General features: G+C 73.5%; 201 protein-coding genes (1 of these 201 cut by a window edge). 111 read left to right on the forward strand and 90 right to left on the reverse strand.

The genetic code is table 11. From position 1 onward, the window contains the following. Window positions 1-243 precede the first annotated feature (243 nt). The 5 genes from fahA to ACFVVA_RS02090 all read right to left on the reverse strand — a co-directional run bounded on the left by fahA (window position 244) and on the right by ACFVVA_RS02090 (window position 6,570). Window positions 244-1,476 carry a fumarylacetoacetase gene (gene fahA, locus ACFVVA_RS02070; protein ID WP_387684804.1) on the reverse strand — a complete coding sequence of 411 codons (1,233 nt, stop codon included), beginning with the start codon at window positions 1,474-1,476 and terminating at the stop codon, window positions 244-246. After that, window positions 1,473-2,399, reverse strand: coding sequence for a hypothetical protein (locus ACFVVA_RS02075; RefSeq protein WP_387684806.1), 927 nt, complete (start codon window positions 2,397-2,399; stop codon window positions 1,473-1,475). The genes fahA and ACFVVA_RS02075 overlap by 4 nt, the downstream gene beginning before the upstream one ends. Then, on the reverse strand, window positions 2,396-3,598 hold the full coding sequence (locus tag ACFVVA_RS02080; protein ID WP_387684808.1) for a homogentisate 1,2-dioxygenase: 1,203 nt from the start codon (window positions 3,596-3,598) through the stop codon (window positions 2,396-2,398). The genes ACFVVA_RS02075 and ACFVVA_RS02080 overlap by 4 nt, the downstream gene beginning before the upstream one ends. Window positions 3,599-3,762: 164 nt before the next feature. Beyond that, window positions 3,763-4,977 (reverse strand): 4-hydroxyphenylpyruvate dioxygenase, encoded by a 1,215-nt coding sequence (gene hppD / locus ACFVVA_RS02085; RefSeq protein WP_359900421.1) that lies wholly within the window; start codon window positions 4,975-4,977, stop codon window positions 3,763-3,765. A 231-nt stretch (window positions 4,978-5,208) separates the two neighbouring features. Further along, the gene (locus ACFVVA_RS02090) at window positions 5,209-6,570 is read right to left on the reverse strand and encodes a phosphoribosyltransferase family protein (RefSeq protein WP_387684810.1); all 1,362 of its coding nucleotides are present in this window, start codon (window positions 6,568-6,570) and stop codon (window positions 5,209-5,211) included. Window positions 6,571-6,966: 396 nt separating this feature from the next. Between ACFVVA_RS02090 and ACFVVA_RS02095 the strand changes: the two genes are divergently transcribed. The 4 genes from ACFVVA_RS02095 to ACFVVA_RS02110 all read left to right on the forward strand — a co-directional run bounded on the left by ACFVVA_RS02095 (window position 6,967) and on the right by ACFVVA_RS02110 (window position 9,554). Further along, the gene (locus ACFVVA_RS02095) at window positions 6,967-7,359 is read left to right on the forward strand and encodes a hypothetical protein (RefSeq protein WP_387684812.1); all 393 of its coding nucleotides are present in this window, start codon (window positions 6,967-6,969) and stop codon (window positions 7,357-7,359) included. Continuing rightward, entirely contained in the window at window positions 7,356-7,766 is a 411-nt protein-coding gene (locus tag ACFVVA_RS02100) for a hypothetical protein (RefSeq protein ID WP_359900427.1), read from the forward strand. Before ACFVVA_RS02095 ends, ACFVVA_RS02100 begins: the two co-directional genes overlap by 4 nt. A gap of 112 nt (window positions 7,767-7,878) precedes the next feature. After that, window positions 7,879-8,550: a hypothetical protein gene (locus ACFVVA_RS02105; RefSeq protein WP_387684814.1), complete on the forward strand. Its 672-nt coding sequence runs from the start codon at window positions 7,879-7,881 to the stop codon at window positions 8,548-8,550. A 350-nt stretch (window positions 8,551-8,900) separates the two neighbouring features. After that, a complete protein-coding gene (locus tag ACFVVA_RS02110) occupies window positions 8,901-9,554 on the forward strand; it encodes a response regulator (RefSeq protein WP_387684816.1) in 654 nt (217 codons plus the stop codon). 98 nt (window positions 9,555-9,652) lie between these two features. On the opposite strand, the gene ACFVVA_RS02115 is transcribed toward ACFVVA_RS02110, so the two are convergent. Both ACFVVA_RS02115 and ACFVVA_RS02120 read right to left on the reverse strand, forming a co-directional pair. After that, a complete protein-coding gene (locus ACFVVA_RS02115; RefSeq protein ID WP_387684818.1) occupies window positions 9,653-11,368 on the reverse strand; it encodes an acyl-CoA dehydrogenase family protein in 1,716 nt (571 codons plus the stop codon). A gap of 114 nt (window positions 11,369-11,482) precedes the next feature. After that, window positions 11,483-12,055 (reverse strand): PadR family transcriptional regulator, encoded by a 573-nt coding sequence (locus tag ACFVVA_RS02120; protein WP_380537905.1) that lies wholly within the window; start codon window positions 12,053-12,055, stop codon window positions 11,483-11,485. A 185-nt stretch (window positions 12,056-12,240) separates the two neighbouring features. Here ACFVVA_RS02120 and ACFVVA_RS02125 point away from each other — a divergent pair, with 185 nt between their 5' ends. Next, complete coding sequence (locus ACFVVA_RS02125) at window positions 12,241-12,714, forward strand: SPW repeat protein (protein ID WP_387684821.1); 474 nt, start codon at window positions 12,241-12,243, stop codon at window positions 12,712-12,714. A gap of 153 nt (window positions 12,715-12,867) precedes the next feature. Here the strand turns inward: ACFVVA_RS02125 and ACFVVA_RS02130 are convergent, their stop codons facing one another. Beyond that, window positions 12,868-14,274, reverse strand: a complete 1,407-nt coding sequence (locus ACFVVA_RS02130) for a class II fumarate hydratase (protein ID WP_387684823.1) — start codon at window positions 14,272-14,274, stop codon at window positions 12,868-12,870. Window positions 14,275-14,467: 193 nt separating this feature from the next. Next, a complete protein-coding gene (locus ACFVVA_RS02135; RefSeq protein ID WP_387684825.1) occupies window positions 14,468-15,313 on the reverse strand; it encodes a carbon-nitrogen hydrolase family protein in 846 nt (281 codons plus the stop codon). A 363-nt stretch (window positions 15,314-15,676) separates the two neighbouring features. Here ACFVVA_RS02135 and ACFVVA_RS02140 point away from each other — a divergent pair, with 363 nt between their 5' ends. Beyond that, window positions 15,677-17,680, forward strand: coding sequence for a cholesterol oxidase substrate-binding domain-containing protein (locus tag ACFVVA_RS02140; protein WP_387684827.1), 2,004 nt, complete (start codon window positions 15,677-15,679; stop codon window positions 17,678-17,680). A gap of 30 nt (window positions 17,681-17,710) precedes the next feature. Here the strand turns inward: ACFVVA_RS02140 and ACFVVA_RS02145 are convergent, their stop codons facing one another. Then, a complete protein-coding gene (locus ACFVVA_RS02145) occupies window positions 17,711-18,373 on the reverse strand; it encodes a helix-turn-helix domain-containing protein (RefSeq protein WP_387684829.1) in 663 nt (220 codons plus the stop codon). A gap of 161 nt (window positions 18,374-18,534) precedes the next feature. Between ACFVVA_RS02145 and ACFVVA_RS02150 the strand changes: the two genes are divergently transcribed. Together ACFVVA_RS02150 and ACFVVA_RS02155 are read left to right on the forward strand one after the other, a co-directional pair. Continuing rightward, window positions 18,535-19,272 (forward strand): AzlC family ABC transporter permease, encoded by a 738-nt coding sequence (locus tag ACFVVA_RS02150; protein ID WP_387684831.1) that lies wholly within the window; start codon window positions 18,535-18,537, stop codon window positions 19,270-19,272. Further along, the gene (locus ACFVVA_RS02155) at window positions 19,272-19,580 is read left to right on the forward strand and encodes an AzlD domain-containing protein (protein ID WP_387685327.1); all 309 of its coding nucleotides are present in this window, start codon (window positions 19,272-19,274) and stop codon (window positions 19,578-19,580) included. Before ACFVVA_RS02150 ends, ACFVVA_RS02155 begins: the two co-directional genes overlap by 1 nt. A gap of 121 nt (window positions 19,581-19,701) precedes the next feature. Here ACFVVA_RS02155 and ACFVVA_RS02160 read toward each other — a convergent pair whose 3' ends face one another. Further along, window positions 19,702-20,028, reverse strand: coding sequence for a hypothetical protein (locus ACFVVA_RS02160; protein WP_387684833.1), 327 nt, complete (start codon window positions 20,026-20,028; stop codon window positions 19,702-19,704). Between the two features lie 173 nt (window positions 20,029-20,201). Here ACFVVA_RS02160 and ACFVVA_RS02165 point away from each other — a divergent pair, with 173 nt between their 5' ends. The 5 genes from ACFVVA_RS02165 to ACFVVA_RS02185 all read left to right on the forward strand — a co-directional run bounded on the left by ACFVVA_RS02165 (window position 20,202) and on the right by ACFVVA_RS02185 (window position 25,627). Beyond that, window positions 20,202-21,389 carry an acyl-CoA dehydrogenase family protein gene (locus tag ACFVVA_RS02165; RefSeq protein WP_387684835.1) on the forward strand — a complete coding sequence of 396 codons (1,188 nt, stop codon included), beginning with the start codon at window positions 20,202-20,204 and terminating at the stop codon, window positions 21,387-21,389. Window positions 21,390-21,475: 86 nt separating this feature from the next. Then, entirely contained in the window at window positions 21,476-21,853 is a 378-nt protein-coding gene (locus ACFVVA_RS02170) for an ADP-ribosylation/crystallin J1 (protein ID WP_359900454.1), read from the forward strand. Between the two features lie 292 nt (window positions 21,854-22,145). Continuing rightward, window positions 22,146-23,024 carry an alkaline phosphatase family protein gene (locus ACFVVA_RS02175; RefSeq protein WP_387684837.1) on the forward strand — a complete coding sequence of 293 codons (879 nt, stop codon included), beginning with the start codon at window positions 22,146-22,148 and terminating at the stop codon, window positions 23,022-23,024. A gap of 501 nt (window positions 23,025-23,525) precedes the next feature. Continuing rightward, window positions 23,526-24,008, forward strand: coding sequence for a hypothetical protein (locus ACFVVA_RS02180; protein WP_387684839.1), 483 nt, complete (start codon window positions 23,526-23,528; stop codon window positions 24,006-24,008). A gap of 290 nt (window positions 24,009-24,298) precedes the next feature. Beyond that, a complete protein-coding gene (locus ACFVVA_RS02185; protein WP_387684841.1) occupies window positions 24,299-25,627 on the forward strand; it encodes a multidrug effflux MFS transporter in 1,329 nt (442 codons plus the stop codon). Window positions 25,628-25,788: 161 nt separating this feature from the next. Here the strand turns inward: ACFVVA_RS02185 and ACFVVA_RS02190 are convergent, their stop codons facing one another. The 10 genes from ACFVVA_RS02190 to ACFVVA_RS02235 all read right to left on the reverse strand — a co-directional run bounded on the left by ACFVVA_RS02190 (window position 25,789) and on the right by ACFVVA_RS02235 (window position 37,604). Then, entirely contained in the window at window positions 25,789-27,846 is a 2,058-nt protein-coding gene (locus ACFVVA_RS02190) for a glycosyl hydrolase family 18 protein (protein ID WP_387684843.1), read from the reverse strand. 547 nt (window positions 27,847-28,393) lie between these two features. Beyond that, window positions 28,394-28,969: a hypothetical protein gene (locus ACFVVA_RS02195; RefSeq protein ID WP_387684845.1), complete on the reverse strand. Its 576-nt coding sequence runs from the start codon at window positions 28,967-28,969 to the stop codon at window positions 28,394-28,396. A 204-nt stretch (window positions 28,970-29,173) separates the two neighbouring features. Beyond that, complete coding sequence (locus ACFVVA_RS02200) at window positions 29,174-30,121, reverse strand: ABC transporter substrate-binding protein (protein ID WP_387684847.1); 948 nt, start codon at window positions 30,119-30,121, stop codon at window positions 29,174-29,176. A gap of 45 nt (window positions 30,122-30,166) precedes the next feature. Then, a complete protein-coding gene (locus ACFVVA_RS02205) occupies window positions 30,167-30,844 on the reverse strand; it encodes an ABC transporter permease (RefSeq protein ID WP_359900468.1) in 678 nt (225 codons plus the stop codon). Beyond that, entirely contained in the window at window positions 30,841-31,512 is a 672-nt protein-coding gene (locus ACFVVA_RS02210; RefSeq protein WP_359900470.1) for an ABC transporter permease, read from the reverse strand. Before ACFVVA_RS02210 ends, ACFVVA_RS02205 begins: the two co-directional genes overlap by 4 nt. Beyond that, a complete protein-coding gene (locus ACFVVA_RS02215) occupies window positions 31,499-32,704 on the reverse strand; it encodes an ABC transporter ATP-binding protein (protein ID WP_387684850.1) in 1,206 nt (401 codons plus the stop codon). The genes ACFVVA_RS02210 and ACFVVA_RS02215 overlap by 14 nt, the downstream gene beginning before the upstream one ends. A gap of 214 nt (window positions 32,705-32,918) precedes the next feature. Continuing rightward, entirely contained in the window at window positions 32,919-33,305 is a 387-nt protein-coding gene (locus tag ACFVVA_RS02220; protein ID WP_359900474.1) for a rhodanese-like domain-containing protein, read from the reverse strand. Next, complete coding sequence (locus ACFVVA_RS02225) at window positions 33,299-33,955, reverse strand: cysteine dioxygenase (protein ID WP_387684852.1); 657 nt, start codon at window positions 33,953-33,955, stop codon at window positions 33,299-33,301. The genes ACFVVA_RS02220 and ACFVVA_RS02225 overlap by 7 nt, the downstream gene beginning before the upstream one ends. Before the next feature lie 196 nt (window positions 33,956-34,151). Next, window positions 34,152-34,229: a putative leader peptide gene (locus tag ACFVVA_RS02230; RefSeq protein WP_107086570.1), complete on the reverse strand. Its 78-nt coding sequence runs from the start codon at window positions 34,227-34,229 to the stop codon at window positions 34,152-34,154. 162 nt (window positions 34,230-34,391) lie between these two features. Beyond that, on the reverse strand, window positions 34,392-37,604 hold the full coding sequence (locus tag ACFVVA_RS02235; RefSeq protein WP_387684854.1) for a hypothetical protein: 3,213 nt from the start codon (window positions 37,602-37,604) through the stop codon (window positions 34,392-34,394). 433 nt (window positions 37,605-38,037) lie between these two features. On the opposite strand from ACFVVA_RS02235, the gene ACFVVA_RS02240 reads away from it, so the two are divergent. The 4 genes from ACFVVA_RS02240 (at window position 38,038) to ACFVVA_RS02255 (ending at window position 43,279) form a co-directional block, all read left to right on the forward strand. Beyond that, entirely contained in the window at window positions 38,038-38,880 is an 843-nt protein-coding gene (locus ACFVVA_RS02240) for a nitrilase-related carbon-nitrogen hydrolase (RefSeq protein WP_387684856.1), read from the forward strand. Between the two features lie 11 nt (window positions 38,881-38,891). Continuing rightward, window positions 38,892-40,340 carry a dihydropyrimidinase gene (gene hydA / locus ACFVVA_RS02245; RefSeq protein WP_387684858.1) on the forward strand — a complete coding sequence of 483 codons (1,449 nt, stop codon included), beginning with the start codon at window positions 38,892-38,894 and terminating at the stop codon, window positions 40,338-40,340. Window positions 40,341-40,510: 170 nt separating this feature from the next. After that, window positions 40,511-41,524 carry a TIGR03842 family LLM class F420-dependent oxidoreductase gene (locus ACFVVA_RS02250; protein WP_387684860.1) on the forward strand — a complete coding sequence of 338 codons (1,014 nt, stop codon included), beginning with the start codon at window positions 40,511-40,513 and terminating at the stop codon, window positions 41,522-41,524. Between the two features lie 198 nt (window positions 41,525-41,722). Next, the gene (locus ACFVVA_RS02255; RefSeq protein WP_387684862.1) at window positions 41,723-43,279 is read left to right on the forward strand and encodes an NCS1 family nucleobase:cation symporter-1; all 1,557 of its coding nucleotides are present in this window, start codon (window positions 41,723-41,725) and stop codon (window positions 43,277-43,279) included. A gap of 131 nt (window positions 43,280-43,410) precedes the next feature. Here ACFVVA_RS02255 and ACFVVA_RS02260 read toward each other — a convergent pair whose 3' ends face one another. After that, window positions 43,411-44,658 carry a glycosyltransferase gene (locus tag ACFVVA_RS02260; RefSeq protein WP_387684864.1) on the reverse strand — a complete coding sequence of 416 codons (1,248 nt, stop codon included), beginning with the start codon at window positions 44,656-44,658 and terminating at the stop codon, window positions 43,411-43,413. Window positions 44,659-44,902: 244 nt separating this feature from the next. Between ACFVVA_RS02260 and ACFVVA_RS02265 the strand changes: the two genes are divergently transcribed. Together ACFVVA_RS02265 and ACFVVA_RS02270 are read left to right on the forward strand one after the other, a co-directional pair. Then, window positions 44,903-45,169, forward strand: a complete 267-nt coding sequence (locus tag ACFVVA_RS02265) for a GlsB/YeaQ/YmgE family stress response membrane protein (RefSeq protein ID WP_355254305.1) — start codon at window positions 44,903-44,905, stop codon at window positions 45,167-45,169. Between the two features lie 206 nt (window positions 45,170-45,375). Beyond that, the gene (locus ACFVVA_RS02270; RefSeq protein ID WP_359900491.1) at window positions 45,376-45,639 is read left to right on the forward strand and encodes a GlsB/YeaQ/YmgE family stress response membrane protein; all 264 of its coding nucleotides are present in this window, start codon (window positions 45,376-45,378) and stop codon (window positions 45,637-45,639) included. Here the strand turns inward: ACFVVA_RS02270 and ACFVVA_RS02275 are convergent. The 5 genes from ACFVVA_RS02275 to ACFVVA_RS02295 form a co-directional block, all read right to left on the reverse strand. After that, complete coding sequence (locus ACFVVA_RS02275) at window positions 45,626-46,606, reverse strand: ADP-ribosylglycohydrolase family protein (protein ID WP_387684866.1); 981 nt, start codon at window positions 46,604-46,606, stop codon at window positions 45,626-45,628. The genes ACFVVA_RS02270 and ACFVVA_RS02275 overlap by 14 nt on opposite strands. A 107-nt stretch (window positions 46,607-46,713) precedes the next feature. Then, window positions 46,714-47,301 carry a TetR family transcriptional regulator gene (locus ACFVVA_RS02280; protein WP_387684868.1) on the reverse strand — a complete coding sequence of 196 codons (588 nt, stop codon included), beginning with the start codon at window positions 47,299-47,301 and terminating at the stop codon, window positions 46,714-46,716. Between the two features lie 74 nt (window positions 47,302-47,375). Beyond that, complete coding sequence (locus ACFVVA_RS02285) at window positions 47,376-48,311, reverse strand: aldo/keto reductase (RefSeq protein WP_387685329.1); 936 nt, start codon at window positions 48,309-48,311, stop codon at window positions 47,376-47,378. A gap of 297 nt (window positions 48,312-48,608) precedes the next feature. Continuing rightward, window positions 48,609-48,911: a GNAT family N-acetyltransferase gene (locus tag ACFVVA_RS02290; RefSeq protein ID WP_387684870.1), complete on the reverse strand. Its 303-nt coding sequence runs from the start codon at window positions 48,909-48,911 to the stop codon at window positions 48,609-48,611. Between the two features lie 9 nt (window positions 48,912-48,920). Further along, window positions 48,921-49,859 (reverse strand): class I SAM-dependent methyltransferase, encoded by a 939-nt coding sequence (locus ACFVVA_RS02295; protein ID WP_387684872.1) that lies wholly within the window; start codon window positions 49,857-49,859, stop codon window positions 48,921-48,923. Window positions 49,860-50,055: 196 nt separating this feature from the next. Between ACFVVA_RS02295 and ACFVVA_RS02300 the strand changes: the two genes are divergently transcribed. The 8 genes from ACFVVA_RS02300 to paaE all read left to right on the forward strand — a co-directional run bounded on the left by ACFVVA_RS02300 (window position 50,056) and on the right by paaE (window position 59,136). Then, the gene (locus tag ACFVVA_RS02300; RefSeq protein WP_387684874.1) at window positions 50,056-51,423 is read left to right on the forward strand and encodes a sensor histidine kinase; all 1,368 of its coding nucleotides are present in this window, start codon (window positions 50,056-50,058) and stop codon (window positions 51,421-51,423) included. After that, window positions 51,420-52,079 carry a response regulator transcription factor gene (locus tag ACFVVA_RS02305; RefSeq protein ID WP_359900504.1) on the forward strand — a complete coding sequence of 220 codons (660 nt, stop codon included), beginning with the start codon at window positions 51,420-51,422 and terminating at the stop codon, window positions 52,077-52,079. Before ACFVVA_RS02300 ends, ACFVVA_RS02305 begins: the two co-directional genes overlap by 4 nt. An 817-nt stretch (window positions 52,080-52,896) precedes the next feature. Beyond that, window positions 52,897-54,588, forward strand: coding sequence for a M20 family metallopeptidase (locus ACFVVA_RS02310; protein WP_387684876.1), 1,692 nt, complete (start codon window positions 52,897-52,899; stop codon window positions 54,586-54,588). Window positions 54,589-54,853: 265 nt separating this feature from the next. Then, window positions 54,854-56,020, forward strand: a complete 1,167-nt coding sequence (paaA, locus tag ACFVVA_RS02315) for a 1,2-phenylacetyl-CoA epoxidase subunit PaaA (protein WP_387684878.1) — start codon at window positions 54,854-54,856, stop codon at window positions 56,018-56,020. Then, window positions 56,017-56,334, forward strand: a complete 318-nt coding sequence (paaB, locus tag ACFVVA_RS02320; RefSeq protein ID WP_359900510.1) for a 1,2-phenylacetyl-CoA epoxidase subunit PaaB — start codon at window positions 56,017-56,019, stop codon at window positions 56,332-56,334. The genes paaA and paaB overlap by 4 nt, the downstream gene beginning before the upstream one ends. A gap of 13 nt (window positions 56,335-56,347) precedes the next feature. Next, the gene (paaC, locus tag ACFVVA_RS02325) at window positions 56,348-57,286 is read left to right on the forward strand and encodes a 1,2-phenylacetyl-CoA epoxidase subunit PaaC (protein WP_387684881.1); all 939 of its coding nucleotides are present in this window, start codon (window positions 56,348-56,350) and stop codon (window positions 57,284-57,286) included. A gap of 59 nt (window positions 57,287-57,345) precedes the next feature. Further along, window positions 57,346-57,912 (forward strand): 1,2-phenylacetyl-CoA epoxidase subunit PaaD, encoded by a 567-nt coding sequence (gene paaD, locus ACFVVA_RS02330; protein WP_387685331.1) that lies wholly within the window; start codon window positions 57,346-57,348, stop codon window positions 57,910-57,912. Then, complete coding sequence (gene paaE, locus ACFVVA_RS02335; RefSeq protein ID WP_387684883.1) at window positions 57,913-59,136, forward strand: 1,2-phenylacetyl-CoA epoxidase subunit PaaE; 1,224 nt, start codon at window positions 57,913-57,915, stop codon at window positions 59,134-59,136. 6 nt (window positions 59,137-59,142) lie between these two features. Here the strand turns inward: paaE and ACFVVA_RS02340 are convergent, their stop codons facing one another. Both ACFVVA_RS02340 and ACFVVA_RS02345 read right to left on the reverse strand, forming a co-directional pair. Next, window positions 59,143-60,306: an NAD(P)-binding domain-containing protein gene (locus ACFVVA_RS02340; protein ID WP_387684885.1), complete on the reverse strand. Its 1,164-nt coding sequence runs from the start codon at window positions 60,304-60,306 to the stop codon at window positions 59,143-59,145. A 180-nt stretch (window positions 60,307-60,486) separates the two neighbouring features. After that, on the reverse strand, window positions 60,487-60,858 hold the full coding sequence (locus ACFVVA_RS02345; protein WP_387684887.1) for a YbjQ family protein: 372 nt from the start codon (window positions 60,856-60,858) through the stop codon (window positions 60,487-60,489). A 124-nt stretch (window positions 60,859-60,982) separates the two neighbouring features. Between ACFVVA_RS02345 and ACFVVA_RS02350 the strand changes: the two genes are divergently transcribed. From ACFVVA_RS02350 to ACFVVA_RS02360, 3 genes are all read left to right on the forward strand, one after another. Then, a complete protein-coding gene (locus ACFVVA_RS02350; protein ID WP_387684889.1) occupies window positions 60,983-61,912 on the forward strand; it encodes a hypothetical protein in 930 nt (309 codons plus the stop codon). A 145-nt stretch (window positions 61,913-62,057) separates the two neighbouring features. Next, complete coding sequence (locus ACFVVA_RS02355) at window positions 62,058-62,627, forward strand: hypothetical protein (RefSeq protein WP_387684891.1); 570 nt, start codon at window positions 62,058-62,060, stop codon at window positions 62,625-62,627. Between the two features lie 143 nt (window positions 62,628-62,770). Beyond that, a complete protein-coding gene (locus ACFVVA_RS02360; protein WP_387684893.1) occupies window positions 62,771-63,547 on the forward strand; it encodes a peptidyl-tRNA hydrolase in 777 nt (258 codons plus the stop codon). Between the two features lie 272 nt (window positions 63,548-63,819). Here the strand turns inward: ACFVVA_RS02360 and ACFVVA_RS02365 are convergent, their stop codons facing one another. From ACFVVA_RS02365 to ACFVVA_RS02385, 5 genes are all read right to left on the reverse strand, one after another. Then, window positions 63,820-64,470: a response regulator gene (locus ACFVVA_RS02365; RefSeq protein ID WP_387684895.1), complete on the reverse strand. Its 651-nt coding sequence runs from the start codon at window positions 64,468-64,470 to the stop codon at window positions 63,820-63,822. Window positions 64,471-64,474: 4 nt separating this feature from the next. Further along, complete coding sequence (locus ACFVVA_RS02370) at window positions 64,475-65,521, reverse strand: sensor histidine kinase (RefSeq protein WP_387684897.1); 1,047 nt, start codon at window positions 65,519-65,521, stop codon at window positions 64,475-64,477. Between the two features lie 146 nt (window positions 65,522-65,667). Further along, complete coding sequence (locus ACFVVA_RS02375; RefSeq protein ID WP_387684899.1) at window positions 65,668-67,878, reverse strand: MMPL family transporter; 2,211 nt, start codon at window positions 67,876-67,878, stop codon at window positions 65,668-65,670. A 293-nt stretch (window positions 67,879-68,171) separates the two neighbouring features. Then, window positions 68,172-69,290, reverse strand: coding sequence for a fatty acid desaturase family protein (locus ACFVVA_RS02380; protein ID WP_387684900.1), 1,119 nt, complete (start codon window positions 69,288-69,290; stop codon window positions 68,172-68,174). 7 nt (window positions 69,291-69,297) lie between these two features. Continuing rightward, window positions 69,298-70,368 (reverse strand): ferredoxin reductase, encoded by a 1,071-nt coding sequence (locus ACFVVA_RS02385; protein WP_387684902.1) that lies wholly within the window; start codon window positions 70,366-70,368, stop codon window positions 69,298-69,300. Window positions 70,369-70,455: 87 nt separating this feature from the next. On the opposite strand from ACFVVA_RS02385, the gene ACFVVA_RS02390 reads away from it, so the two are divergent. Then, the gene (locus tag ACFVVA_RS02390; RefSeq protein ID WP_387684904.1) at window positions 70,456-71,595 is read left to right on the forward strand and encodes a PucR family transcriptional regulator; all 1,140 of its coding nucleotides are present in this window, start codon (window positions 70,456-70,458) and stop codon (window positions 71,593-71,595) included. 206 nt (window positions 71,596-71,801) lie between these two features. Here the strand turns inward: ACFVVA_RS02390 and ACFVVA_RS02395 are convergent, their stop codons facing one another. The 3 genes from ACFVVA_RS02395 to ACFVVA_RS02405 are packed head-to-tail and all read right to left on the reverse strand — an operon-like array spanning window position 71,802 to window position 74,249. Then, window positions 71,802-72,557, reverse strand: a complete 756-nt coding sequence (locus ACFVVA_RS02395) for a hypothetical protein (protein WP_387684905.1) — start codon at window positions 72,555-72,557, stop codon at window positions 71,802-71,804. A 31-nt stretch (window positions 72,558-72,588) separates the two neighbouring features. Continuing rightward, window positions 72,589-73,335: an ABC transporter permease gene (locus ACFVVA_RS02400; protein WP_387684907.1), complete on the reverse strand. Its 747-nt coding sequence runs from the start codon at window positions 73,333-73,335 to the stop codon at window positions 72,589-72,591. Next, window positions 73,332-74,249, reverse strand: a complete 918-nt coding sequence (locus ACFVVA_RS02405; protein ID WP_387684909.1) for an ABC transporter ATP-binding protein — start codon at window positions 74,247-74,249, stop codon at window positions 73,332-73,334. Before ACFVVA_RS02405 ends, ACFVVA_RS02400 begins: the two co-directional genes overlap by 4 nt. Before the next feature lie 201 nt (window positions 74,250-74,450). On the opposite strand from ACFVVA_RS02405, the gene ACFVVA_RS02410 reads away from it, so the two are divergent. After that, window positions 74,451-75,794 carry a sensor histidine kinase gene (locus ACFVVA_RS02410; protein WP_387684911.1) on the forward strand — a complete coding sequence of 448 codons (1,344 nt, stop codon included), beginning with the start codon at window positions 74,451-74,453 and terminating at the stop codon, window positions 75,792-75,794. A 44-nt stretch (window positions 75,795-75,838) separates the two neighbouring features. After that, a complete protein-coding gene (locus tag ACFVVA_RS02415; protein ID WP_387685333.1) occupies window positions 75,839-76,498 on the forward strand; it encodes a response regulator in 660 nt (219 codons plus the stop codon). Between the two features lie 100 nt (window positions 76,499-76,598). Here ACFVVA_RS02415 and ACFVVA_RS02420 read toward each other — a convergent pair whose 3' ends face one another. From ACFVVA_RS02420 to modA, 3 genes are all read right to left on the reverse strand, one after another. Further along, on the reverse strand, window positions 76,599-77,675 hold the full coding sequence (locus ACFVVA_RS02420; RefSeq protein ID WP_387684913.1) for an ABC transporter ATP-binding protein: 1,077 nt from the start codon (window positions 77,673-77,675) through the stop codon (window positions 76,599-76,601). A gap of 172 nt (window positions 77,676-77,847) precedes the next feature. Next, entirely contained in the window at window positions 77,848-78,663 is an 816-nt protein-coding gene (locus ACFVVA_RS02425) for an ABC transporter permease (RefSeq protein ID WP_387685335.1), read from the reverse strand. 137 nt (window positions 78,664-78,800) lie between these two features. Continuing rightward, window positions 78,801-79,649: a molybdate ABC transporter substrate-binding protein gene (gene modA, locus ACFVVA_RS02430; protein ID WP_387684914.1), complete on the reverse strand. Its 849-nt coding sequence runs from the start codon at window positions 79,647-79,649 to the stop codon at window positions 78,801-78,803. 402 nt (window positions 79,650-80,051) lie between these two features. On the opposite strand from modA, the gene ACFVVA_RS02435 reads away from it, so the two are divergent. The 7 genes from ACFVVA_RS02435 to ACFVVA_RS02465 all read left to right on the forward strand — a co-directional run bounded on the left by ACFVVA_RS02435 (window position 80,052) and on the right by ACFVVA_RS02465 (window position 88,729). Next, window positions 80,052-81,119, forward strand: coding sequence for an RNA ligase (ATP) (locus ACFVVA_RS02435; RefSeq protein WP_387684916.1), 1,068 nt, complete (start codon window positions 80,052-80,054; stop codon window positions 81,117-81,119). A 119-nt stretch (window positions 81,120-81,238) separates the two neighbouring features. Then, entirely contained in the window at window positions 81,239-82,645 is a 1,407-nt protein-coding gene (locus ACFVVA_RS02440; RefSeq protein WP_387684918.1) for a cytochrome P450, read from the forward strand. Window positions 82,646-83,022: 377 nt separating this feature from the next. Beyond that, window positions 83,023-83,886 carry an MHYT domain-containing protein gene (locus ACFVVA_RS02445; protein ID WP_387684920.1) on the forward strand — a complete coding sequence of 288 codons (864 nt, stop codon included), beginning with the start codon at window positions 83,023-83,025 and terminating at the stop codon, window positions 83,884-83,886. Window positions 83,887-84,113: 227 nt separating this feature from the next. Beyond that, window positions 84,114-87,137 (forward strand): nitrate- and nitrite sensing domain-containing protein, encoded by a 3,024-nt coding sequence (locus ACFVVA_RS02450; RefSeq protein WP_387684922.1) that lies wholly within the window; start codon window positions 84,114-84,116, stop codon window positions 87,135-87,137. Next, window positions 87,134-87,544, forward strand: a complete 411-nt coding sequence (locus ACFVVA_RS02455; protein ID WP_387684924.1) for a roadblock/LC7 domain-containing protein — start codon at window positions 87,134-87,136, stop codon at window positions 87,542-87,544. Before ACFVVA_RS02450 ends, ACFVVA_RS02455 begins: the two co-directional genes overlap by 4 nt. 122 nt (window positions 87,545-87,666) lie before the next feature. Next, complete coding sequence (locus tag ACFVVA_RS02460) at window positions 87,667-88,014, forward strand: DUF742 domain-containing protein (RefSeq protein ID WP_387685337.1); 348 nt, start codon at window positions 87,667-87,669, stop codon at window positions 88,012-88,014. 85 nt (window positions 88,015-88,099) lie between these two features. After that, window positions 88,100-88,729, forward strand: coding sequence for an ATP/GTP-binding protein (locus tag ACFVVA_RS02465; protein ID WP_380538090.1), 630 nt, complete (start codon window positions 88,100-88,102; stop codon window positions 88,727-88,729). Between the two features lie 137 nt (window positions 88,730-88,866). Here the strand turns inward: ACFVVA_RS02465 and ACFVVA_RS02470 are convergent, their stop codons facing one another. Further along, window positions 88,867-89,238 (reverse strand): hypothetical protein, encoded by a 372-nt coding sequence (locus ACFVVA_RS02470; protein WP_359898613.1) that lies wholly within the window; start codon window positions 89,236-89,238, stop codon window positions 88,867-88,869. A 361-nt stretch (window positions 89,239-89,599) separates the two neighbouring features. Between ACFVVA_RS02470 and ACFVVA_RS02475 the strand changes: the two genes are divergently transcribed. After that, the gene (locus tag ACFVVA_RS02475; protein ID WP_387684926.1) at window positions 89,600-90,154 is read left to right on the forward strand and encodes an RNA polymerase sigma factor; all 555 of its coding nucleotides are present in this window, start codon (window positions 89,600-89,602) and stop codon (window positions 90,152-90,154) included. A 97-nt stretch (window positions 90,155-90,251) separates the two neighbouring features. Further along, window positions 90,252-91,298, forward strand: a complete 1,047-nt coding sequence (locus ACFVVA_RS02480) for a hypothetical protein (RefSeq protein ID WP_387684927.1) — start codon at window positions 90,252-90,254, stop codon at window positions 91,296-91,298. Between the two features lie 200 nt (window positions 91,299-91,498). Here the strand turns inward: ACFVVA_RS02480 and ACFVVA_RS02485 are convergent, their stop codons facing one another. Continuing rightward, window positions 91,499-92,980: a cation:dicarboxylate symporter family transporter gene (locus ACFVVA_RS02485; RefSeq protein WP_387684929.1), complete on the reverse strand. Its 1,482-nt coding sequence runs from the start codon at window positions 92,978-92,980 to the stop codon at window positions 91,499-91,501. A 196-nt stretch (window positions 92,981-93,176) separates the two neighbouring features. Here ACFVVA_RS02485 and ACFVVA_RS02490 point away from each other — a divergent pair, with 196 nt between their 5' ends. From ACFVVA_RS02490 to ACFVVA_RS02505, 4 genes are all read left to right on the forward strand, one after another. Continuing rightward, window positions 93,177-95,123, forward strand: a complete 1,947-nt coding sequence (locus ACFVVA_RS02490) for an ATP-binding protein (protein ID WP_387684931.1) — start codon at window positions 93,177-93,179, stop codon at window positions 95,121-95,123. After that, window positions 95,120-95,848 carry a response regulator gene (locus ACFVVA_RS02495; protein ID WP_387684933.1) on the forward strand — a complete coding sequence of 243 codons (729 nt, stop codon included), beginning with the start codon at window positions 95,120-95,122 and terminating at the stop codon, window positions 95,846-95,848. Before ACFVVA_RS02490 ends, ACFVVA_RS02495 begins: the two co-directional genes overlap by 4 nt. A gap of 219 nt (window positions 95,849-96,067) precedes the next feature. Next, entirely contained in the window at window positions 96,068-97,561 is a 1,494-nt protein-coding gene (locus ACFVVA_RS02500; protein WP_387684935.1) for a diaminobutyrate--2-oxoglutarate transaminase, read from the forward strand. A gap of 92 nt (window positions 97,562-97,653) precedes the next feature. After that, the gene (locus tag ACFVVA_RS02505; RefSeq protein ID WP_387685339.1) at window positions 97,654-99,108 is read left to right on the forward strand and encodes a pyridoxal phosphate-dependent decarboxylase family protein; all 1,455 of its coding nucleotides are present in this window, start codon (window positions 97,654-97,656) and stop codon (window positions 99,106-99,108) included. A 125-nt stretch (window positions 99,109-99,233) separates the two neighbouring features. On the opposite strand, the gene ACFVVA_RS02510 is transcribed toward ACFVVA_RS02505, so the two are convergent. The 10 genes from ACFVVA_RS02510 to ACFVVA_RS02555 all read right to left on the reverse strand — a co-directional run bounded on the left by ACFVVA_RS02510 (window position 99,234) and on the right by ACFVVA_RS02555 (window position 112,076). Then, window positions 99,234-100,031 carry an inositol monophosphatase family protein gene (locus ACFVVA_RS02510; protein ID WP_387685341.1) on the reverse strand — a complete coding sequence of 266 codons (798 nt, stop codon included), beginning with the start codon at window positions 100,029-100,031 and terminating at the stop codon, window positions 99,234-99,236. A 213-nt stretch (window positions 100,032-100,244) separates the two neighbouring features. Beyond that, window positions 100,245-101,549 carry a type III PLP-dependent enzyme gene (locus ACFVVA_RS02515; RefSeq protein WP_387684937.1) on the reverse strand — a complete coding sequence of 435 codons (1,305 nt, stop codon included), beginning with the start codon at window positions 101,547-101,549 and terminating at the stop codon, window positions 100,245-100,247. Next, window positions 101,546-103,426 carry an IucA/IucC family protein gene (locus tag ACFVVA_RS02520; RefSeq protein ID WP_387684939.1) on the reverse strand — a complete coding sequence of 627 codons (1,881 nt, stop codon included), beginning with the start codon at window positions 103,424-103,426 and terminating at the stop codon, window positions 101,546-101,548. The genes ACFVVA_RS02515 and ACFVVA_RS02520 overlap by 4 nt, the downstream gene beginning before the upstream one ends. After that, a complete protein-coding gene (locus tag ACFVVA_RS02525; protein ID WP_387685343.1) occupies window positions 103,423-104,640 on the reverse strand; it encodes an MFS transporter in 1,218 nt (405 codons plus the stop codon). Before ACFVVA_RS02525 ends, ACFVVA_RS02520 begins: the two co-directional genes overlap by 4 nt. 2 nt (window positions 104,641-104,642) lie before the next feature. Further along, entirely contained in the window at window positions 104,643-106,580 is a 1,938-nt protein-coding gene (locus ACFVVA_RS02530) for an IucA/IucC family protein (RefSeq protein WP_387684941.1), read from the reverse strand. Continuing rightward, window positions 106,577-107,803, reverse strand: a complete 1,227-nt coding sequence (locus ACFVVA_RS02535) for an acetyl-CoA carboxylase biotin carboxylase subunit family protein (protein ID WP_387684943.1) — start codon at window positions 107,801-107,803, stop codon at window positions 106,577-106,579. Before ACFVVA_RS02535 ends, ACFVVA_RS02530 begins: the two co-directional genes overlap by 4 nt. 200 nt (window positions 107,804-108,003) lie before the next feature. Beyond that, entirely contained in the window at window positions 108,004-109,008 is a 1,005-nt protein-coding gene (locus tag ACFVVA_RS02540) for an ABC transporter substrate-binding protein (RefSeq protein ID WP_387684944.1), read from the reverse strand. 73 nt (window positions 109,009-109,081) lie between these two features. Beyond that, window positions 109,082-109,909, reverse strand: coding sequence for an ABC transporter ATP-binding protein (locus ACFVVA_RS02545; protein ID WP_387684946.1), 828 nt, complete (start codon window positions 109,907-109,909; stop codon window positions 109,082-109,084). A gap of 158 nt (window positions 109,910-110,067) precedes the next feature. After that, entirely contained in the window at window positions 110,068-111,102 is a 1,035-nt protein-coding gene (locus tag ACFVVA_RS02550) for a FecCD family ABC transporter permease (protein ID WP_387684948.1), read from the reverse strand. Further along, a complete protein-coding gene (locus ACFVVA_RS02555) occupies window positions 111,099-112,076 on the reverse strand; it encodes a FecCD family ABC transporter permease (protein WP_387685345.1) in 978 nt (325 codons plus the stop codon). The genes ACFVVA_RS02550 and ACFVVA_RS02555 overlap by 4 nt, the downstream gene beginning before the upstream one ends. Window positions 112,077-112,321: 245 nt before the next feature. On the opposite strand from ACFVVA_RS02555, the gene ACFVVA_RS02560 reads away from it, so the two are divergent. Further along, window positions 112,322-113,173 (forward strand): (2Fe-2S)-binding protein, encoded by an 852-nt coding sequence (locus ACFVVA_RS02560; protein ID WP_387684950.1) that lies wholly within the window; start codon window positions 112,322-112,324, stop codon window positions 113,171-113,173. Window positions 113,174-113,239: 66 nt separating this feature from the next. Continuing rightward, window positions 113,240-113,641: a VOC family protein gene (locus tag ACFVVA_RS02565; protein ID WP_359898598.1), complete on the forward strand. Its 402-nt coding sequence runs from the start codon at window positions 113,240-113,242 to the stop codon at window positions 113,639-113,641. On the opposite strand, the gene ACFVVA_RS02570 is transcribed toward ACFVVA_RS02565, so the two are convergent. Beyond that, window positions 113,602-114,015 carry a DUF6191 domain-containing protein gene (locus ACFVVA_RS02570; RefSeq protein ID WP_387684952.1) on the reverse strand — a complete coding sequence of 138 codons (414 nt, stop codon included), beginning with the start codon at window positions 114,013-114,015 and terminating at the stop codon, window positions 113,602-113,604. The two genes, ACFVVA_RS02565 and ACFVVA_RS02570, sit on opposite strands and share 40 nt — an antisense overlap. A gap of 206 nt (window positions 114,016-114,221) precedes the next feature. Between ACFVVA_RS02570 and ACFVVA_RS02575 the strand changes: the two genes are divergently transcribed. The 5 genes from ACFVVA_RS02575 (at window position 114,222) to ACFVVA_RS02595 (ending at window position 121,861) form a co-directional block, all read left to right on the forward strand. Then, window positions 114,222-114,980 (forward strand): dienelactone hydrolase family protein, encoded by a 759-nt coding sequence (locus ACFVVA_RS02575; protein ID WP_387684954.1) that lies wholly within the window; start codon window positions 114,222-114,224, stop codon window positions 114,978-114,980. Window positions 114,981-115,147: 167 nt separating this feature from the next. After that, complete coding sequence (locus tag ACFVVA_RS02580; protein ID WP_387684956.1) at window positions 115,148-116,125, forward strand: alpha/beta fold hydrolase; 978 nt, start codon at window positions 115,148-115,150, stop codon at window positions 116,123-116,125. Between the two features lie 115 nt (window positions 116,126-116,240). Next, a complete protein-coding gene (locus tag ACFVVA_RS02585) occupies window positions 116,241-118,328 on the forward strand; it encodes a serine/threonine-protein kinase (protein WP_387684958.1) in 2,088 nt (695 codons plus the stop codon). 502 nt (window positions 118,329-118,830) lie between these two features. Further along, on the forward strand, window positions 118,831-120,468 hold the full coding sequence (locus ACFVVA_RS02590) for a M4 family metallopeptidase (RefSeq protein ID WP_387684960.1): 1,638 nt from the start codon (window positions 118,831-118,833) through the stop codon (window positions 120,466-120,468). 418 nt (window positions 120,469-120,886) lie between these two features. Continuing rightward, on the forward strand, window positions 120,887-121,861 hold the full coding sequence (locus ACFVVA_RS02595) for a CPBP family intramembrane glutamic endopeptidase (protein WP_387684962.1): 975 nt from the start codon (window positions 120,887-120,889) through the stop codon (window positions 121,859-121,861). 95 nt (window positions 121,862-121,956) lie between these two features. Here the strand turns inward: ACFVVA_RS02595 and ACFVVA_RS02600 are convergent, their stop codons facing one another. Next, window positions 121,957-122,952 carry an ABC transporter substrate-binding protein gene (locus ACFVVA_RS02600; protein ID WP_387684964.1) on the reverse strand — a complete coding sequence of 332 codons (996 nt, stop codon included), beginning with the start codon at window positions 122,950-122,952 and terminating at the stop codon, window positions 121,957-121,959. Window positions 122,953-123,012: 60 nt separating this feature from the next. After that, window positions 123,013-123,789, reverse strand: a complete 777-nt coding sequence (locus ACFVVA_RS02605; RefSeq protein WP_387684966.1) for a MerR family transcriptional regulator — start codon at window positions 123,787-123,789, stop codon at window positions 123,013-123,015. Window positions 123,790-124,002: 213 nt separating this feature from the next. Between ACFVVA_RS02605 and ACFVVA_RS02610 the strand changes: the two genes are divergently transcribed. From ACFVVA_RS02610 to ACFVVA_RS02620, 3 genes are read left to right on the forward strand one after another with little or no spacing between them, the layout of a single operon-like run. Next, window positions 124,003-125,577, forward strand: a complete 1,575-nt coding sequence (locus tag ACFVVA_RS02610) for a flavin-containing monooxygenase (protein ID WP_387684968.1) — start codon at window positions 124,003-124,005, stop codon at window positions 125,575-125,577. Continuing rightward, the gene (locus ACFVVA_RS02615) at window positions 125,574-126,581 is read left to right on the forward strand and encodes an alpha/beta fold hydrolase (protein WP_387684970.1); all 1,008 of its coding nucleotides are present in this window, start codon (window positions 125,574-125,576) and stop codon (window positions 126,579-126,581) included. The genes ACFVVA_RS02610 and ACFVVA_RS02615 overlap by 4 nt, the downstream gene beginning before the upstream one ends. Next, window positions 126,578-127,483, forward strand: a complete 906-nt coding sequence (locus ACFVVA_RS02620) for an SDR family oxidoreductase (protein ID WP_387684972.1) — start codon at window positions 126,578-126,580, stop codon at window positions 127,481-127,483. Before ACFVVA_RS02615 ends, ACFVVA_RS02620 begins: the two co-directional genes overlap by 4 nt. Window positions 127,484-127,590: 107 nt before the next feature. Here ACFVVA_RS02620 and ACFVVA_RS02625 read toward each other — a convergent pair whose 3' ends face one another. Further along, window positions 127,591-128,937, reverse strand: a complete 1,347-nt coding sequence (locus ACFVVA_RS02625; protein ID WP_387684974.1) for a PLP-dependent aminotransferase family protein — start codon at window positions 128,935-128,937, stop codon at window positions 127,591-127,593. Window positions 128,938-129,062: 125 nt separating this feature from the next. On the opposite strand from ACFVVA_RS02625, the gene ACFVVA_RS02630 reads away from it, so the two are divergent. Continuing rightward, complete coding sequence (locus ACFVVA_RS02630) at window positions 129,063-129,725, forward strand: LysE family translocator (protein ID WP_387684976.1); 663 nt, start codon at window positions 129,063-129,065, stop codon at window positions 129,723-129,725. Between the two features lie 70 nt (window positions 129,726-129,795). Here the strand turns inward: ACFVVA_RS02630 and ACFVVA_RS02635 are convergent, their stop codons facing one another. From ACFVVA_RS02635 to ACFVVA_RS02650, 4 genes are all read right to left on the reverse strand, one after another. Next, window positions 129,796-130,851 (reverse strand): serine hydrolase domain-containing protein, encoded by a 1,056-nt coding sequence (locus tag ACFVVA_RS02635; protein ID WP_387684978.1) that lies wholly within the window; start codon window positions 130,849-130,851, stop codon window positions 129,796-129,798. Beyond that, a complete protein-coding gene (locus ACFVVA_RS02640; protein WP_387684979.1) occupies window positions 130,848-131,801 on the reverse strand; it encodes a DUF6895 family protein in 954 nt (317 codons plus the stop codon). The genes ACFVVA_RS02635 and ACFVVA_RS02640 overlap by 4 nt, the downstream gene beginning before the upstream one ends. Further along, entirely contained in the window at window positions 131,798-132,511 is a 714-nt protein-coding gene (locus tag ACFVVA_RS02645; RefSeq protein WP_387684981.1) for a hypothetical protein, read from the reverse strand. Before ACFVVA_RS02645 ends, ACFVVA_RS02640 begins: the two co-directional genes overlap by 4 nt. A gap of 82 nt (window positions 132,512-132,593) precedes the next feature. Further along, window positions 132,594-132,719 (reverse strand): hypothetical protein, encoded by a 126-nt coding sequence (locus tag ACFVVA_RS02650; RefSeq protein WP_380349161.1) that lies wholly within the window; start codon window positions 132,717-132,719, stop codon window positions 132,594-132,596. A gap of 232 nt (window positions 132,720-132,951) precedes the next feature. Between ACFVVA_RS02650 and ACFVVA_RS02655 the strand changes: the two genes are divergently transcribed. Beyond that, complete coding sequence (locus tag ACFVVA_RS02655) at window positions 132,952-133,725, forward strand: SDR family NAD(P)-dependent oxidoreductase (protein WP_387684983.1); 774 nt, start codon at window positions 132,952-132,954, stop codon at window positions 133,723-133,725. 197 nt (window positions 133,726-133,922) lie between these two features. Further along, complete coding sequence (locus ACFVVA_RS02660) at window positions 133,923-135,761, forward strand: ABC transporter ATP-binding protein (RefSeq protein WP_387684985.1); 1,839 nt, start codon at window positions 133,923-133,925, stop codon at window positions 135,759-135,761. Window positions 135,762-135,846: 85 nt separating this feature from the next. On the opposite strand, the gene ACFVVA_RS02665 is transcribed toward ACFVVA_RS02660, so the two are convergent. Then, a complete protein-coding gene (locus ACFVVA_RS02665) occupies window positions 135,847-136,515 on the reverse strand; it encodes a lysophospholipid acyltransferase family protein (RefSeq protein WP_359898578.1) in 669 nt (222 codons plus the stop codon). Between the two features lie 176 nt (window positions 136,516-136,691). Here ACFVVA_RS02665 and ACFVVA_RS02670 point away from each other — a divergent pair, with 176 nt between their 5' ends. Beyond that, window positions 136,692-136,904, forward strand: a complete 213-nt coding sequence (locus ACFVVA_RS02670; protein ID WP_359898577.1) for an EF-hand domain-containing protein — start codon at window positions 136,692-136,694, stop codon at window positions 136,902-136,904. A gap of 91 nt (window positions 136,905-136,995) precedes the next feature. Here ACFVVA_RS02670 and ACFVVA_RS02675 read toward each other — a convergent pair whose 3' ends face one another. Then, a complete protein-coding gene (locus tag ACFVVA_RS02675; protein ID WP_387684988.1) occupies window positions 136,996-139,197 on the reverse strand; it encodes a CDP-glycerol glycerophosphotransferase family protein in 2,202 nt (733 codons plus the stop codon). An 878-nt stretch (window positions 139,198-140,075) separates the two neighbouring features. Between ACFVVA_RS02675 and ACFVVA_RS02680 the strand changes: the two genes are divergently transcribed. Both ACFVVA_RS02680 and ACFVVA_RS02685 read left to right on the forward strand, forming a co-directional pair. Further along, window positions 140,076-140,342, forward strand: coding sequence for a hypothetical protein (locus tag ACFVVA_RS02680; protein ID WP_049650625.1), 267 nt, complete (start codon window positions 140,076-140,078; stop codon window positions 140,340-140,342). Window positions 140,343-140,626: 284 nt separating this feature from the next. Beyond that, window positions 140,627-141,088, forward strand: a complete 462-nt coding sequence (locus ACFVVA_RS02685) for a YjbQ family protein (protein WP_380538050.1) — start codon at window positions 140,627-140,629, stop codon at window positions 141,086-141,088. Between the two features lie 77 nt (window positions 141,089-141,165). On the opposite strand, the gene ACFVVA_RS02690 is transcribed toward ACFVVA_RS02685, so the two are convergent. Continuing rightward, on the reverse strand, window positions 141,166-141,720 hold the full coding sequence (locus ACFVVA_RS02690) for a DUF1990 family protein (RefSeq protein ID WP_387684990.1): 555 nt from the start codon (window positions 141,718-141,720) through the stop codon (window positions 141,166-141,168). A 226-nt stretch (window positions 141,721-141,946) separates the two neighbouring features. Between ACFVVA_RS02690 and ACFVVA_RS02695 the strand changes: the two genes are divergently transcribed. Next, window positions 141,947-142,165 carry a hypothetical protein gene (locus tag ACFVVA_RS02695; protein ID WP_387684992.1) on the forward strand — a complete coding sequence of 73 codons (219 nt, stop codon included), beginning with the start codon at window positions 141,947-141,949 and terminating at the stop codon, window positions 142,163-142,165. A 33-nt stretch (window positions 142,166-142,198) separates the two neighbouring features. On the opposite strand, the gene ACFVVA_RS02700 is transcribed toward ACFVVA_RS02695, so the two are convergent. Together ACFVVA_RS02700 and ACFVVA_RS02705 are read right to left on the reverse strand one after the other, a co-directional pair. Then, window positions 142,199-145,234 carry an AAA family ATPase gene (locus ACFVVA_RS02700; RefSeq protein WP_387684994.1) on the reverse strand — a complete coding sequence of 1,012 codons (3,036 nt, stop codon included), beginning with the start codon at window positions 145,232-145,234 and terminating at the stop codon, window positions 142,199-142,201. Next, window positions 145,231-146,400, reverse strand: coding sequence for an exonuclease SbcCD subunit D (locus ACFVVA_RS02705; RefSeq protein WP_387684996.1), 1,170 nt, complete (start codon window positions 146,398-146,400; stop codon window positions 145,231-145,233). Before ACFVVA_RS02705 ends, ACFVVA_RS02700 begins: the two co-directional genes overlap by 4 nt. 264 nt (window positions 146,401-146,664) lie before the next feature. Between ACFVVA_RS02705 and ACFVVA_RS02710 the strand changes: the two genes are divergently transcribed. The 3 genes from ACFVVA_RS02710 to ACFVVA_RS02720 all read left to right on the forward strand — a co-directional run bounded on the left by ACFVVA_RS02710 (window position 146,665) and on the right by ACFVVA_RS02720 (window position 150,171). Then, window positions 146,665-147,849 (forward strand): hypothetical protein, encoded by a 1,185-nt coding sequence (locus tag ACFVVA_RS02710; protein ID WP_387684998.1) that lies wholly within the window; start codon window positions 146,665-146,667, stop codon window positions 147,847-147,849. A gap of 307 nt (window positions 147,850-148,156) precedes the next feature. Continuing rightward, a complete protein-coding gene (locus ACFVVA_RS02715; RefSeq protein ID WP_387685000.1) occupies window positions 148,157-148,828 on the forward strand; it encodes an NUDIX domain-containing protein in 672 nt (223 codons plus the stop codon). Between the two features lie 545 nt (window positions 148,829-149,373). Next, complete coding sequence (locus ACFVVA_RS02720; protein ID WP_387685002.1) at window positions 149,374-150,171, forward strand: SGNH/GDSL hydrolase family protein; 798 nt, start codon at window positions 149,374-149,376, stop codon at window positions 150,169-150,171. Between the two features lie 90 nt (window positions 150,172-150,261). On the opposite strand, the gene ACFVVA_RS02725 is transcribed toward ACFVVA_RS02720, so the two are convergent. The 3 genes from ACFVVA_RS02725 to ACFVVA_RS02735 form a co-directional block, all read right to left on the reverse strand. Then, entirely contained in the window at window positions 150,262-151,245 is a 984-nt protein-coding gene (locus ACFVVA_RS02725) for a nitroreductase/quinone reductase family protein (RefSeq protein WP_387685004.1), read from the reverse strand. Between the two features lie 643 nt (window positions 151,246-151,888). Continuing rightward, a complete protein-coding gene (locus ACFVVA_RS02730) occupies window positions 151,889-153,064 on the reverse strand; it encodes a polysaccharide deacetylase family protein (protein WP_387685347.1) in 1,176 nt (391 codons plus the stop codon). Between the two features lie 278 nt (window positions 153,065-153,342). Continuing rightward, the gene (locus ACFVVA_RS02735; RefSeq protein ID WP_387685006.1) at window positions 153,343-155,169 is read right to left on the reverse strand and encodes an AMP-dependent synthetase/ligase; all 1,827 of its coding nucleotides are present in this window, start codon (window positions 155,167-155,169) and stop codon (window positions 153,343-153,345) included. 454 nt (window positions 155,170-155,623) lie between these two features. Between ACFVVA_RS02735 and ACFVVA_RS02740 the strand changes: the two genes are divergently transcribed. From ACFVVA_RS02740 to ACFVVA_RS02765, 6 genes are all read left to right on the forward strand, one after another. Beyond that, window positions 155,624-158,662, forward strand: coding sequence for a nitrate- and nitrite sensing domain-containing protein (locus ACFVVA_RS02740; protein ID WP_387685008.1), 3,039 nt, complete (start codon window positions 155,624-155,626; stop codon window positions 158,660-158,662). Next, window positions 158,659-159,078 (forward strand): roadblock/LC7 domain-containing protein, encoded by a 420-nt coding sequence (locus ACFVVA_RS02745; protein ID WP_049652175.1) that lies wholly within the window; start codon window positions 158,659-158,661, stop codon window positions 159,076-159,078. The genes ACFVVA_RS02740 and ACFVVA_RS02745 overlap by 4 nt, the downstream gene beginning before the upstream one ends. 8 nt (window positions 159,079-159,086) lie before the next feature. Continuing rightward, window positions 159,087-159,722, forward strand: coding sequence for a DUF742 domain-containing protein (locus ACFVVA_RS02750; RefSeq protein ID WP_387685011.1), 636 nt, complete (start codon window positions 159,087-159,089; stop codon window positions 159,720-159,722). Between the two features lie 103 nt (window positions 159,723-159,825). After that, window positions 159,826-160,377: an ATP/GTP-binding protein gene (locus ACFVVA_RS02755; protein ID WP_387685349.1), complete on the forward strand. Its 552-nt coding sequence runs from the start codon at window positions 159,826-159,828 to the stop codon at window positions 160,375-160,377. A 401-nt stretch (window positions 160,378-160,778) separates the two neighbouring features. After that, entirely contained in the window at window positions 160,779-160,937 is a 159-nt protein-coding gene (locus ACFVVA_RS02760; RefSeq protein WP_387685013.1) for a hypothetical protein, read from the forward strand. A gap of 784 nt (window positions 160,938-161,721) precedes the next feature. Continuing rightward, window positions 161,722-162,357: a winged helix-turn-helix domain-containing protein gene (locus ACFVVA_RS02765; RefSeq protein ID WP_387685351.1), complete on the forward strand. Its 636-nt coding sequence runs from the start codon at window positions 161,722-161,724 to the stop codon at window positions 162,355-162,357. A 135-nt stretch (window positions 162,358-162,492) separates the two neighbouring features. On the opposite strand, the gene ACFVVA_RS02770 is transcribed toward ACFVVA_RS02765, so the two are convergent. Next, a complete protein-coding gene (locus tag ACFVVA_RS02770; RefSeq protein WP_387685015.1) occupies window positions 162,493-163,275 on the reverse strand; it encodes an IclR family transcriptional regulator in 783 nt (260 codons plus the stop codon). Between the two features lie 445 nt (window positions 163,276-163,720). On the opposite strand from ACFVVA_RS02770, the gene ACFVVA_RS02775 reads away from it, so the two are divergent. From ACFVVA_RS02775 to ACFVVA_RS02800, 6 genes are all read left to right on the forward strand, one after another. After that, window positions 163,721-164,794 carry an ABC transporter substrate-binding protein gene (locus tag ACFVVA_RS02775; protein ID WP_387685017.1) on the forward strand — a complete coding sequence of 358 codons (1,074 nt, stop codon included), beginning with the start codon at window positions 163,721-163,723 and terminating at the stop codon, window positions 164,792-164,794. Window positions 164,795-164,865: 71 nt separating this feature from the next. Next, window positions 164,866-165,894, forward strand: a complete 1,029-nt coding sequence (locus ACFVVA_RS02780; protein ID WP_387685019.1) for an NrtA/SsuA/CpmA family ABC transporter substrate-binding protein — start codon at window positions 164,866-164,868, stop codon at window positions 165,892-165,894. After that, window positions 165,891-166,757 carry an ABC transporter permease gene (locus ACFVVA_RS02785; RefSeq protein WP_387685021.1) on the forward strand — a complete coding sequence of 289 codons (867 nt, stop codon included), beginning with the start codon at window positions 165,891-165,893 and terminating at the stop codon, window positions 166,755-166,757. Before ACFVVA_RS02780 ends, ACFVVA_RS02785 begins: the two co-directional genes overlap by 4 nt. Further along, window positions 166,754-167,557 carry an ABC transporter ATP-binding protein gene (locus ACFVVA_RS02790; RefSeq protein ID WP_387685023.1) on the forward strand — a complete coding sequence of 268 codons (804 nt, stop codon included), beginning with the start codon at window positions 166,754-166,756 and terminating at the stop codon, window positions 167,555-167,557. Before ACFVVA_RS02785 ends, ACFVVA_RS02790 begins: the two co-directional genes overlap by 4 nt. Before the next feature lie 145 nt (window positions 167,558-167,702). Further along, window positions 167,703-168,608: an ABC transporter substrate-binding protein gene (locus ACFVVA_RS02795; RefSeq protein ID WP_387685025.1), complete on the forward strand. Its 906-nt coding sequence runs from the start codon at window positions 167,703-167,705 to the stop codon at window positions 168,606-168,608. 3 nt (window positions 168,609-168,611) lie between these two features. Next, window positions 168,612-169,700, forward strand: coding sequence for an LLM class flavin-dependent oxidoreductase (locus ACFVVA_RS02800; protein ID WP_387685027.1), 1,089 nt, complete (start codon window positions 168,612-168,614; stop codon window positions 169,698-169,700). A 153-nt stretch (window positions 169,701-169,853) separates the two neighbouring features. On the opposite strand, the gene ACFVVA_RS02805 is transcribed toward ACFVVA_RS02800, so the two are convergent. Next, on the reverse strand, window positions 169,854-170,846 hold the full coding sequence (locus ACFVVA_RS02805; protein ID WP_387685029.1) for an aldo/keto reductase: 993 nt from the start codon (window positions 170,844-170,846) through the stop codon (window positions 169,854-169,856). Between the two features lie 479 nt (window positions 170,847-171,325). Here ACFVVA_RS02805 and ACFVVA_RS02810 point away from each other — a divergent pair, with 479 nt between their 5' ends. The 6 genes from ACFVVA_RS02810 to ACFVVA_RS02835 all read left to right on the forward strand — a co-directional run bounded on the left by ACFVVA_RS02810 (window position 171,326) and on the right by ACFVVA_RS02835 (window position 176,107). Further along, a complete protein-coding gene (locus ACFVVA_RS02810) occupies window positions 171,326-172,345 on the forward strand; it encodes an LLM class flavin-dependent oxidoreductase (RefSeq protein WP_359898555.1) in 1,020 nt (339 codons plus the stop codon). 388 nt (window positions 172,346-172,733) lie between these two features. Further along, complete coding sequence (locus ACFVVA_RS02815) at window positions 172,734-173,300, forward strand: TetR/AcrR family transcriptional regulator (RefSeq protein WP_387685031.1); 567 nt, start codon at window positions 172,734-172,736, stop codon at window positions 173,298-173,300. A gap of 67 nt (window positions 173,301-173,367) precedes the next feature. Continuing rightward, window positions 173,368-174,030, forward strand: coding sequence for a DUF4865 family protein (locus ACFVVA_RS02820; protein ID WP_387685033.1), 663 nt, complete (start codon window positions 173,368-173,370; stop codon window positions 174,028-174,030). Between the two features lie 16 nt (window positions 174,031-174,046). Beyond that, window positions 174,047-174,568 (forward strand): carboxymuconolactone decarboxylase family protein, encoded by a 522-nt coding sequence (locus ACFVVA_RS02825; protein ID WP_387685035.1) that lies wholly within the window; start codon window positions 174,047-174,049, stop codon window positions 174,566-174,568. Continuing rightward, entirely contained in the window at window positions 174,565-175,509 is a 945-nt protein-coding gene (locus ACFVVA_RS02830; protein WP_387685037.1) for a phosphotriesterase, read from the forward strand. Before ACFVVA_RS02825 ends, ACFVVA_RS02830 begins: the two co-directional genes overlap by 4 nt. Window positions 175,510-175,615: 106 nt before the next feature. Beyond that, entirely contained in the window at window positions 175,616-176,107 is a 492-nt protein-coding gene (locus tag ACFVVA_RS02835) for a GNAT family N-acetyltransferase (protein ID WP_387685039.1), read from the forward strand. Window positions 176,108-176,319: 212 nt separating this feature from the next. On the opposite strand, the gene ACFVVA_RS02840 is transcribed toward ACFVVA_RS02835, so the two are convergent. Further along, window positions 176,320-177,084, reverse strand: a complete 765-nt coding sequence (locus tag ACFVVA_RS02840; protein WP_387685041.1) for an SDR family NAD(P)-dependent oxidoreductase — start codon at window positions 177,082-177,084, stop codon at window positions 176,320-176,322. Between the two features lie 137 nt (window positions 177,085-177,221). Here ACFVVA_RS02840 and ACFVVA_RS02845 point away from each other — a divergent pair, with 137 nt between their 5' ends. Beyond that, on the forward strand, window positions 177,222-177,842 hold the full coding sequence (locus ACFVVA_RS02845) for a TetR family transcriptional regulator (protein WP_387685043.1): 621 nt from the start codon (window positions 177,222-177,224) through the stop codon (window positions 177,840-177,842). A 265-nt stretch (window positions 177,843-178,107) separates the two neighbouring features. Then, complete coding sequence (locus tag ACFVVA_RS02850; RefSeq protein WP_380551004.1) at window positions 178,108-179,250, forward strand: alpha/beta hydrolase; 1,143 nt, start codon at window positions 178,108-178,110, stop codon at window positions 179,248-179,250. Window positions 179,251-179,413: 163 nt separating this feature from the next. Here the strand turns inward: ACFVVA_RS02850 and ACFVVA_RS02855 are convergent, their stop codons facing one another. From ACFVVA_RS02855 to ACFVVA_RS02865, 3 genes are all read right to left on the reverse strand, one after another. Next, window positions 179,414-179,743 carry a MoaF N-terminal domain-containing protein gene (locus tag ACFVVA_RS02855; protein WP_359898547.1) on the reverse strand — a complete coding sequence of 110 codons (330 nt, stop codon included), beginning with the start codon at window positions 179,741-179,743 and terminating at the stop codon, window positions 179,414-179,416. Between the two features lie 379 nt (window positions 179,744-180,122). Continuing rightward, a complete protein-coding gene (locus ACFVVA_RS02860; protein WP_387685046.1) occupies window positions 180,123-180,770 on the reverse strand; it encodes a hypothetical protein in 648 nt (215 codons plus the stop codon). A 447-nt stretch (window positions 180,771-181,217) separates the two neighbouring features. Continuing rightward, entirely contained in the window at window positions 181,218-182,015 is a 798-nt protein-coding gene (locus ACFVVA_RS02865) for an IclR family transcriptional regulator (RefSeq protein ID WP_387685048.1), read from the reverse strand. Between the two features lie 202 nt (window positions 182,016-182,217). Here ACFVVA_RS02865 and aceB point away from each other — a divergent pair, with 202 nt between their 5' ends. Together aceB and ACFVVA_RS02875 are read left to right on the forward strand one after the other, a co-directional pair. Beyond that, window positions 182,218-183,870 carry a malate synthase A gene (gene aceB / locus ACFVVA_RS02870; protein WP_387685050.1) on the forward strand — a complete coding sequence of 551 codons (1,653 nt, stop codon included), beginning with the start codon at window positions 182,218-182,220 and terminating at the stop codon, window positions 183,868-183,870. 144 nt (window positions 183,871-184,014) lie between these two features. Next, window positions 184,015-184,416 (forward strand): gamma-glutamylcyclotransferase, encoded by a 402-nt coding sequence (locus tag ACFVVA_RS02875; RefSeq protein WP_387685052.1) that lies wholly within the window; start codon window positions 184,015-184,017, stop codon window positions 184,414-184,416. Window positions 184,417-184,536: 120 nt separating this feature from the next. Here the strand turns inward: ACFVVA_RS02875 and ACFVVA_RS02880 are convergent, their stop codons facing one another. Further along, complete coding sequence (locus tag ACFVVA_RS02880; protein WP_387685054.1) at window positions 184,537-185,577, reverse strand: helix-turn-helix domain-containing protein; 1,041 nt, start codon at window positions 185,575-185,577, stop codon at window positions 184,537-184,539. Between the two features lie 55 nt (window positions 185,578-185,632). On the opposite strand from ACFVVA_RS02880, the gene ACFVVA_RS02885 reads away from it, so the two are divergent. Further along, window positions 185,633-186,880: an MFS transporter gene (locus ACFVVA_RS02885; RefSeq protein ID WP_387685056.1), complete on the forward strand. Its 1,248-nt coding sequence runs from the start codon at window positions 185,633-185,635 to the stop codon at window positions 186,878-186,880. A 228-nt stretch (window positions 186,881-187,108) separates the two neighbouring features. Here ACFVVA_RS02885 and ACFVVA_RS02890 read toward each other — a convergent pair whose 3' ends face one another. From ACFVVA_RS02890 to ACFVVA_RS02920, 7 genes are all read right to left on the reverse strand, one after another. Next, window positions 187,109-188,494 carry an 8-oxoguanine deaminase gene (locus tag ACFVVA_RS02890; protein ID WP_387685058.1) on the reverse strand — a complete coding sequence of 462 codons (1,386 nt, stop codon included), beginning with the start codon at window positions 188,492-188,494 and terminating at the stop codon, window positions 187,109-187,111. Between the two features lie 78 nt (window positions 188,495-188,572). Next, the gene (locus tag ACFVVA_RS02895; RefSeq protein ID WP_387685059.1) at window positions 188,573-190,060 is read right to left on the reverse strand and encodes a nucleobase:cation symporter-2 family protein; all 1,488 of its coding nucleotides are present in this window, start codon (window positions 190,058-190,060) and stop codon (window positions 188,573-188,575) included. Between the two features lie 377 nt (window positions 190,061-190,437). Continuing rightward, a complete protein-coding gene (gene pucL, locus ACFVVA_RS02900; RefSeq protein WP_387685061.1) occupies window positions 190,438-191,358 on the reverse strand; it encodes a factor-independent urate hydroxylase in 921 nt (306 codons plus the stop codon). Window positions 191,359-191,391: 33 nt separating this feature from the next. After that, a complete protein-coding gene (uraH, locus tag ACFVVA_RS02905) occupies window positions 191,392-191,727 on the reverse strand; it encodes a hydroxyisourate hydrolase (protein WP_359911797.1) in 336 nt (111 codons plus the stop codon). 95 nt (window positions 191,728-191,822) lie between these two features. Next, window positions 191,823-192,326, reverse strand: a complete 504-nt coding sequence (gene uraD, locus ACFVVA_RS02910; protein ID WP_387685064.1) for a 2-oxo-4-hydroxy-4-carboxy-5-ureidoimidazoline decarboxylase — start codon at window positions 192,324-192,326, stop codon at window positions 191,823-191,825. Window positions 192,327-192,639: 313 nt separating this feature from the next. Beyond that, window positions 192,640-193,020, reverse strand: coding sequence for a helix-turn-helix domain-containing protein (locus ACFVVA_RS02915; RefSeq protein ID WP_359911791.1), 381 nt, complete (start codon window positions 193,018-193,020; stop codon window positions 192,640-192,642). Further along, the gene (locus ACFVVA_RS02920) at window positions 193,017-193,271 is read right to left on the reverse strand and encodes a thiamine-binding protein (protein WP_359911788.1); all 255 of its coding nucleotides are present in this window, start codon (window positions 193,269-193,271) and stop codon (window positions 193,017-193,019) included. The genes ACFVVA_RS02915 and ACFVVA_RS02920 overlap by 4 nt, the downstream gene beginning before the upstream one ends. A gap of 184 nt (window positions 193,272-193,455) precedes the next feature. Between ACFVVA_RS02920 and ACFVVA_RS02925 the strand changes: the two genes are divergently transcribed. The 14 genes from ACFVVA_RS02925 (at window position 193,456) to ACFVVA_RS02990 (ending at window position 208,783) form a co-directional block, all read left to right on the forward strand. After that, on the forward strand, window positions 193,456-194,322 hold the full coding sequence (locus tag ACFVVA_RS02925) for a TIM barrel protein (RefSeq protein ID WP_387685066.1): 867 nt from the start codon (window positions 193,456-193,458) through the stop codon (window positions 194,320-194,322). A gap of 164 nt (window positions 194,323-194,486) precedes the next feature. Beyond that, window positions 194,487-195,395, forward strand: coding sequence for a 2-hydroxy-3-oxopropionate reductase (locus ACFVVA_RS02930; protein ID WP_387685068.1), 909 nt, complete (start codon window positions 194,487-194,489; stop codon window positions 195,393-195,395). Between the two features lie 517 nt (window positions 195,396-195,912). Next, window positions 195,913-197,055, forward strand: a complete 1,143-nt coding sequence (locus tag ACFVVA_RS02935; RefSeq protein ID WP_387685070.1) for a glycerate kinase — start codon at window positions 195,913-195,915, stop codon at window positions 197,053-197,055. A gap of 146 nt (window positions 197,056-197,201) precedes the next feature. Further along, window positions 197,202-198,590 carry an allantoinase AllB gene (gene allB, locus ACFVVA_RS02940; protein ID WP_387685072.1) on the forward strand — a complete coding sequence of 463 codons (1,389 nt, stop codon included), beginning with the start codon at window positions 197,202-197,204 and terminating at the stop codon, window positions 198,588-198,590. A 10-nt stretch (window positions 198,591-198,600) separates the two neighbouring features. Further along, on the forward strand, window positions 198,601-199,797 hold the full coding sequence (alc, locus tag ACFVVA_RS02945; protein WP_387685074.1) for an allantoicase: 1,197 nt from the start codon (window positions 198,601-198,603) through the stop codon (window positions 199,795-199,797). A gap of 113 nt (window positions 199,798-199,910) precedes the next feature. Continuing rightward, window positions 199,911-201,371, forward strand: coding sequence for a catalase (locus tag ACFVVA_RS02950; protein WP_387685075.1), 1,461 nt, complete (start codon window positions 199,911-199,913; stop codon window positions 201,369-201,371). Window positions 201,372-201,624: 253 nt separating this feature from the next. Next, window positions 201,625-202,404 carry an IclR family transcriptional regulator gene (locus ACFVVA_RS02955; protein ID WP_387685077.1) on the forward strand — a complete coding sequence of 260 codons (780 nt, stop codon included), beginning with the start codon at window positions 201,625-201,627 and terminating at the stop codon, window positions 202,402-202,404. 207 nt (window positions 202,405-202,611) lie between these two features. Further along, the gene (locus ACFVVA_RS02960; protein ID WP_387685079.1) at window positions 202,612-203,526 is read left to right on the forward strand and encodes a metal-dependent hydrolase; all 915 of its coding nucleotides are present in this window, start codon (window positions 202,612-202,614) and stop codon (window positions 203,524-203,526) included. 39 nt (window positions 203,527-203,565) lie between these two features. Beyond that, window positions 203,566-204,654 (forward strand): PDR/VanB family oxidoreductase, encoded by a 1,089-nt coding sequence (locus ACFVVA_RS02965; RefSeq protein WP_387685081.1) that lies wholly within the window; start codon window positions 203,566-203,568, stop codon window positions 204,652-204,654. A gap of 25 nt (window positions 204,655-204,679) precedes the next feature. Continuing rightward, entirely contained in the window at window positions 204,680-205,630 is a 951-nt protein-coding gene (locus ACFVVA_RS02970) for a M24 family metallopeptidase (protein ID WP_387685083.1), read from the forward strand. Then, the gene (locus tag ACFVVA_RS02975; RefSeq protein ID WP_387685085.1) at window positions 205,627-207,387 is read left to right on the forward strand and encodes an SDR family oxidoreductase; all 1,761 of its coding nucleotides are present in this window, start codon (window positions 205,627-205,629) and stop codon (window positions 207,385-207,387) included. The genes ACFVVA_RS02970 and ACFVVA_RS02975 overlap by 4 nt, the downstream gene beginning before the upstream one ends. A 95-nt stretch (window positions 207,388-207,482) precedes the next feature. After that, complete coding sequence (locus ACFVVA_RS02980; protein ID WP_387685087.1) at window positions 207,483-207,677, forward strand: type II toxin-antitoxin system VapB family antitoxin; 195 nt, start codon at window positions 207,483-207,485, stop codon at window positions 207,675-207,677. After that, window positions 207,674-208,090, forward strand: coding sequence for a PIN domain nuclease (locus ACFVVA_RS02985; RefSeq protein WP_359911749.1), 417 nt, complete (start codon window positions 207,674-207,676; stop codon window positions 208,088-208,090). The genes ACFVVA_RS02980 and ACFVVA_RS02985 overlap by 4 nt, the downstream gene beginning before the upstream one ends. A gap of 72 nt (window positions 208,091-208,162) precedes the next feature. Continuing rightward, entirely contained in the window at window positions 208,163-208,783 is a 621-nt protein-coding gene (locus tag ACFVVA_RS02990) for a LysE family translocator (protein WP_359911746.1), read from the forward strand. Window positions 208,784-208,804: 21 nt separating this feature from the next. On the opposite strand, the gene ACFVVA_RS02995 is transcribed toward ACFVVA_RS02990, so the two are convergent. The 6 genes from ACFVVA_RS02995 to ACFVVA_RS03020 all read right to left on the reverse strand — a co-directional run bounded on the left by ACFVVA_RS02995 (window position 208,805) and on the right by ACFVVA_RS03020 (window position 216,121). Beyond that, window positions 208,805-209,098, reverse strand: coding sequence for a hypothetical protein (locus ACFVVA_RS02995; protein ID WP_380547134.1), 294 nt, complete (start codon window positions 209,096-209,098; stop codon window positions 208,805-208,807). A 100-nt stretch (window positions 209,099-209,198) separates the two neighbouring features. Next, window positions 209,199-210,404: an XdhC family protein gene (locus tag ACFVVA_RS03000; protein WP_387685090.1), complete on the reverse strand. Its 1,206-nt coding sequence runs from the start codon at window positions 210,402-210,404 to the stop codon at window positions 209,199-209,201. 135 nt (window positions 210,405-210,539) lie between these two features. Continuing rightward, complete coding sequence (locus ACFVVA_RS03005) at window positions 210,540-212,051, reverse strand: NCS2 family permease (protein WP_387685092.1); 1,512 nt, start codon at window positions 212,049-212,051, stop codon at window positions 210,540-210,542. A 322-nt stretch (window positions 212,052-212,373) separates the two neighbouring features. Continuing rightward, window positions 212,374-214,752: a xanthine dehydrogenase subunit D gene (gene pucD / locus ACFVVA_RS03010; protein ID WP_387685094.1), complete on the reverse strand. Its 2,379-nt coding sequence runs from the start codon at window positions 214,750-214,752 to the stop codon at window positions 212,374-212,376. Next, window positions 214,749-215,237 (reverse strand): (2Fe-2S)-binding protein, encoded by a 489-nt coding sequence (locus tag ACFVVA_RS03015; protein WP_387685096.1) that lies wholly within the window; start codon window positions 215,235-215,237, stop codon window positions 214,749-214,751. The genes pucD and ACFVVA_RS03015 overlap by 4 nt, the downstream gene beginning before the upstream one ends. Beyond that, a complete protein-coding gene (locus tag ACFVVA_RS03020; protein ID WP_387685098.1) occupies window positions 215,234-216,121 on the reverse strand; it encodes an FAD binding domain-containing protein in 888 nt (295 codons plus the stop codon). Before ACFVVA_RS03020 ends, ACFVVA_RS03015 begins: the two co-directional genes overlap by 4 nt. Window positions 216,122-216,420: 299 nt before the next feature. On the opposite strand from ACFVVA_RS03020, the gene ACFVVA_RS03025 reads away from it, so the two are divergent. Continuing rightward, the gene (locus tag ACFVVA_RS03025; protein ID WP_387685100.1) at window positions 216,421-218,013 is read left to right on the forward strand and encodes a PucR family transcriptional regulator; all 1,593 of its coding nucleotides are present in this window, start codon (window positions 216,421-216,423) and stop codon (window positions 218,011-218,013) included. Between the two features lie 84 nt (window positions 218,014-218,097). Here the strand turns inward: ACFVVA_RS03025 and ACFVVA_RS03030 are convergent, their stop codons facing one another. Then, window positions 218,098-219,225, reverse strand: coding sequence for an alpha/beta hydrolase (locus ACFVVA_RS03030; protein ID WP_387685102.1), 1,128 nt, complete (start codon window positions 219,223-219,225; stop codon window positions 218,098-218,100). A gap of 316 nt (window positions 219,226-219,541) precedes the next feature. Here ACFVVA_RS03030 and ACFVVA_RS03035 point away from each other — a divergent pair, with 316 nt between their 5' ends. The 7 genes from ACFVVA_RS03035 to ACFVVA_RS03065 all read left to right on the forward strand — a co-directional run bounded on the left by ACFVVA_RS03035 (window position 219,542) and on the right by ACFVVA_RS03065 (window position 227,157). Next, entirely contained in the window at window positions 219,542-220,555 is a 1,014-nt protein-coding gene (locus ACFVVA_RS03035; protein WP_387685353.1) for a substrate-binding domain-containing protein, read from the forward strand. Continuing rightward, the gene (locus ACFVVA_RS03040; RefSeq protein ID WP_387685104.1) at window positions 220,552-221,598 is read left to right on the forward strand and encodes an ABC transporter permease; all 1,047 of its coding nucleotides are present in this window, start codon (window positions 220,552-220,554) and stop codon (window positions 221,596-221,598) included. Before ACFVVA_RS03035 ends, ACFVVA_RS03040 begins: the two co-directional genes overlap by 4 nt. An 8-nt stretch (window positions 221,599-221,606) precedes the next feature. Next, the gene (locus tag ACFVVA_RS03045) at window positions 221,607-222,467 is read left to right on the forward strand and encodes an ATP-binding cassette domain-containing protein (RefSeq protein ID WP_387685106.1); all 861 of its coding nucleotides are present in this window, start codon (window positions 221,607-221,609) and stop codon (window positions 222,465-222,467) included. Then, entirely contained in the window at window positions 222,464-223,570 is a 1,107-nt protein-coding gene (locus ACFVVA_RS03050) for an ROK family glucokinase (RefSeq protein WP_380547113.1), read from the forward strand. The genes ACFVVA_RS03045 and ACFVVA_RS03050 overlap by 4 nt, the downstream gene beginning before the upstream one ends. Before the next feature lie 81 nt (window positions 223,571-223,651). Next, window positions 223,652-225,442 carry a gamma-glutamyltransferase gene (gene ggt / locus ACFVVA_RS03055; protein ID WP_387685108.1) on the forward strand — a complete coding sequence of 597 codons (1,791 nt, stop codon included), beginning with the start codon at window positions 223,652-223,654 and terminating at the stop codon, window positions 225,440-225,442. Between the two features lie 75 nt (window positions 225,443-225,517). Beyond that, entirely contained in the window at window positions 225,518-226,366 is an 849-nt protein-coding gene (locus tag ACFVVA_RS03060; RefSeq protein ID WP_359913305.1) for an exodeoxyribonuclease III, read from the forward strand. A 167-nt stretch (window positions 226,367-226,533) separates the two neighbouring features. Continuing rightward, complete coding sequence (locus ACFVVA_RS03065) at window positions 226,534-227,157, forward strand: hypothetical protein (RefSeq protein ID WP_387685110.1); 624 nt, start codon at window positions 226,534-226,536, stop codon at window positions 227,155-227,157. Window positions 227,158-227,241: 84 nt separating this feature from the next. Here ACFVVA_RS03065 and ACFVVA_RS03070 read toward each other — a convergent pair whose 3' ends face one another. Next, a protein-coding gene (locus ACFVVA_RS03070) for a lysoplasmalogenase (RefSeq protein ID WP_387685112.1) crosses the window boundary here: on the reverse strand, window positions 227,242-227,866 show its 3' portion. The gene runs 131 nt beyond the window's last position; 625 of the gene's 756 nt are visible here — the last part of the coding sequence; its start codon lies beyond the right edge, outside the window — the gene reads right to left on this strand; the stop codon is at window positions 227,242-227,244.

Raw genomic sequence — 227,866 nt, forward strand, 5'->3', positions numbered from 1 at the left:
CCGAGGAGTCCAAGCACACCTGCTCGAACTCCTCGACATCGACGAAACCCGACCCCGCTGGCTGGAAACCTAAAACCCCATGTGCGAAGTCTGGGTCTAGACGGAGGCGGGCGAACGGGAAACGGATAACAGCTGACAGATGATGAAATCTGTCAGCTGTTATCCGTCATCCGTGATCCGTCATCGGTGATCTGTTGTCCGTGGTCGGGTGCGCCGTGGCTCCCCGGCCTCCGGTCCGGGCCCTCAGCCCCGAACCCGCCCGGTGACCTCGCCGAACCCGACCACGGTGCCGTCCGGCCCGGGCGCGGTGGCGGTGATGGTCACCTCGTCGCCGTCCTCCAGGAACGTCCGGGTCGTCCCGTCCGGGAGCTTCAGCGGCTCCTCGCCGTTCCAGGTCAGCTCGATCAGCGCGCCCCGGGTGTCCCGCTCCGGCCCGCTGACCGTGCCGGAGGCGAACAGGTCGCCGGTGCGCAGCGAAGCACCGTTGACGGTCATGTGGGTCAGCTGCTGCTGCGCCGTCCAGTACATGGTGGCGAACGGCGGCCGGGAGACCGGGTGCCCGTTCAGCCGGACCTCCATCGCCAGGTCCAGGCCCCACGGCTCGCTGCCCCGGTCGTCCAGGTACGCCAGCGGCTCGACGTCGCGCTCCGGCGGCGTGACCCGGGCGTGCTCCAGGGCCTCCAGCGGGACGATCCACGGCGAGATCGAGGTCGCGAAGGACTTGCCGAGGAACGGGCCGAGCGGCACGTACTCCCAGGCCTGGATGTCGCGCGCCGACCAGTCGTTGAGCAGGCAGACGCCGAACACGTGCTCGCGGAAGTCGTCCAGCACGACCGGGCGGCCCAGCTCCGACGGCGCGCCGACGACGAAGCCGACCTCGGCCTCGATGTCGAGCCGGCGCGACGGCCCGAAGGTCGGCGCGGCGTCGGCGGGCGCCTTGCGCTGCCCGGACGGCCGCACCACGGGCGTGCCGGAGACCACGACCGTGCCCGCCCGCCCGTGGTAGCCGATCGGCAGGTGCTTCCAGTTGGGGGTGAGCGGCTCCGAGCCCGGGCGGAAGATCCGGCCCAGGTTGGTGGCGTGGTGCTCCGAGGCGTAGAAGTCGACGTAGTCGGCGACCTCGAACGGCAGGTGCAGCTCCACCTCGCCGGCCGGCAGCAGGGACGGCGACAGCGCCTCGCGGAAGGACTCGTCGGTGAGCCAGGTGGTGAGGTCCGCCCGAACCCGGGTCCAGACCGGCCGTCCCGCCGCCATCAGCGGGTTGAGCGAGTCCGCGTCCAGCAGCGCCGACGGCGCGCCGGCCGCGCGGGCGGCCGCCCCGGCGTCCAGCACGAAGTCCCCGACGCGCACGCCGATCCGGCGCCGCCCGGGCCGGTCGGCGGCGGTGAAGACGCCGTACGGCAGGTTGTGCACGCCGAACGGCGAGTCCTGGGCGCTGGCGAGCCAGCTGCTGGGGCTGCTGGGGGTGGTGCTCAACGGTCCTCCTGGTGCAGTGGACTGGGCGACGACAGCAGGCCGAGCGCGGCCAGGTCACCCAGGGGCTCGGCGATGCTACAGGTGCCGAACGCGGTGAACGAGTTGCGGATCACCGTAACCTGACGGTCCGTCAGTGAACGCACCGCCTTGGCCAGCACCTCGCCGTCGCGCTCCGCCAGCACCGCCGCGGCCGCCGTCCGGTCGGTCTCCTGCGCGGCCAGCAGCACGTTCAGGAAGCCGTGGTGCTCGAACCCGGTCTCCGGGTCGGTGTGCCGGACGGCGTTGTGCAGCCCGGCCGTGCACTTGTACGGCAGCCCGCGCCGCGCGCAGCCGGTGAGGAAGGCGGCCAGCTCGTCCTCGTCCGGGAACGCCTCGGCCACCAGCCCGCCGGTGCGGAACTTCGCCCGGTACGGGCTGTCCACCAACACGTCCAGGACGGCGTCCAGCCCGTCCCCGCGCAGGAGTTCGCGCGGCAGCTCGACGGCGGCCGGGACGTCCGGTGGAAGCAGCCGGTCCAGCGCGGCCACCGCCTCGGTGGCGTCCCGGGTGGCCAGCTCGACGCCGGCCAGCTCGAACGGCGCGGCGGCGGCGAGCGCCGGGGCGAGTTCGGTGCTGCCCCCCGGCAGCACCAGCCCGACCTTGAGCGGCCGGCCGCCCGCCGCCACCGAGCCGTCCGCCCCCGCTGCGCGCCCCTGAATTGCGGCGGTCTCCGGGGAGTTCGCGACCGCCGCGGCCAACTCGCCCAGCCGGCCCGCCCCGCAGAGGAGCGGGCCGACCGCCTCGGTGTACCAGGCCGTGCGGTGCAGCCGGTGCGCGGGCACCGCGTCGACGACCGGCAGGTTCCCCGGCGGGAACACCGCCGCGTCGTCGAACAGCCCGTGGAAGAGCTCGGGGATCACGCCCCCCGGCGGCAGCGTGTTCATCGCCCGGGCCCCCGACCGGCCCAGGTCCAGGCGTAGTTCGCGTCCTCACTGGCCCGGCCGCCCTCGCCCAGCTCCAGGGGGCGGAAGGTGTCCACCATGACGGCCAGCTCGTCGAAGAACTCCGCGCCGATGCTGCGCTCGTACGCCCCGGGCTGCGGACCGTGGGTGTGCCCGCCCGGGTGCAGCGAGATCGAGCCCTGGCCGATGCCGGAGCCCTTGCGGGCCGCGTAGTCGCCGCCGCAGTAGAACATGACCTCGTCGCTGTCCACGTTGGCGTGGTAGTACGGCACCGGGATCGCCAGCGGGTGGTAGTCCACCTTGCGCGGAACGAAGTTGCAGATGACGAAGCCGTTGCCCTCGAAGACCTGGTGGGCCGGCGGTGGCTGGTGGATCCGGCCGGTGATCGGCTCGAAGTCCTTGATGTTGAAGGCGAACGGGTACAGGCAGCCGTCCCAGCCGACCACGTCGAAGGGGTGGTGCGGCACGGTGTAGCGGGTGCCCGCGACCCCGTTCGGGCCACGGTGCTTGACCAGCACGTCGACGTCCCCGGGGGCGTCGACGACCAGCGGGCCGACCGGTCCGCGGAAGTCCCGCTCGCAGTACGGCGCGTGCTCCAGCAGCTGCCCGTACTTCGACAGGTAGCGCTTGACCGGGGTGATGTGGCTGTTCGCCTCGATGCAGTACGCGCGCAGCGGCTCGTCCCCGGCCGGCACCCAGCGGTGGGTGGTGGCGCGCGGGATGATCACGTAGTCGCCCTGGCCGACCTCGATCGAGCCGAACACCGTCTCGACCGTGCCGGAGCCGGACTCCACGTAGACGCACTCGTCGCCGAGCCCGTTGCGGTAGAGCTCGCTCGGGGCCCCGGCGGCGACGTACGAGATCCGCACGTCGCCGTTGCCGAGGACCAGCCTGCGGCTGCCGACGACGTCCGCGGACTTCCAGTCCTGGTCCGCGAACAGCTCGTGCAGCTTGAGGTGCCGGGGGAGGAGCGGGTGGTTGGGCACCGTGGACTGGTCCGGCAGCTCCCAGGGCACCGCGTTGACCACCGCCGAGGGGATGCCCCGGTGGTAGAGCAGCGAGGAATCCGAGGAGAACCCCTCCTCGCCCATCAACTCCTCGTAGTACAGCCCGCCTTCGGGAGTGCGGTGCTGGGTGTGCCGCTTGGGCGGGATGCTGCCCAGCTGCCGGTAGTACGCCATCTCCGTGGTCCTCCTCGACCGTCTGGCAGAGATCCGTGTTCGTCAGAGCTCGTCGGAGCCCGCCGAAGGCCCGCTCGTCGGAGCCGGGCGGAAGCCGGTCCGTCGGAGGCCGGTCCGTCGGGAACCGGCCCGTCGGGAACCGGCTCGCCGGAGCCGTCGGACGCTCACAGGTTGCCGCGTCGGTCCTGCTCGCGCTCGATGGACTCGAAGAGCGCCTTGAAGTTGCCCTTGCCGAAGCCGAGCGAACCGTGCCGCTCGATGAACTCGTAGAAGACGGTGGGGCGGTCGCCGACCGGCTTGGTGAAGATCTGCAGCAGGTAGCCGTCCTCGTCGCGGTCGACCAGGATGCCGCGCTTCTTCAGCTCCTCGATCGGCACGCGCACCTTGCCGATCCGCTCGCGCAGCTCCGGGTCGTCGTAGTACGCGTCGGGGGTGTTGAGGAACTCCACGCCGCGCGAGCGCAGCACGTCGACGGTGGTGAGGATGTCGTTGGTGGCGAGCGCCATGTGCTGGCAGCCGGGGCCGGTGTAGAACTCCAGGTACTCGTCGATCTGGGACTTCTTCTTGGCGACGGCCGGCTCGTTGAGCGGGAACTTCACCCGGTGGTTGCCGCTGGCGACGACCTTGGACATCAGCGCGGAGTACTCGGTGGCGATGTCGTCGCCGACGAACTCGGCCATGTTCACGAAGCCCATGACGCGGTTGTAGAACGACACCCACTCGTCCATCCGGCCGAGCTCGACGTTGCCGACGGCGTGGTCGAGGGCCTGGAAGAGGCGCTTGGGCGAGCCCTCGGGGTGGGTCACCCTGCTCGCCGCGACGACGTAGCCCGGCAGGTACGGGCCGTGGTAGCGGGAGCGGTCTATCAGGGTGTGGCGGGTCTCGCCGTAGGTGGCGATGGCCGCGCGGCGCACGGTGCCGTTCTCGTCCGAGACGTCGTTCGGCTCCTCCAGCACGGTGGCGCCGGACGCGCGGGCGTGCTCGATGCACTTGTCCACGTCCGGGACCTCCAGGGCGAGGTCGACGACGCCGTCGCCGTGGCGGCGGTGGTGGTCCAGCAGCGGGCTGCCCGGCTGGACACCGCCCTTGATCACGAAGCGGCAGGAACCGGAGCGGAGCACGTACGCCTTGCGGTCCCGACGGCCGGTCTCCGGGCCGGAGTAGGCGACCAGCTCCATGCCGAAGACGACCTGGTAGAAATGGGCCGTCTGGGTGGCGTTGCCGACCACGAAGACGACCGCGTCCTGGGCCGTCACGGGGAACGGGTCGGCGGCGGCGTCGTGCTCGACGAGGCCGACGAGGCGGCGCAGCTGGTCGGCGTCAAGACCGGCCTCGCGCTCCTCGGGGGTCAGCTCAAGGGCGTGGGTCTGCGGGGTCATCGCTCGTTCCTCCACTTCGGGCCTCGCCGTCGAGGCTTCCGCTGGATCGCGACCGCACCGCGTACGGGTGGGCGGTGTGGTTGCGGAGAGCTTGCTCCTGTCGGGGTGGTTGGGCAACAGGTCGGATTTTGACTGCTCAATGTGTACAAGCTGATCAGAAAATCCCGCTGTCGGCTGCGCAAAATGTGCTGCTGACCGGGGACGATGCCCGAAGTCTGCGCAATGGGACGGTCACGTACTTCCGGGGCCGACGGGACGGGGGAGGTGGCGGAGGAACCAGTCCGAGGCCAGCTCGGCGACCCGGTCCAGCGTCCCCGGTTCCTCGAACAGGTGGCTCGCGTGCGGCACCACCGCGAGCCCGGTCTCGCAGCGCAGCCGGCTCCGGGCCCGCCGGTTGAGGTCGAGCACGGTGGGGTCCAGGGAGCCGACGACGAGCAGCGTCGGAGCGCGGACCCGGGCCAGCGTGTCGGGCGCGGCGAGGTCCGGGCGACCGCCCCGGGAGACCACGGCGCGCACCGCCGGGCCCAGCTCGGCGGCGGTGTGCAGCGCGGCCGCGGCGCCGGTGCTCGCGCCGAACAGCCCGAGCGGCAGGCCCAGGGTCTCGGGCACGGCGGCGTCCGGGCCGTCCTGTGCCGCGCCCAGCCGCCGGGCGACGGCGGTCAGCCGGCCGCCCAGCAGCGTCACGTCGAACACGTTCCGCCGGTCGGGCTCCTCGGCCTCGGTGAGCAGGTCGAACAGCAGCGTGGCCAGCCCGGTGCGGTTCAGGTACTCGGCGACGTGCCGGTTGCGCGGGCTGTGCCGGCCGCTGCCGCTGCCGTGCGCGAAGACGACGACCCCGTGCGCGCCGGCCGGGACGGTCAGCCGGCCCGCGAGGCGGACCCCGGCGACGGGCAGCAGCAGCTCGCGGTCGACCCCGGCGGAGGCCGAGGACGGGTCGCCGCCGGCCTCGGTCAGCAGCCGCAGCACCTCCTCGTCCCCGGTCTGCGTGAAGTCGGCGTAGAACTCGCCGATCGCGTAGAACGGGGACGGCGTGCCGACGCAGACCAGCTCGTCGGCGACCTCGTCGAGCCGCTCGGCCCAGTCCGCGGGCGCGACCGGCACCGCCAGCACCACCCGGGCCGCGCCCCGCTCCCGGACGATCCGGCAGGCCGCCCGGGCGGTGGACCCGGTGGCGATGCCGTCGTCCACCACGACCACCGTGCGCCCGCGCAGATCGGCGGGCGGCCGGTCGCCCCGGTAGCGGCGGGCCCGGCGCGCCAGCTCGGCGCGCTCGCGCCGCTCCACCTCGGCCAGTTGCTCGTCGGTGACCGCGGAGAACCGGATGACCTGGTCGTTCAGCACCCGGACGCCGCCCTCGCCGATCGCCCCCATGCCGAGCTCCGGCTGGTGGGGCACGCCGAGCTTGCGGATCACGCAGATGTCCAGCGGCGCGCCGAGCACCGCGGCGACCTCGGCGGCCACCGGCACGCCGCCCCTCGGCAGCGCCACGATCACGGTGTCGGGGCCGGCCAGGTGGCCCAGGCGGGCGGCCAGCCGACGGCCCGCCTCGGTGCGGTCGGCGAAGTGGGTGAAGTGGGTTCCGGTGACGTGCATGACACGGCCTCCGGTTCCACCGTACGTCGTTCCGGTCGGCGCGGGGCGTTCGCGGGCGGGGGCTCCGGGTGCGTGCGCAGGTCACCGCGCGGGGCGGCGCGCGGGGGCGGGAACCGGCCCGGACCAGGACGGGAGCAGGACAGGAGCAGGACGGAATCGCGGGTCCGGACGGTGGGCGGGGACCGCAGGTGGGGCGGGCCGGGACGGTGTCGGGATCGGACCGGGATCCAGGTCGGGATCGGGCCGGGAACCGGGGCGGGATCAGGCCGGGATCAGGCCGGGATCGGATCGGGAGCCGGACGGGACGACACCCCCGTGTGGCCGGGACAGCGGGCGGCGCACCGTGGATCGCAGAGGCGGACCGCAGAGCCCGCCCGCGACCGGAAGGAGCCCGTCATGTCGGGCACCGTCATCACCGACCTGCGCCGCCGAGGCGCCGTCGACCCCGGCCGCCTGCTCGCCGGACCGCTGCGCGGTGTCGGCCTGCAACGACTCGACCCGGGCCACCGCACCGAACTGGCCGCCGACGGCATCGAGCACGCGCTCTACGTCACCGCCGGCTCCGGGCTCGCCGAACTGCCCGAGGGCGCCGTGCACCCGGACCACCCGGAGCGCGCGGACGCCGGCCTGCCGCTGGTCGAGGGCACCGCGGTCGTGCTGCCGCTCGGTTCGCGGACCGTCCTGACCGCCGGGACGGCCGGGCTGGAGTACTTCCACGCCCTGCTCACCGTCCCCGCCCCCTCCGCCCACCGCACCGAAGCCTCTCCCGAAGAAGGTGACCCCAGGTGATCGTCACCACCGACACCGGCGCGGCCATGGTCGTCATCGGCCCGAACGGCGAGCGCGTACGGATCCGCTCCCTCGCCCGGAGCCCGATGCTCGCCAGCGCCTGCGAGGCCTTCGACCACCTGCGGCTGAGCCCGGGCGCCCACCACGTCCTCCCGGGCCGGCCCGACACCGAGACCGTCCTGCACGTGCTGCGCGGCGCCGCCGTCGTCGGCCGACTGTCCGACGAGCCGGATCACTTGGCCTCCGAGGGAGACCTGCTGCTGGCCCGCCGCGGCCGCGCCCTGCACCTGGAAGCCGGGCCGCTCGGCGCGGAACTGCTCTGCCTGACGCTCGCCGTTCCCCGCCACACCGCCGGCACCCGGGCAGCCCTGGCCCGGCGCCGTGCCGCCCGCCGCGACCGGCCCTGACCCGGGCCGGCCGGCGCCGACAGTCCCTGACCGGCGCTGACCGGCCTTGACCCGGGCCGACCGGCGCTGCCAATCCTGCCTGTCCTCCAGTTCCCCTCGGAGGTGACCACTCGTGATCCTCGTCCCCGCTGCCGTCCCCCGCACCGCGCCCGCGTTCCAGCGGCTGATCGACCCGGAGCAGCGGCCGGCCGTCCGCGCCGGACTCACCGTCGAGGCGCTGCCGCCGGGCGTCCGGATCGAGCAACTCCCGTACGAATCGGTCGAGTCGGTGACCGTGGTGCTCTCCGGGCGGCTGTTCGCGGCCGGCCGGATCCTCTCCCCGGGCGAGGCGCTGCACCACCGTCCCGGAACCTCCTGCCGGATCGCCGCCGTCCGCGGCACGCCGACCACCGTGCTCACTGTCAGGCCCGTTCCGCCCCGGGCCGCCATCCCGGCCCAGCGGTCGGACTCCGCGCCCGCCGCGAGCCGGCGGCAGGTGGAGGTGGAGGTGGGCACCGCACGGCTCGACCCGTGCGGAACCTGCGGACCGTACACGGACCGTGCCGCCGACGCCTTCCTGGTGGTCCTCACCGGGGCCGCGGCGTTCCTCGGAGAGCTGGGTGAAGTCCTCTTGCTCTCGGGCGACTTGGTCTACGTCCGGGCGGGGGAGCGGTACGGCCTGCGGGCCGGCCGGCGCGGACCGGTCACCGCCGTGCTGGGCCGCGTCGGCGCACCCGGCGCCGCTCTGGGGCCGGAATGGGAGGGCCGGCCCGTGCGCTCGGGGCGGACCGGTCCGCAGGGTTGAGACCGGATCGATCGACCGTGATCGGTCACTCGAAAGGAATGCCGACGGGCCGGCGTCCGCGAGTGCGGACGCCGGCCCGCAGCGTGTACCGGGTGAGATCCGGTTTCGACGGCCCGGTGTCCCGGGTGGCCGGGGTGGCCGGGGTCCGGTCTCGAATCCCGTCCCGACGTGAGCCGGAGCGGTCGGGCCCGGCTCCTCCGGGCTCCTCCCGGCCCGTCCCGGCCCCGACACGCTGAGGACTTCACGAGCACGTCACGGAAAGTCACGCGATCGCCGCTGATAGTGTCGGCCGGGTGGATGAAGAACAGCCGTTGGCACCTGTGGGTCCGGGGGGCACTCCGGCCGTCCGTGTGCTGATCGTCGACGACCACCCCCTCTTCCGGGAGGGGCTCAAGGCGGCACTGGAGAGCGCCGAGGGTGTCCTCGTGGTAGCCGAGGCCGAGCGGGTCGCCGATGTCCCGGAGGCGGTCGCCCGGTACCGCCCGACCGTGGTGATCATGGACCTCTCGCTGCCCGACGGCTCCGGGCTGGAGGCCGTCCGGCAGCTCGCCGGCCAGGAGGCGCCGCCGCCGGTGCTGATGCTCACCATGTCGGACGACGACGGAAACCTGCTCGCGGCCCTCCAGGCGGGCGCGCGCGGCTACCTGGTCAAGGGAGCGGGGCGGGAGGAGGTGCTGCACGCGGTGCGGACGGTCGCGGCGGGCGGCGCGGTGTTCGGCGGCGAGGTGGCGGGACGGATCACCGCCCTGCTCGCCGGGGCGAAGATGCGCGAGGCGGGACAGCTCTTCCCCGAACTCACCGCCCGCGAGGCCGAGGTGCTGGACCTGGTCGCGCGCGGGCTGGACAACCGGCGAATCGCCCGGGAGCTGGTGGTCGCGGAGAAGACCGTCCGCAACCACATCACCCACATCTTCGAGAAGCTGCACGTCGCGACGCGCGCCGAGGCGGTCGCCCGGGCCCGCGACATGGGCCTCGGCGACGACCGGACCACCCCGGAGAGGTGAACCGGGTGTCGTGAGCGGGGAGCTGTGAACCGGGGGTGCCGGTCCGCCGACCGGCACCCCCGGAGTCCTGCCGTCCCCGCCCTACGGCTGCGTCCCGCTCACGGCCGCATCTCGTACGCGCCGGAGAGCGACTCGACCTGCGTCCACACCCGCGCGTCCCGCGCCGGGTCGGCGACCGGGCGACGCACGTTCGCGAGTGCCCAGGCCGCCTGCTGCTCGGTGGCCGAGGCCTTGCCGTGCAGCTCGGTGGCGTGCGCGGAGAAGTCGCGGACCAGCGCGTCGAAGACCCGGTCCAGCACGTCGCCGCCGTGCTCGGAGGCGGCCAGGCCGGTCAGCTCGGCCTGCTCCAGCACCAGCTGGCCGTAGACGATCAGCGCGAACAGCTGGCCGATCTCCAGCAGGAAGTCCAGGTCGGCCTGCTGCTCCTTGCTCGGCGCGTTCTGGAGCAGCAACTCGCAGAAGCCGTCGGCCTGTTCGCGGAAGCGGGCGACATTGGGCAGCTCGGCGTGGCGGTCGTAGGCGGTGCGCCAGTCGTGGAACCGGATCGCGCCGAGACCGCGGGCCGGGCCCTGCCGGAAGAGGAAGGCGTCGTCGGCGGCGTCCACCCGGCTCGGCACCGGGGCGTAGTCGGCCGGGGCGAACAGGTAGTTGCCCATGAACTTGAGGATCAGCGCCAGGTTGACGTGGACGGTGCCCTCCAGCTTCGGCAGGCCGCGGATGTCCTTCGCGGCCTTGTCGAAGTAGGTGTCCGCCTCGAAGCCCTTGGCGGCGATGACGTCCCACATCAGGTCGATGACCTTCTCGCCCTCGGTGGTGACCTTCATCTTGGTCATCGGGTTGAACAGCAGGTAGCGGCGGTCCTCGGGGGAGGCGCTGCGGAAGTAGTCCACCGCCCGGGCGCTGAACAGCTTCATCGCCACCAGGCGGACGTAGGCGTCGGTCAACTCCCGCTTGACGTGCGGGAAGTCGGTGACCCGCTTGCCGTACAGCACCCGGTTGTGGGCGTGCGTGACGGCCTCGTACATCGCGTGCTCGCAGATGCCGATCGAGGCGGTGCAGAGGTTGAACTTGCCGACGTTCACGGTGTTGAGCGCGGCGTCGAAGGCGGCCTGGCCGGTGTGCAGCACGTCCTCGGCGCGCACCGGGTAGTCCTCCAGGCGGAACTCGCTGACGTACATCTGCGCGTTCACCACGTTCTTGACCAGGTGGTACGCGTCGTGGCGGCTGTCGGCGGCGAAGAAGACGTAGCCCTCCGGGCCCTCGACGTCCGAGCGGCGGCCGAACACCGAGACCAGGCCGGCCACGTTGCCGTTGCCGATGTAGTACTTCGAGCCGGTAGCGGTGAAGCCGCCCTCGCCGTCCGGGGTGAGGATCATGTCGGTGGAGTAGATGTCGGCGCCGTGGGTGCGCTCGGAGAGGCCGAAGGCCATCACGTGACCGTCCGCGAGGAGCTGGGCGGCGCGGGCGCGGACGGCCTCGTTCTCGCTCTGCCAGACCGGGCCGAGGCCCAGGATGGTGACCTGCCAGGTGTACCAGTAGCCGAGGCCGTAGAAGCCGAGGATCTCGTTCAGCTCGGCGATCCGCGCGGTGTCCCAGCGCTTGTCGGGGTCGGCCGCGGCGGGGGTCAGGAACTCCGCGAAGAGGCCCTCCTTCGCGGCGAAGTCCAGGAAGTCGGCGTACCAGCTGCGGTCATTGTAGGTGTCGATCAGCGCCTTCTTGCCGCGGGACTCGAACCAGTCCACCGTCGCGCGCAGCAGTCGGCGGGTCGGCTCGTCGAACTGTGCGGGGTCGTAGCTGCGCGGGTTGAAGAGCATCGAGGGGCTCCCGGGGGTCGAGGGTGTGAAGAGGGCGGGTGACAGGGGTCGGGTGACAGATTTCAAACTCTGTTAGTTGTCATCCGTCGGCCGTCATCTGTCAGTCGTCAGTCGTCAGTCGTCATCCGTCGGCCGCCGTCCGCCGTCGGCGGAGAGGCGGCGCAGGGTGGCGAGCACGTCGTCGAGCCAGGCGAGGGTCATCCGCTCGTACTCGATGCCGCCGCGCAGCACCACGTGCTGCAGTTGCTCGTGCGCATCGAGCGCGGTGGTGTCGAGGAAGTCGCGCTGCTCGCCGTGCAGGTAGCGGGCGAGCAGGGCGGCATGGCTCTCGCGGTGTCGTTCCACCTCGGAGACCAGCGCGGCCGGGTCGTCGAAGGCGGCGGCCCGGATCTTGACCGCGAGTTCGTGCCGAACAGTCTCCGGCTCGACCGGTTCGCGCAGCCAGCCGGCCAGTGCGGCCCGTCCGGCCCCGGCTGCCGAGTAGACCTTCTTGTCCGGGCGCCCGTCCTGGGGGACCTCCTGCGCGGCCACCCAGCCGTCCGCCTCCATCCGCCGCAGCACCCGGTAGATCTGCTGATGGGTGGCGGTCCAGAAGCGTCCGATCGAGCGGTCGAAGCGTCGGGCCAGCTCGTAGCCGGAGCCGGGCTGCTCCAGCAGCGAGACGAGGATCGCGTGCTCCAGTGCCATGGCCCGCATCCTGCTATGCAACGAGTTGCATAGGCAATGGCGGCCCGGACGGTTGAGACGCAGGTCACCGGCGTGACCGGATGGTTATCGGTCATTCCGGACTATCGGGTGCAAAACGTTGGATAAGCGCCAGAATGGGTACGGGGCAAGCGCCTTACCGGTTCCGACCACAGGAGGTGGTATCGGTGGCAACCCATATCCCGACGACGGGCATGGAGCACCATCCGGACATCGTCGAACTCCGCGAACGCTACGAGCGGGTCACCTCGACCCCCCGTGCCCAGGGCATCGAAGCCCTGGCCGTCCTGGCCGGTCTCTTCCTGGCGGCATCGCCATGGATCGTCGGCTTCACCGCGTACAACACCCTGACCGTGACCTGCCTGATCGTCGGGCTGGCCTACACGGCTCTGATGGCCGGCTACGGGTCGGCCTACGAACGCACCCACGCGCGGGCCTGGGCGGCCGCTGCGCTCGGTGTCTGGACGATCATCTCCCCGTGGGTCGTCTCCGGGTCCGTCGCGCACGGCAAGAACATCGTGACCTGCATCATCGTGGGCGCCGTGATGTTCCTGCTCGGCCTCGCGGCGATCTCGATGGCGACCATGACGTCGAACGGGGCGTCGATGCGGCGCGGCCGGGCCGGCCGCGCGAAGGGCTGATCTTCCCCGCAGCCCGTGACCGGGGCGCGGAGGGCGCGAGTGCCCCCGCGCCCCGGCGCGAGCCCGAGGCGTGAACCCAAGGCGCGCGCCCGAGGCGTGACCCGGGCGCGGGCGCGGCACGTTCCGACCCGACTCCGGCCCGACTCCGACCCGCTAGGGGTGGGTCATCCGCAGCACGTCCAGAGCCTCGTCCAGCTGCTCCTCGGTGAGCCTGCCCTGCTCGACGTAGCCGCGCTCCAGAACCACCTGACGGATCGTCTTGCGCTCGGCCAGCGACTGCTTGGCGACCTTCGCGGCCTCCTCGTATCCGATGTAGCGGTTCAGCGGGGTCACCACCGAGGGCGAGGACTCCGCGTACTCCCGGGCCCGGTCCACGTTGGCGGTGATGCCGTCCACCGTCCGGTCGGCCAGCAGCCGGGCGCTGTTGGCGAGCAGCCGCACCGACTCCAGGACGTTGCGGGCGATCACCGGGAGCATCACGTTCAGCTCGAAGTTGCCGCTCGCGCCCGCCAGCGTGACCGTCGCGTCGTTGCCCACCACCTGGGCGGCGACCATCAGCACCACCTCGGGCAGCACCGGGTTCACCTTGCCCGGCATGATCGACGAACCGGGCTGGAGGTCCGGCAGGTTGATCTCGCCGAGCCCGGTGCGCGGACCGGAGCCCATCCACCGCAGGTCGTTCGCGATCTTCGTGAAGCCCACCGCCACCGTGCGCAGCTGACCGCTCAACTCGACCAGGGCGTCCCGTGCCCCCTGCGCCTCGAAGTGGTTCCTGGCCTCGGTCAACGGCAGGTCGGTGGCGCGGGCGACCTCCGCGATGACGGCCGCCGGGAAACCGGGCGGGGTGTTGATGCCGGTGCCCACCGCCGTCCCGCCGAGCGGGAGTTCGGCCACCCGGGGCAGGGTGGCCAGCAGCCGCTCCCGCCCGTGCCGCACCTGGGCCGCGTAGCCTCCGAACTCCTGGCCGAGCGTGACGGGCGTGGCGTCCATCAGGTGGGTGCGGCCCGACTTGACCACCCGGGCGAACTCGGCGGCCTTGCGCTCCAGCGACTCCGCGAGGTGCTCCAGCGCCGGGACCAGGTCATGGGTGACGGCGGCGGTCGCGGCGATGTGGATCGAGGACGGGAAGACGTCGTTGGACGACTGGCTGGCGTTGACGTGGTCGTTCGGATGGACCGGTCGGCCCAACCGCTCCCCGGCCAGGGTGGCGATCACCTCGTTGGTGTTCATGTTGGACGAGGTGCCCGAGCCGGTCTGGAACACGTCCACCGGGAACTGGTCGTCCCAGCGCCCCTCCGCGACCTCCTCGGCGGCGGCCGCGATGGCCTCCGCCGTCTCCTCGTCCAGCACTCCGAGCCGGGCGTTCACCCGGGCCGCGGCGGCCTTGATCCGGGCCAGTGCGGCGATGTGCGCCCGCTCCAGCCGCTGGCCGGACACCGGGAAGTTCTCCACCGCCCGCTGCGTCTGCGCCTGCCACTTCGCGTCAACCGGCACCCGGACCTCGCCCATCGAGTCGTGCTCGATCCGGTACTCCTCTGCCTTCTCCTGCTCGCCACCCATCGCGCGCTGCACCTCCTGTACGGGCCCGACCGGCCCGGAACGGATCTTCGGTCAGCACAGCCGCGAACGAGGCCCGGGTATTTCCGGTCGGGGTGATCCGGTTCCGTTCCCTTCCGTTTCGTTCCGTTCCGTCTGGGTGCGGGGCCGGGTGCCCGCGGTCGGTGCGGCCCGGTTTCCGGCCCCGGCTCGGCTCCTACCGGCGGGGCAGCTCGGCGCGGACCAGCTCGCCCGGGTCGGTACCGGCCTGGACGACGAGCTCGCCGCCCGGGGCCCAGACGCCGGAGCCGCCCGAGCTCTCCGGGTACTCGCCGGTCGCCCCGGCACAGGTCGCGAGCACGCACCACACCCCGTGGGCGGCGGCCCGGTCGCGGACGTGGCCGTCCCGGCGCTCCGCCTGGGCGGCGCCGGGCCCGTAGAGGGTGGAGGCGACGTAGGCGTCGATGCCGAGCGCGGCGGTCTCCTCGGCGTGCGCCGGGTCGGCGGCGTCCGCGCAGACGGCGAGGCCGAGCCGCAGGCCGTCCAGCTCCAGGACGACGGGCTTCCCGCCGGGGGCGAAGCGCTCGACCTCGGCGCCGTGCAGGCGCATCTTCCGGTAGGCGACCTCGGCGCCCTGCCCGGTGACCACCAGCGTGGCGATGGACTCGCGCCCGTCGGTCTCGGTGACGGGTGCCCCGACCAGGGCGACGGCGCCGGTCGCGGCGCAGGCGGCCACCAGCGGCGCGAGCCGGGCGTCCGCCGGGTCGACGGCCGGTGCGGTCAGGTCGTAGCCGGTCAGCGACAGCTCGGGGAACACCACCAGCCGGGTGCCCGCCTTCCGCACCGCCTCGGCGTGCAGGGCGACGTTCTCGGACACGGTGTCCGCACGGCCGGCGGCGGCGCAGACGGGCTGGGCGACGGCGACGGTCAGGGCTCCGCGGGCGGGCGGGTTCGCGGACGGGGCGGAGGCCGAGTCCGCAGCCGAGTCCGGCCGCGAGTCCGCGGGCGAGTCGGCGCGCGAGTTGGCGCGCGAGGACTCGGGTGAGGGCGTGGACGAGGGCATGGCGAAGCCTCCGGCTGGCGGGGTGGAGTGGGGTGAGGTGGGGTGATCGTGATCAACCGTGACCGTGATCAACCTATGCGCCGGTCGAGGACGTGGGCAACGGCGCCGGGACGAGGAGCGGTGCAGGTGGACGGGGCGCCCGGGGCCGATCGGGCCGATCTCACTCGAAGGAGTGAGATCCCCGGCGGGCGCTTCAAACTGCCGTGCGCCCCTTCATACGCTCCAGACCGGGCCGGGCGGACTCCGGCCGGACCCGGATCGGCGCAGCTCGGCCCGGGGGACCAGGACGAGGGGGCGGACGGACGGATGACCACAGGACACGGCCCGATGGGCGGAACAGGTGACGCAGCGGCACGGGAGGGGATGACCCCACTGAATACCCAGGTGGACGCCCCGACCGATGCCCCGACCGACGCTCCGGCGAAGACCTCGGCGAGGACCGCCCCCGGTGGCCTCACCCGGCGGCAGTTGCTGGGTGCGTCGGCGGCGCTCGGCGGCGCGGCCTGGCTGCTGCGCGGCACCGTCGGCCCGGACAGCGCCGAGGCCGCCGCGCCGGTACCGCCCGCGCTGCCCCCCGGCACCGAGCTCTACCAGCGGGTCTTCCAGAACTGGTCCGGCGAGATCCGCACCGACCAGCTGTGGACCTGCGCGCCCCGCACCGCCGAGGAGGTCCCGGCCCTCGCCGACTGGGCGCACGCCAACGGCTGGCGGCTGCGCGCCTCCGGGTACCGGCACACCTGGGCACCGCTCACCGTCGCCGCCGGGACCCCGGAGAGCGCCAGGGTGCTGCTGGTGGACACCACCCGGCACCTCACCGCGATCGGCGCCGACTCGCCCGACACCGTCCGGGTGCAGACCGGCGCCACCATGGAGGCCCTGCTCGCCCACCTCGCGGACCGCGGCCTCGGCCTGACCGCCTGCCCGGCCCCCGGCGAGATCACCGTGGGCGGTGTACTCGCCATCGGCGGCCACGGCACCGCCGTCCCGGCCGCAGGGGAGGTGCGACCGGAGGGGCACGGCTACGGATCGGTCAGCAACCAGGTCGTCCGGCTCACCGCCGTCGTCCTCGACCCGGCCACCGGCCGCTACACGCTGCGGACCTTCGACCGCTCCGAGGCCGACAGCGCCGCCTTCCTGGTCCACCTCGGCCGAGCCTTCCTGACCGAGGTGGTGTTGCGGGCCGGTGCCGACCGGCCGCTGCGCTGCGTCAGCCGACTCGACATCCCGGCGAGCGAGCTCTTCGCCCGCCCCGGGGCCGGGACGGGAACCGGAACAGGCGCCGGCGCCGACACCGGGGCCGGTGCGGGTACCGGCGGGGGCGGGGGTCTCGGCGGAGTGCTCGGGGGAGTGCTGGGCGGTGTCCTCGGCGGTGTCCTCGGGAGCGGGGGAGGCCCGCGCACCCTCGCCGACTTCGTGGAACGCGACGGTCGGGTCGAAGCGATCTGGTTCGCCTACACCGAGTACCCCTGGCTCAAAACCTGGAGCGTCACCCCGAGCAAGCCGCTCGCCTCCCTGTCCGTCGACCACCCGTACAACTACCCGTTCTCGGACAGCGTTCCGGAACCGGTCGCCCGGCTCGCCGGCGAGATCGTCACCGGCGCCTGGGCCTCGGCCCCGCTGTTCGGTCAACTCCAGTACCTGGTCACGAAGGTGGGACTCACCGGTGACATCACCGAAGTCCTGCTCTCCGGCGCCCTGCTGCGCCGACTGCTCAGCGGCGAGGTGCTCACCCACCTGCTCGCGGGCGGACTGCGGTCCGACCTCTGGGGACCCTCGCGCACCCTGCTCCAGTACGTCCGCCCGACCACCCTGCGGGTCACCGCCAACGGCTACGCGATCCTCCTCAAGCGCGCCGACCTCCAGTGGGCGGTGAGTGAATTCGCCGCCTACTACCGGGAGTTGCTCGCCTCCTGCCAGGCCCGGGGCGAGTTCCCGGTGAATGGCGCGGTGGAGATCCGGGTCACCGGCCTGGACGACCCGTCCTCCTCCGGCGTCCCCGGCGCCCGGCCCCCGCTGCTGTCCGCGCTGCGACCGCGCGCCGACCGACCGGAATGGGACACGGCCGTCTGGCTGGACGTCCTCGCCTTCCCCGGCACCCCCGGACTGGAGCGCTTCGCACGGGAGTTGGAGCAGTGGCTGCTGCGCACCTTCGACGGCTCCCGGGCGGGCCTGCGGGTCGAGTGGTCCAAGGGCTGGGCGTACACCGACGCCGCCGCCTGGTCCGATCCGGACCTGCTCGGCCGGGTCGTTCCGGACAGTCTGCGGGCGGGCGGCGGGCCCGGCTGGGACGAGGCGGTCGCTGTCCTGGACCGCCACGACCCGCACCGGGTCTTCGGAAATCCCTTCCTGGACGGACTGTTGAAGTAGCAGGCACCCCCTGTCAGAGCCGGCGAGGTGTCAGATGTGCTCCATGACGATCACCGCGAGGGTGTCCGGAGCCAGGGCGCGGAACACGTGCGGAGTGTCGCCCGGGTAGCTCACGTAGTCGCCCGGGCCCAGCTCCACCGGCGCCTCCGTCGGCCCGACCAGCGCCCGCCCGGCACCGATCAGCACGTGCTCGACGGTGCCGGGCATGTGTGGATCGGAGGCCCGGGCCTCACCCGGCTGGGCCTCGATCCGATAGATGTCGCGCCGGGCGTTGGGCGGGCAGGAGGAGAGCGCGGTGGCGGCGTAGTCGGCGCGCTCGGAGTGGGTCACCGGGCCCTCGCCGGCCCGGATCACCTTGACCACCGGGCGCGGCGGGTCGACGAGCCGGCTGAACGGCACGTTCAGTGCGACGCCGAGCGCCCAGAGCGTCTCCACGCTGGGGTTGCCCGCGCCGGACTCCAGCTGGGACAGCGTGGACTTGGCGATGCCCGCGCGCCGGGCCAGCTCGGCCATCGACAGCCCGCTGCGCTCGCGCTCGCGCCTGATCGAGACGGCGATCTGGCCGATCAGCTCGCCGCCGCCGTTGGCACCGCTGCCGGCGCTGCCGCTGCTATCGCTGCTGCTGGAGCGGCCGAAGCCGTCGGAGCCGCCGGAGTCCGTGGCCGGGGTGCTCTGGTCACTCATGCTCGCCACTCACGCTTCCTCACGCTTCCTCCTGGCCCCTTCCACGGCTCGCCGGTGCGGCCGATGTCGCCGTTCATGCTGCCACGGCCGATCGCATCGGCCGCAGTTCGCCCGATCGGTCCGAGTGTTCGCCTTGACGAACGACGCCGAGTCGGTTCACTCTAATGAACATGCGTTCGCTACTTCGAACACTGGAGCGTTCCACCCTCCGGGACGTCGCCCTGGTCTGCCTGGCCGATGCCCTGGTCGGCGTGTCCTTCGGCGCGATCAGCGTCTCCGGGGGCCTGCCCCTCTGGGTGCCGATCACGCTCTCCGTCCTGGTCTTCGCCGGCGGCTCCCAGTTCGCGGCGGTCGGCGTGGTGCTCTCCGGCGGCGGCGCCCTCGCCGCGGTCGCCACCGGACTGGTGCTCAACGCCCGGCTGCTGCCCTTCGGCTTCACCGTGGCCGACGTGCCCGACGGCCCGTGGTGGCGGCGGCTGGTGGGAGCGCAACTGCTCACCGATGAGACCGCCGCCTTCGCCCTGCAGCAGAGCGATCCCCGTCGGCGCCGGGCCGTGTACTGGCTCTGCGGGGTCGCCCTGTTCGTGGTCTGGAACGTCTCGGTGCTGCTCGGCGCCCTCGCGGGCGGGCTGATCGGTGACACGGACGCGTTCGGACTGGACGCGGCCTTCCCCGGGGTGCTGCTCGCGCTCGTCCTGCCCTCGCTCGCGGACCGCCGCACCCGTACGGCGGCGGTGGCGGGTGCGGTGGTCGCGGTCGCGGCGACCCCGTTCGTCCCCGCCGGGCTGCCGGTGCTGCTCGCCCTGGTCGGGCTGGTGTTCGCCGGTCGGTCGGCGGCCGGGGAATCGGGTCGGAAGGCGGCGGACGGACCGAACGCCGCGGACGCGGAGAAGGAGGAGGTCCGATGATGCCGCTGTATGCCGTTCTGCTGCTCGCGGCCGGAACGTACGCCTACCGACTGGCCGGGCCGTTGCTCGCCGGTCGGCTCGCCCTCTCGGAGCGGCTGCGGCACCTGCTGGCCGTCGCGGCGGCGGTGCTGCTGGTGGCCCTGGTCGCGACCGGCGCGCTGACCCAGGGGCACGGCTTCGCGGGGTGGGCCCGTCCGGCGGGCGTACTGGTCGCGGGAGTGCTCGTGCTGCGCCGGGCACCGTTCCCGCTGGTGGTCGTCGCGGGTGCGGCGACCACGGCGCTGCTGCGGCTCTGCGGGGTGGGGTGACAGCTGACAGAGTTTGAAATCTGTCAGCTGTTATCCGTTATCTGTTATTCGTCGGCTGTCGGCTGTGATCCGTCGGCTGTGATCCGCGATCCGGTGCTCGTCGGCCGCCGCCCGTTCGCCGTCAGCGGCCTTCCCCGCGCCCCTCGGCCAGTCGCTCCGCCTGTACCTCCGGCCGCTTGCTGTCCCACAGCAGCTCCCACACCTTGAACACGCAGTGGTAGTCGCGCATGCTCCCCTGGGCGATCAGCAGGTAGGTGTCCCCGTCGCGGAGCAGCGTCCGCCGTCGGCTGTTGAAGGGGTGCTCCGGGGTGTAGGAGGGGACGAGCCGCCTCAGCTCCTCGACGGCCTCCTCGCGGGTCCCCTCGACCTCGGCGAGCACCTTGCTCCCCCAGATCCGATCCTGGCCCATGCCCACCGTCTCCTCGACGACCAGCGCCCAACGTGCCATGTCCTGCCCCGCCCCTTTCCCTCCGGTTCGCCTCCGCTCGGCCGTACGCGCCCCCGGGTGCGCCGTCGAACGTGTCGCCATCCTCACTCGTTCAGGCCCGCTCACCACCCGGCCGGGTGCGGAATACTCGCCGGTGTTCCGCCGGTGCCCCGCCGAGAGTACAAGGAGCTTCAGTGACGAAGCCGACCCGGATCGACCCGTCCGACCTGCTCGCCGTCGGCGATCTGCTCTCCGACGAGGAGCGGCTGATCCGCGACACCGTCCGCCGGTTCACCGAGGAGCGCATCCGCCCGCACATCGGCGAGTGGTTCGAACGCGGGGTCTTCCCGGTCCGCGAACTCGCCCCCGAGCTCGGCGCCCTGGGCGTGCTCGGCATGCACCTCGACGGCTACGGCTGCGCCGGCGCCGACGCGGTGGCGTACGGGGTGGCCTGCATGGAGCTGGAGGCGGCCGACTCCGGGCTGCGCAGCTTCGTCTCCGTCCAGGGCTCACTCGCCATGCGCTCGATCCACGCCTTCGGTTCCGAGGAGCAGAAGCAGCGCTGGCTGCCCGGCATGGCCGCCGGTGAGCTGATCGGCTGCTTCGGCCTGACCGAGCCGGACTTCGGCTCGGACCCGGCCAACATGCGCACCCGGGCGGTGCGCAAGGGCGGTGAGGGCGGCGACTGGGTGCTGTCCGGCAGCAAGATGTGGATCACCAACGGCAGCATCGCCGACGTCGCCGTGGTCTGGGCGCAGACCGAGGAGGGCGTGCGCGGCTTCCTGGTCGAGCGCGGCGCCCGCGGCCTGACCGCCACCGATGTGCACGGCAAGCTCTCGCTGCGCGCCTCCGTCACCAGCGAGCTGGCCTTCGACGACGTGGTGCTGCCCGCCGACGCCGTGCTGCCCGGGGTGGTCGGCCTGCGCGGACCGCTCTCCTCCCTCAACGAGGCCCGCTACGGGATCCTCTGGGGCACCGTCGGCGCCGCTCGCGACTGCTACACCTCCGCCCTGGACTACGCCAAGAGCCGGGTCCAGTTCGACCGTCCGATCGCGGGCTTCCAGCTGACCCAGCAGAAGCTGGTCGAGATGATGCTGGAGGTCGAGAAGGCGTACCTGGTCGCCCTGCGGATCGGGCGGCTCAAGGAGCAGGGCGCCGCCCGCCCGCCGCACATCAGCTTCGGCAAGCTCAACAACGTCCGCACCGCTCTGGAGATCGCCCGCAGTGCCCGGACCGTCCTCGGGGCCAACGGCATCACCACCGAGTACCCGGTGCTGCGGCACGCCAACAACCTGGAATCGGTGCTCACCTACGAGGGCACCAGCGAGATCCACACCCTGGTGCTCGGCGAGGCCATCACCGGCGAGTCCGCCTACCGCTGACGGCCGCCCTCGCCGCATCTCGTCGTCCCTCACGGCCCGGGAAAACCGGTGGCCGGGCCCGTCGTGGCCCGGCTACCGTCCCTGCCATGACCAGCCGGTTCGTCCCGACACAGCCCCCGACCACCACCCTCTGGCGCCCCACCGGCCCCGAGGAGCTCGCCCTGGTCGAGGCCGCGGACCGGCGCGCCTGGCCGCCCCGCCTCCCCGAGCAGCCGATCTTCTACCCCGTCCTCAACGAGGACTACGCGATCCGGATCGCCCGGGACTGGAACGTGCCCGCCTCGGGCGTCGGCTACGTCACCCGCTTCGAGGTCGACACCGCCTTCCTCGCGCGCTACCCCGTTCAGCGGGCGGGCGGCCGGACGATCCTCGAACTCTGGGTGCCAGCCGAGGAGTTGGACGAGTTCAACCGGCACATCGTCGGCCGCATCGAGGTCGTCCACGAGTTCCGCCCGCAGCCGTGAGACGGCCGCCCGCCGACAAGTCGCTGCCGCCCGCGGTCTGCCCGGACGGCTCCAGGCTGCCGCGCACCGGACCCTCCTGACCCGCTCCCGGACGGCAGTCCTGGACCCCGTGCCCGCCCCGGACGGCAGCGGTGGAGCTCCGCCCGGGGCGCGGGAACGCCTGTCCGACACTTCGTGGACACCTGACGTTCGGCGGTGGGACGCCGACCGGTACGGCGGTCGGTGAACCATGGCGCGGTCGGCGGCGCCCTCGGCGGGCGCGGCCGGGTGCGCACGACCGAAAGGAACCCCCATGTCCGCTGCCCAGTGGCCCCGCCCCCGCGTGCTCGTCGTCGGGATCGACGGCGTCCGCCACGATTTCCTGGCGCAGGTGCCGATGCCCCGCCTGCAGGAGGTCGCCGAGGCCGGGTTCCTGGTGCCGGTCACCGTCGCGGACGGCACGCCCACCATGTCCGGGCCGTGCTGGGCCACCATCGTGACCGGCGTCGAGCCCACCAAGCACGGGGTGTGGGGCAACCACCTGGGCGGCAACCGGCTCGACGTGTTCCCCGACTTCGCCACCCGCCTCGCCCGGGGCGACCGCCGCCGCACCTTTGTCGCGGCCGGCTGGGACCCGCTGATGATCAACGAGTCCGGCGGCCCGCTGTTCCGCGCCCCCGGCCGGCTCTCCTACGTGGCCCCCGCCGAGGACACCCCCGAGGCCTGGGAGGCGGTGGACGAGGAGGTCACCCGGGAGGCCGTCCACGTCCTCGGCACCGCAGACCCCGAGGCGTCCTTCGTGTACCTCGGCGCTGTCGACGAGACCGCCCACTTCCTGGGCTGCGGCGACGAGTACCGCGCGTCCATGCGCACCGCCGACGGGCGCCTCGGCCGCCTCCTCGACGCCGTCCGGGGCCGGGCGACCCACGCCGAGGAGCAGTGGACGGTCATCGTCGTCACCGACCACGGGCACGTGGACGCCGGCGGCCACGGTGGCCGTACGGCCGAGGAGCGGACGGCCTGGGTGGCCTGCGCCGGGCACGGCATCCCGGCCGGCCCGCCCACCGGCGAGATCCGTCATTCGGACGTCGCCGCGCAGGTGTACGCCTCGCTGCTGCGTCCGATCGACCCGCACTGGACCCTCGACGGCCGCCCGTTCCCGGTCGCCCGTCCGGTACCGGCGGCGGTCTGACACCGCGGCGGCCCGAAGCGGTGGTGGTCCGAGGCAGTGATGGTCCGAGGCGGCGGCGGCCGGTGACCCGGCTGCAGCAGGCCGGGCTGCGGCGGCTCCGGGCTTGAGCAAGGCTCGATCGGGGCTCGGGCCGTTCTCGACCCGGGCGTGCCAACCTGAGCGCCGGAGCGGCACGGACCCGGCGACCGGCGGTGCCGGGGCCTGCGGCTCAGGGATCCGCGGGGCCGGAATCCGCAGGTCCGGAATCCGCGGGCCTCAGGGTCCCTGTCGGAGGACATACGCCTGAAGGTGGAGAAGCTACCCCGTGGGTCGGAGACAAGTTCGCGACCTGGTGGTGACGATCCGACGGGTCCGGACGGGCCACGATGGTTGCACCGGACGGCGGAGCACGCCGACCGGGTCGGTGACGCGAACCTGAGCGGCCGCCGACAGCGAGGACGAGCAGCAGCGGCACGAGCGGCAACGGCCGCATCGGTCACGACACGGAGAGGGCAGTCGGGCATGAAGGGCATCGTGAGCAAGGTCGCGCTGGGAGTCGCGGGTACCGGCATGGCCGTCGCCGTGGCGGCTGTGGCAATCGGCCCGCGGGTGTCCGACTGGTACGACGAGCACCACCAGCAGCAGGGCTCGTACGAGAGCGGCACCCAGGCCAAGGCCGACCGCCGGTCGATGCCGACCTGGCTGCCCGACGACGCCTCCGGGGTGAAGTACCTGATGTCCACCACGGGCGACGACCGCCTGCTGCGCGCCACCCTCCCGGAGGGCCGGCTGCCCGCCGGCTGCACCGCCGGGCTGCCGGGCAAGAGCGCGCACCCGGTGCCGCAGGCGCTCAAGGCCGGCTGGTTCCCCGAGAGCGTCGCGACCAAGGCCACCGGCACCTGCGGGCACTACAACGTGGCCCTGACCGGCAACCAGCTCTACGCCTGGCAGGACGGCGCCGCGGTGCAGGCGGCGCTGCGCGCCGAGCACGTCGCCAAGCGCTGAGTCCGGCGACCGGCCCCGGGGGCGCCCGCCGACCGGGCGACGGCCCTCCCGACCACTGCTGAGGACTCTCCTCCCGGCCACTCCGGCCCGGGGAGCGGAACGGAACGGCCCGCCGGGCACCGGAAGGTGCGGGCGGGCCGTCGTCGTGTGCGGGCCGGGCCGGGCCGCGGGGCGACCGCCGGAGGCACCCCCTCGGCCGAACAGCGTGCACCCCCGCTGTCGGAACCGGCCCGGGCTGCGATAGGACGGAGCGCGAACGAACCCCGCGTCACCCGTCCGTAAGGAGAACCATGCCCGGCCCGACCGTCGGCCCCACCGACGACACGTCGACCGCTGCCGCTCCCGCTCCCGCACCCGCCACCACACCCGGCCCCGCGTCCCTTGCCGCCCCGGCCCCGGCCCCCGCCACCGGCCAGGCCCGGCCCGGCTGGGCCGTGATCGCCGCCCTCGGCGGGATTGCCGGGCTCGGCCCGCTCACCACCGACCTCTACCTCCCGGGCCTGCCCGCGATCGCCGACGACCTGGTCGCCCAGCCGGCCGCCGTCCAGCTCACCCTGACCTTCTCGATGCTCGGGGTCGCGGCCGGTCAGCTGCTCTTCGGGCCGCTCAGCGACCGCTACGGGCGCCGTCGGCCGCTGCTCGCGGGGCTCGTGCTCTACACCCTGGCCAGCGTGGCGTGCGTGTTCGCGCCGAACCTGACGGTGCTGATCGTCGGCCGCTTCGTCCAGGGCGCGGCCGGCTCCGCCGGGCTGGTGATCGGGCGCGCCGTCTCCCGGGACCGCTTCCAGGGCGTCGCGCTGCTGCGCTTCCTCGCCTCGATCGCCCTGATATCCGGGCTGGCCCCGATCCTCGCCCCGATCATCGGTGCGCAGCTGATGCGGTTCACCTCGTGGCGCGGCACCTTCGGCGTGCTCACGGCCCTCGGGTTGCTGCTCACCCTGGTCTCGTTCGGTGTGCTGCGCGAGACGCTGCCGCCGGAGACCCGGGACCGCGGCGGGGTCGGTGCGGCCCTGCGGACGATGGGGAGGCTGCTGCGCAACCTGCCGTTCCTCGGACTGGCGCTGACCAGCTCCCTCGCCTTCGGGGCGCTCTTCGGCTACATCAGCGGGTCGTCGACGGTCCTCCAGGACGTGTACCAGGTCTCGCCGCAGACCTACAGCCTGCTGTTCGGGCTGAACTCGTTCTCGATCGTGGTGATGACCCAGGTGAACGGACGGGTGCTGGCGCCGCGCTTCACCCAGCGGGCGCTGATGCTGGGCAGCCTCGCGGCGGCGGTCGCCGCCGGGGCGGCGCTGGTGCTGCTGACGACGGTGTGGGACTTCGGGCTGGCCGGGTTCTGCCCGCCGCTGTTCGTGATGATGGGCAGCCTCGGGGTACTGCTGCCGAACACCGCCGCCCAGGCGCTCGGCCTGGTCGAGCCGCAGGTGGCGGGCACGGCGTCGGCGCTGCTGGGGACGGGCAACTTCCTGTGCGGTGCGGTGGTCGCACCGCTGAGCAGCCTCGGCGGTCGGCCGTCCGCCGTGCTGCTGGCGCTGGTGGTCCTGGTCTGCGGGGTGCTGGCGACGGTGGCGTACCTGGCGCTGTGCCGGCCGGAGCGGATGCGGGCGGCGGGCGGCTGACGAGCGAACAGCGGCGAACGGACGCCGGCGAACGGACGACAGGGAACAGATAGCAGCGAACAGGTAACAGGGATCAGCGAACAGATATCGGATGACAGCTGACAGAAAATGAAATCTGTCAGCTGTCATCCGTCATTCGTCATTCGTTACTCGAAGCGGACTCAGGCGATGGAGAAGTCGTCCCCGTACACGTTGCCCTGGCCGTACCAGCCGTGCAGGTACACAGTGACGGTGCCGTTGGCGCCGGTGGTGAAGGGGACGGACAGCTTGGTCCAGCCGGAGGAGCTGGTCCAGGCGCTGGCGGTGGCGCCGCCGCTGACGCCGACGTAGGCGTAGTTGCCCTGCACCCAGCCGCTCAGGGTGTAGCTGGTGTTGGGCTTCAGGGTGACGGTCTGCGAGCACTCGCCGGTCTGGCCGGCGGTGGCCGCCGCCTGGAGCGCCTTGGTGCCGGAGTGGACCGGGGTGGAGACCACGGCGCCGCCGCTCTGGCAGGTCCACGGGGTCAGGCTGCCGCTCTCCAGGTCACCGTTGACCAGGCCGGTCGTCGGGCCGGTTCCGGTGATGGTCAGGGCGTAGGCCGCGGTGTGGCTGCCGGAGGGGCCTGTGGCGGTGACGCCGAGCTGGTAGGTGCCCGGAGTCGCGGCCGAGGTGGTGCTGATGTTGAGCGTGGCGCTGTTGCCGGTGGTGACGCTGCCGGGGGTGACGGTGGTGTTGATGCCGATGGTCGGGACGCTGATGACCGAGAAGTTGACGTTCTGCGCCGAGCCCGCGATGGTCGCCGTCGTGATGGTGGCGGAGGTGGACGAACCGATCGCGACCGTACCGGAGTTCGGGTTCACGGCGACCGAGAAGTCGTTGCCGGGCTGGGTGCCGGTGACGTTCAGGGTGAAGGTGCCGGTGTGGCTTCCGGAGGCCGCCGAGCCGGTCACAGTGATCGGGTAACTCCCGGGCGTCACACCGGAGATGGTGCTGATGTTGAGCGTGGCGCTGTTGCCGGCGGTGACGCTGCCGGGGGTGACGGTGGCGGTGACGCCGGCCGGGGCTCCGCTGACCGTCAGGTTGACGCTCTGCGCCGAGCCCGCCGTCACGGCCGTCGCGATGGTCGCCGAGGTGGACGAACCGGCGGCGACGGTGGCGGAGTTCGGGCTGACCGACACCGAGAAGTCGTTGTTCACCGTCGAGCCGCTGGTGAACGGCGCGAAGATGTGGCTGAAGTCCCAGGTGTTCTGGGTGATCCCGGAGCAGTTGTCGTTCCCGGCCGTGCCCGGGCAGCCGCCGTTGTCGCGCTGGAGCGCCCAGAAGGACAGCGTGTTGATGCCCTTGGAGACCGCCCAGTTGTACACGGTGTTGGCGTTGGCCAGGGTGAACGTCTCGGCCGGGCCGAAGTCGTCGACACCGATCATCTCGATGATCCCGATCGAACCCCACAGCTGGGCGGGGGTCTTGGACGGGTAGAGCTTGGCGAGCTGGTTGTAGAGGCCCTGCGCGGAGGTCTGGGTGTCGGCCGCCATGTCATGGGTGGCGTTGTCGTAGTAGTCGAAGGTCATCATGTTGACGACGTCGATCCGCGCGTTGTTGCTGACCGCGTTCCGCAGCACCGCGAGGCCGCTGTCGGCCAGTCCGGAGGGGGTGGTCGGCAGCGTGTAGGAGAACTGGATGGTCCGGCCCTTGGTGGCCGCCCAGTCCTGGACGAGCTTGATCGCCTTGTTGCGGCGGTCGATCCCGCCGCTGTTGGTGAGCGAGTTGTCCTCGATGTCGAGGTCGATCCGGCTGACGTCGTAGGTGGTGATCACGTTCTCGAAAGCGGCCGCGATCTGGTTGACATCGGTGCAGCTGTCGGCCAGCTCGGTGCCGGTGTTGTCGGCGGTGTAGCCGCCGAAGGACGGGATCACGTCCCCGCCGTTGGCGCGGATGGTCGCGATGTCGGCGCCGAAGGTGGAGGAGGACACCGGCTTGGAGGTGTCGCCGTTCCAGTACGGCGTGCAGGAGCCCTTGGTGGCGGCCTGGAGGAACGCCATGGTCAGGTGCTTGGCGCCGGACTGCGCGGCCAGCTGGGCCGGGCTCTGGCCGGTCCAGGACTCGAAGTAGGGGGCGAAGACCCGGCTGGGGAGCGGGGTGGCGGCCTGGGCGGAGCTCGTCCCGGCGGCGACCAGGCCGGCCGAGGCGGCCAGCGTGGCGCAGGCCGTCAACACGGCCTGGACTGTTCTGCGAAGGCGCATGGATTCTCCAACAGACTTGGTGGGGCAGGACGTTGGGGAGGTGCGGTCGGTCCGGGCAGAGCGGCCGAGTGAGGTCGGCCGCGATCCCGGGACCGGGGCGGATATCGGGAGTGCGGGAGTGCGGGCGTGCGAACGCCCACCGACTCGCGCGGACGCGGGCGGCGTGCGCATGCGCACCGTACGGAGCGGGGGTGGAGTGGAGCATGGCAGGGCAGTGCCTCAGCCGCCGGTGGTCACACCCCCACAGTGCATCCCGGTCGGATCGACATGCTTATGTTTGGACTAGACCACTGGTCTGTCAAGAGTCCTAACAGTTCGTCAGCACACGGTCCGCGTGGTGAAAGGGGGCGGGAGAGGGTGGTGCTGGAGTCGGTGCTGGAGTCGGCGTCGGTGACGGCGAGGGGCCCCGAAACGAGAAGACCGTGGCCGCGCACCCCGGAAGGGGGCGCGGCCACGGCAGCCCGGCGCTCAGGACGCCGGGCGGTTCATGGTGTCGCGGATCCGTGGACCTGTCGGCCCGGATCGGTGGCTTGGATCAGTGCCGGAGTCAGCGGGACGGCGGGCAGAGCGTGGAGAGCAGTGCCTCGTTGATCTTCGCGGCGGTGTCCGGGCCGAAGCCCTGCGGGTGGTCGGCCGAGGTGAAGCGCTGGTTGGCCAGGTCGACCAGCTTCTGCTTGTCCTTGGGGAACTGGTACATCGACTGGCACTGGTTGCGCGCCCGGTCCACGGCCTGGTCCGGCTTTCCGCCGACGATCGCCGGGTCGATCGCGTCCAGCGCGGACACCAGCTTGGTCGCCAGGTCGCTGCCCGGCTTGGCGGGCAGTCCGGCGTCGGTGGGCGGGGCGGGCTTGGCCGGCGCGGGGGCTCCCGAGGTGCCGGCGTCGGGGGTGGGAGCGCCGGTCGCGCCGTCGGCCGTGGGGGCGGCCGAGCCGGGCGCGGGAGCCGCGGGTGTGGTGGCGGCGTCGGAGGGCGCGGGGGTCGATGCGGCGGAGGCGGTGGGGGAGCCGGCCGCGGAGGTGGCCTTGTCCGAGCCCGAGCCCGAGCCCGATCCGGAGCTGGAGCAGGCTGCGAGGCTCACCGCGGCGAGTGCCGTGAGGGTGGCGGCGAGGAGACGAGTGCGCATGGCGCCCAGAGTGTCATGTTCGCGGCATGGAAGGGAAGGTGTCTCCGGTGGCTCAGGAGGAACGCCGGAACGCCGGAATGGCGGGCGGCGGCCCGGAGGAAGCTCCTCCGGGCCGCCGCGTTCACGATCGGCGGGCGTCCACAGGCGTCCACAGGCGTCCACGGGCGTCCACGGGAGTCCGCGGGAGTCCGCGCCGGAGCGCCGTCAGCCGAGTCCGTTGGACTTCAGCCAGTCCTTGGCGACCGCCGACGGGTCCTCCTTGTCCACCGACACGCGCTTCATCAGAGCCACCAGCCCGGCGGTGTCGAGCTTGGCCGACACCGCGTTGAGCGCCGCCGTCGCGGTCGCGTCCACGCCCGCCTTGTAGACCAGCGGGGTGACGTTCTGCGCGCCGAAGATGTTCTTCGGATCGGCCAGCGGGACGAGCTTGTACTGAGCGATCTTCGGGTCGGTGGTGAACACGTTGCCGACCTGGATGTTGCCGTCCTTGAGCGCGTTCGCGGTGGTGTCGGCGGTGGGCTTCCACTCCTTGAAGGTCAGCCCGTAGACGTCCTTGAGCTGCTGCTCGCGACGGTTCTTGAACTCCGGCGGCCCGCCGATGGTGAACTCTCCGGCCTTGGCGGCGAGGTCGGCGATGCTCTTGAGGTTGTCCTTGTCGGCCGTCTCCTGGGTGACGCTGAGCGAGTCCTTGTCCTCGGCCGGGGAGGATTCGAGGAGGCCCAGCGAGGCGGGCAGCGTCGTGCTGAGCGCCGCGTTCACCTCCTGGGTGGTGGCGGCGGTGGACTTGGGGTCCAGGTAGGCGAGCAGCGAGCCGTTGTACTCCGGCAGGACGGTCAGGTTGCCGCTCTGCAGCTGTCCGTAGAGCACCTCGCGGCTGCCGATGTTGAACTTCTCCTGGACCTTGACGCCCTTGGCCTTGAGCGCCTGCGAGTAGATCGACCCGAGCAGGACGTTCTCCGGGAAGTTCGCCGAGCCGACCACGACCGTCGACCCTGAGCCGCCTGAGCCACCCGAGCCGCCTGCCGGGGCCGAGGCACTCGACCCCCCGCCGAGCGGGTCCCCGCCGGAGGATCCGCAGGCGGTGGCGCCGAGGGCGAGCGCGGCGAGGGTGCCGAGGACGACGGCGCGACGGCTTCGGTTGATTGTCGACATGATGACAAATGTCCTTCCGGAACGGGAGGTGAGGGGAGACGGACGTCAGTGGGGCCGCTGCTGGGCGCGCACCCCGGGCGGGAGCGCGAACCGGGCGAGCAGGGCGAAGAACAGCTGGGCGGCGACCGCGAGCAGCACCACCAGCAGCGCGCCGCCCACGGTCACGGCGTACTGGCGGGTCGCCAGCCCGTCGATGACGTAGCGGCCGAGGCCGCCCAGACCGACGTAGGCGGCCACCGTGGCGGTCGCGATCACCTGCACGGTCGCCGTGCGGAAGCCGGCCAGCAGGGTCGGCGCGGCCGAGGGCAGGCAGACCTGCCGCAGCACCTGGGGATGGGTCAGCCCGATGCCGCGGGCGGCGTCCCGGACGTCCGGGTCGGTGCCGCGCACCCCCTCGACGGCGGCCACCAGCAACGGCGGCGCGGCGAGGGCGACCAGCGGGATCAGCACGGCGGTGTCGCCGACCCCGGCGAGCAGCACGGCCAGCGTCACCAGGCCGAGGGTCGGCAGGGCGCGGGCGGCGCCCGCGAACGCGGTCACCACGGTGACGCCGCGCCCGGTGTAGCCGATCAACAGCCCGAGCGGGACGGCGAGCAGCGTCGCGCACAGCAGGGCCTCGCCGGAGAGCAGCAGGTGCTCGGCGACCCGGTGCGCGATCGAGTCCGGCCCGCTGAGGTGGTCCGGGGCGGTGAAGAAGTCGCCCAGCCAGTTCAGCCAGTTCACGAGCCGGCTCCCTTCTCCCGGACGGCCCAGGGCGCGAGCAGCCGCCGGGCGGTGACCAGCAGCAGGTCGACGGCCAGTGCCAGGACGGCGATCAGCGCGATGCCGGCCACGATCGGGGTCGGGAAGGTGCGCTGGAAGCCGTCGACGAACAGGTAGCCGAGCCCGCCGCGGCCGACCAGCGCACCCACGCTCGCCAGCGAGATGCTGGACACCGCGGCGACCCGCAGTCCGGCGATCAGGTACGGCACGGCGGCGGGCAGCTCGACCGAGGTCAGCCGGTGCCACGGCCCGTACCCCATCGCGGTCGCGGCCTGCCGGACGGCGTCCGGGACGGCGCGCAGTCCGTCCACGGTGGTCGGCAGCAGCACGGCGAGGGCGTAGAAGGTGAGCGGGATCATCACGGTCGCCTGGGTGGCGAGGCCGGTGTACGGGATCAGCACCACGAACACGGCCAGCGAGGGCAGCGCGTAGACGATGTTGAACACGGCGGACAGCGGCTGGTACAGCCGGGGGTAGCGGGCGCAGGCCAGGCCGAGCGGGACGGCCAGCAGCAGGCCGATGAGCACGGGGACGAGGGCGATCACGGCGTGGTCGGCGAGCAGGTGGCCGAGGTAGCCGAGGTGGTCGCCGATCCAGTACCAGCGGACGATCGGTTCATCGTCCACCATCGGCTCCGTCCGTGCCGTCCGTGCGGCCTGTACCGCCTGTGCCGCCGGAGTCGCTCGCGTTGCCCGTGCCGCCCGTGGCGCTCGCGTCGTCCGCGTGGCTCCCGGCGATCGGGGGCTTGCCGATGCGGACGGGGGCATCGGCGGCCGGCGAACCGGAGGCGTCGGGCCGCAGCGCGGCGAGGACGGCCTCGCGACTCGCGGTGCCGGTGACCCGGCCGTCGGCGTCCAGCGCCACGGCGACCCCGGCGGGGGAGAGGACGGCGGCGTCCAGCGCGGTGCGCAGGGTGTCGCTGTCGGGGTGGAAGCCGGCCGTCGGCTGGAGTTCGGCGACGACGGCGTCGCGGTTGATCCAGCCGATCGGGCGGCGCTCGTCGTCCAGGGCCAACTCCCAGCCCCCGTAGCGGAGTCCGTCGCCCACCGGGCGGAGCTCGACGGCCCGGGCGGGGCGCAGGCCGAGGCCGCGCAGGCCCCGGTCGCGCCCGAGGAAGGCGGCCACGCCCTCGTCGGCGGGGGTGGTGAGCAGGGTGTGCGGGTCGGCCAGCTGGGCGATCCGTCCGCGCTCGCGGAGCACCACCACCTGGTCGCCGAGCCGGACGGCCTCCTCGATGTCATGGGTGACGAACAGCACCGTCTTGTGCAGCTCGGACTGGAGCCGCAGCAGTTCCTCCTGGAGCCCGGCCCGCACCACCGGGTCGACCGCGCTGAACGGTTCGTCCATCAGCAGCACCGGCGGGTCGGCGGCCAGCGCCCGCGCCACGCCGACCCGCTGCTGCTGGCCGCCGGACAGCTGGAACGGGTACCGCTTGGCGGTCTCCGGTGCGAGTCCGACCAGTTCGAGCAGTTCGGCGGCGCGGGCGCGGGCCTTCTTGCGGTCCCAGCCGAGCAGGTAGGGGACGGTGGCGATGTTGTCGATCACCTTGCGGTGCGGGAAGAGCCCGGCCTGCTGGATCACGTACCCGATGCCACGGCGCAGCTTGGCGGGTTCCAGCTTCGCGACGTCCGTGTCGTCCAGCAGGACCCGGCCCGAGGTCGGCTCGACCATTCGGTTGACCATGCGCAGCAGAGTGGTCTTTCCGCAGCCGGACGGGCCGACCAGGACGGTTATCCGACCGGTCGGGACCTCCAGGTCCAGGCCCTCGACCGCGACGGTGCCGTCGGGGTGGCGCTTTCCGGCGCCCTCGAATCTGATCACGTGGGAGTTTCCTCGTCAGGGCGCCCCGGGGAGGCGGCGCCTGGGTCGTTCGGTCGTTCGGTCGGGTCGTTCGGTGACGGCGGTTTCAAGCGCCCGGGCGTACTTCCGCCCGCGTGGCTGCCCAGCTTTGGACCGGCGGAAACTCTGATCAGACTATGACCTGCATCATCTCCTGTCCTTGATTTACCGCCCGGCACGCGGTGCGAACGCGACCTCAGCCGCCCTGACGGGTCGGCAGACCGGAGGCCGCCCAGCCCACGAAACCGCCGTCCAGGTCGGTCGCCCGGTGCAGCCCCAGCTCACGCAGGGAAGCGGCGGCCAGGCTGGAGGCGTAGCCCTCGGAGCAGACCACGATCACCTCGACGTCGTAGCCCGAGGCCTCGGGGATCCGGTGACTGCCCGTCGGATCGAGCCGCCACTCCAGCACATTGCGCTCGATGATCAGCGAGCCGGGGATCTCCCCCTCGGCCGCCCGCTGCGCCGCCGGACGGATGTCCACCAGCAGCGCGCCGTCCAACTGGGCCTGGTAGGCCTCGCGGGCGCGCGGCCGGTGCACGCCCTGCCGGGCCCGCTCCACCAGGTCGTCGATCGTGGTCACCATTGTTCCGGTCCTTCCTCGGAGGTGCGGACGAGCCCGCCGGCCCGCAGGTCGTAGTGCGCCATCGAGCTCAGCGGCGGTGAGTAGGCGTGCAGGGTGACGGCAGGGCCGACGGCGGTGTTGCGCACGTCGTGCACGTACTCGGGGCCGAAGGCGCGGGCGGTGCCGGCCGGGATCCGCCGGATCAGCAGGCCCTGCTCCGGGCCGCCGAGGGACAGCTCCTCCAACTCGCCGAGGGCGACGGTGAAGGCGCCGCGCGAGCCGCCGTGGTCGTGGAAGCCGGTGGACTGGCCGGGCAGCCAACTGATCAGCCACACCTCGTGGTCCTCGTCGGCCGCCAGGCGGCGGTACCAGCGCTCCTCGGTGGAGAGGCGGACGTGGTGGATCCACTCGTCGGGCCGCTCGGCCAGCTCGCGGACGATGGTCCGCAGGGTGCTGGGGGTGAGCGGCGCGGGGGTGTCCCCGGCGGGCGGCGGTGGTGGCTCGGGGGCGCTCGCCGGGCTCGCGGAGCCGGCGGCGGCGGTTGTGCCGATGGTGTCGGCGGTGGTGATGCCGGCGATGGTGATGGCACCGGCACCGGTGGTGGTGCCGATGTCGGCTTCGGGGCCGGTGGCCGGGCGGGTGTGGCGGCTGATGCTCGGGCTCGGGCTCATGGGGCGTCCTCGGGTGCGGCGGGAACGTCGTCGGGAAGCGCCCGGCGTCCGGCGGCGTCGGACGGGCGCGGGCCGACGGAGCGGCTCGGCACGAACGGATGCGCCGGGGCGGGGCAGGAGTCAGAACTGCGGGTACGGGTGCGCGGCGCGGAACCTGGCGGACGTCACAGGGCGGGACCGGCGGGGGAGAGCAAGGTCAACAGGCACAGATGGAACTCGCCTGGCGTCGCAGATCGACGTGCAGGCGGCAGACCAGAGTGGCGCCGGAGTCCATGCGCCGGATCTTTCCCGAGCGAACCGGACGAAGTCAAGCCGAGCCGGCGGCCCGCCGTCGTCCGTTGCCGGTGCCGGGCGGACCCGTCGGCCCCCGGTCGGACCGCCCTTCGAGCACTCCTCGACCGTCCTCCTCGACCGCCCCTGGTCCACTCCGCGACCTCTACTCCTCGACCAGGTGGCGCGGAACCGGTGGACTCGTGGCGGGCGGCGCCGACGCGGTGTCGCCCGTCGGCTGCGCGGGTACCGATCCGTCGGCGCCCGGCGCCGGTCCGGCCGGTGCCTGGTCGGCCAGTGCCTGTTCGACCAGGGGTGCGGCTTGCTTGCCCAAGTGGCGGCCGAGTGTCTGGTAGGCGTCGAACTGCTGGTGGTCGAACCACTGGTCGCTGGTGCGGTCGTTCGGGAAGGCCCGGTTCGCCATCGCGTAGGCGTGCAGCTCGTACGGCATGTCGGCGGTCAGCACCGCCTGGAGGACGACCAGCCGGCCGTGCCGGACTGCCCCTGGCCCCTCGTCCAGGTCCGGGTAGTGGATGTCCCCGGTGATCACCGCCCGGGCCGAGAGCCGGGCGGACAGCTGTGCCGCGAGCCCGCGCAAGGGTGGCCGGCGGCCCGCGCGGCCGTCCGCGCCGCCGCCCCCGGCGGGTGGGTCGGTGGCTCGGGCGCACGGCAGGTCGGTCGGCAGGTCGGCGGCGCTGCCGGGGATCAGCAGTTCGGGCTCGTGCAGGGTGATGACGACGCCCAGCTCCTCGCGGGCCAGGGTGATCGCGGCGGCCAGCTTGACGGCGTAGCCCGCGTCCCCGCTGGCGTCGATGCAGACCGCCGTGCCCACCCGGTGCCGCAGCAGCTCGACCAGCCCGAGGTTCTCGTAGTGGCCGCCGTCGGTGGTGAGCAGGAAGCGGTCGTCGGCCGGGAACCGCCCGATCAGCTCCCGCAGTTGGTACGGAAGGCGGCGGACGGCCGGCTGCGCGGGGCGGCGCCAGTCCGGTGGGCCGGACCAGTCCGGGCCGAGCACCGCCGGGTTGGGCAGCCATGTGCCGAGGCGGGCGTTGGTCACCGCGAAGAGTCGCTGGTGGACCCGGGATTCCCGCCCCATCGCGGAGGAGAAGGCCGCGCCGGACACGGCCATCGCCGACTGCACGGTGAGGTCCCGGGCGATGTGCGGACGGGTGCGCCGCTCCAGCAGGTCGGTGCGCGCGTACCCGATGTCCGGACCGCCCACGTAGTCGTACGAGAGCGAGAAGGAGACCGCCGGACGGCCCGGCGGCGTACGGGAGTTGCCCGACAGGTTGGCCGCCGCCGAGAAGATCACCTGGGGGAAGTCGGGGCGCCGGGCGCCGTAGTGGCTCAGCCAGGTCTGCTCCCGGAAGAAGTGGTACGGGCGGGCCACCGACCGGCCGCCCTCGGTGGCGCGCCGGACCGCGAACGCCGAGGCCAGTCGCAGCCGGTAGAACGGGTGCAGGCTCATCCAGGTCTGGTCGAGGTTCAGCCCGACCGCGCCGAGCAGTAGCGGCAGCAGCACCTGGACGGCGGTCGGCCAGGCGTACCCGGTGGCGACCGCCCAGCCGAGGGCCAGCAGCGCACCGGCCGTCAGCGCCAGGAGGGCGGACCACACCACGAGGGTCTGGGGCAGGCCGGCGGCACGACCACCGTGGGCACGGCCCGCGCCGCGGCCGGTACCGCGCTCTGCCGTGCCCGCCGTGCCCGGTGGGGTGGCACCCCGGCCGGGCGAGCGGCGGTCGCGCCAGAGTATGCCGAGCAGCAGGGCCAGGTAGCTGAGCGCCACGGTCAGGCCGAGACCCGCGCCGGTCAGCTGCGGCCCGGCCGCCAGCGCCTGCTGCAGCCGCACCGCGCCCCAGGCCAGCTCCGGCACCGCCAGCACCCCGACGGTCAGCAGGGCGGCCAGCCAGAGGAGGCCGAGGTTGGCCCGGCGCAGGGCGCGCGGCAGCAGCGCCTGCCAGCCGAGCGACGGGAAGGCCAGCAGCCAGAGCAGCCAGCACCCGGCGGCCGTGGCCAGCAGCACGCCGAGGGCGGCGAGCGCGGGCACCCGGAACTCCAACGGGCCCGGTACGGCGTCGGTGTGGCGCAGCCCGGCGGCCGCCAGGTGGCTCAGGTCGGTGAGCGGTACGGCCCGGTAGCAGCGGCTGAGTCCGAGGCCGAGCGTCAGGACGGCGGCCAGCAGCAGGGTGAGCGCGGACAGGACGCCACGCAGCAGCGTCCCGAGGGCGACCAGCCACTCGCCGGCGCCGTCGGCGACGTACTTGCCGTGCCGGCGGAGGTGGTCCTCCTCGGGGGAGCCGGGTTCCATCACGGTGTCGGCTGTCAGGCCCGAGACGGCGTGCACCGGACTGCCGGGCGCCGAGTCGCTGAGCGCGAGCTGGAGTGCGCCGACGGTGTAGCCGCCGCCCGAGACGGAGACGAGGTAGCGGGCCCGTTTCAGCCAGGGCCGCAGCGACTGGAGCGCGCCGAGGGTGACGCAGGCCGAGCGGATGCCGCCGCCGGAGGCGCAGAAGCCGAGTTCGGCGGGTTCGCGGCCGGGCGGCACCCGTGCGGCGTCGCGCCAGCGGGCGTGCCGGACCGGGGTGTCCCGGGCGCCCGGCGGGCCGTGGGCGTCCGGAGGCGCGGCGGCGGCCGGTGGGGCGCCGTGCCGGGTGGCGGTCGGCCAGGGCGGGATCAGCGCCGGGCGCTCGGGGAAGTCGGTGCCGTGGGCCTTCGCGCCCGCCCGCGCCGGCCGGAGCCCGCGTACGGCGCGGGCGGCGGTCACCACCAGGAGCCCTGCCGCGACCGCCCCGGCGGGCAGGAGCAGCAGCCATTTGACGGTGGCGAGCGCGGTGGCGGCGGCGAAGGGGGTGTCGGAGGAGGTGTCGGAGCCGCCCGTGCCGGGGCGGAGGCCGTCGAGCCCCGCGCGCAGCAACGCGTCCTCGCCGAGGTCGCAGCAGGCCGCCAGTAGCCCGGCGGCGCCGACCGCGAGCGCCGGCAGCCGTCGGCGTGCCGGTCCGAGCAGGTACCCACCGAGCAGTGCGGTGGCGAGCAGCGTCAGCGCGTAGCCGCCGATCAGCCAGCCGTCGGCTTGCAGTGCGGCCAGGTGGTCCGCGACGCGCCCTCCGACCACCGCCTCGGCGGCCGCACGGGAACCGGCCAGTTGGAGGGCGACGTCCCGAACCTGCGGTGCCCGGTGCCGGAACAGCAGCGCGCCGAGGACGACCGGGACCAGTGCGCCGAGGGCGAGCAGCAGGCCGGCCCAGGCGGGCAGGGCGGGCGACCGAGCCGCGGGGCTTCCGCCCGTGGTCGTACCGGCCGGAACCGCGCCTCCCGCCTCGCCCCCCGCCGTGCCTGCTGCTCCCGCAGTTTCCGCCGTTTCCGCTGCGGAATTCCGCACCACCGTCATCGTCACCCCCCGCTCGGTCGCCTCGATCCCCCGTGACCGAGCCGTCGAACTCGCATGAAACCAGCGAGGACTGACGGTCCATCGCGATCCACAGCGAAGTTCACGCGGCTCTTACCCGGCCATCGCCATGTGCGCACCCCGGGCGTTCGGTTTCACTCGAACGAGTAAGGAGGCGACTCTCGGGGTAGATCGTCTTTTCATCGCACCCGGGACCGCCCGCGTGTCCGCGCAACAAGATCTCCCCAGACGCGTTTCCGTCAACGTATTGTCAGGCCACCGAGGCCGGGCCTACCGTCTACAGATCGCTTTCTACGCACGTAGACCCTGTGGTTCCCCGAGCGGAACCGCGGGTCAGACCCGCCCCGTCAACCCTCAGACCGCGGGCCCGACCGCACGGCCGGACCGCGGAGTTGCGGAGGTACCCATGTCGCAGATCGTCCGTGCCGCGCTCGTCCAGACCCGCTGGACCGGCGACCAGGAGAGCATGATCGCGCTCCACGAGCGGTACGCCCGCGAGGCCGCCGCCCAGGGCGCGAAGATCATCGGCTTCCAGGAGGTCTTCAACTCCCCGTACTTCTGTCAGGTCCAGGAGGCCGAGCACTACCGCTGGGCCGAGGCCGTTCCCGACGGCCCGACCGTGCGCCGGATGCGGGAACTCGCCCGCGAACTCGGGCTGGTGATGGTCGTCCCGGTCTACGAGGAGGAGCAGCCCGGCGTCTACTACAACACCGCCGCCGTCATCGACGCCGACGGCAGCTACCTCGGCAAGTACCGCAAGCACCACATCCCGCAGGTCAAGGGCTTCTGGGAGAAGTACTACTTCAAGCCCGGCAACCTCGGCTGGCCCGTGTTCGACACCGCCGTCGGCAAGGTCGGTGTGTACATCTGCTACGACCGCCACTTCCCCGAGGGCTGGCGCGCCCTGGGCCTGGCCGGCGCGCAGATCGTCTACAACCCCTCGGCCACCAGCCGCGGCCTGTCCGCCTACCTCTGGCAGCTCGAACAGCCCGCCGCCGCCGTCGCCAACGAGTACTACGTCGCCGCGATCAACCGCGTCGGCACCGAGGAGTACGGCGACAACGACTTCTACGGCACCTCCTACTTCGTGGACCCGCGCGGCCAGTTCGTCGGCGACGTCGCCTCCGACAAGGAGGAGGAACTCGTCGTCCGCGACCTCGACCTCGGCCTGATCGAGCAGGTCCGCCAGCAGTGGGCGTTCTACCGCGACCGCAGGCCCGACGCCTACGGACCGCTCGCCGAGGCGTGAGGAGCAGCGCGATGACCACCAACGACGTGCGGGCCGCCCGCGACCCGCACCAGCGCACCGTCGTCCGCGGCGGCCTCGTCATCACCGCGACCGAGGAGGTCCACGCCGACGTCCTGATCGAGGGCGAGCGCATCGCCGCCCTCGCCGCCACCGGCAGCTCCGCCGCCGGGGCCTGGACCGCCGACACCGTCATCGACGCCACCGGCCACTACGTCATCCCCGGCGGCGTCGACGCCCACACCCACATGGAACTGCCGTTCGGCGGCACCGCGGCCTCCGACACCTTCGAGACCGGCACCCGGGCCGCCGCCTGGGGCGGCACCACCACCATCGTGGACTTCGCCGTCCAGCCGGTCGGCGGCTCCCTGCGCGAGGGCCTGGACACCTGGCACGCCAAGGCCGAGGGCAACTGCGCGATCGACTACGCCTTCCACACCATCGTCTCCGACGTCAACGACGCCGTGCTGAAGGAGATGGACGCCCTCGTGGACTCCGGCGAGTCCACCTCCTTCAAGCTCTTCATGGCCTACCCCGGCGTCTTCTACAGCGACGACGGCCGCATCCTGCGCGCCATGCAGCGCGGCGCCGCCAACGGTGGGCTGATCATGATGCACGCGGAGAACGGCATCGCCATCGACGTCCTGGTCGAACAGGCGCTCGCCGCCGGGAGGACCGCGCCCCGCTACCACGGCGAGGTCCGCCGCGAACTGCTGGAGGCGGAGGCCACCCACCGGGCGATCAAGCTCGCCCAGGTGGCCGGCAGCCCGCTCTACGTGGTGCACGTCTCCGCCGCCGCCGCGCTCGCCGAAATCGCCCAGGCCCGGGACACCGGCCTCAACGTCTTCGGCGAGACCTGCCCGCAGTACCTCTTCCTCTCCACCGACAACCTCGCCGAGGAGGGCGCCGACGGCTTCGAGGGCGCCAAGTACGTGTGCAGCACGCCGCTCAGGCCGCGCGAGCACCAGGAGGCGCTCTGGCGCGGGCTGCGCACCAACGACCTCCAGGTGGTCTCCACCGACCACTGCCCGTTCTGCTTCGTCGGCCAGAAGGAGCTGGGCCGGGGCGACTTCTCGAAGATCCCCAACGGCCTGCCCGGCGTCGAGAACCGGATGGACCTGCTCCACCAGGCCGTGGTGGACGGGCACATCAGCCGGCGCCGCTGGGTCGAGATCGCCTGCACCACCCCGGCCCGGATGTTCGGCCTGCACCCGCGCAAGGGCACGATCGCCCCGGGCGCCGACGCCGACCTGGTGGTCTACGACCCCACCGCGGTGCAGACCGTCTCCGCCGCGACCCACCACATGAACGTGGACTACTCGGCCTACGAGGGCCGCCGACTCACCGGCCGGGCACGGACGGTGATGTCGCGCGGCACCGTCGTGCTGGACGACGGCGCCTGGCTCGGCCGGGCCGGCCACGGCGCCTTCCTGCGCCGGGACACCTGCCAGTACCTGGTCTGAGCCCTCTCCCGCTTCCCGCCCCTCCCGCCGTGCGGCGTCGCCTGGCGCCGCCTGCTCGCCGTTCGACCGCTCGCCGTTTCATCGCTCGCCGTCCGACCGCTGTCCGCCCGCCGCTCCGATCCGGCCGGGGGCCGGTCGGCGGCGGGCAGAACCCTTACCTGGAGCCCTCCATGGACATCGGCCTCGTCCTTCAGACCGACCCGCCCGCCAGGCTGCTCATCGACCGGATGATCCGCGCCGAGCAGGCCGGTTTCAGCCACGGCTGGACCTTCGACTCCTGCGTGCTCTGGCAGGAGCCCTTCGTCATCTACAGCCGGATCCTCGCCGAGACCGAGCGGATGACCGTCGGCCCGATGGTCACCAACCCCGGAACCCGCACCTGGGAGGTGACCGCCTCCACCTTCGCCACGCTCAACGACATGTACGGCAACCGGACCGTCTGCGGCATCGGCCGCGGCGACTCCGCCATGCGGGTCGCCGGACGACGCCCCGCCACCCTCGCCCGGCTCTCCGAAGCCATGCACGCCATCAAGGAGTTGGCCGAGGGGCGCACCGCCGAGGTGGACGGCACCGAGATGCACCTGCCGTGGGTTCGCTCCGGCGCGTCGCTGCCGATCTGGATGGGCGCCTATGGTCCGAAGGCACTGAACCTGACTGGCCGTCAGGCCGACGGCTTCATCCTTCAGCTGGCCGATCCGTACCTCACCGAGTTCATGGTCAAGGCGGTGCGGGCCGCCGCCGTCGAGGCCGGCCGGGATCCGGACTCGATCACCGTCTGCGTCGCCGCCCCGGCCTACGTCACCGCGGACGACTCGCCCGAGGCGCTCGCCCATGCCCGGGAGCAGTGCCGCTGGTTCGGCGGGATGGTGGGCAACCACGTGGCCGACCTGGTCAGCCACTACGGCGAGCACTCCGACCTGGTACCGGAGGCGCTCACCGACTACATCAAGGACCGGCAGGGCTACGACTACAGCCACCACGGGCGGGCCGGGAACCCGGACACGGCCTTCGTCCCGGACGAGATCGTCGACCGCTTCTGCCTGATCGGCCCGGCGGAGGCGCACCGGGCCCGGCTGGCGGAGCTCCGCTCGCTCGGCGTCGACCAGTTCGCCGTCTACGCCATGCACGACGCCATCGAGGCCACCATCGACGCGTACGGGACGGACGTCATCCCGCACCTGTGACGCCGGCCCGCGCAGCTCCGTGCGGCGTCCTGCCCGTGCCGCCGATCGTGAACCATCCTGTGCGCCTGTCTGTGAGCCCGGCCGTGAACCTGCCTGTGAACCTGCCCGTGAAGCCGACCGTGAGCCTGCTTGTGAACCCGCCCCTGACCCCCACCTGAGCCCGGCCGTGGATTCGGCCGCGGCGGACGGGAGTTGTCCGTGTCCGGAACCGAAACCAGCGGCAGCAGACAGCTTCATCACCCCGACGGCCGGGTCGAACTCGGCCCGGCCGCCGGACAGTTGCCCCCCAATGGATTCACCAGCGACGCCCTGCGGCCGGTCCCGGTGGCGCGGCGCACCTGGACCACGTACAACTTCCTCGCGCTCTGGGTCGGCATGGCCCACAACATCCCGTCCTGGACCCTGGCTTCGGGCCTGGTCGCGCTCGGCATGGACTGGAAGCAGGCGGTGCTGACCATCGCACTCGCCAACCTCGTCGTGCTGGTCCCGATGCTGCTCACCGGGCACGCCGGCACCAAGTACGGCATCCCGTTCCCGGTCTTCGCCCGCGCCTCGTTCGGGCTGCGCGGCGCCAACCTGCCGGCCCTGCTGCGGGCGGCGGTGGCCTGCGCCTGGTTCGGCATCCAGACCTGGATCGGCGGCGAGGGCATCTTCCTGCTGGCCGGCAAACTGCTCGGTGAATCCTGGCGCACCGCCGGGGAGTTCGGCGGACACCCGTGGACCCAGTGGCTCTCGTTCCTGCTGTTCTGGCTGATCGAGATGGCCATCATCGCGCGGGGGATGGAGGCCCTGCGGCGGTTCGAGAACTGGGCGGCGCCGTTCGTCATCGTCGGCGCGCTCGCACTGCTGGTGTGGATCACCGTCAAGGCGGGCGGGCTCGGGCCGCTGCTCGACCAGCCGTCCAGGCTGGGGTGGGGCGGCGGCTTCTGGAAGGTCTTCTTCCCGGCGCTGATGGGCATGATCGGGTTCTGGTCCACGCTCGCGCTGAACATCCCCGACTTCACCCGCTTCGGCGGCAGTCAGCGGGCCCAGATACGCGGGCAGGCGCTCGGCCTGCCCACCACGATGACGCTCTTCGCGTTCCTGTCCGTGCTGGTCACCTCTGGCTCCGAGGCCGTCTACGGGGTGCCGGTGTGGGATCCGATCCAGCTGGCCGCCAAGATGGAGAACCCGGTCGGCATCCTGTTCGCGCTGCTGACCGTGCTGGTCGCGACGCTGTCGGTGAACATCGCCGCCAACGTCGTGTCGCCCGCCTACGACCTCGCCAACCTGCTGCCCCGCCTCGTCGGCTTCCGGACCGGGGCGCTGATCACGGGGGTGGTCGGGATCGCGATCCTCCCGTGGCGGCTGATCTCCGACCCGCACGTGTACATCTTCACCTGGCTGGGCGTGGTCGGCGGCCTGCTCGGCACCGTCGGCGGAGTGCTGATCGCCGACTACTGGGTGCTGCGTCGTACCCGCCTCCGGCTCGCCGAGCTGTACCGGCCGGGCGGGGCGTACTGGTACGCGGCCGGTTGGAACTGGAGGGCCGTCACGGGGCTCCTGGTGGGCGGCGTGCTGGCGGTCGGCGGCTCGTACTCCACGCTTGACGCCGATGGGGCGAAGCAGGGCCCGTTCCCGGCGGACGGCCTGATCCCCGTCCTCAAGCCGCTCGCCGACTACGGCTGGGCCGTTGGGCTCGCGGCGGCGGCCGTGGTGTACCTGGGGCTGAGCGGGCTGTTCGGGAGGGGAGTTGCGCGGGCGGGGGAGGGCTGACGGATGACGGCGAACAGCTGACAGATGTTGAAATCTGTCAGCTGTTGGTTGTCGGCTGTTCGTCGTTCGCCGTTGTTCGTCGCCTGTCGCCTGTCGCCTGCCGCCCGCCGTTCGCTGCCGCCGGTCGTTCCTCACCCGTTCGCTGCCGCCGCTCGGTCGACGGCGGCGAGGACCTTCGCGGTGCCGTCCTCGACGGCCAGGGCCGCCGCGACGGCCCGGGCGCGGGTGCGGTAGCGGGGGTCGTCGAGGGTCAGGCGCAGGGCGGTGGCGAGGCGGGCGGGGGTCAGGGTGCGCAGCGGGACGGGGCCGGGGGAGACGCCGAGCAGGGCCAGCCGGGCGGACCAGAACGGTGCGTCGAGCTGGGCGGGTACGGGGACGGTGGGAGTCCCGGAGCGGAGGGCGGCCGCCGTGGTTCCGGCGCCCGCGTGGTGGACCACGGCGGCGGTGCGGGGGAAGAGCCAGTCGTGCGGGGTGTCGCCGATGGTCAGGACGGAGTCCGAGTCCTCGGCGGCCAGTTCGCTCCAGCCGGACTGGAGGAGGAGGCGCACCCGGACGGCGCGGGCGGCGGCGAGGACGGTGGCGGTGAGCCGGTCGGGGTCGGGGACGACCAGGCTGCCGAAGCCGACGAAGACCGGCGGCGGTCCGGCGGCGAGGAAGTCGAGCAGCCGGTCCGGGGGTGTCCAGTCCGGCCGCTCGGGTGGCCACCAGTAGCCCGCCACGTCCAGCCGGGGGTGCCAGTCGGCGGGCCGGGGCACCACCAGCGGCGAGAAGCCGTGCAGGACGGGGTGGTCGCGACGGGCCCGGGCGACGCTGAGCGGCGGCAGGCCGAGCCGCTGCCGCAGCCCGCGGACGGCCGGCCTGAAGAGCCGGTCCGTCGCGGCCTGGACGGCGTGCCCCGCCAACAGGTTGCCGGACCGGCCGAGCGACCGGGTACCGGTGACAGCGGGCGCGAACTCCCGGGTGGGGGAGAGGGGTTGGAGGTACAGCCCGATGCTGGGGATGCCGGCCGCCTCGGCGGCGACCTGGCCGAGCGCGCTGGTGGTGCTGGTGGTCAGCAGCAGATCGGTGCCGAGCGCCGTGGCATCGGCGATGCCCTCGCCGAGCGCGGGCATGAACCTCCTGGCGAGCCGCAGGAGTTGCAGGATTCCACTCGGCCCGCTGCCGGCTCGCAGCAGGCGCCGTCCCTCGGCGGAGGCGAGTTCGGCGCGCGGGTCGACCGGTAGCGGGCGGAACTCCAGCCCGGCGGCCCGTACGGGCCCGGCGAAGGTGTCGTGGGTCGCGACGGCCACCTGATGTCCGGCCGCCCGCAGGCGGACGCCGAGCCCGGTGAAGGGGGCCACGTCGCCCCGGGAGCCGGCGGTGGCGATCAGGATGCGCATGGTCGCAGTATTTCGGCGTCGGCGGCGGGCAGGAAGGGCGCCACGCGCGGGGGCGGTCCGGCCCCGCCGACCGGTATCGAACGCCGGCCTGCAGGTGGCGGGCGCCGCGACTGACCACGTGGCTGACCCCGTCAGATCCCTGCGGCCGAACCGGGCGGCGGAACCGGGTGGCGGGCGGAGGCGTCCTTCCGGGCAGAGCGCACGGGACGGGGCCCGGGGCGCCGCGGACGGGAGGGATGTCGGAATGAGCATCGTCGCGTGGATCGTGCTGGGCCTGCTGGCAGGTGCGTTGGCCAAGCTGCTGCTGCCGGGGAAGGACCCGGGCGGCCTGATCGTGACCACCCTGATCGGCATCGCCGGATCGTTCGTCGGCGGCTGGATCGCGTCGCACTTCCTGCACCGCTCGGTCACCGCGCACTTCTTCGACGCCGCGACCTGGGTGTCGGCGATCGGCGGCGCCCTGGTGCTGCTGATCGTCTACCGGCTGCTGTTCGGCAACTCGCGCCGCTGACGGCCGGGTTCTTTCCGTCACCGGCACCCGGGAGGCCATGGGACGGCCTGCCGTGAAGGGGTCCGCCGCCCAGAGCGGTCGCGCCCGGATGGCCGGTTCGCACCGGTCCTTCCGGGCGCTGGAACGGTGCGGGGCTCTCGTACGTCCTTCCGGTCGGACCCGGGGGCTCGACGGGGTCGTCACACCGATGACGCAAGGGGCGGCGGATGAGCTGGATGGCGTGGATCGTGCTGGGCCTGGTGTCGGGGACGCTGGCCAGGATGGCGATGTCGAGGGGTGAGCGCGGCCTGATCGGCAGCACCCTGATCGGGATCACCGGCTCCTACATCGGCACCTGGATCGTCTCGAACTGGATGCACGGGGCGGTGAAGGTGAGCTTCCTCGACATCACGACCTGGGTGTCGGCGATCGGCGGCGCGATGGTCCTGCTCCTCGCCTACAAGGTGTTCCGCTTCATCACCCGCCGCTGACCGCCGGCCCGCGGCCGGACGCTTCGGACGCCTCGGACGCCTCGGACGCCCCGGGGGCCCCGGACGCCTCGGCGACCCAGTGCGGGAGCGGCTCGCGGGCGGCGAGCCAGCCGGGCGGCACATCCGCGAGTCCGGTCCGGGCGGCGACCACGCCGGCGGCGATGGCGCAGGTGGTGTCCTTGTCGCCCCAGCCCTCCAGGGTGTGCCAGACGGCCTCGGACAGCGAGTCCAGGTGCCCGGCCGCGGACCAGAGGGCGAATGGCACGGTGTCCGGGGCGGAGATCAGCGTCCCCGAGCCGAGCACGGTGGCGGCGTGCCGGACGCTGGTGTGCCCGGGCAGCCGGGCGGCGATCCGCAGCCCGGAGCGGACCTCGCAGTCCGGCAGCCGTCCGGCGACCTCGGTCAGCAACTCGGCCCGGCCGGGCGGGCTTCCGCCCCGGCTCCGGACCGCCAGCGCCGCCGCGAGGGCGACCGCCACCGCGCCGGCGACCGCCTCCGGGTGGAAGTGGGTGGTGAGCGCCTGCAGTTCGGCCTGCCGGACCACCGTGTCGAGGTCGTCGGCGAACCAGGCCCCCAGCGGGGCGACCCGCATCGCGGCGCCGTTCCCGTGCGAGCCCTGGCCCTCGAACTGGCCCGCGGTGATGGCGCGCCAGTCCCCGCCGGCGCCGATCCCGCGCAGTACCCGGTGCATCGACGGGCCGTACTTGCGGCCGTACTCACGGGCGTACTCGGCGGCGAACTCCCGGGCGAGCGCGTCCGGCCGGACCTCTCCCGCACCGAGCAGGTGGCGGACCAGCACGAGCGCCATGGCGGTGTCGTCGGTCCAGTGCCAGGGCGCGCGCCGGACCAGGCGGGCGGCCAGTGCGGCGGGTGCCTCGTCCGGCGGGACCGAGAACCAGCGGTCGCCGAAGGCATCGCCGAGGGCGAGCCCCTCCAGGCTGTCCAGGACCGGGCGGGCCGCACGCATGTCATCCTCCGAGTGAGATCAACTGTGCGCGGCAGTCTGCCGGACGGGCGGGGCGCCGGCGAACGGATTTCCCGCCGCTCGCCGGCGCCCCGTGTGCTGACGTACCGTCACTTCATCTTCAGGCCACCGAGGACGAGCTTCCAGACGGCCTCGAACCGGTCGTCGACCCCGGGCGTGGACCAGGTGGACGCGTAGGCCGGGTCGTGGAAGGGGCCGGTGGCGTCGAAGACGGCGCGGGCGGTGTTGCGGATGTGGGCGAGCTTGAACTCCTTGCGCTCCGTGCCGTCCGTGACGATCTGCGCGATCTGGTCGACCAGGGTGTCGACATGGGCGTTCACCAGGCCGCTGTTCTCCTCGACCAGCACCATGTAGGTGGCGAACAGCTCCGGGTCGTCCAGCGCCTTCTTCCGCTTGGCCGTGAACAGCGTCCTCAGCCAGCGGTGCAGCCGCTCGGAGGCGGGGCCGCCCTCATTGGAGACGGTCGCCAGCTCGTGGTGCGCCTGGTCCAGCCAGCGCTGGGTGACCGCCTCGCGCAGCGCGGCCTTGCTGGGGAAGTGGCGGTAGACGCTGCTGTGGCTGACGCCGAGGATTCGGGCGACGTCCACGACGGTGGCCTTGGCCGGGCCGAACCGCCGGAGGACGTCCTCCGCCGCGATCAGGATCTGCTCGGCGGTGAGTGTGGTGTCCGTGGTCACGGGGAGGTCCGTCCTTTGGGTCGTGCGGTCTGGTCGTGCGGTCGGGGCGTGCGGCGGCGGTGCCGGTGGTGCGGTCAGCGCTCGCTGTCCAGGTGGGCCATCTGTGCGGCAGCGTACCGGTCACCTGCGGCGGCGCCGGCGGGTACGGCGGCCTCGACGGCGGCGAGGTCGGGCCCGGTCAGCGTGACGTCGAGCGCGCCGAGGGCCTCGGTCAGACGGTCCCGGCGGCGGGCGCCGACCAGCGGGACGACGTCCTGCCCGCGCGAGGCCACCCAGGCGATGGCGACCTGGGCGACGGTCGCGCCCCGCGCGGCGGCGATCTCGCGCAGGGCCTCGACCAGCGCCAGGTTGTGGGCCAGGTTCTCGCCCTGGAAGCGCGGACTGTGGCTGCGGAAGTCGGTGCCGGCGAGGGCGCGTTCCCGGTCCCAGTGGCCGCTGAGCAAGCCGCGGGAGAGCACGCCGTAGGCGGTGATGCCGATGCCGAGCTCGCGGGCGGCGGGCAGGACGGCGGCCTCGATCGAGCGGGAGAGCAGCGAGTACTCGATCTGGAGGTCGCTGATCGGGTGGACGGCGGCGGCCCGGCGCAGGGTGTCGGCGCCGACCTCGGAGAGTCCGATGTGGCGGACGTAGCCGGCCTTCACCAGGTCGGCGATGGCGCCGACGGTCTCCTCGATCGGGACGTCCGGGTCCAGACGGGCCGGGCGGTAGACGTCGATGTGGTCGGTGCGCAGGCGGCGCAGGGTGTAGGAGAGCGCGGTCTTGGTGGCGGCGGGGCTCGTGCTGTAGCCGAGCCACTGGCCGTCGGGGCCGCGCTGGGCGCCGAACTTCACGCTGATCTGCACGCTCTCGCGGTCGCGGCCGCGCAGCGCTTCGTGGATCAGCAGCTCGTTGTGGCCCATGCCGTAGAAGTCGCCGGTGTCGAGGAGGGTGATTCCGGCGTCGAGGGCCGCGTGGATGGTGGCGATGCTCTCGGCCTCGTCGGCCGGGCCGTACAGGTCGGACATGCCCATGCAGCCGAGGCCGAGGGCCGAGGTGACCGGCCCTGTGGTGCCGAGGGTGCGCTGGGCGGGGCGGGTGTGCGGGGACACGGGGGCTCCAAGGGGCGGGTGCGGCGCCGGGAGGCGGGGGCAGGGTGGCCCGGGTGCCACTGTGGCACGACAGCGAACAGATTTCAAAATCTGTTCGCTGTCGTCTGTTATCTGAAAGTTGAACTCTGTCTGTTGTCATTTGTTCGGACGAACGCCCCCTGGATCAACCACCCCCGCCGCAGCTGCCCGAACGGTCGCGACACGGCTGCCCGCCGACCGTCAGCGGGCGACCCGGCTGCGGTTCTCGTACGCGAAATCGGTGACCTCGGGGTGGCGGAGCATCCAGCCCTTGATGAAGGGGCAGGTCGCCAGCACGGCCAGGCCGCGGGCGCGGGCGTCGTCCAGGGCCGCGCGGGCCAGCGCACTGCCGATGCCCCGGCCCTCGAAGGCGGGCTCGACCACGGTGTGCGGATAGACCACCAGCTGGTCGCCGCGCAGGTACTCGGCGAAGCCCGTCGGCCGGTCGTCCTCCCAGGCCTCGAAGCGGTTGCGGGCTTCCACGTCACGTACCGAGAGGGTCATCGAGGCTCCTCACCGCCGGAGAGTCGCGGCCGGCCCCGGCCCCGGTCCGTCATCGGGCGACCGGGGCCGCCCCGCCCGTCGATCGCCGCTCGTCCCCGTCCCCGTCCCCGTCGCCGTCGCCGTCGTCTCCGCCTCCGCCCGCTCCGTCCACGGCTTCTTCGCGGCGGCCGTCGGTTCACCGGCCGCGCTCCCGCCCGGCGCCCAGGCCTCGCGTCCGCCCGGCGCCCGCAGCAGGTAGGCACGGGCGGGCGGCACGTTGCGCCACACCGTGCGCTCGCCCAGGCCGTACGCCGCCTCGAACCCCCGCAGCAGCCGCACCACCGCCCGGTGGCGGGCGCCCCGGCGGGGGCCCGAGGTGAGGGTGCGCGCCGTCGTCGTGCCGAGGTACCCGAAGTACGTCAGCTCGCCACCGGGCGCCAGCAGCCGCAGGTAGAGGTCGAGGATGTCGCGTACCCGCGCGGGCTCGAAGTTGGTGAACGGAAGCCCGGACACGATCGCGTCGTACCGCTGCGCGCAGTCCTCCGGCCGGGCCCCCTCCGGCTCCGCCGCACGGGACTCCGGAAGCTCCTCGACCCGGCAGGCCGACAGCCGCAGCCCGATGCCGGGGTGGCGCGCGGCCAGGACGGGGTCCTCCCGGAGCCGCTCGGCGAACCGCGGGTTGGCCTCGACGACGTGCAACCGGTCACCCGGGCGCAGCACTCGGGCGAGCCGGCGGGTCACCACGCCCGTTCCGGCACCGACCTCCAGCACCGAGATCGGACGGTTCGGGCGGCTGGTGACCGGTACCACCAGCGCGTTCACCAGCTCGGGGCCGCTCGGGGCCAGCGCGCCGGTGTCGTGGAAGGTGCGCAGGGCCTCGGCGAGGAACAGCAGGCGGTCCCCGCCGACGGACGAACCGTACCGGGGGGCAAGGGACTTGGGGCCGTGGTGGAGCCGTTCACTGGTCATGCCGTCGACGCTAGGCAGGGCGGGGCCGCCGCGAATCGGCCGGTCAGTGGCGCCGACCCCCGACGAAAGTCGAGGGTGCGGTTACCCGGAAGACAGAGGTGTTCCACGGTCGAGCGCCCCTAGCATCGAGCCCGAGGTACCGAACACCGAACCTGCGGAAGGCTTTCGGGGCGGGGGAGAGGAAAGGAGGGGCGTCATGCGCAGGAGCGTGCTCGGCTGGTACGGGCCGGACCACCGGGCCGGAATCGATACCTTGTTGCTGCTCGGAGTGCTCGGCCTGGCCATCGAGGAGGCGTTGGTCCAGTGGGCGCGCTCCGACGGTCCACTGCGCCTGCCGCGCACGGTCGTTGCCGCGCTCGCCGCGCTCTCGCTCGTCTTCGCCCGCCGTTACCCGGTGGCCTCGGCCGTGCTGCCGGCACTCACCGGCGGGTCGTTCAACCGGGCCTTCCCCGGCCTGTTCAGCGTCTTCCACCTCGCCTACCTGGGCCGGACCGGCCCGGCGGTGGCGGCCGGCGCGGCCATCGTGGTGGGCAGTGCGGCGGGTGCGGATTCGCTGATCGGCTGGGCCGGCACCGCCGGGTCCCAACTCCTCGTCCAGGCCGCCGTCCTGGCGGTCGCCCTGTGGCTGCACGGCAGACGGGTGCTGATCCGCACCCTGCACGAGCAGGTCGACGCGCTGCGCCGCGAGCGCGAGCTGCGTGCCGACCAGGCCCGAGCCGCCGAACGCGCCCGGATCGCCCGGGAGATGCACGACGTGCTGGCCCACCGGCTCAGCCTCCTGGTGCTGCACGCCGGGGTGCTGCGCGACCAGGCCAGGGCCGGTACCGTCGCCGCGGACACCGACCGCCTCACCCACCGACTCGAACTGCTGCGCACCACTGCCGCCCGATCGCTCGACGATCTGCGCGACGTCCTGGGCGCGTTGCGGGCCGACCCTCCGGCCCCGCACGCCGCGGGAGGCGATCCGCCCGTGCCGGCCGAGGCCGGGAGCGTCCCGGCGCCAGCCCTGCGCGACCTCACCGAACTCGTCGGCGAGGCGACCCAGGCCGGCCAACGGGTCCAACTCGCCCTCTCGGGAGACCCGGAGACCATCCCGACCACCCACCGGCTGGCCGTGCACCGGTTGGTCCAGGAGGCGCTGACCAACGCCCGCAAGTACGCGCACGCCGCGCCCGTCACCGTCCGGGTCGGCTACGGGGCGCCGGCGACGACGGTCGAGGTCCGCAACGGCCCGGGCGAGGCGATGCCGGACGGGTCGCGGGCCGGCGGCGGGTACGGGCTGGTCGGGCTGGCCGAACGGGTCGAGGCCCTCGGCGGCCACCTCGACGCCGGTCCGGAGGGTGGCGGCGGCTTCCGGCTCTCCGCCCGGTTGCCCGCGCCGGACCGCCCGCCGCAGCTGGTGCCCGACCCGGCTCCCGTCCCGGGCGAGGGTTCGCCACCACCACCGGGGCGCGCGTCGTCGGACCCGGCGCGGGCGTCTCAGGGGCAAGGGCAGGAGCAGGGGCAAGGGCAGGAGCAGGACCAGGACCAGGAACCGAAGCAGCTGCCGAAGGGTGCCGCATGATCCGAACAATGGTGGTCGACGACGACGCGCTGGTTCGACTCGGCCTGGTCGACCTCCTGGCCCAGGACCCGGCACTCACCGTGGTCGCCGAGGCCGCCGACGGGTTGCAAGCCGTCGAAATCGCCGGCAGCCGGCGGATCGACGTCGCGCTGATGGACATCCGGATGCCCCGGCTCGACGGGATCGCCGCCACTCGCCGGCTGCGCGAACTCCCGGACGGCCCGCGGGTCATCGCCCTCACCACCTTCGATCTGGACGAGTACGTGTACCAGGCGCTCGCGGCCGGGGCGGACGGCTTCCTGCTCAAGGACACCCCGCCCGCGGAGATCGCCCGGGCCGTCCACGTCGTCGCGGGCGGTCAGGGGATGCTGCACCCTGCGGCCGCGCGGCGGCTGATCGACCGCTACCACCGGGTCGGGGCGCCCCGGTCGGTGGCCGCCCGTCATCGGGTCGCCGGGCTCACCCCGCGGGAGACCGACGTGCTGCGCGAACTCGCCGACGGCCTCTCCAATGCCGAGATCGCGGGTGTGCTCGGAATGCGCGAGAGCACCGTCAAGGCGCATGTCAGCCGGATCCTGACCGGGCTCGGTGTCGGCAACCGGGTCCAGGCGGCGTTGCTCGCACGCGACGCCGGGCTGGTGGGCGACGGTGGCTGAGGACGAACGGCGGAGAGCGACTGCGGCCGGGGCCGCGCACCGGGGTTCCGGTCGGTCGCGCACGCTCGCACACATTCGTGCACGTCCGTGTCGGGCCTGCTCCCGCCGTGCAGGGGCGCCTCCCTGTCGTGTCCGGGCGGGCAACCGAGGCACGTCGAGGCTCGGAGGGGCACACCGGGGCACGGCACCGGCCGGTGTTCACGCGGGTGTTCCCCGGACGTTCCCCCGGAGTCGGGGTGGGCGGTGCAGCGGGCTTCCCTGAGCCGCCGCGTGCTCCCGGTTCGTATCGCATGCTGAGCCGCTGTCACCCATCCGGCGTGGAATTGCCGTGCCTTGGCCGTTTGCGCTGCCGAACTCGGGCGGCGGGTCCATGGTGGAGATGGGCGCGATCCGGCGACCGCGTCCGCGCGCCGATCCAGGCCCGCGCGCCGAGCGCCCGCGCCGATCGTGGACGGGCGGCCTCCGAAGCGGGGCCCGGTACCGGCACGCTGGGAGCAGGGCCACCTCGCAGGAAACCGAACGGTTCTTCTAGGCTCACATCTCGGCTTCCCTGCGGCGGTCCGGCCATTGCGCCCGCTGCCAGGAGGCCACCGTCCACGGGGGCTCCGGGCGGACCGGGGCCCCCGGATCGAGCGAGGAGGACGCACATGCCAAGCACGCCGCCCAACCGTTCCACCGTACTTGGGCCAGACGGGCCGATCCGGTGGGCCGCCCATCACCCCGGCCGACCGGTGCGGTCCGGCCGGGCCTGGTACCCGGGTGGGAGCGGTCGGCCGGTACGGCCGCTGTATACCGGCGGTGGTCGCGGAGGCGAGCGTTGAGTCCCCAGATCGTCGGGGCGCCCGCCGTGCCGGGCGCCGCCGTGGAAACCGACCCGACGCCGGTCACCGTCCCGGCAGCCACCGACGGTGAGGCCCTCGCCGCAGCCGCCGCGACCACCACTACTGCCGCCACCACCGTCGGTGCCACCGGCACCGTCATCTCTGCGGGCGCCACCACCGGCACCGCAACTGCCGCTGGGGCTCAGGCCACTGCAGCTCAGGGCACTGCGGTTCCGGCCGCCTCGGCTCAGGCCGCCGCGGTAGTGACCGGCGCGGCGAAGACCGCCGTGACCGCGGCAGCCGTCGCCAAGACCGCAGCGGCCAAGACCGCGGTAGCCAGGACCACGGCAGCCAAGACCGCGGTGGCCAAGTCCGCCCTCACGAAGTCGTCCCTCGCCAAGGCCGTCGTCGCGAAGAACACGGTGGCGACGACCGCGGTGCCGAGGAGCACGGCCGGAAAGCCCACGGCGGGCCCGGCCGCCACCGCCACCCCCGGGGCCTCCACCGCCACCACGGCGCTTCCCGGTGTGCCGCAGGCGCTCAGCGCCCGGGCCCGTACCCTCGCCGGAGCAGTCCGGCGGCGCTGTGCCGATCTGGCGCGGATCGAGTCCCCCAGCGGGGACGCGCCCAGACTCGACGCCCTCGCCGAGGAGTTGGCGGCCGGCTTCCGTGCCACCGGTGCCACCGCCCGGCGTGAGCCCGGACCGGCCGGGGACCACCTCGTGCTGGAGTGGGAGGGCCGGGACGAGTCCCTGCCGCACCTGCTGATCGTCGGGCACCACGACACCGTCTGGCCGGTCGGCACCCTCGCGGACTGGCCGGTGACCGAGCAGGACGGCCGGCTCACCGGCCCCGGCGTGGTCGACATGAAGGGCGGACTCGCCGTCCTGGAGAGCGCGTTGTCGCTGCTCGCGGACCTGGGCGAGCGCCCGCACCGGACCGTCCGCCTGGTCGTGGTCTCCGACGAGGAGGTGGGCAGCCCGGACGGGCGGCGCCTGGTCGAGCGCCAGTTGCGCGGAGCCGCGGCGGTCCTGGGGCTCGAACCACCGCACCCCGACGGTCGCTTGAAGACCGCGCGGCGCGGCAGCACCCGGGTACGGCTCACCGTGACCGGCCGCGAGGCGCATGCGGGCAACGACGCCCACGACGGGGTGTCCGCGGTCGACGAGCTGGTGGACCAGCTCGTGGTGGTGCGGGACCTGGCCGGCCAGCCCGGCACCGAGCTGAACGCCGGTCGGATCAGTGGTGGTTCGCGTGCCAACGTGGTCGCTGGCCGGGCCGAGGCCGAGTTGGGGCTGCGCTTCGCCACCGTCGAGGCGCAGCGCCGCACGCTCGACGACCTCGCCCGGCTCGCCCCGTTGCGTCCGGGTGCCCGGGTTCGTACGGAGGTGCTGTCCAGCCGTCCGGCCTGGCCCGAGCGGACCGGCAACCCGCTGCTGCGGCACGTGCGTTCGCTGGCCGCGATGCTCGGTCAGCAGCTGGACGGCGGTCCGGCGGGCGGGGCGGGGGACACCAACCTGCCGGGCTCGCGCGGGCTTCCGACTCTGGACGGCTTCGGGGCGGTCGGTGCCGGGGCCCATGCCCGGCACGAATACATCCGGCTCGACCAGATCGCCCCCCGGATCGCCCTGCTGGCGGCGCTGCTCGCCGTTCCGCTGCCGCGACTGCGCGACCGCGCGGAGGGGTGAGGCGTTGCGGTGAGCCGCTGACGGTGGGCAGCTGACAGCCGGAAGCAGGCAGCAGGCAGCCGATAGCCGACAGCCGACAGCGGTGGAGCTGGGCAGTAGACGGACGCCGGCGAACAGAAGGCAGCGGACAGACAGCCGCGGACGGACAACGGCCGACAGGCGCCGGCGAACAGATGACAGCCGACAGATAACAGCTGACAGATTTCAGAATCTGTCAGCTGTTATCTGTTTCGCACCTTGCCATCCCTCCGCCCCGCTGCGCAGAATGGTACCGACCGAACGGTCAGTCGGTTGGTTGATCGGGCGTTCCGGCAACCGACCGGGCAGGACGGGCAGGACACGAGAGGGGACTGTGGTGACAGCAGAGGTGGCCGAGGCGGTCCCCGCGCAGACGCCGGAGGACCGGTTCGAGGCGGTCGTCGCCGCCGAGCAGCGGATCGAGCCCAGGGACTGGATGCCCGACGCCTACCGGGCCACCCTGATCCGCCAGATCGCCCAGCACGCACACTCCGAGATCATCGGCATGCAGCCCGAGGGCAACTGGCTGACCCGGGCGCCGTCCCTGCGCCGCAAGGCCATCCTGCTCGCCAAGGCCCAGGACGAGGCCGGTCACGGCCTCTACCTCTACGCCGCCGCCGAGACCCTCGGCGTCGACCGCGCAGAGCTCACCGAGAAGCTGATCTCCGGCCGCCAGAAGTACTCCTCGATCTTCAACTACCCGACCCTCACCTTCGCCGACGTCGGGGTGATCGGCTGGCTGGTGGACGGCGCCGCGATCTGCAACCAGGTCCCGCTCTGCCGGTGCAGCTACGGCCCGTACGCCCGCGCGATGGTGCGGATCTGCAAGGAGGAGTCCTTCCACCAGCGCCAGGGCTACGAGCTCCTGATGACGCTGATGCGCGGCACCGAGGCCCAGCGCCGGATGGTCCAGGACGCGGTGGACCGCTGGTGGTGGCCGTCGCTGATGATGTTCGGCCCCTCGGACTCCGACTCGCCGAACAGCGCCCGCTCGATGGCCTGGCGGATCAAACGGCACAGCAACGACGAGCTGCGCCGGCGGTTCGTCGACATGACCGTCCCGCAGGCCGAGCACCTGGGGGTCACGCTCCCTGACCCGGAGCTGCGCTGGAACGAGGAGCGCGGTGGCTGGGACTTCGGTGAGCCGGACTGGTCCGAGCTGACCAGGGTCATCCACGGCCAGGGCCCCTGCAACGCCCAGCGGATCGAACGCCGCCGTGCCGCCCACGAGGACGGCGCCTGGGTGCGCGAGGCCGCCGTCGCCTACGCGGCCAAACGCGCCGCCGAGGCTGCCCGAGCCGCCGAGGCTGCCGAAACCGCCGGGGCTGCCGAAACCGCCGGAGCCGCCCAAGCCCCCGGAGCCGCCCAAGCCCCCGGACTCACCGAAGCCACCGAACAGGAGAACGGAAAGTGACCGAGCCCCAGGTTGGCTCCCCGGCCGGGTCCAAGGCCGGCTGGCCGCTGTACGAGGTGTTCGTGCGCCCCCGGCGGGGGCTGAACCACGTCCACGTCGGTTCGCTGCACGCCGCCGACGACCGGATGGCGCTGCTCGCCGCCCGCGACCTGTACACCCGGCGCAACGAGGGCGTGAGTCTCTGGGTGGTCCGCTCGGACGCGATCACCGCCTCCACCCCGGACGAGCGCGACCCGTTCTTCGATCCCAGCGGCGACAAGGTCTACCGCCACCCGACCTTCTACGACATCCCCGAGGATGTCCCGCACATCTGACGGGGGAGCCACCGTGCACGACCACACCACCTCCACCACCGGAACCAGCACCGGCGCCGGCCCGGGCGGCGGCCAGGACGACCACGTCTACCTCAGCCTCGCCGACGCCGCCCCCGGACCCGAGGGCGAGGGCCGCTGGGCGTACGGGACGGGCTTCGCCGACCCGCTGCTCGGCGTGGACACCACGCTGCCCGCCGGTCTGGACGGCGCCGACCTCGCCGCCTACTGCCAGATGCTGGGCGACGACGCCCTGGTCCTCGCGCAGCGGCTGATCGAGTGGTGCACCCGGGCGCCCGAGCTGGAGGAGGAGGTCGCGCTCGCCAACCTGGGCCTCGACCTGCTCGGCCAGGCCCGCCTGCTGCTCACCCGGGCCGGGCAGGCGGACGGCACCGGCCGCACCGAGGACGACCTGGCGTACTGGCGCGAGGAGCACGAGTTCCGCAACGTCCGCCTGGTGGAGACGTCGAACGGCGACTTCGCGTACTCGATCGCCCGGCTCTTGCTGTTCGCCACCGCGCGCGGCGCCCTGTACGAGGCGCTGAGCGTGCACCCCGATCCGGTGCTGGCCGCGGTCGCCACCCGGGGTGTCAAGGAGCTCGCCTACCACCGGGAGTACGCGACCGCCTGGACGCTTCGTCTCGGCGACGGCACGCCGTACTCGGCCGAGCGGATGCAGGCCGGGCTGGACGCGGTCTGGCCGCTGCTGGAGGAGCTGTTCACGGCGCACCCGGTGGAGCTGCGGGCGGGTGTCGACCCGGCGACCCTGCGCGAACCGGTGCTGCGCTCGCTCACCGCCGTCCTCGCCGAGGCCGGGCTGACCATGCCGGACGCGCCGCCGCTGGCCACCGTCCTCGGCCGGGCCGGCCGGGACGGCGTGCACACCGAGGCGCTCGGCCCGCTCCTCGCCGAGCTCCAGGTGCTGGCCCGAGCCCACCCGGGGGCGACATGGTGACCGACGACGTGGCGACCGGCGGCATCGTGACCGACGAGGTCGCGACGGGCACAGCGGGCATGGCGGGCGCGGCGGAACCGACGACCCGCGACGTGGCCTGGGCCGTCGCCGCGGCCGTCCCGGACCCGGAGCTGCCCATGCTCACCCTGGCCGACCTGGGCGTCCTGGCCGGGGTCGAGGTGGACGGCGGCAGCGGTACCGTCACCGCCTGGCTGACCCCGACCTACTCGGGCTGCCCCGCCGTCGCCGAGATGGCCGCCGATGTGGACCGCCGGCTGCGCGCGGCCGGCTACCCGGACGTCCGGGTGCGGCTGCGGCTGGACCCGCCGTGGTCCACCGACCTGATCACCGCCGAGGGCCGCCGCAAGCTCGCCGAGGCGGGCATCGCCCCACCGCGCCCGACCGCCGCCGTCGCGGCCGCGGCCGGACCGGTGGCGCTCACGCTCGGCCCGACCCGCTCCGGAGCCCCGACCGCGGCCGGGCCGGGCACCGTTCCCCCCGTGCCGTGCCCGCAGTGCGGCGGGACCGACACGGAGGAGCTGTCCCGCTTCGGTTCCACCGCCTGCAAGGCGCTCTGGCGCTGCCGGGCCTGCCGCGAGCCGTTCGAACGCGTCAAGGAGATCTGAATGCCCGCCGCTTCCGCCGCCGCCGGCTCCGCCGTTCCCGCCGCCGCTGTTCCCGCGTCCGTCGACACCGCGTCCGTCGACACCGGATCCGTGGTCTCCGCGTCCGCCGACACCGGGTCCGCGACCGGCATCCGCCCCGCCCGCCGTCCGACCTTCCACCGGTTGCGGATCGACCGGGTCGAGCGGCTCTGCGAGGACGCCGTCGCGGTGACCTTCGCGGTGCCGGACGGGCTGGCGGAGGAGTACGCCTTCCGCCCCGGGCAGACCCTGACCCTGCGCAAGCTGGTGGACGGCGCCGACGAGCGCCGCTCGTACTCGATCTGCGCCCCGGTCGGAGGGCCGCTGCGGATCGCCGTCCGGGAGGTGCCCGGCGGGTTGTTCTCGCGCTGGCTGGTGCGCGAGGCGAAGCCCGGCGAGGAGGTGGAGGTGCTGACGCCGTCCGGCCTGTTCACCCCCGAGCTGGGGGTCCCGGCCGACCACGTGCTGCTCGCGGCGGGCTCCGGCATCACCCCGATGCTGTCGATCGCCGCCTCCGTGCTGGCCGCCGACCTCAGCTCCACCGTCACCCTGCTCTACGGCAACCGGCGCAGTGACACCGTGATGTTCGCGGACGAGCTGGCCGACCTCAAGGACCGCTACCTCGGCCGCTTCCAGCTGGTCCACGTGCTCTCCCGGGAGACCAGGGACGCCGAGCTGCTCAGCGGCCGGCTGGACCCGGAGCGGGTACGCGCGCTGCTGGCGGCGCTGGTGGACGTCGGGAGCGTCGGGCACTGGTGGCTGTGCGGCCCGTTCGGCATGGTCACCGGGGCCAAGGACCTGCTCGCCGAACTGGACGTGCCGGGCGAGCGGGTGCACCAGGAGCTGTTCCACGCCGAGGACGAGCCGCTCCCGGAGCGCGACGAGGACTGGGACCGGACGGACGCCTCGGCCGACGGCGGGTCGGGCCCGCAGAGCGAGGTGACCGTCGTGCTCGACGGCCGCGGCAGCACGCTCTGCCTGCCGCGCGACCGCTCGATCCTGGATGGCGCCCAGCGCTCCCGGCCCGACCTGCCGTTCGCCTGCAAGGGCGGAGTCTGCGGCACCTGCCGCGCCCTGGTCACCGAGGGCGAGGTGGAGATGCGCCGCAACTTCGCCCTGGAGGAGAAGGAGCTGGCGGCCGGGTACGTCCTGACCTGCCAGGCCCGCCCGCTCACCGACCGGGTGACCGTCGACTACGACCGCTGAGCGAGCTCAGACGGCGGCGGGTTCCGCGACCTGGTCCGCGAGCGCCGGGCTCCCGCCGGTCGGTGCCGCGAGCGCCGGGTCCCCGAGGAGCCCGACCAGGTCGTTGACAGCCGCGCGGCCGGCCCGGTTGGCGCCGACGGTGCTGGCGGACGGACCGTAGCCGACCAGGTGGACGCGCGGGTCGGCGGTGGCGCGGGTGCCGGTGAGGGCGATCCCGCCGCCGGGGGAGCGCAGCCCGAGCGGGGCGAGGTGCCCGACCTCGGGCCGGAAGCCGGTGGCCCAGACGATCGCGTCCACCGGCAGCTCCTCGTCGCCCCAGGCGACCCCGTGCTCGGTCAGGCGGTCGAACATCGGACGGCGGCGCAGCGCGCCCAGCTCCTGGGCGCGCCGGAGGGCGACGGACGGGCCGAGCCCGGTCACGCTGACCACGCTGCGCACCGGCAGGCCCTGCCGGACTCGCTCCTCGACCTTGGCGACCACCGCGCGCCCGTACTCGGGGGTGAACGGTCCGTCGTGGTAGAGGGGTTCGGAGCGGGTGACCCACACCGTCTCGCCGACGGCGGCGACCTCCGACAGCACCTGGACCGCCGAGGCGCCGCCACCGACCACCAGCACGCGCCGGCCGGCGAACTCCTCGGGACCGCGGTACTCGGCGTAGTGCAGCTGGCGGCCCGCGAAGTGACCGGGGTAGTGCGGGAGGAAGGGCCGGGTCCAGGTGCCGGTGGCGTTGATCAGTGCGCGCGTGGACCAGACACCGTGGTCGGTCTCGACCAGCAGCCGGGCGTCCGGTCGTTCGGACTCGGCGCGTACGGCACGCACCGCGACCGGGCGTACGACCGGGAGCGCGTGTCGGACCTCGTACGCTGCGAAGTACTCCGGCACCACCTCGCGCGCGCGGGCTCCGGGGTCCGGCGGCGGGAGTTCGGCGTCGGGGAGGTCGTGGACGCCGTGCACGGTGGCCATCCGCAGGGACGGCGAGCGGTGCGCCCAGGCGCCCCCGGGGACGGCGTTGGCGTCGAGGACGACGAAACCGCCGTCGACGCCCGCCCGGTACGGGGCGAAACCGCGGCGGCCCAGGTGGTAGGCGGCGGAAAGGCCTGCCTGCCCGGCACCCACCACCAGGACGTCCACGCGTTCCGGAACGCTGTTCGTTGCACCGTAAACAGTCACGCCGCTGAAACATCAGGGGGTCGACGGCTGTTCCCGTCGTCCCGCCGGGGCTCCGTCGGCGTCCGTGGAGGAGCGAACGGTGGTCGCGAACGGGAGTGCGCGGGGGGATGCGCGAAGGCGCGAAGGTGCGAGGGCGCGAAGGCGTGGATGTCGAGGAGCAGGAGCAGGAGCGGAGGAGCGTCAGGAGAGCGGGGAGATGACCGCGGCGGTGCCGTAGGCGCAGACCTCGGTGCCGACGTCGGCCGCCTCCGTGACGTCGAAGCGCATCATCAGGACGGCGTTGCCGCCGCGCGCCTTGGTCTGCTCGACCAGCCGCCGCATGGCCTCGTTGCGGCTCTCGACCAGGGTCTTCGTCAGACCGCGCAGCTCGCCGCCGATCAGCGACTTCAGACCGGCACCGACCTGGCTCCCGAGGTGGCGGCTGCGCACGGTCAGCCCGAAGACCTCGCCGATCACGTGGTCGACCCGGAAGCCGGGGATGTCGTTGGTGGTCACGACCAAGACGTCGGCGTTCGGGCCCTGCCCGCCGCCGTACTCGTTGATGTCAGCCATGGGACGCATCCTGCCAGTTCCTGCGTCCGAGTGACCGAGGCCTGGCCGGGCAGTGGCCGAGAACGCTTCCGGAAGCTGGTCCGGACCGGTGATCGGGGGGCCGAAAGGCCGTACCGTTAGCCCCATGGGCGAGCGAAGCGATCATCCACAGGGGCCGGGCGCGGCGGAGGACTCCGGCGCGCAGGAGATCGAGGCGACGGTGGTGCTGGGCCTGCGGATCACCGACTGGCCGGCCCTGCGCGCGGCCGCGATCAGGGCCGTCGAGGAGCTGGATTTCGACGGCATCGACCCGGCCGGCCAGCGTCGCGAACTGCTGCGCGAGGTCGCCGAGGACGCCAACGCGGCGCTCGGCGCGCTGCTGCATCCGGACCGGCTGGTGGCCGCCATCCCCGGGGTCGAGGCGATGGGCGGGACGCTGGAGATCAGCGTCACGGAGGACTTCACACCGGACTTCGCCGACCTGTTCCCGCTGGAGGGCGACGAGGAGGACGGCGGCGCGGGCGCGGACTGGACGCTCACCCCGCGCACCGCCTGCCTGCTCCACGCCCAGCTGATAGGCCTGGCCGACGCCGCGTACGACGACTTCGACGAGCACGGGGACGAGGCGATCGTCGACGGCGAGGACACGGACTGGACGGTCTTCGCCCGGCTCCCCGAACGCACCTGGCGGATGCACCGGAACTGGCGCCGCGCGATGGCCCGGGCCTTCGACGACCTCGCCGACGACCTCGCCCTCGGCGAGTGGCCACTGCCACGCTGCCTGGCCGAGGACGTGGCGCTGCGGATGGCCCTGGTGGACGCCCGGACGCTGCTCGGCGCCCAGCCCGAGTCGGTCGCGGACATGATGGGCGACCTCCCGGCCGACCTGTACGACTACGACTGGGACGGCTGCCACGACGAACTGTTCGGGGTCTACGGGCCGGACGACGGTGATCCGGAGCTGGGGGTGGAGCAGCGCACGGAGGCGCTGCTGGCGGCCACCCACCCGGAGGGCTGGTTCCTGATGTACGAGGACGCCGAGGAGCGGGATCCGCAGCGCGGCTACCGGCGCTGACGGGGCGCTGCGTCGCAGGGCGGGCGTCGGGCACCAGGGCATTGGACGTCGGGGCGTTGGACGTCAGGAGCAGGGCGTCGGTCGCCGGTTCCGTGGCCGTCGCTCGGGCCGGGCGGTCCGATGGGTGGGCGGTTAGGCTGCGGGCATGTCCGATGTGCGTGGCATGCGCGGTCCGTCCCCCGACGATCCTCTCGATCTCGACGGTCCCCACGATCCGAGTGCTCCCGAAGAGGGCGAAAGGACAGGCGGAGGGCCGGGCGATGAGGACGAACCGGCGCTGGCCCGGATCGCGCTCGGGCTGGACGGGGCAAGGGCGGCGCAGCGCGGTCGGACGGCCGAGGCCCGGGCCGGCTTCGAGGCGCTCTGGGAGGCACTGGGAGAACGGGACGTCTTCCACCGCTGCCTCGTCGCCCACTACCTGGCCGACCTGCAGGACGACCCGCGCGCCGAGCTGGAATGGGACCGGCGGGCCCTGGCCGCCGCCGACTCGCTGAGCGCCGAGCGTGCCCGGACGTACGAGTCGGCCCTCCAGGTGCGTGCCTTCTACCCCTCGCTGCACCTCAACCTGGCCTCGGACCACCTCAAGCTCGGCGAGCCGGACCTCGCCCGTGAGCAGCTCGAACGCGCCGTGCGCAGTCTGGACGCGCTGCCGGAGGACGCGTACAGCGCGAGCATCCGGACGGCGGTGGACGAGCTGCGGCAGCGGCTGCGGTGAGCGCGGAGGTGGACGCTGCGGCGGTCGGGCCGAGTCGGGCCGGGCCGAGTCGTCCGGAGCGGGGCTGGCATCCTGGACGGGTGACTGATCCTTCCGATGCCCCGACCCCCACTGCTTCGACCTCCACTGCTCCGACTCCGACTGTGGTTCCCCCGGCGCCGGCTCCGGTCTCCGAGCCCCCGGCCCCTGCGGCCGACCCCGGCGAGGCCCCGGACCGCGAGGACCGCGAGGACCGCGACGAGCGGCCGCAGTATGTGCTGCCGCTGCTCGTCCGGATGGAGCGGGCCACTCCGCCGAGCCGGACGGACGCGCTGGAGACCTCGGCCCGGGCGGTGCTCACCCTGCTGGCCGACCCCCGGGTGACCGGGGCGGACGGCGAGTGGGCGGAGCGCGTCGCGGCCTGGGAGGACGCCCGGATCCGCAAGGTGGTCCGGCGGGCCCGGGGCGGGGAGTGGCGCCGGGCGGGCGAGCTGCCGGGCCTCACGGTGCACGGCCGGGAGGCCGAGGTGCGGGTGTTCCCGCCGGTCCCGCTGGACGGGTGGCCGAAGGAGCTCGCCAAGCTCCAGGTGTCCGGGACGGACCTTGAGGAGACGGTCGAGGTCACGGCGCCCGAGCCGGGGCTGCCGGTGCTGTGGCTCAACCCCGAGCTGGAGATGAGCGCGGGCAAGACGATGGCGCAGACCGGGCACGCCGCCCAACTCGCGTGGTGGCGGCTGGACGAGGCGCAGCGCAAGGAGTGGGCCGAGGCCGGCTTCGCGCTCGCGGTCCGAACGGCCTCGCCGCAGGCGTGGGAGGAACTCGTCCGCAGCGGGCTGCCGGTGGTCCAGGACGCGGGCTTCACCGAGATCGCGCCGGGGCCGACTGTCGCACTCGAGGGAGGCACGCGCTACTGCCCCGTCGGGCGCCTACGACGCCCGTGAATGCACCACGCTGACCCCAACACGGCAACGTAGCAGGGCAGGTGCGCGCGTTCCCGGCCGTCGGCTGTCTCCGGCGGGCCTTCCCGGAGGGGGCAGGGGACGGCGCTCCCGCCCACGGGCAAGACGAGTAGGCAATCGCGAAAGGCCGCGGCCTGTTCGTCAGCGAGCTGCTCGGCCGTCCGAAGCCGGACCCGTTCGGCGACGGCGGGTTCGTCGTGGAGGGGCTGACGGTGTCAGGAGCCGGCCGGGGCGCCGATCACCGGGCGCCTGGGCTAACGCCTGTCCAGCAGTCCGCGTTCGAGGGCCACGACCACCGCGTGCGTGCGGTCTCTGACGTCGAGCTTGGCGAAGACCCGCAGCAGATGGGTCTTCACCGTGGCCTCCGTGATGATCAGCCGCCGACCGATCTCCACGTTGGACAGGCCGTCGGCGACCGCGCTCAGCACATCCACCTCCCGGGTGGTCAGGGCCACCGGAGCTGGTTGCCGCATGCGGGCAACCAGCCGCTCCGCGACCCTCGGGGCCAGGACGGTCTCGCCGCGGGAGGCGGATCGGATGGCGTCGACGAGCTGATCACGCGTGGTGTCCTTGAGCAGGTAGCCGATCGCGCCGGCCTCGACCGCGCGCTCGATCTCCGCGTCGGTGTCGTACGTGGTCAGGATCAGTACCCGGGTTCCCGGGTGGCGGGCGACGATCTCGGCGGTGGCACTTGCCCCGTCGAGGACCGGCATCCGCAGATCGATCAGTGCCACGTCCGGCTTCAGACGCTCGACGAGTTCGACGGCCGCGCGGCCGTCGCCGCCCTCGCCGACGATGTCGATGGTGGGCTCCGAGGACAGCAGGGCGACGACCCCGGCGCGCATGACCGTGTGATCGTCGACCACGATGATGCGGAGCCCGTCCGCCTCTGTCCGAGCTGTCATGTCGTCATACCTGACTGTTCGTTGGTATCGCGGCGAGGACGCGGGTGCCGTCGCCGAGGGAACTGGTGACGGTCAGTTCGCCGCCGAGTTCGGCCAGGCGATTGCGCATGCCGTTGAGCCCGAAGCCGTGGGAGTCCTCGACCACGAAGCCCTGGCCGTCGTCGGTTATCTCCAGTTCGAGGCCATCCGGAGACGGCGTGAGGACGACCGCCACGGCGGAGGCGGCCGCGTGCTTGCGGACATTGGCCAGGGACTCCTGGGTGCAGCGCAGGAGCGCGATCCGGGTCGGCTGGTCGCACTCGACGTCCGGCAGATCTGCGGTGACGGTGAGCCCCGTGTCCTCGGCGAACCGGTCAAGGGTCCGGCGCAGGGTCTTGGAGACCGAACCGAGGAGGAGACCGCTCCGCGGGGCGGAGCCGACGAGCGCCCGTGCCTCGGCGAGGTTCTCGCGTGCGGTGTTCTCGATCGAGAGCAGTTGCCGGGCGCTCCTGGCGGGCGCGGTGTCGAGGCTGGAACGGGCCGCCTCCGCCAGCACGATGATGGATGCGAAGCCCTGCGCGAGGGTGTCATGGATCTCCCGCGCGAGCCGCTCGCGCTCCGCCGTGGCGCCCTGGAGTTTGTGCGCCTCGGCCAGTCGCGACTGGGCGCTCTCCAGCTCGGAGCCCAGGCGGCGGGCGCGCTCGTCGCTCTGCTCGACGATTCGGGCCACCCCCAGTCCGAGCAACACGCTCGCCGTGTAGCCGATGAGGGTGAAGATGATGTTGCCGGTGGAGAAGTCCTCCGCATGCCAGCTCTGATGGCGGACGATGCCGACCACGGTGGCCGCGGCGGCAGCGCCGCTGAGGGCGATCGAGTGCCGCGCGCTCCTGGCGAGGAGCCAGAAGTGAGGGAGCGACACGATGAACAGTGCCGCGCCGTCGCCGCGCAGGAGGGACAGTGCGCCCAAGCCGAGGACGAGCACGCCCAGAAAGGTGTGGGAGCGCAGCACGGGATTACGGGGAAAGGCCACAACGGTCGCGTAGCAGAGGGCGATCACGGCAATCAGCGCCAACGACCCGTACCTCGTCGATCCGGTGTGGTGCAGCGCGGAGACGACCGGGGGACACAGGCCCAGGGACACCCAGGAGACCGCGTACCACCGGCGCAGGGTTCGGGTGCGGAACCGGTCGTCGGGCTGCGGCCGTTGAATCACGATCGTCAGCCTACGTCCTGCGGCATGCCGGCAGCAGGGACAGCGGTCTGCGCCCGTCGTGCCGGGCGCAGCGGCCACCATGCCCGCTCGCCGAGGAGCAGCAGCAGCGACGGCAGGACCATGAGCCGGATGACCACGGCGTCCAGCAGTACGGCCGTCGCCAGGCAGAAGCCCATCTGCTTCATCTCGGTGAGGTGCAGGGCGACGAAGGCGCCGAACACGGTCACCATCACGATCGCCGCGCTGGTCACCACCTTGGCCGACCGGCTGATGCCGTCCACTACGGCCTCGCGAGCCGACATCCCGTTCTGCCTGGCCTCCTGTATCCGGCTGACCACGAACACCTGGTAGTCCATTGACAGACCGAAGAGGATCACGAAGAGGAACAGCGGTACCCGGGACGCGATCGCGCCGAGGGAGCGGAAGGCCAGTAGGTGCTCCGCCCACGTTCCCTGGAAGAACACGACCATCAGGCCGAGCGAGGCCCCGGCGGACAGCAGGTTGAGTACGACGCCGATCAGGCCGATGGCCACCGAGCGGAACGCCCATACGGTCATCACGAAGGTCACCAGCAGCAGGAATCCGATGACCAGCGGCAGTTTGGTGTTCTCGTGATCCACGTAGTCGCGGCCTCGGGCCACCTCACCGCTCACCCCCGTCTCCACGCCGGACAGCTTGCCGACCGTGGCGGGCAGATAGTCCTTACGGATGTGGTCGAGTGACGTGATCGCCTCGGCGGAGGGTGCGGGGAACGGGACGGCCAGTTCCAGCACGCTGATCCGGCCGTCGGCCGACGTACGGACCACCGGCTCGGTGTCCCTGGCGAACAGCGGGTCGGTCTGCGCCCGCAGGCCGAGGTCCGCCAGAGCATGCTGGACCTCCGGGGCCCGCTCCGGTGTGGCGCGTGCGACGACCACGTGCTTGACCAGGAGCTCGGGGAAGGCTGTGTTCAGCCGGTCGTAGACCTGCATGGCCGGGATGTCGCGGGAGAATGTGTCCTTGCCGGGGTCGACGAGTTTCAGGCTGAGGGCGGGCGCAGCCAGGGCGAGCATGACCAGCGTTGATACGCACAGCGTGAGGGCGGGGTGCTTCCGCGCGGGCCTCAGCAGCGCGCCGAACATCCGGCCCGTCCCGGCCTCCGCGCGCCTCGTGCGGACCGGCTTGCCGCGGCTCGCCCGGCGGGCGGCCTTGCGGTCCGCCCGGCGCTCGGTCCGCCGGCCGATCTTCACCAGGAGTGCGGGAAGTACGGTCAGGGAGCTGGCCATGGCGACCGCCACGACCAGGATCGTGCCCGTGGCCAACGAGGAGAAGATGACGTCCGTGGCCAGGTACAGGGCCGTGGTGGAGGCGATCACGGCGAGAGCGGAGACCACAATGGCCCGACCCGCGGTCGCCGAGGCCAGCTCCACCAGGGCCTCCGAGCTGAGCCGTCCCCCGGCGCGGGCCCGTTCCTCGCGTTCGCGCTTGAGGTAGAAGAGGGTGTAGTCGACGCCTACCGCCAAGCCGATGAGCAGGATCATGTTGGTCCCGACACCGGGATCGGGCAGGACATGGGACGCGATCATGGACAGCCCCAGGGCGGCGGCGATCGAGGAGAGCGCGAGCAGCAGCGGCACACCGGCCATGACCACCGATCCGAAGACGATCAGCAGGGTGATGAGCGTGACCGGCAGGGTGATGCGCTCGGAGAGCGCGAGGTCCTTCCCGCGCTGGTCGTTGACGCCCTTGCTGATGGAAGGGGAGCCGGTCTCCTCCACGACCAGGTCCGGGTGGCCGTCCTGCACCTGGGCCGTCCGGGCGAGGACCGGGACGACGTTCTTCTTCCCTTCCAGCTCGGGGCCCTTCAGGATCACCGCGACCCTGAGAACCGTGCCGTCCTTGGACCGGACCGGAGCTGCCACGCTGTCCACCTCGGGCAGCTTGCGCAGCCGATCGGTGAGGTCCTGCGCCGCCGCTGCCGCTGCGGCCAGGTCCAGCGGCCCGGACCTGGCGTGGATGATGATCTGCTCGGTCGGCCGCTGCTGCAGGCTGCCCGCGCTCGCGATCGCCTCGGCCCGCCCCGCCTCACCGACCCGGTAGTCCTCGGTGGTTGCTTCATGGGAGCCGATCGCGACGCCGGCGCCGAGGCACAGAATGACAAACGCGAACCAGCCGGCGATCGCGCGCCATGCGTGCCGGGCGCTCCAATCGGCTATCCGTACAGGGAGTTGACTCATGGCCGAGATCCTGGTCGGCCGGGGGCCGTTCCCGACACGCCCGGTCGGTTGAACCTTGGGTCCACCGGTCGGTGGACGGCGGGAGGTGGGGCTGCCGCTGCCAGGCGGCGCCCGTGGCCGAGCCGACCACCGGCCGGACGACCGGCCACTGGGCGCGAGGCATCATGATCACGTCGGGCCGGCCAGGTCAACGGCGTGTCGGGCTGCTGTCTCGGCAGACCTGGTCCGCGGGCCGTCGAGCGCGGCGAGGGCTCCCGTGCGGATGTCGTCACCCGGAGAACCACTACCGGGAGTCAGGCCGTGACGAGCTCCTTCTCGCGGGCCGGTGTCTTGACCTTGGGCTTCCTGTTCGGCAGCGAGAGCCGGAAGACCTTGTGCCACGCGGAGAACACCTGTTTGGGCAGCGGCCCGGTGACGTACTCCAGCTCGTACTTTTCGAACAGCGCGCGCACCTTCACCGCGACTTCGGCGTACCGGTTGCTCGGCAGGTCCGGGAACAGGTGGTGCTCGATCTGGTGGGACAGGTTGCCCGTCATGAAGTGCATGGCCCTGCTGCCGCTGATGTTCGCCGAGCCCATCATCTGGCGCAGGTACCACTGGCCGCGCGTCTCGCCCTCGACCGACTGGCGCTCGAAGACCTGTACGCCTTCCGGGAAGTGCCCGCACATGATCACCGAGTGGGACCAGATGTTGCGGACCAGGTTCGCGGTGAACGTGGCTGCGAGCGTGGTGAGGAACGACGGGCCCGACAGCAGCGGGTGGATCACGTAGTCCTTGAGTACCTGCTTGCGGATCTTGCGGCCCACGGCCTTGGCCCGCGCCCGGAACTCCGGGTTCCTGCGACGGTGCTTCTGCAGGTTCTTGCCGAGTTCGAGGTCGTACGCTGCGATGCCGTACTCGAAGAAGCAGGCGTTGACGAAGTTCCACAGCGGCTGGCCGAGGTGGAGCGGGTGCCACTTCTGGTCCTCGTCGACGCGCATGATGCCGTAGCCGAGGTCGTTGTCCTTGCCGATCACGTTGGTGTACGTGTGGTGCAGCTCGTTGTGCGAGTGCTTCCACTGCTCGGACGGCGAGACGTGGTCCCACTCCCAGGTGGTGGAGTGGATCTTCGGGTCCCGCATCCAGTCCCACTGGCCGTGCAGGACGTTGTGGCCGATCTCCATGTTTTCCATGATCTTCGCCACTGAGAGGCCGGCGGTGCCGAGCAGCCACGCGGGCGGGAAGATCGAGAACAGCAGCACGCCCCTGCTGGCCAGTTCGAGCTTGCGCTGCGCCGAGACGACCTTGCGGATGTAGGCGGCGTCCTTCTCGCCGCGGTCGGCGAGCACCTCGTCGCGGATCGCGTCCAGCTCGCGTCCGAGCTCCTCGATCTGCTCCGCGGTCAGGTGGGCGGTGGGGTCGATGGCGGTCAAGGTGCTTCTACCGTTCGATGTCGCAGGGGCCCGCCGCGGCGGACACGCAGGTCTGGATGAGGACGCCCGGCTCGGCCTCGGTGATCTCGCCGGTGCGCAGGTCACGGACGGCGCCCGCCTTGAGCGGCGTGACGCAGCCGAAGCAGATGCCCATGCGGCATCCGGAGGGCATGAGTACGCCAGCCTCCTCGCCGATGTCCAGCAATGGCGTGGCGCCGTCCGCGTCCACGGTCTTGCCGGTGGCGCTGAACGTGACCTCGCCGCCGTTGTTGCTGCCGCCGTCGCCGGCGACGACGATGCGGGGGTGGAACCGTTCGGTGTGCAGGCGCTCCTGGACGCCGTGCTCGGTCCAGTGCTCCTCCGCGGCGTCGAGCAGGCCCGCGGGCCCGCAGGCCCAGGTCTCGCGCTCGGCCCAGTCGGGCACGAGATCGCCGAGACGGGCGATGTCGAGCCTGCCGTCCGTGTCGGTGTGCACCTCGGTGAGGCGCAGCTTCTTGTCCGCGACCAGGCCGTGCAGTTCGTTGCGGAAGATCACGTCTTGCGGCTGTGGTGCGCAGTGGACCAGGACGACGTCGTCGACCTCGGTGTCGCGCAGCATGCCCATCACGGGCGTGATGCCGCTGCCGGCCGTCAGGTAGAGCACCTTGGCGGGCTTGGCACGCGGCAGCACGAAGTCACCGGTCGGCTGGTCGAGCTGGATCAGCGTGCCCGGTGTCGCCCTGCGGACGAGGTGGTTGCTGACCTTGCCGTCCGGGATCGCCTTCACGGTGATCGTGATGCGGCCGTCCTCGCGGTCTGTCGGTGAGGTGATGGAGTAGCTACGCCACAGGCGCCTCCCGTCGACGTCGACCCCGATCCGCACGTACTGACCGGCCGTGTGGCCGCGCCAGCCCCGTCCCGGCCTGATCACGATGGTCGCTGCGTCAGCCGTCTCGGGGCGCACGGCCTCGATGCGCCCACGCAGGTCGGCGCCCGCACGCAGCGGGCTGACCAGGTCGAGGTAGTCCGACGGCAGCAGCGGCGTCGTGACCATCTCCAGCAGCTTCCATGCCCTGCTGCGGAGGGCTGCACTCGTCATGACTCCAGCTTGCTGCGCCTCAGGGCGTAAAGTCCTGACCATAGGACGTGAATCTGGTCGGCTGAATTGTTCGTAGGGAACAAAAACGTGAGCCATGCAATCAGGAGGGCCGCCGAACTGGTCCTGGATGACACGACGGTCACCGTACTTCGGGCCGCGCTGACGGCCACCGCCGACGAGGTCGTCCAGGCGATCATTGACGAGGTCCCGCCCTATGCCAACGCGCTTTCGGGCCGCATGGGCGGAACCATCCGCCGGGCCGTCCGCACCGCGCTGGGGCACTACCTGGACCTCGCGAGCGGGAACGCCACGAGTGGCGACGCCGGTGACGCGGCCTACGAGCTCGGCCGCGGCGAGGTGCGCGACGGCCGCTCGATGGACGCCCTGCTCAGCGCCTACCGCGTCGGCGCCCGCGTGGCCTGGCGATGCCTGGCAGCGGGTGCCGTACCCGCAGGTCTGCCCGCTGCCGAGGTCGCCAAGTTCGCCGAGCTGACCTTCGCCTACATCGACGAGCTCTCCGCCGCGAGCGCCGCAGGCCATGCCGACGAACTGGCCGCCCGGGGCAGGGCCCACGAGCGCCACCTGGAACACCTGGCCCGTGACCTCCTCGCCGGCGCGAGTCCGGACGTGCTGCTGGCCGCTGTTCAACGGGCCGGGTGGCAGCCCCCGGTTTCGCTGACCGTGGTCCTGCTGCCCGCCGCCCAGGCCCGGCCGGCCTACCGCGTGCTCGACCCGGGCACTCTCGTCCTCGACGATCTGCCGGACGCCACCGGTGTGCTGCTCGTCCCCGATGCCGACCGGCCGCACCTCTTGCGGCAGCTGACCGGCCGCACCGCCGTGGTCGGCCCGGCACGGCCATGGACTCGTGCGTCCGCCTCGTACGCCCGGGCCGTACGCGCGCGCTCCCTTTCCGCTGAGATTCGCGACACCGAGGACCACCTGCCCGAGCTGGTGCTGAGCGCGGACGTGGACGCGTTCGCAGACCTGCGTGCCCGAGCCCTCGCGCCGTTGCGGGCCTTGCCTGTAGCGACCGCAGGGCGGCTGGAGGAGACCTTGCGGGCGTGGCTGCTGCACCAGGGCAGGCGGGACGAGGTGGCGGCGGCGTTGTTCGTCCATCCTCAGACAGTCCGGTACCGGATGTCGCAGCTGCGGGAGCTGTTTCCGGATCTCGCCTCGCCGGACCGCGTTCTTGAACTGACCATGGCGGTGGGTCTTCGGGGCAGCTGACGCGTACTTCGACCGTCCACGACTGCGTCCGCGAGCGGGCCAGGAATCATGTCTCGGTCTCGGTCTCGGTCTCGGTGTCGGTGTCGGTGTCGGAACGAACGGCGGCGAACAGATGACGGCCAACGGATAACAGCGAACGGATGACAGATTTTGAAATCTGTCATCCGCTATCTGTCATCCGTCCGCTGTTCGTTCGCCGTCACCCGTCAGCTCGGCTTGTACCGCCGCATCGCCCGAAGCCCGCCGTAGACCGCCAGGGCGGTCCAGAGCGCCATGATCAGCAGCCCGGTCCAGTGGCCGTAGTGGACGCCCGGCTCGGGCTGGGTGCGCATCGCGTACAGGCCGGCCCGGTCGGGCAGGAACTGGCCCAGTTCGCGGACGCCGGGGATGGCGGCCAGCCAGGTGGTGCCCAGGAACACCATCGGGGTCAGCAGGCCGAGCGCGGCGCTGAAGTTGCCCAGCATCGAGGTCAGTCCGAGGCAGATCAGCACCATCATCGGGTGGTACAGCACGCCGGCCAGGAAGCTGCGGGTCAGGCCCGGGGTGGAGAGGTCCAGGCCGACGGTGGCGCCGACGACCAGGAACGAACCCGCCGTCGAGGCCAGCCCGAGCAGCAGGCCCAGCCCGGTGCCGAGCGTGAGCTTGGCGCCGTAGAGCCGGCCGCGCCGGGGGACGGCGGTGAGCGAGGTGCCGATCATGCGGGTGTTGAACTCCTGCCCCATCAGCAGGATCCCGAGGCAGGCCACCGCGACGTGCCCGAAGAGCAGTCCGTAGAAGATCCCCCCGGCCGGGTCCTCGCCGGCCGTGTGGTCCTTCGCCCCGTAGGCGGCGTTGACGGCCGCCGTGACGCCGACCGTCAGCGCCAGGGCGACCAGCGGGGCCGCCCACTGCGAGGGCAGGGTGGTGAACTTGACCCGTTCGGCGCGTACCGCGTCGGCCGTCGCGCTCATCGTCGCTCCCATGTCCCGTCTCCCATGTCCCGTTCGCCCGTGGTCACTTGGCGCGCCGCATCGCCCGCAGGCCGCCGTACGCCGCCAGGGCGGTCCAGAGCGTCATGATCAGCAGCCCGGTCCAGTGGCCGTAGGCGATCTGCGGGTCGTCGACGTACCGCAGGGCGTACTGGCCGGCCCGGTCGGGCAGGAACTGGACCACCCGGCGCACCCCCGGGACTCCGCCGAGCAGTGGTGAGAGCAGGAAGAGGGTCGGGACCAGCAGTCCCATGGCGGCGGTGAGGTTGCCCAGCATGGCGGTCGTTCCGAGGCAGAGCACCACCACCAGCGTCTGGTAGAGCACCCCGGCGACGGCGGTGCGGACGAAGGCGGGCCCGTCCCAGTCGGCGGGGACGGAGGCCGCGTACCCGGCGAAGGCGCCCGCCGTGCCGACGGCGCCGACCGCCAGGCCGACCAGTGCGCCGAGCGTGAGCTTGGCGCCGTAGAGCCGGCCGCGTCGCGGGACGGCGGTGAGCGAGGTGCCGATCATGCGGGTGTTGAACTCCTGCCCGATCAGCAGGATGCCGAAGCAGGTCAGCGCCGCCTGGCCGAAGTTGAGGCCGTAGAAGACGCCGACACCGGGGTCGTCGGTGATGTTGTGGTCCTTGCCGCCCAGGGCCGCGCCGACGGCGGCGGTGACGCCCGCGGTGAGCACCAGGGCGAGCAGTGGGGTGATCCAGAGCGAGCGGAGCGTGGTGAGCTTGATCCACTCGGCGCGCAGGGCGTTGACGGCAGGGGTCGAAGCGTTCACGCGGCGGCCTCCGCACGGTACTCGACGCTGTCGGCCGTCATCCGCATGAACGCTTCCTCCAGGGAGTCCTGTTGCACGGCGATCTCGTACAGCACCACGCCGTTGGCGGCGGCGAGCGCGGCGATCCGCTCGGGTTCGGCGCCGCTCACCTCCCAGGCGCCGCCGGCGACTTCGGTGGCGTCGAGGCCGTGCCCGGGGTCGCGGAGCAGGGCGGCGAGCTTGGTCGGGTCGACGGCGCGGACCCTGATCCGGGTCCGGCCGTGGCGGTCGATGAACTCGGAGGTGGCGGCGTCGGCCAGCAGCCGGCCGCGCCCGATCACCACCAAGTGGTCGGCGGTGAGCGCCATTTCGGTCATCAGATGGGAGGAGACCAGCACCGCCCGGCCCTCGGCCGCCAGATCGCGGAGCAGGGTGCGGATCCAGCGGATGCCTTCCGGGTCCAGACCGTTCACGGGCTCGTCCAGCAACAGCACCGGCGGGTCGCCGAGCAGTGCGGCGGCCACCCCGAGACGCTGGCGCATGCCGAGCGAGAAGCCCCGAATCCGCCGTCCGGCCGCGTCCGCCAGGCCGACCTGGCCGAGCACCTCGTCCACCCGGCGGGCCGGCAGCCCGTTGCTCGCGGCGAGCCAGCGCAGGTGGCCGTGCGCGGTCCGGCCGCCGTGCAGTGCCTGGGCGTCCAGCAGCGCTCCGACCGTCCTCAGCGGGTCGGGCAGTTCGACGTAGGGGCGGCCGTCGACCAGGGCGTGTCCGGCGGTCGGCCGGTCGAGGCCGAGGACCAGGCGCATGGTGGTGCTCTTGCCGGCGCCGTTCGGGCCGAGGAAGCCGGTCACCACGCCGGGTCGCACCTCGAAGGTCAGGTCGTCGACGACGCGCCGGCCGTCGTACTCCTTGGTCAGGCCCTGGATCTCGATCACGGCCCGCTCCCCTCGTCTCGTCGTCTTGGCGGTCTCCGCCGGTGCTCGCTGTGGTCGGCCCCGGGCGGTGGCTCCATTCGACCGGAGCGGGCCGGTGCGGCGGATCCCGCCGGGGCGGGGAGCCGCCTCCCTCCCGGGAGGGAGAGCGCGGGCGACCGGCGCGGGAGCCGGGCGCCGGGGGCGGACTGGCAGGATGGCCCAATGCCCAAGATCGCAGTGCTGAAGAGCGCGGTGTCCGTGACCGCGGCGCCGCTGAGTGCGGTGTCCGGGCTCTTCGCGCCGCTGGTGGCCGGCGCCACGTACGCACGGATGCTGCACCTGCTGGTGGGGTGGTTCTTCGCGGGCATCGTGCTGATGGTCTATCCGGGGACGTACCACAAGAGCCTCGGCGAGATCCTGATGGCGGGCGTCTCGGTGGACGTCGTGCTGCTCGCGCTGGCCGCGCTCATACCGGCCGCCCGCCGGGCCGAGGGGGTACAGGCGCGACTGCTGCTGGTGCCCGACCGCGAGGAGGACATCGCCACCGAGCCCTCCCGCACCTGGGCCGACCGGCGGCGGACGGCCGGCTGGCTGATCGGGCGGGTCGCGCTGGGTTCGGCGGTCGGGTTCCCGCTGGTCTTCGGGATCACCGGGGCCTTCGACCGGCTGACCGGCCCGGACGCTCTCTGGTACCTCCCGCTCGTGCCGTTGGCGGTCCTCGGCTTCGGCTGGTTCCTGGTGTGCGCGGGACGCCTCCAACTCGCCATGGCGATAAGGCTGCTGGGCCCCTCCCCGGCCGAGCGGCTGGCCGAGGCGGAGCTGCGGGCCGAACGGCTCCTGGAACGCAACCGCTTGGCCCGCGAGCTGCACGACTCGATCGGCCACGCCCTGACGGTGACCGTCCTCCAGGCGGGCGCGGCGCGCGAGGTCGGGGACCGGGACTTCGTCGCCAAGGCGCTCGAAGTCATCGAGGAGACCGGCCGGCAGGCCATGGAGGACCTCGAACGCACCCTCGTGCTGCTGCGCGAGACCCCGGCCGGGGCGAACGGCGTGGCCACCGAACAGCCCGGGATCGACCAGCTGCCCACGCTGTTCGACACCGCCAGGGCGGCCGGCAGCCCGGTCGAGGCGCAGGTCGACGTGAAGCCCGGCATCCTGCCCGGGGTGCTCTCCCGCGAGTCGTACCGGATCGTCCAGGAGGGCGTCACCAACGCGCTCAAGTACGCACCGGGCGAGCCGATCGACATCCGGATCGCCGTGCGGGACGGCCGGTTGGAGCTGCGCTGCGCCAACCGGCTTCCCGGCGCCGGACGTTCAGCGACCGGAGCGGCGCGGCCTCCGGCGGGCGGGGCGGGCAGGAGTGCGACGCGCAAGGGCGGAAAGGGACTGCGCGGAATCCGCGAACGCGCCACGCTGCTCGGCGGGGAGGCGGCGGCGGGGCCTTCGGCGGCGGGCACGGCGGCAGAGGCCGTGGCAGGGGTCGCAGCGGCGGCGGCCGGGCCGATCGAGGAGGGGAACGGGGAGTGGGTGCTTGCCGTGCTCCTGCCCCTACGCTTGGGCTCGTGACGAACGATCTTGCGATGGCAGGTCCGGCCGGAGGCGCCGCCGGGATGACGGACATCCTGCTCGCCGACGACGAGGACCTGATCCGGGCCGGTCTGCGGGCCGTCCTGGAGGCGCAGGGGGACCTGCGGGTGGTCGGCGAGGCGTCCGACGGCGCGGAAGCGGTCGCCCTGGCCCGTGCGCTGCGTCCGCACGTCGTGCTGATGGATGTCCGGATGCCGGTGCTGGACGGCCTGGCCGCCACGCGTGAGCTGCTGCGCCCCGGCGCACCGGGTGAGCGCCCGCCGCGGATCCTCGTCGTGACCACCTTCGAGAACGACGACTACGTCTACCAGGCGCTGCGCGCGGGCGCGGACGGCTTCCTGCTGAAGCGCACCCGCCCGGCCGAGATCGCCCAGGCGGTACGGCTGGTGGCGGCGGGCGAGTCGCTGCTGTTCCCGGCCGCGATCCGCCGCCTGGCGGCCGGGCACGGCAACCCGACCGCCCGTGCGGCGATGGAGCGGGCGGCGCTGACCGAGCGCGAGGCGGAGGTGCTGCGGCTGGTCGCGCGCGGCTTCAGCAACGGGGAGATCGCCGAGCGGCTGTTCCTCGGCGTGCAGACCGTGAAGACGCACGTCAGCAGCGTGCTGGCGAAGCTGGGCGCGCGGGACCGCACCCAGGCGGTGATCGCGGCGTACGAGTCGGGGTTCGTCGAGCCGGCGGAGTGATCGCGCCGGGGCACGACCGCGCTGGAGTGACCGTGCCGGGGGGCCGCGTCGGGGGGACCGCGCTGGAGCGACCGCGCCGGAATGGGACCGCCGGGGGGCGTCAGGCCGGGTAGGCGTGCGTCTGGGTGGCCTTGACCGAGGCCCAGACCGCGGCGCCGGGCGTCAGCTCCAGCTCGGCGACGGCGGCCGGGGTGAGGTCGGCGGCCATCGGCAGGTCGCCGGCGAGCTCGGCGCGGACCCGGTCGCCGTGCAGTTCCAGCCCGGCGACCTCGGCCTTCCACAGGTTGCGCGCGCTGGTCTGCGGGCGCTCCCGGTACAGCGTCACGGCGGAGGGCGGGAAGGCGACGAAGGCCGGGCCGTCCAGCTCCTCGGCGGTGGCCAGGACCGCCCCGTCCGGGAGTGTGACCCGGGTGCCCTCGGCCCGGCCCTGGTACAGGTTCAGCCCGACCAGCCGGGCGATGTAGTCGGTGCGCGGGTGCCGGGCGACCTCCGCCGGGCTGCCGGACTGCACCTGCCGGCCGTCCTCGATCACCACCAGCCGGTCGGCCAGCACCATGGCGTCCAGCGGGTCGTGTGTCACCAGCACCGCGACCGCCTCGAACTCGGCCAGATGGAGCCGTAGTTGGGACCGTACGTCGAGCCGGGTGCGGGCGTCCAGGGCGGCCAGCGGCTCGTCCAGCAGGAGCAGCCGGGGGCGTACGGCGAGAGCGCGGGCGAGCGCCACCCGCTGGGCCTGGCCGCCCGAGAGCCGGCCGGGACGGGCCGAGGCGTGGTCGGCCAGGCCCATCCGCTCCAGCCAGCCGGCCGCCTCCGCCCGCGCCTCGCGCTTGGGGCGGCCCTGGCAGCGCGGGCCGAACGCGACGTTGTCGAGCGCGCTGAGGTGCGGGAACAGCAGGTAGTCCTGGAACACCACCCCGACCGGCCGCTCCTCGGCCGGGGTGTGCACACGCTGCGCCGGGTCCTCCAGGAGGTGGCCGTCCAGGCGCAGATGGCCGCCGGTGAGCGGGAGCAGTCCGGCGAGGGCGCGCAGGGCGGTGGACTTGCCGGCGCCATTGGGGCCGAGCAGCGCGACCACCTCGCCGCGGGCGGCGGTGAGGGCGAGGTCGAGGGAGAACGCGGTGCGCTCGACCCGCAGGCGGGCGTCCAGGGCGGGGCCGGGTCGGCTGTCGGTGTTCATCGGGGTGGCGTCCAGGTGTCCAGAGTGCCCGGGAGGTCGAGCGGGTCCATCGGGTCCATTGCGTCCGTCGGGTTCATTGCGTCCGCTGGGTCCGCTGGGTCCGGGGGAGTGTCGCAGGAGGTGTGCGGGGGAGCGTCCGCAACGGTGTCCGAGGTTGAGCGCGCGGGCGGGGTCACGGCGTCGACAGCCAGCGGTCGCGCAGGCCGACCAGGACGGCGACGGAGACCACCAGCAGCACCAGCGACAGCGCGATCGCCGCCTGCGGGTCGGACTCCATGGCCAGGTAGACGGCCAGCGGCATGGTCTGGGTGCGGCCCGGGAAGTTGCCCGCGAAGGTGATCGTCGCGCCGAACTCGCCGAGCGCCCGGGCCCAGGCCAGGACGGCACCGGCGGCGATCCCCGGGGCGATCAGTGGCAGGGTGACCCGCCGGAACGCGGTCAGCCGGGAGGCGCCCAGGGTCGCGGCCGCCTCCTCGTAGCGGGGGTCGGCGGCCCGCAGCGCGCCCTCGACGCTGATCACCAGGAACGGCATCGCCACGAACGCCTCGGCGATCACGACCCCGGTGGTGGTGAACGGCAGCGTGATGCCGAAGGCCGAGTCCAGCCAGAAGCCGACGATGCCGCGCCGCCCGAGCACCAGCAGCAGCGCCACACCGCCGACCACCGGCGGCAGCACCAGTGGCAGGGTGACTAGCGCCCGGATGATCCGGCGGCCCGGCAGATCCGTGCGGGCGAGCAGCCAGGCCAGTGGGACGCCGAGGACCAGCGACACCGCGGTGGCCGCGGTCGCGCTGATCAGCGACAGGCGCAGCGCGTCCCAGACGGCGGGGCTGGTGAGCTGCTCGGACAGGTCGCTCCAGGGGGCCCGGATCAGCAGGCCGACCAGCGGCAGGATCAGGAAGGCCAGTCCGAGCAGCGCCGGGAGCAGCAGGGTGACCGGGACGCGGTGCGTGCGCGGGCGGCGGCTTCGCGGGCGCCGCCGCGGCAGGGCCTGCGCGGGTCCTGCCTGTGCGGGTCCTGCCTGTGCGGGCGCCGCCGGGTCGCCGTCGGCGGTACGGGCCGGGTGGCTCTGGTCTGGCTGGTCCTGGTCCGGGCGGTTCGGCCCGGAGCCGGTGGTGCGGTCGCTCACGGCGCCTGGAAGCCCGCCGCGGTCAGCACCTGCTTGGCCTCGGGCGACTGGACGTACGCGACGAAGGCGGCGGCGCCGTCCTTGTTCGGGGCCTTGGCGAGGGCGGCGATCGGGTAGTCGTTCACGGCCTTGGTGGCCTCGGGGAAGTCCACGCCGTCGATCTTCGCAGCATCGGCCTGGACATCGGTCCGGTACACCAGGGACGCGTCGACCTCGCCGAGTTCGACCTTGGTGAGCGCGCCCTTGACGTCCTGCTCCAGGGTGACCGGGGTGAGGTCGAGGCCGGCGGCCTTGAGCGCGGTCTGGGCGGCGGCGCCGCACGGCACCTCCTTTGCGCACAGGGCGACCTTCACGCCGGAGGCGGTGAGGTCCTTGAGGCCCGCGATGTGCTTGGGGTTGCCCTTGGGGACGGCGATGGTGAGCGTGTTCTTGACGAAGGTCGTCGGCTGTCCGCTCGCGCCGCCCGCGTCCGTGACGGTCTTCATGGTGGCCGGGCTGGCGGCGGCGAACACGTCGGCCGGGGCACCGGAGTTGATGCTGGTGGCGAGGCTGGAGCTGCCGCCGAAGTTGAAGGTGACCTTGGCGCCCGGGTTGGCGGCCTCGAACTTCTTGCCGAGCTCGGTGAAGGTCTCCTTGAGCGAGGCGGCGGCGAAGACGGTGACGGTGCCGGAGGCCTTCGGGACGCCGCTGCCGGCGGCGGAGGAGGCGTTCGGGGAGGTGGCCGAGGAAGCCGTGGAACCGGAGGACTTGCCGTCGCTGCCGCAGGCGGTGACTCCGAGGGTGAGCGCGAGGGCCGCGGCGGCGGCGACGGCGAGCCTGCGGGTGGTGGGCGTGCGGGTGCTCATCGGTGGTTCCCCTCCAGGGTGCGCGCCGGAAGGGGCGCGAGGGACTGGCCGCAGCTGCGGCCATTACGGCGATCATAGTGCCGCATATGCGAGCGATAAATCCCCTGTCGGTTTGCACAGGCGGGAGCCGGTGGGGGCCTCCGGGCTGCTGTGGGATGGCTCAAACGGGTCCGGGGGCACATGGCGGGGGGCGCTTGACGGGTGGGTCGTGCGGGGCGGGGTGGGGCGCGCGGGTGAGGGAGTCGTACGGGTCGTGCAGGTAGCACGAGCGGGGCCGGAAGGGACGCGCGGAAATTGCGTCGCGCCGTAGGTGGTCGAACGGACAGAGTGGTAGCCGTCCGTACACGCGGCCGGGTTGGTCGCAAGCACCGCCGCGGTCGAACCAAGGGGAGGAGTCCGTCCATGTCCACGCTGCGCGTCACCGCGGAGAAGCTGACCGTCCTGGAGCACCCGAACGCCGATGCCCTGGAGCTCGCGCAGGTCGGCCTCTACCGGGCGGTGGTCGCCAAGGGTATGTACCGGACCGGAGAGCACGCCGTCTACATCCCCGAACAGTCCGTCCTGCCCGATGAGTTGATCGAGGAGCTCGGCCTGACCGGCAAGCTGGCCGGCGCCCGGGCGAACCGGGTGAAGGCGGTACGGCTGCGCGGCGAGCTGTCCCAGGGCATCGTCTGCCGGCCCGCCGCACTTGCCGGCACCGACCTGGCCGCCGCGGCCGAGCGCGGCGAGGACTTCGCCGAACTGCTCGGGGTCGTCAAGTGGCAGCCGCCGGTGCCCACGTCGATGAGCGGCGACGTGGTCAGCGCGCCCGACCTGCTGCCCTGGGTGGACATCGAGAACCTCAAGCGCTACCCCGACGCCTTCGAGCCGGGCGAGCCGGTGGTGCTGACCGAGAAGCTGCACGGCAGCTGCTGCCTGGTCACGTACGTCGCCGCCACCGGCGAGGTGCAGGTGTCGTCCAAGGGCATCGGTGCGCAGGGGCTGGCGCTGGTCGAGGACGAGCGCAACCTCTACTGGCGGGCGGTGCGCGCCTACGGCATCCCGGCGGCCGCCGCCCGGCTGGCGGAGCGCCTCGGGGCCGAGCGGGTCGGCGTCTTCGGCGAGGTCTTCGGCGAGGGCGTGCAGGACCTGGGCTACGGCTCCTCGGCGCGCACCGAGCGGCCCGGCTACGCCGCCTTCGACGTCTCGGCCGTGGTGGACGGGCAGCTGAACTGGCTCTCGGCGGCCGAACTGCTGGACGGCGAGCTACCGTTGGTGCCGGAGCTGTGGCGCGGGCCGTTCGACCCGGAGACCGTCCTGGGGTTCGCCCGGGGCAAGGAGAGCGTCTCCGGGCGTGAACTGCACCTGCGCGAGGGCGTGGTGGTACGGCCGGTCACCGAGCGCTGGAGCCCGGTGCTCGGCGGGCGGGCGATCGCCAAGGTGGTCAGCGACGCTTACCTGACCCGCAAGGGGGGCACCGAATACGAGTGAGACGGGTCCGGATCCGGCCGGGCAGGTCGGCCCGTGGGCGGGTCCGGGCGCGGCTCCTTTCGGTGCTGACCGCCCGTCGGAAGCGGCGGCGGGCACGCCCCTGTACAGAAGGAGTGCCGATGACCATCGAACTCGTCCCCGTTCGGGCCCCCGGGCCTGCACCCGCCCCCACCTCCGCGATACCCGTCCCGGCGGGGAACCGCCTGGTCGGCTCACTGTTCGACCTCACCCGCCGCCCGCTGCGCAGCTACCTCGCGGCCCGACGCGACCACGGCGACGTGGTGCGCTTCCAGGCCGGGCCGCCCGGGCTGCGCGCCGACTTCTACGGGGTGTTCTCGCCGGAGGGCGTCCGGCAGGTGCTGGCCGTCGAGGCGGCCAACTTCCGCAAGGAGGACCCCTTCTACGACGAGTTGCGGACCAGTGTCGGCAACGGGCTGCTGACCAGCCAGGACGCCGAATACCAGCGCCAACGCCGCATGGTGCAGCCGCTGTTCACCCGGCGCCGGGTGGACGGCTACGCGGACGCGCTCGCGCAGGAGGCGCAGTCGCTCGCCGAGCGCTGGCGGGCGGTGCCCGGCGGGGTGGTGGACGCGGCGGAGGAGACGTCCCGGTTCGCCCTGCGGGCGGTCGCGCGGATCCTCTTCGGCGCCGACGTGGAGGAGGCGATAGCGGTGGTGCACCGCAGCTTCCCGGTGCTCGGCGAGTACGTGAAGGAGCGCGGCTACGCCCCGGTCCGCCTCCCGCGCACCTGGCCGACCCCGGCCAACCGACGCGGTGCCGAGGCCCAGCGGGCGCTGTACGGGGTCTGCGACCGGATCATCGCCGAACGGGCCGCACGGGGCGGCGGCGACGAGGACGCGGACGACCTGCTCACCCTGCTCGGACGGGCCCGCGACGAGGACGGCGGGCGGCTGGACCCGGCCGAACTCCGCGACCAGGTCCTGGTGTTCCTGCTCGCCGGGCACGAGACCACGGCCACCGCGCTGGCCTTCGCGCTGCACCTGCTGGCGATGCACCCCGAGCAGCGGCGGCTCGCCCGGGAGGAGGCGCGGACCGTCCTGGCGGGGCGGGCACCCACGGCGGCGGACCTGGAGGCGCTGCCCTACATCACCCGGGTGCTGAAGGAGGCGATGCGGCTCTACCCGTCGGCGGCCCTGGGCGGGCGGCGGGCGGTCGCGGAGACCGTCATCGACGGGTACGTGATCCCGGCCGGGGCGCAGGTCGTGGTCGCGCCGCTGGTCACCCACCGGCACCCGGACCACTGGGTGGACCCGGAGCGCTTCGACCCGGACCGCTTCCTCCCGGAGGCGGAACGGGCCCGGCACCGCTACGCCTGGTTCCCGTTCGGGGGCGGACCGCGGGCCTGCATCGGGCAGCACTTCTCGATGCTGGAGGCGGTGCTGGCGTTGGGGGTGCTGCTGCGGGACTTCGAGGTGGAGGCGGTGGACCGGCGGGTGGCACTCGCCCAGGGGATCACGCTGCGGGCGGCGAGCCCGATGCGGATCCGGGTGATGGCGAGCCGCTGACGGCCGGCGGCTGACTGCGTGCGGCCGACAGATGACAGCGGACAGATGACAGCGGACAGAGTTCAGCGGACAGATGACAGATTTCAAACTCTGTCATCTGTCCGCTGTCGTTTGTGCGCAGCTCCCCGAACACCGGCCGCCGCGCTGGCCGCCCTCTGGGTACACCACAGGGCCATCGGAACACATCAACCGCTCCCTGCGGGCAGCTTTTCAGATCTTTGTCTGACCGATTCCGGCCCCTCGGTAGCGTCCCACGCACCCCAGGCCGGAAGCGCACATGCGGTTGGCATATGCCATTCGTGTGCAGTCCGCCCGGCCCGGGGCGCCCGGGCGCACCGCGTACCGCCCCCGGGCCCGACCGGTCGACCGGAGGTCCCATGGGCACTCTCAACCATCTCAGCCTCGGCTGGCTGACCCCCGCCCTCTCGTACCTGATGGCCTGCACCGGCGCCGCCCTCGGCCTGCGCTGCACGCTGCGGGGGCTGGCCGCGAGCGGTCCGGCCCGGCGGAACTGGCTGATCACGGCCGCCGCCGCGATCGGCTCCGGCATCTGGACCATGCACTTCGTCGCCATGTTCGGCTTCACCGTCGACGGCACCGAGCTGCGCTACAACGTGCCGCTGACCGTCCTCAGCCTCGTGGTCGCGGTGCTGGTCACCGGCCTCGGCCTGACCGTGGTCTGCTACGGCCGGCACCGCGGCCTCTCCCTGCTCTCCGGCGGCGTCACCACCGGCCTCGGCGTCGCTGCGATGCACTACCTGGGCATGGCCGCCCTACGGATGCACGGGGGCCTGCACTACGACGCCGGGACGGTCGCGCTGTCCGTGCTGATCGCGGTCGGCGCCGCGACCGCCGCGCTCTGGGCCGCCGTCACCATCCGCAACGTGTACACGGCCGCGGCCGCCGCGATGGCCATGGGCCTCGCCGTCAGCTGCATGCACTACACCGGCATGGCCGCCGTCCACGTCCGGCTGGAGCCGACCCGGACCGTTCTCGGCGGGGTCAGCCCGATGGAGTTCGTCTTCCCGCTCGCCGTCGGCCTCGGCTCGTTCCTCTTCCTCGCCTCGGCCTTCGTGGCACTCTCGCCGACCGCCCAGGAGCGGGCCGGCTACCGGGAGGCGGGCGAACTGGCCGTGGAGGAGGTCCCCGCCGCGCCCCCGCACCCCGAGCGCGCGTGGCACGAGCCCACCCCGGCAGCGGCCGGGCGGCGCGACGCCGAGCGGCACGACCGCGCAGCCTGAGCCGCGCCCTCGCACCTTCGCGCCCTCGTACCGTCCGTTCCCCGCCCGCTCGCTCGCTCCCCGCCCGATCGCTCCCGGTCCGGCCCCGCAGCCTCCGCCCACCCGGCCTCCGCCCTCCCCGCCCGAAAGGCTCCTCACCCATGCGAGAAGACCGCGGTACCGCCCCCGGTACCCGCCGGGGTGCCCATGCCGGGCCGCCCGCCCGTCCGCCGCGCCCAGGCCCGTGGTTGCGCGGGCTGCGTCCCCGGACCGTCCGCGCCCGGATCATCGCCCTGCTGATGGTCCCGGTCGTCTCCGTCATCGCCCTGTGGGGGTTCGCCACCGTCACCACCGCCCAGGGCGTCTGGGGCCTGATGCGCCAGCGCGACGCCCAGCGCACGCTGCTCACGCCGGTCGCGGAGACGGTCGCCGGGCTGCAGGCCGAACGCACCGCCGTCGGTCAGCTGTTGGCGGCCCCAGCGGCCCCAGTAGCCCCGGCGGCGACCCCGGCGACCTCGGCGACCGCCCCCAGCGCCGCCCGGGAGAGCGCCCTGCGCGAGGCGGCGGCGGCCACCGACCGGGCGCTCGCCCCGCTCTTCCCGGACCCCCGCCGACCCGACCGGGGCTACAACCGCGCCGACGCCCAGGGCCTGGGCGATGAGGCGGCCGCCCGGCTGGACGCCCTCGGCGGTTCGCTCGCGGCCCTGCCCGTACTGCGCGGCCGGGTCCTGGCCAGGAGCGTCGGCTGGCCCGAGGCGTACGCGGCGTACGGCGAGGCGGTGGACCGGGCGCTCGCCGCCGCCGGCGCCGTCGCTCCCTTCCAGGAGCGCCAGGTGGCCGCCGACGCGCGGGTGCTGCTGGAGCTGGCCCGGTCCCGCGAACTGCTCTCCCGCGAGGACGCGTTGCTGCGCGCCGCCCAGCTGTCGGGCGGGCTCGGCGACGACCAGCTGCGGGAGTTCTCCGGCGCGGCCTTCGCCCGGCGCGAGTTCGAGCGGGGCGCCGCCGCCGACCTGCGCTCCGTCGACCGGGCGGAGCTGCTCGCCGTCACCGGGGGCCAGGACCACCGCGAGCTGGCCGGGTACGAGGACAGGATGCGGACGGCCGCCGACGGTCGGTCGGCGGTCGCGGCGGTGCCGGCCGACCGCTGGGCGATGGTCGCGGGCAACGTGGCCGGCGCCCTGCGGGGCGTCGAGGACCGGGCCGGAAGGCTCGCCGCCGAGCGCCAGGACCCTTACGCACTGGGCCTGTTCACCACGGCCGGGATGGCCGTGCTGCTCGGTCTGGTCGGCGTGGTGGCCTCGCTGGTGATCTCGGTGCAGATCGGGCGCGGGCTGGTCACCGAGCTGATCGGCCTGCGCAACTCGGCACTTGAGCTGGCCGGGCGCAAACTCCCCGCGACCATGAGGAAGTTGCGTGCGGGCGAGGAGGTGGACATCGAGGTCGAGGCGCCCCGGCCGGTGGGGCGGGGCGACGAGATCGGCCAGGTGCACCGGGCGCTGGGGACCGTCCAGCGGGCGGCGGTCACGGCGGCGGTCGAACGGGCCGAGGTGCTCTCCGGAGTCTCCGGGGTGTTCGTCAACCTCGCGCGCCGCAGCCAGGTCCTGGTGCACCGCCAACTCACCCTGCTGGACGCGATGGAGCGCCGCACCGACGACCCGTCCGAGCTCGCCGACCTGTTCCGGCTGGACCACCTCACCACCCGGATGCGCCGCCATGCCGAGGGCCTGATCATCCTCTCCGGGGCCGCCCCCGGTCGGGGCTGGCGCCGTCCCGTCCCCCTGGTGGACGTGGTGCGCGCGGCCGTCTCGGAGGTCGAGGAGTACGCCCGGGTCGAGGTCCACCCGCTGCCGCGCGCCGCGGTGGTCGGCCACGCCGTCGCCGACCTCACCCACCTGGTGGCCGAACTGGTCGAGAACGCCACCGGGTTCTCGCCGCCGCACACCCGGGTGCACATCCGGGGCGAACGGGTCGGCAACGGCTTCGCGTTGGAGATCGAGGACCGCGGACTCGGCATGGGCCCGGAGGTGCTGGCCGCGGCCAACAGCCGGATCGCCGCCGCCGAGCAGACCGACCTCTTCGACAGCGACCGGCTCGGCCTGTTCGTGGTCAGCAGGCTCGCCCGGCGGCAGGACGTCAAGGTCTCGCTGGTCACCTCCGCGTACGGCGGCACCACGGCGGTGGTCCTGCTGTCGACCGCGCTGCTGGCCGACGAGGCGGCGGCGGTGGGGGCCGAGGACGTGCGGTACGGCTTCGAGCCGGTCGCGCCTCCGCTGCCCTCGGCGGCGGCGGCGTCGGGCGGCACGGCGTCGGGTGGCGCGGTGGCGTCTGGTGCCGCCCCGATCGACGCGGTGGGTGCCGCGGCGGTCGGGGCGGGGCCGGTGGAGCCGGTGTTCGCCGATCGGGCGGATCACCGCGGCGTCCCGGAGCGGGAGTTCATCCCGGAGCACGGGCATGCGGAGCGGCCGGTGGGCAGTCCGGGCAGTGGCCCGAGTGGTGGCTCGTCGGGTCTCCCGACCGGCGTCTCGGGGCACCCGGGGTACCCGGGGCGCCCTGGGCGCCGGGATGACGCTGGGCGCCGGGAGCACCCGCAGGACGGGACGAGTGATGGGCTTCCGGCGGCGGGTGGGCCGCCGCCGGAGGGTGGGGCGCTGCTGCCGTTCGGTGTCCGGGGCAGTGCCCCCGGGCCGGTGCGCCGCACCCCCTTCCGGGCCTCCGGTGCCCGGGAGGCCGGTCCGGCTGCGGACGGGCGCGCGGGTGCGGCCGCCCGTCCGCAGTCCGGGCCGCCGCAGCCGTACGGCGCGGAGCCGTACGGCCAGGGCTCTTTCGCGGAGCCGGTACCCGGACCGGCCACGGGCGGCCCCGGCTCGGACGGCGTCCGCTCGCGCGGCCCCGGCTCGGACGGTGTCCGTTCGGGCGGTCACCAACCCGGCCAGGGGCCGGAGGAGTTGCCGCGCCGGACCCGTCAGGCGAGTCTCGCACCGCAACTGCGCGAGGCCCCGGCCCGTCCGCCTGCGCACAGGCGCCGTACGGCTGCCTCTTCCTCCCTCTTCGCCTCCGCCGGGCCGGGTTCCGGGGACGGTTCCGGCGACGGCTTCGGTGCGGCGGGCCGCAGCCCCGAGGAGGCGCGGGCTGCGATGTCCGCGTTCCAGAACGGATGGGCGCGCGGTCTGCACCCGGAAGACCGGCGGGACGGGGAGCCCGCCGACCCTCCGCAGCCGCCGCGGGCGCACCATCCCCAATCCCCGTCCCGAACCGAAGGAGAGCGTCCGTGATCGCCACCACCCACCGCGCGGGAGCCCTGAACTGGCTCCTGGACGAGCTGGTCCAGCGCGCCCCCGAGCTCCGCTTCGCCGTGATGCTCTCCGCCGACGGCCTGGCCATGGGCACCTCGGCCGGACTGGCGCGGGAGGACGGAGAGCACCTGGCGGCCGTCGCCTCCGGATTCCACAGCCTGGCCAAGGGCGCCGGCCGGCACTTCGGTGCGGGCGAAGTCCGCCAGACCATGGTCGAGTTGGAGGGCGGCTACCTGCTGGTCGCGGCGGCCGGGGAGGGCACCTGCCTCGCCGTGTTCGCCACCTCCCGGGCCGACCTCGGCCTGATCGCCTACGAGATGGCCAGGCTGGTCCGCCGGGTCGGGGAGCATCTGAGCGCCCCGCCGCGGGCGGTGGGCGGCCGGTGAATCCGGTGCCCCGCCCGTACCGGGGGCGACATCCGGAGCACCCGACCGACCCCGACGGGCAGCCCCGCAACCCGCTCGCCGCCGCCCACCGGGCGCGCTGGTACGACGACGAGGCCGGGCCGATGGTCCGCCCGTACGCGATGACCCGGGGGCGCACCGGGGCCGGGGAGCAGCAGTTCGACCTGATCGCCGTGGTGGTCACCGAGCCGCCCGATCCGACGTTCCTGCCCGGCGTGCCCGAGCCGCCGGTCGGCCCGGAACAGGCGCGCATCCTGGCGCTGTGCCGGGGCACCCCGCTGTCCGTGGCCGAGTTGGCCGCCGACCTCGACCTGCCGGTGGGTGTCGTGCGGGTGCTGCTCGGCGATCTGCTGACGGCCGGGCTCATCCGGGTCCGCCGTCCCGTCCCGCCCGCCCTGCTCCCCGACGAGCGCATCCTCCAGGAGGTCATCCGTGGACTCCGCGCACTCTGATCAACCGTCCGCATCGTCCGCCCCGTGCGTGCCGTCCGCCCCGTGCGTGCCGTCCGCACCGCGCGTACCGTCCGACCCCCTCGGCCTGTCCGATCCGTACGGCGGGTCGGATCCGTTCGACGCCGAGGATCCCGACGGCACCGTGCTCGCGCTCAAGATCCTGGTGGCGGGCGGCTTCGGGGTCGGCAAGACGACGCTGGTCGGCGCGGTCAGTGAGATCCGGCCGCTGCGCACCGAGGAGCGGCTGACCGAGGCCGGGCGCGAGGTGGACGACCTGGACGGTGTGGAGCGAAAGACCACCACCACGGTGGCGATGGATTTCGGCCGGATCACCATCCGCGAGGGGCTGGCGGTCTACCTGTTCGGCACCCCCGGGCAGGACCGGTTCTGGTTCCTCTGGGACGAGTTGGCCCAGGGGGCGCTCGGTGCGGTGGTGCTCGCCGACACCCGCCGGCTGACCGACTGCTTCCCGGCCGTCGACTTCTTCGAGCACCGGGGCATCCCGTTCGTGGTCGCGGTGAATCGTTTCGCCGGGACGCGGGAGTTCGGCCCGGAGGACGTCGCCCGCGCGTTGGACCTGGATGCTGGGACGCCCGTGCTGCTGTGCGACGCGCGCCGCCGGGCCTCGGGCAAGGAGGTGCTGATCAACCTGGTCGAGCACGCGGGCCGGGTGCACGCTGCCCGGCTGCTCGCGGACGCCTCGCCGGTGGGCTGAGACGGTGGCGGCGGAGGTGCAGCGGGCGGGCGACGGACAGATGACGGCCGACAGATGACAGCTGACAGCTTTCGAAATCTGTCAGCTGTCATCTGTCAGCCGTCGACCGCCGGTTCTGTCAGCGGTTCAACCGTGCCTCAGCTGTGCCACTGGAACACGATCCGCGTCCAGGTGGACCCGGGACATTTGCCCCAGACCGCCCAGGCCTCCGGCCGCGCGCCGATCCACAGGCCGGTGGTGTGCGAGCCGTCGGCGCAGTAGGTGATGGTGCGCAGTCGCCCGGAGTAGACGTTGCAGTAGCCCTCCCAGCGCCAGCCGTAGTTGCCGGTGATGACGCAGTGGTAGGCCTCGGACGTGATGGTGTTCCAGGCCTCGGCGGCCCCGGGGGTGACGGAGCGGGTCCCGGCCGTCGCCGCGGCGGCCGGCAGGGCGGTGGCCCCGAGTGCGCCGAGAGCGGCCGTGGCGGCCAGCCCGAACGTGGCGATCTTCCTGGCGATGCAGCCTCGCACGGTGGTTCTCCTTGCTGAGGGGTTCTCGTCGGGCGGGTGTCCCGGCCGTCGGGATGTCCGCGCGGTCCGTACGCGGATCGTGCGGTCCGAGCGGAGGTGAATTCCCGCCCCCCGTACGGCTGGTGACGTGTTGCACACGAATGACTGCGCACAGTGAGACGACGAACTATGATGTGACCTGTGTCACAAGTAATCCGGTTGGCTCATGGTTCCTGCGGCCAGGACGGACCGGGTTCTCGGGGTGCCGATTTCCGGGGAGAGCGGCATGGCGGATTGCAGCGGTCGGAATGAGGGCGGCGGCGGACGGGAAAGGGACTTCGGTCCCAATGGGAGCGGCGGTCAATCGGCCGAGTTCAACCAGGTGTTCACGGATCTGCTGCCCAGACTCCAGCAGGCGGCGGCCTCGCTCGCCGGCGGTCCGGCCGGTGCGGGGGACGTCGTCCACGACGCGTACCTCAGGATCGCCCGTCGGCCGGAGCGCTTCCTCGGCCATCCACAGCCGTACGCCTACGCGTTCACCACGATGGTCAACATCCTGCGCGACCAGTGGCGCCGGGAGCGCCGGCGGGTGTCGATGCCCGAGGTGCCGGAGACGGGCGACATCGGCGAGCGGGACCGGGGGCTGCCGGACCTCCGGGCCGGTGGGATGGCCGAGTTGCAGGCGCGGTGGGAGGTGATGCGACTGCTCGGCTTCCTGACCGTCAAGCAGGCCCGTGCGGTGGTGCTGGTCGACCTCGACGGCTACAGCGTCGACGAGGCCGCCGAGCTGCTCGGGCTGCACCGCAGCACGCTGGCGGTCACCCGGCGCCGCGCTCACGGTCGGCTGCGCGCGGTCGTCCAGCTGGAGCGCGAGCGTGACGGGGAGCGCGGTCGGGAGCGCGATCGGGAACACGCGCGGGAGCGGGAGCGGAGCTGAGGGAGCGGCGGCGGGCGGGCGGCCGCCGCGCCACCCCGACGCACCGAACCGTCGGCAAGTCGGCTCGGGCGCTGCCCAGGCCCGTACCCTGCGAATCGTGATCACGTACGAGGACGGCGGCCTGCGCGCACTGGCCGAGGACGGCCGCTGGCCCGAGCTGCTCGCCGCCTACCGGCAGGGCCGCGCGGCTGCCGTGGCGGAGGCGGGGGAGGAGACCGCGGCGGCGCTGACGGCTCCGCTCGGCCACCTGATCGCCTACGCGGCGCCGCCCGAGCTGGCCGTCCGGCTGTTCGACCGGGAGGGTGGCGCGGGGACGGCCGCCGGGGTGGCCGATCATGACGCCGGTCCGCTCTGGGAGGTGCTGGCGACCAGGCACTCCTGGCTGCGGCTGGCCCCGCTGCTCGGTCCGGCCCCGGTGCGACGGCTGGTCGCACACACCAGGGCGCTGCTCGGCGAGGACCTCTCGCACACGGCCGAGTCCGATCCGGAGGGCGTGCCACTGCGTCTGGAGCCGTGGGAGGCGGCGGGTTGGGGCGAGACGGCCCGGGTGCGGGAGTACCTGCCCGGCGGGGGCGCGCGCAGTGCGCTGCTGACCCTGCCGGCCAGCCGGGAGGGCCTGGGCGAGGTGGAGCTGCCCCCGGCGGCGCAGCCGGGTGGCCGGCCGGCCGGACCGCGGGCCGCCCGGGCGCTGGCCGGGCTGGGCGCGCTCGCGCCGTGGGCGCAGACGGCCTGCGTCCGCGGCCAGGCCCCGGCGGCGGCGGCCCTGCTGGCCCGCGACCGGCGGGTGGTCGGAGGCTATCTGCCGTTCGCGCTCGCCTACCCGGCGCTGGTGCGGGCCGCAGCCGTGGGACGGTCACGGGGTTGTGCGCACGGGAGGCTGGGGCTGTGGCGGGCGCTGGCGGCGATGGCCGGGGCAGATGGTCAGGGCGGTACGGGCAGCACGGGCGCTGCGGGCGCTGCGGGCGGTACGGACGGCGCGGATCGTGCGGGCGGGACGGACCGGGACGAGGTGAACGCCCTGGTGGCCCGGATGCGCTGCTTCACCTGGCAGGAGCCGTCGGCCGGGCTGCACCATCTGCACATCGTGCTGGAGGACCCGGCCAGTGGGGTGGCCTGGGTGGTCAGCGGCTCGCAGGAGTTGTGACGCGCCGACCGGACCGCCGCCGGACTGCTGCTGGACAGCCGTCGGACGGAAAACCGGACCGAAAGCCGGACGGCCACCGGACAGAAAGCCGGACCGAAAGCCGGACGAAAGCCGGGCGGAAGGACGAAACCCTGGTCCGGCGCCGATTCCGGGGGTTGGTGGGAGGCGCCGGACCAGGGAGTGCGGGGGTGCCGCCGGGCTCAGACGCCGACGGGGGAGGTCCCCTGAGGGGTTCCCTGCGGGGTTCCCTGCGGGGTTCCGTGACCGGCTCCGTGGCCGGTTCCCTGGGCGGGGACGTCCTCGGGCGCGTCGGCCGTGGAGCCGTCCGCCGCGCCGGCGGGCCCGGCAGGCGCACCGTGGGCGTGGGCGTCGACCAGCGTCAGCTCGTCGAACGGCAGCTCGCCGGCCAGCACCCGCCGGGCACGTTCGGCGTCGAGCTCGCCGGTCCAGTGCCCGATGAGCACGGTCGCGACGGCGTTGCCCGCGAAGTTGGTGAGCGCGCGGGCCTCCGACATGAAGCGGTCGATGCCGACGATCAGTCCCACGCCGTCCACCAGCGCGGGCTTGTGCGACTGGAGTCCACCCGCGAGGGTGGCCAGTCCGGCGCCGGTGACCCCGGCCGCGCCCTTGCTCGCGATCACCATGAAGACCAGCAGTGAGAGCTGCTCGCCGAGCGACATCGGCTTGTCCATCGCCTCGGAGATGAAGATCGAGGCCATGGTCAGGTAGATGGCGGTGCCGTCGAGGTTGAAGCTGTAGCCGGTCGGCACGGTGATGCCGACGACGGGGCGGCTGACGCCCAGGTGCTCCATCTTGGCGATCAGGCGGGGCAGCGCGCTCTCGGACGAGGAGGTGGAGAGGATCAGCAGGAACTCGCGGCCGAGGTACTTCAGCAGCGCGAAGACGTTGACCCCGGCGACCAGGCGCAGCAGCGTGCCCAGCACCACGACGACGAACAGCACGCAGGTGACGTAGAAGCCGATCATGATGACGGCCAGGCTCTTCAGCGCGGCGGTGCCGGTGGCGCCGACGACGGCGGCCATCGCCCCGAAGGCGCCGATCGGCGCGACCCACATGATCATCGACATGACCCGGAAGACCAGGCGCTGCACGTGCTCGATCCCGCGCAGCACCGGCGCGCCGGCCGCGCCCATCGCCTGCAGCGCGAAGCCGGTGAACAGGGCGACCAGCAGGGTCTGGAGGACCTTGCCCTGGGTGAGGGCGGAGAACAGGGTCTCGGGGATCATCCCGAGCAGGAAGTCGGTGGTCGACTGGGCCCCGCCGGCGGCCGCCTGGGCGTGGCCGGACTTGGCGAGCGCGGCGGTCAGGTGCAGGCCGCCGCCGGGCTCCAGGAGGTTGCCGACGACCATGCCGATGGCCAGCGCGACGGTCGACATGGCGAGGAAGTAGCCGATGGCGAGGCCGCCGACCTTGCCGACCTTCGCGGCCTTGGTCACCGAGCCGATGCCCAGGACGATGGTGCAGAAGATCACCGGGCTGATCATCATCTTGATCAGGTTGACGAAGCCCGTGCCGACCGGCTTCAGCTCCACGGCGAACCCGGGGGCGGCCAGACCGACCACGACGCCCGCGATCACCGCGGCGATCACCGCGATGTAGAGGTAGTGGGTCCGGTCCTTGCGTCTGGGTCCCGCCGCCGGGGCGGCTCCAGCGATCGACATCTGCGGCTCCTTTGCCGTGCACTCCTGGTGGCCCCGGGGGATGGGCCGCTCCGACTATGGGCCCCGAAGTGACGGAGGTCACGTTTGCGTTCATAGAGTTCACGAACGCGGCGGACGGCCCGGACGGCGGCCCCGCGAACGGTGCGGGCCGGGCGGGCCCCGGGGGTGTCCGGGGGCGTGGTGCACACTGGCAGGCATGTCCGAGCGCACCGCCCCCACCGCCCCGCGCCGCCGCTCGCACCGGCCGACGGGCCGCGGAGCCCGGCGGCTGCCTCCGGGTCCACCCCGGTATCCCGCCCGCGGGCTGTCCCGCCGGCTGCCCCGTGGGCTGGCCCGGAGCCTGATCCGATGCCTGCCCCGGCGCCTGGTCCGCAGTCTGGCCGGGCAGCTGTTCGTCGTCCAGGTGGTGATCGTCGCCGCCGTGGTCGCCGGTGGCGCGGTGCTCGCGTACCTCTTCACCGCCGATCGCGCCGAGGACGCCGCCCGCCGCCAGGTCACCGCGGTCGCGCACGCCGTCGCGGACTCGCCGTCCGTCCGGGCCGCGGTCGCCGGTCCGGACCCGACCTCGGTGCTCCAGCCGTACGTGGAGCAGGTGCGGGCGGACACCGGGGTCTCCTTCATCACCGTCATGGACACCGACGGTGTGCGCTGGACCCACCCGCTGCCCGAGCAGATCGGGCGGACCTACCTCGGGCACATCGACTGGGCGCTCGCCGGGCAGACCCGCAGCGAGACGTACACCGGCACGCTCGGCCCGTCCGTGCGGGTGGTCGCCCCGGTGTGGGACGACCGGCACCGGGTGGTCGCGCTGGTCAGCGCGGGTCTCACGGTGGAGTCGATCTCCGCGCAGCTGAGCGGCCCGCTGCTCGCCCTGGTCGGCGTGGCGGTGGCCGCGCTCGCGGTCGGTGGCGTCGGCACCTACCTCGCCAACTCCCGGCTGCGGCGGCACACTCATGGGATGGGGCCGGACGAGCTGAGCCACCTCTACGAGTACCACCAGGCCACCCTGCACGCGGTGCGCGAGGGACTGGTGCTGCTGGACCGCTCGCACCGGGTGGTGCTGTGCAACGACGCGGCCCGGGAACTGCTCGGCCTGGCAGGTGAATTGGACGGCCGTCCGGTGGTGGAGCTGGGGCTTCCGGAGGCGCTGGTGGCGGCCGTACTGGGGGAGGAGCCGGTCCGGGACGAGGTGCACCTGACCGCCGAGCGGGTCGTGGTGCTGAACACCTCCACCATCGGCACCGGGCTCGGCCGGGTGGTCACCCTTCGGGACCACACCGAACTCCAGGCGCTCAGCGGCGAGTTGGACTCGGTGCGCGATTTCACCGAAGCGCTCGGCGCGCAGGCGCACGAGGCCGCCAACCGCCTGCACGCGGTGGTCTCGCTGATCGAACTCGGCCGCCACGAACAGGCGGTGGAGTTCGCCACCGCCGAGCTCGAACTCGCCCAGCAGCTCACCGACCGGGTGGTCGCGGCGGTGGGCGAGCCGGTCCTGGCCGCCCTGCTGCTCGGCAAGGCGGCGCAGGCCGCCGAACGAGGAGTGGAATTGACCCTCACCGAGGACAGTCGGATCGACGACGGAGTGCTGCCGCCCGGGCTCTCCGCACGGGACCTGATCACCGTGCTCGGCAACCTGATCGACAACGCCGTGGACGCCGCCATCGCCGGTGCGGCCGAGAGCCCCGTCCCGCCGGAGGTCACCGTCACGGCGCGGGTCGCCCGCGGCCAGGACTGCGAAGGGCCGGGCCGCAGCGTCCATGGCGACGGGAGCGGGAGCGGGAGCGGGGACGGGGACGGGGACGGCGTCAGCGGCGATGGCGCGGCGGCGGTGGCCGGTGACTTCCTGCTGCTGCGGGTCGCCGACACCGGTGCGGGCATCGACCCGGGCGCGGTCGAGGACGTCTTCCGGCGCGGCTGGAGCACCAAGCAGGACGGCCGCGGGCACGGGCTCGGGCTGGCGCTGGTCGCCCAGGCCGCCCGGCGCAACGGCGGCACCGTCGAAGTCGGGCGGGAGCGAGGCGCCGTGCTCACGGTGCGACTGCCGCTGGCCGGACGACCGGGAGAGGCCGTCGGCGACCAGGGGGAGTCCACCCGGCGGCCGGGGGAGTCCCCCGGCCGGGAGCAGGAAGGGGCGCTGGTGTGACCGGTACCGCCGACACCCCCGCCGCGGCGGGCATCTCGGTCCTGGTGGTCGAGGACGACCCGGTGGCCGCCGCCGCGCACACCCTGTACGTCCGGCGCGAGCCCGGCTTCCACGCCGTGGGGACCGTCCACAGCTGCGCCGACGCGCTGCGCTTCCTCGACCGGGCCCGCGCCGCCGGCACGCCCGTCGACCTCACCCTGCTCGACCTCTACCTCCCGGACGGCCACGGGCTCCAGCTCTGCCGCACGCTGCGCGCGGCCGGTCACAGCACCGACGTCATCGCGGTGACCTCGGCCCGCGACCTCGCCATGGTCCGGCAGGCGGTCTCCGCGGGTGTCGTGCAGTACCTGCTGAAACCGTTCAGCGCGGCCGCCCTGCACGACCGCCTGGAGCGCTACGCCCGCTACCGCGACAGCCTCGGGCGCACCGGCGAGGCGACCGGGCAGGAGGAGGTCGACCAGGCGTTCGCCCTGCTCCGCACGCCGGAGCGCAGCACCCTGCCCAAGGGGCTGAGCGCGCCCACCCTGGACACCGTCGCCTCAGTGCTGCGCGAGGCGGCCGCCGGGCTGTCGGCCGCGGCCGCGGGCGCCGCCGCCGGGGTCTCGCGGATCACCGCGCGGCGCTACCTGGAGCACTTGGTGGAGACCGGGTGCGCGGTGCGGGAGCCCCAGTACGGGAGTGTCGGCCGGCCGGAACTCTGCTACCGCTGGAGGGGGCGGGCCTGACGGCCTCCGAGGGTGAGGCGGCATGGGCGGGCATGGGGCGGCGGCCGGGGGCGGACGGTCGGCGTGGGGCGCGGCCCCGGGCCGTAACCCTTCCGCGCGATGCTCGTTGGATGAACCGGGGGAGGTTCACTCACTCGGGTGGTTCCGGAGGCCCCGGGGCGTTCCGCCAGGTCAAGAGCAGTAAAGTTAGGCTAACCTAACTTTCCCTGGGGGTTTCTCGTGTCACTCGCTGCCGTACCCGTCCAGGCCGCCTCCGGAGCCCCGGCCGCCGGTGAAGCCATCCTGCGCCGTCAGCGCGTCCGCGAGTCCGCCGCCAGAACGTACGCCCGCTCCTTCCCGATCGTCCCGGTCCGCGCCCACGGCATGACCGTCGAGGGCGCCGACGGGAGGCGCTACCTCGACTGCCTCTCCGGCGCCGGCACGCTCGCCCTCGGACACAACCACCCGGTGGTGCTGGAGGCGATCCGCCGCACCCTCGACAGCGGTGCCCCGCTGCACCTGCTCGACCTCGCCACCGCGGAGAAGGACGACTTCACCAGCGCGCTGTTCGAGAGCCTGCCCGCGGAGTTCGCCGCCCGCGCCCGGGTGCACTTCTGCGGACCGGCCGGGACGGACGCCGTCGAGGCCGCCCTCAAGCTGATGCAGACCGCCACCGGCCGGTCCGGCGCGCTCGCCTTCACCGGCGCGTACCACGGCATGACCGCCGGCGCCCTGGCGCTCACCGGCAACGTCGCCGTCAAGGAGCCGCTGCCGAGCGGCGGCGAAGTCGCCCGGCTGCCCTTCCCCTACAGCTACCGCTGCCCGTTCGGGGTCGGCGGCGACGCGGGCGCCGACCTCGCCGCGACCTATGTGGAGCGGCTGCTGGACGACCCCTCGGGCGGCGTGGTCGCGCCGGCCGCGATGATCCTGGAGGCCGTCCAGGGCGAGGGCGGGGTCGTCCCCGCGCCCGACGGCTGGCTGCGCGAGATGCGCCGGATCACCGCCGAGCGCGGCATCCCGCTGATCGTCGACGAGGTGCAGACCGGAGTCGGCCGCACCGGCGCGATGTGGGCGATCGAGCACAGCGGCATCGTCCCGGACGCCATGGTCCTCTCCAAGGCCATCGGCGGCAGCCTGCCGCTCGCCGTCGTCGTCTACCGCGAGGACTACGACGGCTGGCGGCCCGGCGCCCACACCGGCACCTTCCGCGGCAACACCCTCGCCATGGCCGCCGGGGCCGCGACGCTGCGCCACGTCGCGGCGAACGGGCTGGCCGAGCGGGCCGCCGTCGTCGGCGAGCGGATGACGGCCCGGCTGCGCGAACTCGCCGTCGAACTACCGGTGATCGGCGACGTGCGCGGCCGGGGGCTGATGCTCGGCGTCGAACTGGTCGACCCGGCGATCGAGCCCGACGCCTGCGGCGCCCGGCCGGCCGACCCGGCACTCGCGGTGCGGGTCCGGGAGGCCTGCCTGGCGCGGGGTCTGATCGTCGAGCTCGGCGGACGCCACGACGCGGTGCTGCGGCTGCTTCCGCCGCTCACCATCACGGACGAGCAGGTGGCGGCGGTCCTGGAGCGGCTGGCGGAGGCGATCGCGGCGGCCTCCACGACCGGGCGGCCGGGCGGATCGGCGAACGGGTCGGCTGGCGGATCGCCGAGCGGGTCGGCGGGCGGGTCTGGGCAGGCGGGGGCAGGTGCGTCCGCGGGCGCGCCGGCGGCTCGGGGCCGGCGGTGAGCGGCCCCGGATCGGACCCAGGAACCGACCCCGGAACCGATCCAGGAACCGACCCCGTCGGGCTCCCCGGGGACGGCGTCGCGACGGACGCCCTGGCGGGCGGCGCCGCCGGGCCGGGCGCGCTCGGACCGCTGCTGGCCACCGTCCTCGACTCCCTGGAGACGGGCACCGCCATGCGCTCCGGACCGCTGCCGGCCGGCAGTCCGGCCGAGATCGCCGCACTCGTCGACGACGCGCTGGCCAGCGACGACGGACCGGGCGCGCTCGCCCGGCTCACCGAACTTCTCGCCTACGGCGCCGCCGACCCCGCCGACCCGGCCTGCGCCGCGCACCTGCACTGCCCGCCGCTCGCCGTCGCCGCCGCGGCGGACCTCGCGGTCAGCGCCCTCAACCCCTCCCAGGACTCCTGGGACCAGGCCCCCGCCGCCACCGCCCTGGAGAGCGCACTGCTCGCCGAGATCGCCGGACTGGTCGGCTACGACCCGGCGCGCGCCGCCGGCGTCTTCACCTCCGGCGGCACCGAGTCCAACCTCATGGGGCTCATGCTGGCGCGCGACCAGAAGCTCGACGGCATCGTGGAGCTGGACGGCATCCCGGCCGGAGTCCGGCCGTGCATCCTCGCCTCCGAGGCAGCGCACTTCTCCGTCCAGCGCGCCGCCGCCCTGCTCGGCCTCGGCGAGCGGGCCGTCATCCCCGTCCCGGTCGACCGCGGGCTGCGGATGCGGGAGGACGAACTGGAACGGGCGATGGCCGAGGCCAGTTGGGCCGGCCGGACCCCGATCGCCGTGGTCGCCACCGCCGGCACCACCGACACCGGAGCCGTAGACCCGCTGTCCGCCGCCGCCGACCTCGCCGGCCGCTACGGTGCCTGGCTGCACGTGGACGCCGCGTACGGCGGCGGCGCGCTGCTCTCCGACCGGCTCGCCCCGCTGCTCGACGGCATCGCCCGCGCCGACTCGGTCTCGCTCGACTGGCACAAGCTCGGCTGGCAGCCGGCCGCGGCCGGGGTCTTCCTGGTCCGCCGCGCGGAGACCTACGTCTCGCTCGCCCGCCGCGCCGAGTACCTCAACCCGGTCGACGACGAGCAGGCCGGGTACCCCAGTCTGCTCGGCCGCTCGCTGCGCACCACCCGCCGGGCCGACGCCTTCAAGCTCGCCGTCACCCTGCGCACCCTCGGCCGCGACGGGCTGGGCCGGCTGGTCGACGCCTGCCACGACCTCGCCCGCACCGCCGCCGACGCCGTGCGCGCCGAACCGGCGCTCGAACTCCACGCCGAGCCCGTTCTCACCGTCATCCTCTTCCGCTACCGGCCGCCCGGGGTGACGGACGAGGCGGCGTTGGACGAGGTGAACGGCCGGCTGCGGCGCCTGCTGCTGCGCACCGGCCGGGCGGTGGTCGGCCGCACCGAACTCCCGGGCGACGGCCCGGGCCGGGTCCGGCTGAAGCTCACGCTGCTGAACCCCCATGCCACGGTGGGGGAGGTCGGCGCGCTGCTGCGGGAGGTGGTGGGCGCCGGGCGCAAGGTGGCGGGCGAGCGGGCGGGGTAGGGCGGACGGCTCGGGGCGGGCCGGGCGCTCCGGGCGGGTCGGCCTTTCGGGCGGGCTGGGGTTCCGGACGGGCCGGGGTTTCGGGCGGGCCGGGCCCGGGTTTTCGGGCGGGCAGGGCCTCGGGATCAGCCGCCCAGGAGGATCGACCGGGTGAGCTCCCAGGTGTCGGGGTCGGCGGCGACCAGGAGACCGTCCGCGCAGCCGGGGGCCTCCGGGCGGTACGGGGTGCCGTCCGGGCGGGCGGAGACGCCGCCGGCCTCGGTGACCAGGAGCGAGCCGGGGGCGTGGTCCCAGGGAAGGGTGCGCCAGTAGAGGATGAAGTCGAAGCGGCCCTCGACGACGTCCGGGTACTCGATCCCGGCGGCGTGCCGGCCGGGGGAGATCTCGCCGAAGGACGCGATGTTGTCCTGGAGCCGGCGGCGGTGCTCGGCGTCGAGGTAGCGGCTCTTCACCGAGCCGCGCAGCTTCGCGACGTCCTGGGGTGCCGGTGGACGGGTCAGGCGCTCGCCGTCGCGCCAGGCGCCGGAGCCCAGTTCGGCGCAGTAGGCGGTGGCGGTGGCGGGCTGCCAGATCCAGGAGGCGACGGTCCGGCCGGAGCGGACCAGGGAGCACATCACGGCGTACTCGGGTCTACCGGCGACGAAGTTGGCGGTGCCGTCCACCGGGTCGACCAGCCAGGCGGCGGGCTCGTCGCGAAGGGCCAGGGCGAGCGACGGGTCGGCGGAGACCGCCTCCTCGCCGACCACGGGGACGGGCAGCAGCTCGTGGAGTCGGCGGGCGATGATCGTCTCGGCCTCGCGGTCGGCGACCGTCACGACCTCGCCGGGGGCCTTCTCCATCACCTCGCCGGCGGCCAGCGCCCGGAAGCGCGGCTCCACCGCCTCGGCCGACGCCTCGGCGAGTATCTCCGCCACCTTGTCCATCAGCACGTTCGCGCTCCCTTCGCTGCCTACCACTCTCCCACGAGTGGAGGAACGGGGCGGCGGCGGACCGTGGGCGGTGGGACGGCCGCCGGCCGGCAGTCGACGGACGGGAGGCAACGGGTGACAGCTCACGACTGACAACTGACAGCTGACAGATTTCGAAATCTGTCAGCTGTCAGTTGTCGGCTGTTCCCCGTCGGCCGTCGGCTCCCGTCACCCGTCTTTCATCCTCCGGCACCCCTCCGCCGGGCGCGGTCCATCGCCGCCCAGGTAGTGGAAGCCCGGGCGAGGGTGCATCAGGAACTCGTGGTGCGAGATGTTCCACGCGTACGCGCCCGCCATCGCGAACAGCACGCGGTCGCCCGTCCGCAGGCCGTCCGCGCCCTCGGCCGCGTGGGCGAGGACGTCCTTCGGGGTGCAGAGCTGTCCGGCCAGGGTGGCGCGGCCGCCGGTGACGGCCGGGCGCGGCCAGGGGTGCGGCCAGGCGTCCACCGGGAGCACCGCGAAGGGCTGGGAGTGCCCCCGGGTCGCGGGCGTGCGCAGGTGGTGGGTGCCGCCGCGGACGACCGCGAAGTCCTCGCCGTGGCTCGCCTTCACGTCCAGCACCTCGGTCGCGTACCAGCCGCAGTAGGCGGTCAGCGCCCGGCCGGGCTCGATCCGCAGGGTCAGCCCGGGGTGGGCGTCGAGCAGCTCGGCCAGGCCCTCGCCGAAGGCCGTCCAGTCGAAGCGGGAGGAGGGGTCCGCGTAGTCCACGGCCATTCCGCCGCCGATGTTGACCTCCGCCAGTGGGAAGCCGTGCCGCTCGGCCAGTGCGGCCGACCAGGCGACGATCCGCGCCGCGACCGACAACTGCTCCGCCGCCGGGAGCCCGCTGGCCAGGTGGGCGTGCACGCCGCGCAGCCGCAGCCGGCGCGCCGGCGGACTGCCGCCGGTGAGCAGCCGGACGCACTCCTCGGCCCGGTCCGGGTCCAGCCCGAACGGCGTCGGACGGCCGCCCATCGCGAGCGGCACCGCGTCGAGCGCTGCCGTCTCGACCGCGAGGTTGACCCGCAGCAGCACGTCCACGACCGCGCCGGGCCGGTCCGCGAGGACGGCGGCCAGCCGGTGCAGCTCCTGCTCGCTCTCGACGTGCCAGCGGTGCACCCCGGCGTCCACCGCCGCGGTGATCTCGGCCGGAGTCTTGCCCGGCCCGCCGAAGGCCAGAGGAGCGTCCGGCACGACGGCCCGGACGTGGGCCAACTCCCCGCCGCTGGAGACCTCGTAGCCGTCCACCACCGAGCGCAGCGCGGTCAACAGCGGCGCCTCGGGGTTGGCCTTGGCAGCGTAGTACAGCTCGACCCGCTCGGGCAGCGCGGCCCGGACGGCGGCGGCATGCTCCCGAAGGGCTGCCAAGTCGTAGATGTAGGAGGGAAGTTCGTCGGGGGTGAGGTCGGCGGTGAAGCTGCGGACGGCCTCGGTGGGTCGGGCGGCCTCGGCGGGCCGGGTGGTCCCGGCGGGTCGGGTGGTCTCGGTCGTCATCGGGCGGTGCTCCCGGCGGGAAGGCGGACGGGCGTGTGCGCCGGCGCGCGGACGGACGCGTGGTCCGATGGGCGGGCGGGCATGTGGACGGGCATGCGGGCGGCCCCGGCGAGGACGGAGCCGGCCAGCGGGGAGGGCAGCCGGACGTAGCCTGCCTCGCGGTCGGCCTTGCGCTCCCAGCGGGTCAACAGGTTGGCCTTGGCGGGCAGTGGCACACCGGCGAGCAGAGCGCGCAGCCGGGGCGGGCAGCCGTGCGCGGCGGCGTACTCCTCCAGGGTGTCCCGGACGGCCTGCCAGAGCGCGCACTCCAGCTCGGGGTGGTGGTCGGCGAGCGCGGCGAGCAGTTCGGCGACGTGGTTGACCAGCAGGCAGTACACCACCCGGTCCCAGCCGCGTTCCGCGTCGTAGGTCATCGGGCCGGCCACCTCGGGCGGGAGCGCGGTGAGGATGTCGGCGTTCTGCTCCGGGACGAGCTTGGTGCCCTCCAGATCGCGGAAGAGCACCTGGACAGGGTGGCCGGACGGGTCCACGCCGATCAGCACGTTCTGCAGGTGCGGCTCCAGCACCACGCCGTGGTCGAAGTAGGCCGCCAGGACCGGTGGGAGCAGCAGCCGCAGGTAGGCACGCCACCAGTCGAGCGCCGCCGGGCCGTTCGAACTCGCGCCCAGCAGGCGGGAGATGTGCGCGGAACTGGTCGGGTGCTCGTCGGCGACGGCGGCCGCGAGCAGCGGGGTGACGCCGGGCCGCAGCACACCGCCGAAGCCCTCCCGGACGATCAGGCCGAAGCCCTCGTACAGTGCCCGGTCGGGGCGGCCGTCGGTGCCGGGCAGCGCGAGGGTGCGGAAGGCTGGTTCGCGCAGCACGGCCGAGGCCGGGAAGCGCCGGGAGAGGTCGGCCAGGGCCGGGGCGAGCAGTCGGGTGAGCGCGACGGCGCCGGTGAGCTCGTACGCGGCGTTCTTGCGCAGGCAGTTGGTGATGCGGACGTTCAGGCTGAACTTGAGGAAGGCTTCGGCGCCGTGCAGGGTGCGCACCGAGGCGGTGGCGGTGAAACGCTCGCCGCGCGGGCCCAGGTCGAGGACGTCGCCCCGGGCCAGGGCGGCGCGCAACAGCGGGTGGTCGCCGATGAGTTGGTACTGCCAGGGGTGGGCGGGCAGCAGCCGGTAGCCGTCCGGCACCCCGCCGAGTCCGTCCAGCAGTGCGGTCGCGCTCCCGTCCAGCGACTCCTCGGCCAGCAGGTCCGCGCGGACGGCGAGGTGGCGCAGCGGGAAGGCGGCGCGGGACTCGGGCGCGTAGTCGCGCCAGTCGCCGCGGGCGGCGGATCGGGACTTGGGGGCCGGGTGGAAGCGGTGGCCGAACAGCAGCGCCTGCTCGGACTCCAGGTAGCGGTCGGCGCCGGGGGCCGGCCGGTCGTCCAGGCCCTGGCGGACACCCTGGTGGCTGGACGCGACCTGGTCGAGGAACTCCTCGTTCACCGTGCCGGTGCGCAGCTCCAGTTCGTGCTGGACGTACTCGGCCAGCTCCTGCCAGTCCAACTCGACCCAGTCGCCGTCCCGTTCGACCTCGATCGGCCCGGTGAAGCGGTGCGCGCCGAGCAGCGAGGTGCGGCGCAGGGCGACCCGAAGCAGGGCGCCTCGGCGCGGCAGCCGCAGCAGCAGGCGGCCGCCGTCGGCGGCGGTCTGGTGCTCGGGTGCGGAGGCCTCGCGCAGCAGGCAGTTCAGCAGGGTGTGGACCACCGCCTCGTCGGCGGTGGGCAGTTCGTCGCTGCCGCCGGGCCGGCCGGTGGGGTCGAAGGGACGGTCGGCGGTGTCGCCGGGCCGGCCGGTGGTATCGCGGAGTTCGTCGGTCCTGGGCGAGTGGGCGGACTGCTCGGGGGTCATCGGCGACTCCAGCGCTGGCGGAGGGACGGGAGGGTGAGGGTGGTGGCCGCGACGGTGGCCAGCAGGGCGGCGGCGGTTCCGGCCACCACGGGGGCGGCGGCGCCGAACCACCCGTTGGCCAGTGCGGCGACGACGCCGGCGGCGACGGCGCCGCCCTTGGAGACGAGTTCGAGGGTGCCGAACATCCGCCCGGGCGGGCGTCCCCGGGCGGCACCGGCGGCGAGCACGGCGAGGCAGACCAGCCCGAGTGTGAGCCCGGCGCCGAGCAGTAGCCGGACGGCGATGAACACCGGCAGCGAGTACGCCACCGCGTGCCCGGCCAGGCCGAGCGCGACGAAGCCGAAGCCGAGCGCGATGCCGGTGTGCGGGCGGGCGTGGAACGCGGTGTGGGTGCGGGAGGCGAACACCAGGTAGCACAGGTGCGGCAGGGCGAACAGCACGCCGGTTGTGGTGCCGTCCACACCGGGCAGGCGCTGCTCGGCGAGGGCGATCAGGTACGGGAAGGAGATCACCGTCGCGAAGACGAAGGCGAACTCGAAGGCGTAGAGCGGCAGCAGCGACACCGTGGCGACCCGGTCGGCCGTCCGGCCGGCGGTGGCCGCCGCTGCCTCGGCGCACTCCGGTTCGGGCAGCAGGGAGAGGAACACCGCTGCCGCGAGCGGGAGTACGGCCATCACGAGGTACTGGCGGTGCGGGTGGATCCACGGGGAGAGCGCCCCGACCAGGACCGGCGCCGCCACCAGCGCCGCCCGCGCGCTGCCCTGCATCAGGGTGAGGGCGCGGGAGAGCCGGGAGCCGTCGAGCGCGGCGGCCAGGTAGCCGTTGGTGGCGGCGAAGGTGCCGCCGAGGAAGCCCTGGAGGACCAGCGCGAGGGTGAAGGCGGTCAGGCTGTCGGCCGCTCCGGCCAGCAGGAAGGAGACGGCTAGGCCGAGTTGGGCGCGCAGCAGCAGTCGCTTGCGCCCGAAGCGGTCGGCCAGCCGGCCCCACAGCGGTGCGCCGAGCGCGCTGAACACCGTCGGGACGATGTACAGCACACCGGCCCAGCGGGCCTGGGGGTCGCCGAGGGCGGGCAGGATCGCCGTCAGGTAGGGCGGCAGGCCGAGCGCGGCGAAGGAGGCGACGAAGTAGCAGGCCGCGACGGCGTGCACCTGGCGCCGGGCGAGCCCGCCGGAGCGGTCGGCCGAGGGCTGCGACTGCCGCGGCAGGGTCTCCACGCTCACCGGTGGGTCCCGTCCGGGTGCCGGTGGCCGTGCGGACCGTCATGCGGACGGTTGTCCGGGTGACTGTACGGACGGGTGTCCTGATGAGCGTCCGGATGGTTCCGCGCGTGCTCGTTCAGGTGGTCCTGCGGTGGTTCGCAGGCCTGTTCGCGCAGGTAGTTGGGCCCGCTGGTGTAGTGCTTGTTGATGTCGGCGGCCCCCGAGCGCTGCTTGCTGAGCAGCGTTCCGGCGGTGACCATGGCCTTGACCGGCAGCCGCTCGGCGTCCAGCAGGGCGGCCCGCAGGGGTTCGCCGACCGGCCCGATCCGCTCCACGGCCTCCGCCGTGCGCTTCCTCAGCAGGGCCACGGTGTCCGCGAGTTCGGCCCTTCCGTGGTCGGCGAGGCCGAAGGCGAGGGCGCCGGTGCACAGGTGGCCGGTGATGGTGGCGAACAGGTCGACGAGCGGCCGGTCGTCCTCGCCGAAGATCCGCTCGTCGTCGAACTCCTCCTGGTCGGGGGAGAGTTCGCCGAGCGAGGCGGTCATCCGGGCGGTGTTCACGCGCGGTCCGTCGTCGTCCTTGTAGAGCAGCCGCAGGCCTTCCCGGTCGAGCACCAGGGAGGTGTTCTGCTGGTGCGACTCCAGGGCCACGCCGTGGCCGAACAGTGCGGTCTGCCAGTCGAGCAGCAGCTCCAGCAGGGCGTCGTACCAGGCGAGGACGTCGCCGCCGTAGTAGCGGTCCGCGAGGTGGTCGACGACGAGCCGCCCGCCGGGCGCGGGGGCCAGCAGGGCGGCCAGCGGGACGGTCGACGCCTGCTCCAGTCCGGCCGGGTAGCGGCGCAGCAGTACGGCCAGCAGCTCGTGTCCGGCGTGTGCCCAGGACTGCTCGTCGGCGTGCAGGACGCGGCCGGCGAAGCGCGGCTCGCGCGCCAGGACGGCCTCGATCAGCCGCTGGCCGGCGGCGCCGTCGAGCAGCGTGCCGGGCTTGATGGTGCGGCGGTTGAGGCGGCCCAGGGTGGCGGTGGCCAGCGGCAGTTTGAGGTGGCAGGCGGGGTCGTCGGCGACGGCGACGGTGCGCATGGACAGCGTCGGGACGACGGTCAGGTACGGCCGGTCGGCGAGCACCGCGCGGCCGGCCAGGCCGGTGGCGGCCAGTGCCTCGTCCAGCGGCGCGCCGACGGTGAGGGGGTGGACCGGAAGGGTGGCCCAGCCGTCGCCGGGGCACCGGTCGGCGAGGCCGAGCCAGGTCGGGGTGGGCCACCAGCTCGGCAGCGGCCGGTCGCCGTGGACGGTCAGCGCGCCGGTCGGGACGGCCAGCCAGCGCAGTTCGAAGGGGGAGTGGAACTCGGGTGCGTAGGCCTGGAGTTGGGATTCGGTGAGGCCGGAGCGGCCCCGTGCGGTGGGGTAGACCGGGTGGTCGAGGTAGGCGGCCAGGGTGTCGTGGCCGAGGGCGGCGGCGAGGCCGGTCCAGTCGGCCGGGTCCGCGCCGTACAGGTCGGCGAGCCGGTCGTGCACCTCGGGGCGGACGCGCTCGTGCAGCTCCATGGTGGCGAGGGTCTGGCGGCACTCCTCGGTGAAGGCCGCCCAGCCGGGCCGGTCCTCGGCGTCGGCGGACTCGGCGAGCGCCGCCACGACGGCGTCCGGACCGGTGAGCCGCCGGCCGGCCAGCTCCAGCAGCGGCAGCCGGGCCGCGTACTCGCACTGGAAGCCTTCCGGGCGTACGGGCAGGGCGAGTTGCAGCCCGGGAACGGTCAGCCAGGGGCCGTCGGTGCGGTCCTCGACGGTGCCGTGGGTGCGCAGGCCGAGGACGTCCTCGCGCAGCAGGGCGGACAGTACGCGCAGGGTGAGCTGCTCGGCCGCGGTCCACGGCTGTCCGGCGGGAGTCGTGGGGTGGGCCCCGGCCCCGGCTACGGGCTGGTGTCCGCGGGCCGTGGCGGGTCGGTCTCCGGCGGTCACGGGGTGATCTCCCAGCGGTTGGCGGCGAGGAAGCGGGCGGCGGCGGCGTCGACCGCCGCCTGGTCGGTGCCGACCGTCCAGACGACGCCCAGGTAGTCGCGGTTGGTGCGGTAGTGCTCGTGGCGCTCGCCGACCGGGCGCAGCGGGCGATAGGCGAGCCGGACGCCGTCGCGCTCCTCGTCGTACGGACCGGGGGCGGCGGCGAGGACGCCGGCGCGGTCGGCGCAGACCACCTCGTTGCGGGCCCGGCGGGGCGTGGCGGCGCACTGCTCGGCGAGATCGGCGGGCAGGTCGCGGCCCAGGTGGACACCGAGGATCAGCTCGAACAGGGGTATGCCGAGGACCTCGGCCAGCATCAGGTCGCACTGGTCGCCGATGGCGCGGTAGTTGACCTCGATGATGCGGGCGCGGCCGTCCGGCTGGACGACGAACTCGGTGTGGCAGGCGCCGAAACCGACGCCCAGCGCGTCGAGTTGGGCGAGCACCTGGTCGACCACCGGCTGCGGGTGGGCCGGGACGAAGGTGAGCACCTCCTCGATGAAGTCGGGCGGCGGGGAGAGCCGGGTGCGGAAGCCGCCCAGGACGTGCCGTCGCTGGGCGTCGCCGAGGGTCTCCAGGGTGCACAGCTGCCCGGTCAGGAACTCCTCGACGACCAGGGTGGCGCCGGCTCTGCGGTGCTGGATCTCTCGGCAGCGGCGGGCGAGTTCGTCGGCGTCGGCGACCAGGGTGACGTCCTCGCTGGCGACCCCTTCGCGGGGCTTGACCACGCAGGGGAACGGCACGTCCAGCTCGGCCGGGTCCTGGCCGGGGGCCAGCTCGGCGGACCGGACGGTGTCCAGGCCGGTCAGTGCGAGGTGGCGGCGCAGTTGGCCCTTGTCCTTGGCACGCAGCGCGGCCTTCCAGTCCTTTGCCGGGAGGCCGAAGTACTCGGCGGCCAGCGCGGTCTGGGTCTGGAGGTGGTCGCTGTTGCTGAACACCGCCTCGGGCGCGTGGCCCGGGGCGGCCGCGGTGCGGCGGGAGATGAGGCTGATGACGGCGCGGAAGTCGCGGACGTCGCACTCCAGGACCTCGGGTGCGGGGAAGGACAGCTCGGCGTAGGCCCGCCGGTGGGCTTCGGCGCCATCGGTCAGGACGGTGACGTCGAGCCCGAGCCGGGCGGCGGCGGGCAGGAAGCCGGAGGTGACGGAGTCGGTGGGGTTGAGCGCGAGCAGGTAGAGCCGCATGGAGGGTCCTCGGAGGGTGGCGGAGGAGGGAGGGCGAACAGGTGACAGCTGACAACTTTCGAAATCTGTCAGTTGAATTCCGTCGTCGGTCGTTCGTCGTCGGTCGTCTGTCATCGGAAGGCAGTCGTCGTAAGCCAGTCGTCCGCCATCGGTCGTCCGACGGATGACGGACGTCATCTGTTCGCCCCGGCTGTCGACGGTTACTTCGGCGCGTCCACGCCCGCCGCCTTGGCGATGTCGCCGAGCATCGCGTCGGCGGCCTGGACGCCGATGCCGGACATCCAGGTCTCGTCCGGGACGTTGAACACCTTGTTGTTCTTGACGGCGTTCAGGCCCTGCCAGACCGGGGTCTGCTGGACCTCGCTCTCCTTGGTCTTGGTCGGGTCGTCGGCGGTGGTGACGAACACCAGGTCCGCGTCGGCCTGGTTGATCTGCTCGGCGCTGACCTCGACGATGTTCTGCTCCACGTCCTGCGGGGCCGGACGGGCCAGGCCGACGTCCTTGAGCACCACGCCGCTGTAGGAGGCCTTGGCGTACAGGCGGGTCGGGCCGGCCACGAAGCGGACCACCGACGCCGTCGGCATGGTCCCGTTGTTCTTCGCCGCGATCGCCTCACCGAGCTTCTTCGCCCGCGCCTCGTAGTCGACCAGCGCCTTCTTGGCGTCGTCCTCCTTGCCGAGCGCCTGGGCGTACAGCGCGAGGTTCTCCTTCCACGGGAAGCCCGTGGTCTCGGCCAGCACGGTCGGGGCGATCGCGTTCAGCTGGTCGTACACCTTGGCGTGGCGGACCTTGGAGGAGAGGATCAGGTCGGGCTTGAGGGAGGCGATCAGCTCCAGGTTCGGCTCGTTCATGGGGCCGACGTCCTTGGTGTCCTTGATCTTGTCCTTGAGGTAGTTCGGGAACCCGCCCTCGGTCTTCATGTGCGGGGACACCGCGCCGACCGGTGTGATGCCGAGCAGGGTGACGTCGTCCAGCTCGCCGCTGTCCAGCACCACGACGCGCTTGGGCCGGCTCTTGATCTGGGCCGTTCCGGCGGCGTGCTTGACGCTGCGCGGGAATCCGGCGGCGGTGTCGGCCGAGCCGGAGGACGCGGACGACGCGGAGTCGCCGCCCGACGTGGCGCCGTCCCCGGTACTGCCGCAGGCGGCGAGCAGGGTGGTCGAGAGGGCGACGGTGAGGACGGCGACAGGGAGTCGGCGGTTCATCGGGGTTCCTTGGGTCGGTTCGAGCCGGCTGCCCGAACAGGGGGGTGGGGAGGGGGAGTTCATCAACAGGAGGTCAGGGGGAGGGCGGGGCGTCACCGCGCCGCGTCCGTGCTCGCGGCACGACCAGCGGCGTGCCGGTCTCCGGGTCGGGCACGACCCGGCACGGCACCTGGAACACGGCTTCCACCAGCTCCGCCGTCAGCACCTCCGACGGCGGACCGGCGGCCGCGAGCCGCCCGTCCTTGAGCACCACCAGGTGGTCGGCGTACCGGGCGGCCTGCCCGAGGTCGTGCAGCACCATCACGACGGTCCGCCCGGCCTCGGCGTGCAGGTCGGCGACCAGGTCGAGGACGTCCAGCTGGTGGCGCAGGTCCAGGAAGGTGGTCGGCTCGTCGAGCAGCAACAGGTCGGTCTCCTGGGCGAGGGCGAGCGCGATCCAGACCCGCTGGCGCTGCCCGCCCGAGAGCCGGTCCACCTGGCGGTCGCGCAGCTCGGCGGTGCCGGTGCGCTCCAGCGCCTCCTCGACCGCCGCCTGGTCCGCCTTGGACCACGGGCTGAGCATCCGCTGGTGCGGGTAGCGTCCGAGCCGCACCAGCGCCTCGACGGTGACGGCCTCGGGGGTGACGGGCTGCTGGGGGAGCAGGCCCATCCGCTTGGCGAGCGCCCGGGCGGGCATCCGGTGGATGTCGGCGCCGTCCAGGGTGACCGTCCCGGCGGCCGGGTCGAGCAGCCGGACCAGCCCGCGCAGCAGCGTGGACTTTCCGCAGGCGTTCGGCCCGACGATCGCGGTGACGGCGTCGCCGGGCAGTTCGAGGTCGAGCCCGTCCACGATGGTCCGGTCGCCGTAGCGCAGGCCGAGGCCCCGGGCGGCGAGCCGGTTGGCACCGGCACCGGCGGCCACAACCGCGGGACTCCCGGCAGTCGCACCCGAGGCTTCGGCGGCCCTGCCAGCCCTGCCGGCCCTGTCGGCCCGTTCGGCCCCAGCAGCCCCAGCAGCCCCAGCAGCCCTGGTGGCCCCGGCGGCCCCGGCCGTCCCGGCGGTCGTCTCGACGGAGGTCATCAGCTGCTCCTCTGGGGAAGCCGGCCCTGGCGGATCATCAGCACCAGGAGCCAGGGCGCGCCGAGGGTGGCGGTGACGGCACCGACCGGCAGGCCGTGGACGGGGATCACGTGCAGCACGAGGAGGTCGGCGGAGAGCAGCAACACGGCGCCGGTGAGCGCGGTGAGGCCGAGCGTGCCGAGGGTGGGCGGTCCGGCGAGCAGCCGGACCAGGTGCGGGACGGCGAGGGCGACGAAGGCGACCGGCCCGGTGAGCGCGGCGGCCAGCGAGGCCAGGGTGATGGTGAGCAGCAGCAGTCCGAGCCGGTCCCGGGCCGGGTTGAGGCCGAGACCGCCGGCCGAGTCGTCGCCGAGGTCGAGCACGGCGATCCGCCGCTGGCAGAGCAGCAGGGCGACGGCGGTCAGCGCGATGGCGGTGCCGCCGATCCACACCTCGGTCCAGTTGCGGCCGTAGAGCGAGCCGGTGGTCCACTGGAGTGCGGAGGAGGCCAGCTCGGCCGGGAACCGTACGATCATCAGATTCACGGCGGCGGCCAGGCCCTGCTGGACCGCCAGACCGACCAGTACGAGCCGGGTGACGGCCATCCTGGAGCGCCAGGCGAAGCCGCCGAGCAGCAGCGCCGCGAGCAGCCCGCCGCCGACCGCGGCCAGCGGGATCAGCTGCTGGGAGGCGCCGGTGGCGAGCATCAGCACCGCACCGAAGGACGCGCCGCCGGTGATGCCGATGGTGTCGGGGGCGGCGAGCGGATTGCGGAACAGCCGCTGGAGCGTCGATCCGGCCATCGCCAGTCCGGCGCCCGCGATCAGTGCCGAGACCACTCGGGGCGCGCGGAACTGCCGCACCACCAGGACGTTTCCGGGCTCGCCCTGTCCGACCAGCGCGCGCAGCGCGTCCCAGGCGGAGATGCCGACCCGCCCGGTGCCGAGCGCGATCCCGGTCAGCAGCACCAGCAGCGCGGCGGCCACCAGCGACCAGACGGCGGTACGGGCGCGGCGGCGGCCGAGCGCCCGGACGGGCAGGGTGATCGCGGTCACTTGGCCACCTTCCGGGCCAGCACCGCGAGCAGCGGCGCACCGAGGAACGCGGTCACGATGCCGACCTCGATCTCGGACGGGCGGACCACCAGCCGGCCGAGCACGTCGGCGGTGAGCAGCAGCAGCGGACCGGTGACCAGGCAGCCGGGCAGCAGCCAGCGGTGGTCGTTGCCGAGCAGTGGACGGACCAGGTGCGGGGCGGCCAGTCCGATGAACGCCACCGGTCCGGCCACGGCGACCGCGCTGCCCGCCAGCAGCACCACGGCCAGCCCGCCGACCATCCGGATCCGGGCCACCGGCACGCCCAGCGCCTGCGCGGTCTCGTCGCCGAGCGCCAGCGCGTTGAGGGCGGGTGCGACGGCGAGGGCGCCGATCAGGCCGAGCACGAGGAAGGGCAGGACGGGGGTGAGGGTGTCCAGGTGCCGCCCGGCGATCGAGCCGGCCAGCCAGAACCGGGCCTCGTCCAGGGTGCGGTGACTGGCCAGCATCAGCGTGGAGGTCCACGAGGTGAGCACCACGGTGAGCACGGTGCCGCCGAGCGCGAGCCGGACCGGGTCGAGGTCTCCGCCGCGCCGGGACATCGCGTACGCGGCGACGGCGGCGACAGCCGCACCGGCGAAGGCGAACCAGACGTACTCGACCGGGCGGGCGAGGTTCAGCGTGTAGATCGCGGCGACCACGAAGAGGCTCGCTCCGGCGTTGATGCCGAGGGTGACCGGGGAGGCCAGCGGGTTGCGGGTCACGCCCTGGGCGACCGCCCCGGCGACGCCGAGCGCGGCCCCGACCGCCAGTCCGATGAGCGTGCGCGGGACCCGAAGGCCCGTCACCACGTCGGCGTCACCGCCGTGGGCGGCACCGGTGAGGGCGTCGAGCACGGTGGAGAGCGGAATGGAACGGGAGCCCAGCGCAAGGCTCAGGGAGGCACACAGCACGAGCGCACACACGCCGGCGAACAGCAGCAGGGGCTGCCGGATCGCCGGAGAACGAGGCGTCGCCGGGGCTGTGGGGGCCGGCGGGTCGGTTCTCAGCACGAAGCGAGATCTTAGGTTAGGTTCGCCTAAGTTCGTCAAACCCCGGCGGGCTCGGCCGATGGGGTCGACGGGTCGACCGGCAGGCCGGGCCGTGGTCGCCGGGCGACGTGAGGCGTTGTAAGGTGAGCCTCACCTTAATCGATCATGCAGAATCGATCTCGGGAGTGCCAATGGTTCCCGGAACACCCATGCCCGTCGCGCCCTCGGTGCGTGCCGGGGCCCCGGCGCTCGTCGCCGACTACCGGCGGCTGGTGGAGCTCTGCCCAGTGCTGGAGCTGCGCCTCCTGGACAGCGGCGAGCCCGACCCGCGCGCCGCCGACGGCTGGTACTCCGGAGCCCAACTCGCCGCCGACGAAAGCGCGCTGGCCGCCGTCCTGGCCGGCGCGGAGACTCGCATCGCCGACGAGCACGGCGGCGCCCCGCGACCGCACGTCACCGCCTCCCGACTGCTCCACCACTACGCCTGGTCGGCCTGCCTGCTGATCGCCGGCCCGTGGCACCTCTCCCGCCGAGTGCCGGCCGTCGACCCCGCCGACCTCTGGCTGCACGCCCCCACCGGTGCGCTCGCCCTGCGCCCGCGCGGCCACGTCACCATGCCCGGCGACGTCGCCATGCCCGGCCACGTCACTATGCCCGGCCACTTCACCATGCCCGGCGACGACGAGCTGCGCGCCGAACTGCGGGCCGCCGTGGTCACGCACCTCGGGCCGGTGCTCGCCGCGTTCGCCGGGCCCACCCGGCGCCGCGACCGCGCCCTCTGGGGCATGGTGACTGACGATCTGGCCTCCGCCCTCTGGTACCTCGGCCGGATGCTCGGCGAGGAGGACGCCTCCGTCGCCGCCGCCGAGGCCGTCCTGCCCGGTGGCACCCTGCCGCTCCCCGGCGGCGCCGACTTCCGCCGCCTGCACACCCCCGACGGGCGCGCCCACCACACCCGCACCCGGCTCGGCTGCTGCCTCTACTACGCGGTCGGGCCCGCGGCGACCGCCTGCCTGACCTGCCCCCGGGCCTCCGACGAGGAACGCCTGCGGCGGCTCTGACGGCCCGTCCGCGAACCAGTCGCACCGCGGGGTTCGCTGTCAGTGGCATGGGCTATGGTCGCCGGCATGATCGATTCCACCGTGCGGGTCCGGATCGCCCGCCCCTCGCGCGACCTCGCGGCGGCCGAGCGCTTCTACGTCGGCGGCCTCGGCCTCGCCGTGCTGTGGCGCAGCACCGAGCGGGTGTCCGGTGAGCACGACCTGCTGATGGTCGGCCCGTCCGGCGGCAGCTGGCACTTCGAGCTGACGCACGACCCGGAGCGGCCGCTGGAGCCCACCCCGACGGTGGACGACCTGTTCGTCGTCTACCTCGGCGCCCCGGTGGACGAGGCCCTGGTCGCCCGGCTGGAGGAGGCCGGCGGCACCCGGGTCGAGTCCCACAACCCGTACTGGGACGAGTACGGCGTGACGGTGGCCGACCCGGACGGCTACCGGCTGGTGCTCTGCTCCCGCACCTGGGGCGCCTGAGCGTCCGGCGCCAGGGGCACCGGGCCGGCCGTAGCCGTCGGGCCCTCCTCGCGCGGTGCGGAAGGGGGCGTCCGTCCCGCGGCCCCGCCCGGCATCACCGCCACGCCCCGGTCCAGGTCCACACCCAGGTGCGGCGGCCCGCCGGCCTGCGCGTCGTCCCGCAGCACAAGCTGCTCCCGCTTCTGCTCGATCTGCACCTGCTTGCCCGGACTGAACAGGGCGTGCAGCTCGTCCAGCCCGCCGGCGCCCATCCCGGCCCCGGGCCCGCGGCGCCGCGGGCGCGACGAGGACTCGTCCTGAACCTGCCACGCCGCCAGCAGCACCATCCCCAGCACCGCCACGACCGCCGCCGCCACACCCACGATCCACCCCATGCCCGCTCAACGCGGCCGCGGGGCCGTCGCGTTCCCGGGGCTGGACCGCGCCGGGCCGAGCAGGGCCGAGCTGGGTCGGGCCGGGCCGGGCCCAGGATGCGGGCGCGCCATGGGCGCAGTGCGGGCGCAGTGTGGCGAAAACCGCATGGGCGGGCGACAGGCCCACCGGATACGCTGCCGGACGAACCGGAAGGAGCGCCCTGACCATGCCCGTGCGCGGAACCCTCGTGGACATTCCGACGGCGGACGGCACCGCCGACGCCTACCTCGCCCACCCCGACGACGGCCGGGCCCACCCGGGTGTCATCCTCTACATGGACGCCTTCGGGCTCCGACCACACCTTGAGCGCATGGCCGACCGGCTGGCCGCGGCCGGGTACACCGTGCTCGTCCCCAACGCCTTCTACCGGGCGGGGCGCGCGCCGGTCGTCGAACTGCCGGAACTCATCGACCTGGACCAGGCCGACGAACTCTTCGCCCGGATCGTCCCGCTGCTCGGCACGCTCACCCCGGAGGCGACCGCGCGCGACGCGGACGCGTATCTGCGCTGGCTCGGCGAGTCCCCGCTGGTCCAGGACGGCCCGATCGGCCTGACCGGCTACTGCCGCGGGGCCCTGCTGGCGCTGCGCACGGCCGCCAGCCACCCGGACCGGATCGCCGTCGCGGCCGGATTCCACGGCGGCAGCCTCGCCACCGACAGCCCGGACAGCCCGCACCTGGGCGCCGACCGGATCACCGCCGAGCTGTACTTCGGCCACGCGGACGACGACCCCTCACTGCCGCCCGAGCAGATCGACCGGCTCGCCGCGGCCCTCACCGCCGCCGGCGTCCGGTACCGGGCCGAGGTCTACGCCGGCGCCCCGCACGGCTACACCCAGGCCGACACCAGCCGCTACGACGCCGCGGCCGCCGAGCGGCACTGGGAGGCGCTGCTCGGACTGCTGAAGCGGGTCCTGCCGGCCTGAGGCCGTACCTGCTGACCCGGCACCCGTTCGGCCATGCGCCGGTCCGCGCGAGTCCGCACCGGTCTGTGCGGGTCCGTTCGGGTCCATACAGGTCCGCGCGGGTCCGCGCGGGTCATCGGAACCGGCCCCGGGGGAGGGGCCGGACCACGATCCAGGGGGGACGGCACATGAACGCCAGCCAGGGCGAGCGGGCGAAGCCCGCCGGGCCGGATCTGCGGAGCGTCCAGGAGGCCGTCGCGCGGGTGCTCGGCGAGCACCTGCCCGGCGGAGTGCGCAGTGGTGAACTGGACCGCGATGGAAGGGCGTTGCGCTGGGTGGAGGCCGGTCGGGGCGGTGTCGCGCCGATGGTCCTGATCGCGGGTTGCGGCACCACGGCGCTCGGCTGGTCGGCCGTCCTGCCCGAACTCGCCCGGTACGGGCGGGTCGTGGCGTACGACCGGGCAGGGCTGGGCGCCAGCGAGCCCGGTCGGGCCGCCGCCCCGACGCTGGACGGCCAGATCGCCGACCTGGCCGGCCTCGTTCAGCACCTGGAAGCTGGGCCGGCGCTCCTGATCGGGCACAGCTGGGGCGGCCAGCTGGCCCAACTCCTCGCCTGGCAGCGGCCGGAGCTGGTGGCCGGGCTGGTCCTGGTGGACCCGGCGCACGAGGAGTTCCAGCCACGGTCCATCCGGGTCGCCGAGGCGGTGCTGAACCGGCTGTGGCTGTACCGGGCGGGATCGGCGCCGAATGCATCGGCACCGGCGTCCCTCGATGCACCGGCGTCCCTCGACGCGGAGGTGCCGCTCGATCGGGCGACGCCGCTCGACCGGGCCGAGGCGGCCGTGATCGCGCACCGGCACCAGCGGCGGGCCGTCCTCGCCGAGCAGCGGCTGACCTCCGTCACCGTTCCGGAGATCCGGCGACGCCGCTCCACCGCGCGACCGTTCGAGATGCCGGTGACGGTCCTGAGCGCGACCCGGGGACTGCCCGGTGCGATGCGCGTCCGCTGGACCGCCCTGCAGGCGGGCGTCGCGAGGAACGCCGTCCGGGGAACCCACAGCACGGTCCACGGTGCCGGTCACGCCATTCAGGCCGACCGGCCCCGGGCGGTCGTCGCGGCCGTCCGAGAGGTTTCGGATCACGCCCGATACTTCCTCATGGACTGATGATTCGTGCTCAATTCCTGTCCGGACCTGATCAACTGAGCCTGTAACCCGCTCTGGCACACTGTGTGCCGATGACCCGTCGGGGCGGGGCACGGAACACGGGGGGAGCAGGGGTATGAGCGGGGCGGGCACCGTGCTCGGCGGGCGGTACGAGCTGGTCGAGAAGATCGGCGGCGGCGCGATGGGTTCGGTCTGGAGGGCCGAGGACACCGTGCTGGCACGCCGGGTCGCGGTCAAGATCCTGCGCTCGGAGCTGCTGGAGGACGACACCTCCGCCCAGCGCTTCCGCCGCGAGGCCCAGCTCGTCGCCGCGGTCGACCACCCCGGCGTGGTGGGTGTCCACGACTACGGCGAGAGCGGCGGGGACGGCGAGGAACGCTGCGCCTACATCGTCATGGAGCTGATCGACGGCCGTCCGCTGGACAGGGTGCTCAGGGACACCGGCCCGATGACCGTCGAGCGCACCCTCGACCTGGTGGCCGGCGCCCTGGACGCGCTGCACGCCGCGCACCGGCGGGAGATCGTGCACCGGGACATCAAGCCGTCCAACCTGATGGTGCGCGTCGACGGGCGGGTGGCCATCACCGACTTCGGCATCGCCCGGGCGCTCGCCAGCACCAAGCTGACCGCCCCGTTCGCGATCATCGGCACCGCGCTCTACATGTCCCCGGAGCAGGCCGAGGGCACGGACCTCGGACCGGCCACCGACCTCTACTCGATCGGCGTGGTCTGCTACGAGCTGCTGGTCGGCGCGCCGCCGTACTCCGGTGACGGGCCGCTCCAGATCGCGCTCAAGCACGTCAACCAGCCGGTGCCGGAACTGCCGGACACCTTCCCGGTGTCGGTGCGGGCGCTGGTGGCCAGGGCGCTCGCCAAGAAGCCCGAGGAACGGTACGCGGACGCCGCCGCGATGGCGGCGGCGGCCCGAGCGGCCCGCACGGCACTCGTGAGGGACGGCGGCGCGGGCGGCGCGCAGGCACCCGGGAAGGCGGGCCCCGAGGACAGCGGAACCATCCCGCTCGGGGCCGGCGCGGGCTCGGCGGACAAGAACGGTGCGGCGGACAAGAACGGTGCGGCGGCCGACGGCGGTGCAGGGGTCAAGGGTGGTGCGGCGGGCAAGGGCGGTGCTGTCGAACTGATCAAGGGCGGCGCCGGGGCGGACCCGGCCGAGGCGGGGGCCGTGGTGGTCCCCGCCGCGGGCGGTGCCCCGGCGGCGGACGAGGTCGCGAAGGTGGAACCGCACGCTCCCACCGAGCCCGGCCGCAAGCGGTCGCGGCGCGCCTTGCTGGTGCCCATCGTCATCCCCGTCGTCATCTCGATGGGCACGGCGACCGTGCTGCTGGTCGACCGCGGGGCGGGCGGCTCCGACGCGGTCCTGCCGCCCGGCGCCCAGCCGACCGTGGTGGTCACCGTGCCGGCGAACCCGGGCACCGCCACCGCGGCGCCCGCGACCACCACCGCGCCGGTCACCTCGGCGCCGACCGACACCCCGGCGGCCACCCCGGTCCCCGACCAGTCGGCACCCGCCGCCGGCCAGGGCCAGCCGCAGGCCCCGGTGCCGCCGGTGCCGGCCGCCGGACAGGGCGGCAGCGGCGCTGCGGGCGGTTCGAGCGGTACGGGCGGCGGCCGAACCGGTGGTACGGGCGCGGGTACGGGTACGGCTGCGGGCGGATCACCGGCCGATCAGGCGAACAAGCCCGGCGGTGGCAACCCGCCCAACCCGCCCGCCGACCAGAACCCGCAGCCCCCGGCCCAGACCACGAGCGGCACCGGCAACACCTCGTCAGGTGCGAACAGGCCGCCGTCCTGCGGCGGCAACAGCTGGAGCACCATCGTCAGCGTGAAGGACGGCCGCACGATCGGGATGCGCGACGACAACCTGAGCGGGGACAACCCGATCCTGGTCGGCGGTCACTCGCAGTACGGCTGGGTGCGCTCGACCAACCCCGGCTCGTGGATCCTCTTCAACGCCTGCAACAACGGCGGCCCGCAGCTGGTCCAGACGATGGACGGGAAGGTCGTGCTGAGCAACGGGTTCAGCTTCCTCACCAACTGGACGGTTCGCAGCGCAAGTTCGGCCGGCTCGTACACGCTCGGCGACTACCAGAACCAGAGCTGCATGACCAACAACGGCCCCGGCAACGCGGTCACCATGGTCGCCTGCACCGCCGGCAACGCCGCCCAGGAGTGGCGGCTCCAGTGACGACCCCGGTCGGCCCGGGGCGCTAGCAGCCTCCCTTCCCGCGGGCAAGGGGGGTCGGGTGGCGGAACCTCGCCACCCGGGTGTCAAGGGACCGTATGGAATCTTCTACACACATGTAAAAGTCGATCGACGGTCGGCCCGTCGGGTGCTCCGGGCCCGGGTTCGGTGGGCGAGTGCCCGTAGGCGCAGGCGATCGGCCGTCGCTCTGCTCGAAGCCCTTGGCGGGATGCGGTGAATTGCCCCGATTCGCCTGCCGATTGGACGCTCTTTACCCAATGGCGGGACCTGGCCAACAAATGAAGCAGACCTGTCAATTCATCTGCTGGATTGTCATGCTTCTGGTCACCCCCCGGCGGTAGCCCCACCCCCACCCCTTGGTGGCGAGCCGCTCGATTGCACGGGGTTCCCGCACGTCAGCACCCGTTCCGCCCCACAGGGCCGACCCGGCCCCCGGGATGCGGTGCGACCGCGCCCTGACGCGGTTTCCCGGAAGGACTCGTTCGTGAAGCGTAAGCTCGCAGCCGTCGCCGTGCTCTCGGCCACGGCCCTGTTGACCGGTGTGATCCAGGTGAGCACCGCCGCCCAGGCCGCTCCCACCCCCTCGCTGCAGGCGCAGGCTGCCCAGCAGCACGCGACCGCGCTCAAGCTGGCGGCCGGTCAGGCCGGCCCGCTGGCCAAGGCGCTCAAGCTCGGCGACAAGGAGCAACTGGTCGCCAAGGACGCCTTGGTGGACAAGGACGGCACCCGCCACCTGCGCTTCGAGCGCATCTACGCCGGCCTGCCGGTGATCGGTGGAGACCTGGTCGTCCACCAGAAGGCCGACGGCTCGGTGAAGTCGGTCGACAAGGCGGTCGCCGCACGGATCGCGCTGCCGAGCCTGACCCCGAAGATCGCCGCCGACCAGGCCGTCGCCCAGGTCGCCGAGGGAGTCAAGGCCACCGTCGGGGCGAAGGCCGACGCCGACGAGTCGCCGCTCACCGAGGTCCACCGGGCCGGTCAGGCCGAGCTGGTGGTCTGGGCCACCGATGGCACCCCGCGCCTGGCGTACCGCACCACGGTCGAGGGCCTGCGCGCCGACGGCACCCCGAGCCGCCAGATCCTCGTCACCGACGCCGCCGACGGCCGGGTCCTCGCCACGCACGAGACGATCGAGACCGCGGCCGGCACCGGCAACGGCGTCTTCGTCGGCCAGGTCCCGCTGACCACCACCCAGAGCGGTTCGAGCTACTCGCTCAAGGACGCGAGCCGCGGCGACCAGTCCACCAGCGACCTCAACGGCGGCACCGACGGAACCGGCTCGCTGTTCGCCAACACCAGCAACAACTTCGGCGACGGAACCGTCAACAGCCGCGAATCCGCCGCCGTGGACGCCCAGTTCGGCGCCGCCACCACCTGGGACTTCTACAAGAACACCTTCGGCCGCAGCGGCATCCGCAACGACGGCGTCGGTGCCCTGAGCCGGGTGCACTACGGCTCCAACTACGTCAACGCCTTCTGGGACGACAGCTGCTTCTGCATGTCGTACGGCGACGGCAACAACGACACCGCGCCGCTCACCGAGATCGACGTGGCCGGGCACGAGATGAGCCACGGCGTCACCGCCGCGACCGCCAACCTCAACTACTCCGGTGAGTCCGGCGGCCTCAACGAGGCCACCTCGGACATCATGGGCACGATGGTCGAGTGGTACGCCAACCTGCCCTCCAACCCGCCGAACTACTGGATCGGCGAGCTGATCAACCTGCGCGGCGACGGCAGCCCGCTGCGCTACATGGACCAGCCGAGCAAGGACGGCGCCTCGGCGGACTACTGGGACGCGAACGTCGGCAACCTGGACGTGCACTACTCGTCCGGGGTGGCGAACCACTTCTTCTACCTGCTGTCCGAGGGCAGCGGCGCGAAGACGGTCAACGGGTTCAGCTACAACAGCCCGACGTACGACAACTCCACGCTCGCCGGCATCGGGCGGGACAAGGCCGCGCAGATCTGGTACCGCGCGCTGACCACCTACTTCACCTCGACCACCGACTACGCGGGCGCCCGGGCGGGCACCCTCAGCGCGGCGGCGGACCTGTACGGATCGGGCAGCGCGGAGTACAACGCCGTCGCCGCCACCTGGACGGCCGTCAACGTCAACTGAGCCGAGTCCGGCGCCGGTTCCGGTGAGACCTCGGGCATGAGCCGAGCCCGGAACCGGGTCGGAACCGGGCCGGCCCGGGCCTGGACCGGATCAGGCCCGGGCCCGGGAAGGAGTCGAGGCCCCGCCGGGCCGTGGGTGCCGGCCGGCGGGGGAGTACGGCGGGAGCGACGGTGAGCGGACCACCGTCGCTCCCGCTGTATGGCGCCTGACGATACGTCAATTTTCCTTCTCGTGCAGCTTCGGAAGGGGTTCGCGGAACGGCCGGTGGCGGGCGGCGGAGCGCGGGGCGCGAAGTAGCACCTCCAGCGGGCCTCCGTACACCCAGAAAACTCGACCATCGCGGTGGTAGTGGACAACCCCCGGGAACGGCAGTGCACTTGGTTCCGGGTCGAACCCCCGGGTCCGTAGCGTCCCCGGCATGACGCTACTGAAGCAAAACCCGTCGAACGCCGTCCGATGGCGCGGCCTGCTGGTCTACCTGGTGCTCGCCTACGCCGGGATGTGGGCGGCTATGACACCACTGCTCGCCGGCGGCTACCGGCGCGCCGACGCCCGCGAGGAGGTCGGCGCCCTGGAACAACTCTGCATCGGGGCCGCCATGCTGGCCCCGGCACTGGCGGCCCTGCTCGTGGTCCGCTTCGTCGAGCGCGGCGGCGGGGTGCGGGAGGCGCTCGCGCTGCGGTGGCCCCGGCCGCGGGCCCGCGCGGTCCGGGCCTGTCTGCTGCCGCTCGGGGTGCTCGGCGGACTGACGGCCGCGACGCTGGTGCTCGGTGCGGTGGCGGGCGGCTACCCGTTCGCCGGCTTCGGATCGCTGGACGCCGGGCGGATCGGATCGTGGGCACTCCAGGGCTCGATCGGGATGCTGCTGTCGCTGCCGCTGTTCTTCGGTGAGGAGATCGGCTGGCAGGGCTTCCTCTTCCCCCGGTTGCTGCGACTGGGCCGGGGCGAGGGGCAGGACGGGGGCGAGGGGCAGGGCGACGGCCGGGGTGAGGGCGGAGGCGGTGGCGGTACGGCGGCCTTGGTCCGGGCGTACGTGCTCACCGGAACGGCCTTCGCGCTCTGGCACCTGCCGACGCTGCTGATGGGCGGCCAGTACCCGGGGCGGCCCTGGTACCTGGCGGTGCCCGCGCTGACGGTGAGCTGTGTGCTCGTCCTGCCGGTCTTCACCTGGCTGAGGCTGCGCTCGGGGTCGGTGGTCCCGGCGGTGCTGGCGCACGCCTTCGCGAGCAGCATGAGCGTGTCGATGGTGCGGGAATTCGCCGCCCCGGGCGCCGAGCTGGACCCGCTCACCATGTCGCTGGCCGGCTGGCCCGGCTGGATCGTCCTCGGCGGGTTCATGGCCTTCCTCGCGTGCACCGGGCGGCTGCGGCCGGGGCGGTACGGGCAGTGGTGACCGCCCGGGCGGCGGGCGGGTGACGGGTGACGGGTGACGGATAACGGATGACAGATTTCATCATCTGTTATCTGTCATCGGACATCTGTCGTCCGTCACCCGCCCGCCGGCGCCAGGTCCCTGCGGATCTCGTCCAGGATCAGCCCGGCGCCGGTGTAGCCGATGCCGAGCATCCACAGGCTGTCGTCCACGCCGAACACCCGCCCGCTGCGTACGGCGTCCAGGCCCTTCCAGAGCGCGCCCTCGGTGATCCTTCCCCGGTCCGACTTGGCCGCGTCCCCGTACACGGAGTAGAAGATGACGTCGGCCGCCGCCTGGTCCACCTGCTCGGGGCTGATCTCCATCGAGAAGCCGGGCTTGTCCTGGTTGGCGGGCCGGCCGAGCCCGAGGTCCTTGAACAGCGAGCCGACGAAGGTGTCGTTGAGGTAGAGCCTGGTCGGCGCGCCCGCCAGGAAGCGGGCCATCTCGACCCGGGTGGCCGCCGCCCTGGCCGGTCCGCCGAGTGCGGTCACGAGGTCCCGCAGCCTGGTCCGGTACGCCGCGTCCGCGGCCTCGGCCTCGGTCTGGCGGCCCAGTGCCTCGGCGTGCAGCCGGACGTTCTCCTTCCAGGTCGGGCCGGTGGTCCTGGAGAGCACCGTCGGCGCGATCTTCGAGAGCTCGTCGTAGCGCTTGTCGTCGCGGACCTGATTGCTCAGGATGAGGTCCGGCCGCAGTGCCGCGATCGTCTCCAGGCCGGGCTGGCCGATCGCCCCGACGGGCTTCGTCCCGGACAGCCGTTCCGCCGGCAGGTAGGCGGGGAAGGGGGCGCCCGCGGTGACGGTGGTGGCGCCGACCGGGCTGAGGCCGAGGGTGATCACCGAGTCCAGCGCATCGGTGTCCAGGACCACCACCCGGCTCGCCCGCGCCGGCACGGTGCTCTCGCCGCGCGCGTGCCGGACCGTCCGCGTTCCGCCTGCCGAGCCGCCGCCGGTCGGGCCTGCCGCGCCAGCACCCGGCGCCGGGGAGCCGGACCCGCAGGCGGTGAGCACGACCCCGGGGGCGAGCCCGGCGGCGAGGCCGAGGGCGGCGCGGCGGCTGAGCGGTCGGGGCATCGGCGGGTACCTCCAACGTGCGGGCGGGACGCGGGGATCCCTGCCCGGACAACGGCCCGGTTACGCCTCGGAGCCGTTCTCCCGTCGCTGGCGCAGGAGTTCGGTGTACTCGACGTGCACCCGTCGGTCCATGGCGAGGGCGAACTGGGCGTCCGCGACCGTACGCGCCAGCGGCCGGACCCGCAGGATGCGCTCGGTGAGCCGGGCCGCCGCGCCGGGCGGCAGCGGGGCGTCGGCGGCCAGCGCGCTGAGCAGGTGCTCGCTGACCACCTCGATGAAGATCTCGGCGATGGCGTCCACGTGCTCCTGGGTGCGCCGGCTGGCCTCCAGCACGGCCGAGAGCGGCACCCCCTCCGCCACCAGCTCCGTGGTGGCGTCCATCAGCCGGCGGCTGACGTGGGTGATGCCGTCCTCCTCGACGGTGATGTAGCCCTGGGCGATCGACTCGGCGGTGTTCTCCTCGGTGAGCTGGTCGCCGAAGGCGGTCTTCAGTTCGTCCCAATCCAGGCGCACCGGGGTCTCGTCGGACCACGGCGCGACGATCGCCGCCTCCAGCCCGATCAGCTCGGCGACGTCCCGCCCGCTCTCGCCGGCGCCGATCAGCTCGGCGATGCCGCCCAGGGTGTGGCCGCGTTCGAGCAGTTCGCCGATCATCCGCAGGCGGGCCAGGTGCTCCTCGCCGTACCAGGCGATGCGACCCTCCTTGCGGGGTGGCTGAAGCAGTTTGCGCTCGCGGTAGAAGCGCAGGGTGCGGGTGGTGATGCCGGCGGCCTCGGCCAGTTCCTCCACCCGGTACTCGCGTTTTCTGTCGCCCGCAGCAGCTCTGACCTTGTCCACGGCGATCAGCATAGGACCGCCGGCCCGGAAGGTTCCCCGAACCGGAGCCGTCGTGCTTCTTCCATCCGGTGTCAGCAAGGGCTACCCTGCCAACCATGCCAGTGATTACTGGCGCGATTGGCAGGGTCCCGGAGGTGAGCCCCCGGGAGGTTCCGGGGCCGCGACCCCGGGAGAGCGCGACGATCACCGTCCCACCCTCAGGAGGTTTGCCGCATGGCACCCAGCAGCAAGCGCCCCCGCTCCGGCGCGTCCGCAGCGACCGAAACCGCCGCTGCGCAGGAGCCCGTCCCGCACGTCCGGGTGGCGGTGATCGGCTCCGGCTTCGGCGGCCTCGGCGCCGCGGTCCGACTGCGTCGCGCCGGGATCACCGACTTCGTGGTGCTGGAACGGGCGGACTCCGTCGGCGGCACCTGGCGGGACAACAGCTACCCCGGCTGCGCCTGCGACGTTCCCTCGCACCTCTACTCCTTCTCCTTCGCGCCCAACCCTGACTGGCCGCGCAGCTTCTCCGGCCAGCCGGACATCCGCGCCTACCTGGAGAAGGTCGCGACCGTCTTCGGCCTCCGCCCCCACCTGCGCTTCAACGCCGAAGTACTGGAAGCCCGCTGGGAGAGCGAGCGGACCCGCTGGCGGATCACCACCTCGGCCGGCGAGTGGACCGCCGACGCCGTCGTCTCCGCCGCCGGACCGCTCGCCGACCCGCAGATCCCCGACCTGCCCGGACTGAGCGGCTTCCCCGGCAAGGTCTTCCACTCCTCCCGCTGGGACCACGACTTCGACCTGACCGGCAAGCGCGTGGCGATGGTCGGCACCGGCGCCTCCGCCGCCCAGATCATCCCGTCGATCCAGCCCAAGGTCGGCAAGCTGACGGTCTTCCAGCGCACCCCGGCCTGGGTGCTGCCCCGGCGCGACCGCGAGATCACCCAGCTGGAGAAGTGGCTGCACGGCCGCCTGCCGGTCACCACGAAGATCCGCCGCGGCACGCTCTTCGCCCTCCGGGAGATCCAGGTCGACGCCTTCGTGCGCCGCCCCGGACTGCTGCGCCTGGTCCAAGGACTCGCCGAGCGCCACATCGCCCAGGGCGTCCGCGACCCGGAGCTGCGCGCCAGGCTCACCCCGGACTACCGGATCGGCTGCAAGCGCATCCTGCTCAGCAACACCTACTACCCGGCCCTCGCGGCGGCCAACACCGAGGTCGTCTCCTCCGGCCTGCGCGAACTGCGCGGCTCCACCCTGGTCGCGGCCGACGGCAGCGAGCACGAAGTGGACGCCATCGTCTTCGGCACCGGCTTCCACGTCACCGACATGCCCATCGGCGCCCGGGTGTTCGGCGCCAACGGCACCAGCCTGGCCGAGGAGTGGAAGGACGGCATGGAGGCGCTGCGCGGCTCGACCGTGCACGGCTTCCCGAACCTCTTCTTCGTCATCGGGCCCAACACCGGCCTCGGCAACAGCTCGATGATCCTGATGATCGAGTCCCAACTGAACTACATGATCGACGCGTTGACCACGCTCGGCTCGATCGGTGCCGCCGCGATGCAGCCCACCGCGCGCGCCCAGCGGCAGTGGAACCTCGAACTCCAGCACCGGATGGACCGCACCGTCTGGACCACCGGCGGCTGCCTCAGCTGGTACCTCGACCCGAACGGCAAGAACACCGTGCTCTGGCCCGGCTCCACCACCTCGTTCCGCCGGGCCACCCGCAAGGTCGACCTCGGCGAGTACGAGCTGATCATGCGCGCCGCACCGGCCGCCACCCGCACCACCGCCCAGGAGGTCCCCGCGTGAGCGCCCGGCTGCCCGATGACTACGAACCGCCGCTTCCGGTGGAGGAGTTGAGCGTCCGGTCGGCGGACGGCATCCGGCTGCACGTCGAGGTGCACGGCCGGCCCGGAGCGCCCACCGTGGTGCTCGCCCACGGCTGGACCTGCTCGACCGCCTTCTGGGCCCTGGTGATCCGCCGACTGTCCGACCGCTACCGGGTGGTGGCCTACGACCAGCGCGGCCACGGGAACAGCGAGATCCCGCCGAGCCGGGCCCGCTACTCGACCCGGGCGCTGGCCGAGGACCTGTCCGCCGTACTCGCGCGGACCGTTCCGGCGGGCGAACGGGCCGTGCTCGCCGGGCACAGCATGGGCGGGATGACCATCATGGCCGCCGGCGGCCGTCCCGAGGTCGCCGACCGCACCGCGGCGGCCGTCCTGATCTCCACCGGGCCGGGCGACCTCGTGGCCGAACTCACCGTCCTGCCAACGGCCGTACGGCCCCGGGGCCTGCGGCGCTTCCTGCACCGGCAGCTGCTGCGCTCCCGGATGCCGCTCGGGCCGGTCTCGCCGGTCAGCCGGATGGCGCTCAAGTACGCGACCATGGGGCCCGGTTCGGCCGCCGGCCAGGTCGAGGCGACGGCCCGGATCGTGCACGCCTGCCCGACCGCCGTCCGCGCCAACTGGGCCGCGGTGCTGGACCGGTTGGACGTCCACGCCGGACTCGCCCGGCTCGCCGCTCCCACGGCGGTGGTGGTCGGCACCGGCGACCGGCTGACCCCGCCGGTGCACGCCCACCGGATCGTTGCCGAACTCCCGGACGCACAGGGGTTGTTGCTGCTGCCCGGGGTCGGCCACATGTCGCCACTGGAGCGCCCGGACGAGGTCGCCGCCGAGATCCACCGGATGGCCGCCGCGTACCTGGCGTCCGCGCCGGCCGGTGCTGCTTCGGCCGGTGCCGCTCCGGCCGGTGGTGCTCCCGCCGGTGCTGCTTCCGCTTCCGCCGATGAGAGGACCGCCGTCGTATGAACGCCATCCCGCCGTTGTCCGCGCAGGTCGTCGTCGTCACCGGGGCCGCGCGCGGCGTCGGTGCGTCGCTGGCCCGCAAGCTCGCCCGGCGCGGGGCCAAGGTCGCCCTGCTGGGACTGGAGCCGGAGGAGCTGAAGGCCGCCGCCGCGCAGTGCGGGCCGTCCGCGAGCAGCTGGGAGGTGGACGTCACCGACCTCGACGCGCTGGAGGACACCGCCCGGCGGATCAAGGAGCACTACGGTCGGATCGACGCCGTCGTCGCCAATGCCGGGATCGCCATCGGCGGTCCGCTGACCGACAGCGACCACAAGGCGTTCAGCCGGGTCATCGAGGTCAACCTGCTCGGCAGCGTGGCCACCGCGCGGGCGTTCCTGCCGGCGCTCGCCGAGAGCCGCGGCTACCTGCTCCAGATCGCCTCGCTCGCGGCGCTGACCCCTGCGCCGCTGATGAGCGCGTACTGCGCCAGCAAGTCCGGGGTGGAGGCCTTCGCCCACTCGATCCGTGCGGAGGTGGCCTACCAGGGGGTCAAGGTCGGTGTCGGGTACCTGAGTTGGACCGACACGGACATGGTGCGCGGGGCCGATCAGGACGCCGTGCTGAAGCAGATGCGCTCCCGGCTGCCGTGGCCGGCGAACAAGACGTATCCGTTGGAGCCCGCGGTGGACCGGATCGTCGCCGGGATCGCCCGCCGGTCCGCCCACGTCTACGCGCAGGCCTGGCTGCGCGGGATGCAGCCGGTCCGCTGGCTGCTGCCGTCCCTGATCGCGGTGGTCGGCTCCCGGGATGTGGCCCGGCTCGCCCCTCAGCTCGCCGCCACCGCGGCGAGCCGCCTGCGCGCCGTCGGCGCGGGGGGTGCGGCGGACACCGCGGTCCGGGGGAGCCGGAGCGGGGCGGGCGACTGACGGGTGGGCACTGAGAGGCGACGGCCAGCGGCGGACAGCTGACAGCCGACGGACGACAGCGAACAGATGACGGACGACGGCTGACAGATTTTGAAATCTGTCAGCTGTCAGTCGTCAGCCGTTCGCCGCTCACCCGCCCCCTCCGCGATCCCCGCCAGCGTCTCCAGCGCCCGCGCGAGCACCGGCAGCGGCGGGGAGGCGAGCCCGACCCGGACGGCGGAGGGCGAGCGCCGGGGGTCGACGGCGAAGGCCGCCGCGGGCGTGACCGAGATCCCGGCACGCGCCGCCTCAGCGACGAAGGCCTCCGCCCGGCGGCCCGTCGGCAGCTCCCACCACAGGTAGTACGAGCAGGGGTCGGACCGCAGCCGTCGTCCCGTCAGCACCTCACGTGCCAGCAGCTGCCGGGCCCTCGCGTCGGCCCGCTTCGCCGCCTCCACCGCGGCCAGCGTGCCGTCCCCGATCCAGCGCACCGCCGCCTCCAGCGCGAAGCCGCTCGGCGTCCACCCGCCCGAGCGCAGCGCCCCCGCCACCCGCTCGCGCAGCGCCGCCGGGACGACCGCGAACCCGGTGGTCAGTCCCGGGGCGAGCCGCTTGGAGAGGCTGTCCACGAGCACGGTGCACTCCGGTGCGAGCGCGGCCAGCGGCGCGAGCTCGGGCCGCAGGAAGGACCAGATGGCGTCCTCGACCACCGGCAGGTCGAGCCGTCGCAGCACCGCGACGAGTGCCACCGCCCGCTCCTGCGGCAGGCTCGCGCCGAGTGGGTTCTGCAGGCGCGGCTGGACGTACACCGCGCGCAGCGGCCCGGCCCGGTGGGCGGCGGCCACGGCCTCCGGCAGCAGCCCGTGCTCGTCCACGGCCAGCGGCACCAGCACGATGCCCAGCCGGTCCGCCACCGCCTTGACCACCGGATAGGTCAGCTCCTCCACGCCCAGCCGCTGCCCGGGCGGCACCAGCGCGGACAGGGCCCCGGCGATGGCCTGCCGCCCGTTGCCGGCGAACAGCAGTCGCTCCGCCCCGACCTCCCAGGAGCCGGCCGACGCCAGGCCCGCGAACGCCCGCCGGGCCGCGACCGTCCCGGCCGCGCCGACCGGCCGCAGTGCGTCGCCCAGCGCGTCCGGACGCAGCAGCGGCGCCAGGGCGCCCGCCAGCAGCTCGGCCTGCCCGGGGACGGAGGGGTAGTTGAGCTCCAGGTCCACGGGGGCGGCGGCCGGCTCCGCGAGCGGCACCCGGGCGCCGTCCGGTGCGCGCCCGGCCCGGACGAACGTCCCGCGCCCGACCTCCCCGACGGTCAGCCCGCGCCGGGCCAGTTCCCGGTAGACGCGTCCGGCGGTCGAGTTGGCGATGCCGCGGCTGCGCGCGAAGGCGCGCTGGGTGGGCAACTGCTGACCGGGCCGCAGCCGCCCGTCGGCGATCTCGGCGGCGATCCGGTCGGCGATCAGGCGGTAGTCGTCCATCGGCGGTCGGCCTCCAGAGGTCGGACGGGCCCAGGCAACGGCCCCACGCGCCGGCCCTGGGCCACATTGCACCGAGTGCAAAGTCATCATTGCATCGACCCGATGGTTCGTCCTAGCCTCCTCGCATGGAAGCGTTGACATCGGCCGTGGACGGCCGGGCCGTACTCGGGATCGCCGCCGTGGCCCTGGGCATGGTGCTGTCGCCCGGGCCCAACATGATCTACCTGGTCTCGCGCTCGATCGCGCAGGGCCGCCGGGCCGGGCTGGTCTCGCTGACCGGGGTCGCGACCGGCTTCCTGGTCTACCTGGTCGCGGTGACGGCGGGAGTGGCCGCGGTGTTCTCCGTGGTGCCCGCCCTCTACACCGCGATCAAGCTGGCCGGCGCCGGGTACCTGCTCTGGCTGGCCTGGAAGGCGGTCAAGCCGGGCGGCACGGCGGTCTTCGCCCCGCAGCAACTGCCGCCGGACCCGCCGCGTCGACTGTTCGCGATGGGATTCCTGACCTGCCTGCTCAACCCCAAGATCGCCATCATGTACATCTCGCTGCTGCCCCAGTTCGTGGCCCCGGAGCGCGGCCACGTCGCCGTGCAGAGCCTGCTGCTGGGCCTGGTCCAGATCGCGATCGCGATCACCGTCAACGGCCTGATCGCGGTGAGCGCGGGCAGCATCGCCGCCTTCCTCAACCGCCGCCCCGGCTGGCTGCGGATCCAGCGCTACGCGATGGGCACCGTCCTCGCCGTCCTCGCCGTGCGCATCGCCGCCGACCGCGCCAAGGCCGTGGCGGTCTGAAGCCATGGTGCTCCGAGGCCGCAGCGGTCCAGGTGCGAGGTGCGGGGTGCGGGGTGCGGGGTGAGGAGCGTTACGTGCTGCGGCCGGTGACGGTCCGCAGCACCTCGTACCCCGCCTGGACGAAGCATCCGCCGCGCTTCGGGCCGGTGTTGGCGAGGGCCGCCACGGCGGTCGCGCCCGTCGGAGAGAACCCGACGAAGGCGGTGAACCCGCGGGTCGCGCCGGTGTGGAAGTACAGCTCGCGCCCGCCCGAGCGGCGGTGGTTCCACACCAGGCACAGCTCGTCGGGGGAGTGCGGAAGCCGCAGCCTGACCCGTTGGACCTCGGCCAGTGGCTTCGCCAACTCGCCGTCCTCCTGGCCGAGATGGGCCTGGAGGTAGCGCAGCAGGTCGCTTCCGCTGGCTCGCACCGCGCCCGCGCCCGGCAGCCCGGGGATCCGCCAGGTCGGCATCGCCCGTCCACGCCGGTAGCCGGTCGCCCGGCTCGGCACGTCCGGTACATCCGGTACGTCCGGCGAGTCCGGCGCGCATGTGGTGGCATCGAGTCCCAGTGGCCCCAGGATCCGCTTGGCGAGCAGCTCCCCGTACGGCAGTCCGCCTGTCTCGGCCAGCAGTCGCCCGAGCAGTCCGACCCCGTAGTTGGAGTACCGGTACATGCTGCCGGGCCTGCCGCGCACGGTGGTTCGGGCCAGGGCTGCTCTCAACCGCTCGTCGCCGAACGCCGCGTACGGGTTGGTCTGCCAGGTCGGCACGGCTCCGGAGAGCAGTCCGGGCGGCAACCCGGGCAGCCCCGAGGTGTGGGTGGCGAGGTGCAGCAGCCGGATCGGCTCGGGGGAGCGGACGGTCATCGGATGCCAGTCGGGCGGCAGTCGGTGTTCGACCGGGTCGTCGAGGGCGAGTTCGCCGCGCGTGGCCAGGTCGGCGAGCAGCAGCGCGGTGAACGTCTTGCTGACCGAGCCGAGTTCGAAGACGGTGTCCGGGGTGCATGGTGCCGCCCGCCCTCGCGCGAGGCGCCCGAAGCATCGCACGTCCTCATGCCCTTCGCGCGCCACGGCCACGGTGACCGCTGTCGCGTACGGCGCGGCCGCCCGCACTGCCGCACGGACGGCCGTGTCGAGTTCGTTCATGCGGCCGCGATGTCGGCGGTGTCGGCGCCGTCCGCGCCGCCGAGTGCCCGGGAGAGTGCGACCGTCGAGGCCACGACCGCGACCACGGCGGTGTGTTCGTGTGCGCGGATGGCCAACTCCTCGTCGTCCTCGATCGGTTCGTTGTCCCGGGGCACCAGGCCGTCCGCCCGCTGCACCGAGGCCAGGGCCTCCCAGCCGGACCGCCCGGTGATGGGTTCCCCGATGCACGAGTCGACGATCAGCAGCTCGCCGACCAGGTCCCACTCCCCGATCTCCAGCCAGATGTCGAGCCAGACCGGCAGCCAGTCGCGCAGGTAGTCCCGCATCGGTTCGGGCAGGTCCTGGGGTCGGGCGCCCCAGTCGGTGAGGTGGAAGACGGTGTGGGTGACCTGGTAGGCGGTGGACCAGGAGACGGTCCAGGGTTCGGGGAGCGCGCCGAGCCAGGTGCGGGCGGCGAGCGTGGCCCAGTCCGGCCGGTGGCTGAGTCCGATGATCCGACGCGCGTTGGCCACGGCCAGCTGCCGGCTGCCCTGGATCTCGACGGCGTGCACGGCCCGCAGCCGGCTGAGTGATTCGAGCAACTCCTCCAGTGCGGCGTGCCGGTGGCCGATCCGGGCGAAGTGGGCGTACGTCTCCAGTGGGTCCGTGATGGTGACATACCGCAGCTGGCGCTCGTAGAGCATGTCGCCCTCACGCAGCTGGCCCCAGGCGGTCGTGAGGAGGTCGCGCGCGGCATGGATGTCGTGCGGTCCGGCGACCCCGTCGCGCAGCACCAGGGAGGAGGCCATCGCGACCTCGCAGAGCGGCTTGTAGATGTCGTCCGGTTCGGAGAGGTTGATGACGCTGTTGTCCGCGAACTTGCCGTAGCTGCCCTGGTACGACGTGTGCAACCAGGACAGCGCGCGGGTGCCGAGCTGTTGGGCCATGGTGAGCGTCTGGGTGTCGGTCATGCCGGGCTTCCCTCCAACAGGCGCTGGGCGACGGCGAGTTCGAGGCGCGTCCGGACGGCTCCGATGCCGACCAGGCGGCTCCGGTCCAGGACCGGTTCGACCTCGAGCCGTGGCGGGAGCCCCTCGGCGCTCGTCCAGGCGAGCCAGCGGGCGAGCCGTACGGCGGTGGTGAAGTCCCGTCGGAGCATGGAACGGACGGTGCCGTGGGCGAGGTGCAGGGTGCCGGAGCGGGCGGCGTCGTGCACCGGACCGTCCAGTCCGGGCAGTGCGAGCACGGACAACTGCGCCATCCGTACCGACCAGGACTGCCAGCCCAGGTCGGCCGGTCCGGGCAGGGGGGAGGGCGGTGAGGCCGGTGCGGCGTCCCCGTGCGGTGTGCGGGCGAGCAACCGGTCGATCGCCCAGTCCTGCCAGTCGATGACCAGCGCGGCCTCGGCGGATGCCGGTGCCGGGGCGGGGAAGGCCCGTCGGGCCTCGGCGAGCAGCGCGGCGGTGGGTCCGTCGGGCTCGGCCCCGGCGAGCAGTTGCGGGGTGAAGAGGTCGGCGCCGAGCACGCGCACCGCGGCCAGCAGCGGGCGGGGCGCGGCGGTGTCCGGGTCCGCGAGTGCGGCCGCACCCCCGGCGCCCCGGAGGGCGTCGAGGGTCCGGCCGGCCACCCGCTCGACCGCCGCGGCGTACTCGTCACGGAGAGGGGTTTCGGCGAACGGCATGGTGGTGAGCTACTCCTTCAGGAGACTCGGGATGGGCGCGGGGACCCCAGGGGCGCACGGCCCGGTGGGGCGGGGGGCCCGGCTACCGGATCGGCTTCTCCTTCGGTCCCTTCGGGGAGAGCAGGACCAGGCCGAGCAGGAGCAGGAGCCCCGCGGCCTCGGGCGAGTACGTGGGCGCGTCGGACACGACGGCCTCTTCCTCCACCATCAGGCTCGCGAGTGTCTCGGCCTCAAGCGTCGCGCTGCGTGACGTCGTTGCCGTTCCGGTCCGGAACTGAGTAAGCATCAGAAGTGCCTCCTCGTCTGGATTTCACCGCCCGGTCGGACGATGCCCCCGTTCGACAGTACGAGCACCTCCGGTGACCTGCATCCGCAGCCCGCTGAGCTGGGGCATCGCCCTGGATGTGGGCCCTGTCGCGGCGAGTCGGTACGGTCGGGGCATGACCACAGCCTTGATCACCGGCGCGACCGCCGGCATCGGAGCCGCCTTCGCCCGCCGGCTCGCCCGCAGCGGCTACCAGCTCGTGCTGGTGGCCCGGGACACCGAGCGCCTGGAGCGCGCAGCCGCCGACCTGCACGGCAGGTACGGCATCGAGGCGGAGGTGCTGACCGCCGACCTCGCGACCGACGAGGGCATCGGCGCCGTCGAGGCCCGGCTCGCCGATGCCGCCCGCCCGGTGGACCTCCTGGTCAACAACGCCGGCTTCGGCAACAAGGGCGCCTTCGGCACGGTTCCGCTCCAGGACGAGCTGGCCATGCTGAAGGTGCACATCGAGGCGATCCTGCGGCTGACCACGGCCGCCCTGCCCGGCATGCGGGAGCGCGGCCGCGGTGCGATCGTCAATGTGGCCTCGGTGGCGGCCTTCCTGCCGCGCGGCACGTACGGCGCCAGCAAGGCCTGGGTGGTGAGCTTCACCCAGGGCGTGCTGCGCGACCTCGGCGGTACGGGCGTGCGGATGATGGCGCTCTGCCCGGGCTTCACCCGGACCGAGTTCCACCAGCGGGCCGGCATGGGTACCGGCAACATCCCGTCCTGGTCCTGGCTGTCCGCCGAGCGGGTGGTGGACGAGGCGATGCGCGACCTGGCCCGCGGCCGGGCCGTGTCCGTGCCGGGCAAGCGGTACAAGGCCGCCGTGGCCATCGCGCGGGTGCTGCCCTCCGGCAAGCTCGGCGGGGTCTCCTCGAAGGCGGCGCGCACCTACCGGACCAACTGACGACCGGGGCGGTCGGGCGGTCGGGTGGTCGGGTGGTCTGGCTCGGCGCCCGGCCGGTCGGGCAGTCGGGCGCGGATCGGCGGGAGCCGAGGAATAGAGCAACCCTCACTATTAGCTTGTCTAACTATGAGCTATCCTCGCTATGCTGACCCCAGCCCGACCGTCCGCCCGACCGTCCCACCCAGGGAGGCCCGTCCTTGAGGCCCACCGCCATCGACTGGACCCCGCCCGAGCGTGCCGAGGGCGATCCCCGCCCCTCGGCCGAGTGGCGCCGCATCCTCGCGCTCTTCCGCCCGTACCGGGGCCGCCTGACCGTCGTCGGGCTGCTGGTGGCCGCCTCCGCGGTGGTCTCGGTCGTCTCCCCGTTCCTGCTCAGGGCCGTCCTGGACATCGCCATCCCGCAGGGCCGCACCGGGCTGCTCAGCCTGCTCGCGCTCGGGATGATCCTGACCGCCGTGGTGAACAGCGTCTTCAACGTCCTCCAGACGCTGATCTCCACCACCGTCGGCCAGCGCGTGATGCACGACCTGCGCACCTCCGTCTACGGCCACCTCCAGCGGCAGTCGCTGGCCTTCTTCACCCGAACCCGCACCGGCGAGGTGCAGTCCCGGATCGCCAACGACATCGGCGGCATGCAGTCCACGGTGACCTCCACCGCGACCAGCCTGGTCTCCAACCTGACCGCGGTGGTCGCCTCCGTCGTCGCCATGGTCGCGCTCGACTGGCGGCTGACCGTCGTCTCGCTACTGCTGCTCCCGCTGTTCGTCTGGATCAGCCGCCGGGTCGGCCGGGAGCGCAAGAAGATCACCACCGAGCGGCAGAAGCAGCTGGCCGCGATGAGCTCGGCGGTCCAGGAGTCGCTCTCGGTCAGCGGCATCCTGCTCGGCCGCACGATGGGCCGCTCCGGTTCGCTGGCCCGGGAGTTCACCGACCAGTCCGACCGGCTCGCGGACCTGGAGGTGCGGGCCGGCATGGCCGGGCGCTGGCGGATGAACACCATCATGATCGTGATGGCCGCGATGCCCGCGCTGATCTACTGGGCTGCCGGGCTGACCTCCGCCGCCGGCGCGCCGATCGTCTCGGTCGGCACCCTGGTCGCCTTCGTCACCCTCCAGCAGGGCCTCTTCCGCCCGACCGTCAGCCTGCTCTCCACCGGCGTGGACGTGCAGACCTCCCTGGCGCTCTTCCAGCGCATCTTCGAGTACCTCGACCTGCCGGTGGAGATCGACGAGCCGGCAGACCCGGTCACCCTGACGGGCATCCGCGGCGAGGTCCGCTTCAAGGACGTCGACTTCCGCTACGACCCGGAGCAGGAGCGCCCGACCCTGGCCGGCGTCGACCTCACCGTCCCGGCCGGGAGCTCGCTGGCCGTGGTCGGCGAGACCGGCTCGGGCAAGACCACCCTCAGCTACCTCGTGCCGCGGCTGTACGACGTCACCGACGGGCAGGTCACCCTGGACGGCGTGGACGTGCGCGAACTGTCCTTCGACACCCTGGCCCGAGCGGTCGGCGTGGTCTCCCAGGAGACCTACCTCTTCCACGCCTCGGTCGCCGAGAACCTGCGCTTCGCCAAGCCCGGCGCCGACGACGCGGAACTGGTCGAGGCCGCCCGGGCCGCGCAGATCCACGACACCATCGCCGCCCTCCCGGACGGCTACGACACCCTCGTCGGCGAGCGCGGCTACCGCTTCTCGGGCGGCGAGAAGCAGCGCCTCGCGCTGGCCCGGACGATCCTGCGCAACCCGCCGGTGCTGATCCTCGACGAGGCCACCAGCGCGCTCGACAACCGCACCGAGCGCGCCGTCCAGCAGGCCGTGGACACCCTGGCCGCCGGCCGCACCACGATCACCATCGCACACCGGCTCTCCACCGTCCGCGCCGCCGACCAGATAGCCGTCCTGGACCACGGCGAGGTGGTCGAACTCGGCACCCACGAGGAGCTGGTGGCGCTGGACGGCCGGTACGCGGCGCTGCTGCGCCGGGAGGTGCCGGAGGCCGCCGGGCAGCCCGAACCGGCCGTGCTCGGGCGCGTGTGACGACCCGGGGCGCGGGTGCGGGCGCGGGTGTGCGCGCCGGTGACGGACGCGGCGGTGACGGACGCTGCGGTGACGGACGCGGCGGTCAGGCCGCCTTCGGCACCTCGTTGTAGCTCTCCGCGACCTCCTGGCCGGAGAGCCGCTGGATGGCCGCCATGACCTCGTCGGTCACCTGCCGACGGGCCTTCAGCGAACGGGCCTGCCCGTGCAGCTCGTCGAAGTGCAGCGGCTCGCCGAAGCGGACCGTCACCTTCTTCAACCGCGGGATCCGCTTGCCCACCGGCAGGATCTGCTCCGGACCCTCCAGCGCCACCGGCACGACCGGCACGCCCGCGGTCAGCGCGAGCCAGGCGACGCCCGTCTTGCCCCGGTAGAGCCGGCCGTCCAGCGAGCGGGTGCCCTCGGGGTAGATGCCGAAGGCCTTGCCGTCCTCCAGGATCTCCAGCGCCGACTCCAGCGAGGCCTGAGCGGAACGGTAGGTGCCGCGCTCGACCGGCACGGCTCCGATGGCCTCGAAGAAGTCCTTGGAGAGCCGGCCCTTGAGCCCGGTGCCGGTGAAGTACTCGGCCTTCGCGAGGAAGTGGACCCGGCGCGGGGCGGTCAGCGGGATCACCACGCTGTCGATGAAGGACAGGTGGTTGCTGGCCAGGATCACCCCGCCCTTGCGCGGCACGTTCTCGATTCCCTCGATGGCCGGCCGCCAGATCCCCCGCGAGACCGGTTTCAGCACCAACTTGGTGACGAGGTCGAGCACGATTCCCTCCCTGGACGAACGACCGCCCGGGAGGAGCCCGGGCCTGCAATCAGATCCGCAGACTACGACACCCACCCCCGCGCACGTCCACTCCCGGCGACCGTGGCGCGCGCCACGGCCGGGTAGGGTACGGCCGTCCGAACCGAGCGACACCCCGCAGTACCCAGGAGGGCACGATGGAGACCACCGAGGCGATCAAGGCCTTTTTCGACCGTTTCGACAAGGACGGCGACGGCAGGATCACCCCGGCCGAGTACGCCCTGGCCGCCAACGAGATGGGCGACCACGACGTCACCATCTCGATGGCCGAGGCGCTGATCCACAGCATGGACACCAACCACGACGGCGTCCTGACCTTCGAGGAGTTCCTGGCCGCCCGCCGGCGCTGAACCCGCGCCGACGGGGCCGGTCGCCGTACCGGCGGCACCGGCCCCGTCCGGACGCCCCCGCTGTTCTCCGCGGGGTCCGCCGCAGGGGCCGCTACTCCTCCACCGGGAACACCCGGCGCACCACCCGCTCCGAGGCCCCGCCGTCGTCCCAGACGCAGAACTTCGCCCGGAACCGCGCCCGCGCCGCCGGCTCCGGGTCGCCCGCCAGCAGCGCCCGCGCCAGCCCGTCCGCGTCCACCGTGACCGCGCCCGGCGGCTCCGCGAACAGGTCGAAGTAGACGCCGCGTTCCCGCTGGTACTCCTCCCAGTCCGGGGCGAAGATCACCACCGGCCGGTCCAGCACCGTGTAGTCGAACATCATCGACGAGTAGTCCGTCACCAGCACGTCCGCCGCGAGGTAGAGGTCCTCGACGGTCGGGTGCGCCGAGACGTCCACGATCCGCGCCGATTCCGTGCCGGCCGCCGACAGGTCGCCCGGGCCGTCGGTGTGGAAGTAGTGGGTGCGCACCAGCAGCGTGAAGTCCGGGCCCAGCCTCCGGGCCAGCGCCGCCACGTCCAGCAGCGGCACGTAGCCGCCCTTGCTGCCGCGGTGGGTCGGCGCGTAGAGCACCGCCCGGGTGTCCGGCCGCAGCCCGAGCCGCTCGCGCATCTCCCGGACCTCGTCCGGAGCGGCGTTCGCCAACCGGTCGTTGCGCGGGTATCCGGTGTCCAGCATCTCGTACCGGCCCGGGAAGGCGCGGGCGAAGTGCCCGCTGGTGTGCGGGTTGGGGGAGACCAGGAAGTCCCAGCGGTCGACGGCCTCCTGGAGCAGCTCGAAGTCCATCCCCTCGGCCGCCGCCGGGTGGTCGCGCAGGTCCATGCCCATCGCCTTGAGCGGGGTGCCGTGCTGGGTCTGGACGTGCACCGTGCCCGGCCGCTTCGTCATGGTGCGGGGGAAGTTGACGTTGTTGACGAAGTACTTGGCGGTCGCCATCGCCCTGAGGTAGGCGGGGGTGTTGACGATCACGTGCGGAACCCCGGGCGGCAGCGCGGCGGCCTGGGCGCGGTTCTCCACCACCCACACGCCCCGGATCCGCGGGGCAAGTTCCTTCGCCTTCTCGTAGATCGCCGCCGGGCTGCACGCGTAACCCCGGTGCCAGTAGGCGGCGTAGACGGCGAGGTTCTCGTCCAGCGGCAGCCGGCGGAACGCGTTGTACGCGGTGAACCGGGCGCCGCTGCGCATCCCCTTCTTCACCGCGGGCGCCACCGCCCTTGCCCCGCGCTTGAGTTCGCGCGGCAACCGCCCGGTGCGGCGCAGCTCCGCGTAGGCGATCCGGGCGCCGCGGGCGGCCAGCCGGTACTGCACGCCGCGCACCCCGCCGGGGAAGCGGTAGCCGGCCGGGCGGTGGCGGTCGAAGTGCCGGGCGATCCGCCGGAAGAAGTCCTTGCGCAGGTCGGCGGGGACAAGCCCGGGGGTGTCGTAGACGTTCAGCGCCTGGCGGACGGTCCGGTCGAAGACCAGGGTGCGCAGCGGGTCCGGGACCGGCCGGCCGGGGCGGTCCGGGCGGTCCAGGAAGGCGAAGATCGCGTCGTACTGGGCGAACACGTCCGCATGCTTGGGGGAGGAGGTGGCGGTGATCGCGCCGTCCCGGCCGCGCCGGTAGAAGTAGCAGGGGCGGTCGAGGTAGCGCAGCCGCTCGGCGGCCAGCAGCGCCGGGTAGGTGACCGAGATGTCCTCGTAGTAGCCGCGGCCGAAGGAGACGCCGAGGCTGTCCAGGAAGGCGCGGCGGAACAGCTTGTTCCACACCGACATCACGGTCTGGAACAGTGCCGGGTGCTCGGCCAGGGTGCAGCCCTCGACCAGCGGGGAGCCGGCCAGCACGTGGTGCCAGGGGTTGGGCTCGGTCCCGCCGTCCGGGTAGACGTGGGTGAAGTCGGTGATCAGCACGTCGGCGGGGGTCTCCCGGCGGCGCTCCTGCGTCAGCTCGTCCAGCAGCGCGCCGACCGTCCCCTCGGGCACCCAGTCGTCGCTGTCCACGAACCAGACGTACTCGCCGCGGGCCTGCGGCAGGGCGGCGGTGCGGGCGCCGCCGAGGCCCTGGTTCTCGGTGAGGTGCAGCACCCGCAGCCTGCTGTCGCGGGCCGCGTAGACGTCCAGGATCGCGCCGGAGCCGTCGGGGGAGAGGTCGTCGACCGCGATCACCTCGAAGCGGGTCTCCGCGGCGGGGGTGTCGCCGAGGAGCGAGTCGAGGCAGTGCGGGAGGTACCGCTCCACGCCGTGGACCGGGAGCACGATGCTGAGGAGGAGGGACACGCTGGCCGAGTGTACCGATCCACCGGGTGCCACCTGCGCGGACGTCCGGTGCGGGGCTTCCGGGGTGGTGGCCGGGGCGGTGACCGGGGGTGGCAGTGGTGGTGGGGCGGCTCGCGGCAGGGGCCGTGGTGCACCCGGAACCGCCGGTGCCGGGCCCCTTGCGGGGCGGCACCGGCAGTCAGGTGGCGGTCCGGCCGACCCTCGACGGCCGACCGCCGGTCCGGGCACCGCGCGAGCCGGGCCGCCGCAGCGTCGAGGCGGCCGGGCAGTGGCTCGCGGGAGCCGGAGTTCTTCATAAATCGAACACACGCTTGGGTGCGGTGCGGGCACTGGCGTGTGCAATCAGATACTGCTTGGAGGTTCGGCGGGAGTCAATCCCTCGAATGTGTTCACTTCCTGAAGTCGGTCGGTCACGGTGTCGGCCGGCGCCCGGTTCGGCCGGGCCGTGCACGGATCGGGTGCGGCGAACGCCCCCCGATGATCGCTTTGTCGATGTGGCGGCCGTCTCCCGGCTGTCCCCTATATGGCGGCGCGGGCGGGGCGCGGGTGAGGTGCGGGTTGGGCGCGGGCGGGCCGTTGGTGGGGTGCGGGCGGGCCGCGGGGCCCGGTTCCGCAGGGGCGCCGCCGTGCGCCGGGCGCGTGTCGTGCGTGTGCCGTGCGTACGGTTGCCGCACCTCGCCTGCCGGACCGGGTGACGGACGGCCGGTCGTGCACCATCATTGATGCCTAGTCGTGACCGGCCTGGTGGCCCCTGGTGCTTCGTCAGTTGACGCCGCACGATACGGTGGCACAACACCAAGGACGGTTGCGCGAAGGCCGTCCTTCACGGATAGTCTTCGCCTCACGGCCCTGGCGCCTCGTAGGGGTGGGAAAAACTGATGGAACACATGCAAGTGCGGACTCGGCCCCGCGTGCCGGCGATCCAGTGCGGTGTCGGCACGACCGGCCGCCGGATCGACCGACACCTGGCCGTGCTCGGCGCGCCCGCACTCCCGGCGGTGGACACCGCCGAAGCACTCGGGTTGATAAGGGAGCTCACGCCGCGCGGCGCCGAGGCCCCGACGACCCGTCGTCGCCACACCAGGATCTCGCTGCTGACGCCGCTGCGTCGGTTGCGGCGGAGCCTCTTCGGCGGGCGCGGCTAGTTCGACCGGCGCGGTACGGGTCCCTCCCCGCCGCCCGGTCGGGAACCGACCCGGTGGACCGTCCGGTCCACCGGGTCTTCGGTGTGTCCGGACGATGTCCCGGGTTCGGGCCCGGCGGGGCTCGGTGAAGGCCTCGGTGAAGGCCCGGGGTGGGGGCTCCGGCGCGTGCCGCGCCGTCCGGGTGATGTGGTCTGAACCTTTCACCCTACGCGAGTTCGCCTCCCCGGCGCGGCGAGTCGGCGAGGGAGTACGCCCGGCCCGCTGACCTGGGACAGGATGGCGCCATGGCGGACAACAACCACTCCACCCGGACCGGCTCCTTCCCGGACACCACCTTCCAGAGCGGCACCATCGAGATCACCACCGGCAACCGCGAGGTCGCGCTCGACATCACCGACCGCTGCGCCGCGTTCCTCGACGAACGGGCCACCGGGCGCGACGGCCTGCTCAACATCTTCGTCCCGCACGCCACCGCGGGGATCGCGGTGCTGGAGACCGGCTCCGGCAGCGACGACGACTTCCTCGCCACCCTGCGCGACCTGCTCCCGGCCGACGACCGCTGGCGCCACCGGCACGGCAGCCCCGGCCACGGCCGGGACCACGTGGTGCCCGGCCTGGTCGCCCCGCACGCCACCCTGCCGGTCCTCGGCGGCCAACTGGCCCTCGGCGTCTGGCAGTCGGTGGTGCTGATCGACACCAACGGGGACAACCCGCGCCGGACCGTCCGGCTGTCCTTCCTCGGCTGACTTTGGCGCGGTGCGCGGGGGGCGCGCCCCGCCCGGGCGGGCTCGGTGGTCCGGGCGGGTTCGGCGGGCTTCACGACTCAGCGGACGTGCGAGGCCACCGCGGCGAGGTAGCGCTCGATCGCCAGGTGCTGGCAGAGCAGCGCCACCGGGCGGCCCAGCCTGGCGTACCAGGCGGACAGCCGGGAGAATGCGGTGACCTCGAACCACACCTCGCCGTCGGCGTCCATCGACACCAGGAACGCCTCCTCGCCGCGCTCGGGGTGCCCGGGGAGGGTTCCGTACCCGAACCCGATCCGGTCCGGCTCGTCCACCGTCCACACCACCCGGCAGGGGATCACCAGACGCGGCCGCCGGCTCCCCGGCAGGTTCAGTCGCAGCAGCACCGTCCCGCCCTCCCGGGCCGGGCCGGCGGGGTACACCGCGAAGCCGGTGCCCAACTGGCTGCCCCAGCCGAGCACGTACCGGCCGGCCCGCTCCAGAACCTCCGCGCCGCGCCCCAGGTGGACCCGCCGCCGCAGGTGGGCGTAGCCGTCCGGCAGCCGTCCGCCCCCGCCCCGGGTGGCGCCCACCTCGGGGTACGACGGGGCGGTGGCGTGGGCGGCGAGGAGACGTCGGTGCAGGTCGGTGGGCATGCCGGTCACGGTAGCCGCCGGGCGGGAGGGGACCTGCGGCGGGGCGGGGCGGGTTTCAGTGAACGGCCTTCAGCGAACGGTCTTCAGCGAACAGATTTCAGATGACGGATTTCAGCGAACGTTTTCTGAAATCTGTTCGCTGTCATTCGTCCGCCGGGGCGCTCGGGCCGACTCGGCCGGGGCCGAGCCTGTTGCAGCTCAGCGGGGAGCGGAGTAGGAAGGCGGCATGAACGACACCGGTACGAACCAGGAAGCGGCCGTCTGCGAACTCGTGTCCGAGGGCGGCGCGGAGGCGGCGCTGCGGCACGACCCGGAGGCGACCGGGCCGCGCGCCGACTGCGTGCTGTGCGGGGAACCGACCGAACTGCCCGCCGACCGGCCCGGCAGCACCCTCTGCCCGGTGTGCGCCTGGCAGCAGGCGCAGCGGATCGCCTGCTCGGGCTGATCCACGGCCGACCCCGGACTCCCCGGGGTCGGCCTACGCGTCCTCCCGCCCGGCCAGCGCCAGGGTCGAGCCGCGCCGCCCCTTGCGGACCAGCAGCTGGGCGGGGATGCGGCTGCGCAGGTCGGCGACGTGGCTGACGATGCCGACCGCGCGGTCCCGCTCGCGCAGGCCGTCCAGGACGTCCATGACCTCCTCCAGGGCCTGCTCGTCGAGGGTGCCGAAGCCCTCGTCGATGAAGAGGGTGTCCAGCGGCATGCCGCCGGCCTCGTCGGTGACGACGTCGGCCAGTCCCAGGGCGAGGGAGAGCGAGGCGAAGAAGCTCTCGCCGCCGGAGAGGGTCGCGGTGTCCCGCTCGGTGCCCGTCCACGCATCGACCACCCGCAGGGCCAGGCCCGAGCGCTTGGTGCCGCTGCCCCGGTCGTCGCTGTGCACCAGGGTGTAGCGCCCGCCGGACATCCGGACCAGTCGGTCGCTGGCCGCCGCCGCGACCTGCTCCAGCCGGGCCGCCAGGACGTACGACTCCAGGCGCATCCGCAGCCGGTTGTCGGCGGCGGTGCCGGCCGTGAGTGCGGCGAGCCGGGTGATCCGCCCGTACCGGTCCAGCGCGGGGGCCAGTTCGGCGGCGAGCCCGGTCAGCTGCCGCCCGATCGCGGCCAGCGCCCCGCAGCGCTCGCGGGCCGCCGCGTGGGCGGCGTGCGACCGGCCGAGCCGGTCGGTGGCGGCGCCGAGTTCGGCCGCGACGGCGGGCAGGTCCACCGGCGGACGGCCCGCGGCCTCGGCCAGCTCCGGCAGCCCCAGCTCGCGGCGGACGGCTGCGGTCTCCGCGCGGTGCCGCTCCAGTCGGGCCTCCAGCCGCTCGCGCTCCTCGCGCGGCAGCAGCACCGCCAGGGCCGCCGCCGGGTCGGGGAAGCCCGCCGCGGCGGCGGCCTTGCCCAGTTCGTCCTCGGCCTCGTCGAGCCGGGCCGCCGCCTCCGTCCGGGCCCGGACGGAGTTCGCCGCCACGGCGACCGCCTCGGCGAGCCGGGTGAGGGCCGCGGCCCGGTCGGCGACCGAGGGCGCGTCGCCCCGGGCGGCCGCCACCCGGGCGGTCAGCGTCCGCTGCTCGGTGCCGAGCGCCAGCAGCCGGTCGGAGAGGACGGCGGCGCGCTCCTTGGCCTCCTGCAACTCGTCGACCCGGCGGGTGCGGTCCTGCGACAGCCGGGCCATCTCCTGCTCGACCCGGCCGAGCGCCTCCGCCGCGTGCCGTGCCCCGCGATGCTGGTCCTCCAGCCCGGCCAGGGCCTGCGCGAGCGCCTCCGTCGTGTCCGGCCCGGCCGCGCCGGCGGCGGTGGCCTCGCGCACCCGCAGTGCGGTGAGCGCCTGGTCGGCTTCCGTCCAGACCCGCTCGGCGTGGGCCTGCGCCCGGCGCGCCCGCTCCTCGTCCTCGGCGCCGACCCGGCCGCCGGGCGCGGCCTCGGCGGGCGCCGGGTGTTCCGGCGAGCCGCAGACCCGGCAGGCCTCTCCCGTGCGCAACTGCTCGGCCAGCTCGGCGGCCATGCCGCTCAGCCGGCGGTCCCGCAGGTCCAGGCTGTGCTCCCGGGCGTCCAGCGCGGCGGTGCGCAGCGCGACCGTCCGGGGCTCGGCCGCGGCGATCTCGGCGCGCAGGCCGTCGCGCTCCCGCGCCGCACCGAGGCGTCCGGTCAACTCGGTGCGCTGACCGTCCAGTTGCTCGACCCGGGTGGTCGCCGACCGGGCCTCGGCGTGCTGCTGCTCCAGACGGCCCAGTTCGCCCTCGAACTCGGCGAGCCAGTCCTCGGCCTCCTCGGCCAGTTCCTCGGCGGCGCGCCGGTCCTGTGCCAGGGAGCCCTGCTCGCGGGTGAGTTCGGCGCAGCGCCGCTCCTCCGCCCGGGCCGCCTCCAGCCGGACCACCTCGGCCCGCAGCCGCAGCTCGGCCTCGGCCAGCCCGGCCGCGTCGGCCCCGGCGAGATCCCGGCCCCCGGCACCGGATCCGGCCAGCAGCTCGCGGTGCCGGCGCTCCAGCTGCCGCGCGCGCCCGAGTGCCTCGGCCGCGCTCTCCCGCAGTCGCAGGGCGGACTCCACCCCGACGGCCTCCTGCGCGGCGGCGAGCCGCCGCCGGTCCGCCGTCGCCGCGGGCTCGAAGCCGGCCAGCCGCTCGGCCCGGTCCAGCGCCTCGCGGTGCCTGCGCTGGCGACCGGCCAGCTCCTCGGCGGCCTCGCGGCGCTCCTGGGCGGCGCGCTGGGCGGCCCCGGCGCCGACGAGGGCGGCCTCGGTGACGGTGAGCTGCTCGGCCGCGCCGCTGCGCAGGACCGCCGCCCAGCCGAGCACCCCCGCGGCCAGACCGTCGTCGTCCTCGGCCGGCACCCAGCCCGCGGCGGGTTCGGCGCCCGGACCGGCCGCCTGCTCGGCCTTGCTGGCGAGGTCCCGCAGCCGGCGCCGGCCGGCCTGGACGGCGGCCTCCTGGCCGCGGCGCTGCTCGGCCAGCCAGGCCTCCACGTGCTGGAACCGCTCGGTGTCGAACAGCCGCCGCAGCAGCTTGCCGCGCTCCTCCGAATCGGCCTTGAGGAAGCGGGCGAAGTCGCCCTGCGGCAGCAGTACCACCTGGCAGAACTGCTCCCGGTTCATGCCGATCAGCCGGTGGATCTCCTCCCCGGCCTCCTGGTGCGACTTGCTGATCCCGCGCCAGCCGGGCGCGCCGTCGCCCGTGTCGAGGACCCACTCGCGCAGCAGGGTCTGCGCCCGCTCGACGGTGGTGCCGCTCCCGACCTTCTTCGGCCGGCGCTGCTCGGGCAGCCGGGTGACCTGCAGCCGCCGCCCGCCGAGGGTCAGCTCCAGCTCCACCGAGGTCAGCCGCTTCGGGTCGGCGTGGTCGCTGCGCAGCCGGTTGGCCCGGCGCGCGCCCGGCGTCTCGCCGTACAGGGCGAAGCAGACCGCGTCCAGCACGCTGGTCTTGCCCGCGCCCGTCGCGCCGCGCAGCAGGAACAGCCCGCCGGCGGCGAGCGCGTCGAAGTCCACCGTCTCGCTGCCCGCGAACGGGCCGAAGGCGGTGACGGTGAGCCGGTGCAGCCTCATCGGGGCAGGTCCGCCTTCCGGTCCGTGGTCTCCCGGACGCGCTCGAAGCCCTCCCGCAGCCAGCCGAGCTCGTCCGGCTCCGGCTCGGCGCCGGGGCGGACGTGCCGCAGGAAGCCCTCCGCGATCTCCAGGTCCCCGCGGCCGCTGACCCGCGCCGCGTACGACTGCGAGGGCTCGGCCTCGCTCCGCTCGGGGTCGAACAGCAGCTGGAGGGTGTGCGGGAAACGGCGGCGCAGCCGCTCCATCGGCTCGCTCGGCCGCGCCGCGTCGGTGAGCGTGGCCTGCACCCAGGACTGCTCGTGCTCGGCGTACCGCTCGTCGGTGAGCAGCGCGTCGAGGGTGTCGCGCAGTGTCGCCAGGCGGCGCGGCTCGGGACAGGGGACGCGGTCGGCCGTCACCGAGCCGTCGGCGGCCAGGTCGACCAGCCACATGGTCTTGCGCTGGTGCACCTCGGAGAAGGAGTAGGCGAGCGGGGAGCCGCTGTAGCGCAGGTGCGGGGCGAGCGTCTGGCTGCCGTGCAGGTGGCCGAGCGCGGCGTAGTGCACGCCGTCGAAGACCGACGCCGGGACGGAGGCGACGCCGCCGACCGCGATGTCCCGCTCGCTGTCGCTCGGCGCGCCGCCGGTGACGAAGGCGTGCGCCAGCACCACCGCCCGGGTGCCGGCCGGGCGTGCCGCGAGGTCCTCCCGGACCCGGTCCATCGCCGCCCCGAGCACCGCCGCGTGCCCGCCCTTCGTCAGCCCGAACCGCTCGCGCACCAGAGTCGGCTCCAGGTACGGCAGCCCGTACACCGCCACCGGGCCGTGCTCGTCCGCCAGCAGGACGGGCTCGGCGCACTCGCCCGGGTCTGTCCGCAGGTGGATGCCGGCCCGGCCGATCAGCCCCGCCCCGACGCCGAGGCGGCGGGCCGAGTCGTGGTTGCCGCTGATGAAGACCGTCGGCACCCCGAGGTCCGCCAGCCGGTGCAGCACGTCGTCGAACAGCGCGACCGCTTCCAGCCCGGGCAGCGCCCGGTCGTACACGTCCCCGGCGACCAGCACGGCGTCCACGCCCTCGGACCGGACCACCTCCACCAGGTGGTCCAGGAAGGCGCGCTGGGCGTCGTGCAGGCTCTCCCGGTGGAACGAGCGCCCGAGATGCCAGTCGGAGGTATGCAGCAGTCGCATGGTTCCCGACCCTAACCCGCAGCACTGACAATCCCGCCCGACCCGGTGGAACCACTGGCCCCTGGCACCCCTGGCACCCCTTGCGTCCGGGGCCGGGGCCCCGGGGCCCCGGGGCCGAGCGGCGGTGGGCGGGGTGGGCGGCGCCGAGCCCGTTCGGTCACTCCGGGTGAATTGTCAGTGGCTCTGTGTATGTTCCTCGGCGTCGGCCACTCCCGGTCGGGGTGGTCGGCGCGATCCGGTGTCGGAGGGCGAGAAGGAGGAGCCATGGCTGCGGTACGGAAGTCGGTGCGCGAGGTGCTGGGCGCCGCGGCGGGGTGGTCCCCGCGGGAGCGCCGGCGGGTGCTGGTGCTGGGCGGGCGGCGGCCGGGTGGCGGTGCCGGTGGGGCGTCGACGGGCGGGCCCGGCGGGGCGGTGCCACCCGGGGGCGGGCGGCCGCCGGGGGCCCGGGCGGGAGGGGACGGTGCGCGGGCCGCCGGCCGGGGGAGCGGCGGCCGGGCCCGGGGCGCGCCGCCGCCCCACCCGGTGGCGCTGGCCCTGGCCGTCGACGCCGGGGACTTCGCCGGGCTCGCGCAGTACGGGCTGTTCGGCGGGCTCGGTCACCAGGCCTACCTGCGGCGGGCGGAGGAGCACCTGACGGCCCTGCACCGGCAGGGGCTGGAGGTGCACCTTCGGGTCCTGGAGGCGGGCGACTTCGAGGACTACTGCGCGGCGCTCGGCCTCGACCCCCGGGCACCCGCCGCCCGGGTCGCCTACGCGGGCGATCCGGAGCTGGCCGGGGAGCCGTTCGTCTACGCGGGGGAGCGGCTGGCCGAGTTGGTCCCGGTGCTGCTGGACGACCACCGCGCACGGGTGCGGATGTCCGTGGCCTGTGCGGCTCTGCTGGGCGCCGTCGGTGACGACCCGGCCGGGCAGCTCCGGATGGCCGCCGTGATGCGGTACGTGACGTCGGTCTACCTCGCGCTGGCCGAGGGCGCGGGGGAGGGGTGCCATCTGCTGACGCTGCGCTGCCACGGCCCGGAGGACGGCGAGGAGCTCACCTCGGCGGTGGACGTCTGTGTGGAGGAGGGGCTGCTGTACCCCGCCGGGCGGGACGCCGAGGCGTTCTGCGTCACGCTCGCGGCGGGCGTCGCCCTGGGCGGGGAGGGGGCGCTGCTGCTGCACGGCGATCCGTCGGTGGGCGTAGGGGCCGACGGCCGGAGCGACGACCGGTCCGGCCCGGTCGGCCGTCCACCCGGGCCCCCGGCCGGGGAGGCCCGGCCCCGGCCGCCGGTGCGCGGCTGGGCGCTGACCGGCGGACGGCTGCGGCCGATGACCGCGCACGAGGTGTTCGACGAGTTGGCGGACGACGCCGCGCGCGGGCTGCCCTTCCCGCCCGGGGTGGACCCTCGGCCCGGGTTCCCGCTGCCCGGCTTCCGCGACCCCGGGGAAGGGGGTGGGCCGCTGGGGTGATCGGGGCGTCCACCGCCTCCGCGTCCACCGCGTCCGTCGTCTCCGCATCCACCATGCGGCGCTGGGGACTGTTCATCGACCGCGTGTTCGGGGAAGATTCGGAGAAGATCAACAGCAGGAGCGCGCGGTGCCCCACGCCGCCGTTCCGGCCGCTCCGCCCCGTACCGCGCCCTGCAGGTCCTCCCCGCGCACCGCCGGTCCGGCGAAGCCCGACTGCGAGAGGGGGACGGATGAGCGAGCGGAGCGAGCTCGGCACCGGGAGGTGCGCGGGGGCGAGCGTCCCCGTCGAGCGCCGCGGGGCGAGAGCATGAGCCCGATCGAGTACAGCGCGGAGGTCGCGGAGCTGCTCGGGAAGGTACGGCGGCGCCCCACGGCGGGCTGGCCGTGGCGGCCGGGCGAGCCGGTGCCGGAGGGGCTGCCGGTCAAGCAGTCCTGGGGGTGGCTGTTCGTACCCGACGGGCGGGTGCTGACGCTGGTGAACCCCCGGGACGGGATCTGCTCGCTGCCCGGCGGCTCGCTGGAGCCGGAGGACGATGGGGACCCGGCGGCCGCCCTGGCCCGGGAGGCGGCCGAGGAGGCGCAGGCCCGGATCGGCCGGCCGTACTACCTCGGATACCTCTACGACCGGGTCGGTTCGGCGAACGGCGGGCACGAGTGCGCGCGGGTCCGGATGGCGGCGGTGCTGCGGTCGGTCGGCCCGAGTGCGGCCGACCCGGCCTCGGGCCGGCACTACCGGCGGCTGCTGGTCGCGCCGGGCCTCGCCGTCGAGCTGCTCGGCTGGGGCGCGCCCGGGTTGCGCCAGGCCCGGGCGGCGGTCGCCACTGCCGCCCGCTGGCTCGGCGTGCCCGCGGCCGCGAACGAGGCGATCGAGGAGTTGCCGGTCGAGGGCTGCACGGTCTCCCCGGGCACCGTGTATCCGGGTGCCGGGTACACGGGCGCCGTGCAGCCCGGTGGTGGCCGCCCCGGCGCGCGGGGCTGACCTCGCGCGTCGCCGTACTCCCGAGCGACGTCCCTGCGGGGCGCGCCGGCCCGGGCCCTCCGGGGCTTGACCGGGCCGGGCCGGGTGGGGCTTGAGCGGGCCGGGCCGGCCCGGGTCGACGCGATGCCCTGACGCACCGCCATGTGGGACGTCAACATCGGCCACTTGCGTCCGATCGGCCACAGCGGTGAATTCTCGTGGTGTCGCCGATGCCCTTCTGGCCCACCCTTCACCTGCCTTCGCGGGTGTCACCAGCCCCCCCTGGTTCGGCTGACACCCGATTCGAATCCGACCCGGCAATGGTCGGGCGGCAACTCCGCGCTTGTCTTGCACGAAATTTCTGCAAGTTGCCGGTCTACGCGCGCTGCGCTACGCGCGTCACCGCGCACCCCCGCTGACCTGCGTGAAATCACGGACCGTCAGCGGCAGTTCATCTCGGAGCTATCGGACGTCCCGTCAATATCCTTGGCATGACCGCTTCCGGGTTTGGCTACCGCCTGGTATCACTTCTGTGACCCTCACCACGCCACCCCACTGGAGCTGTGATGATTCGTCCTGCCCGCGCCCTGTCCATCGCCGCCATAGCGGCGGGCCTCACCATGACGACGCTCTTCGCCGCGACGTCCGCGAACGCCGCCGGCGTCAACTACGTGGCCCTCGGCGACTCGTACTCGTCCGGTGTCGGCGCCGGCAGCTACCTGAGCGACAGCGGCAGCTGCAAGCGCAGCACCAACGCGTACGCGTACCTCTGGAAGAACGCGCACGCGCCGTCCTCCTTCAAGTTCGTCGCCTGTTCGGGCGCCAAGACCGGCGACATCCTGAACAGCCAGATCTCCGCCCTGGACGCCAGCACCACGCTGGTCAGCATCTCGGTCGGCGGCAACGACGCGGGCTTCGCCGACACCATGCAGACCTGTGTCCTCGGCTCGGACGCCGACTGCGTCAACGCCGTCAACACGGCCAAGAGCTACGCCACCACCACCCTGCCCGGCCAGCTGGACAAGGTGTACTCGGCGATCAAGTCCAAGTCCCCGAACGCCCACGTCGTGGTGATGGGCTACCCGCACATCTACAAGGTCGGCGGCAGCTGCATCTTCGGCATCGGCGACACCAAGCGCGCCGCCATCAACGGTGCCGCCGACACCCTGGACGGCGTCCTCGCCAAGCGGGCCGCCAACGCCGGCTTCGCCTTCGGTGACGTCCGCAGCATCTTCAACGAGCACGAGATCTGCGGCTCGCTGACCACCTGGCTGAACAGCACCACCCTGCCGGTCGACGAGAGCTACCACCCGAAGGCGGCCGGCCAGTCCGGCGGCTACCTCCCGGTGTTCTCGGGGCTGTAAGCACTGCCGCAACGGACCGCCCCGTCCAAGGACGGACCGGTGCCGCCGCCCCCTCCCGCAGCTCGGGAAGGGGACGGCGGCAACGCCGTTTCAGCCGCCGCCCGGTGATGACCGGTCCGGTGCCGGCCCGCCCTTGGTCGACCCGCCCGGTGCGGACGGCCCCGGTGTGGACGGGTTCGGTGTGGACGGCCCCGGTGCGGGCCCGGTCGGCGGGAACGGAATGCCGGCGAGGACCGGCAGCAGTTCCGCCTCCTCGAAGTCCAGATGTGCCTCCAGCTCGGCGGACATCCGGTCCAGCTCCGTCCGGAGCCGCTCCGGTTCGGTGATCGCGATCCCGGCCAGCAGGCCCACCAGCTCCTCCTTGATCCGCCCGATGGCCCGGTGCTGCTCGTCGAGCCGCGCCAGGACCTCGGCCAGCTCCGGATGGCTGCGCGCGAGGGCGGGAAAGATCGCGGAGTCCTCCCCGGTGTGGTGGTGCGTCAGCCCGTCGCAGAAAGCCAGGCAGTGCTGGCGCAGCTGCAGCCCGAGCGCGGCCGGGCGGCCCGGGACGTGGGCGTGTGCCTCCTCCCGTACGTGGCGCAGCTGCGCGCGCAGCCAGGTGTGCGCCTCCAGCAGCTTGTCGGCGAGGCTGCGCACCACCATTGGGGCCGGACCGCCGGCGGGCGGTTCGAGCCGCTCCAGGACGACGACCGGCAACTCCCGGTCGGCATAAACCTGGTAGTCCCCGTAACCCGGAGCCTTCCGGACCACGGCGGCGAACAGCCGCTCCCGGCGGTCGCCCTCGGCGGGTACGGCGACGGTGTCGAAGGCTTCGGTGCCGAGCTCGACCCGGACCACCGGGTGGGCGAGGAGGTTGCGGTACCACTGGGGGTGCTCCGGCGCCCCGGCGGCCGAGGCGACGACCAGGAGCAGCCCCTCCGCCCGGACGTACCCGAGCGGCACGGTGTGCGGCCGCCCCGAGCGGGCTCCGGTGGTGGTCAGCAGCAAGAGGTCGCCGCCCTCGAACGGGCCGCCGACCCGCCCGCCGTTGGCGCGGAACTCCTCGATGACGTTCAGATTGAAGGACATGGGCATGGGTGTGTGATGGATCTCCAGAGAGGAAAGGGGAGTTGCGGCCACAAGCGGTGCCGGTGCCTGTGTCGTTGCCCTGTGCCTGTGCCTGTGCCGTTAGCGGAGATCGGGGCCGGAGACGGGGCCGGTCATCGGGGCCGATGATCGATCGGCGCCGGTGGTCGGATCCCGGTCCGGTGCTACGGCTGCCGGCCCGTCCGGCGACATCCGTCGCGGGACGCGGCTCGCGCACGGGGGCACCGCGGTGACCGCCCGGTGTCAGATCAGGGAAGCGGAGAGAGTGCTCATCGCGCATCGTCCCTTCGGAAAGGTGCCGGCTCGGCTGCCGGCCGGCCTACTGCTCATTGGCCGGCGCCGCGCTGCACGCCCCCATTAGAGCCAGGCCGTGGACACGCTGTCAACGAGCAGGATCACCGGCCCGGGGCGTCACCTCCGCCGCCGACTTCGAGGCGCGTCTGATCGGTCGGGACGGGGGGTGTCTTCGGTGGCTGAGCCGCCACCGGGCCGAGCCAGGTGGGAGCCCCACCCCGGCCGCGAGCGGCGACGCGCCGCCGCTCTCCTCGAAGGCGGCGGCGCGTCGGGTCCGGGGCAGGTGGCCCGGAGCGCGTCGGGTCCGGGGCACGTCGGCGGCTCCGGACGGTTCCCGTCAGTGCAGGTAGTCGACCAGGCCGGCCGGCTTGAGCCCGGCGGCGTCGGCGGCGGCGAGGGCCCGCTGGAGGTCGGTGGCGAGGGTGTCGGTCCAGTGCATCAGCACGACGTCGCCCGGCTGCAGCGGGCCCGGGTGCCAGATGTTGGCGGCACCCCAGCTGAAGTCCGCGTCGGCGGTGAGCACGGTGCGGATGCCGCAGTTCGCGGCGGCCTGCAGGGTGTCGGCGTTCCAGGTGAAGTACGGCGGGCGGAAGAACGTCGGCGCGGTGCCGAAGAGGCGGGTCATGGAGTCGCGTGCGTCGCAGATCTCGACCTGCTGCCGCTCCAGCGGGAGCGTGCTGAGGTCCGTGTGGGAGACGCTGTGGTCCTGGATCGAGGAGCCGGGCACGGCAGTGACCCGCCGGAAGAAGGCCGGGTCGGCGGTGGCGGGCATCGGCAGCGGGAAGGCGGTGATCGGCAGCCGGTGGTCGGTGATGAACCGTTCCGCCTCGGGGGTGCGCTGCCAGCCGTCGTCCACGGTGAAGAAGACGACCCTGTCGTTGGTGGGGACGGAGCCGGCGGCCACGGCCGGGGCGGGTGCGGGGCCGTCCACCCGGACGTCGTCCACGGAGAACGGGCCCTGCTGATACCAGCCGTGCACGTACAGCCGGATGCTGCGCGCGTTCGGGCCGGTGGTGAACCGGGTGCTCAGCCGCTGCCAGCCGCCGCCGGTGGTCTCCGTCCAGGCGGGGGCGACGTCCTTGCCGGTGCCGGTGGCGCCCAGGTGGACGAAGCTGCCGCGGACCCACGCGGAGGCCGTGTAGGTGGTGTTGGGCTGGACCGCGACGGTCTGCGCGCACTCGCCGGTGGAGTCGGCGTTCGCCGGGGTGACGGTGAGCGCGGAGGTGCCGGCGTGCGGGGCGGTGGTGCTGACGGACGCTTCGGCCGGTCCGCCGGTGCAGCTCCAGCCGGGGACGCTGCCCCAGTCGGCGAGGTCGGGGGAAGGCAGCTCGAAGCCGGGGTTGGTGGCGAGGTTGACGGTCGGCGCGGCCTGGGTGCCGGGGCCGGCGGCCGGGGGAGCGGCGGCGGAGGCCGCGGGTGCGGTGAGACCGGTGAGCAGCGCGACGGAGGCGGCCAGCACGGACAGGCGCATGGGCAGGCGCGTGGACAGGCGTGAGGACAGGCACGTGGACATCGACACGTGAGGACTCCAGCAAGTGGGGGCACGCCCGTGGGGAGAGCGTGAGCGGAATCGGACCGTGGAACTCTGAACGTGGAGCTCTGAGCGAGGAATTCTGAACGTGGAACTCCGGGATGCGGAACCCCGGATCGTCGCAACAATGGACTAGACCAATGGGGCCGTCAAGGGAACGGCGGGTGAACCCGGAGGTCCCGGTCGGCCGACTCGCAGTCACCATGTCCGGAGGACAAGGGACAAGACGTCACGTCAGGGACGCGGCGGACGGGCCCGGTTCAGGACAGGTACAGCTCCTCGATGTCCGTCGCGTAGTACTCGGCGACAGCCGTCCGCCGCAGCTTGAGCGAGGGGGTCAGCAGCCCCTGCTCCTCGCTGAACTCCCGGGGCAGCAGCCGGAAGGCGCGGATCGACTCGGCCCGTGAGACGGCCGTGTTCGCGGCCGCCACCGCACGCTGGACCTCCACGTGCAGTTCCTCGTCCGCGAGCACCGTCCACGGGTCCGACTGCTCCCGCCCGTGGGTCTTCAGCCAGTGCGCAAGTGCCGCCGGGTCGAGCGTGATCAGTGCGGCGACGTACGGGCGGTCGTCGCCCACCACCAGGCACTGGGAGACCAGCGGGTGCGCCTCGACCCGCTCCTCCAGGGCCGCCGGGGCCAGGTTCTTGCCGCTGCTGGTGACGATCAGGTCCTTCTTGCGGCCGGTGATGCTGAGGTAGCCGTCCTCGTCCAGCCGGCCCAGGTCGCCGGTCGCGAACCAGCCGTCGACCAGGGACTCGGCGGTGCACTGCGGATGGTTGAGGTAGCCGCCGAAGACCGAGCCGCCGCGCACCCACACCTCGCCGTCGTCGGCGATCGCCACCGAGGCGCCCGGCACCGGTCGGCCGACCGTGCCGAGCTTCTGCCGTCCGGCCGGGTTGGCGGTGATCGCGGCGGTGGTCTCGGTCAGCCCGTAGCCCTCGTACAGCTGGAGGCCGGCGCCGGTGAAGAACAGGCCCAGCTCGCGCCGGAGCGTCGAGCCGCCGCTCATCACGCTGCGCACCCGGCCGCCGAGCACCGCCCGCAGCCTCGGGTAGACGGTCCGCTCGTACGCGAGGTGGCGCAGCCGCAGGGCCGCGCCCGGACCGGGGCCGCGGCCGAAGGCCTTCTGCTCCCGGGCGGCGGCCCAGTCGACGGCCACCTGCCGGGCCTGTTCGAAGAGTTCGCCGCGGCCGGCGTCCTCCGCGGCCCGCCGGGCCTGCTGGAAGATCTTCTCGAAGACGTACGGGACGGCGTGCAGGAAGGTCGGGCGGAAGGTCTCCAGGGCGGGCAGCAGCGCGTCGGTGGAGACCTCGGGGACGTGCCCGATCCGGAAGCCGCCGCGGATCGCCGCGATCTGCACGGCCCGCCCGTAGACGTGCGCGAGCGGCAGGAACAGCAGCGTGGCGGGGCGGCCGCCGCCGGTGTCGCGCAGGACGTCCCCCCAGCCGGCGAGCAGGGCGTCGGCCTCGGCGGCCAGGTTGGCGTGGGTGAGCAGGCAGCCCTTGGGGCGGCCGGTGGTGCCGGAGGTGTAGACGACCGTGGCGATGTTCCCGGTGGCGACGCCGAGGCGCTGGCGGTGCACCAGGGAGTCGGGCACGCCGAGGCCGTCCTCGGTGATCGCGGCGACGCAGTCGCGGTCGAGCTGCCAGATGCCGGTGAGGTCGGGCAGCGCGTCGCAGACCGCGCCGACCGTCATCGCGGCGTCCTCGTCCTCGACCAGGCAGGCCACGGCCTGGGTCTCGGCGAGGATCCAGCGCACCTGCTCGGGGGAGGCGGTGGGGTAGACCGGGACGGTGATGGCGCCGATCGACCAGAGTGCGTAGTCGAACAGCGTCCATTCGTAGCGGGTGCGGGACATCAGGGCGACCCGGTCGCCGTAGCGCACGCCGTGGGTGAGCAGGCCCTTGGCCAGGGCGAGCACCTGGTTCCGGAACTCGCGGGCGGTGACGTCCTGCCACTGCCCGTCCCCGGCCCGCCAGGACAGCTGGACCAGGTCGGGGGTGCGCTCGGCGGTGTCGTAGAGGGAGTCGGCGAGTCCTCCGGTGGCCTCGGGCGCGGCCGGGGCGGGGGTGGTGAACTCGCGCACGGTCCTCCCCAGTTCGGTGCCGGTCGTACGGGTGGTACGGGGTGCGCCGAAACTATCGGATCGCCCTGTCACTGCCCAGGGTTGTGGCGGTGACACGACGAGATCGGCACGGCTCCCCTCCGGTGGTGTCGCGCCCGGGGAGGCCCGGGGGAGGCGAGGGGGAGGCGCCGGGAAGGAATCGCGGAGGCCGCGGGCCCCGTACCGGCGCCGCATTCCGGGCATCGACGGATGTTCCGGATGCGTAGCGGAGGACGGGTGACCGGTTTCTGACGTGTGCGGGACGAGACCGGTCGGTGGACCGGTTCACCCCTCGAACGAGTGGTCAGGGCGTAGTAGAGTCTCGCAGACCTGTGGCCGGGAGCCCCTCCGCCGACCCCTCCAGCGTTCCCAAGACCCGCCATGTTCCCCCCCTCCGCTCCCCGTCCGCGCCCGGCACTTTCCGACCGAGGACTCCATGCGTCTGCGCAGCAGCTCGATCCGCGCGAAGATCATCGCGCTGCTCCTGGTGCCCATCGTCGCGCTCACGGCCCTGTGGGCGTACGCGACGATCGCCACCACCGGGGACGTCTGGAACCAGCTCGGGATCAGCCGTACGTACAAGGAGTTCGCGGGCCCGGTCGACCAGTACACCGGCGACCTGCAGAACGAGCGCCGCGCCGCCGTCCAGCGGCTGGCCGACCCGCGGTCGCCGACCGCCAGGGAGGCCTACGAACGGTCCAAGGCCGCCACCGACCGCAGCCTGGACGTGCTGCGGCAGAAGAAGGACGGCTCCGGCGGCAAGCTCTCCGCCCCGCAGCGCGGTCGCTTCGTCCAGATCATCGCCGCCGCCGACCAGCTCGGACCGCTGCGCGCCCAGGTCGGCCGTTCCGCGCTGAACTGGGAGTTCGCGCTGGGCCAGTACAGCGACCTGGTCAAGCCGGTGTTCGGCTTCCGGTCCGCCTACGTCGCCCGGCAGAGCGGCCAACTCCCCCGTCAGGGCACCATCCTGATCGAGCTGGTGCGCGCCCGGGAGTACCTGTCGCAGGAGGACGCGGCGATGGAGGGCCTGCGCACGGGCGCCGCCAGGCCCACCGCCGAGCAGTACCAGGTCGCGCTGGACGCCCTGCACAACCAGCAGGCGCTGTTCACCGTCTACGTCGCCGAGCTCGAGCCCGCCGACCAGTCCGACTACGCCGCGCTGCGCGGCGGGGAGGCCTGGGGCGCACTGGCCCGAGCCGAAGCGGACTTCGTCGGCGCCGGCGGCCCCGACCGCGTGGTCCAGGCGCTCAACACCGACTCCTGGCGGGAGACCGCCGACCGGGCGCTCGGCGACCTCGCCTCGATCAACAGCCGGATCTCCGCCGGGCTGGACGAGCGCGCGCGCTCCGCGGCGATCGGAATGCTCTGGCGCGGCGGCATCGCCGGTGCGGTCGGTCTGGTCGCCGTGGTGCTGTCCATCATGATCTCGTTCCGGATCGGCCGGGGCCTGGCCCGCGAACTGATCGGGCTGCGCAACGCGGCCGACGAGCTGGCCGGCACCCGGCTGCCGTCCGTCATGCTGCGGCTGCGCCGCGGCGAGCCGGTGGACGTGGCCACCGAGGCCCCCGAGCTGCACTTCGGGAACGCCGAGATCGGCCAGGTCGGCCAGGCCTTCAACGCGGTGCAGCGGGCCGCCGTCGAAGCCGCCGTCGAACAGGCCGAACTGCGGCGCGGGGTCTCGGCGGTGTTCGTCAACCTGGCCCGGCGCAGCCAGGTGCTGCTGCACCGGCAGCTCACCCTGCTCGACACCATGGAGCGCCGCACCGAGGACCCGGCCGAGCTGGAGGACCTCTTCAAGGTCGACCACCTCACCACCCGCATGCGCCGCCATGCCGAGGGCCTGATCATCCTGGCCGGGGGTTCGCCCGGGCGGGCCTGGCGCAAGCCGGTCCGGATGGTGGACGTGGTCCGGGCGGCCGTCGGCGAGGTCGAGGACTACGCCCGTGTGATCGTCCGGCCGTTCCCCGGCACCGGCCTGCTCGGCAGCGCCGTCGCGGACGTCACCCACCTGGTCGCCGAGCTCGTCGAGAACGCCGCGGTGTTCTCCCCGCCGAGCACCCAGGTCACCGTCCAGGGCGAGGTGGTCGCGCACGGCTTCGCGCTGGAGATCGACGACCGCGGCCTCGGGCTGAGCGAGCAGATGCTCGCTGAGATCAACGAACGCCTCGCCGTGGAGCAGGAGTTCGACCTCGCCGACACCGACCGGCTGGGCCTGTTCGTGGTCAGTCGGCTGGCCCGGCGGCACGGCATCCGGGTGCACCTGCGGCCGTCCCCGTACGGCGGGACGACGGCGGTCGTGCTGATCCCGCGCGAGCTGCTCGCGGAGGCGCCCGACGGGAAGCCGGAGCCGGGCCCGGCCGGGCAGCGGGCCGCGGCGGGCGGCCGGCGCGGGCAGCGGGACCTGGTCGCCGTGCCCGGGTCGGGGGGTGCCTCCTGGGCGGCGTCCGGGCCGGTCGGCTCCGCGGGTGCGGGTGCGGGTGCAGGTGCCTCGGCCGGACCGGGGGTCGAAGGACGTACGGGAGCCGGCGCCGGCGCCGTAGGTGACGAGGCGGGCAAGCACCGCGGGACGACGGGCGGCCCGAGGCCGTCCGTGCCGGAGTCGGGCCGTACGGCGGGCGGGCTGCCGCGCCGGGCCTCGCGGGGCAAGGGCGGGCCGGTGCTGGTCCCCGCGCCCGTGGCGGACACCGAGGACGGGCCGGGGACGGGGCGGCACCGGCGGGAGGACCTCGCGGTGGCGGCGGCCGAGGCGGCCGTCGCGGCCGCCGGGGTCGCCGGAGCGACCGGGGCCGAGCCTGCGCCCGTGGACGCCGCACCCCGCACGCTCGGCGGCCTGCCCCGGCGGGTCCGGCAGGCGAACCTGGCCCCGCAGCTCAGGGATCAGCTCACGGAGCAGCTGAAGGAACGGTTCCGCAACGGGGCCGGACCCGACGGCGCGGCCGGGGAAGCGTCGGCCGCGGACACCCGGGACGGCCGGGGCCCCCGCGACGGCCGGGGCCCCCGCGACGGCGGGGAGACCCGGGAAGTCCGGGACCGCTCGCCCGAGGAGGCCCGGGCGACCTTCGCCTCGTTCCAGCGCGGCTTCACCCGTGGTCGCGGCGCCACCGTTCCGGCCGACCGTGCGGGCACGTCCCCCGGCCGCGCCGGTGCGCCGGCGGACCGCCCCGGTGCTCCGTTGACGGATCGTCCCGGCACGCCCGACGATCGTGCCGTACGGGGGAACGGGCGATCCACCGCCGTACCGGCCTGGCAGCCGCCGGACCGGTCCCGGCGGGCGATCGCCCCGGCACCCGCCCCGGCGGCGCTGCCCGCGCCGCAGGACACCGGCCGGGCACCGCTCGCCCGTCGGGTGCCGCCCGGGCAGCCGGTCCGCCGGAACCCGGACACCGGCGCGCCCGTGCCACCCGCCGTACCCGAACCACCCGTTGTACCCGCTCCACACGCACCACCCGCTCCAGCGGAAGGAACTGATTCATGACCACGTCGATGCAGTCGTCAGGGGACCTCAACTGGCTCCTGGACGACCTGGTGGGGCGCGTCGCGGCCCTGCGGCACGCGGTGATCCTCTCCAACGACGGCCTGGCCACCGGTGCCTCCCGCGATCTCGACCGCGAGGACGCCGAGCACCTGGCAGCCGTCGCCGCCGGGTTCCACAGCCTGGCGAAGGGCGCCGGCGGGCACTTCAAGGTCGGTGGCGTCCGGCAGACCATGGTGGAGCTGGACGAGGCCTTCCTCTTCATCACGGCCGCCGGCGACGGCAGCTGTCTGGCCGTGCTGAGCGAGGCCGAGGCGGACATCGGCCAGATCGCGTACGAGATGGCGCTGCTGGTCAAGCGGGTCGGCGAGCACATGGCCGCCGAGCCGCGCACCGAAACCGCCCCGCCGGTGAGATGAGCGGTCCGATGGCGGATCCGAAGGCGGATGTGCCGGACGGCCCGGAGACGTCGGACGGCCCCCAGGTGCCGGTGGGCACGGCCGGGCCGTCCGGCGTCGGTGGTTCGGCCGGTGCCGGGGGTTCGGCCGGCGCGGATGGCCCGTCCGGTGTTGGCGGCCCGTCCGGTGTCGACGGCCCGGATCGCCCGGGGGCGGCGGCGGAGGGTGGGCAGGCGGACCCGGACGGGCCCGAGGTCGACCTCTTCCGGCCGCGCACCCCGGTCGACGACCGCTGGTTCGACGACGAGGCCGGCCCGGTGGTGCGGCTCTACTCGATGACCCGTGGCCGGACCCGGCCGGTCGAGGAGGGGCTGTTCGACCTGATCTCGCTGGTCACCGCCGTCGAGCCCGGGCCGGTCGCGGGGGCCGTGCCCGCGCACGTCCTCGACCCGGAGCACCAGACGCTGCTCACCCTGTGCCGCCGCGAGCCGCTCTCCGTCGCCGAGCTCGGCTCCTACACCGACCTGCCGGTCAGTGTGGTGCGGGTCCTCCTCGGCGACCTCTACGACGCCGAGCTGATCAGCGTCACCCGACCCGTTCCGCTCGCCGAGCTGCCGGACGAGCGCCTGCTCCGAGACGTGATCAATGGACTCCGTGCGCTCTGACCCCCACCCCCGACCGGTCGGCACCGCGCCCGACCGGGACGGCACCGCGGCCCACCCGGCGAACGCCAACGACCCGCGCTGGCGCGGCGGTCCGTCCGTCGCGGTGAAGATCCTGGTCGCGGGCGGCTTCGGCGCGGGCAAGACCACCCTGGTCGGCTCGGTCAGCGAGATCCGGCCGCTGCGCACCGAGGAGGAGCTCAGCGAGCTGGGCCGTCCGGTGGACGACACCTCGGGCGTGGAGGCGAAGCGCACCACCACCGTCGCGATGGACTTCGGCCGGATCGACCTGCGGCCGGGCCTCGCGCTCTACCTGTTCGGCACGCCCGGGCAGGACCGGTTCTGGTTCGTCTGGGACGAACTGGCCCGCGGCGCGCTCGGCGCCCTGGTGCTCGCGGACACCCGGCGGCTTGCCGACTGCTTCCCCTCGGTCGACTTCTTCGAGCAGCGCGGCATTCCGTTCCTGGTCGCGGTGAACTGCTTCGAGGGCACCGAGCGGTTCTCGCCGGACGAGGTCCGCGAGGCGCTCGACCTCGACCCGGGCATCCCGGTGCTGCTCTGCGACGCGCGGCTGCGGCAGGACGGCAAGGACCTGCTCGTCGCGCTGGTCGAGCACGCCGCCGCCCTCACGTATCGCCGTGCCCCGGTCGGCGCCTGAGGGCGACTCGGCTCAGGCCCGACGTCGGCCGCGCGGCGGTGGTGCATCGGGCGTGCGGCTGCGGTGGAGCATCGGTGTGCGGCGGCGGTGCATCGGGCGAGCGACGGCGGTGCTGCGAGGACTTGGCAGGTGGGCGCGCCGACCTGCCCGTTCCGCCCGCCGTCTCACCCGACCGTCCGCATCCCGGACGATCACTGTGCCGAAGGTTGCCTAGACCGGCCCGGCCGTGGAAGGCTCTGTGGACGAAGGCCGCCCGGCCATGCCGTCGGGAGTGCCGGAAACACCCCGTTCGCACGGGCGTTGCGACCGGCGGACGGCCTTCGACGAACCGGCGAGGCATCGTCGGCGGGCGCCGGAGACGGCGCGCCACCGTGTGGAGAACGAAGGGGGAGGGCAGCCGGATGACCGTCGGCCGACGACGCATCATCACCGCCGTGCCCGGCTCCCCGAAGCCCGATGCCCTCGTGTCCGGCACTGCCGTGCCCGGTGCCGCCGATCCGGCGCTCACCGTCCGCCGCTACATCGACCACGCGCTGACCTGCAGCGCGTGTTGTCGCTGACCGGCCTGACCTTCCCGGTGCGTCCCCGGCGCTGACGGCCCACCCGGCCCACCGCCCGACGCACCGCCGACACCCGTCGACCAGGCCGTAGCGGACCGCCCCACCGGCGTGCCCGCGGCCGACCATCCGGACCCGCCCAGCGGAGAGACCACCAGTGAACATCGTCTGCCCCAGTATCGCCCCCGGCGTCGTCGACCGTACCCGAACGACCGGGTCGGCCCCCGCGATGCGCGCGGACGGACGGATCGGACGGTGGAACGGGCGCGGGAGCCGCGCCGTGGACAGCCGACGGGGTCGCCCCGACCTCGAGCCGTTCTGGCCGTCCCGGCAGCCGCACCTGTTCGATCAGACGTGTCCCGGCTCGCCCAGCGCGTCCCGGCCCTCCGCCCGCTGATCCGGTTCGGTCCAGCCCAGGCAGTACGCCCGGTCGACGCGCAGACGACTCCACCCCGTCCGTCACGCGCGAAATGAGCGGCACACCATGTCTTCTTCTTCCACGGCCACCCTGCCCCTGCCCACCGCGACCCCGCACCTGCGCGCGGTCCGCTCCGTCCCGCCGGTCACCGCTGTCCCCGCGGCCGGTCCCGGCACGTCCGGGGTCGCCGGACCGTCCGTCCCCCCGGCGCCGGGGGCCGACCGATGGCCCGGTGCGGCGACCCGCACGCCCCAGGCCCGCCCGACCCAGGCCCGCCCGCCCTACGCCGGTCCGACCCAGGCCGGCCCGGTCCGCCCGGCCGTCGTCCCGGCCCCCGCCGCCGCGCAGCCCGGCGCGACGGTCCCGCAGGTGCCCCAGGCGCTGCTCGCCGCGCTGCCGGAGGGGGCGGCCGTCGTCGCCACCCTGCCGCAGGGCGTGCTGCCGCAGGGGGTGCTCGCCCAGTTCGGCGCGCAGTTCGGCGCCGTGAACGGCAGCCCGATGGTCGGCTACCTGGTGCTGGTGCCGGCCGAGAGCCCGGTGGCCGGGACCGTCGGGCTGCCCGGCGTTCCGGCCGGCGCCGCCGCCCTCTCCGGCGCCGCCGCCCTCTCCGGGGGGCACCCGGTCCCCGGGGCCCACACGGCTCCCGGCGCGCCGACGGCGACCGGCGGGCCCGCCGCCCACGCCGTCGCGGGGGTCCGTCACGTCCGCCCGGCCGAGCGCGGCATCGCCGTCGACAGCGAGCGGCGCAACGCCTACGTCGACGGGCGGCTGCTCGACCTCACCTACCTGGAGTTCGAGCTGCTGGCCCACCTCACCGAGCACCCGCAGCGGGTGCACACCCGGGACCACCTGGTCTCCGCGGTCTGGGGCTACGGCCACGTCGGGGACGGACGGACGGTCGACGTGCACGTCGCCCGGCTGCGCCGCAAGCTCGGACCGGCCTACCGGGACACCATCGTGACGGTCCGCCGGGTCGGCTACAAGTACACCCCGGCCACGGTCTGACGGCGGGCGGCCACCGGTCCGGTCCCGCCGGCGGGCCGCCCACCGGTCGGCCGCCACCGTCGGGTCCCGGCGGCGGGCCGCTCGTCCAGGATGTGGACGGGCGGCCCGCCGCTTTCGTCGTGTCCCGATGGGCCGTCAGGAACGCTGATCCGGCGGCAGCAGCAGGACGGCAAGCGCGTCGGCGCAGCCGCGGGCGTGACCGAGGAACCAGTCCAGCCGGTCGTCGGTGAGGTGTGCGGGCGTCGAGCGGACCGCGAGGGCGAACCGCGCCTGCCCGGCGCCGTCGAGGACGGGCACGGCGACCGTCCGCACCCCGGCGGCCGACTCGCCGTCGTTGAGCGCGTACCCGGCCGCTCGGACCTTCGCCAACTCGTCGTCCAGGAGCGCTGGTTCGGTGATCGTGCGGTCGGTGAAGGAGGGCAGCCGTCCCAGTGCCGCCGGCGCCGTCTCGCCCGGGCGGGGCCAGGCCAGCAGGATCTTGCCGAGGGCCGTGGAGTGCAGTGGCCGACGCAGGCCCAGCCCGGTGTCCGGGCGGACGGAACCGCCGACCAGGATCACGGCGTGGGTGCCGCTGCGGATCGCCAGGTCGGCAGTCGCCTTGGTGCGCCGGGAGAGCAGATCCAGCTCGGGCCCGGCCAGGTGCAGCCCGCGCTGGTGGAAGGTGAGTTGGCCGAGTTCGGCGACGGCAGGGCCGAGCCGGTAGCGGGCGGTCTGTTCGTCCTGCTCCAGGAATCCGGCGCTGACCAGCGTGCGGGCCAGCCGGTGCGCGGTGGAGACCGACAGGCCCATCCGGCGTGCGAGGTCCGAGGCGCTCAGGTCGGGGCCGTTGTCGTGGAAGCAGTGCAGCAGCCCGAGCGCGCGCTGGACGGCCTGCGCACCGGCCGGCGGACTCTGGACGGCGGTGGCGGCCTCGGCCATGGCACCTCGCGTTTCGGTTCGGAACTCCGGACGGACGGCCGGAGGCGGTCTCAGCGTAGGGCAGCCAGTGCTGCGGAAATGTGTCGACGACGTTGCAATGGAATGGCGTTGATGAACAACTGATCCCACGATGTGGCAAAAGCTTGCTTCGGGCTCGTCTGCCGTGGAACGCTCCTCGCATCGCGTCGAACGGCCACTCGGCCTCGGCGGAGACCGTCCCGATTCCACGGAAGGAGAAGCGCCGTGACGTCCCACCGGTGTCTCCCCTCCCGTGCGTGTTGTCGCTGAACGACCCCTCCCGCGCCGCCTGCCCCTCCCGCGCCGCCCGCCGTCCTGCATCGTGGCGCACAACTTCTTTGCGCACCAGGCCTCATGGGCCTCCGTGCGGTCATCGATACCGAGCTCCTCCGGCCGTCGTCGGAGCCCCCGTAGAGGACCAACTCCGTTGTCCAGTCGTACCCAGAACGCCTCCCCGCTTCCCGACACCCTCTGGTTCACCCGCTGCCCGGTGCCCACCGCGACCGGGATCGCCGCCGATCAGGGTTGGCTCGCCCGTGAGTTCGCCGCCGACGGCATCGCGGTCCGCTCGCTGCAGGACGCGCCGCCCGAGGTGGCCGCGGACCACCACTACACCCACGCGCTGACCGGCCTGTTCCGGGAGGGCGGAAACGTCCCCGCGCTGTGGGCCCGTTCGCGCGGCGAGGCGACCAGGCTGATCGGCCTCACCTGGATCGAGGAGCGCCAGGTGGTGCTGGTCCGGGCCGGCAGCGGCATCACCGAACCCGGGCAACTGCGTGGACTGCGGCTGGCGGTGCCACATCATGACATCGGCATCGACTTCTGGCGGGCGATGGCGCTGGCCGGCCTCCGGGGCGCCCTCGGGCTCGCGGGCCTCACCCTGGCGGACGCCGAGCTGGTGGACGTCCCCGGATCCGAGGGCGCCGGGCAGTGGTCCGCCGAGCTGGCCGCGCTGCGGGACGGCACGGTGGACGCGGTGTACGTGAAGGGGGCGCTCGCCGTCGAGGCGGCCCGCCGGGTCGGTGCGGAGGTGGCCGTGGAACTGGACGCGGCGCCGGACCGCCGGGCCCGGGTCAACAACGGCACGCCCCGGCCGATCACCGTCCACCAGCGGCTGCTGGACGAACACCCCGAGCTGGTGACCCGGTTCCTCGCCGTGCTGCTGGAGGCCGCCGACTGGGCGGCGGAGCGTCCGGAGGAGGTGGTCCGGATCCTGCGGGCCGAGACCGGTGCCGGTGCCGAGGGCGTCGCCGGAGCCTATGCGCCGGGCAGCCACCGGACCCTGCGGCTCGACCTGTCGGCGGAGCGGCTGGAGCTGCTCGCGCTGCAGGAACGATTCCTCAGGGAGCAGGGCTTCCTTGCCGCGCCGGTGGACGTCCAGGCCTGGGCCGACCCGGAGCCGCTGCGCGCAGCGCGCGAGCTGCTGCGGGTGCGGCGTGCGGGTGAGGCGCCGGGCGCGGGTTCCGGTGCCGGTGGCGTGCGGATCACAGACTTCAGGTAACAGCGTTCAGCTAACAGATTTCGAAAGTTGTCAGCTGTCGGCTGTCATCTGTCACCCCCTTGGAGACCCCCGTGAAGACCCCTCGTCCCGCTCTCGCCGTCACCGCTTTGCTCGCCTCCGCCGCCCTCGCCGCCTGCGGCTCCTCCGCCGACGGGGCCAAGGCCTCCGCCGACGGCGGGGCCGGCGACAAGGCCGACGTGGTGCTCCGCCTGCCCGATCCCGGCAACAACGGCTTCCTGGCCCGCGGCAAGAAGGACGGTTCACTGGACCGCACCCTGGCCGCGGTCCACGCCAAGGTCGCCTGGACCGGCAGCGCCGGCCCCTTCGCCCCCGCCGCCCAGGCCCTCTCCGCCGACCAACTGGACATCGCCCAGGGCTCGATCACCTCGGCCGTCGCCGCGCTCGCCCAGAAGCCCGGCTTCAAGCTGTTCGCCCAGACCGCGCCCGACGGCGTCGGCGAGGGGATCCTGGTGAAGAACGACTCGCCCGTCAAGTCCGTCCAGGACCTGGTCGGCAGGAAGGTCGCCGTCTCCCAGGGCGGCACCAGCGAGTACCTGCTGCTCAAGGCACTGGCGAAGAACGGCGTTCCGGCCGACAAGGTGGAGCGGGTCTACCTGCGCGCCGACCAGACCTCCGGCGTCTTCAACTCCGGCCAGGTGGACGCCTGGGCGACCTGGAACACCTTCTCGACCCCCGCCATCGCCAACGCCGGTGCGCACTTCCTGGTCAACGGCCAGGAGGTGGGATCCGACAACTACGCGGTCTGGGCGGTGCGCAACGGATTCGCCGACAAGCACCCCGAGGTGGTGAAGGCCTTCTACGCCTATCTGCGGGAGAACGGCGCCAAGGAGAAGGCCGACCCGGCCGGCTACCTCAACGTGTTCACCGACGCCGGCCCGACCGCCGTCACCCCCGCCGAGAAGGACGTCGCGGTGAACGTCGGCAAGCAGGGCACCCCGGCCGACGCCATCTCCGACGCCGACATCGCCCGCTTCGGGACGGTCGCCCAGTTCTTCGCCGACCAGAAGGTCACCAAGCAGCTGGTGGACGTCAAGCCGTACCTGATCGACATCAACAAGCTCGGGGACGGTGCCAAGTGACCACCGCCACCCGGCCGTTCACGCCGGAAGACACCCGGGCCGCACTGGACTCCGGCCTGGTCGCCCCGCAGAGCCGGCGGCACCGGCCCCGCCCCCGGGCACTCGCCGTGACCCTGCGCACCATCGGTCCGCTCGCCCTGCTCGGCGGCTGGGCACTCGCCTCCGCCACCGGCGCGCTCACCCAGGACGTGCTCGCCTCGCCCGCCCAGGTCGCGCAGGCGGTGGGGGAGTTGTGGGGCAACGGCCAGCTGACCGACGCCCTGTCCGTCTCCCTCACCCGCGCCGGACTCGGACTGTTCTTCGGCGCGACCACCGGACTGGTGCTCGGCGTGGTCACCGGATTCACCCGCCTCGGCGAGGAGTTGCTCGACTCCGCGATCCAGGTCCTGCGCACCGTGCCCTTCCTGGCCCTCGTCCCGCTGTTCATGGTGTGGTTCGGCATCACCGAGACCGCGAAGGTCGCCCTGATCGGGGTCGCCACCAGCTTCCCGATGTACGTGTCCGCCTCGGGTGGGGTCCGCAGCACCGACCGCAAGCTGGTCGAGGCGATGCGCAGCTTCGGCCTCGGACGCTGGGCGATCGTGCGCACAGTCGTGCTGCCCGGCGCCCTGCCCTCGCTGCTGTCCGGACTGCGCCTGTCGATGACGCTCAGCGTGATCGCCCTGATCGCCGCCGAGGAGATCAACTCCACCGAAGGCATCGGCTACTTGATGGCCCAGGCGCAGAACTACTCGCGCACCGACGTCCTCGCCGTCTGCATCCTGATCTATGGGCTGCTCGGCCTCGCCGCGGACGGTGTCGTCCGGGTCCTGGAGCGCGTGCTGATGCCGTGGCGCCAGATCGTCCAGGGAGCGGCCCGATGACCGCCGACACGTTCACCACCGCCACGTCCTCGTCCTCCGCGCCGTCATCACCGTCCTCCCCGTCCTCGCTGTCGGCCTCCTCGGCCTCCTCGACTTCCGAGGAGACGGTGCCGGCCGTCCACCTGCGCGGTCTGCGCCGGGTGTTCGGCACCCGGGCGGTACTCGACGGGGTCGATCTCTCCATCGCCCGTGGGGAGTTCGTCGCCCTGCTGGGTGCGAGCGGCACCGGAAAGACCACGCTGCTGCGCATCCTCGGGGCGCTCGACCAGGCGGACGGGGGCACCGTGCTCGTCCCGCCGGTCCGTACCGTGGTGTTCCAGGAGCCCCGCCTGGTGCCGTCCAAGCGGGTGCTGGCGAACGTCACGGTCGGCCTGCCGCGCGGTGCCGCGACCCGGGAGACCGGGCTGAAGGCGCTCGCCGAGGTCGGCCTGGAGCGGCACGCGGAGGCCTGGCCGGCCACCCTGTCGGGAGGTGAGGCGCAACGCGTCGCACTCGCCCGGGCGCTCGTCCGGGAGCCGCAACTCCTGCTGCTCGACGAACCGTTCGCCGCCCTGGACGCGCTCACCCGGCTGCGCATGCAGGACCTCGTCGGCGACCTGGTGCGCCGCCACCGCCCGGCGGTACTGCTGGTCACCCACGACGTGGACGAAGCCGTACGGCTCGCCGACCGGGTCGTGGTGCTGCGCGACGGTCTGCTCGCCCGGGACGAAGCCGTCACCGTCGAGAGCCCGCGCGACCCGGCCGATCCCGCCTTCGCCGACCTGCGGCGCCGGCTGCTCGCCGACCTCGGCGTCCACTGACGCCCGCGATCCACCACTGCCCACCGCGATTCCCCGCAGTTCCCCGCGAATCCCCGCAGTCCCCGAGAATTCCCGCAGTCCTCCCGATTCCCCCGATCCACCCTGACTTCCGACCAACCGAGCCCGCACCACCGGAGTTGACCAGATGACCGTCACCCTCGGCGTCCACGCCAGCAACCCGTCGCTCTACTACCTCGCCCGACTCCCCTACCTGGACGAGGAGCTGGCCCCGCTCGGCGAGACCGGCGCCTTCCACCACTACGCGGACGGCACCCGTACCGGCGCGCTGCTCGCCGAGGGCGTCATCGACTTCGGCGGCACCGGCTCCACCCCGCCGATCACCGCCCAGGCGGCCGGCCACGACCTGGTCTACGCGGCCGTCTCCGCACCCCGCCCCGACCACGGCGCCCTCCTGGTGCTGGACTCCGGCCCGGTGCGGACGGTCGCGGACCTCAAGGGCGCCACCGTCGTCCTCGCCGTCGGCTCCTGGCAGACCCACCTGCTCGCCAAGGCCCTGCACGCACAGGGACTTTCGTACGGCGACGACGTCACCCCGGAGCGCCCGGCGGCCGGCCAGGACCAGGCCCGGCGGCTGCGCGACGGCGAGATCGCCGGCTGGATCGCGCAGGGCGCCGAACTCGCCGCCGCCCGCCGCACCGGGGAGTTCCGTGAGCTGATCCGCACCGGCGACGTCATCACCGACCGTTCGGTGTTCTTCGCCCGTCGGGACTTCGCGACCGGCCGTCCCGAGGTGGTCGCCGCGATCGCGACCGCCCTGCGCCGGGCGGACGCCTGGGCGGCCGCCAATCCGGCCGAGGCCGCCGCGATCGCCGCCGAGGAACTGGGCGGCGCGGCCGCCGACTGGCAGTCCGCGCTGGTCGCGCTGCCCTGGCGGCTGGAGCCCGCCACCGCCGGGTTCGTCGCCGAACAGCAGGAAGCCGCGGACATCTTCCACGGTGCGGGCTTCATCGACCGGGCACTGACCGTCGCCGACGCCCACCTCCCCGCCCTGGAGGCCCCGGTGGCCGCCGCGCTCGCGAAGGCGGTCTGACCCGTGGCCTCCGAAGTCCTCTGGTACATCATTCCGCGCGAGGGGCACTACCCCTGGGAGCCGGCCGGCCGCCGCCCGGTGGACCTCCGCTACCTCCAGCAACTGGCGGGCAGCGTCGAGCGACTGGGCTACACCGGCGCGCTGCTCGCGACCGACCTGTACGACGTCTGGACGCTCGGCAGCGCGCTCGCGGCCGCCACCACCCCGGCCTTCAAACCGCTGCTGGCCGTCCACCCGGGGCTGGTCTCACCCACCCTGCTGGCCAAGATGGCACTCAGCTTCGACCACCTGCACGGCGGCCGGCTGCGCTTCAACGTGGTGAACGGCTCGACCGCGCAGCTGCGCGAGTACGGCCTGGACGTCGAGCACGACGACCGCTACCGGCTCAGCGGCGAGTACTGGTCGATCGTCAAGCGTCTTACGGCGGGTGAAGTCTTCGACCACAAGGGCGAGTTCTACGAGCTGAAGAACGCGGGTGCGAGCCTGCGCGAGCTGACCCCGTCGCAGCCCGGCGGCATCCCGCTCTGGTTCGGCGGCAGTTCGGCGGCCGGCATCGAGATGGCTGCCGAGCACGTGGACGTCTACCTGACCTGGGGAGAGCCGCCGCACCTGCTCAAGGAGAAGCTGGACCTGGTCCGCGAGCGGGCCGCCGCCCACGGCCGCTCGGTGAGGATCGGGCTGCGACTGCACCTGATCGTCCGCGACACCGAGGACGAGGCCTGGGCCGCCGCCGACCGGCTGCTGGACGTCACCGGTGAGGCCACCTACGCGCGCCAGCTGGGTGGCGCGAAGGCGGAGGACGGGGTCGGCTGGCAGCGGCAGTTCCGCCAGCACGGCGGGAAGGTGCCGGCGCGGGCCCGGGAGCTGGAGGTCTACCCCAACCTCTGGCCGGGAATGAGCTTGTTCCGCCCCGGGCCCGGTACGGCGGTGGTCGGCTCGACGGCCCAGGTGATCGAGCGCCTGCAGGAGTTCGAGGCACTGGGTGTCGACACCTTCATCCTCTCGGGCAACCCGCTGCTGGAGGAGGCCCATCGGATTGCAGAAACGGTTCTGCCCGCTCTGGGCATCAAGCGGGCGCACGCCGGTGGCTGACTGGTGACAGCTGACGGATAACAGATGACGGATGACAGCTGACAGATTTCGAAATCTGTCAGCTGTCATCCGTCGATCGTCAGCTGTCAGCGTCAGCCGTAGCCATCGGCCGCAGCGATCAGCCTCGGTCGCCGGTCGGCGCCTCCGCCCCGCTCAGCGGCTCAGCCGGTCGATCTCCGCCAGCTCCTCGGCCGTCAGCGGCCCGCCCGCCAGTGCGTCGAGGTTCTGGTCCAGCTGGGCGACGCTGCTCGCGCCGATGATCACCGAGACCACCCGCGGGTCCCGCAGCACCCAGCACAGCGCCAGCTGCGCCAGCGTCTGCCCGCGCCGCTCGGCGACCGCGGCCAGCGCCCGCAGCTGCTCCAGCTTCCGCTCGGTCAGCGCCTCCTCGGTGAGGAACTTGCCGACCGACATCCGCGAGCCCGCCGGAACCGCCCCGGACAGGTAGCGGTCGGTCAGCAGCCCCTGGGCCAGCGGCGAGTAGGCGATGAGGCTGCTCTGGGTGTCGCCCACCGCGTCCAGCACGCCGCCGTCCTCCACGGACCGGTTGAGGATCGAGTACGCCGACTGGTTCATCAGCACTGGCGTCCCCAGCTCGCGCAGGATCGCCACCGCCTCCCGGTGCTGCTCCGCCGGGTAGTTGGAGATCGCCGCGTACAGCGCCCTGCCCGAGCGCACCGCGCTGTCGAGCGCCCCCATCGTCTCCTCGATCGGGGTGTCCGGGTCGTACCGGTGCGAGTAGAAGACGTCGACGTAGTCCAGCCCCATCCGGTCCAGCGACTGGTCGAGGCTGGCCAGCAGGTACTTGCGGCTGCCGCCGTTGCCGTACGGGCCGGGCCACATGTCCCAGCCGGCCTTGGTGGCGATGAACAGCTCGTCCCGGTACGGCCGGAAGTCCTGGGCGAACAGGTAGCCGAAGTTGCGCTCGGCACTGCCGTACGGCGGGCCGTAGTTGTTCGCCAGGTCGAAGTGCGTGACGCCCCGGTCGAAGGCCCGGCGCAGCACCGCCCGCTGCACGTCCAGCGGCTGGGCGTCACCGAAGTTGTGCCAGAGCCCCAGCGAGACGGCGGGCAGCTGGACGCCGCTGCGGCCGGCCTTCCGATAGGTCATCGAGTCATAGCGGTCATCCGCGGCGAGGTAGCTCATGCCGGACATCCTGCCAGTCCGTCGCGGCGGATCAAGCCTTGCCCCGTTCCGGGCCGGTGCCTATGCTCGCGGAGGATCGCGTGCGTGCGAGGCGAGGGGGAGGCGAGATGGCAGTCCGGACCGTGGCCGTGGCCGTGGCCGCCGCCGCAGCCCGCTGTTGTTGTCGCCGTCACCGCAGCACTGACCGCTGACGCCACCCGCGAGCCCCGCCGCCCGAGCGGCCCATCGCCCGCCCCGTCGGCCGTTCCGCCGGTGCCGCCCGTAGGAGCGCAGCGCCGGACCGCGCACCGGCTCCCCGCGCTCCGCTCTCCGTGCGGCTCACCGAACCCCGGGACGCTCCGGCCCGCCGGTTCCGTCCCGGTCCTGCTCAGCTCATCCCCATGCCCGGCCCGGCCCGGTCCTGTACCCGGCCATGGCCCCGGCCCTGGTCCGACCCGAGCCCGACCCCGGGCCCGTCCCGAGCGCCCAAGGAGACCGCCGTGCGGTTCACCGTCTCGTCCCTCGTCGCCAACGCCCCCGACCCGGTCACCGGCGTCCGACGCACCCCGCAGCAGAAGCTGCACAACGTCATCGACCAGGCCGTCCTCGCCGAACAGCTCGGCTACGACGGCTACGGCGTGGGGGAGCGGCACGGTGAGCCGTTCCTCTCCCCGGCGCCGCCCCTGCTGCTGAGCGCCATCGCCGCCCGCACCTCCACCATCCGGCTGTTCACCACGGTGACGGTGCTCAGCGTCCTCGACCCGGTCCGGGTCGCCGAGGACTACGCGATGCTCGACCAACTCTCCGGGGGTCGACTTGAGTTGATCGTCGGCAAGGGCAACGACCCGCGCCACTTCGGTCTGTTCGGCCTCCCCGAGGAGCGCCAGTGGGAGGCGCTCGCGGAGAACTACGGTCTGCTGCGCAGGCTCTGGCGCGAGGAGAAGGTGACCTGGGAGGGCTCGACCCGCCCGCCGCTCACGGACGTCACGGTCTGGCCGCGCCCGCTCCAGGACCCGATCCCGGTGTGGCACGGCAGCGCGACCAGCACGCGGTCCACCGACCTCGCGGCCCGCCACGGCGACCCGCTCTTCTCCGCCAATTCCTTCCATCCGCTGGAGAAGTACCGGACGCTGGTCGAGCACTACCGCGAGCGCTGGGAGCACTACGGGCACGACCCGGCGCGGGCCCGGGTGGGCGCGAGCTTCGGCGGACTGTTCGTCGCCGAGCGCTCGCAGGACGCCGTCGAGGGCTTCCGCCCGTACTGGAACGCACTGTTCGACTCGGCCGCGGGCCGGCACAACAACTCGCCGTTCACCTCGCTGGAGGACGCGCTGGAGCGCGGCTCGGCGCTGGTCGGCAGTCCGCAGCAGGTGATCGAGAAGATCCACCGCTACCACGAGGCCTTCGGCAACGAGGTGGTCGGCATCGGGGTCGACGCCCTCACCGAGGGGGCGCAGCGCGAGCAGTTGGAGCTGTTCGCGAGCGCGGTGGCGCCGGAGATCCGTCGGGCGCTGCCGTAGCGGTCCTCGCCCGCCGCGCGCTGCCACGGCAGCCCGGATCTCCCGCCCGCCCGCGCAATGCGCCGTGCACCCCCTACGCGGCGTGACGCCGGCAACCGTGCGTGACGTGACGCGCGCCACCAGGTGCGCCGGAATGCCGTTCGGCGGGGCGGGGGATGACGAACGGTCGAGGGGCCGTGGCCGCCGGGGGGCGGCGCACGGCCCTCAATCGTTCCGCCCGGCGGGGGCCCGGGGAGCCGCCCGCGTGCCCAGGGCCGGGGCCGGAGCCGGCACCGGCACCGGAGCACCGAGCGCGAGCCCGAGTCGGATCGGATCGGGCTCGGGTCCGGTCGGGTCGGGCGGCGTCCGCACTGGCATTCTGTACCTACTGGTATGTACAGTGATCCGCATGAGCACCCAGGACCGCCTCATCGAGAGCACCCAGGCCCTCCTCTGGGAGCGGGGCTACGTCGGCACCAGCCCCAAGGCCATCCAGCAGCGTTCCGGCGTCGGCCAGGGCAGCATGTACCACCACTTCACCGGCAAGCCCGACCTCGCGGCCGCCGCCTTGCGTCGCAGCGCCGAGCAGATGCGCGGCGTCGCCGAGGCCGACCTCGTCGCCCCCGGCAGCGCCTACGACCGGATCGCCGCCTACCTGCAGCGCGACCGTGACGTCCTGCGCGGCTGCCGGATCGGCCGGATGGCCCAGGACCCGGACGTGGTCGCCGACCCGCTCCTGCGCGCGCCCGTCGAGGAGACCTTCGACTGGCTGCGCGGCCGGATCGCCGGACTGATCGCCGACGGCCAGGCGGACGGCGAGTTCGCCCCCGGCCTCGACCCGGCCGACACCGCCGCCGCCGTGGTCGCCGTCGTCCAGGGCGGTTACGTCCTGGCCCGTGCCGCCGACAGCGCCGAGCCGTTCGACCAGGCCGTTCGTGGCGCCCTCGGCCTGCTCGCGGCACACCGCACGGCCTGACCCGCCGAGCCCGCCCGGGCGGCAGCCCGCTTGCCTGCCGGACCCTTCGAACCCGAGGAGCTCAGCCGTGCACGCGATGCAGTACGAGATCACCCTGCCCGCCGATTACGACATGGGCGTCATCCGCAAGCGCGTCGCCGACAAGGGCCACCTGCTCGACGCGCACCCGGGTCTCGGCCTCAAGGCCTATCTGGTCCGCGAGCGCGGCCGACAGGGCTCGCCCGTCAACCAGTACGCGCCGTTCTACCTCTGGCGCACCGTCGAGGGCATGAACGGTTTCCTCTGGGGGCCGGGATTCCGCGGCCTGAGCGCCGACTTCGGACGCCCCGCCGTCCGGCACTGGCTGGGCGCGGGCCTGACCCACGGCGGGTCAGGAACCTCGGCGGCCACGGCATCGGCCTCGGAGGCGGCATCGGCACCGACATCGGCCTCGGCGGCGGCGTCGTCAAGGGAGGAGGCGGCCGGGCCGCCGACCACCGCCACCCGCGAGACCGTACGGCTGCCGGAATCCGCCGACCCGGCCGAGGCCGTCGAGCGGGCGCTCGCCGACCTTCCCACGCACCCGGCCCTGCACACCGCCGCCGTGGCCGTCGACCCGAGCCGCTGGGAGCTGCTCCGCTTCGCCCTCTGGTACGGCCCGGCCCCCGAGGACGAGCCAGGCGTCCGTTACCAGGTGCTGCACCTGTCCCGCCCCGAACTCGACCGGCTGCCGGCCGGCCGCCACTGGTGAAAGGACCCACCGCCCGATGTCCCCCGCGACCGTTCCCACCGGCACCGACCTCACCCCGGCCCCGACCGACCGCACGGCCGGTTACGCCCTGCTCGCCGAACTCGCGGGTCCCGGCGCCGCCACCACGCTCGGGGGCCTGGACGCCCTCGCTCCCGGCTTCCCCGACTGGATCGTCACCAGCCTCTTCGGCGGTACCTACCAGCGTCCCGGACTCGCCCTGCGCGACCGCCAGATCGCGAACCTGGCCGCGCTCACCGCACTCGGCGGCGTCGAGCCGCAGCTGGCCGACCACGTCCGCTACAGCCGACGGATCGGCCTGACGGAGGCGGAGATCACCGAGGTCATCGTCCACCTCGCGCCGTACGTCGGTCTCCCCAAGGCGCTGGCCGGCCTGCGCGTCGCCACTGCCACCTTCGCCGACGGCGACGGCGGCGGCGACGCCGCGGCCAGGGCCGAGGCCAAGGCCGGGACCGGAACCGGCACCGAGGCCGCGGCGGAGACCGTCGCCGGGAGCGCCACCCCGGGGGCCGACGCATGAGCCGCACCGTCCGCACCGTCCTCGGCGACCTGGACCCCGCCGATCTCGGGGTCACCGACTCCCACGACCACCTCTTCATCCGCAGCCCGCTGCTCCCCGGCCAGGAGCTGGACGATCCGGCCGCCGCCGAGGACGTCCTGCGGGCCTACGCCGCCGCCGGTGGCCGTGCCCTCGTCCAGTGGACCCCGCTCGGCCTGGGCCGGGGCGCGGACTCCCTCGCCGCGCTCTCCCGCGCCACCGGCGTCCACGTCGTCGCCGCCACCGGCGCGCACCAGGCGGTCCACTACGCGCCGGGCTTCTTCCCGGACGTCGACGGCGACCCGGCCGAGCGTCCCGGCGCGTACGCCGACCTTGCGGAACGCTTCGTCGCCGAACTCACCACCGGTCTGCCCGGCGCGCCCGAGGGCGTCCGGGCCGGGCTGATCAAGGTCGCGGGCGATCCGGGGCCCGTGAGCCGGCACACCCGGTGGACGATGGCCGCGGCGGCCGAGGCCCACCACGCCACCGGCGCCCCGATCGCCGTCCACCTCGAAGCCGACGGCGCTCCGCTCCGGGTCCTGCACCTGCTGCACGACCGGCACGGGGTCCGGCCCGACCGGATCGTCCTCGGCCACCTCACCCGGCTCTCCGACCGCGCGCTGCACCGTGCCCTGGCCGCCGAGGGGGTCCGGCTCGCCCTGGACAGCCCCTCCCGGTCCGGGCGGTCCGGCGACCACCAGGCCTTCGACGTGATCGCCGACCTGGTCGAGGCGGGTCATGCCGACCAACTGCTGCTCGGCGCCGACACCACCACCCGGACCGCCCGCGCGGCCGCCGGCCCGGTCGCTCTGCTCGCCGACCTCGCCCCGCGCCTCGCCCGCAGCTACGGCCCGGAACTGCCCGAGCTGCTCCTCGTCACCAACCCGGCCGCCGCCTTCGCCGCCGACTGGCGCACGCCGTAGGCGGGGCCTCGTCGCCTGCGGGGCCCATCGGCCGCGGCCGCGGTCGCGGCTGCCGGAGCGGGCATTCGGCAGACGGCCGCCGGGCGGGTCTTCTACGGTGCCGGGCATGGTGATGCCGACGCTCCGAGCCCTCACAACCGCCGACTGGCCGCTCTGGCGGGATCTCCGTCTCGCCGCCCTGACCGGCGCGCCGGACGCCTTCAAGGCCGGCCTGGCCGACTGGGACCAGGGCGGTGAGGACCGCTGGCACGACCGGCTCCGCCTCCCGGACGCCCTCCACGTCGCGGCCCACCTGGACGACGACCCGGTCGGACTGGTCGGCGGAATGCCCGGATCACCGGACGGCGTGCGGGAGTTGCGCTCGCTCTGGGTCGCCCCGCGGGCGCGCGGCCGGGGCGTCGCGGACCGTCTCGTCGAGGAGGTCGAGCGCTGGGCCCGGGCCACCGGCGGCACCACGCTGCGCCTCGCCGTACTCCCCGGCAACCGGGCGGCGCTCGCCCTCTACCGCCGCCACGGCTTCACCCTGCTCGCGGAACCCGGGGACCTGCTCGCCGACGGGGTTGGCCGCGAACTCCTCCTGGCGAAGCCTCTGCGGTGACCGCCGCCGCACCCGGCTCGGTACTGGTACCGGTACCGGGGCCGCGGCCGGCCCCGCCTCCCGAGGCCGACGGGACGGCCTCGGGACCGCGGGAAGGCGGGGCCTGTGCCGCACGGGGGACGGCACAGGCCCCGCCTTCCCGCCTTCCCGCGGTCCCGCGGTCCCGCGGTCGAGTGCTCGAGTGGTCTGGCAGGTCGGCGGGTCGACCGGCGTCACATGTGCGTGCCGCCGTCGATGCGGAGCTCGGTGCCGGTGACGAAGGCGCCGTCGTCGGAGGCGAGCATGGCGATCACGCCGGCCACTGTCTCCGGGCCGGCGAAGCCCTGGCCGAGCGCGGGGGAGAGCTTGGCCAGCAGGCTGAGATCGGCGTCGGCGGGCAGGCCCGGGTTGTGGGTCATGCCGCTGTCGATGCTGCCCGGTGCGACGCAGACCGCGCGCAGGCCCTGCTTCGAGTACTCCGAGGCGATCGCGTGGGTGAAGGACTGGATGCCGCCCTTGGTCGCGGCGTACGCGGCCATGTAGGGGTGGGCGAAGCTCGCGGAGGTGGAGCTGAAGTTGACCACCACGCCCTTGCCGCCGGCGAGCAGCGCGGGGAGCGCCTCGCGGGTCATCAGGAAGGTGCCGGTCAGGTTCACCGCGAGGAGCCTGTTCCAGAACTCCAGGCTGGTCTCGTGGGTGTGCGAGGAGCGGAGGATGCCGGCCGCGTTGACCAGCACGTCCAGGCCGCCCAGGCCGGCGATCGCCTCGGCCACGCCCGCGACGACGGCCGCCTCGTCCGCGATGTCCAGCACCTGGATGGTGAGGCGGTCCGCGGTTCCCTCGGCGGTGGCGCGGTCCAGGGTCTTCTTCAGGCCGTCCTCGTTGACGTCGACGGCGACGACCTTCCCGCCCTCGGCGAGGATCCGGTGCACGGTGGCCTGGCCGATGCCCGAGCCGCCGCCGGTGATCAGGACGTTCCGTCCGCTGAAGCGTTCCATGGTGGTACTCCGTTCGTTCGTGGTCTCTCGACCTCAATAGGCACGTTACGCCTAAGTGGCACGTTGTGCCAAGAAGTCCATTCATGCCGATCCGTCGTGACGTGCCGCCTTGGCATCCGCCCGCGTAGGCTGACCCCGTGACCGGACGCCCGACCCTGACCCAGCGCCGCCGTGAGGCCACCCGGCTGGAGATCGCCCGTACCGCCGCCGCGCTCTTCGCCGAGCGGGGCACGGACGCGACCACCGCCGAGGAGATCGCCCTCGCCGCGGGCATCTCGCTGCGCACCTTCTACCGGTACTTCTCGGTCAAGGAGGACGCCGTCGCTCCGCTGCTCGCGGCGGGCGGGCAGGAGTGGGTGGAGCTCTTCGCGGCCAGCCCCGCGGACCTGCCGCTGCGCGAGGCGCTGGAGCGTGCGGCGGTCGCGTCGCTGACCCCGGCCGACGAGGCGCGGGTCGAGATGATGCAGTGGGCCCGCGGTCTGCTGTGCGACCCGAAGCTGAACGCCACCTGGCAGCGCGTCCACGCCGACTCGGAGGAGCGGCTGCGGGCCGCCCTCGCCGAGCGCTGCCCGGACGGCACCGACCCGCTGGAGATCCGGCTGGCGGCCGCCGCCGCGACCGCGGCGATCCGGGTGGCCCTGGAGCAGTGGGCCGCCTCCGAGGCGCCCCTCGCCGGACCGGGCTCCCCGCAGGACCTCGGCGCTCGCTGCATGCGCGAGCTCACGGAGGGGCTGCGGCTGTGGGGGCGGGTCGGCTGAGCTTCGGGCCCGGCGGTCGACCGGCCGGTGACGGCCGACAGCGGACAGCGGACAGCCGACAGATTTCAGATGACAACTTTCGAAATCTGTTATCTGAAAGTTGTCATCCGTCCGCCCGGCTCCCCGTAACCTCCCAGCCGCGGTCGGCTTTCTCCCAGCTGGCGTTAGGGTTGGTCCTCGCGCCCCGGCAGGGGGAACCGGGGTGACCTCCTCGGATGTCCCCAGCGGAGGGGACTGGAGTTCGAGGCGTGGGAGCAAGCAGGACATGGGTCTGACGAGCCACAAGGTGCTGGCGCTGACCGCACTGATCGCGGTCGTGATGATGGTCGGCACGGTCTGGCTGTGGCCCAGACTTGCGAAGAAGACCTGGCAGGCGGTGCTCGGCCGGATCGGCGCACTGCTCGCCACCCAGCTCACGGTGCTCGCCGCGCTCGGCCTGGTCGCCAACAACTACTTCGCCTTCTACAGCAGTTGGGACGACCTGCTGGGCATCGGCGACACCGGCCCGGTGGTCATCCACAACAAGGCGGACGCCTCCGGCCGGCTTATGGTGGAGACGATGGGCCAGGCCGCGGTCAAGGGCGGCGGCGCGATGGGCCGCGAGCCCGGCCAGTCCGGCGAGATCCGCAAGATCAGGATCGACGGCGCGGTCAGTCGGCTGTCCACCGAGGGCTACGTCTACCTGCCGCCGCAGTACTTCCAGCCGGAGTACGCCCAGAAGCAGTTCCCGGCCGTGATCGTCAGCACCGGATTCCCAGGAATCGCCGAGAATCTGATCACCCGCTTCAACTACCCGGGTGCGGCGCTCAAGCTGCTGCAGGAAGGGCGGATGCAGCCGACCGTCATGGTCCTGGTGCGCCCCTCGCCCGCGCTGCCCCAGGACACCGAGTGCGAGGACGTCCCGAACGGCCCGCAGTCCGACACCTACTTCACCAAGGACGTGCCCTCGGCGATCCAGGCCAGCTACCGGGTCTCCTCCGACCCGCAGGCCTGGGCCTTCATGGGCAACTCGACCGGCGGCTACTGCGCGCTCAAGCTGGCCATGCGTCACCCGGACGTCTTTCCGACCGCCGTCGCCCTCTCCGCCTACTACGACGCGGCCGACGACCCCACCACGGGCGACCTCTTCGGCGGCAGCAAGCAGCGCCGCGACGAGGCCAACCTGATGTGGCGGCTGAAGAACCTGCCGCAGCCGAAGGTGTCCGTGCTGCTGGCCGGCACCAAGAAGGGCGACGGCAGCTACCGGCAGGAGACCGAGGCCTTCGTCGACGCGGTGCAGAGCCCGATGAAGGTCTCGTACAGCATGCTGGAGAACGGCGGCCACAACTTCGAGACCTGGAGCGCTCTGCTGCCCTCCTCGCTGGAGTGGCTGTCCCAGCACCTCAAGGTGCCGAACCAGACCGTATGAAGCGACCCGGCCGAGCTTGACCGGCCGCACCTGAACGCCCGAACGCCTGAACCTGAACCTGAACGACCGAACCCCCGGGGCTGCGGCCCGGGGGTTCGGTTCTGGGTTCGGGTCGGCCGGGCCGTTCAGGAACCGTACGGCTCCCGCCCGGCGGTCCCGCGGCTCAGGCCACCCGCTCCAGCGTCCCGGTGTGCAGCTGGCCGACCCGGCCGCCCTCGCCCTCGAAGGTCCAGAAGGCCCGCACGGTCAGCTTGCCGAGGTCCATCACGTGGCTGACGGTGATCCCGCTCTGCTCCGTCCAGCTGATGAAGTAGATCTCCGGCGCGACCTCGGCGACGTGCAGCCGCACGTCCTCCCACTGGCCCGCGGACTCGCCGAGGCCCTCCCAGCGCAGCCGCGTGCCGTCGGCCGAGTAGGTGTTGCGGAAGGCCGCACCGTTGTCGACCCGGAAGAGGTAGGTGCGGCCGGCGAAGGCGGGCAGGGGCGCGGTCATGGTGGGGCGGGTCCTCGTCTCTGTCAGGTCGTGGCGAGCGTCCGGTCGGGCTCGCCGCTCTTGTGCACGGCGGATGATGTCAGGCTTCCAATTTATCCGACCGGGCGCACTCGGTCAGGCACTCGCCACGGTACGGTCCGCCACGGCGTGGCCGCGCGTGTGCGGCCGGGGCCGGGCCCGGCTCGGGACCTCCCCGGTCGACGTGGCGGCTCCCGGCGTCGGAGATCGATCAACTCGACTGCCACGCGGTGTCGTTGATCGACATCACGGTGAGCTGCGCGACAAGCGGCCCGGCCGAGCTGTCCGTTCAGGTACCAGTTGCCCGGCCTGCAGCCGTCGTCCGCCGGCCGGCCCGGCCCCGCCGGCGGAACCGCGCGGCTCAGGAATCGGCAGCGGCCTCGACCACCCTGATGTCGAACAGCTGCCGGTTGTTGCCCTCGTTCCGGTCGTCCGCGCTGCGCACCGTGACCGAGCCGCCGCTCAGTCTGCCCACCGGCAGTTCCGGGTCGAGCCGGACCGGGATGAGGGCGGTCGCGCTGCGTCCCTCCCGCAGCCCGGCTCCGAAGACGCACCGCACGACGCGGCCGTGGCCCGTCACCCGGCAGTCGGACGGGAAGTACGGGCCCTCCGGGCTCACGCCCTCCGGCAGGGTGATCACGACCGTGAACGGGGAGGAGGTGGTGTCCGGGCCTCCGTTGCCGACGAAGGCGTGGATGGTGGTGGTGCCGCCGGGCGTGGCCGGGTCCGGGTCGATCCGGATCACCTCCAGGTCGGAGTCGGACGGTCGGGCGGCGGCGGGTGCGGGCAGCGTGGAGGCTCCGGCCGCTTCCGAGCCGGTACCGGTACCGGTACCGGAAGCGGCCGTCCCCGCTCCGGGCTTGGCCGGTGCCGGCAGGGTGGAGGCGCCGGTCGTCACCGGCGCGGGCAGGATGGACGCCTCGGGCGTGCCCGTCGCGACGACCTCCACCGCGGGCCGGGGCTCGGGCCGTAGCAGCGCCCAGGACGGGTCGGTGGCCAGTACCGTCACCGCGCACCCCGCCGCCACGGCCGCGACCAGCCCGGCCCCGCCGAACCCCCTGCCTCCCGCGGCACGCCGGCCGCCGCCGAACAGGCCGGCACTCCGCAGGCCACGTCCCCGCAGACCACGTCCTCGCAGGCGACGGCCCCGCAGGCCACCGCCCGCCGCGACGTCACCTGCCGCGCCCCCGTCCGCCGCGCCACCGTCCGGCACGTCGCCACCCCGCACCCCACCGCCACCGCCTTGAACGGCGCTCCGCACGTCCCGGTGCTGCTGCTCCATCCCCGCTCACCCTGTCCTCGCGTCCCGGCCGCCCGCGCCGTTGCGGGCCGCGTCGGCACCAGGGTGGCGGAGCCGCCGCCGGAGCCCGGCGGCAACCCGCCCGGCGTCCGCTCGAACGGATGACGCGGCACGCCGCTGCGACCGGGTCGGCCGGCAACGGCGGTTGACGTGCCGTCAGGGTGCGAGGACCTGCCCCAGCCGGGTCGCGATCTGGTGCATCACCGGTACCAGCGAGGCGGCCCCGGCCGGCTCCTCCAGGGCCCGGATGCGGGCCTCCGGTCCGGAGACGGAGAGAGCGGTGGGCGTCGGCGCGCCGGGGACGGCGAGTGCGATGCACCGGACGCCGATCTCCTGCTCCTGGTCGTCGACCACGTAGCCGCGCTCGCGCGCCTCGGCGAGCTGGCGCATCAGCTCCTGCGGGTCGGTGACCGTGTACTCGGTGTGGGCGGGCAGGGGGTTGGGGCCGAGGACGGCGCGGGCCTCGTCCTCGGGCAGCTGGGCGAGCAGCGCCTTGCCGACGCCGGTGCAGTGCGGCTGCACCCGTCGGCCGACCTCGGTGAACATCCGCATCGAGCGGCGCGACTGCACCTGTCCGACGTACACCACCTCGCCGCCCTCCAGCACCGCCAGGTTGGCGGTCTCGCCGGTGGCCTCCATGAGCTCGGCCAGGTACGGGCGGGCCCAGCTGCCGAGCAGCCGGCCGGCGGTCTCGCCCAGGCGGATCAGCCGGGGGCCGAGGGTGTAGCGGCGCGCGGTGTCCTGGCGGACATAGCCCTGCTGGACGAGGGTACGAACCAGTCGGTGGATCGTCGGCATCGGGAGGCCGGAACTGGTGGAGAGTTCGCTGAGTGTGGCCACGCCCCCGGAGTCGGCCAGCGCCTCCAGGAGTTGGAAGGCGCGCTCGACGGACTGCACGCCGCCGCTCGCGCGCTCGGTGCCTGTCGTCGATGCTGGGTCGGGGGTCGCAACCACCGGCGTTCCCTTCACTGTCGGGGAGGAGTGGAGTCCCGGCGATCTCTTCAACAAACCGTTGAAATTCTGTATCGCGGAAACTAGTCTCCACTTTACAGAATCGAACTCGCCGACAGGCGAGTTCCGATCGAGGAAGTTCCCCGGGGAAGTTCCTGCCGGAGCTCCCTTCGCCAGGCTCAACCGTCTTAGGAGTGTCCTGCTCATGGCCGCAGATCAAGGGCCCCTCGGCGCCTCCCCCGCCGCTCCGGTCGTCACTGTCGCCGGTCCGCGCGTCCACCGGGCGGAGGAGGTGCTCACTCCGGAGGCGATCGCCTTCGTCGCCGGGCTCCATCGCGCCTTCGAGGGGCGCCGGCAGGAACTGCTGGCCGGGCGCAAGACCCGCCGTGCCGGGATCGCCGCCGCAGGCACGCTGGACTTCCTCCCCGGGACCGCCGGGATCCGGGCCGCGGACTGGAAGGTCGCCGAGGCGCCGCGCGCCCTCCAGGACCGCCGGGTCGAGATCACCGGCCCGACCGACCGCAAGATGGTCGTCAACGCGCTCAACTCCGGGGCGCGGATCTGGCTCGCGGACTTCGAGGACGCCACCTCCCCGACCTGGGAGAACGTGGTCGGCGGCCAGGTCAACCTGATCGACGCCTTCGAGGGCCGGATCGACTTCACCAGCACGGCCGGCAAGGCCTACACCCTCAAGCCCGCCGCCGAGCTCGCCACCGTCGTCGTCCGCCCGCGCGGCTGGCACCTGGACGAGAACCACCTGCTGGTCGACGGCACCCCGGTGGCCGGCGCGTTCGTCGACTTCGGCCTCTACTTCTTCCACAACGCCGCCCGGCTGCTGGCCAGGGGCGCCGAGGACCCCAACTCCGGCCCGTACTTCTACCTGCCGAAGACCGAGAGCCACCTCGAAGCCCGCCTGTGGAACGACGTGTTCACCCACGCCCAGGCCGAACTCGGCATCCCGTACGGCACGATCCGGGCGACCGTGCTGATCGAGACCATCACGGCCGCGTTCGAGATGGACGAGATCCTCTACGAGCTGCGCGACCACGCGGCCGGCCTCAACGCCGGGCGCTGGGACTACCTGTTCTCGATCGTCAAGAACTTCCGCGACGCCGGCGAGCACTACATCCTGCCGGACCGCAACAGCGTCACCATGGCCTCGCCCTTCATGGCCGCCTACACCCGGCTGCTGGTGCAGACCTGCCACCGGCGCGGTGCCCACGCGATCGGGGGCATGGCCGCGTTCATCCCGAGCCGCCGCGACCCGGAGGTCAACGCCTCCGCACTCGAGAAGGTCAAGGCCGACAAGGACCGCGAGGCCGGCAACGGCTTCGACGGCTCCTGGGTCGCCCACCCCGACCTGGTGCCGGTCGCCCGGGCCTCCTTCGACGCGGTGCTCGGCGAGCGGCCCCACCAGAAGGACAATCCCGGCCCGGCCGAGCCGGTGACCGCCGCCCAGCTGCTCGACATCGCCGGCGCCGGCGGCACCTGCACCCGTGCGGGGCTGCACAACGCCGTCCAGGTCGGGATCCGCTACATCGAGGCCTGGCTGCGCGGCCTCGGGGCCGTCGGCATCTTCAACATGATGGAGGACGCCGCCACCGCCGAGATCTCCCGCTCGCAGATCTGGCAGTGGATCCACAACGGGGTCGTGCTGTCCGACACCGGCGAGAAGACCACCGCCGAGCTGGTCCGCACCCTGGTCGCCGCGGAGCTGGCCGAACTCCTCGCCGAGCTGGGCGAGGAGGCCTACGGCGCCGGCCGCTGGCGCGAGGCCGCCGAGCTCTTCGAGCAGGTCGCCCTGGCCGAGGAGTTCGTGGACTTCCTGACCCTCCCCGCGCTGCCCCTGCTGGGCTGATCCCCGCCTACCCGCCGGTGTCACCGCTGCCGTCCGCCGGGACGCGGCACTCCGGCGGTCCACTGCTCCGTTCCGTACGGCGACGAATCCACCTGTCCTCTCGTCGCCGTACGGAACGGTCCGTTCCACGCAAGGAGTTCACCCATGGCGCGCATGTTCTTCAACGGCCAGGCGATGACCGGCGGCCCCTTCCACGGCAAGGTTGCCGACTCGCTGATCGGGCCGGCCAGGACCGCCCCCGGCTACCGATTCTTCTCCATCGACCACAGCGGCGGGACGGACGTCTGTCCGGGTCTGCTGGCGGACCCGGAGGCGGGCACCGCGATCGAGGGCGAGCTGTACGACATCCCGCTGGAGCGACTGCGCGACGTCATCCTGCCGGGTGAGCCGCGCGAACTGGAGCTGGGCGTGATCGAGTTGGAGGACGGCTCGGCCTGCCTGTCGATGCTGCTGGCCCGCGGCGAGGTCGAGCGCGGGGTGCACCGCGAGATCACCCACCACGGCGGCTGGCGCGCCTACCTCAGGACGATCGGGCGCGAGGCCTGACGGGCGGACGGCCCGTGCCGGCCGGGACGAATGAAGGGTGACAGCTGACAACTTTCATCATCTGTCATCTGTCATCCGTTCGCTGAAATCCGTCCGCCGAAAGCTGCCCGCCGAAAGCCGTCAGCCCCCCGCCGCGAGGTGCGGGCGCCCCGCCACCATCGCGTCGCCCAGCCAGCTGCGTCGGTACAGCACGCTGCGGCCGAGCCGGTTGCGCTCCAGCAGCCCAGCCGCCGCGAGTGCGCCCAGGTGGCGGCTGACCGCACCCGGGGTGACCCCGAGCCGGTGCGCCAGCTCCGTCGTGCTGGCCGGGGTCTCCAGCAGTGCCAGCAGCCTGGCCCTGGGGGCGCCGATCAGTCCGGCCAGCGGCCCGTCGGCCACCGCCCCTGCCTCGGCGCCGGCGGGTCCCAGGCCCTCGGCCATCGTCGCCTTGCCGCGAGCCGGGTAGCAGACCAGCGGCGGCCCCGCCTGGGTGACATCGGTCTGCGCCCCGAGCCCGAACAGCGTCGGGATCAGCACCAATCCGCGCCCGGCGACCTTCACGGTGGTGCCCACCGCCTTCACCGCCGGGTGCGGGTCGACGAGCCGCAGCACCCCGGCGTGCCAGCTCAGCCTGGCGTCGAGGTCCGCGAACAGTCCGTCCGCCCCGTGCTCCGAGAGCATCCGCCCCCGGTAGGCGATGTCCGCCTCCAGCACCGAGCGGGCGCGCGGCCACCAGACGGGGGCGAGGCAGCGCATCCAGTACGCGTCCAGGGCCTCGGCCGTCCGGGCGGCCAGCGCCGCCGGGTCGTCGATCAGCCCGGCCAGCACCGGCGGCAGCGGGCTGGGTTTCCCGCCACCCCGGTAGGCCTCCAGCACATCGGCCCGCACCACCTCCGGCGGGGTGGCCGCCAGCCGCGCCAACTCGGCCGGAAAATCCGGACGGGGGCCGAGCGGACGCGGCGTGAGGAAGTCCGGCACGAAGCCGACCGGCGCGATCATCGACTCCAGCAGTGCGGTGTCCAGCGCCTCGTAGCGGTCCTGCCAGCCGGCGATCCACGGCTGCTGCTCCGGGTAGCGCAGGGGCCAGTGGCGGGCGCGCAGGCTCAACACCGCCTCCTGCAGGGCGGAGTAGCCGAACCAGGTGGCGGCGAGGTCGTCGACGCCCAGATGGAACTCGAACATTGACCGTAACGGTAAAAGAGTTCCGCCGCCGGGGGAAGCCCGCTGTCCTACTGCCATGACCTCTGCCGCGGTGCTTCCCTCCGCCGTCCGACGGCTGCTGCCGGCCGACCCCCTGCTGCGCAGGCTCGCCCTGATGAGCCTGGTGAACACCGTCGGCAACGGCCTGTTCGTGACGGTCGGCGTGCTGTTCCTGACCCGCTCCGTCGGCCTGACCCCGGGCCGGATCGCGCTCGGGCTGAGCGCGGCCGGCGTCTGCGGGGTGTTCGCCGGGCTGCCGATGGGCCGGCTCGCCGACCGGGTCGGCAGCAAGCGGCTGCTGATGGTGGTCGGGCCGCTGGAGGCGCTCGCCGTGCTCGGCTACGCCTTCGTGCACTCCTTCGCCGCCTTCGTCGCCCTGGCCTGTGCGGCCACCGTGCTGGAGCGCGGCGCGGCGGCGGTGCGCAGCGCCCTGATCGCCCGGACGCTGCCGGCCGAGAGCCAGGTGCGTTCACGGTCGCTGCTGCGCTCGGTGATGAACGCGGGGCTGGTGGTCGGGTCCGGCGGAGCGGCGCTGGCGCTGCAGTCCGACAGCTACGCCGGGTACGTCACCGTGATGGTCCTGGACGCCGCGAGCTTCCTGGGGGCGACGGCGCTGCTGGCCGGCCTCCCCGTCCGTGACCTGACGGTCGGCCGGGACGGTGCCCCGGAGGCCGCCGGGGGAGGACGGTCGGTGCTGCGCGACCGCCGCTACCTGCTGGTCACCGTGCTGCACGCGCTGCTGGAGCTCCAACTCCCGGTGCTCACCGTGGGGATCCCGCTGTGGGTCGTGCTCGCGACGGACGCGCCGGCGGCGGTGGTCGCGGCGGTCGGCGTGGTCAACTGCCTGCTGGTGGTGCTGTTCCAGGTCCGGGCGAGCCGGGGCGTGGACGGCGTTCCGTCGGCGGCCCTGGCCTGTGCCCGGGGCGGCCTGCTGCTGGCGGGCGGCTGTCTCCTCTACGCGGCGGCGCAGTCGAGCCCGGCCGCGGTCGCCACCGCGGCGATCCTGGTCGGCGCCCTGGTGCACAGCCTCGGCGAGCTGCTCACCTCGGCGGGCGGTTGGACGCTGAGCCTGGACCTGGCCGATCCGCGTTCCCACGGCGAGTACCAGGGCGTGTTCATGAGCGGCCAGGCGGCGGCCCACGTGATCGGCCCGCTGGTGATCAGCCTGACCGTGGTCGACCACGGCGTGGTCGGCTGGGCCGTCCTGGCCGGTGTGTTCGTCCTCGCGGGGGCCGCTCTCCCGGCCGCCGTCCGGCACGCGGAGCAACCGGCCGCCGCCCGCTGACCACGAGCTGTGGTCAACGGGCCCCGATCCACGAGCCCCGGTCAACGGGCCCGATTCGCGGCCCCCCGATCGTCCGGCCCGCTTCCCACGGGGGTGGGAGCGGGCCGGAGGCACGCCGCGGCCCCGGATCCTCGCCGTGGATCCGGGGCCGGGGTCCGCACACCCGTCGGGGTGTGCGGAGTCCGGGGGCGCACCGTCCCTGGGCGCCCCCGGAGTCAGGGGTGGGAGTCAGAGCGGACGCGCCGCCAGCTCGCGGGCGGCGCGGGCGCAGTCGCGCGCGATCCGGTCCTCGTCGACGGTGGCCAGCCGCCCCTTCTCGACCACCGCGTTGCCGTTGACGAACAGCACCGACAGCGGCGGGAGCGCCCCGAAGGTGAGCGCGGCGACCGGGTCGGCGATGGACGAGTGCATGATCCCGTCGATCTTCCACAGCGCGAGGTCGGCGAGCTTGCCGGCCTCGATCGAGCCGATCTCGTCCTGCCGGCCGAGCACCCGGGCGCCGCCCATGGTGCCCAGGCGCAGCGCCTGCCGCCCGGTCAGCGCGGTGGGGGAGCCGTGCAGGCGGTTGATCAGCAGCGCGTTGCGCAGCTCGGTGCCCAGCTCGCCGGATTCGTTGGAGGCGGTGCCGTCGACGCCGAGCCCGACCGGGACACCGGCCCGGAGCATGTCGGGCACCCGGGCGATGCCGGCCGCCAGGCGGGCGTTGGAGGACGGGCAGTGGGCGACGCCGGTGCCGGTCTCGGCGAACTTGGCGATGTCGGAGTCGTTCATGTGCACGCAGTGCGCCATCCAGACGTCCTCGCCGAGCCAGCCCACCGACTCGAAGTAGTCGGTCGGCCCCATGCCGAACAGCTCCTTGCAGAACTGTTCCTCCTCGGCCGTCTCCGAGCCGTGGGTGTGCAGCCGGACGCCCTTGCGGCGGGCGAGTTCGGCGGACTTCCGGAGCAGGTCGGTGGAGACGGAGAAGGGGGAGCAGGGCGCGATGGCGATGTGCAGCATCGAGCCGAAGGAGGAGTCGTGGTAGCGGTCCACGGCGGCCTCGGAGGCGGTCAGGATGTCGTCCAGCTCCTCGACGGCGTGGTCCGGCGGCAGTCCGCCGTCCTTCTGGGAGCGGTCCATCGAGCCGCGCAGCGCGGTGAAGCGCAGGCCGAGTTCCCGGACGGCCTCGATGGAGGCGCCGAGCACGTCGCCGCCGCCCTTCGGGAAGACGTAGTGGTGGTCGGAGGCCGTGGTGCAGCCGGACTTGAGCAGTGCGGCGGCGGAGCCCTGGGCGGCGGCGTGCACGAGCCTCTCGTCGATCCGGGCCCAGGTCGGGTAGAGGGCGACCAGCCAGTCGAACAGGATGTGGTCCTGGGCCAGGCCGCGGGTGATCCACTGGTAGAAGTGGTGGTGGGTGTTGACCAGGCCGGGGGTGATCAGGTGGCCCTCGCCGTTGATCCGGCGCACCACGTTGTCCAGCCACGCGGGGGCGGGGCCGTCGCCCACCGTCTCGATGGTGTTGCCGAGGACGACCACGTGGCCGCGGGCGTACTCGGTGTCGTTCGCGTCCACGGTGGCGATCGCGGCGTTCTCGATCACGATCCGCTGGTCGGCGGGCGGGGGCTGGACTGCCATGGTGTGACTCCTTGGGGGATGGCCGGGGAGGGCCGGGGGAGGGCGCGCACCGCACGGTGCACGCCCCTCCCGGGCCGGTCAGGACGGTGTCGCCGTCGGTACGGTCGGTACCGTCGCGCCGGGGGCCTGGCCGGACCCGGACCGGCGGGCGGCTCCGACGTGGTGGAAGAGCAGGTTGAGCAGGACGGCCATCACGCAGCCGGCCGAGATCCCCGAGTGCATCAGGGTCCGGACGGCTTCCGGGAAGGAGTCGTAGAACGTCGGCACGGCGATCGGGATGATGCCGACACCGAGCGAGACCGACACCAGGATGGTGTGCGAGCCGGACTCCATGCCGGCCTCCGCGAGGGTGCGGATGCCGCTGGCCGCGACCGTGCCGAAGAGCACGATCCCGGCGCCGCCGAGGACGGGCTGCGGAACCAGGGAGACGACCGAGCCCAGCACGGGGAACAGCCCCAGCAGGACCAGGATGCCTCCGCCGGCCGCGACCACGAAGCGGCTGCGGATCTTCGTCAGCGCCACCAGCCCGATGTTCTGGGCGAAGGCGCTGGCGGCGAAGCCGTTGAGGACGGGACTGAGCGCGGTGGCCAGACCGTCGGCCCGCAGGCCGGCGGCGAGGGTGGGTTCGTCGGCCTCGCGATCGACGATCCTGCCGAGGGCGAGCATGTCGGCGGTGGACTCGGTCATCGCGACCACCATGACGATGCACATCGAGACGATCGCGGCGGCGTCGAACAGGGGCGCGCCGAAGTGGAACGGCGAGGGGAGCGCGAAGACCTTCGCGTCCCGGACCGCGCCGAAGTCGGCCAGCCCCAGCGGGAAGGCGATCAGGGTGCCAAGCGCCAGACCGATGAGCAGGGACAGCTGCTGCCAGAAACCGCGCAGCAGCCGGTTGCAGAGCACCACCGCGACGAGGGTGATCGCGGCGAGGCCGACGGCCCGGGTGGAGCCGTACCCGGGGGCGCCCGGCGAGCCGCCGCGCGCCCAGTTGACCGCCACCGGAAGCAGGGACACCCCGATGAGGGTGATCACGGTGCCCTGGACGACCGGGGGGAAGAACCGGATGAGCTTGCAGAAGTACGGCGCCGCGAGGAAGCACAGCAGCCCCGCGACGATCACCGCTCCGAAGATCACGGGGAGGGCGTCCTTCGGTCCCCCCGTCTTCTCGATGGAGCCCTTCGCTATGGCGATCATGGGCGCGACCCCGGCGAAGGAGACGCCGTTCACGAACGGCAGCCGCGCGCCGATCCGCCAGATGCCGAGCGTCTGGAGGAGGGTGGCCAGTCCGGCGGTGAACAGGCTGGCCGAGATGAGCAGGGCGAGTTCGGCGGGGGAGAGCCCGACGCCGGCGCCGACGATGAGCGGGGGTGCGACGACTCCCGCGTACATCGCGGCGACGTGCTGCAGTCCGGTGGAGAACAGCTTCACCGGGGGCAGCATCTCGTCCACGGGGTGGGTCCCGGGCCGGGGCGGCCCGCCGGGGAGGTGGTCCGCCGCGCCGTCCGGGCCGTGCGTTCCCGCCGAGGTGGAACCGCCGTCTGTACTGCTGGTGCTGCTGGGTGCCATGTCGAGCCCCTCTTGTGCCCGTGGCTCCCGGCGCGCCCGTGGCGCTGGAGTGCGGCTGGTGCTGATGTGACCGAGGACGGGACGGCGGTGCAAGGATCCCTCGGCCGGCCTCTCCAGTGCCCCGGGCCGGCCGCCGCGAGGCAGGCACGAACTCCGGTGGGTGGGGGTGGGGGTGGAGAAACCGCTGGTGCGGACGGAACCGCTGGTGCGGACAGAACCGCTGGAGCGGATGGAGCGGCTGGTGCGGGTCGAACGGCTGGTGCGGGTGGAACCGCGGGAGCGGTTGCCGTGGATGGAGCGGTCCGCCCGTACCCGACCGGTCCGTGGGGGCCGGAGGGTGCGGCGATTTCCGGGCGGCGTCCACCGGGTGGGGGAGGTCAGGCGACCGGGATGACCGGGACGACGCCCTCGCGGTGCACGGTGCCCTCGATCAGGCCGTACATGCGGTCCGCGGCGAAGTAGACCTCGTTGTCGTTCTTGAGGCCGAACGGTTCCAGGTCGACCAGGAAGTGGTGCTTGTTCGGCAGTTCGAGGCGGACCTCGTCCACCTCGGCGCGGTTGTTGAGGACCCGGGTGCCCATCGCGTGCAGGGTCTGCTGCAGCGAGTAGGAGTAGGTCTCGGCGAAGGCCTCCAGCAGGTGCCGCCTCACCTGGGTGTAGGAGCGGTTCCAGTGGGGCTGGGCCTCGCCGTCCTTCCCGCTGTAGCCGAACTTCCAGCGGGCGGTGACCTGGGTGGCGAGGATGCGGTCGTACGCTTCCTGGAGAGTGGTGTAGTCGTCCTTGATGTAGCCCCAGAACTCGGAGTTGGTGGAGTTCATGACGACGAGGTCCTTCAGGCCGGAGACGACCTGGACGGACTCCCCGTCGTAGACGATCTCGCTGGTGCGGACCTCCTGGCCGCTGCGGACGAAGGAGTGGCCCACTTCCTCCGAGCCGATGAAGCGGGCCGAGCTGTCCGGCGTTCTGATCCGGTCCCAGGCGTACTCCTCGATCCGGATCCGGGCGCTGTGCACGACGCCGCGCTCGGTGTCGTCGACGAAGTGGCGTGCCAGGAGGACGCCGAACGCCTCGGCCGACTCGATGCCGTGCTCCTTGGCGAAGGCGTAGACGGTGTTCTTGGTGGTGTCGGTGGGGAGGCAGTTGGCGTTGGACCCGGTGAGGTGGACGTCCTCGAACTCGCCGCGGAGCGAGACCGAGACGTTCAGGTCCTTGATCTCGTGCCGGGAGGAGTCGCGGTGGATCCGGACGATGCGGTTCTCCGCCTTGCCGTACTGGTTCTGGCCGAGCACGTGGGCCATGACGTGGCTCCTAAGCTTTTCAAGGTCGGTCCACTAGCTTCCGCGGTAGACCGAGTATCCGAACGGGTTGAGCAGCAGCGGCACGTGGTAGTGGTGCTGTTCGGGCGCGACCGTGAAGACGATCGAGACCTCGGGGAAGAACGGCGGTTCGGCGGACTTGAGCGCGTGGTACGCGCCGGTGCCGAAGAGCAGCCGGACGACCGAGCCCGCCTCCACGGCCGGCAGGTCCGCGACCCGGCCGTCGGAGTCCGTGGCGGAGGTGCCGAGCACCTGCCAGCCACCCTCGGTGTGCAGTGCGAGCTCGACCGGGACGCCTTCGGCCGGTCGGCCGAGGCTGGTGTCGAGCACGTGGGTGGAGATGCCGGTCATGGGTGAAGTGGCCTTACTGATGGCAGAGATGATGATGCGTCAGATTCCCGGTGGGATTCCCCGGAGGGTTCGGTGCGACAGCATGTGACGATATGTCAGAAAGTGTCGAGCAGGCGGTCGAGCCGGATGTCGTTGATCTTGCGCAGCTCCTCGCGGACGGTCTCCGCCTCGGCGGCGGCGTCGCTGGGGAGGCGCTCGCGCAGGGCGGCGAGCATGCCGACCGCGGTGCGGCCGGTCGCGCAGATCAGGAACACGTGGCCGAACTTGGCCTCGTAGGCGGCGTTGGCCTCGCGCAGTTCGTCGAGGACCGCCCGGTCCACGCCCCGGATCCCGGCCTGTTCGCGCTCGGAGGTGGCGTCGCCCGCCACGGGCGTGCCGATCCGGGCGTGTCCGGCCATCGCGTCGCGCAGGTCCTCGGTCGTCAGTGACGCCATGGCCGCCGCGTTGGCGGCGAGCAGGGCCTCGCGGTCGGACCACGGCCCGGCCGCGGCGACCGCGGCGGCCCAGTGGGGGCTGGAGCACACCTCCAGCAGGATCTCTTCCAGTTCCGCGGCATCGGCCGCGGCCAGGGCGTCAAGGGCGTGGGGGTGGTTGGTCACGGGTGGACCTCCTGAAGAGTGGTGCCACCCGGAAAAGCTAGATCGACCCCACCCGGCCGTCAACACTTTGTTGAACTGTTGGTGGTTACGTTTTGAACCGGGCCGCGATGCCGGGCCCTTTCGTGTGCGATTCGCCAAGTGTGCCCCGCCGCAGGCCGATCCACTCCTGCCGTGCCGGCGGGGTCACCCGTTCGGAAGCCCCCGGGGCGGGGGCCCGCACATGCCCCGGAGGGCGTCGAACCGGGGCGTCGAACCGGGGTGTCGAGCCGGGGTGTCGATCCGGGCCGTCGATCCGGGGCGTCGAGCCGGGCCGTCAGGAGGGCTTCGCGCCGTCCTGGCGGTTCAGGTAGTTGTACACGGTGAAGCGGCTGACGCCCAGGGCGGAGGCGACGGTCTCCACGCCGTGGCGGACGGTGAAGGCGCCGCGCTCCTCCAGCAGGGCGACGACCCGCTGCTTCTCCAGCCGGTCGAGCTCGGCCAGCGGGCGGCCGTCGAACTGGCGGGTCATCTCGGTGAGCAGCCGGTCCAGCGCGCTGCCCAGGTGGGGCAGTCGGACGGCCAGGGCCGGGACGCCCTCCCACTCCAGGACCACGTCGTCGGGCTTCGCCTCGTCCAGGGGGACGGGCGTCGCGCCGACCGCGGCCAGCAGCGGCTTCACCGCCGCGGCGAGCGGGTGTTCCACGTTCTCGGTCACGGCGTACCGTCCTCCTCGCCCAGCACGCTGACCTGGACCGAGATCCGGGTCGCCCCGGCGTCCAGGGTCTCCCTGAGCAGCTTGGTCACCGCCGCGAGGACCTGCTCGGCCCCGCCCTCGGCGCCGGTGCCGAAGGGGCCGACCGACACGGCCAGGCCGGCCTCGTCGACGACCTTGCGGGCCGCCGCGGCGTGCTCCGGGAACGTGTCCAGTTCGAACGGTTCTGTCGTGAACTCCACCATCAATCGCACGGGGTCACTGTAGCGAGCGGGGGTACGGGCGGGCAGGGTCCGGGTGATCGAACAGTCCGGCCCCGGGGGCGGCACGGCCGCGAGGCGGCTTCAACAAAGTGTTGCGACTCCCTTGACACTCGCTCGGCGGGCCGGAGATGCTTCCACCACACAGAATCCCTCTTCCGCATCGTGGAAGTTGTGGATGAAGGAAGAGAGAAGCGAGGTGAGCGACGTGACGGCGGCAGCCCAGCACGGCTTCACGGTCAACCTGTCGATCCTGTTCGGCGAACTGCCGCTCCTGGAGCGCCCCGCCGCGGCCGCCGCGGCCGGCTTCACGGCCGCCGAACTGTGGTGGCCCTTCGGGGCGGGCCACGACCCCTCGCAGGCCGAACTGGACGCGCTGCGCAAGGCGTTCACCGACGCCGGCGTACGGCTCACCGGCCTGAACCTCCTGGACGACCTGAGCCTGGGCGCCCGCGGCACCGTCTCGGTGCCGTCCGAGCGGGACCGCTTCCGCGCCAACCTCCCGGTCGCCGCGGAGCTCGCCGCCTCGCTCGGCGCCACCGCGCTCAACGCGCTGTACGGCAACCGGGCCGAGGGCGTCGACCCGGTCGAGCAGGACGCGCTCGCACTGGAGCACCTGGTGCTCGCCGCGCGGGCCGCGCACGGGATCGGCGCGATCCTGCTCGTCGAGGCCCTGAACAAGGACGAGTCGCCGCACTACCCGCTGGTCTCGGCCGCCGCCGCCGTCGAGGTCGTCGACAAGGTCAACACCGCCACCGGCCTCGGGAACGCCAGGTTCCTCTGCGACCTGTACCACCTGGCCAGGAACGGCGAGGACCTGCCGGCGGTCATCGACGCGTACGCCGACCGGATCGGCCACGTGCAGATCGCCGACCACCCGGGCCGCAACGAGCCCGGCACCGGCGACCTGGACTTCGAGGACCTCTTCGCCAGGCTCACGGCCGCGGGCTACCGCGGTTCGATCGGCCTGGAGTACCGCCCCTCCACCGGCGTCAGCGCCGACAGCTTCGGGTGGCTGCCGCGCGAGCTGCGCGCCGTCGGGTAGCCGAAGCCGCGCGGCGGAGCCGATGAGCGCCGCCGCGCCGTGTGCCGCCGACGTGCGCGCCGCCGAGCCGTGTGCCGCCGACCCACGCGGCGTCGCCGGGCCTCGCCGGGCCTCGCCGCCGACCCACCCGACCTCCCACCCGCACACGTAAGGAACTCGACGCGATGAGCCGCAAGATCGCCTTCATCGGCCTCGGCATCATGGGCAGCCCGATGGCCGCCAACCTGGTCAGGGCCGGCCACCACGTCACCGGCTTCAACCTCACCCGGCCGCCGATCGACGCCCTGGTCGCGGCCGGCGGCCACGGTGCCACCAGCATCGCGGACGCGGTGAAGGGCGCCGAGGTGGTCATCACCATGGTCCCGGCCGACCCGCAGGTCGAGCAGGTCGTCCTGGGCGAGGGCGGGGTGCTGGAGAACGCCGCGCCCGGCACGCTGGTGATCGACATGTCCTCGATCACCCCGCAGACCTCGATCAAGGTCGAGGCCGCCGCCAGGGAGAAGGGCGTCCGCACCCTGGACGCCCCCGTCTCCGGCGGCGAGGCGGGCGCCGTCGAGGCCGTCCTGTCGATCATGGTCGGCGGCGCCGCCGAGGACTTCGCCGAGGCCAGGCCGCTGTTCGACGCGCTGGGCACCACGGTCGTCCACGTCGGCCCGGCCGGCGCCGGCCAGACCGTCAAGGCCGCCAACCAGCTGATCGTCGCGGTCAACATCCAGGTGCTCGCCGAGGCCGTCGTGTTCCTGGAGAACGCCGGTGTCGACCTGGCGGCCGCGCTGGACGTGCTCGGCGGCGGCCTGGCCGGCTCCACGGTGCTCAACCGCAAGAAGGCGAACATGCTGAACCGCGAGTTCGCCCCCGGTTTCCGGATCGACCTGCACCACAAGGACATGGGCATCGTCACCGACGCCGCCCGCGCCGTGGGCGCCGCGCTGCCGGTCGGCGCCGTGGTGGCCCAGCTGGTCGCCTCCGCCCGGGCCAACGGCGACGGCTCGCTCGACCACTCGGCGCTCCTGCGCGGCGTCGAGCGGCTCTCCGGGCGCGGGGCCGCACAGGGCGGGTCCGACCGGCCCTGATCCCCGGGGGCTCCCTCGCGGAGCCCCCGGCCCGAGCTCCTCCTGGCGGCGTGTACCCATTCCGGTCGTGCCCGCGCCGCCAGGAGGCCAGGCCCGGCCGGCGTGCGGGCCGGGGCTCATCCGCCCGCCCGCCGGTCGCTCCGAGCCGGTGACGCGTACGTCCCCCTGGGGGCACTTCGGTCGTGCCCGGTACGCGCCGCCAGGCCTCCTCCCCGCCGAGGGGAGCCCCCCCGAACGTCGGAAGCGGGACGGGGGAGACGGCGGGGAGGGGGCGCACCCCTCAGGACCGCCCCTCCGGACGGCCCCTCAGGACCGCCCCTTCCGGACCCCTCTCCGGACCGCCCCTCCGGGCTGATGCCCCCCGGATCGCCCCGGTCGGCCCCCCGCCGGGTGGCCCGCCGCCGGGTGGCCCGCCGGCCGCCCCGGCCCGGCCACTGGCCCCCCAGGATTCTCCGGGCCCATGCTGGACGCACACCGCAGAGCCACCGCCAGACCGTACGGAAGCGAGGACCGCGCCATGCCCGCCATCCCCCACCAGGGCCATGTGGTCGTCGCCCCCGACAAGTTCAAGGGCAGCCTGGAGGGCGCCGAGGCGGCGGCCCGGATCGCCGCCGGCATCCGGCGTGCCGCGCCCGGCACCGAGGTGCGCGAACTGCCCGTCGCCGACGGCGGCGAGGGCACCCTGGCCGCCGCGCTCGCGGCCGGGTTCAGCCGGGTCCCGGCCAAGGTGGCCGGCCCGACCGGCCTGCCGGTGGACGCCGCGCTGGCCGTCCGGGACGACACCGCCGTGGTCGAGCTGGCGCAGGCCTCCGGCCTCGCCCGGCTGCCCGGCGGCCGCGCCGCGCCGCTCACGGCCGGGTCCTACGGGGTCGGCCAGTTGATCGCCAGGGCGGTGTCGCTCGGCGTCGAGCGGATCGTGCTGGGCCTGGGCGGCAGTGCCGGTACGGACGGCGGCGCCGGCATGGTGCAGGCGCTCGGGGTACGGCTGCTCGACGCCGCCGGCGTCGAACTGCCGCCCGGCGGCGCCGCGTTGCGCCGGCTCGCGGAGATCGACCTCGGCCCGCTGGCCGAGGCCCTGGGCGGGGTCGAGGTCGTGGTGGCCTGCGACGTGGACAACCCGCTGCTCGGCCCGCGCGGCGCCCCGGCCGTCTACGGCCCGCAGAAGGGCGCCGACGGCAAGGACCTGGTGGTGCTGGAGGAGGGGCTGACCCGGTTCGCCGACCTGGTGGCCGAGGCCACCGGGCGGGACCTCCGGGAGGCGCCCGGTGCCGGCGCCGCGGGCGGGGTGGGCTTCGCCGCCCTGGCCCTGCTCGGCGCCACCGTGCGCCCGGGCATCGAGCTGCTGCTCGACCTGCTGGGTTTCGACGGGGCCGTGCGTGGGGCACGCCTCGTCGTGACCGGTGAGGGCTGCCTGGACGCGCAGACGCTCCACGGCAAGGCCCCCGCCGGAGTCGCCGCCGCGGCCGCCCGGGCGGGGGTTCGGGTGGCCGCCGTGGCGGGCCGGCTGGAGCTCTCCGAGCCCGAGTGGCGGGCCGCCGGTTTCACCGCCGCGATCGCCCTGACCGACCTGGCCGAGCGGCCGGGGGAGAGCATGACCAGGGCCGGCGAGCTGGCCGAACTCGCGGGGGAGAGGCTGGCCGGCGCGCTGCTGCCGGGCTGAACCCCGGCACGTACCGGACCGTCCCGCGGGCCCGGGCCCCGGACGTCCGACCATTGACGTTTTGTTGAAGGCGGGCCTAGGCTCCCGGCAATCCTTCGCCTCCACCCTGCTCCACCACCCTCGACTCCCAGGTTTCGGAGGTCCCCATGCCTTTCGGCCAGCCCACGGTGATCCGCTCCCGCCGGGCGGTCCTGCCCGACGGCGAGCGCCCCGCGGACGTGCTGATCCAGGGCGGGACGATCGCCCGCACGGCCCCGCACGGTTCGCTGGCGGCCGACGGGGGCGAGCTCGTCGACCTCGGCGACACCGCCCTGCTGCCCGGCCTGGTCGACACCCACGTGCACGTCAACGAGCCCGGCCGCACCGAGTGGGAGGGCTTCGCCACCGCCACCCGGGCCGCCGCGGCCGGCGGCGTCACCACGATCATCGACATGCCGCTCAACTCGATCCCGCCCACCACCACGGTGGCGGGGCTGGCGCTCAAGCGGAAGACCGCCGAAGGCCAGGCCTGGGTCGACCTCGGCTTCTGGGGCGGCGCCGTCCCCGGCAACGTCGCCGACCTCGAACCGCTGCACCGGGAGGGCGTGTTCGGCTTCAAGAGCTTCCTCGCCCCCTCCGGAGTGGACGAGTTCCCGTACGTCGAGGCCGCGGACCTGGAGGCGGCGCTGGCGGAGCAGGCCCGGATCGGGGCACTGGCGATCATCCACGCCGAGGACCCGGCCGTGCTCGCCGCCGCCCCGCAGCAACCCGGCGTCCACTACCGGGACTTCCTGGCCTCCCGGCCCGCCGCCGCGGAGACCGCGGCGGTCGCCCGGCTGCTCGACGCGGCCCGGCGCACCGGCGCCCGGGTGCATGTCCTGCACGTCTCCTCCGCCGCCGTCCTGCCGCTGCTGAGGCAGGCCCGCGAGGACGGCGTACGGGTGACCGCCGAGACCTGTCCGCACTACCTGACGCTCGCGGCCGAGCAGGTGCCGGACGGCGACACCGCCTTCAAGTGCTGTCCGCCGATCCGCGACGAGTCCAACCGGGACGCGCTCTGGGAGGCCCTGGCGAACGGCGAGTTCATCGCCGTCGTCTCCGACCACTCGCCGTCCACCCCCGACCTCAAGCTGCTGCCCGAGTACGGCGGCAGCGGCGACTTCGCGGCCGCCTGGGGCGGCATCGCCTCGCTCCAGCTCGGCCTGCCGGCCGTCTGGACCGAGGCCCGCCGCCGCGGCCGCACCCTGTCCGACGTGGTGCGCTGGATGTCCGCCGGACCGGCCGAACTGGTCGGCCTCACCGGCACCAAGGGCGCCATCGCCGCCGGTCACGACGCGGACCTGGTCGCCTTCGACCCCGAGGGCGGGTTCGCCGTCCGGGCGAGCGGGCTGCACCACCGCAACCCGGTGACCCCCTACGCCGGCCGGAGCCTCACCGGCGCGGTGCGCACCACCTGGCTGCGCGGCCGCGAGGTGGACCCCGCGGCCCGCCCCTTCGGCCGGCAGCTCGCCCGGCCCCGATCCCGTCCCACCACCACCCCGTCCGTACGCGCCTAAAGGAGAGTCAGTGACCACTGCCGACACCCCGAGTGCTCCCTTCACCGAGCTGGTCAACCTGGCCTCCCGACTGCTCGGCGCGGGCGTCGTCGCCACCAACGAGGACACCTTCGCGGACGCCGAGAACCTGCTGGTCGCCAAGCCGGCCGAGTTCCGCCCGCACACCTTCGGCCACAAGGGCCAGATCATGGACGGCTGGGAGTCCAAGCGCCGCCGCGGGGTCTCCGCCGAGCAGCCGCACCCCACCGACGAGGACCACGACTGGACGATCGTGCGGCTCGGCGTCGCCGGGGTGGTCCACGGCGTGATCGTGGACACCGCCCACTTCACCGGCAACTACCCGGAGTCCGCCTCGGTCGAGGCCGCGTCCGTCCCCGGCCACCCCTCGCCCGAGGAACTCCGGGGCGCCGAGTGGAGCACGATCGTGCCGCGCACCGCGCTGAGCGGCGACACCGCCCACGAGTTCGCCGTCGCGGACGGCACCCGCTTCACCCATGTGCGGCTGAACATCTTCCCGGACGGCGGCGTCGCCCGGCTGCGGGTGCACGGCGAGGTGCTGCCCGACCCGCGCGAACTGGACGGCCTCACCTTCGACCTGGCCGCCCAGGAGTACGGCGGTGTGGCCGAGGCGGCGTCCGACCGCTACTTCTCCTCCCCGCACAACCTGAACGCTCCCGGCCGTGCCTCCGTCATGGGCGACGGCTGGGAGACCCGGCGTCGGCGCGACAAGGCCAACGACTGGGTGCAGATCGCCCTGGCCGGGGGCGGTGAGGTCCTGGCCGCCGAAGTGGACACCTCCTGCTTCGTCGCCAATGCCCCCGGCTGGGCCGACCTGATCGGCTTCGACGCCTCGACCGGGGCGGACCCGGCCGACGGCGAGTGGTTCGAACTCCTGCCCCGCACAAGGCTCCAGCCCGACACCCGGCACCGCTTCCGGCTCGACACCGGCCGCCCGGTGACCCACGTGCGCATCAACGTCCACCCGGACGGCGGCCTGGCCCGCCTCCGGCTCACCGGCCGCCTCACCGGGGCCGGCCGCGCGGCCCTCGCGCTGCGCTGGTTCAACGCCCTCCCGGCCGCCGAGGCCGTCGCGGCCCTCACCGGGGCCGGTGTTGCCGCCGAGGAGGCCGCCGCGCTGACCGCCGCCCGCCCCGCGGCCGACCCGGTGACGGCCGCGACCGTCGTCCGGAGCCTGTTCGGCGGCTGACGATCCGTCGGACCTCTCGCCCCGGAACCCGTGGAACCCGTCCGGGGCGGGATCTGACGATGCGTCACCCATCCCTGCGCGCACCGCCCTTATCGACACCCGAAGGACCCTCCATGCCCAAGATCCTGACCACGGAGTCCGGCGCCCCGGTCGCCGACAACCAGAACTCGGCCTCGGCCGGCGCGTACGGCCCGCTGCTGATCCAGGACCAGCAACTGCTGGAGAAACTGGCCCGGTTCAACCGCGAACGGATCCCGGAGCGGGTCGTGCACGCCCGCGGCTCCGGCGCGTACGGCTACTTCGAGGTCACCGACGAGGTCGCGCGGTACACCCGGGCGGGCTTCCTCTCCGAGGTCGGCAGGCGCACCGAGGTCTTCCTGCGCTTCTCCACCGTGGCCGGCAACCTGGGCTCCGGCGACGCGGTGCGCGACCCGCGCGGCTTCGCGGTGAAGTTCTATACCGAGGAGGGCAATTACGACCTCGTCGGCAACGACACGCCGGTGTTCTTCATCAAGGACCCGGTCAAGTTCCCGGACTTCATCCACTCGCAGAAGCGCGACCCGTACACCGGTGTGCAGGAGGCGGACAACGTCTGGGACTTCTGGTCCCACTCGCCGGCCTCGACCCACCAGATCACCTGGCTGTTCGGCGACCGCGGCATCCCGGCCTCGTACCGCCACATGAACGGCTACGGCTCCCACACCTACCAGTGGGTCAACGCCGACGGTGACGCCTACTGGGTGAAGTACCACTTCAGGACCAACCAGGGCATCCGCTGCCTGGACGGCGGCCAGGCCGCCGAGGTCGTCGGCGGCGACGCCGACTCGCACCAGCGCGACCTCCACCAGGCCATCGAGCGCGGGGTGTTCCCGTCCTGGACCCTCCACGTCCAGCTGATGCCGGTCGCCGACGCCGCGGGCTACCGCTTCAACCCCTTCGACCTCACCAAGGTCTGGCCGCACGCCGACTACCCGCTGGTCAAGGTCGGCCGCCTGGTCCTCAACAGGAACCCGGAGAACGTCTTCGCCGAGGTCGAGCAGGCCGCGTTCTCGCCGAACAACTTCGTGCCCGGCATCGGCCCGTCCCCGGACAAGATGCTCCAGGGCCGCCTGTTCGCCTACGCGGACGCCCAGCGCTACCGCCTCGGCGTCAATCACACCCAGCTGCCGGTGAACGCCCCGCGCGCCACCGAGGCCGCCAACTACGGCCGGGACGGCCTGATGGCGGTCAACGGCGCCGGTCGCGGCAGGAACTACGAGCCCAACTCGTACGGCGGGCCGGCCCAGACCGGCGACGCGCTGTCCGCGCCGGTCGAGGTGGCGGGGCACACCGGCAGCTGCGCCACCCCGGCGCACACCAAGGACGACGACTTCTTCCAGGCCGGCGAGCTGTACCGGCTGATGTCGGCAGGCGAGAAGTCCCGTCTGATCGACAACCTCGCGGGCTCTCTGGCGCAGGTCTCGCGGGACGACGTGGTGGAGCGCAACCTCGCCCACTTCCGCGCCGCGGACGAGGAGTTCGGCGCCCGGCTGGCCGCCGCCGTCACCACCCTGCGGGCGGGCGACGAGGGCTGAGCGCCGGCGGCGGGCCGGCCCACCATCCGCACCACCGTCCCCACGGCCGCCGGGCCCGCACCCGGCGGCCCCGCGGGCGGGCCCCTCCCCCCTGGGCCGTGGGGGCGGGGCCCGCCGCGTCGTCCCAGGTCGGGCGGTGGGGCGCCACGGATTGTCCACGGATCTGCACGGACGGCAGCCGTCGGAGCCGCCGGGTCGATAGGCTGGTGGGTGCCCGCGGTCGCTCCGTGGGGGGACATCGGAAGGGGACGACATGTCGACACCAGCCCCGGGTCGTCACGCCGCTTTGGACCAGGGCCCTGCGGGCTCGTTCACCTCCCTCCAGCACGCCCTCAGACTGCTGGAGGCGGTCGACCGCCACCCCGACGGTGCCACCCTGGTGGCCCTCGCCCGGGAGACCTCGCTCGGGCTGCCCACCGTGCGTCGGCTCGCCGAGATCCTGGAGGTCGAGGGCTATCTCCAGTGCCAGGACGGCGGTTGGCTGCTGGGCGGCACCTTCGCCCTGCTCGGCCAGCACAACCGGGAGCAGCTGGTGAAGGCCCGGCTCAACCGCAAGCTCGCCGAACTCCGGGACGAGCTGGGCGCCGCCGTGTACTTCAGCCGTTACCACGACGGCGAGTTGTCGGTGGAGGCGGTCTCGGCCGCCGACTACGCGCCGGCCGTGCAGGAGTGGGTGGACTTCCGGGCCACCGCGCACGCCAGCGCGATCGGCAAGTGCCTGCTCGGCCAGCTGGACGCGGACGCCCGGCGGGACCACCTCTCCCGGCACCCGGTCGCCCGGCTCACCTCCCGCACCGTCACCGACGCCGACCAGCTGATGCACCGCTTGGAGCGGCAGCCGGCCACGGTGCCGGTGCTGGACATTCAGGAGTACGCGCTGGGCACGGTGTGCGCGGCGGTGCCGATCACGGCGGGCAGTACGGTCGGCTGCCTGGCCACCTCGATGCCGGCGGACAGCGTCCACAAGTTGAAGGCGGCCGCCGAGCTGCTGGCGGCCCGGGCGGCGCCGCTGATGCTGGCGATGGCGGTCTGACGTCAAGCCGGCGCCCGCGCGGACGAGTTCGAGGAGGCCCCGCCGGGAGACCGGTGGGGCCTCCCGCGTTTCCCGTGGTGGCCGCCGGTGCGCGGCACTTATTAGACTCGATGTCGATAAGGGTCGCCGAACCCCTTGTCCTGACGGCTACCCGCGAGTACGTTTCCCTGGAGCCGAGCCGCCGCCCCCAGGTCAGGAGGGCCTGCCATGCCCCGTTCCACCCCCGTCCCCGCCCTCGCCGCCCCCGCCGCGCGCGTGCACGACAGCCTCGTGCTGGAACCCCGGGACGTCCGCTTCGACTGGGCCCAGCTGCCGCTGCACTGGATCCCCGACGAGCCGATGGCCACCCACGTCATCAACGTGCTGCACCTGCTGCTGCCCGAAGGGGAGCGGTGGTTCGTCAAGGTGTTCAAGGAGGCGCTGCCGCTCGTCCGGGACGAGCAACTGCGCGAGGAGGTCCTCGGATTCATCGGACAGGAGGCCATCCATGCCGAGGCGCATCAGGAGGTCCTGGACCACCTGCTCGGCCAGGGGCTCGACCCGCGGCCGTACGTCCGGCAGATCTCCTGGCTGTTCCAGCGCGTCCTCGGCGACAAGCCGGGCCTGACGCCGGACCGGCGGCGGGAGAACGTCATCGAGCGGGTCGCCTTCATCGCGGCGATCGAGCACTTCACCGCCTTCCTCGGCAACTGGGCGCTCAACTCCCCGGGCCTGGACCGGGCCAAGGCCGACCCGACGATGCTCGACCTGCTGCGCTGGCACGGCGCGGAGGAGGTCGAGCACCGCAGCGTCGCCTACGACCTGATGGTCCACCTGGACCCGGGCTACCTGCGCCGGGTGCGCGGAATGGCGGTCTCCGGGCCGCTGCTCGTCCACCTCTGGGTGCGCGGCGCCCGCTTCCTGCTCGCCGCCGACCCCTCCCTCGAAGGCCGGCTCAAGCCCACCTGGCGCGAGGCGGGCCGGATCGCCAGGCGCGGACTGCTGCCGGACCCGGTCAAGTCGATCCGCTCCGGACTGCGCTACCTGCGACCGGGCTACCACCCCACCCAGGAGGGCTCGTCCAGCCAGGCGCTGGGCTACCTCGCGACCTCCCCGGCCGCCCGCGCGGCCGCCGGGCGCTGAGCCCGGTCCCGCTCCCACCCACCCCGAGGACCCCGCCGGATGGACCAGCTCACCCCGCCCCCCGACCTCTACGGCCGCCCCCGCCCCGACGGCTTCATGCGCCGGCTCACCGCCTTCGGCGACCGCTACTCCCCGGCCCTCGGCAGCCCGCTGCTGCGCCGCAACCCCCGCCGGCCGCTCAGCCGCCCCACCCCGCCGCTCCAACTGGTCGTCGCCGAGCGCCGCCGACCGGCCGTCGACGTCGTGGAACTGCTCCTCGCCGACCCCTCCGGCGGCCCGCTGCCCGGCTGGCAGCCCGGCGCCCACCTGCGCCTCGTCCTGCCCTCCGGCCGCGAACGCCACTACTCCCTCAGCGGCGACCCGGCCGACCGCACCGGCTACCGCATCGCCGTCCGGCGGCTGCCCGAGGGCGGCGGCGGATCCGTCGAGGTCCACGACGCCCTGCACCCCGGCACCCGGCTCACCGCCCGCCGCCCGCGCAACGGCTTCGCCTTCTGCGCCGAGCCCGCCGTCCTCCTGCTGGCCGGCGGCATCGGCATCACCCCGCTGCTCCCGATGGCCCGCGAGGCGCAGCGGCACGGCCTGGACTGGCACCTGGTGCACGTCGGCCGCAGCGCCGACACCCTGCCGTACACGGACGAGCTGCGCGCCCTCGACCCGCGCCGGGTGGTGCTGCGCACCGACGACGAGCACGGCGGCGTCCCCACCGGAGCCGAACTGCTCGCCCACGCCCCGCGCGGCGCCGCCGTCTACTGCTGCGGCCCGGCGCCGATGCTCACCGCCGTGCAGCGCGCCCTGGACGCCTCCCCGGCCGCCTCCCTGCACTTCGAGCGCTTCGGCGCCGCCCCGGTCACCGACGGCGAGCCGTTCGCCGTCCGCCTCGGCACCGACGGTCCGGACCTCGACGTGCCCGCCGACCGCTCCGCCCTCGACGTGCTGCGCGAGGCCCGCCCGGACCTCCCGTACTCCTGCCACCAGGGCTTCTGCGGCACCTGCGAGGTCCGGGTGCTGGCCGGCACGCCCGACCACCGGGACCGCCGCCTCACCCCCGAGCAGCGTGCCGCCGGCGCCCTGCTGCCCTGCGTCTCCCGGGCCGCCGGGGGCGAGACCCTCGTGCTCGACCTCTAGCTCGACCTCCAGAAGGAGCACCGCCATGGCGAAAGCGACCCCCGCCTTCCGCTACACCGAGCGCGACCTCGCCCGCTTCCGCGAGACCCAGCAGCTCGCCTACGCCTGCGCCGAACAGGTCGCCGCCTGGATCGAGCCCGGCGTCACCGAGCGGCAGGCCACCGCCGAGCTGCGCCGCCGCCTGGTCGCCGCCGGGGTGCAGGACTTCTTCCACGTCCCCTTCGCCTGGTTCGGCGACCGGACGGCGTTCCGGCACTTCCACACCCCGCTGCAGTTCTTCGCCGGCAACCGCCGCCTGGAGGAGGGCATGCCGTACGTGCTGGACTGCGCGCCCGTGGTGGACGGCTACACCGCCGACATCGGCTACGGCGGCAAGGTCGGCGAGAACCGGGTCTGGGACCGCCTGGCCGCCGACCTGGAGGTGTACCGGAAGCTGATCCTCGACGAGGTGCGGGCCCGCAGGCCGCTCGCCGAGGTGTACGCGGCGGTGGACGCCCAGATCGCCGCGCACGGCTACGACAACCGCCACCAGGTCTACCCGGGCCGGGTGATCGGCCACCAGGTCACCCGCAACACCGCGCGCGGCCCGGCCGGGGTGAACGTCCTCGGCTTCGGCGTGCGCACCCTCCAGACCCTCGGCCGCGAGCTGATCTCCGAGCGGCTGCACGGCCGTTCACCGCTCTGGGCGGACGGCCGGTCGTCCCGGCACGCGCCCACCCCGGGCCTGTGGGCGGTGGAGCCGCACATCGGCTTCCGGGGCGTGGGCATCAAGTTCGAGGAACTGCTGGTGGTCACCGAGGACGACGCCTACTGGCTCGACGACGACCTGCCGCACGTCCGCCGCTGGACCGCCGGGACCGGGCAGACTGCCACCGGGCGGGCGGCCGCCCCGACCGCCGCCGCCCCGACCGCCGCCGAGCCGACCGCGGCCGCCCCGACCGCGACCGCCCCGACCACCCTGGAGGCCACCCGATGACGAGCCCGACGAAGCGTCCGGCGCAGCCCCCGGCGGCGCCCCCGGTCCGCCGCCGGACCGTCCGTTCCGGCGGCCTCCCGCTCGCCGTCTTCGAGCAGGGCGACCCGGACGCCCCCACCGTCCTGCTCGTGCACGGCTACCCCGACACCCACGCCGTCTGGGACGACATCGCCGCCGACCTCGCCCGCGACCACCACGTGGTCCGCTACGACGTACGCGGCGCCGGGGAGTCCGCCGCCCCCGCCGACCGGTCCGGCTACCGCCTGGAGCACCTCGCCGAGGACCTGTTCGCCGTCGCCGACGCCGTCAGCCCGGACCGCCCGGTGCACCTGGTCGCCCACGACTGGGGCTCGATCCAGTCCTGGGAGGCCGTCACCGAACCCGGCGCCGGGCGTCGGATCGCCTCGTACACCACCCTGTCCGGCCCCAGCCTGGACCACATGGGCCACTGGCTGCGCCACCGGGTGCGCCGCCCCACCCCCCGCCACCTCGGGCAACTGCTGCACCAGGGCCTGCACTCCTGGTACATCACCGCCTTCCACCTGCCCTACCTCGCCCCCGGCATCTGGCGGCTCGGCCTGGCCCGGGCGTGGCCGCGGGTGCTGCGCGACCTGGAGCACGTCACACCGCGCGCCGACCACCCGCAGTCCACCCTGCGCCGCGACGCGGTCCGCGGCATCGAGCTGTACCGGGCCAACTTCCGCCCCACCCTGGGCAGTCCGCGCGAGCGGCCGACCGAGGTGCCGGTCCAGCTGATCACCCTCACCCGGGACCGGTACGTCGGCACCTACCTCTCCGAGGGGCTGGAGCGCTGGGTGCCCGACCTGACCCGCAGGACGCTGCACGCCGGCCACTGGTCGGCGCTGCTGGAGAAGGGAGCCATCGTGGCCGGGATGGTCCGCGAGTTCACCGCCCGCATCGACGCGGGGCAGGCCCGACCGGCCGGGGACGACGGCCGGCTGGTCGTGGTGACCGGCGGCGGCAGCGGCATCGGCCGGGCCACCGCGCTCGCCTTCGCCGAGGACGGCGCCCGGGTGGTGGTCTGCGACCTCGACCTCGCGGCCGCCGAGCGCACCGCCGAACTCGCCTCGCTGATCGGCCCGAAGGCGCACGCCTACCGCGTGGACGTCTCCGACGGCGCCGCGATGGACGCCTTCGCGCAGACCGTCGCCGCCGAGCACGGGGTGCCCGACGTCATGGTCAACAACGCCGGCATCGGCCACTCCGGGACGTTCCTGCAGACCACCGAGAAGGAGTGGCAGCGGGTCCTGGACGTCAACCTCTGGGGCGTGATCCACGGCTGCCGCGCCTTCGGCACCCTGATGGCCGACCGCGGCCAGGGCGGCCACATCGTCAACGTCTCCTCCGCCGCCGCCTACCTGCCGTCCAAGGCGCTCACCGCCTACGCCACCAGCAAGGCCGCGGTGTTCATGCTCTCCGACTGCCTGCGGGCCGAGTTCGTCGGCCACGGCATCGGCGTCTCCACCATCTGCCCGGGCATCGTCAACACCAACATCACCCGCACCTCCACGTTCTCCGCCACCACCTCCACCGAGCAGGCCGCCAAGCAGGCCCGCGCCGCGAAGCTCTACGCCCGCCGCGGCTTCCCCCCGGAGAAGGTCGCGAGCGCCATCCTCACCGCCGTCCGCACCGGCAGGCCCGTCGTCCCCGTCACCCCGGAGGCCAAGGCCGCCCGCTTCCTCTCCCGCCTCAGCCCCGGCCTGCTGCGCCTCGCCGCCCGCCTCAACATCACCTGACCGGGTGAATATCGGCTGATCGGGGCATATGGGCCTGCGATATCAAGTATTTTCGATATTGATATCGCAGGCCCGCTCCGCTTGGGAGGCCGACCATGGCCCGTACCGTGATAGACGTCAACGACGAGCTGCTGGCCGAGGCCGCCGAGATCCTTGGTACGACGACCAAGGTGGCCACCGTCAACGCCGCCCTTGAAGATCTCGTGAAGCGCCGCAAGCGCGAGACTTTCATGGACTGGCTCGCCGAGGGCGGACTGCCTGACCTCACCGGACCGGTGGAAAAGGAATGAGTGAGCGCTTCCTGATCGACAAGTCGGCTTTCGCTCGCTTCTCCAAGCCGACGGTCAGGTCGGTCCTCAGGCCGAGGATCGTCAGAGGGCTCGTTGCCATCTGCGGCGCTGTCGAGCTGGAGATCATGCACAGCGCCCGTTCCAAGGCCGACGCCCTTCGGATCCGGGAGGGCCTGAGCGGCTTCGACTGGTTGCCCACGCCCGACGAGGTGTGGGACCGGGCCATCGAGGTGCAGGCCCTCCTGACCTCGTCGGGCAACTGGCGGGCGCTGTCGGTGCCGGACCTCGTCGTCGCGGCCACCGCCGAGCGTCACGGGGCCACGGTGCTCCACTACGACGGTGACTTCGACATGATCGCCGCCGTCACCGGCCAGCCCACCGAGTGGGTCGTGCCTCCGGGGTCGGCGGACTGACGGATCGGTCGGCCGGGTGGCCCCCGCCCCGGCGGGCGGGGGCCGGTCGGGGCTGTGAGAGCATCGAGGTCCATGGAGATGACAACGGCTCTGTGGTCCTTCGCCCTCGTCGTGGGGCTGCTCACCCTCACCCCCGGTCTCGACACCGCGCTGATCCTGCGGACCTCCGCCCTGGGACGGCGCCGGCAGGCGTGGGGGGTCGTGCTGGGGATCCAGACCGGGACGCTGCTCTGGGGGACGCTGACCTCGGCCGGGGTGACGGCGCTGCTGACCGCCTCGCAGGTCGGGTACGAGATCCTGCGCTGGGCGGGCGCGGCGTACCTGGTGTGGATGGGCATCGGGATGCTGCGCAACCGGGGCGGCGAGGCGGCGGCCGAGGAGGAGCCGGAGGACGGCGGGTTCGCGCACGGCTGGCGGCGGGGCACGCTGACCAACCTGCTGAACCCCAAGGTCGGGGTCTTCTACGTGGCCGTGCTGCCGCAGTTCATCCCGGCCGGGGCCCCGCACTTCGCCGCCGGTGTGGCGCTGACCTGCGTGCACGTCGTGGAGGGCCTGCTCTGGTCGACGGTCCTGGTGGGCTTCGCCCAGGTGCTGCGCGGCTGGCTGCGCCGCCCGGCCGCCCGGCGGCTGATGGACCGGGTGACCGGCGCGGTCGTGGTGGGCTTCGGCGTGAAGCTGGCGCTGAGCGACTGACCTCCGTCCGTGCCCTGCCGCTCAGCCGCCGAGCCGCTTGAGCCCCTCCATGAGTTCGTCGGCGTTCATGCAGGGGCGGATGTCGACGGTGGCGTTGAGTTGCAGCCAGAACGGCTCGGCGAGGGACGGGATCGAGGCCTCGTCCGCGATGTCGACGACGAAGATCATGGCCCGGTGCCCGTTGCGGCTGAGGAAGTAGGCCGCCTCCGGCTTGAGTTGGGCGAGGGTCTGCTGGATTCCCTCGCCGATCGTTCCATCGGTGATGAGCTTGTTCGAGGTCGCGGTGTCGAGTTCGACCTCCAGCAGGGCACGCATGATCCCTGCTCCTTCCCCGGGCTCGGGGCGAGTCCGCAAGTCCAGCCTCCCGCCGTGCCGGTGGCCACGCAACGTGAGTGGTGCCGGAGCCGCTGCCGGTTCAGGCCGCGTGGGGGCGGGGTGCCGGGCCGTCGGCCGCGCGGCCCTCGTCACCCTCCGTTCCCGTCCGCGACAGGTCGTGGTGGATCGGCCCGTCCGAGGCGCTCAGCGGCAGGCAGCTGCCGCCGCGCCGGTGGGCGACGATCTCGGCGGCGACCGAGACGGCCGTCTCCTCCGGGGTGCGCGAGCCGAGGTCGAGGCCGATCGGGGAGCGCAGCCGGGCGAGTTCGGCTTCGGTGATCCCGGTCTCGCGCAGCTTGGCCACGCGGTCCCGGTGGGTGCGGCGCGAGCCCATCGCGCCGACGTAGCCGACCGGCAGTCGCAGGGCGCGCTCCAGCAGCGGGATGTCGAACTTGGCGTCGTGGGTGAGTACGCAGAGCACGGTGCGTCCGTCGATCCGGCCGAGCTGGGAGTCCAGGTAGCGGTGCGGCCAGTCGACGACCACCTCGTCGGCGTCGGGGAAGCGACGGGCGGTGGCGAAGACCGGCCGGGCGTCGCAGACGGTCACGTGGTAGCCGAGGAACTTGCCGATCCGCACGACCGCGGCCGCGAAGTCGATCGCCCCGAACACCAGCATCCGCGGCGCCGGTACGTACGACTCGACGAAGCAGGTGACGGTGCCCCGCCCGTGTTCGTCGCAGGGGCGGCCGTCGAGGCCGAGCACGAGCCGGCCGGTGCGTCCGGCCTCCAGCATCGCCCGGGCCCGGGCGACGATCGCCCGCTCCAGCCCGCCGACCGTGGAGGGCGTCGGGGAGAGCGCGCCGGTGACGTCGCCGGCGGTGACCGCCAGCACGGCCCCGACCAGGCCGCCCGGCCCGGCGATCACCCGGACCAGCGCCACCGGGGTGCCGGCCGCGATGCCGGCGATTCCGGCGTCCAGCCCGGCGTCGGCCCCCGGCACCACCGGCTGGACGAACACGTCCAGGACGCCGCCGCAGGTCAGACCCACCGCGAAGGCGTCCTCGTCGCTGTACCCGAAGCGTTCCAGCGCCGGCTCGCCGCTCGCGATCGCGGCCTGGCACAGCTCGTACACCGCGCCCTCGACGCATCCGCCGGAGACGCTGCCGACCGCCTCGCCGTCCGCGTCCACGGCCAGCGCCGCCCCGGGGTCGCGCGGTGCGCTGCCGGAGACGCCGACGACGGTGGCCACGGCGAAGGAGCGGCCGGCCGCGTGCCAGGCCCGCAACTGCTCGGCGATGTCCTGCATGGGGGCTCCTTACACGGTTTCGACAGTAGCGGGAGACGCCGCCGTACGGGAAACGATCCCGGACGGCGGCGGTGGTGCCCAAGGTGGTGCACGGCAGTGGAAGGCGGTGGGTGCCCGGGTGGTGGCCGGTGCCGACTAGTGCACGCCCAGCCAGGACTTGACCGGGGTGATCGCGAAGTACACCACGAACACCGCGGTGAGGATCCACATCAGCGGCCCGGGCTCGCGCCACCGTCCCAGCCCGGCCTTGATGACGGTGTACGAGATGACGCCGGCCGCGACGCCCGCGGTGATGCTGTACGTGAACGGCATCAGCACGCAGGTGAGGAAGGCCGGGATCGCCACCTCGCGGTCGGACCAGTCGATGTGCCGGGCCTGGCTCATCATCATCGAGCCGATCACGACCAGGGCGGCCGAGGCCACCTCGACCGGGACGATCCCGGCGATCGGTGAGAAGAACAGCATCAGCGCGAACAGGGCGCCGGTGACGGTGGAGGCGAGTCCGGTGCGGGCGCCGTCGCCGACGCCGGTGGCGGACTCGACGAAGACGGTCTGCCCGGAGGCGCCCGCCAGGCCGCCGACCGCGCCGCCCGCGCCGTCGATGAACAGCGCCTTGGACAGCCCGGGCATCCGGCCCTGCCGGTCGGCCAGTCCGGCCTCGGTGCCGACGCCGATGATGGTGGCCATCGCGTCGAAGAAGCCGGCCAGCACCAGGGTGAACACCGCGACCGAGGCGCTGATGGCGCCCATGCCGTGACCGCCGAAGGCGCCGAACAGGTCGACGTGGCCGAACAGGCCGAAGTCGGGTGCCGAGACCGGGCTGCCGGGCCAGACCGGCACCGAGTTCTTCCAGGCCTCGGCCGGTACGTGCGCGGCCCGGTTGACGATCATCGCGAGCACGGTGCCGCCGCCGACGCCGATCAGGATCGCGCCGCGGACGCCGCGCGCCATCAGGACGAAGATCGCCAGCAGGGTGACGCAGAAGACCAGCACCGGCCAGCCGGCCAGCTCGCCGGTGGGGCCGAGCGAGAGCGGGGTGGGGCCGCCGGTGTGCATGAACCCGGCCTTGTAGAGGCCGATCACGGTGACGAACAGGCCGATGCCGATGGTGATGGCGTGCTTGAGCGGCAGCGGGATGCCGTTCATGATCCTCTCGCGCAGCCCGGAGACGACCAGCAGCACGATCAGCAGGCCGTAGATCACGCACAGGCCCATGGCCTGGGCCCAGGTGGTGTGCGGGACGACCAGCGCGGAGACCGCGCCGGAGACGGAGAGGCCGGCGGCGAGGGCGAGCGGGACGTTGCCGACCAGGCCCATCAGGACGGTGGTGACGGCGGCGGCCAGGGCGGTGGCGGTGGTCAGCGCGGCGTGGTCCAGCTTGGCGCCGGTGGCGTCCGCGCCGCTCAGGATGAGCGGGTTGAGGAGGATGATGTAGGCCATCGCCATGAAGGTGGTGAGTCCACCGCGCAGTTCGTTGGCGAGGGTCGAGCCGCGGGCCGAGATCTTGAAGTAGGCGTCCAGCGCGCCGGTGGGGCGCGGTGCCGGGGTCGACGGGTGGGGGCCGTCCGCGGCGGGTCCGCCGTCGGCGGGTCTGTCTTCGGCGGGTCTGTCTTCGGTGGTGCCGGGTTCCGTGGGGATCCTGGTCATGTCCACTCCCAAGTGTCACAGGGGGTTGGGGTGGGCGAGCCGACCTGACTGCCGGTCAACGAGGCGGCGCAGGGGGACGTATCGACTCACGGGGGCACTCGCGGGAAGGGTGGAGTGCGGGCGGTGCGGGCGGTGCGGGCGAGGGTGGTGCTGGTGCGCACCGCTGCGGACCCCGGCGTGGGCAGGGCAGCGGGTGTGGGGGTGCCCCGGTGCCCCGGGGCGGCGGGGATGACGGTCACCGCCCCGGGGAGGGCGAACTCCGGCCGTCGGCCCGGCGGCAGGGTGCCCGGCCGGGCCCGGCGGCGAGGCGTTCGGCCGGGCCTCAGCCGGGCTGTTCGGTGGTCAGGTGCTCCGGCCGGACCGGGATCCGGTTGAGCGCCAGCCCGGTGGCGTTGCGGATGGCGGCCACGATGGACGGCGTCGCGGAGACGGTCGGCGCCTCGCCGACCCCGCGCAGCCCGTACGGCGCGTTGGGGTCGGGCAGTTCGAGCATCTCCACCGGGATCGGCGGGGTGTCCAGGATGGTGGGGATCAGGTAGTCGGTGAAGGAGGCGTTGCGCACCTTGCCGTCCCGCACGATGATCTCCTCCATCACCGCGAGGCCCAGCGCCTGGGTGCAGCCGCCCTGGATCTGGCCGACCACGGAGAGCGGGTTGAGCGCCTTGCCGACGTCCTGGACGGCGGTGAGCTCGACCACCTTGACCAGGCCCAGTTCCACGTCCACGTCCACCACCGCGCGGTTGGCGCAGAAGGTGTACTGGACGTGGCCGAAGCCCTGGCCGGTCTCCTTGTCGAAGGGCTGGGTGGGCCGGTGGTGGTGCTCGCGGGTCTGCTCGATGACGTCGTCGCCGAGCAGGTCGACGATGGAGACCAGCGTGCCGGCCCCGGCCGAGACGACCTTGCCGCCGGTCAGCACCAGGTCGTCGTGGGTCCAGCCGTAGCGCCGGCGTCCCCGGTCGAGCAGTTCCCGGCGCACCGCCTCGGCGGCCAGCTTCACCGCGCCGCCCGTCATGTACGTCTGGCGCGAGGCGGAGGTCGAACCGGCCGACCCCACCTCGGTGTTGGCCGGGTGGATGGTGACCTGCTCGACACCCAGCTCGGTGCGGGCGATCTGGGCGTGCACGGTGACGCCGCCCTGGCCGACCTCGGCCATCGCGGTGTGCACCATGGCGACCGGCTCGCCGCCGATCACCTCCAGCCGCACCCGGGCGGTGGAGTAGTCGTCGAAGCCCTCGGAGAAGCCGACGTTCTTGATGCCGACCGAGTAGCCGACGCCGCGCACGATCCCCTCGCCGTGCGAGGTGTTGGACAGGGCGCCGGGCAGCCGGCGGATGTCCGGGTGCTCGGTGTCCAGCGGCGGCGGCAGCGGCATCTCCTTGGCCCGCCGGAGCAGTTCGGCCACCGGCGCGGGCGCGTCGATCTCCTGCCCGGTGGGCATGAAGTCGCCCTGCGAGACGGCGTTGAGCTGCCGCAACTCCACCGGGTCCATGCCCAGTTCGACGGCCAGCTTGTCCATCTGCGACTCGTAGCCGAACGCCGCCTGCACCGCGCCGAAGCCGCGCATCGCCCCGCAGGACGGGTTGTTGCTGTACAGGGCGATGGCGTGCATCCGCACGTTCGGGATGACGTACGGGCCGTGGCCGAGCGAGGCCGCGTTGCCGACCACGGCGGGGGAGGCGGAGGCGTAGGCGCCGCCGTCCAGCACGATCCGGCAGTCGGCGAAGACCAGCCTGCCGTCCCGGGTGGCGCCGTGCTCGTAGTGCATCCGCGCCGGGTGGCGGTGGACGTGGCCGAAGAAGGACTCGTCCCGCGAGTAGACGATCTTGACCGGCTTGCCGGTGTGCTGGGCCAGCAGGCAGGCGTGGATCTGCATCGACAGGTCCTCGCGGCCGCCGAACGCGCCGCCGACGCCGGCCAGCGTGAGCCGGACCTTCTCCTCCGGGAGGTCGAGCACCGGGGCCATCTGCTGGCGGTCGACGTGCAGCCACTGGGTGGCGATGTAGAGGTCGATGCCGCCGTCCTCGGCGGGCACCGCGAGGCCGGACTCCGGGCCGAGGAAGGCCTGGTCCTGCATGCCGACCTCGTAGTCGCCGCTGACGATCACGTCCGCCAGCGCCCGCACCTCGTCGGTCACGCCGCGGCCGGAGACCAGCCGCTGCTCGTGGCAGATGTTGCCGTACGCATGGGACTTGTACTCGTGCGGCTCGTGCACGTACCCGTGGGTCTCCGGGTCGAGGCACTGCTCCTCGGTGACGATCGGGGTGAGCACCTCGTACTCGACCACGATCCTCTTCACCGCGCGGCGGGCCGTCTCCGGGTGGTCGGCGGCGACCAGGGCGATCGCCTCGCCGTGGTACCGGATCCTGTCGATGGCCAGGGCCGGCTGGTCCTGGATCTCCAGGCCGTAGTACTTCGAGCCGGGGATGTCCTCGTGCGTCAGCACCGCGTACACCCCGGGCACCTTGAGCGCCTCGGAGGTGTCCACCGAGAGGATGTTCGCCCGGGGGTGCGGCGAGCGCAGCGCCGTTCCCCAGAGCATGTCCTCGTGCCACAGGTCGGAGGAGTAGGCAAACTCGCCCCGGACCTTCAGGTTGCCGTCCGGGCGCAGCGGGGAGCCGCCGATGCCGTCCTTGGAGGCCTGGTTGATGTTCTGGAGGTTCTTCTGTCCCTGGATCGTCCGCTGGACCGTCCGCCCGCTCATTCCGCAGCCCCCGTTCCCGCGCAGGTGCGGGCCGAGGCCAGCCGCACCGCGTCCATGATCTTCTCGTAGCCGGTGCAGCGGCACAGGTTGCCGGACAGCGCCTCGCGGATGTCGTCGTCGCTCGGCTGCGGATCGGCGGCCAGCAGAGCGTCGGTCTGCACCAGCAGGCCGGGGGTGCAGAAGCCGCACTGGACGGCGCCGGCGTCGACGAACGCCTGCTGGACCAGGCCCAGTTCGCCGTCCTCCGTGCCCAGGCCCTCGACCGTGCGTACCTCGCGGTCCTGCACCTGGCCGGCCGCGACCAGGCAGGAGCAGACCGGGACGCCGTCCAGGTAGACCGTGCAGGAGCCGCACTCGCCCTGCTCGCAGGCGTTCTTCGAGCCCGGCAGGCCGACCCGCTCGCGCAGCACGTACAGCAGGCTCTCGCCCTCCCACACGTCGTCGGCCTCGACCGGCTTGCCGTTGGCGGTGAAAGTGACCCTCATGCCGCGCTCCTGATCTGCTTGCCGTAGTCGTTCCAGGTCCAGGTGAGGGTGCGGCGGGCCATCACGGCGAGCGCGTGCCGGCGGTAGTCGGCGGTGCCCCGCACGTCGTCGATCGGCGAGGCCGCGGCCTTGACCAGCTCGCCGAAGCGCTGGACCACCTCGGTGCCCAGCAGTTCCCCGGACTCCCACAGGCCGCGCTCGGCGAGCACGCCCCGGAGGTACTCCTCGGCCTCGACGGCGCGGCGCGGCGTGGGGGCGGCCGAACCGATGCCGGTGCCGACGGTTCCGTTCCTCGGGTGCAGGGCGAAGCCGAACGCGCAGACCGCGATCACCATGGCGTTGCGGGTACCGATCTTCGAGAACTGCTGCGGCCCGTCCGCCACCGGGATCCGCACGGCCCGGATCAGCTCGTCGGCCTCCAGGCAGTTGCGCTTCACCCCGACGTAGAAGTCGTCGATGGGGATCAGCCGGGTGCCGCGCACCGAGGCCGCCTCGACGAACACGTCCCGTCCGGCCGCCAGCAGCGCCGGGTGCGCGTCGCCGGCCGGGGAGGCCGCGCCGAGGTTGCCGCCGACGCTGCCGCGGTTGCGGATCTGGGGGGATCCGACGGTGCGGGACGCCAGCGCCAGCCCGGGCAGCGGACCGGACAGCTCCGCGATGATCCGGGCGTACGGGACCGCGGCGCCGAGCCGCACGACGCCGTCGTCGTTCGACCATTCGGTGAGCTCGGTGATGCGGTTCAGGTCGAGAATCGCGGATGGCCGGTGCACGTCGAAGTTCAGCTCGACCATGACGTCCGTGCCGCCCGAAAGGGGCAGCGCGGTCGGGTACTCGGCCTTCGCCGCGAGTGCCTCGTCCCAGCTGGCGGGCCGAAGGAACTCCATGCGGGTGTCTCCTCAAGTCTTCGCCCGCCGGGTGTCCGGCGGCGTGTCGCCCAGTGAACCGCTGTGACGCGGCCCACTGGCAGTCACCGATGGCATGAAGCCCCGGCTGTGAGCCCGCCCGGCATCCTGTACGTTCCTCTAAGGAGGGGAATCTCGCAGCCCGGGTGTTCGCCGGGTGCTACCTACGACCGTAGTCCGGCCGGGATCCGCGGGCTGCGGACCCGCGCGCACGCCCGCTCGGCCAGGCCCTATCGTTACCCCTTCACCCCTCCCCCCAAGCCCCGTTAAGGAGTCCGCGGATGCGCGTCCGTGACCTGCTCGCCCCCGGAGCCCCGCGACTGCGCCTGCTCGCGGCCGAGGAAGAGCTGGACCGGCAGGTCAGCGGCGTGATGACGACGGACCTCCAGGACCCGGGCCGCTACCTGCACGGCGGCGAACTGGTGCTCACCGGCATGCTCTGGCGCACCGTCCCGGCCGACTCCGAGCGTTTCGTCCGCACCCTGGCGGCCGGCGGCGCGGTGGCCCTGGCGGCCGGCGAGGCCGAGGTCGGCCCGGTGCCCGAGGACCTGGTCGAGGCCTGCCGGCGGCACCGGATGCCGCTGCTCGCCGTCCCCGACGACATCGCCTTCGGCACCGTCACCGAGTTCATCGGCCGCCAGGTCTCCGCGGACCGCGCGGCCGACCTCGCCGCCCTGGTCGACCGGCACCGCCTGCTGGTCTCGGCGGCCGGCGGCGGCGGACTGGACGCGGTGCTGGACCTGCTCGGCGGCGACCTCGACCTGGACTGCTGGGTGCTCACCCCGACCGGCGCGGTGATCGCCGGCCCCGCCGACCGGCTCTCCGCCCAGGACCGCGACCAGCTGGTCCGCGCCCACCTCGCCGCCCAGCGCCAGCGCCGCCGCCCCCCGCACCGGGCCCGGCTGGCGGCCGGCTCCTACTCGCTGCTGCCCGCCCCGGTCTCCGCCGAGCACGACGCGCCGCTCGTCGACTGGGTGCTCGCGGTGGCCGGCGACGTCACCGAGTGGACCGCCAAGCGCCAGCAGCTCGCCGAGAACCTGGCCCGGCTGGTGGCCGCCGAGCGCCACCGCCGCGACGAGGGCCGCCGGCTGCGCCGCCGCCTCGCCGACGAGGTGCTCGCCCTGCTGCGCCGCGACGCCGACCCGGCGGAGATCAGCCGCACCCTGTACGCCTCCTCGGCGATGGCCGTCGGCTACGAGATCCCCGATCCCAAGTCCCGGGCGCAGGAAGGCTCCTGGCTGGTGCTCAGCGCCGAGGGCACCGGCCTGCCGGAGGGCACCGTGCGGGCAGTGCTGGAGGAGGCGCTCGGCGGCGCCGCCGACCGCGCCCTGGTCGCCGGGACGGGCACCGGCGCCGTGGTGGTGCTGCCCGCCCTGGAGGGCCCGGTGCCCGCCGACGCCCTGCGCGAGCTGCTCGCCCCGCTGGAGGCCGGGCTCGGCTCGGAGGGCCGGATCACCCTCGGGGTCTCCGCCCCCGCCTCCGGGGCCGGCGGTCTGCGCGGCGCCCTGGAGGAGGCCCGGCACGCCCGCCGGATCGCCGCCTCCCGGGTCGGCCGGGTCTGCGTCGCGGGCCCCGAGGAGCTCGCCTCGCACGTGCTGCTGCTGGCCGCCGTCCCGGACGAGGTGCGCCGCGCCTTCCGCGGCCGGCTGCTGGACAAGGTGATCGCGTACGACATCGAGCACCAGGCGGACCTGGTCCGCACCCTGGAGGCCTTCCTGCGCTCGGACGGTTCCTGGACCCGCTGCGCCGCGCAGCTGCACGTCCACGTGAACACCCTGCGGTACCGGATCGGCCGGATCGAGGAGCTGACGGGGCGTGACCTCTCCCGGCTGGAGGACCGGGTGGACTTCTACCTGGCGCTGGAGCTGGCCTGACGCCGCGCCCGGACATGCGGCAGGGCCCGCCGCGACCGCGGTCGCGGCGGGCCCTGCCCGTACGGTTCGCTGCTGCCGGCCGGCCTACTGGACCGGGATGACCGAGGTCAGCCACTGGAAGGCGGCCGGGACCATCTTCTTCCACTGCTCGGTGGTGTGCGGGCCGGTGCCCTCCTCGACCTGGACGGTGGTCGGGGCCTTGGCGGCGGCGCGGATCGCCTCGCCGTCCTCGTAGCCGTCGCCCTTGGAGCCGCTGACCAGCAGCGCGACCTTCGGCGGCTGCGGGGCGGCCTTCAGGATGTTGACCGGGTTGTTGGCCTCGCGCAGCTTGGCGTCCTTGCCGACCAGGGAGTCCGGCTCCTGGGCCGGGTCGTTGTAGCCGGACATCGCGATGGCGGCGCGGTACCGGTTGGGGTGGGACAGCGACAGCTTGGCGGCGCAGTGCGCGCCGGCCGAGTAGCCGGCGATCGCCCAGCGGTCCGCGGACGGGTCCGCCCGGAAGTTGTCCAGCACCATCTGCGGGACGTCGCGGGTGACCCAGGCGTCGGCGTTGATCTTGCCGGGGATGTCGGTGCAGCCCGCGTCCTGGTTGTTCAGCAGCTTCGTGCGGGGCGAGACCAGGATGAACGGGGCGACCTTGCCCTGCTGCATCAGCGGCTTGAGCTGCTCGGAGACCTTGAGGGTGCCGTACCAGGTGGAGGAGGAGCCGGGGTAGCCCGGGATCAGCTCGACCACGGGGAACTTCTTGTCCTTGAACGCCGGGTCGTTGTACTGCGGCGGCAGCCAGACCAGCACCTCGCCGTCGACCCCGGACACCTGGCCCTTGAGCTCGGTCCGCTGCACGTCGTTCGGGACGAGCGGGTCGTTCACGCCGCCGAAGCTCTGCTTGACCTTCGGCGGCTCCTTGGCGGCCTCACCGCCCGGGCCCGCCGTGGCGGCCGGGTCGACCGGCGTCAGGACGGGCACCGCGCGGACGTGGTTCCCGGTGCCGAGCAGGTCGTCCCAGTTGCCGTAGATCAGGTTGGCGTTGTTGACCATCACGAACACCATCAGGACGGCCGTGACCTGGCAGAACATGATCATGACGATCCGGGTGAGGTAGCGCACCGGCTGCGGGCCGCCGACCTTCCCCCAGAACAGCAGCGCCACTGTGATGGACACCGGCACCAGGATGACGGTGAGGAGGAAGAATGGCGTACCTGTCAGTTCCATCGAGTTCTCGTATCGGGTCGCACGCCGCCCGGGCCCCACTCGCCCGGACGCACGTCAATGGCATCAGACGGTGATGGACCGATGATCGGTTGCCGTCCGAATCTGTGCGGAACCTGAGAGGAACATCACGTTCTCGCGATGAACCCGTTCGGATCGGCGCCTAAGTCTGCCACCCGGACAGACGTCGTCCGGACCAGATGTTCAGCGAACTACCAGGAAAGGTCCCCCGGGGCACCTTACCTCCCAGGCCATCGGGCCTGCCGGGCGAGGCGGTGCGATCCCGCGCGACCGGGGAAGGGAGACTATGGGGATGAGCATCACCCGCTTTCGCCCGTCCCGCCGCTTCTGGCCCGCGTGCGCCGTCCTGGCACTCGCGGTCACCGCGGCCGGTTGCAGCAGTACCGGAGGCAGACGCGCCGAGGAGGCCCGCGCCAAGGCCGCGGCCACCGGCGGCAGCGCCGTCACCACCCCGCGTTGGAAGGTCGCCATGGTGACCCACGCCGGAGCCGGCGACGCCTTCTGGGACACTGTGCGCAAGGGCGCCGAGCAGGCCGCCGCCAAGGACAACATCACCTTCCTGTACTCCAACGACGCGCAGACCCAGAACCAGGTCCAGCTCGTCCAGGCCGCCATCGACCAGAAGGTCGACGGCCTGCTGGTCACCCTCGCCAAGGGCGACGCCATGGCCGACGTCCTCGGCAAGGCCAAGGCCGCGGGCATCCCCGTGATCACCATCAACTCCGGCCAGGAGTTCTCGCAGAAGTTCGGCGCGCTGACCCACATCGGCCAGGACGAGTCCACCGCCGGCCAGGCGGCCGGCGCCGAGCTGGCCTCGCGCGGCCGCAAGAACGTGCTCTGCGTGATCCACGAGCAGGGCAACGTCGGCCAGGAGCAGCGCTGCTCCGGAGCCCGGTCCAAGGCCGGCGGCGACTTCCAGGTGCTCTACGTCAACGGCGTCGACATGCCCGACGCCCGCGCCGCGATCTCCGCCAAGCTCCAGGCCGACCCGGCCATCGACACCGTGCTCACCCTCTCCGGCCCGATGGCCGCCACCGGTCTCCAGGCCGTCCAGGACGCCCGCCGCAGCGTCGAGCTGGACACCTTCGACCTGGGCACCCAGGTGGTGTCCGGGCTCAAGTCCGGCAGTGTCGGCTTCGCCGTCGACCAGCAGCCCTACCTCCAGGGCTACACGGGCGTCGACCTGATCTGGCTGTACAAGTACAACCTGAACATGCTCGGGGGCGGCAAGCCCGTCGAGACCGGTCCGCAGATCCTGACCAAGGACAACGCCGACGCGCTCGCCGAGTACGTCGCGAGGGGGACCAGGTGAGCAGCCCCGACGTCCTCGCCCACGACGGCCTGGCCGACGGCCGCCCGCCGGCCCTGCGGCGGCTCCTCGCCCGCCCCGAGCTGGGCGCGCTGATCGCCGCCGTCGCGGTCTTCGTGGTCTTCGCCGCCGTCGCCGAACCCTTCCTGCGGGTCTCCTCGCTGGGCACCGTGCTGTACGCGGCCTCCACCATCGGGATCATGGCGGTGCCCGTCTCGCTGCTGATGATCGGCGGCGAGTTCGACCTCTCGGCCGGCGTGCTGGTCACCACCGCGGCGCTGACCTCCTCGATGGTCTCGTACCAGTTCACCGCGGTGACCTGGGTCGGCGTGCTGGTCTCGCTGGCGACCACGCTGGCCGTCGGCTGGTTCAACGGGTGGATGCTCGGCCGCACCAGGCTGCCCAGCTTCATCGTCACGCTCGGCACCTTCCTGATGCTGACCGGCGCCAACCTGGGCGTCACCAAGGCGATCTCCGGCACCGTCTCCACCAAGTCGATCTCCGACATGGAGGGCTTCGCCTCCTGCCGCTGGCTGTTCGCCTCCGAGGTGACCGTCGGCGGGCTGACGATCAAGGCCACCGTCTGGTGGTGGCTCGGCCTGCTCGCGGTCGGCAGCTGGGTGCTGCTGCGCACCCGCTTCGGCAACTGGATCTTCGCGGTCGGCGGCGACGCGGAGGCGGCCCGCGCGGTCGGCGTGCCGGTCGCCCGGACGAAGACCCTGCTCTACCTGGGCGTCGGCTTCGGCGCCTGGGTGCTCGGCCAGCACCTGCTGTTCTCCTTCGACACCGTGCAGTCCGGCGAGGGCGTCGGCAACGAGCTGATCTACATCGTCGCGGCCGTCATCGGCGGCTGCCTGATCACCGGCGGCTACGGTTCGGTGGTCGGCTCCGCGCTCGGCGCGCTGATCTTCGGCATGGTCAGCAAGGGGATCATCTACGCCCAGTGGAACCCGGACTGGTTCAAGTTCTTCCTCGGTGCGATGCTGCTGCTGGCCGCGCTGCTGAACGCCTACGTCAAGCGCCGGGCCGAGCGGGGGCCGCGATGAGCACGGACATGACGAGCGCGGCCGCGGCGGGCACCGAACTGCTCTCCCTGGAGGGCGTCGGCAAGAGCTACGGCACCGTCCGCGCGCTGCAGGACGTCTCGCTGACCCTGCGGGCCGGCGAGATCAGCTGCGTGCTCGGCGACAACGGGGCCGGCAAGTCCACCCTGATCAAGATCATCGCGGGGCTGCACCAGCACGACGAGGGCACCTTCACCGTCGGCGGCGAGGAGGTCCGCCTGGACTCCCCGCGCCAGGCCCTGGAGCGCGGCATCGCCACCGTCTACCAGGACCTCGCGGTCGTGCCGCTGATGCCGGTCTGGCGCAACTTCTTCCTCGGCTCCGAGCAGGGCACGCGCCGCTGGGGCGGCCTGCGGCTGGACGCCGACGGGATGCGCGCCACCACCCGCGAGGCGCTCGCCAGGATGGGCATCGACCTGTACGACGTCGACCGGCCGATCGGCACCCTCTCCGGCGGGCAGCGCCAGTGCGTGGCCATCGCCCGCGCCGTGCACTTCGGCGCCAGGGTGCTGATCCTGGACGAGCCCACCGCCGCGCTCGGCGTCAAGCAGTCCGGAGTGGTGCTCAAGTACGTCACCGCCGCCCGCGACGCCGGGCTCGGGGTCGTGCTGATCACCCACAACCCGCACCACGCGTACCTGGTCGGCGACCACTTCACCCTGCTCAAGCGGGGCCGGATGGCGGGCAGCCACCCGCGGGCCGAGATCGGCCTCGAACAGCTCACCACCGAGATGGCCGGGGGCTCCGACCTCGCCGAGCTCTCGCACGAGCTGGCCCGGCCCTCCGTTTCCGACCCCCGTCAGTCCGACCCCCGCGACCCCGACCCAGGCGAGGAGCGTCCGCAGCCGTGACCAGCTCCCAAGGCAGCACCCGGCCACCCGTCCTGCCCACCCTGCTCGGCCTCGGCCCGCGCGCCGAGCGCCGCCGCCGCGCCCTGCCCGCGGGGATACTGCGGCTGCCCACCATCGGCGTCGACATCGGCGGCACCAAGGTGGTCGCCGGGGTGGTGGACGGCGAGGGCAAGGTGCTGGAGAAGCTGCGCACGGACACGCCGCACAAGAGCAAGAGCCCCAAGGTGGTCGAGGACGTCATCGTCGAGCTGGTGCTCCAGCTCGCCGACCGGCACGACGTCCACGCCGTCGGCATCGGCGCGGCCGGCTGGGTCGACGCCGACCGCTCCAAGGTGCTGTTCGCCCCGCACCTCAACTGGCGCAACGAGCCGCTCCGGGAGGCGCTCAGCGAGCGGCTGCGCTTCCCGGTGATCGTGGAGAACGACGCCAACGCGGCCGCCTGGGCCGAGTGGCGCTTCGGTGCCGGTCGCGGCGAGGACCACATGGTGATGCTCACCCTGGGCACCGGCATCGGCGGCGCGGTGGTCCGGGACGGCTACGTGGACCGCGGCAAGTACGGCCTGGCGGGCGAGTTCGGGCACATGCAGGTGCTGCCCGGCGGCCACCGCTGCCCGTGCGGCAACCGGGGCTGCTGGGAGCAGTACTCCTCCGGCAACGCGCTGGTGCGCGACGCGCGCGAGCTGGTCGCCGAGGAGTCGCCGGTGGTGCAGCCGCTGCTGGCCCGGGCGGGCGGCACGGTCGAGGGCATCACCGGCCCGCTGGTCACCGAGGCCGCCCAGGACGGCGACCCGACCGCGACCGAGCTGCTCTACGAGGTCGGCACCTGGCTCGGCGTCGGCATCGCCAACCTGGCCGCCGCGCTGGACCCCGGCCGCTTCGTCATCGGCGGCGGGGTCTCCGAGGCGGGCGACCTGCTGCTCGGCCCGGCCCGGGACACCTTCCGCCGCACCCTCACCGGGCGCGGGTTCCGCCCGGAGGCCGCCATCGTGCACGCCGCCCTCGGCAACGAGGCGGGCCTGGTCGGCGCGGCCGACCTGGCCCGGCAGGTGGCGCGGCGCTTCCGCACGATCAAGCGGCGGCGGGTGGAGCGCAGCGCGCTGTAGGCGGGGGCGGGGCGGTGCGGTTGTCGGATCATTCCTCCTGTGGAACAACTGATGAGTTGACGTCGACTCAGGAGGACTCGCATGAGAGCTCTGACCCGCCTCGCGCCGTCTCTGTTACTCACCACCGCACTGGTCTGGTCCGGCGTCGGGCCGGCCGGCGCCGCGGCCCCGCCGTCGAAGGCGCCGGAGGCGGTGGGCTGGGGCGGTGCGGTGGCCACCGTCGACGCCGACGCCACCGCCGCCGGCATCGAGGTGCTGCGCAAGGGCGGCAACGCGGTCGACGCGGCCGTCGCCGCCGCCGCGGCCCTCGGGGTCACCGAGCCCTACTCCTCCGGCATCGGCGGCGGCGGGTACTTCGTCTACTACGACCACGCCACCGGACGGGTGCACACCATCGACGGCCGCGAGACGGCCGGCCGCACCGCCGACAGCGGCCTGTTCCTGGAGGACGGCAAACCGCTGGCCTTCGCCGACGCCGTCACCAGCGGACTGTCCGTCGGAGTGCCCGGCACCCCCGCCACCTGGGACGCCGCGCTGCGCCACTGGGGCACCCGCTCGCTCGCCCAGAACCTCGAACCGGCCGAGCGGATCGCCGACAACGGCTTCGTCGTGGACGACACCTTCCGCAACCAGACCGCCGACAACTACGCCCGGTTCAAGGACTTCCCGGCCACCGCCAAGCTCTACCTGCCGAACGGCAAGCCCCCCGAGACCGGCAGCCTGCTGCGCAACCCCGACCTCGCCGCCACCTACCGGCTGCTCGCCAAGGACGGCGTCAAGGCCTTCTACCAGGGCGAGTTGGCCGGGGACATCGTCAACACCGTGCAGCACCCGCCGGTCGACCCGGCGTCCGGCCGCAACGCCCGCCCCGGCCGGGTCGACACCACTGACCTCGCCGACTACCGGGTCCGCGACCAGGCGCCCACCCACGTCTCCCACGGCGCCTACGACGTCTACGCGATGGCCCCCTCCAGCTCCGGCGGCACCACCGTCGGCGAGGCGCTCAACATCCTGGAGGACGGCGGCGACGTCTCCGCGTACAGCAGCACCCAGTACTACCACCACTTCCTGGAGGCCTCCCGGATCGCCTTCGCCGACCGCAACCGCTGGGTCGGCGACCCGGCCTTCAACGACGTCCCCACCAAGCAGCTGCTCTCCGAGCGCTACGCCGCCTCCCGGGCCTGCCTGATCAGCCCGGACCACGCGCTCACCAGCCCGCTCGCCCCCGGCGACCCGCGCCACCCGGCCCCCTGCGCCGACACCGGCCAGGCCGTCGCCGAGCCGTACGAGGGCCCCAACACCACCCACCTGACGGTCGCCGACCGCTGGGGCGACATCGTCTCCTACACGCTCACCATCGAGCAGACCGGCGGCAGCGGCATCACCGTCCCCGGCCGGGGCTTCCTGCTCAACAACGAGCTGACCGACTTCGACTTCACCCCGCTCGCGCCCGGCGTCCCCGACCCCAACCTGCCGGGCCCGGGCAAGCGGCCGCGCTCCTCGATGTCCCCGACGATCGTGCTGCGCGACGGCGAGCCGGTGCTCGCGACCGGCAGCCCCGGCGGCGCGACCATCATCACCACCACCCTCCAGGTGCTGCTCGGGCGGCTCGACCGCGGCCTGAGCCTGGAACAGGCCATCGCCGCGCCGCGCGCCAGCCAGCGCAACGGCGCCACGACCCAGGCCGAGCCCGGCTTCCTGGCGCTGCCCGAACGGGCCGCGCTGGAGGGCCTCGGACAGAGCTTCGTCAACGGCGGCGAGATCGGCGCCGCCACCGGCGTGGAACGGCTGCCGGACGGCCGCTGGGTGGCCGCCGCCGAACCCGTGCGGCGCGGTGGCGGCTCGGCCGCGGTGGTCCGGCCCGCGCGCTGATCGGGCCGGACTGTCGGTGCCGGACGGTATGTTCGGGGTGGGCCTCCCACGCGAGGGGCGGCCCACCCCGTCCGCATGCCCGTCCGCACCGAACCACCGGGAAGGCCGCCCGCCGTGACCGTCCGCATCGCCACCTGGAACATCAACTCCGTCACCGCGCGGCTGCCCAAGCTCCTGGAGTGGCTGGAGAGCGCCAAGCCCGACGTGCTCTGCCTCCAGGAGCTCAAGTGCGCGGCCGACGCCTTCCCGTACGAGGCGGTCCGCGAGCTCGGCTACGAGACGGCCGCGCACGGCAACGGCCGCTGGAACGGCGTCGCGATCGTCTCCCGGATCGGCCTGGACGACGTCGTGCGCGGCCTGCCCGACCAGCCCGGCTACCTCGCCGACGGCGCCCTGCTGCCCGAGGTCGAGCCGCGCGCCGTCGCCGCCACCTGCGGCCCGGTCCGGGTCTGGTCGGTCTACGTGCCCAACGGCCGCGAGGTCGGCCACCCGCACTACGAGTACAAGCTGGAGTGGCTGGAGGCGCTGCGCAAGGCCGCCACCGAGGACGCCGCGGGCTCCCGCCCGTTCGCCGTCCTCGGGGACTTCAACATCGCCCCCACCGACGAGGACGTCTTCGACGCCGCCGCCTTCGAGGGCCTCACCCACGTCACCCCGGTCGAGCGCGCCGCGCTGACGTCCCTCGGCGAGATCGGCCTCCAGGACGTGCTGCCCCGCCCGCTCAAGTACGACCGCCCCTACACCTACTGGGACTACCGCCAGCTGGCCTTCCCGAAGAACCGGGGCATGCGGATCGACCTCACCTACGCCAACAAGCCCTTCGCCGACGCCGTCACCGACAGCTACGTGGACCGCGAGGCCCGCAAGGGCAAGGGAACCTCGGACCACGCGCCGGTCGTGGTGGACCTGGACCTCGACGTCTGAGCCGCGCCGCGGGCGTCACGCCGGGTCACGGGCCGTAACCCGAACGGTCGTGAGCGCTGGCCGAGCGCGGGGCGGGTGCCTACCGTCGGTGAATGACCGGGTGCAGTCGCTCGACCACGTGGACATGGGAGTCCCCGGCTGCGCCCGAGAATCCCGGAGGTTCCGGCATGCGCCCCACGCGTACGGCCGCCGCCGTCCTGATCGGCGCGACGGCGCTGACCGGCCTGACGGCCCCCCTCGCATCCGCCAGGGACGGCTCGGCCTCGGTCAGCCCGTCCCAGGCCGCACCGGGCCAGACCGTGACGGTCACGGTCTCCTGCGAGAAGTCGGACAAGCCCGACGCCAAGACCATCACCGCCCGCTCCGCCGCCTTCGAGGGCGGTCCGGCGACCCTCACCCTGGGCCCCGACGGCAAGCACAGCGGCTCCGCCCGACTGGCCGGCCAGCACGCCGGGGACAGTAAGGTCGACGGCACCTGCCCGGACGGCGGCGCCTTCGCGACCACCGTCACGGTCGCCACCGCGGCCTCCACCACCCCGGACAGGAGCACCGACAAGGACCTCCGGACGGACCCCGACAAGAGCCTCGGCGAATGGGGCGAGGCCGCGGGGGAGTGGGCCGGTTCGCTCGGGCAGTCCGGCGCCGGCAGCCAGCAGGTCGCCCCGCACGGCGCGGTGCAGACCGGCCTCGGCGGCTCGGTCGCGGCGGACCCGGCGGAGCTGGCCGGCGGCCTCGCGCTGGTCGCCGGCGGCGTCGGCGGCTTCTGGCTGCTGCGGAGGCGCGGTGCCTGACGGCCCCGCCGCCGCGTGCCCGCGTGTCCCTGCGCCGCGCCGCCGGACCTGACGGGACCGGCGGCGCGGCGGCGCGGCGGCGGGTCAGACGGTCAGCGGTTCGGCGCCGCCGTTGCGCCTGTCGGCCCCGGTGCCCTCGACGCCCTCGCGGTGCAGCCGGTCCTGGTGCCGGAGGGTGCCGTCGGCCAGCAGGTACTGGGCCAGCACATAGGTCGCCATGATCCAGAACTGATGGCCCGGCAGCTCCCGCCACTTCGCCAGCTGGGTGGCGATCAACGTGTCGGAGAGCAGGAACAGCGCCCCGCCCAGCCCGGTCCGCCAGCCCAGCCCGGCCGAGGTGACGGCCGTCGAGGCGAGCAGCAGGCTGTAGCCCGCCACCGGGACGCGCAGGTCCCCGAGGTCCGGCCAGAGCTGCCCGACCAGGGTCACCCAGGCCGTCGCGTACGCGGCCGCGACCATCAGCGCCCTGCGGCGGTCGGTGAGCGCGCCGCGCTTGACGAACATCGTCACGTAGCAGACGTGCGCCGCCGCGAACGAGCCCATGCCCGCGAGGAACGCGGGATCGTTCTTCAGCTGGAGCAGCACGTCCCCGCCCGCGCTCAGCAGCAGGGCCGGCGCCAGCAGCTTCGGCGCCTCCTGCCCGGCCTTCCTGGCCGCCGCCACGCTCTGGGCCGCCAGCAGCGGCATCAGGGCCGGCTTGGTGGCGTTC

The organism is Kitasatospora sp. NPDC058048 (assembly GCF_042885555.1).
GTDB lineage: Bacteria > Actinomycetota > Actinomycetes > Streptomycetales > Streptomycetaceae > Kitasatospora > Kitasatospora lactacystinica.

Coding starts and splice junctions, on each gene's coding strand:
- ACFVVA_RS02935 (WP_387685070.1), top strand. CDS start 195,913: ATGCCCGCCATCCCCCACCAGGGCCATGTGGTCGTCGCCCCCGACAAG.
- ACFVVA_RS02875 (WP_387685052.1), top strand. CDS start 184,015: ATGGCGCGCATGTTCTTCAACGGCCAGGCGATGACCGGCGGCCCCTTC.
- aceB (WP_387685050.1), top strand. CDS start 182,218: ATGGCCGCAGATCAAGGGCCCCTCGGCGCCTCCCCCGCCGCTCCGGTC.
- ACFVVA_RS02600 (WP_387684964.1), bottom strand. CDS start 122,952: ATGCCCCGACCGCTCAGCCGCCGCGCCGCCCTCGGCCTCGCCGCCGGG.
- ACFVVA_RS02180 (WP_387684839.1), top strand. CDS start 23,526: ATGAAGGGCATCGTGAGCAAGGTCGCGCTGGGAGTCGCGGGTACCGGC.
- ACFVVA_RS02190 (WP_387684843.1), bottom strand. CDS start 27,846: ATGCGCCTTCGCAGAACAGTCCAGGCCGTGTTGACGGCCTGCGCCACG.
- ACFVVA_RS02620 (WP_387684972.1), top strand. CDS start 126,578: ATGAACGCCATCCCGCCGTTGTCCGCGCAGGTCGTCGTCGTCACCGGG.
- ACFVVA_RS02825 (WP_387685035.1), top strand. CDS start 174,047: ATGTCCCCCGCGACCGTTCCCACCGGCACCGACCTCACCCCGGCCCCG.
- ACFVVA_RS02565 (WP_359898598.1), top strand. CDS start 113,240: ATGATCGATTCCACCGTGCGGGTCCGGATCGCCCGCCCCTCGCGCGAC.
- paaE (WP_387684883.1), top strand. CDS start 57,913: ATGCCCGCCGCTTCCGCCGCCGCCGGCTCCGCCGTTCCCGCCGCCGCT.
- ACFVVA_RS02750 (WP_387685011.1), top strand. CDS start 159,087: ATGGCGGATCCGAAGGCGGATGTGCCGGACGGCCCGGAGACGTCGGAC.
- ACFVVA_RS02120 (WP_380537905.1), bottom strand. CDS start 12,055: ATGGCACTGGAGCACGCGATCCTCGTCTCGCTGCTGGAGCAGCCCGGC.
- uraH (WP_359911797.1), bottom strand. CDS start 191,727: ATGACCGGCATCTCCACCCACGTGCTCGACACCAGCCTCGGCCGACCG.
- ACFVVA_RS02680 (WP_049650625.1), top strand. CDS start 140,076: ATGGAACACATGCAAGTGCGGACTCGGCCCCGCGTGCCGGCGATCCAG.
- ACFVVA_RS02490 (WP_387684931.1), top strand. CDS start 93,177: ATGTCCGAGCGCACCGCCCCCACCGCCCCGCGCCGCCGCTCGCACCGG.
- ACFVVA_RS03065 (WP_387685110.1), top strand. CDS start 226,534: ATGCGCCCCACGCGTACGGCCGCCGCCGTCCTGATCGGCGCGACGGCG.
- ACFVVA_RS02925 (WP_387685066.1), top strand. CDS start 193,456: ATGAAGGAAGAGAGAAGCGAGGTGAGCGACGTGACGGCGGCAGCCCAG.
- ACFVVA_RS03025 (WP_387685100.1), top strand. CDS start 216,421: ATGCGCGTCCGTGACCTGCTCGCCCCCGGAGCCCCGCGACTGCGCCTG.
- ACFVVA_RS02485 (WP_387684929.1), bottom strand. CDS start 92,980: ATGTCGATCGCTGGAGCCGCCCCGGCGGCGGGACCCAGACGCAAGGAC.
- ACFVVA_RS02880 (WP_387685054.1), bottom strand. CDS start 185,577: ATGTTCGAGTTCCATCTGGGCGTCGACGACCTCGCCGCCACCTGGTTC.
- ACFVVA_RS02130 (WP_387684823.1), bottom strand. CDS start 14,274: ATGGGTGGCGAGCAGGAGAAGGCAGAGGAGTACCGGATCGAGCACGAC.
- ACFVVA_RS02185 (WP_387684841.1), top strand. CDS start 24,299: ATGCCCGGCCCGACCGTCGGCCCCACCGACGACACGTCGACCGCTGCC.
- ACFVVA_RS03020 (WP_387685098.1), bottom strand. CDS start 216,121: ATGGAGTTCCTTCGGCCCGCCAGCTGGGACGAGGCACTCGCGGCGAAG.
- ACFVVA_RS02355 (WP_387684891.1), top strand. CDS start 62,058: ATGTCCGATGTGCGTGGCATGCGCGGTCCGTCCCCCGACGATCCTCTC.
- ACFVVA_RS02460 (WP_387685337.1), top strand. CDS start 87,667: ATGGTCCGCCCGTACGCGATGACCCGGGGGCGCACCGGGGCCGGGGAG.
- pucL (WP_387685061.1), bottom strand. CDS start 191,358: ATGGCCCACGTGCTCGGCCAGAACCAGTACGGCAAGGCGGAGAACCGC.
- ACFVVA_RS02135 (WP_387684825.1), bottom strand. CDS start 15,313: ATGCCCTCGTCCACGCCCTCACCCGAGTCCTCGCGCGCCAACTCGCGC.
- ACFVVA_RS03015 (WP_387685096.1), bottom strand. CDS start 215,237: ATGAGGGTCACTTTCACCGCCAACGGCAAGCCGGTCGAGGCCGACGAC.
- ACFVVA_RS02720 (WP_387685002.1), top strand. CDS start 149,374: ATGATTCGTCCTGCCCGCGCCCTGTCCATCGCCGCCATAGCGGCGGGC.
- ACFVVA_RS02160 (WP_387684833.1), bottom strand. CDS start 20,028: ATGGCACGTTGGGCGCTGGTCGTCGAGGAGACGGTGGGCATGGGCCAG.
- ACFVVA_RS02375 (WP_387684899.1), bottom strand. CDS start 67,878: ATGAGTCAACTCCCTGTACGGATAGCCGATTGGAGCGCCCGGCACGCA.
- ACFVVA_RS02090 (WP_387684810.1), bottom strand. CDS start 6,570: ATGCACGTCACCGGAACCCACTTCACCCACTTCGCCGACCGCACCGAG.
- ACFVVA_RS02980 (WP_387685087.1), top strand. CDS start 207,483: ATGGCCCGTACCGTGATAGACGTCAACGACGAGCTGCTGGCCGAGGCC.
- ACFVVA_RS02965 (WP_387685081.1), top strand. CDS start 203,566: ATGGACCAGCTCACCCCGCCCCCCGACCTCTACGGCCGCCCCCGCCCC.
- ACFVVA_RS02385 (WP_387684902.1), bottom strand. CDS start 70,368: ATGACGAGTGCAGCCCTCCGCAGCAGGGCATGGAAGCTGCTGGAGATG.
- ACFVVA_RS02960 (WP_387685079.1), top strand. CDS start 202,612: ATGCCCCGTTCCACCCCCGTCCCCGCCCTCGCCGCCCCCGCCGCGCGC.
- ACFVVA_RS02250 (WP_387684860.1), top strand. CDS start 40,511: ATGGACATCGGCCTCGTCCTTCAGACCGACCCGCCCGCCAGGCTGCTC.
- ACFVVA_RS02095 (WP_387684812.1), top strand. CDS start 6,967: ATGTCGGGCACCGTCATCACCGACCTGCGCCGCCGAGGCGCCGTCGAC.
- ACFVVA_RS02745 (WP_049652175.1), top strand. CDS start 158,659: ATGACCACGTCGATGCAGTCGTCAGGGGACCTCAACTGGCTCCTGGAC.
- ACFVVA_RS02155 (WP_387685327.1), top strand. CDS start 19,272: ATGCCGCTGTATGCCGTTCTGCTGCTCGCGGCCGGAACGTACGCCTAC.
- ACFVVA_RS02850 (WP_380551004.1), top strand. CDS start 178,108: ATGGGTCTGACGAGCCACAAGGTGCTGGCGCTGACCGCACTGATCGCG.
- ACFVVA_RS02520 (WP_387684939.1), bottom strand. CDS start 103,426: ATGACCCCCGAGCAGTCCGCCCACTCGCCCAGGACCGACGAACTCCGC.
- ACFVVA_RS02690 (WP_387684990.1), bottom strand. CDS start 141,720: ATGCCCACCGACCTGCACCGACGTCTCCTCGCCGCCCACGCCACCGCC.
- ACFVVA_RS02365 (WP_387684895.1), bottom strand. CDS start 64,470: ATGACAGCTCGGACAGAGGCGGACGGGCTCCGCATCATCGTGGTCGAC.
- ACFVVA_RS02560 (WP_387684950.1), top strand. CDS start 112,322: ATGCCCGTCGCGCCCTCGGTGCGTGCCGGGGCCCCGGCGCTCGTCGCC.
- ACFVVA_RS02655 (WP_387684983.1), top strand. CDS start 132,952: ATGACCACAGCCTTGATCACCGGCGCGACCGCCGGCATCGGAGCCGCC.
- ACFVVA_RS02265 (WP_355254305.1), top strand. CDS start 44,903: ATGAGCATCGTCGCGTGGATCGTGCTGGGCCTGCTGGCAGGTGCGTTG.
- ACFVVA_RS02895 (WP_387685059.1), bottom strand. CDS start 190,060: ATGGCACCCAGCAGCACCAGCAGTACAGACGGCGGTTCCACCTCGGCG.
- ACFVVA_RS02890 (WP_387685058.1), bottom strand. CDS start 188,494: ATGGCAGTCCAGCCCCCGCCCGCCGACCAGCGGATCGTGATCGAGAAC.
- ACFVVA_RS02275 (WP_387684866.1), bottom strand. CDS start 46,606: ATGCGTGCGGCCCGCCCGGTCCTGGACAGCCTGGAGGGGCTCGCCCTC.
- ACFVVA_RS02305 (WP_359900504.1), top strand. CDS start 51,420: ATGATCCGAACAATGGTGGTCGACGACGACGCGCTGGTTCGACTCGGC.
- ACFVVA_RS02115 (WP_387684818.1), bottom strand. CDS start 11,368: ATGCTCTTCAACCCGCGCAGCTACGACCCCGCACAGTTCGACGAGCCG.
- ACFVVA_RS02260 (WP_387684864.1), bottom strand. CDS start 44,658: ATGCGCATCCTGATCGCCACCGCCGGCTCCCGGGGCGACGTGGCCCCC.
- ACFVVA_RS02440 (WP_387684918.1), top strand. CDS start 81,239: ATGACCATCGAACTCGTCCCCGTTCGGGCCCCCGGGCCTGCACCCGCC.
- ACFVVA_RS02955 (WP_387685077.1), top strand. CDS start 201,625: ATGTCGACACCAGCCCCGGGTCGTCACGCCGCTTTGGACCAGGGCCCT.
- ACFVVA_RS02715 (WP_387685000.1), top strand. CDS start 148,157: ATGAGCCCGATCGAGTACAGCGCGGAGGTCGCGGAGCTGCTCGGGAAG.
- ACFVVA_RS02610 (WP_387684968.1), top strand. CDS start 124,003: ATGGCACCCAGCAGCAAGCGCCCCCGCTCCGGCGCGTCCGCAGCGACC.
- ACFVVA_RS02695 (WP_387684992.1), top strand. CDS start 141,947: ATGAACGACACCGGTACGAACCAGGAAGCGGCCGTCTGCGAACTCGTG.
- ACFVVA_RS02760 (WP_387685013.1), top strand. CDS start 160,779: ATGACCGTCGGCCGACGACGCATCATCACCGCCGTGCCCGGCTCCCCG.
- ACFVVA_RS02395 (WP_387684905.1), bottom strand. CDS start 72,557: ATGGGAGCGACGATGAGCGCGACGGCCGACGCGGTACGCGCCGAACGG.
- paaA (WP_387684878.1), top strand. CDS start 54,854: ATGGTACCGACCGAACGGTCAGTCGGTTGGTTGATCGGGCGTTCCGGC.
- ACFVVA_RS03000 (WP_387685090.1), bottom strand. CDS start 210,404: ATGCAGGACATCGCCGAGCAGTTGCGGGCCTGGCACGCGGCCGGCCGC.
- ACFVVA_RS02700 (WP_387684994.1), bottom strand. CDS start 145,234: ATGAGGCTGCACCGGCTCACCGTCACCGCCTTCGGCCCGTTCGCGGGC.
- ACFVVA_RS02795 (WP_387685025.1), top strand. CDS start 167,703: ATGACCGTCACCCTCGGCGTCCACGCCAGCAACCCGTCGCTCTACTAC.
- ACFVVA_RS02710 (WP_387684998.1), top strand. CDS start 146,665: ATGGCTGCGGTACGGAAGTCGGTGCGCGAGGTGCTGGGCGCCGCGGCG.
- ACFVVA_RS02840 (WP_387685041.1), bottom strand. CDS start 177,084: ATGGAACGCTTCAGCGGACGGAACGTCCTGATCACCGGCGGCGGCTCG.
- ACFVVA_RS03030 (WP_387685102.1), bottom strand. CDS start 219,225: ATGGAACTGACAGGTACGCCATTCTTCCTCCTCACCGTCATCCTGGTG.
- ACFVVA_RS02885 (WP_387685056.1), top strand. CDS start 185,633: ATGACCTCTGCCGCGGTGCTTCCCTCCGCCGTCCGACGGCTGCTGCCG.
- ACFVVA_RS02640 (WP_387684979.1), bottom strand. CDS start 131,801: ATGACCGACACCCAGACGCTCACCATGGCCCAACAGCTCGGCACCCGC.
- pucD (WP_387685094.1), bottom strand. CDS start 214,752: ATGAGCGGGCGGACGGTCCAGCGGACGATCCAGGGACAGAAGAACCTC.
- ACFVVA_RS02300 (WP_387684874.1), top strand. CDS start 50,056: ATGCGCAGGAGCGTGCTCGGCTGGTACGGGCCGGACCACCGGGCCGGA.
- paaD (WP_387685331.1), top strand. CDS start 57,346: ATGGCGGGCGCGGCGGAACCGACGACCCGCGACGTGGCCTGGGCCGTC.
- ACFVVA_RS03005 (WP_387685092.1), bottom strand. CDS start 212,051: ATGACCAGGATCCCCACGGAACCCGGCACCACCGAAGACAGACCCGCC.
- ACFVVA_RS02075 (WP_387684806.1), bottom strand. CDS start 2,399: ATGAACACGCTGCCGCCGGGGGGCGTGATCCCCGAGCTCTTCCACGGG.
- ACFVVA_RS02790 (WP_387685023.1), top strand. CDS start 166,754: ATGACCGCCGACACGTTCACCACCGCCACGTCCTCGTCCTCCGCGCCG.
- ACFVVA_RS02415 (WP_387685333.1), top strand. CDS start 75,839: ATGACGGACATCCTGCTCGCCGACGACGAGGACCTGATCCGGGCCGGT.
- ACFVVA_RS02630 (WP_387684976.1), top strand. CDS start 129,063: ATGGAAGCGTTGACATCGGCCGTGGACGGCCGGGCCGTACTCGGGATC.
- ACFVVA_RS02200 (WP_387684847.1), bottom strand. CDS start 30,121: ATGTCGACAATCAACCGAAGCCGTCGCGCCGTCGTCCTCGGCACCCTC.
- ACFVVA_RS02595 (WP_387684962.1), top strand. CDS start 120,887: ATGACGCTACTGAAGCAAAACCCGTCGAACGCCGTCCGATGGCGCGGC.
- ACFVVA_RS02140 (WP_387684827.1), top strand. CDS start 15,677: ATGACCCCACTGAATACCCAGGTGGACGCCCCGACCGATGCCCCGACC.
- ACFVVA_RS02175 (WP_387684837.1), top strand. CDS start 22,146: ATGTCCGCTGCCCAGTGGCCCCGCCCCCGCGTGCTCGTCGTCGGGATC.
- ACFVVA_RS02080 (WP_387684808.1), bottom strand. CDS start 3,598: ATGGCGTACTACCGGCAGCTGGGCAGCATCCCGCCCAAGCGGCACACC.
- ACFVVA_RS02970 (WP_387685083.1), top strand. CDS start 204,680: ATGGCGAAAGCGACCCCCGCCTTCCGCTACACCGAGCGCGACCTCGCC.
- ACFVVA_RS02225 (WP_387684852.1), bottom strand. CDS start 33,955: ATGAGCCCGAGCCCGAGCATCAGCCGCCACACCCGCCCGGCCACCGGC.
- ACFVVA_RS03060 (WP_359913305.1), top strand. CDS start 225,518: ATGCCCGTCCGCACCGAACCACCGGGAAGGCCGCCCGCCGTGACCGTC.
- ACFVVA_RS02625 (WP_387684974.1), bottom strand. CDS start 128,937: ATGGACGACTACCGCCTGATCGCCGACCGGATCGCCGCCGAGATCGCC.
- ACFVVA_RS02740 (WP_387685008.1), top strand. CDS start 155,624: ATGCGTCTGCGCAGCAGCTCGATCCGCGCGAAGATCATCGCGCTGCTC.
- modA (WP_387684914.1), bottom strand. CDS start 79,649: ATGAGCACCCGCACGCCCACCACCCGCAGGCTCGCCGTCGCCGCCGCC.
- ACFVVA_RS02345 (WP_387684887.1), bottom strand. CDS start 60,858: ATGGCTGACATCAACGAGTACGGCGGCGGGCAGGGCCCGAACGCCGAC.
- ACFVVA_RS02535 (WP_387684943.1), bottom strand. CDS start 107,803: ATGCGGCTCTACCTGCTCGCGCTCAACCCCACCGACTCCGTCACCTCC.
- ACFVVA_RS02540 (WP_387684944.1), bottom strand. CDS start 109,008: ATGAACCGCCGACTCCCTGTCGCCGTCCTCACCGTCGCCCTCTCGACC.
- ACFVVA_RS02420 (WP_387684913.1), bottom strand. CDS start 77,675: ATGAACACCGACAGCCGACCCGGCCCCGCCCTGGACGCCCGCCTGCGG.
- ACFVVA_RS02950 (WP_387685075.1), top strand. CDS start 199,911: ATGCCCAAGATCCTGACCACGGAGTCCGGCGCCCCGGTCGCCGACAAC.
- ACFVVA_RS02805 (WP_387685029.1), bottom strand. CDS start 170,846: ATGAGCTACCTCGCCGCGGATGACCGCTATGACTCGATGACCTATCGG.
- ACFVVA_RS02855 (WP_359898547.1), bottom strand. CDS start 179,743: ATGACCGCGCCCCTGCCCGCCTTCGCCGGCCGCACCTACCTCTTCCGG.
- allB (WP_387685072.1), top strand. CDS start 197,202: ATGCCTTTCGGCCAGCCCACGGTGATCCGCTCCCGCCGGGCGGTCCTG.
- ACFVVA_RS02230 (WP_107086570.1), bottom strand. CDS start 34,229: ATGGACTCCGGCGCCACTCTGGTCTGCCGCCTGCACGTCGATCTGCGA.
- ACFVVA_RS02270 (WP_359900491.1), top strand. CDS start 45,376: ATGAGCTGGATGGCGTGGATCGTGCTGGGCCTGGTGTCGGGGACGCTG.
- hydA (WP_387684858.1), top strand. CDS start 38,892: ATGACCACCAACGACGTGCGGGCCGCCCGCGACCCGCACCAGCGCACC.
- ACFVVA_RS02515 (WP_387684937.1), bottom strand. CDS start 101,549: ATGACGACCGAGACCACCCGACCCGCCGGGACCACCCGGCCCGCCGAG.
- ACFVVA_RS02220 (WP_359900474.1), bottom strand. CDS start 33,305: ATGGTGACCACGATCGACGACCTGGTGGAGCGGGCCCGGCAGGGCGTG.
- ACFVVA_RS02195 (WP_387684845.1), bottom strand. CDS start 28,969: ATGCGCACTCGTCTCCTCGCCGCCACCCTCACGGCACTCGCCGCGGTG.
- ACFVVA_RS02240 (WP_387684856.1), top strand. CDS start 38,038: ATGTCGCAGATCGTCCGTGCCGCGCTCGTCCAGACCCGCTGGACCGGC.
- ACFVVA_RS03045 (WP_387685106.1), top strand. CDS start 221,607: ATGACGAGCGCGGCCGCGGCGGGCACCGAACTGCTCTCCCTGGAGGGC.
- ggt (WP_387685108.1), top strand. CDS start 223,652: ATGAGAGCTCTGACCCGCCTCGCGCCGTCTCTGTTACTCACCACCGCA.
- ACFVVA_RS02730 (WP_387685347.1), bottom strand. CDS start 153,064: ATGTCCACGTGCCTGTCCTCACGCCTGTCCACGCGCCTGCCCATGCGC.
- ACFVVA_RS02990 (WP_359911746.1), top strand. CDS start 208,163: ATGGAGATGACAACGGCTCTGTGGTCCTTCGCCCTCGTCGTGGGGCTG.
- ACFVVA_RS02985 (WP_359911749.1), top strand. CDS start 207,674: ATGAGTGAGCGCTTCCTGATCGACAAGTCGGCTTTCGCTCGCTTCTCC.
- ACFVVA_RS02150 (WP_387684831.1), top strand. CDS start 18,535: ATGCGTTCGCTACTTCGAACACTGGAGCGTTCCACCCTCCGGGACGTC.
- ACFVVA_RS02510 (WP_387685341.1), bottom strand. CDS start 100,031: ATGGACAAGGTGGCGGAGATACTCGCCGAGGCGTCGGCCGAGGCGGTG.
- ACFVVA_RS02995 (WP_380547134.1), bottom strand. CDS start 209,098: ATGCGTGCCCTGCTGGAGGTCGAACTCGACACCGCGACCTCGAACAAG.
- ACFVVA_RS02410 (WP_387684911.1), top strand. CDS start 74,451: ATGCCCAAGATCGCAGTGCTGAAGAGCGCGGTGTCCGTGACCGCGGCG.
- ACFVVA_RS02295 (WP_387684872.1), bottom strand. CDS start 49,859: ATGACCAGTGAACGGCTCCACCACGGCCCCAAGTCCCTTGCCCCCCGG.
- ACFVVA_RS02435 (WP_387684916.1), top strand. CDS start 80,052: ATGTCCACGCTGCGCGTCACCGCGGAGAAGCTGACCGTCCTGGAGCAC.
- ACFVVA_RS02575 (WP_387684954.1), top strand. CDS start 114,222: ATGCCCGTGCGCGGAACCCTCGTGGACATTCCGACGGCGGACGGCACC.
- ACFVVA_RS02570 (WP_387684952.1), bottom strand. CDS start 114,015: ATGGGGTGGATCGTGGGTGTGGCGGCGGCGGTCGTGGCGGTGCTGGGG.
- ACFVVA_RS02445 (WP_387684920.1), top strand. CDS start 83,023: ATGGGCACTCTCAACCATCTCAGCCTCGGCTGGCTGACCCCCGCCCTC.
- ACFVVA_RS02830 (WP_387685037.1), top strand. CDS start 174,565: ATGAGCCGCACCGTCCGCACCGTCCTCGGCGACCTGGACCCCGCCGAT.
- ACFVVA_RS02350 (WP_387684889.1), top strand. CDS start 60,983: ATGGGCGAGCGAAGCGATCATCCACAGGGGCCGGGCGCGGCGGAGGAC.
- hppD (WP_359900421.1), bottom strand. CDS start 4,977: ATGACCCCGCAGACCCACGCCCTTGAGCTGACCCCCGAGGAGCGCGAG.
- ACFVVA_RS02670 (WP_359898577.1), top strand. CDS start 136,692: ATGGAGACCACCGAGGCGATCAAGGCCTTTTTCGACCGTTTCGACAAG.
- ACFVVA_RS02835 (WP_387685039.1), top strand. CDS start 175,616: ATGGTGATGCCGACGCTCCGAGCCCTCACAACCGCCGACTGGCCGCTC.
- ACFVVA_RS02725 (WP_387685004.1), bottom strand. CDS start 151,245: ATGCCCATGTCCTTCAATCTGAACGTCATCGAGGAGTTCCGCGCCAAC.
- ACFVVA_RS02210 (WP_359900470.1), bottom strand. CDS start 31,512: ATGGTGGACGATGAACCGATCGTCCGCTGGTACTGGATCGGCGACCAC.
- ACFVVA_RS02290 (WP_387684870.1), bottom strand. CDS start 48,911: ATGACCCTCTCGGTACGTGACGTGGAAGCCCGCAACCGCTTCGAGGCC.
- ACFVVA_RS02815 (WP_387685031.1), top strand. CDS start 172,734: ATGAGCACCCAGGACCGCCTCATCGAGAGCACCCAGGCCCTCCTCTGG.
- ACFVVA_RS02705 (WP_387684996.1), bottom strand. CDS start 146,400: ATGCGACTGCTGCATACCTCCGACTGGCATCTCGGGCGCTCGTTCCAC.
- ACFVVA_RS02685 (WP_380538050.1), top strand. CDS start 140,627: ATGGCGGACAACAACCACTCCACCCGGACCGGCTCCTTCCCGGACACC.
- ACFVVA_RS02975 (WP_387685085.1), top strand. CDS start 205,627: ATGACGAGCCCGACGAAGCGTCCGGCGCAGCCCCCGGCGGCGCCCCCG.
- ACFVVA_RS02585 (WP_387684958.1), top strand. CDS start 116,241: ATGAGCGGGGCGGGCACCGTGCTCGGCGGGCGGTACGAGCTGGTCGAG.
- ACFVVA_RS02650 (WP_380349161.1), bottom strand. CDS start 132,719: ATGGTGGAGGAAGAGGCCGTCGTGTCCGACGCGCCCACGTACTCGCCC.
- ACFVVA_RS02580 (WP_387684956.1), top strand. CDS start 115,148: ATGAACGCCAGCCAGGGCGAGCGGGCGAAGCCCGCCGGGCCGGATCTG.
- ACFVVA_RS02635 (WP_387684978.1), bottom strand. CDS start 130,851: ATGAACGAACTCGACACGGCCGTCCGTGCGGCAGTGCGGGCGGCCGCG.
- ACFVVA_RS02285 (WP_387685329.1), bottom strand. CDS start 48,311: ATGGGCATGTCCGACCTGTACGGCCCGGCCGACGAGGCCGAGAGCATC.
- ACFVVA_RS02645 (WP_387684981.1), bottom strand. CDS start 132,511: ATGCCGTTCGCCGAAACCCCTCTCCGTGACGAGTACGCCGCGGCGGTC.
- ACFVVA_RS02170 (WP_359900454.1), top strand. CDS start 21,476: ATGACCAGCCGGTTCGTCCCGACACAGCCCCCGACCACCACCCTCTGG.
- ACFVVA_RS02930 (WP_387685068.1), top strand. CDS start 194,487: ATGAGCCGCAAGATCGCCTTCATCGGCCTCGGCATCATGGGCAGCCCG.
- ACFVVA_RS02770 (WP_387685015.1), bottom strand. CDS start 163,275: ATGGCCGAGGCCGCCACCGCCGTCCAGAGTCCGCCGGCCGGTGCGCAG.